The 174,999-nt window shown below is 64.4% G+C and carries 159 protein-coding genes and 2 pseudogenes; 82 read left to right on the forward strand and 79 right to left on the reverse strand.

Going from position 1 to position 174,999, the window contains the following annotated elements; all coding sequences use genetic code 11:
• Positions 1-3 precede the first annotated feature (3 nt).
• Positions 4-1,392, forward strand: a complete 1,389-nt coding sequence (locus AO684_RS11515) for an FAD-binding oxidoreductase (RefSeq protein WP_054302891.1) — start codon at positions 4-6, stop codon at positions 1,390-1,392.
• A 5-nt stretch (positions 1,393-1,397) separates the two neighbouring features.
• On the opposite strand, the gene AO684_RS11520 is transcribed toward AO684_RS11515, so the two are convergent.
• Positions 1,398-2,297 (reverse strand): LysR family transcriptional regulator, encoded by a 900-nt coding sequence (locus tag AO684_RS11520; RefSeq protein ID WP_161806012.1) that lies wholly within the window; start codon positions 2,295-2,297, stop codon positions 1,398-1,400.
• Positions 2,298-2,434: 137 nt separating this feature from the next.
• Here AO684_RS11520 and AO684_RS11525 point away from each other — a divergent pair, with 137 nt between their 5' ends.
• The 3 genes from AO684_RS11525 (at position 2,435) to AO684_RS11535 (ending at position 6,511) form a co-directional block, all read left to right on the forward strand.
• The gene (locus AO684_RS11525) at positions 2,435-3,817 is read left to right on the forward strand and encodes an aspartate ammonia-lyase (protein ID WP_054302893.1); all 1,383 of its coding nucleotides are present in this window, start codon (positions 2,435-2,437) and stop codon (positions 3,815-3,817) included.
• Between the two features lie 96 nt (positions 3,818-3,913).
• A complete protein-coding gene (locus AO684_RS11530) occupies positions 3,914-4,855 on the forward strand; it encodes a GAF domain-containing protein (RefSeq protein ID WP_054302894.1) in 942 nt (313 codons plus the stop codon).
• Positions 4,856-4,990: 135 nt separating this feature from the next.
• Positions 4,991-6,511, forward strand: coding sequence for an aldehyde dehydrogenase family protein (locus AO684_RS11535; protein ID WP_054302895.1), 1,521 nt, complete (start codon positions 4,991-4,993; stop codon positions 6,509-6,511).
• A gap of 212 nt (positions 6,512-6,723) precedes the next feature.
• Here the strand turns inward: AO684_RS11535 and pqqE are convergent, their stop codons facing one another.
• The 15 genes and pseudogenes from pqqE to AO684_RS11605 all read right to left on the reverse strand — a co-directional run bounded on the left by pqqE (position 6,724) and on the right by AO684_RS11605 (position 19,095).
• A complete protein-coding gene (gene pqqE, locus AO684_RS11540; RefSeq protein WP_054302896.1) occupies positions 6,724-7,809 on the reverse strand; it encodes a pyrroloquinoline quinone biosynthesis protein PqqE in 1,086 nt (361 codons plus the stop codon).
• Positions 7,806-8,081: a pyrroloquinoline quinone biosynthesis peptide chaperone PqqD gene (gene pqqD, locus AO684_RS11545; protein ID WP_054302897.1), complete on the reverse strand. Its 276-nt coding sequence runs from the start codon at positions 8,079-8,081 to the stop codon at positions 7,806-7,808. Before pqqD ends, pqqE begins: the two co-directional genes overlap by 4 nt.
• Complete coding sequence (pqqC, locus tag AO684_RS11550; protein ID WP_054302898.1) at positions 8,078-8,821, reverse strand: pyrroloquinoline-quinone synthase PqqC; 744 nt, start codon at positions 8,819-8,821, stop codon at positions 8,078-8,080. The genes pqqD and pqqC overlap by 4 nt, the downstream gene beginning before the upstream one ends.
• Positions 8,818-9,705 carry a pyrroloquinoline quinone biosynthesis protein PqqB gene (pqqB, locus tag AO684_RS11555; RefSeq protein ID WP_054302899.1) on the reverse strand — a complete coding sequence of 296 codons (888 nt, stop codon included), beginning with the start codon at positions 9,703-9,705 and terminating at the stop codon, positions 8,818-8,820. The genes pqqC and pqqB overlap by 4 nt, the downstream gene beginning before the upstream one ends.
• Before the next feature lie 7 nt (positions 9,706-9,712).
• Positions 9,713-9,814 carry a pyrroloquinoline quinone precursor peptide PqqA gene (gene pqqA, locus AO684_RS11560; RefSeq protein ID WP_054302900.1) on the reverse strand — a complete coding sequence of 34 codons (102 nt, stop codon included), beginning with the start codon at positions 9,812-9,814 and terminating at the stop codon, positions 9,713-9,715.
• Positions 9,815-10,012: 198 nt separating this feature from the next.
• Positions 10,013-11,584 (reverse strand): GMC family oxidoreductase, encoded by a 1,572-nt coding sequence (locus AO684_RS11565; RefSeq protein WP_054302901.1) that lies wholly within the window; start codon positions 11,582-11,584, stop codon positions 10,013-10,015.
• 13 nt (positions 11,585-11,597) lie between these two features.
• Positions 11,598-12,122, reverse strand: a complete 525-nt coding sequence (locus AO684_RS11570; RefSeq protein WP_054302902.1) for a twin-arginine translocation pathway signal — start codon at positions 12,120-12,122, stop codon at positions 11,598-11,600.
• Between the two features lie 55 nt (positions 12,123-12,177).
• Positions 12,178-12,573: a VOC family protein gene (locus AO684_RS11575; protein WP_054302903.1), complete on the reverse strand. Its 396-nt coding sequence runs from the start codon at positions 12,571-12,573 to the stop codon at positions 12,178-12,180.
• A 21-nt stretch (positions 12,574-12,594) separates the two neighbouring features.
• A partial coding sequence (locus AO684_RS22275; protein ID WP_235451273.1) for a TOBE domain-containing protein occupies positions 12,595-12,932 on the reverse strand: 338 nt, incomplete at its 5' end.
• A gap of 3 nt (positions 12,933-12,935) precedes the next feature.
• A pseudogene (locus AO684_RS11580) lies at positions 12,936-13,656 on the reverse strand (ABC transporter ATP-binding protein); the annotation flags it as partial.
• Positions 13,649-14,713, reverse strand: a complete 1,065-nt coding sequence (locus AO684_RS11585; RefSeq protein WP_054302905.1) for an ABC transporter ATP-binding protein — start codon at positions 14,711-14,713, stop codon at positions 13,649-13,651. The gene AO684_RS11585 and the pseudogene AO684_RS11580, both read right to left, overlap by 8 nt.
• The gene (locus AO684_RS11590) at positions 14,713-15,555 is read right to left on the reverse strand and encodes a carbohydrate ABC transporter permease (RefSeq protein ID WP_054302906.1); all 843 of its coding nucleotides are present in this window, start codon (positions 15,553-15,555) and stop codon (positions 14,713-14,715) included. The genes AO684_RS11585 and AO684_RS11590 overlap by 1 nt, the downstream gene beginning before the upstream one ends.
• Positions 15,552-16,421 carry a carbohydrate ABC transporter permease gene (locus AO684_RS11595; RefSeq protein ID WP_054303038.1) on the reverse strand — a complete coding sequence of 290 codons (870 nt, stop codon included), beginning with the start codon at positions 16,419-16,421 and terminating at the stop codon, positions 15,552-15,554. The genes AO684_RS11590 and AO684_RS11595 overlap by 4 nt, the downstream gene beginning before the upstream one ends.
• 61 nt (positions 16,422-16,482) lie before the next feature.
• Positions 16,483-18,015 carry an extracellular solute-binding protein gene (locus tag AO684_RS11600; protein WP_152968404.1) on the reverse strand — a complete coding sequence of 511 codons (1,533 nt, stop codon included), beginning with the start codon at positions 18,013-18,015 and terminating at the stop codon, positions 16,483-16,485.
• A 27-nt stretch (positions 18,016-18,042) separates the two neighbouring features.
• The gene (locus tag AO684_RS11605; protein WP_054302907.1) at positions 18,043-19,095 is read right to left on the reverse strand and encodes an NAD(P)-dependent alcohol dehydrogenase; all 1,053 of its coding nucleotides are present in this window, start codon (positions 19,093-19,095) and stop codon (positions 18,043-18,045) included.
• Between the two features lie 301 nt (positions 19,096-19,396).
• Between AO684_RS11605 and AO684_RS11610 the strand changes: the two genes are divergently transcribed.
• Entirely contained in the window at positions 19,397-21,256 is a 1,860-nt protein-coding gene (locus tag AO684_RS11610) for a sigma-54-dependent Fis family transcriptional regulator (protein WP_054302908.1), read from the forward strand.
• On the opposite strand, the gene AO684_RS11615 is transcribed toward AO684_RS11610, so the two are convergent.
• Positions 21,244-22,482: an RNA polymerase sigma-54 factor gene (locus AO684_RS11615; RefSeq protein ID WP_054302909.1), complete on the reverse strand. Its 1,239-nt coding sequence runs from the start codon at positions 22,480-22,482 to the stop codon at positions 21,244-21,246. The genes AO684_RS11610 and AO684_RS11615 overlap by 13 nt on opposite strands.
• A gap of 32 nt (positions 22,483-22,514) precedes the next feature.
• Between AO684_RS11615 and AO684_RS11620 the strand changes: the two genes are divergently transcribed.
• Positions 22,515-23,483, forward strand: a complete 969-nt coding sequence (locus AO684_RS11620) for a hypothetical protein (RefSeq protein WP_145693597.1) — start codon at positions 22,515-22,517, stop codon at positions 23,481-23,483.
• Here the strand turns inward: AO684_RS11620 and AO684_RS11625 are convergent.
• From AO684_RS11625 to AO684_RS11635, 3 genes are read right to left on the reverse strand one after another with little or no spacing between them, the layout of a single operon-like run.
• Entirely contained in the window at positions 23,458-23,643 is a 186-nt protein-coding gene (locus AO684_RS11625; RefSeq protein WP_054302911.1) for a hypothetical protein, read from the reverse strand. The two genes, AO684_RS11620 and AO684_RS11625, sit on opposite strands and share 26 nt — an antisense overlap.
• Before the next feature lie 14 nt (positions 23,644-23,657).
• On the reverse strand, positions 23,658-24,803 hold the full coding sequence (locus tag AO684_RS11630) for a WD40 repeat domain-containing protein (protein ID WP_054302912.1): 1,146 nt from the start codon (positions 24,801-24,803) through the stop codon (positions 23,658-23,660).
• A 9-nt stretch (positions 24,804-24,812) separates the two neighbouring features.
• The gene (locus AO684_RS11635) at positions 24,813-25,094 is read right to left on the reverse strand and encodes a hypothetical protein (protein ID WP_145693596.1); all 282 of its coding nucleotides are present in this window, start codon (positions 25,092-25,094) and stop codon (positions 24,813-24,815) included.
• 32 nt (positions 25,095-25,126) lie between these two features.
• Here AO684_RS11635 and AO684_RS11640 point away from each other — a divergent pair, with 32 nt between their 5' ends.
• Positions 25,127-25,387, forward strand: coding sequence for a hypothetical protein (locus AO684_RS11640; RefSeq protein WP_054302914.1), 261 nt, complete (start codon positions 25,127-25,129; stop codon positions 25,385-25,387).
• A 5-nt stretch (positions 25,388-25,392) separates the two neighbouring features.
• Here AO684_RS11640 and AO684_RS11645 read toward each other — a convergent pair whose 3' ends face one another.
• Positions 25,393-25,842, reverse strand: coding sequence for a hypothetical protein (locus AO684_RS11645; protein ID WP_054302915.1), 450 nt, complete (start codon positions 25,840-25,842; stop codon positions 25,393-25,395).
• A gap of 729 nt (positions 25,843-26,571) precedes the next feature.
• On the opposite strand from AO684_RS11645, the gene AO684_RS11650 reads away from it, so the two are divergent.
• The 9 genes from AO684_RS11650 (at position 26,572) to AO684_RS11690 (ending at position 36,388) form a co-directional block, all read left to right on the forward strand.
• On the forward strand, positions 26,572-28,239 hold the full coding sequence (locus tag AO684_RS11650; RefSeq protein WP_054302916.1) for an aromatic/alkene/methane monooxygenase hydroxylase/oxygenase subunit alpha: 1,668 nt from the start codon (positions 26,572-26,574) through the stop codon (positions 28,237-28,239).
• A 98-nt stretch (positions 28,240-28,337) separates the two neighbouring features.
• Complete coding sequence (locus tag AO684_RS11655; protein WP_054302917.1) at positions 28,338-29,396, forward strand: NADH:ubiquinone reductase (Na(+)-transporting) subunit F; 1,059 nt, start codon at positions 28,338-28,340, stop codon at positions 29,394-29,396.
• A 50-nt stretch (positions 29,397-29,446) separates the two neighbouring features.
• On the forward strand, positions 29,447-30,505 hold the full coding sequence (locus AO684_RS11660; RefSeq protein ID WP_054302918.1) for an aromatic/alkene monooxygenase hydroxylase subunit beta: 1,059 nt from the start codon (positions 29,447-29,449) through the stop codon (positions 30,503-30,505).
• Positions 30,506-30,517: 12 nt separating this feature from the next.
• Complete coding sequence (locus tag AO684_RS11665; protein WP_028029691.1) at positions 30,518-30,889, forward strand: MmoB/DmpM family protein; 372 nt, start codon at positions 30,518-30,520, stop codon at positions 30,887-30,889.
• 65 nt (positions 30,890-30,954) lie between these two features.
• On the forward strand, positions 30,955-32,034 hold the full coding sequence (locus tag AO684_RS11670) for an NAD(P)-dependent alcohol dehydrogenase (protein ID WP_054302919.1): 1,080 nt from the start codon (positions 30,955-30,957) through the stop codon (positions 32,032-32,034).
• A gap of 30 nt (positions 32,035-32,064) precedes the next feature.
• Positions 32,065-33,087 (forward strand): amidohydrolase family protein, encoded by a 1,023-nt coding sequence (locus tag AO684_RS11675; protein ID WP_054302920.1) that lies wholly within the window; start codon positions 32,065-32,067, stop codon positions 33,085-33,087.
• Positions 33,088-33,091: 4 nt separating this feature from the next.
• Positions 33,092-33,907, forward strand: a complete 816-nt coding sequence (locus tag AO684_RS11680) for an iron-sulfur cluster assembly protein (RefSeq protein ID WP_054302921.1) — start codon at positions 33,092-33,094, stop codon at positions 33,905-33,907.
• 71 nt (positions 33,908-33,978) lie between these two features.
• Positions 33,979-35,613 (forward strand): molecular chaperone GroEL, encoded by a 1,635-nt coding sequence (locus tag AO684_RS11685; protein ID WP_054302922.1) that lies wholly within the window; start codon positions 33,979-33,981, stop codon positions 35,611-35,613.
• A gap of 19 nt (positions 35,614-35,632) precedes the next feature.
• Entirely contained in the window at positions 35,633-36,388 is a 756-nt protein-coding gene (locus tag AO684_RS11690) for an SDR family NAD(P)-dependent oxidoreductase (protein ID WP_054302923.1), read from the forward strand.
• Between the two features lie 86 nt (positions 36,389-36,474).
• On the opposite strand, the gene AO684_RS11695 is transcribed toward AO684_RS11690, so the two are convergent.
• The 3 genes from AO684_RS11695 to AO684_RS11705 form a co-directional block, all read right to left on the reverse strand.
• Entirely contained in the window at positions 36,475-38,493 is a 2,019-nt protein-coding gene (locus AO684_RS11695) for a sigma-54-dependent Fis family transcriptional regulator (RefSeq protein WP_235451274.1), read from the reverse strand.
• A gap of 121 nt (positions 38,494-38,614) precedes the next feature.
• Positions 38,615-39,112 (reverse strand): hypothetical protein, encoded by a 498-nt coding sequence (locus tag AO684_RS11700; RefSeq protein WP_054302924.1) that lies wholly within the window; start codon positions 39,110-39,112, stop codon positions 38,615-38,617.
• Positions 39,113-39,318: 206 nt separating this feature from the next.
• Positions 39,319-40,254, reverse strand: a complete 936-nt coding sequence (locus AO684_RS11705; RefSeq protein WP_054302925.1) for a hydrogen peroxide-inducible genes activator — start codon at positions 40,252-40,254, stop codon at positions 39,319-39,321.
• Positions 40,255-40,420: 166 nt separating this feature from the next.
• On the opposite strand from AO684_RS11705, the gene katG reads away from it, so the two are divergent.
• Positions 40,421-42,637 carry a catalase/peroxidase HPI gene (katG, locus tag AO684_RS11710; protein ID WP_054302926.1) on the forward strand — a complete coding sequence of 739 codons (2,217 nt, stop codon included), beginning with the start codon at positions 40,421-40,423 and terminating at the stop codon, positions 42,635-42,637.
• A 52-nt stretch (positions 42,638-42,689) separates the two neighbouring features.
• On the opposite strand, the gene AO684_RS11715 is transcribed toward katG, so the two are convergent.
• The 6 genes from AO684_RS11715 to AO684_RS11740 all read right to left on the reverse strand — a co-directional run bounded on the left by AO684_RS11715 (position 42,690) and on the right by AO684_RS11740 (position 50,803).
• Complete coding sequence (locus AO684_RS11715; RefSeq protein ID WP_054302927.1) at positions 42,690-43,202, reverse strand: hypothetical protein; 513 nt, start codon at positions 43,200-43,202, stop codon at positions 42,690-42,692.
• Positions 43,195-46,032, reverse strand: coding sequence for an FAD-dependent oxidoreductase (locus AO684_RS11720; RefSeq protein WP_054302928.1), 2,838 nt, complete (start codon positions 46,030-46,032; stop codon positions 43,195-43,197). The genes AO684_RS11715 and AO684_RS11720 overlap by 8 nt, the downstream gene beginning before the upstream one ends.
• Complete coding sequence (locus AO684_RS11725) at positions 46,029-46,298, reverse strand: sarcosine oxidase subunit delta (protein WP_054302929.1); 270 nt, start codon at positions 46,296-46,298, stop codon at positions 46,029-46,031. The genes AO684_RS11720 and AO684_RS11725 overlap by 4 nt, the downstream gene beginning before the upstream one ends.
• A 10-nt stretch (positions 46,299-46,308) precedes the next feature.
• Positions 46,309-47,562: a sarcosine oxidase subunit beta family protein gene (locus AO684_RS11730; RefSeq protein ID WP_054303041.1), complete on the reverse strand. Its 1,254-nt coding sequence runs from the start codon at positions 47,560-47,562 to the stop codon at positions 46,309-46,311.
• A gap of 52 nt (positions 47,563-47,614) precedes the next feature.
• On the reverse strand, positions 47,615-50,026 hold the full coding sequence (locus AO684_RS11735) for an FAD-dependent oxidoreductase (protein ID WP_054302930.1): 2,412 nt from the start codon (positions 50,024-50,026) through the stop codon (positions 47,615-47,617).
• Positions 50,027-50,107: 81 nt separating this feature from the next.
• Positions 50,108-50,803, reverse strand: a complete 696-nt coding sequence (locus AO684_RS11740; RefSeq protein ID WP_200907805.1) for a TetR/AcrR family transcriptional regulator — start codon at positions 50,801-50,803, stop codon at positions 50,108-50,110.
• 269 nt (positions 50,804-51,072) lie between these two features.
• Between AO684_RS11740 and dctP the strand changes: the two genes are divergently transcribed.
• The 3 genes from dctP to AO684_RS11755 are packed head-to-tail and all read left to right on the forward strand — an operon-like array spanning position 51,073 to position 53,854.
• Entirely contained in the window at positions 51,073-52,074 is a 1,002-nt protein-coding gene (gene dctP, locus AO684_RS11745) for a TRAP transporter substrate-binding protein DctP (RefSeq protein WP_054302932.1), read from the forward strand.
• Positions 52,074-52,568, forward strand: a complete 495-nt coding sequence (locus AO684_RS11750) for a TRAP transporter small permease (RefSeq protein WP_054302933.1) — start codon at positions 52,074-52,076, stop codon at positions 52,566-52,568. The genes dctP and AO684_RS11750 overlap by 1 nt, the downstream gene beginning before the upstream one ends.
• 2 nt (positions 52,569-52,570) lie before the next feature.
• A complete protein-coding gene (locus AO684_RS11755; RefSeq protein ID WP_054302934.1) occupies positions 52,571-53,854 on the forward strand; it encodes a TRAP transporter large permease in 1,284 nt (427 codons plus the stop codon).
• A 259-nt stretch (positions 53,855-54,113) separates the two neighbouring features.
• Here AO684_RS11755 and AO684_RS11760 read toward each other — a convergent pair whose 3' ends face one another.
• Positions 54,114-55,010, reverse strand: coding sequence for a LysR family transcriptional regulator (locus AO684_RS11760; protein WP_054302935.1), 897 nt, complete (start codon positions 55,008-55,010; stop codon positions 54,114-54,116).
• A gap of 126 nt (positions 55,011-55,136) precedes the next feature.
• Between AO684_RS11760 and AO684_RS11765 the strand changes: the two genes are divergently transcribed.
• The 4 genes from AO684_RS11765 to AO684_RS11780 are packed head-to-tail and all read left to right on the forward strand — an operon-like array spanning position 55,137 to position 58,012.
• Positions 55,137-55,712, forward strand: a complete 576-nt coding sequence (locus tag AO684_RS11765; RefSeq protein ID WP_054302936.1) for an NADPH-dependent F420 reductase — start codon at positions 55,137-55,139, stop codon at positions 55,710-55,712.
• A 12-nt stretch (positions 55,713-55,724) separates the two neighbouring features.
• Positions 55,725-56,141: a DoxX family protein gene (locus AO684_RS11770; protein ID WP_054302937.1), complete on the forward strand. Its 417-nt coding sequence runs from the start codon at positions 55,725-55,727 to the stop codon at positions 56,139-56,141.
• A gap of 60 nt (positions 56,142-56,201) precedes the next feature.
• On the forward strand, positions 56,202-57,032 hold the full coding sequence (ygiD, locus tag AO684_RS11775; protein ID WP_054302938.1) for a 4,5-DOPA dioxygenase extradiol: 831 nt from the start codon (positions 56,202-56,204) through the stop codon (positions 57,030-57,032).
• 11 nt (positions 57,033-57,043) lie between these two features.
• The gene (locus AO684_RS11780) at positions 57,044-58,012 is read left to right on the forward strand and encodes a glutathione S-transferase family protein (protein ID WP_054302939.1); all 969 of its coding nucleotides are present in this window, start codon (positions 57,044-57,046) and stop codon (positions 58,010-58,012) included.
• Positions 58,013-58,085: 73 nt separating this feature from the next.
• Here AO684_RS11780 and AO684_RS11785 read toward each other — a convergent pair whose 3' ends face one another.
• From AO684_RS11785 to AO684_RS11795, 3 genes are read right to left on the reverse strand one after another with little or no spacing between them, the layout of a single operon-like run.
• Positions 58,086-58,826 carry an SDR family oxidoreductase gene (locus AO684_RS11785; RefSeq protein ID WP_054302940.1) on the reverse strand — a complete coding sequence of 247 codons (741 nt, stop codon included), beginning with the start codon at positions 58,824-58,826 and terminating at the stop codon, positions 58,086-58,088.
• A gap of 26 nt (positions 58,827-58,852) precedes the next feature.
• The gene (locus AO684_RS11790; protein WP_235451275.1) at positions 58,853-59,317 is read right to left on the reverse strand and encodes a cyclophilin-like fold protein; all 465 of its coding nucleotides are present in this window, start codon (positions 59,315-59,317) and stop codon (positions 58,853-58,855) included.
• Positions 59,298-59,693 (reverse strand): cupin domain-containing protein, encoded by a 396-nt coding sequence (locus tag AO684_RS11795; protein ID WP_054302941.1) that lies wholly within the window; start codon positions 59,691-59,693, stop codon positions 59,298-59,300. The genes AO684_RS11790 and AO684_RS11795 overlap by 20 nt, the downstream gene beginning before the upstream one ends.
• 110 nt (positions 59,694-59,803) lie before the next feature.
• Here AO684_RS11795 and AO684_RS11800 point away from each other — a divergent pair, with 110 nt between their 5' ends.
• A complete protein-coding gene (locus AO684_RS11800) occupies positions 59,804-60,691 on the forward strand; it encodes a LysR family transcriptional regulator (protein ID WP_054302942.1) in 888 nt (295 codons plus the stop codon).
• Positions 60,692-60,788: 97 nt separating this feature from the next.
• Here the strand turns inward: AO684_RS11800 and AO684_RS21835 are convergent, their stop codons facing one another.
• Positions 60,789-60,986 (reverse strand): hypothetical protein, encoded by a 198-nt coding sequence (locus AO684_RS21835; RefSeq protein ID WP_054302943.1) that lies wholly within the window; start codon positions 60,984-60,986, stop codon positions 60,789-60,791.
• Positions 60,987-61,018: 32 nt separating this feature from the next.
• On the opposite strand from AO684_RS21835, the gene AO684_RS11810 reads away from it, so the two are divergent.
• The gene (locus AO684_RS11810; protein ID WP_054302944.1) at positions 61,019-61,423 is read left to right on the forward strand and encodes an AraC family transcriptional regulator; all 405 of its coding nucleotides are present in this window, start codon (positions 61,019-61,021) and stop codon (positions 61,421-61,423) included.
• A 4-nt stretch (positions 61,424-61,427) separates the two neighbouring features.
• On the opposite strand, the gene hpaR is transcribed toward AO684_RS11810, so the two are convergent.
• Complete coding sequence (gene hpaR / locus AO684_RS11815) at positions 61,428-61,829, reverse strand: homoprotocatechuate degradation operon regulator HpaR (RefSeq protein ID WP_229825840.1); 402 nt, start codon at positions 61,827-61,829, stop codon at positions 61,428-61,430.
• Positions 61,830-61,988: 159 nt separating this feature from the next.
• Here hpaR and AO684_RS11820 point away from each other — a divergent pair, with 159 nt between their 5' ends.
• From AO684_RS11820 to hpaD (AO684_RS11855), 8 genes are read left to right on the forward strand one after another with little or no spacing between them, the layout of a single operon-like run.
• Positions 61,989-62,378, forward strand: a complete 390-nt coding sequence (locus AO684_RS11820; protein ID WP_054302946.1) for a 5-carboxymethyl-2-hydroxymuconate Delta-isomerase — start codon at positions 61,989-61,991, stop codon at positions 62,376-62,378.
• A 9-nt stretch (positions 62,379-62,387) separates the two neighbouring features.
• Positions 62,388-63,899 carry a 5-carboxymethyl-2-hydroxymuconate semialdehyde dehydrogenase gene (gene hpaE / locus AO684_RS11825; protein ID WP_054302947.1) on the forward strand — a complete coding sequence of 504 codons (1,512 nt, stop codon included), beginning with the start codon at positions 62,388-62,390 and terminating at the stop codon, positions 63,897-63,899.
• Between the two features lie 55 nt (positions 63,900-63,954).
• Complete coding sequence (gene hpaD / locus AO684_RS11830; protein WP_054302948.1) at positions 63,955-64,935, forward strand: 3,4-dihydroxyphenylacetate 2,3-dioxygenase; 981 nt, start codon at positions 63,955-63,957, stop codon at positions 64,933-64,935.
• Between the two features lie 7 nt (positions 64,936-64,942).
• Positions 64,943-66,391, forward strand: coding sequence for an NAD-dependent succinate-semialdehyde dehydrogenase (locus AO684_RS11835; RefSeq protein ID WP_054302949.1), 1,449 nt, complete (start codon positions 64,943-64,945; stop codon positions 66,389-66,391).
• Between the two features lie 9 nt (positions 66,392-66,400).
• On the forward strand, positions 66,401-67,282 hold the full coding sequence (locus AO684_RS11840; protein WP_054302950.1) for a fumarylacetoacetate hydrolase family protein: 882 nt from the start codon (positions 66,401-66,403) through the stop codon (positions 67,280-67,282).
• Positions 67,276-68,076: a 2-oxo-hept-4-ene-1,7-dioate hydratase gene (gene hpaH, locus AO684_RS11845; RefSeq protein ID WP_152968405.1), complete on the forward strand. Its 801-nt coding sequence runs from the start codon at positions 67,276-67,278 to the stop codon at positions 68,074-68,076. The genes AO684_RS11840 and hpaH overlap by 7 nt, the downstream gene beginning before the upstream one ends.
• Before the next feature lie 9 nt (positions 68,077-68,085).
• Positions 68,086-68,844: an aldolase/citrate lyase family protein gene (locus AO684_RS11850; protein ID WP_054302951.1), complete on the forward strand. Its 759-nt coding sequence runs from the start codon at positions 68,086-68,088 to the stop codon at positions 68,842-68,844.
• A gap of 35 nt (positions 68,845-68,879) precedes the next feature.
• Positions 68,880-69,734, forward strand: coding sequence for a 3,4-dihydroxyphenylacetate 2,3-dioxygenase (hpaD, locus tag AO684_RS11855; RefSeq protein ID WP_054302952.1), 855 nt, complete (start codon positions 68,880-68,882; stop codon positions 69,732-69,734).
• Positions 69,735-70,203: 469 nt separating this feature from the next.
• Here the strand turns inward: hpaD (AO684_RS11855) and AO684_RS11860 are convergent, their stop codons facing one another.
• Positions 70,204-71,712 (reverse strand): aldehyde dehydrogenase (NADP(+)), encoded by a 1,509-nt coding sequence (locus tag AO684_RS11860; protein ID WP_054302953.1) that lies wholly within the window; start codon positions 71,710-71,712, stop codon positions 70,204-70,206.
• 248 nt (positions 71,713-71,960) lie between these two features.
• Here AO684_RS11860 and AO684_RS11865 point away from each other — a divergent pair, with 248 nt between their 5' ends.
• From AO684_RS11865 to AO684_RS11880, 4 genes are all read left to right on the forward strand, one after another.
• Positions 71,961-72,767 (forward strand): transporter substrate-binding domain-containing protein, encoded by an 807-nt coding sequence (locus AO684_RS11865; protein ID WP_054302954.1) that lies wholly within the window; start codon positions 71,961-71,963, stop codon positions 72,765-72,767.
• A 70-nt stretch (positions 72,768-72,837) separates the two neighbouring features.
• On the forward strand, positions 72,838-73,503 hold the full coding sequence (locus tag AO684_RS11870) for an amino acid ABC transporter permease (RefSeq protein ID WP_054302955.1): 666 nt from the start codon (positions 72,838-72,840) through the stop codon (positions 73,501-73,503).
• A gap of 11 nt (positions 73,504-73,514) precedes the next feature.
• Positions 73,515-74,168 carry an amino acid ABC transporter permease gene (locus tag AO684_RS11875; protein WP_054302956.1) on the forward strand — a complete coding sequence of 218 codons (654 nt, stop codon included), beginning with the start codon at positions 73,515-73,517 and terminating at the stop codon, positions 74,166-74,168.
• Positions 74,161-74,883, forward strand: coding sequence for an amino acid ABC transporter ATP-binding protein (locus AO684_RS11880; RefSeq protein WP_054302957.1), 723 nt, complete (start codon positions 74,161-74,163; stop codon positions 74,881-74,883). Before AO684_RS11875 ends, AO684_RS11880 begins: the two co-directional genes overlap by 8 nt.
• 70 nt (positions 74,884-74,953) lie before the next feature.
• On the opposite strand, the gene AO684_RS11885 is transcribed toward AO684_RS11880, so the two are convergent.
• Both AO684_RS11885 and AO684_RS11890 read right to left on the reverse strand, forming a co-directional pair.
• A complete protein-coding gene (locus AO684_RS11885; RefSeq protein ID WP_054302958.1) occupies positions 74,954-75,991 on the reverse strand; it encodes an Ldh family oxidoreductase in 1,038 nt (345 codons plus the stop codon).
• 55 nt (positions 75,992-76,046) lie between these two features.
• Entirely contained in the window at positions 76,047-76,676 is a 630-nt protein-coding gene (locus AO684_RS11890; RefSeq protein WP_229825841.1) for a helix-turn-helix domain-containing protein, read from the reverse strand.
• 185 nt (positions 76,677-76,861) lie between these two features.
• Between AO684_RS11890 and AO684_RS11895 the strand changes: the two genes are divergently transcribed.
• From AO684_RS11895 to AO684_RS11910, 4 genes are read left to right on the forward strand one after another with little or no spacing between them, the layout of a single operon-like run.
• Positions 76,862-78,550, forward strand: a complete 1,689-nt coding sequence (locus AO684_RS11895; protein ID WP_054302960.1) for an aconitase X — start codon at positions 76,862-76,864, stop codon at positions 78,548-78,550.
• Positions 78,551-78,595: 45 nt separating this feature from the next.
• Positions 78,596-79,555 (forward strand): dihydrodipicolinate synthase family protein, encoded by a 960-nt coding sequence (locus AO684_RS11900; RefSeq protein ID WP_054302961.1) that lies wholly within the window; start codon positions 78,596-78,598, stop codon positions 79,553-79,555.
• Entirely contained in the window at positions 79,546-80,478 is a 933-nt protein-coding gene (locus AO684_RS11905) for a proline racemase family protein (RefSeq protein ID WP_054302962.1), read from the forward strand. Before AO684_RS11900 ends, AO684_RS11905 begins: the two co-directional genes overlap by 10 nt.
• A gap of 55 nt (positions 80,479-80,533) precedes the next feature.
• A complete protein-coding gene (locus AO684_RS11910; protein ID WP_054302963.1) occupies positions 80,534-81,784 on the forward strand; it encodes an FAD-binding oxidoreductase in 1,251 nt (416 codons plus the stop codon).
• A 14-nt stretch (positions 81,785-81,798) separates the two neighbouring features.
• Here the strand turns inward: AO684_RS11910 and AO684_RS11915 are convergent, their stop codons facing one another.
• Positions 81,799-82,833, reverse strand: a complete 1,035-nt coding sequence (locus tag AO684_RS11915) for a proline racemase family protein (protein WP_054302964.1) — start codon at positions 82,831-82,833, stop codon at positions 81,799-81,801.
• A gap of 113 nt (positions 82,834-82,946) precedes the next feature.
• On the opposite strand from AO684_RS11915, the gene AO684_RS11920 reads away from it, so the two are divergent.
• The 3 genes from AO684_RS11920 (at position 82,947) to AO684_RS11930 (ending at position 85,946) form a co-directional block, all read left to right on the forward strand.
• Positions 82,947-83,603: a GntR family transcriptional regulator gene (locus tag AO684_RS11920; protein ID WP_054302965.1), complete on the forward strand. Its 657-nt coding sequence runs from the start codon at positions 82,947-82,949 to the stop codon at positions 83,601-83,603.
• 140 nt (positions 83,604-83,743) lie between these two features.
• Positions 83,744-84,670, forward strand: a complete 927-nt coding sequence (locus tag AO684_RS11925; RefSeq protein WP_054302966.1) for a LysR family transcriptional regulator — start codon at positions 83,744-83,746, stop codon at positions 84,668-84,670.
• A 265-nt stretch (positions 84,671-84,935) separates the two neighbouring features.
• Entirely contained in the window at positions 84,936-85,946 is a 1,011-nt protein-coding gene (locus AO684_RS11930) for a zinc-binding alcohol dehydrogenase family protein (protein WP_054302967.1), read from the forward strand.
• Positions 85,947-86,057: 111 nt separating this feature from the next.
• On the opposite strand, the gene AO684_RS11935 is transcribed toward AO684_RS11930, so the two are convergent.
• From AO684_RS11935 to AO684_RS11960, 6 genes are read right to left on the reverse strand one after another with little or no spacing between them, the layout of a single operon-like run.
• Positions 86,058-87,737 carry a Na/Pi cotransporter family protein gene (locus tag AO684_RS11935; RefSeq protein WP_054302968.1) on the reverse strand — a complete coding sequence of 560 codons (1,680 nt, stop codon included), beginning with the start codon at positions 87,735-87,737 and terminating at the stop codon, positions 86,058-86,060.
• Between the two features lie 12 nt (positions 87,738-87,749).
• Entirely contained in the window at positions 87,750-88,355 is a 606-nt protein-coding gene (locus tag AO684_RS11940) for a histidine phosphatase family protein (RefSeq protein ID WP_054302969.1), read from the reverse strand.
• Positions 88,355-89,452 carry an ABC transporter ATP-binding protein gene (locus tag AO684_RS11945; protein ID WP_054302970.1) on the reverse strand — a complete coding sequence of 366 codons (1,098 nt, stop codon included), beginning with the start codon at positions 89,450-89,452 and terminating at the stop codon, positions 88,355-88,357. The genes AO684_RS11940 and AO684_RS11945 overlap by 1 nt, the downstream gene beginning before the upstream one ends.
• Positions 89,453-89,457: 5 nt before the next feature.
• A complete protein-coding gene (locus tag AO684_RS11950; RefSeq protein WP_082400925.1) occupies positions 89,458-91,200 on the reverse strand; it encodes an iron ABC transporter permease in 1,743 nt (580 codons plus the stop codon).
• Between the two features lie 57 nt (positions 91,201-91,257).
• Complete coding sequence (locus tag AO684_RS11955; RefSeq protein WP_082400927.1) at positions 91,258-92,376, reverse strand: ABC transporter substrate-binding protein; 1,119 nt, start codon at positions 92,374-92,376, stop codon at positions 91,258-91,260.
• Between the two features lie 34 nt (positions 92,377-92,410).
• Complete coding sequence (locus AO684_RS11960) at positions 92,411-93,247, reverse strand: MurR/RpiR family transcriptional regulator (RefSeq protein ID WP_082400947.1); 837 nt, start codon at positions 93,245-93,247, stop codon at positions 92,411-92,413.
• A 319-nt stretch (positions 93,248-93,566) separates the two neighbouring features.
• On the opposite strand from AO684_RS11960, the gene AO684_RS11965 reads away from it, so the two are divergent.
• Genes AO684_RS11965 through AO684_RS12000 form a run of 8 tightly spaced genes read left to right on the forward strand, consistent with a single transcriptional unit; the run spans position 93,567 to position 101,792 of the window.
• Positions 93,567-94,256 (forward strand): GntR family transcriptional regulator, encoded by a 690-nt coding sequence (locus AO684_RS11965; protein WP_054302972.1) that lies wholly within the window; start codon positions 93,567-93,569, stop codon positions 94,254-94,256.
• Between the two features lie 43 nt (positions 94,257-94,299).
• Complete coding sequence (locus tag AO684_RS11970) at positions 94,300-95,274, forward strand: TRAP transporter substrate-binding protein (protein WP_054303046.1); 975 nt, start codon at positions 94,300-94,302, stop codon at positions 95,272-95,274.
• A 52-nt stretch (positions 95,275-95,326) separates the two neighbouring features.
• Positions 95,327-95,827, forward strand: a complete 501-nt coding sequence (locus AO684_RS11975; RefSeq protein WP_054302973.1) for a TRAP transporter small permease — start codon at positions 95,327-95,329, stop codon at positions 95,825-95,827.
• A complete protein-coding gene (locus AO684_RS11980) occupies positions 95,827-97,104 on the forward strand; it encodes a TRAP transporter large permease (RefSeq protein WP_054302974.1) in 1,278 nt (425 codons plus the stop codon). Before AO684_RS11975 ends, AO684_RS11980 begins: the two co-directional genes overlap by 1 nt.
• 8 nt (positions 97,105-97,112) lie before the next feature.
• Positions 97,113-98,180, forward strand: coding sequence for an L-idonate 5-dehydrogenase (locus AO684_RS11985; RefSeq protein ID WP_054302975.1), 1,068 nt, complete (start codon positions 97,113-97,115; stop codon positions 98,178-98,180).
• 32 nt (positions 98,181-98,212) lie between these two features.
• The gene (gene uxuA, locus AO684_RS11990) at positions 98,213-99,445 is read left to right on the forward strand and encodes a mannonate dehydratase (RefSeq protein ID WP_054302976.1); all 1,233 of its coding nucleotides are present in this window, start codon (positions 98,213-98,215) and stop codon (positions 99,443-99,445) included.
• Complete coding sequence (locus AO684_RS11995) at positions 99,442-100,911, forward strand: mannitol dehydrogenase family protein (protein WP_054302977.1); 1,470 nt, start codon at positions 99,442-99,444, stop codon at positions 100,909-100,911. Before uxuA ends, AO684_RS11995 begins: the two co-directional genes overlap by 4 nt.
• Before the next feature lie 2 nt (positions 100,912-100,913).
• Positions 100,914-101,792: a sugar kinase gene (locus AO684_RS12000; protein WP_054302978.1), complete on the forward strand. Its 879-nt coding sequence runs from the start codon at positions 100,914-100,916 to the stop codon at positions 101,790-101,792.
• A 119-nt stretch (positions 101,793-101,911) separates the two neighbouring features.
• Here AO684_RS12000 and AO684_RS12005 read toward each other — a convergent pair whose 3' ends face one another.
• Entirely contained in the window at positions 101,912-102,631 is a 720-nt protein-coding gene (locus AO684_RS12005; RefSeq protein WP_235451276.1) for a LysE family translocator, read from the reverse strand.
• On the opposite strand from AO684_RS12005, the gene AO684_RS22285 reads away from it, so the two are divergent.
• Positions 102,632-103,528 carry a LysR family transcriptional regulator gene (locus AO684_RS22285; RefSeq protein WP_082400929.1) on the forward strand — a complete coding sequence of 299 codons (897 nt, stop codon included), beginning with the start codon at positions 102,632-102,634 and terminating at the stop codon, positions 103,526-103,528.
• A 104-nt stretch (positions 103,529-103,632) separates the two neighbouring features.
• Here the strand turns inward: AO684_RS22285 and AO684_RS12015 are convergent, their stop codons facing one another.
• Both AO684_RS12015 and AO684_RS12020 read right to left on the reverse strand, forming a co-directional pair.
• Positions 103,633-104,343, reverse strand: a complete 711-nt coding sequence (locus tag AO684_RS12015; protein WP_054302980.1) for an aspartate/glutamate racemase family protein — start codon at positions 104,341-104,343, stop codon at positions 103,633-103,635.
• Between the two features lie 136 nt (positions 104,344-104,479).
• Positions 104,480-105,421: a LysR family transcriptional regulator gene (locus AO684_RS12020; protein WP_054302981.1), complete on the reverse strand. Its 942-nt coding sequence runs from the start codon at positions 105,419-105,421 to the stop codon at positions 104,480-104,482.
• A 304-nt stretch (positions 105,422-105,725) separates the two neighbouring features.
• On the opposite strand from AO684_RS12020, the gene AO684_RS12025 reads away from it, so the two are divergent.
• The 7 genes from AO684_RS12025 (at position 105,726) to AO684_RS12055 (ending at position 112,072) form a co-directional block, all read left to right on the forward strand.
• Positions 105,726-106,121 (forward strand): RidA family protein, encoded by a 396-nt coding sequence (locus AO684_RS12025; RefSeq protein WP_054303047.1) that lies wholly within the window; start codon positions 105,726-105,728, stop codon positions 106,119-106,121.
• A 10-nt stretch (positions 106,122-106,131) separates the two neighbouring features.
• A complete protein-coding gene (locus tag AO684_RS12030; RefSeq protein WP_054302982.1) occupies positions 106,132-106,608 on the forward strand; it encodes a VOC family protein in 477 nt (158 codons plus the stop codon).
• A 108-nt stretch (positions 106,609-106,716) separates the two neighbouring features.
• On the forward strand, positions 106,717-108,174 hold the full coding sequence (locus AO684_RS12035; protein WP_054302983.1) for a Na+/H+ antiporter NhaC family protein: 1,458 nt from the start codon (positions 106,717-106,719) through the stop codon (positions 108,172-108,174).
• Between the two features lie 33 nt (positions 108,175-108,207).
• On the forward strand, positions 108,208-109,137 hold the full coding sequence (locus tag AO684_RS12040) for a dihydrodipicolinate synthase family protein (RefSeq protein ID WP_054302984.1): 930 nt from the start codon (positions 108,208-108,210) through the stop codon (positions 109,135-109,137).
• Positions 109,137-110,312 carry an FAD-binding oxidoreductase gene (locus AO684_RS12045; RefSeq protein ID WP_054302985.1) on the forward strand — a complete coding sequence of 392 codons (1,176 nt, stop codon included), beginning with the start codon at positions 109,137-109,139 and terminating at the stop codon, positions 110,310-110,312. Before AO684_RS12040 ends, AO684_RS12045 begins: the two co-directional genes overlap by 1 nt.
• Positions 110,313-110,333: 21 nt before the next feature.
• Positions 110,334-110,600, forward strand: coding sequence for a (2Fe-2S)-binding protein (locus AO684_RS12050; RefSeq protein WP_200907806.1), 267 nt, complete (start codon positions 110,334-110,336; stop codon positions 110,598-110,600).
• Positions 110,597-112,072: an NAD(P)/FAD-dependent oxidoreductase gene (locus AO684_RS12055; RefSeq protein WP_200907807.1), complete on the forward strand. Its 1,476-nt coding sequence runs from the start codon at positions 110,597-110,599 to the stop codon at positions 112,070-112,072. Before AO684_RS12050 ends, AO684_RS12055 begins: the two co-directional genes overlap by 4 nt.
• On the opposite strand, the gene AO684_RS12060 is transcribed toward AO684_RS12055, so the two are convergent.
• Genes AO684_RS12060 through AO684_RS22590 form a run of 6 tightly spaced genes read right to left on the reverse strand, consistent with a single transcriptional unit; the run spans position 112,051 to position 119,866 of the window.
• The gene (locus tag AO684_RS12060) at positions 112,051-112,731 is read right to left on the reverse strand and encodes a response regulator (RefSeq protein WP_054302988.1); all 681 of its coding nucleotides are present in this window, start codon (positions 112,729-112,731) and stop codon (positions 112,051-112,053) included. The genes AO684_RS12055 and AO684_RS12060 overlap by 22 nt on opposite strands.
• Complete coding sequence (locus AO684_RS12065; protein ID WP_054302989.1) at positions 112,728-115,406, reverse strand: sensor histidine kinase KdpD; 2,679 nt, start codon at positions 115,404-115,406, stop codon at positions 112,728-112,730. Before AO684_RS12065 ends, AO684_RS12060 begins: the two co-directional genes overlap by 4 nt.
• A gap of 10 nt (positions 115,407-115,416) precedes the next feature.
• Entirely contained in the window at positions 115,417-115,995 is a 579-nt protein-coding gene (gene kdpC / locus AO684_RS12070; protein ID WP_054302990.1) for a potassium-transporting ATPase subunit KdpC, read from the reverse strand.
• A 13-nt stretch (positions 115,996-116,008) separates the two neighbouring features.
• A complete protein-coding gene (gene kdpB / locus AO684_RS12075) occupies positions 116,009-118,030 on the reverse strand; it encodes a potassium-transporting ATPase subunit KdpB (protein ID WP_054302991.1) in 2,022 nt (673 codons plus the stop codon).
• A gap of 53 nt (positions 118,031-118,083) precedes the next feature.
• The gene (gene kdpA / locus AO684_RS12080) at positions 118,084-119,769 is read right to left on the reverse strand and encodes a potassium-transporting ATPase subunit KdpA (protein ID WP_054302992.1); all 1,686 of its coding nucleotides are present in this window, start codon (positions 119,767-119,769) and stop codon (positions 118,084-118,086) included.
• A 10-nt stretch (positions 119,770-119,779) separates the two neighbouring features.
• Positions 119,780-119,866: a potassium-transporting ATPase subunit F gene (locus AO684_RS22590; RefSeq protein WP_082400935.1), complete on the reverse strand. Its 87-nt coding sequence runs from the start codon at positions 119,864-119,866 to the stop codon at positions 119,780-119,782.
• 277 nt (positions 119,867-120,143) lie between these two features.
• Between AO684_RS22590 and AO684_RS22500 the strand changes: the two genes are divergently transcribed.
• Positions 120,144-120,272, forward strand: a complete 129-nt coding sequence (locus AO684_RS22500; protein ID WP_255349799.1) for a hypothetical protein — start codon at positions 120,144-120,146, stop codon at positions 120,270-120,272.
• Positions 120,273-120,342: 70 nt separating this feature from the next.
• Here the strand turns inward: AO684_RS22500 and AO684_RS12085 are convergent, their stop codons facing one another.
• The 8 genes and pseudogenes from AO684_RS12085 to AO684_RS12120 form a co-directional block, all read right to left on the reverse strand.
• On the reverse strand, positions 120,343-120,756 hold the full coding sequence (locus AO684_RS12085; RefSeq protein WP_054302993.1) for a hypothetical protein: 414 nt from the start codon (positions 120,754-120,756) through the stop codon (positions 120,343-120,345).
• Positions 120,753-120,956, reverse strand: coding sequence for a hypothetical protein (locus AO684_RS12090; RefSeq protein WP_054302994.1), 204 nt, complete (start codon positions 120,954-120,956; stop codon positions 120,753-120,755). Before AO684_RS12090 ends, AO684_RS12085 begins: the two co-directional genes overlap by 4 nt.
• 117 nt (positions 120,957-121,073) lie before the next feature.
• Positions 121,074-122,492, reverse strand: coding sequence for an aldehyde dehydrogenase family protein (locus tag AO684_RS12095; RefSeq protein ID WP_200907808.1), 1,419 nt, complete (start codon positions 122,490-122,492; stop codon positions 121,074-121,076).
• Positions 122,489-123,435, reverse strand: a pseudogene (locus tag AO684_RS22595) (homoserine dehydrogenase). Before AO684_RS22595 ends, AO684_RS12095 begins: the two are co-directional and overlap by 4 nt.
• Before the next feature lie 426 nt (positions 123,436-123,861).
• Positions 123,862-125,364 carry an NCS1 family transporter gene (locus AO684_RS12105; protein WP_054303049.1) on the reverse strand — a complete coding sequence of 501 codons (1,503 nt, stop codon included), beginning with the start codon at positions 125,362-125,364 and terminating at the stop codon, positions 123,862-123,864.
• 113 nt (positions 125,365-125,477) lie between these two features.
• Positions 125,478-127,265: a hydantoinase B/oxoprolinase family protein gene (locus tag AO684_RS12110; protein WP_054302995.1), complete on the reverse strand. Its 1,788-nt coding sequence runs from the start codon at positions 127,263-127,265 to the stop codon at positions 125,478-125,480.
• Positions 127,266-127,277: 12 nt separating this feature from the next.
• Positions 127,278-129,356, reverse strand: coding sequence for a hydantoinase/oxoprolinase family protein (locus tag AO684_RS12115; RefSeq protein WP_054302996.1), 2,079 nt, complete (start codon positions 129,354-129,356; stop codon positions 127,278-127,280).
• Between the two features lie 74 nt (positions 129,357-129,430).
• On the reverse strand, positions 129,431-130,153 hold the full coding sequence (locus AO684_RS12120) for an isochorismatase family protein (protein WP_054302997.1): 723 nt from the start codon (positions 130,151-130,153) through the stop codon (positions 129,431-129,433).
• Between the two features lie 203 nt (positions 130,154-130,356).
• On the opposite strand from AO684_RS12120, the gene AO684_RS12125 reads away from it, so the two are divergent.
• Positions 130,357-131,265, forward strand: coding sequence for a LysR family transcriptional regulator (locus AO684_RS12125; protein ID WP_054302998.1), 909 nt, complete (start codon positions 130,357-130,359; stop codon positions 131,263-131,265).
• A 131-nt stretch (positions 131,266-131,396) separates the two neighbouring features.
• On the opposite strand, the gene AO684_RS12130 is transcribed toward AO684_RS12125, so the two are convergent.
• Both AO684_RS12130 and AO684_RS12135 read right to left on the reverse strand, forming a co-directional pair.
• Positions 131,397-132,560 (reverse strand): dihydrolipoamide acetyltransferase family protein, encoded by a 1,164-nt coding sequence (locus AO684_RS12130; protein ID WP_054302999.1) that lies wholly within the window; start codon positions 132,558-132,560, stop codon positions 131,397-131,399.
• 1 nt (position 132,561) lies between these two features.
• Positions 132,562-134,640 (reverse strand): transketolase C-terminal domain-containing protein, encoded by a 2,079-nt coding sequence (locus tag AO684_RS12135; protein ID WP_054303000.1) that lies wholly within the window; start codon positions 134,638-134,640, stop codon positions 132,562-132,564.
• A gap of 121 nt (positions 134,641-134,761) precedes the next feature.
• Between AO684_RS12135 and AO684_RS12140 the strand changes: the two genes are divergently transcribed.
• Entirely contained in the window at positions 134,762-135,223 is a 462-nt protein-coding gene (locus AO684_RS12140) for an Lrp/AsnC family transcriptional regulator (RefSeq protein WP_108129126.1), read from the forward strand.
• A 34-nt stretch (positions 135,224-135,257) separates the two neighbouring features.
• On the opposite strand, the gene AO684_RS12145 is transcribed toward AO684_RS12140, so the two are convergent.
• Positions 135,258-137,402 (reverse strand): TonB-dependent siderophore receptor, encoded by a 2,145-nt coding sequence (locus AO684_RS12145; RefSeq protein WP_082400937.1) that lies wholly within the window; start codon positions 137,400-137,402, stop codon positions 135,258-135,260.
• Positions 137,403-137,561: 159 nt separating this feature from the next.
• Positions 137,562-138,563 (reverse strand): ABC transporter substrate-binding protein, encoded by a 1,002-nt coding sequence (locus AO684_RS12150; protein ID WP_054303003.1) that lies wholly within the window; start codon positions 138,561-138,563, stop codon positions 137,562-137,564.
• A gap of 175 nt (positions 138,564-138,738) precedes the next feature.
• Here AO684_RS12150 and AO684_RS12155 point away from each other — a divergent pair, with 175 nt between their 5' ends.
• Genes AO684_RS12155 through AO684_RS12165 form a run of 3 tightly spaced genes read left to right on the forward strand, consistent with a single transcriptional unit; the run spans position 138,739 to position 141,485 of the window.
• Positions 138,739-139,749, forward strand: coding sequence for an iron ABC transporter permease (locus AO684_RS12155; RefSeq protein WP_161806013.1), 1,011 nt, complete (start codon positions 138,739-138,741; stop codon positions 139,747-139,749).
• Positions 139,749-140,705: an iron chelate uptake ABC transporter family permease subunit gene (locus AO684_RS12160; protein ID WP_054303005.1), complete on the forward strand. Its 957-nt coding sequence runs from the start codon at positions 139,749-139,751 to the stop codon at positions 140,703-140,705. The genes AO684_RS12155 and AO684_RS12160 overlap by 1 nt, the downstream gene beginning before the upstream one ends.
• Before the next feature lie 9 nt (positions 140,706-140,714).
• On the forward strand, positions 140,715-141,485 hold the full coding sequence (locus AO684_RS12165; RefSeq protein ID WP_054303006.1) for an ABC transporter ATP-binding protein: 771 nt from the start codon (positions 140,715-140,717) through the stop codon (positions 141,483-141,485).
• Between the two features lie 2 nt (positions 141,486-141,487).
• On the opposite strand, the gene AO684_RS12170 is transcribed toward AO684_RS12165, so the two are convergent.
• The 6 genes from AO684_RS12170 to AO684_RS12195 all read right to left on the reverse strand — a co-directional run bounded on the left by AO684_RS12170 (position 141,488) and on the right by AO684_RS12195 (position 147,906).
• On the reverse strand, positions 141,488-142,030 hold the full coding sequence (locus tag AO684_RS12170; protein ID WP_152968407.1) for a sigma-70 family RNA polymerase sigma factor: 543 nt from the start codon (positions 142,028-142,030) through the stop codon (positions 141,488-141,490).
• A gap of 126 nt (positions 142,031-142,156) precedes the next feature.
• Complete coding sequence (locus AO684_RS12175; protein WP_054303008.1) at positions 142,157-143,425, reverse strand: lysine N(6)-hydroxylase/L-ornithine N(5)-oxygenase family protein; 1,269 nt, start codon at positions 143,423-143,425, stop codon at positions 142,157-142,159.
• Between the two features lie 7 nt (positions 143,426-143,432).
• Positions 143,433-144,458, reverse strand: coding sequence for a GNAT family N-acetyltransferase (locus tag AO684_RS12180; protein ID WP_054303009.1), 1,026 nt, complete (start codon positions 144,456-144,458; stop codon positions 143,433-143,435).
• 78 nt (positions 144,459-144,536) lie between these two features.
• Complete coding sequence (locus tag AO684_RS12185) at positions 144,537-145,406, reverse strand: alpha/beta hydrolase (protein ID WP_054303010.1); 870 nt, start codon at positions 145,404-145,406, stop codon at positions 144,537-144,539.
• On the reverse strand, positions 145,403-146,575 hold the full coding sequence (locus AO684_RS12190; RefSeq protein WP_054303011.1) for a PLP-dependent transferase: 1,173 nt from the start codon (positions 146,573-146,575) through the stop codon (positions 145,403-145,405). The genes AO684_RS12185 and AO684_RS12190 overlap by 4 nt, the downstream gene beginning before the upstream one ends.
• The gene (locus AO684_RS12195) at positions 146,572-147,906 is read right to left on the reverse strand and encodes an MATE family efflux transporter (RefSeq protein WP_054303012.1); all 1,335 of its coding nucleotides are present in this window, start codon (positions 147,904-147,906) and stop codon (positions 146,572-146,574) included. The genes AO684_RS12190 and AO684_RS12195 overlap by 4 nt, the downstream gene beginning before the upstream one ends.
• 139 nt (positions 147,907-148,045) lie before the next feature.
• Between AO684_RS12195 and AO684_RS12200 the strand changes: the two genes are divergently transcribed.
• Together AO684_RS12200 and AO684_RS12205 are read left to right on the forward strand one after the other, a co-directional pair.
• Positions 148,046-148,252: an MbtH family NRPS accessory protein gene (locus AO684_RS12200; protein WP_054303013.1), complete on the forward strand. Its 207-nt coding sequence runs from the start codon at positions 148,046-148,048 to the stop codon at positions 148,250-148,252.
• A complete protein-coding gene (locus AO684_RS12205) occupies positions 148,249-152,124 on the forward strand; it encodes an amino acid adenylation domain-containing protein (RefSeq protein WP_054303014.1) in 3,876 nt (1,291 codons plus the stop codon). Before AO684_RS12200 ends, AO684_RS12205 begins: the two co-directional genes overlap by 4 nt.
• Positions 152,125-152,148: 24 nt before the next feature.
• On the opposite strand, the gene AO684_RS12210 is transcribed toward AO684_RS12205, so the two are convergent.
• Genes AO684_RS12210 through AO684_RS12220 form a run of 3 tightly spaced genes read right to left on the reverse strand, consistent with a single transcriptional unit; the run spans position 152,149 to position 155,302 of the window.
• Positions 152,149-153,354, reverse strand: a complete 1,206-nt coding sequence (locus AO684_RS12210; RefSeq protein WP_054303015.1) for an ABC transporter permease — start codon at positions 153,352-153,354, stop codon at positions 152,149-152,151.
• Entirely contained in the window at positions 153,354-154,058 is a 705-nt protein-coding gene (locus AO684_RS12215) for an ABC transporter ATP-binding protein (RefSeq protein ID WP_054303016.1), read from the reverse strand. Before AO684_RS12215 ends, AO684_RS12210 begins: the two co-directional genes overlap by 1 nt.
• On the reverse strand, positions 154,055-155,302 hold the full coding sequence (locus tag AO684_RS12220) for an efflux RND transporter periplasmic adaptor subunit (protein ID WP_054303017.1): 1,248 nt from the start codon (positions 155,300-155,302) through the stop codon (positions 154,055-154,057). The genes AO684_RS12215 and AO684_RS12220 overlap by 4 nt, the downstream gene beginning before the upstream one ends.
• A gap of 434 nt (positions 155,303-155,736) precedes the next feature.
• On the opposite strand from AO684_RS12220, the gene repA reads away from it, so the two are divergent.
• From repA to AO684_RS12285, 13 genes are all read left to right on the forward strand, one after another.
• The gene (gene repA, locus AO684_RS12225) at positions 155,737-156,936 is read left to right on the forward strand and encodes a plasmid partitioning protein RepA (protein ID WP_054303018.1); all 1,200 of its coding nucleotides are present in this window, start codon (positions 155,737-155,739) and stop codon (positions 156,934-156,936) included.
• A complete protein-coding gene (repB, locus tag AO684_RS12230) occupies positions 156,936-157,907 on the forward strand; it encodes a plasmid partitioning protein RepB (RefSeq protein ID WP_054303019.1) in 972 nt (323 codons plus the stop codon). The genes repA and repB overlap by 1 nt, the downstream gene beginning before the upstream one ends.
• A gap of 230 nt (positions 157,908-158,137) precedes the next feature.
• Positions 158,138-159,247 carry a plasmid replication protein RepC gene (gene repC, locus AO684_RS12235; protein WP_054303020.1) on the forward strand — a complete coding sequence of 370 codons (1,110 nt, stop codon included), beginning with the start codon at positions 158,138-158,140 and terminating at the stop codon, positions 159,245-159,247.
• 297 nt (positions 159,248-159,544) lie between these two features.
• On the forward strand, positions 159,545-161,149 hold the full coding sequence (gene glpD, locus AO684_RS12240; RefSeq protein WP_054303021.1) for a glycerol-3-phosphate dehydrogenase: 1,605 nt from the start codon (positions 159,545-159,547) through the stop codon (positions 161,147-161,149).
• A gap of 47 nt (positions 161,150-161,196) precedes the next feature.
• A complete protein-coding gene (locus AO684_RS12245) occupies positions 161,197-162,285 on the forward strand; it encodes an ABC transporter ATP-binding protein (protein WP_054303022.1) in 1,089 nt (362 codons plus the stop codon).
• A gap of 3 nt (positions 162,286-162,288) precedes the next feature.
• Entirely contained in the window at positions 162,289-163,371 is a 1,083-nt protein-coding gene (locus AO684_RS12250; protein ID WP_054303023.1) for an ABC transporter ATP-binding protein, read from the forward strand.
• Entirely contained in the window at positions 163,371-164,243 is an 873-nt protein-coding gene (locus tag AO684_RS12255) for a carbohydrate ABC transporter permease (protein WP_054303024.1), read from the forward strand. The genes AO684_RS12250 and AO684_RS12255 overlap by 1 nt, the downstream gene beginning before the upstream one ends.
• A complete protein-coding gene (locus AO684_RS12260) occupies positions 164,243-165,046 on the forward strand; it encodes a carbohydrate ABC transporter permease (RefSeq protein ID WP_054303025.1) in 804 nt (267 codons plus the stop codon). The genes AO684_RS12255 and AO684_RS12260 overlap by 1 nt, the downstream gene beginning before the upstream one ends.
• Before the next feature lie 149 nt (positions 165,047-165,195).
• On the forward strand, positions 165,196-165,477 hold the full coding sequence (locus tag AO684_RS12265) for a DUF2160 domain-containing protein (RefSeq protein ID WP_054303050.1): 282 nt from the start codon (positions 165,196-165,198) through the stop codon (positions 165,475-165,477).
• An 87-nt stretch (positions 165,478-165,564) separates the two neighbouring features.
• Complete coding sequence (locus AO684_RS12270) at positions 165,565-167,283, forward strand: ABC transporter substrate-binding protein (protein WP_054303026.1); 1,719 nt, start codon at positions 165,565-165,567, stop codon at positions 167,281-167,283.
• A gap of 70 nt (positions 167,284-167,353) precedes the next feature.
• Positions 167,354-168,844: a glycerol kinase GlpK gene (gene glpK, locus AO684_RS12275; RefSeq protein WP_054303027.1), complete on the forward strand. Its 1,491-nt coding sequence runs from the start codon at positions 167,354-167,356 to the stop codon at positions 168,842-168,844.
• A 112-nt stretch (positions 168,845-168,956) separates the two neighbouring features.
• Positions 168,957-170,279, forward strand: coding sequence for a pyridoxal phosphate-dependent aminotransferase family protein (locus AO684_RS12280; RefSeq protein WP_054303028.1), 1,323 nt, complete (start codon positions 168,957-168,959; stop codon positions 170,277-170,279).
• 166 nt (positions 170,280-170,445) lie between these two features.
• The gene (locus tag AO684_RS12285; protein WP_082400943.1) at positions 170,446-172,380 is read left to right on the forward strand and encodes a BTAD domain-containing putative transcriptional regulator; all 1,935 of its coding nucleotides are present in this window, start codon (positions 170,446-170,448) and stop codon (positions 172,378-172,380) included.
• On the opposite strand, the gene AO684_RS12290 is transcribed toward AO684_RS12285, so the two are convergent.
• The 3 genes from AO684_RS12290 to AO684_RS12300 all read right to left on the reverse strand — a co-directional run.
• Entirely contained in the window at positions 172,356-172,919 is a 564-nt protein-coding gene (locus tag AO684_RS12290; protein ID WP_054303030.1) for a hypothetical protein, read from the reverse strand. The two genes, AO684_RS12285 and AO684_RS12290, sit on opposite strands and share 25 nt — an antisense overlap.
• 2 nt (positions 172,920-172,921) lie before the next feature.
• A complete protein-coding gene (locus tag AO684_RS12295) occupies positions 172,922-174,412 on the reverse strand; it encodes a hypothetical protein (RefSeq protein WP_152968408.1) in 1,491 nt (496 codons plus the stop codon).
• 84 nt (positions 174,413-174,496) lie between these two features.
• The coding region (locus AO684_RS12300; protein WP_152968409.1) for a YcaO-like family protein at positions 174,497-174,999 on the reverse strand (503 nt) is incomplete at its 5' end.

A 174,999-nucleotide genomic window follows, 5' to 3' on the forward strand; every position in this document is an offset into this window, starting at 1 on the left:
AAGATGGACGTAGGGACCAATGGCGAAGTGTCGTTCTGGTATGCCGATATGGGCGGCGTGCCGGGCTATCGCCCACCGCTGCCCGGCGACATCTCGGTGGATGTCTGCATCGTCGGCGCGGGGTTCACCGGCCTCTGGACCGCCTATTACCTGAAAGAAGCTGAGCCCGGCCTGTCCATCGCCATCGTGGAAAAGGAATTCGCGGGCTTCGGCGCCTCGGGTCGCAATGGCGGCTGGTGTTCGGGCGAATTCGGATGGAGCCGCCACAAATACCTGTCCTCCGGCAGCCGTGCGGGGGTTATCGAATTTGAACGCCAGTTGCGCGCCACCGTGGACGAGGTGAAGCGCGTGACGGAGGCCGAGGGCATCGACTGCGACTTCCGGCTGACCGATTGCCTGACCTTCGCCCAGACCCCCGCACAAATGGCGCGTCTGCGCGCGGATTACGAAACCGCGATGTCCTGGCAGGTGCCGACCACGCGGCTGGAACTGATCGGCGGGGCCGAGGCGGCGGCGCGCATCCGGGTGTCCGATGCGCAGGGCGCGCTGGTGCGTCACCACGTCGCCCGCGTGCAGCCCGCCAAGCTGGTGCGCGGTCTGGCTGATGCGGTGGAACGGCGCGGGGTGGCGATTTATGAACAGACCACCGTGACCGGCATCTCAAAGGGCCTTGTCACCACGAACCGGGGCAGGGTTACGGCGCACCGGATCATCCGCGCCACCGAGGGCTTTACCCATGGCATCCCCGGCAACGAACGTCAGTGGCTGCCGATGAACAGCGCCATTGTGGTCACCGAACCACTGCCCGATGACCTGTGGCGCGAGATCGGCTGGGAGGATCATCAGCTTCTGGCCGATGCCTCGCATGCCTATTGCTATGCGCAGCGCACGCGGGGCAACCGCATCGCCATGGGCGGGCGCGGCGTGCCCTATCGTTTTGGCTCGAAAACCGATACCCGCGGCCAGACCCAGCCGGAAACCATCGAAAAGCTGAAGGACATCCTTTATCGGATGCTGCCGCAGACGCGCGGGCTGCGGCTGGATCATGCCTGGTGCGGGGTGCTGGGCGTGCCGCGCGACTGGTGCGCCACTGCGGGGATGGACCCGCAGACCGGCATCGGCTGGGCGGGCGGCTATGTCGGGCTGGGGGTCTCGACCTCCAATTTCTCGGGGCAGACGCTGGCCGATCTGGTGCTGGACCGCCAGACCGAACGGACCGCTCTGCCCTGGGTCAACCGCCGCCCGCGCAAATGGGAAGTGGAGCCGCTCCGCTGGCTGGGGGTGCATGGCATGTACTGGCTTTACCACCGCGCGGACCGGAACGAGGCGGCGGGCGGCGGCAAGACCACCTCGCGCCTTGCGACCTGGGCAAACCGTCTGACCGGGCGCTGAGCCCTTCAGCCCGCGTTGCGGCTGACGAGGCGCGACCAGAACCGTTCGACCTGCGGGCTGGTGGCATGGGCGTTGCGATAGGCGGTAATCCCGATCGGCTCGGCCATCTGCGGCATGTCGCGCGACAGATCGGCCAGCGCCCCGCTGGCCAGTTCCGCTGCGACCAGTTTTTCGGGTAGCCAGGCAATACCCAGCCCTTCGACCACGGCAGTTTTCAGCGCGGCGCCGATACTGTCCTCATAAACCGTATCCAGCGACAGCGCGTCGCCGTTGCGGGCGAGGATCGTGCGGGTCAGCCGCCCCAGAAAGCTGCCTGGCCCCGGTGACAGGAAGGGGATGTTTCCCCCGTCCAGCCCATGCAGCGCCTGCCCGGCCATGGCCTTCGACACCGGGATCAGGCGGTCGCGGTCCAGCGGGCAGACCGTCTTGCCCGGCAGGAAGCTGCCGGTGGAAATCGTGTCATGCGAATAGCAGATCAGCACATCGGCAGAACCGGAGGTGACGGCATCCACGCAGCCGGCAAAATTGTCGGCAAAGACCCGGAAGCGTGGCCGCGCACCATGATCGTACAGATTGCGCAGGAAAACGGGCACATAGGCCACGCTCAGCGATTGCAGGCAGGCAATGCGGATACCCGCCCGCGCCTCGCCCGCCCCCGCGAGCTCGGCCCGCGCGGTTTCCCATTCAAAGATCAGGCTTTGCGCCACCGGCAGAAATTTCTCACCCGCCGGGGTCAGCGTGACCGGATGCACGGAACGGTCGAACAGCACCGTTCCCACCGCATATTCCAGCTTCTTGATGCGGCGGGTGAAGGCAGGTTGCGTCACGTTGCGGATTTCCGCCGCGCGCGAGAACACCGAACATTCTGCCAGCGTCACGAAATCCAGCAGCCAGACCAGTTCCATTGCATGCTCCCTGCCCGTTTCGGCATTGATCATACCGAAAAGGCATCATGCAAAAAAGGCATGATAAATGTATCAACGGCATTTCCGCAAAAGACAGCGCCGCGACATCCTTGGCACAGCAACAACGGAGAACTTCCATGCGTGTCGAACGGGATCAGCTTGGCGTCGTCGAAATCGCCGATGATCTGGCCTATGGGGCGCAGACCGCCCGCGCCGTCCTGAACTTTCCGATTTCGCGCAGCCGCCTGAAGGACGAGCCGGAATTCGTGCGTGCCCTCGCCATGGTCAAGCAGGCTGCCGCGCGGGCCAATCTGGAACTGGGGGTCCTGGCACCGGAAAAGGCGCAGGTCATCACTGCCATCACCGACCAGATCATCGCGGGCCAGCACCACGATCATTTCGTGGTTGATCTGATTCAGGGGGGCGCGGGCACCTCGTCGAACATGAACGCGAATGAAGTCATCGCCAATCTGGGCCTGCGGGCGATGGGGCATGGCTTTGGCGAATACCGCTACCTGCATCCGAACGACGATGTGAACCATTCGCAATCCACCAATGACGTCTATCCCACGGCAATCCGGCTGGCGCTGCTGCACCGGGCGCGGGCGCTGACCACCGCGCTGGAGGCGCTTACGCTGGCATTCCGCAACAAGGCGACAGAGTTCGCCGGGATCACCAAGGTTGGCCGTACCCAGTTGCAGGATGCGGTGCCGATGAGCCTTGGCACCGAATTTGCTGCCTTTGCTGCCACGCTGGCCGACAGCGTGCGCCAGATCACCGCCGCAAGCGAAGGGCTGCGCGTGATCAATCTGGGTGGCACAGCCATTGGTGACGGTATTCTGGCACCTGAAGGGTATCGCGCCCGCGCCATTGCCGCGCTGTCGGAAATCTCGGGCTTTGATCTGACCGGCGCAGACGACCTGTTCGCCGCGGGCTACGATCAGGGCGCGCTGGTACAGTTTTCGGCGGCACTGAAATCCGCCGCGCTGCGAATGTCGAAAATCGCCTCGGATCTGCGGCTGCTGTCCAGCGGGCCGCGCGCTGGTCTGGGCGAAATCATCCTGCCGCCGGTACAGGCCGGATCGTCGATCATGCCGGGCAAGGTGAACCCGGTGATCCCCGAGATGGTCAATCAGGTGGCCTGTGCGGTGGTCGGCAATGATGTGACGGTGACGATGGCAGCCGAGGCGGGTGAATTGCAGCTGAACGCGATGGAACCTGTGCTGCTGTGCCGTTTGCTTGAGTCGCTGAGCCTGATGGAAAACGCGGCCAACACCTTCCGCACGCGCTGCGTTGACGGGATCGTGGCGGATGCCGACCGTTGCCGCGCGCTGTTTGAAGGCAGCCTCGCGCTGGCCACCAGGTTGAGCCTTGATCTGGGCTATGACCGCACCAGCGCGCTGGTCTACCGCGCGAAACGCGAGGGGATCGGCCTTGTTCCGGCGCTGGTTACGGAGCCGGATCTGCCAGGGGATCTCGTTGCGAACCTGACCGGCACGGTTCAGCGCAAAAGCGCCTGATCCGGCAAAACTGCGCCTTTGGTCGCGTTGCGGACAGGCGGGATGGGTGCTTCTGTGGGGGAGGGTCGGCAGAGCCGACGTCCCGGAGGACCGCAGATGCAGACACCCCTGTCCCGCCACCTGCAAAGGATCGAGGTGGCGCTTGCCAACGGGCAGGCGGCCCGATCCGCCATCGCGGCCTCCTGGGCGCGGTCGGCGCATCTGCACGGGCTGGACCCGACCCGCCGCCATGCCGTGCCTCGTCTGACACAGGCCGAGCTGGCGGAGGCCCGTGACCGGCTCGGGCCGCTGCCGCTGCTGGCCGCGCCGCATCTGGACCGGCTGTTCCAGATCGTCGGCGGTCTTGGCGCCTGCGTCGTGCTGGCCGATGCCGAAGGCGTGGCGCTGGACCGGCGCGGCAATCCGGGCGATGACCGCGATTTTGCCGACTCCGGTCTCTGGACCGGCGCCAACTGGTCCGAAGCGGAGCTGGGCACCAATGGCATCGGCACCTGTCTGGCCGAGGGGCGGGCAGTGACCATTCACCGTGATCAGCATTTTCTGGCCCATAACACCGGCCTGTCCTGTTCCTCCGCCCCCGTGCATGATGCGCAGGGACGGCTGGTGGCGGTGATCGACGTTTCCACCGCCCGCGCCGACTTGCCCGAGGCGGTGGCCTCGCTGATTGCCCATACCGTTGGCGATACGGCCCGGAAGATGGAGACGGATCTGTTCCGTGATCATTTCCCCCGCGCGCGCATGGTGCTGGTGCCGGGCCTGGATCAGGGGCAGGGGGCGGTGCTGGCAGTAGATGCCGATGATCTGGTGATCGGCGCCACCCGAGCGGCGCGCACCCATCTGGGGCTGAGGGGCGATCTGTCTGCCATGCCGCGCCCGCTGGCTGATCTGGTGCAGCTGGAAGCGCATGAACGGCTGGAAGATGCCGAGCGCGCCGTGCTGATCCGGGCAATGGCGCGTGCCTCGGGCAATGTTTCCGCCGCCGCCCGTGCGCTGGGGCTGAGCCGCGCGACCATGCACCGCAAGCTGGGCCGGACCTGAGATTTCCGCGCCCCGACTGTCTCAAACCTGAGACAGTCGTGCGGCGCGAACCTTCCTGCCCCCGGTGACCGACTCATCCCCAGACCCCATGCTTTCCCCATGGCCGCAAGGAGGCGGCTTCGGAGGAGGAACAGCATGAACCAGATGACACAGGCCGATTTCCGCACGGTCTCGCCCTTCAAATCCCGCTATGACAATTTCATCGGCGGACGTTTCGTGCCCCCGGTGGCGGGGCGCTACATGGACAATATTACCCCGATCACCGGCGCGAAGGTCTGCGAAGTGGCCCGTTCGGATGCCGCCGACGTGAATGCCGCGCTGGACGCCGCCCATGCCGCGAAAGACGCCTGGGGCAAGACCTCGGCGGCGCATCGGTCAAACATCCTGCTGAAGATCGCGGATGTGATGGAAGCCAACCTTGATTTGCTGGCCGCGGCCGAAACCTGGGACAACGGCAAGCCGATCCGCGAGACGACCTTTGCCGACATTCCGCTGTCGATCGACCATTTCCGTTACTTTGCCGGTGTCCTGCGCAGCCAGGAAGGCACCATGTCGGAAATCGACCATGACACCGTGGCCTATCACTTCCACGAGCCGCTGGGCGTCGTCGGTCAGATCATCCCGTGGAACTTCTCGATCCTGATGGCGGCGTGGAAGCTGGCCCCCGCGCTGGCCGCCGGCAACTGCATCGTGATGAAGCCCGCCGAACAGACCCCGGCGGCCATTTTGGTGCTCGCCGAACTGATCGCCGATCTGCTGCCGCCGGGCGTGCTGAACATCGTGAACGGCTATGGTGCCGAAGCGGGCGACGCGCTGGCGCGGTCGAACCGCATCGCCAAGATCGCCTTCACCGGATCGACGGCCACGGGCCGCAAGATCATGGAAGCGGCGACGGTGAACCTGATCCCGGTGACGCTGGAACTGGGCGGCAAGTCGCCCAACATCTTCTTCAGCGATGTGATGGCCGAGGATGATGCCTTCCTTGACAAGGCGGTCGAAGGCTTTGTGCTGTTTGCCTTCAACCAGGGTGAAGTCTGCACCTGCCCATCGCGCGCGCTGATCCAGGAAGACATCTACGAGGAATTCATTGCCCGCTGCATCGCCCGCGTGAAGGCGATCAAGCAGGGCGACCCGCGCGACATGGCCACCATGGTGGGCGCGCAGGCCTCGCGGATGCAGCATGACAAGATCATGTCCTACCTGCAAATCGGCCGTGATGAAGGCGCCGAGGTGCTGGTGGGTGGCGATGCCGCGCGCTTCAACGGCGATCTGGCGGAAGGTTTCTACATCCAGCCGACCATCCTGAAGGGCCACAACAAGATGCGGGTGTTCCAGGAAGAAATCTTTGGCCCCGTCGTCAGCGTGACCACCTTCAGGAACGAGGCTGAGGCGCTGGCCATCGCCAATGACACGATGTACGGCCTCGGCGCCGGTGTGTGGACCCGTGACGGCACCCGCGCCTATCGCTTTGGTCGCGCCATCGAGGCAGGCCGCGTCTGGGTGAACAACTACCACGCCTATCCGGCCCATGCAGCCTTCGGTGGCTACAAGCAGTCGGGCATCGGGCGCGAAACGCACAAGATGATGCTGGACCACTATCAGCAGACCAAGAACATGCTGGTGAGCTACAACCCCAACAAGCTGGGCTTCTTCTGAGGTCTTCATGGCACGCAGGGTTGCCCCGCGTGCCACAGCCATGACGGAAACGGGCGCAGTTGTGCGCCCGTTTTTCATTTGCATGTTTGTGTTCAGTATCGTTCCCGCCTTCCGGGCGTCAGACAGGCCAGCGGCACCGCGCTGCGAGATATTCCTGCGCATTGTTTACAGATGAACGGGGTGAAGCGGATCTGCTCTCGGGCACTGACGCGCTAGCGCCGATAGGTGAAATCGGTGGTTTCCAGTGGCCGGTCATCCGCCTCGGCCAGCAGCCGGTCCACCAGCCCCCGGTGCGGCGAATGGCGGCAGACCGGATCAGCCGCGCGGGCATCTCCTGCCAGCGCCATCGCCTGACAGCGACATCCCCCGAAATCCCGGTCCCGCCGCGCGCAGCCCTGACAGATGTCCGGCAGGTAATCGGTGCCGCGGAAAGCCATGAAAGCGTCACTGCGGTACCAGATATCAGCCAGCGGCAGGTCGGTCACCTTCGGGAAGCTGAGACCCGGAATCGTCTGCGCCGCATGGCAGGGCAGCACCGTCCCGTCGGGCGCGATGTTCAGACCCGTAGACCCCCAGCCGCCCATGCAGGCCTTGGGATAATCGGCATAGTAATCGGGCGGCACGAAGTCGATCTGCATGCGGCCCTTGTAGCTGTCGCGCGCGGCCTCCACCGTGGCCTTGGCGGCCGCGACCTGCGCGCGGCTGGGTTGCAGGGCGGCGCGGTTCTTCAGCGCCCAGCCATAGAACTGCACACAGGCGACTTCGATCCGCCGGGCGCCAAGCTCGGCCGCCAGTGCAATCGCCTGCGGCAACTGGTCCAGATTGTGCCGGTGCATCACCGCATTCACCGTCAGCGGCAGGCCGCGCCGGGCGATGCTGTGCGCCACCGCCATCTTGCGGTCAAATCCGCCTGTGTAGCCGCCGATCCGGTCCGCCACCGCCGCACTCACCCCTTGCAGCGACAGTTGCACATGATCGAGGCCGCGCGCCTCCAGCGCATCCAGCCGCGCCTCGGTCAGCCCGATGCCAGAGGTGATGAGGTTGACGTAAAGACCCGCGTCACGCGCCGCGCCAACGAGATCAGCCAGATCGCGGCGCGCGGCGGGTTCGCCCCCGGAAAGGTGCAGTTGCAACACGCCAAGGTCCGCAGCCTGACGAAAGATACCGGCCCAGGTTTCCGTTGGCAGCTCGCCATCGGATTTCAGCAATTCCAGAGGGTTGGAGCAATAAGGGCAGGCGAGCGGGCAGCGATGCGTCAACTCGGCCAGCATGGAGATCGGCGGGGGAATGGCGCTCATGGCAGCAGATCCACCAGCCGCCGGTCGCGCAGATCGCTCAGGAACTCATGCACATCCCCGGCAATCTCGGCCTGGGGCGCGGCAAAGCGCGCAGCCAGACGGGTGACGATCTGGCTTTCGCGGCTGCGGTTGTCGACTTCGGTCAGGATGGCATGGGCAATGTCATCCAGCATCAGCGCCCGTTCCGGCCCCAGAAGGACGGGCCGTCCCCGCACGCGGTCGTCATGCAGCCGAACCCCGCGCGGCAGCAGTACCAGCGGGTCGGCGCTCATCGCAACTGTCCCTCACCGGGGCGCCAGGCGCCGGGCGGGATGCTGCCCTCGACATAGCCATGCCAAAGCGCATCAAGCTGTGCCCAAAGCACCTCGGTCTTGAAGGTCAGTGCGGCGGCGGCAGCCTCCTGATCGGCGCGGCTGGTGGCGTGATCCAGAACCCAGCGCAGGGTGAAGGCCACGTCCTTCGGCGCCTCGGTCAGACGGTGGCGGAAATAGGCGGTGGTTTCGGGATTGGCGAAGGGGTAATGCGCAAGCAACCCTTCGATCCGCTGGCCGTGGATGGCAGGCGCGAACAGTTCCGTCAGTGACGAGGCCATGGCCGCGATCAGCGGCTCGTCCCGCACGAAACGCACATAGGCATCCACCGCGAAGCGCGTGGCGGGCATCACGCCGCGCCCCGAGGCGACGTAATCAGGGTCCAGCCCCACCCCCTCGGCCAGTTTCAGCCAGCGCCGGATGCCGCCGCCCTCAGCTTCGCCACCATCGTGATCCTCGATCCGGCTGCGCCAGATGCGGCGCAACTGCGGGTCGGTGCAGCGCGACATGAAGGCCGCGTCTTTCATCGGAATGCGCGACTGGTAATACCAGCGGTTGATGACCCAGGCCTGCACCTCGTCCATCGTGCATTGGCCGCCATGCAGGCGATGATGGAACGGGTGGCGGTCGTGATAGCGTTCGGCGCCGATCTGGCGCAGACGGGCTTCGAAGGCCTGCGGGTTCGGGCTCTGGTCGGTCATGGGCGGATCTCCTCCTGATCCTGAACGATCTCCCACCCGGCGGCACGCAGGGCGGTGCGTTCGGCACTGGCGGGGTCGAGCGCGGGATTGGTGTTGTTCACATGAATGTAGCGGCGCAGCGCCCGCAGCCCGGCTAGCCGTGCCAGACTGCCCGAGGGGCCGGACATTGCGATATGGCCCATCCGCGCGCCGGTTTTGGCGCCGGTGCCGCTGGCAGGCATTTCGTCGTCGCACCAGACGGTGCCGTCGAAGAACAGCAGATCGGCGTCGGCCAGCCGTGCGACCAGATCGTCGGTCACTTCGGCGCAGCCGGGGATGTAGTGAAACACGCGGTCTTTGGCTTCGATCCGCAGGCCGATGGTCTGTTCGCCCAGCATCCGGGTATTGGGCGCAGCCCCCTCCAGATATAACGCGACCTTGCCGGGCACAGGATAGGCGGTGACCTGCAGGCCGGGCAGGGGCTCGAATGGCTGATGCAGTGCGATGGTGCGCGGGATCACCAGCGTTGGGTCCAGCACGCCAAAGATAGGGTTCGCCGCCAGATCGGCGCGGGTACCCGATGTGGCCCAGAGGTCAAACCCGGTCTTTTCGCGCAGTGTCAGCAGACCCGCCACATGATCCACATCGGCATTGGTTACGATGACCGCCGCGATGGGTGTGTCGCGCAACCCGCGCGGATGCAGCGGCGGCGCGGCAGCCAGTTGCGCGCGCAGGTCGGGCGAGGCATTCAGGACGATCCAGCGGTCGCCGTCCGGGGAAACGGCGACCGAGGACTGCGTCATTTCCGGGATCGCGCCCGCCCGGGCAAGGGCACAGTTGCGGCAGCCGCAGTTCCATTGCGGCAGCCCGCCACCAGCCCCCGCGCCGAGCGTCCGGACGATCATCGCCGGGTCAGATCACGTCGTCGGAACGACGGTCATCCTCGGCGGGACCGTACATGTTGATCTCCATGCCGCAGGCAACTTCCTTCAGGGTCGGTTTCTTCCAGGCCATGTCATCCTCCTCTGTGCCGATGGCTGACCAAGGCTAGCAGAGTGCCCGAACCGTGCCATTCCACTTTGGTCTTGGATCGGCTGACAGGTGCCCGGTGCCGGGGCGGCATGGCAAGGCAAGCCGGCACCCCAAAGGGTGAACCGGCTTGCCCGCGCCCCTTCCGCCACTGGACAGGCGGAAGAGGATGGCTGTGCTGACCTACAGGTTCTGCCGCGACAGTTCCGCCGCAATGTGGTCTGCCTGCCGGATCGCGAGGGCGACAATGGTCAGCGTCGGGTTTTCCGCCGCGCCGGTGGTGAACTGGCTGCCATCCGAGATGAACAGGTTCGCGATGTCATGGGTCTGGCCATGACGGTTCACCACACCGTCGCGCGCATGTTCCGACATCCGGTTGGTGCCAAGGTTATGCGTGGACGGATAGGGCGGTGTCGGGAAGGTGCGGGTGGCGCCGGCGGCACGATAGATCGCCTCGCCCTGCCGGTAGGCATGACTGCGCATCGCGATGTCATTCGGGTGATCATCGAAATGCACATTGGGTGCGGGCAGACCATATTGGTCCTTCACCGTCGAGGACAGCGTGATGCGATTGGTTTCCTGCGGCATGTCCTCGCCGACAATCCACATTCCCGCCATCCGTTCGTAATCATCCATGGCCGAGGTGAAGCCACGCCCCCAGCCGCCGGGATCGAGGAAGGCCGCCATGAAGGGCAGGCCAAGCGACAGGGTTTCCAGTTCGTAGCCGCCGACGAAACCGCGCGACGGGTCGAACCGGGCCTCGTCCTGCACGATCCCCGCCATGGTCGTGCCACGCCACATCCGCACCGGCTTTTCGAACACGCCATAGACCGATCCGGTGACATGGCGCATGTAGTTGCGCCCGACCTGACCCGAGGAATTGGCCAGACCATCCGGGAACATCTCGGAGGCGGAGTTCAGCAGCAGACGCGGGCTTTCGATGGAATTGCCCGCAACGCAGACCACGCGCGCCTTCTGGAAATGCTGGTTGCCCTCCTTGTCGGCATAAAGCGCGCCGGTGACGCGGCCGTTTTCATCATGTTCGATGCGCAGCACCTGCGCATTGGACCGCACCTCTAGATTGCCGGTGGCCTCGCCCTTCGGGATATCGGTATAGGCGGCCGACCATTTCGCGCCCCATTTGCAGCCCTGGAAGCAGAAGCCGGTCTGCTGGCAGGCCGGGCGGTCATCATTCTCGATCGAGTTGATGGCCATGCGCCCGGTGGAGACCTCTTTGTAACCCAGGGCAAGCGCGCCCTTTTCCAGCACCTTGTAATTGTTGTTGCCGGGCAGGCCGGGGAAATTGCCGGTGCGGGTCACGCCCAGCTTGGCCTCGGCTTTTTCATACCAGGGCGCCATTTCCTCGGCGTCGATCGGCCAGTCCAGCAGATTGGCGCCCGCGACATGGCCATAGGTGGTGCGGGCCTTCCATTCATGCGGACGAAACCGCAGCGAGGCCCCGGCCCAGTGGATCGTGGTGCCACCGACAGCCTTGACGATCCAGGCGGGCAGGCCCGAGAAATCCTGTGCCACGCGCCAGTCACCCGAAGTGGTCCGCGCATCGAGCCATGACAGCTGGCCGAAAGCATCCCATTCGTCATTGATGTAATCCTCGGGCAGATAGCGCCCGCCCGCTTCCAGCGCCACCACCTTGACGCCCTTTTGCGCCAGTTCGTTGGCCAGCACCCCGCCGCCTGCGCCGGTGCCGATGATCAGGACGACCGAGTCGTCATTCAGGTCGAATTTCGCAACCATGGTCCTGTTCTCCTTACAGCCAGTCGATGTCGTCGAAGCCACGGTCGATGTAGCCGCCCTGGCTGAAGGACTCGCCTTCATAGCCGAACAGCGGCCACAGCTCTTTCTGGTTGTAGAGCCCGGTCACCAGCCCACCCCGGATCTTCTGGAAGAAGGCGGATTTCTCCATCCCGCGCAGCAGGGCCACGCGGTCATCCTCCCATGCGGCATCCAGATAGCTGGCATGGCCCGCCCCCTGTGCTGCGGCATTCAGCGCGGCGATGCCCGCCTCGATCTCGGCCGCGGTTTCGGCGGTGTCATAGCCTTTCACCGCCGTGACATAGAAAGCATCGCCGATGTGATCATGCGGATAGATGTCGCGCGCCATGCGGATCAGCGTGGCAAGCGTTTCGGGCTTCAGTGCCGCCGCCTCATAAGCCCAGGCCGCATTCGGCGCGGCAACGAAGCCGGCGCCGACGATCAGCGTAGTGCCCGCCGCAAAGCTGCGCGCAATCAGCTGGCGGCGGGTCATCCCGCGCCAGTTCGGTTTGGTGGTCATGGTGTCCTCCTTGCTGTTGGCTGAGTGCCCCGCCGCTCCTCCCGGCGGGGTTGGGTCAAAGGTAGCGACCGCCCCGTTCCAGCACCTCGATCTGGTAGCCGTCGGGATCGGCGATGAAGAAGAACCGCGCGATCACCTCGCCGCCTGGGGCGAAGTCGACGATCTTGCGCGGGGCATGTCCAAGGGCGGTCAGGCGGCTGTGTTCTGCAGCCACATCGGGCACCGACACCGCCAGATGGCCGTAGCCGTCGCCAAGGTCATAGGGTTGGGTCCGGCCCTTGTTGATGGTCAGCTCCAGTTCGAAGCTGCTTTCGGCATTCGAAAGGTAGACCAGCGTGAATGTGTCGAAATCCAGCCGGGCGGCGGGTTTCAGGCCAAAGGCCTCGTCGTAGAACTTCAGCGTGCGTTCCTCGTCAAGAACGCGGATCATGCTGTGGATGGCCTTGGCCATGGGATGCTCCTTTCCGGTAAATCAGGCGACTAGGCGCCCGTTGCGATAAAGCCGCAGCGCGGTGTCGCGCAGGGTGAAGGCGGCGGTGTCACCGGGGGCGAGCCCCAGCCCGGCCGGTGCCCGCAGCCGCACCTCGCCCGCCGGGTGGGAGAGGGCCACGATCTCGTCCAGCCCCTCGAACCACAGCCGCGCCACGCGGCCCTGCATGGTGCCGCTTGCGCCCGAAAGCCGCGCGTGCTCCGGCCGGAAACCCAGCACGAGGCAATCTGTGGGCAGCCCGTCCGGCAGCGGCAGCGACAAGCCGGTGCCCGGCACGACGGCACGCCCCGCGACGGCCAGCGCGGGCAGGAAATTCATGGNNNCGGGCGAGCCGATGAAATGGCCGACATGCGTGGTGGCCGGTCGTTCGAACAGATCGCGCGGGCGGCCTGCCTGCACCACCTCGCCATGGTTCATCACCATCACCTCTTCGGCAAAGGTCATCGCCTCGGTCTGGTCATGCGTGACCAGAACCATGGTCACCCGGAATTCGGCGTTGATTTCCTTGAGGATGCGGCGCAGCTCGAATTTCATCTGCGGATCGATGACGGTCAGCGGCTCGTCCAGCAGGATTGCGGCCACATCCTCGCGTACAAGCCCACGGCCCAGCGAAACGAGTTGTTTCTGATCGGCCGTCAGGGCATTGGCGGGCCGTTTCAACAGTGGTGTGAGGCCAAGCCGTTCGGCAATTGCCTCCACCCGTTGGCGGATACGCGGGGTCGGGACGCCCCGGCAGACCAGCGGGAAGGCAAGGTTCTGCCCCACCGTCATCGAGCGATAGATGACCGGCACCTGAAAGACCTGCGCGATATTGCGCTGGCCTGTGCCCAGACGGGTGACATCCTGCCCGTCGAACAGCACCCGCCCTTCCGAGGGATGCAGCAGGCCCGAGATGATATTGAGCATGGTGGATTTACCGCAGCCCGACGGCCCGAGCAGCGCATAGGTGCCCCCGTCGCGCCAGGTCATGTCCAGCGGTTTCAGCGCATGAGGCGCACCGGGGGCATAGGCATGGGCAAGCTCTTGCAACCGGATCTCAGCCATGGCTGGCTCCTTTCGGGATCAGGGCGCCATCGGCACCGAAGACCAGCGCCTTCCCCAGATCGAGCATCAGGCCCAGTTCGGACCCCAGCCGGTGATCGGTCACCGCCCGCTCCAGCATCACAAGGGGCTGCGCCCCCGCCATCAGATGCGTGACGGTTTCCGAGCCGGAAACCTCGGTCAGGGCGACGCGCGCGGGAAGGTGGCCGCCGCTGCGGATATCCGCGGCCCGCAGGCCCAGCGTGTAACGCCCCGGCGGCAAGGCGCGGCCTGTTGCCCCGGGGGATTGCGGCCCCAGATGATCCAGCACAAGGCCGCTTTGGGTGATTTCGGCTGCCAGCAGGTTGATCGGCGGGTCATTGACCACCCGCGCCGCCTCTAGCGTGGCCGGGGCACCAAAGACGGCACGAGGCGGCCCGGCTTGCAGAACCCTCCCCTCGGCCATCAGCACGGTGCAATCGCCCATCTGAAGTGCCTCGCGCGGGTCGGTGGTGGCATAAAGCACCACGGTGTCGCTCTGGCTGCGCAAAAGCTCTGCCAGCTCCTCGCGAAGCCCTTCGCGCAGCTTGTAATCCAGATTGACGAAAGGCTCGTCCAGCAACAGCACCGGCGCGCGCTTGACCAGTGCGCGGGCAATGGCCACACGCTGCTGTTGTCCGCCCGAAAGCGCCGCCGGACGCCGCCCGGTCATCTGCGCCAGACCGACGCGCCCCAGCATTGCAGCCGCGGCCTCGCGGGCGGCCTCGCGCGGTTCACCGCGCCGGATCAGCGGAAAGGCCACGTTGTCCAGCACGCTCAGATGCGGGTAGTTGATGAATTGCTGGGTGACCATGGCCACCGGGCGCCGCCAGGGTGGCAGGCGTGACCAGTCGTTACCCGCCAGTGAAATCTGGCCCGATTGCGGCTGCACCAGCCCGGCCACCGCGCGCAGAAGCGTGGTCTTGCCCGCCCCGGTGCGGCCCAGCAGGGTGGTCATCCGCCCCGGCTCAGCCTCGACACTGACCGCCGCCAGATGCGGCACGCCACCTTCGGTCAGGGAAAGATCGCGCAGCACCAGCATCAGCGCACCGCCCCGGCGAGACCGCCGCGCGACAGGAAGCGCTCGACCACGAAGGCCAGCACCGCCAGCGGCGCGACCGAGACGATGGCCGCTGCCGACAGCGCCCACCATGGCGTCACCGACGAGTTCAGCGCCACGATGGAGACCGGCAGAAGCTGCGTCTTTGTGAAGGTCAGCGTGAAAGCGAAGAAAAAGTCGTTCCAGCCGAAGATCAGGCAGAACATCCCCGCCACCACGAGGCCCGGCATCACATTGGGCAGGATGACACGGAGGAAGGTGGTGACCGGGGGGCAGCCGTCCATCCAGGCCATCTCGTCCAGACCACGCGGAATGGTGTTGAAGAAATCCACCATCACCCAGACCGCAATCGGCATCAGCAGCGCGACATAGACCAGGATCAGCCCCGGCAGGCTGTCGAGCAGCCCCAGCCAGCGCAGCATCAGGAAGAACGGGATCGCCAGCACAATGGGCGGCATGATGCGCTGGCTGATGAAGAAGAAGGTGATGTCGCCATTGCGGATCGGCCCGGCGCGAAAGCTGAACCGTGACAGGCCATAGGCGGCCAGCGTGCCAAGGATCAGCGCGATGGCCGATCCGCTCAGCGTCACGACCAGCGAGTTCAGATAGGGTCTGACGATATTGACCCCGCCTGCGCCGCCGAACAGCGACTGCCAGCCACCCAGCGAGGGCTGGTATTGCAGCCATGGCAGCCATGTGGCGCCGCCGGTCACGCCATTGGCGGTCTTGAAGCTGGTGGTCAGCATCCAGAGGAAGGGGAAGATCACGAAACCGGACCAGAGCGTGACGGCCAGATATTTCAGGGCGAGGTAAAGCGTTCTCATGCCCGCGCCTCCCGCACCATCAGGCGGATCAGGGCCTTGGCGATCAGGGTCAGCGCCACGGCCATGATGACCAGATAGGTCAGCGACAGCGCGGCAGCGTAGCCGATCTGGAAATCGCGCATGCCCCGGATGTAGATGTAATAGCTGACCGTTTCGGTCGCGGTGCCCGGCCCGCCCGAGGTCAGCACGTAAACGGTTTCCATGATCTTTGACGCCTCGATGGCGCGGATCAGGATGGCACCGACCGAGATCGCGCCCATCATCGGGAAGGTCACCGACAGGAAGGTCCGCACCGGCCCCGCACCGTCGATCCTGGCGGCCAGGAACGGCTCGGACGGCAGCGACAGCAGCCCCGCCAGCAGCAACAGGAACATGAAAGGCGTCCATTGCCAGATCTCGACGATCATCACTGCGGCGAAGGCATGGGTGGCCTGTGACAGCCAGGGCTGGGCGCCGATGCCAAGGGCTTCGAGGATCGGGTTCAGCGGACCGAGGCTTTCGTGAAAGATCGTGCGCCAGATCACCGACATGACCACCGGGGTTGTCATCATCGGCCCCAGAAACAGCACACGCAGGAAGCGCCGCGCGGCAATGTCGCGCCAGACCAGCAGCGCCAGCGCGAACCCCAGCACATATTGGATCAGCACCGTTGACAGGCTGAGCAGAGAGAGGCGCCAGAGTGCCTCCCAATAGCGGCTGTCGTCCCAGAGCCGGGCATACATCGCGCTGCCCGCATTGTTCAGGCCGGGATTGTAGACATCCCATGACGAAAAGCTGACGCGGATGGTGAAGATCAGCGGGAACAGGATCACCGCAACCAGCACCAGAAGGCCGGGCAGCAGGAAGATGTATTTCTGGCGGTACATGGCGGTCTCGGGCATGGACGGGCGGGCGGAGGGCCGGGTCTGGCCCTCCGTGCGAATGTGCTCAGCGGTCTTCCAGCGCCACGACGTTGGCATAGGCCTCGCGCACGCGGTCGGCGCCGATCCGGTCGACGATGGCGGTCCATTCGGCGGCCACGCCGTCCAACGCCTCTTGCGGCGACTGTTCGCCCGATTGCGCACGGGCCACCCCTGCGGCAAGTGACGACATGAACTCGCCCACCCCCGGCACGCGCAGGTCAAAAACCTGGTTCGGCGCAGTGTCGATGCCCTTCAGCGTTGCGGTATAGGTTTCCGCCACTGCGGCATCCCAACCCATTTCCGTCTCGTAGAAGGCCGGGTCGAAATGGGTATCGCGATAGGGGTTGATCCCGAAGCGCCCGATCTGAAGATCGGCCAGCGTATTGGCCTCGTTCGCAAAGAAGCACAGATAGTCGAAGGCCATGTCCTGATTGGCACTGTCCTTCGCCACCGCCGAGGTCCAGCCCCAGGTGACATAGGCGACGCGGTTGGGCTCGTCGAATGTATCCCACTGGCCGGTCTTGCGGTTCCACACCTCTTTCGCGCCCGGCAGAATTGCCGCTGCCACCTTGTTGCGGATCGGGCTGTCCTCCTGCATCGCCTGGATGAAGGCATCGTCCCAGCTGTAGGACATCAGCGTCTGCCCGCCGCCGAACGAGAAAATCTCGTCCCCCAGGCCGAAAGAGGTGCCACCGGGCGGCATGGCGGCCTGCGCCGCGACGAACAGTTCCAGCCCGCGCACCCAGCCGGGCGTGTTGACCAGCGGGGTCATGGTTTCCAGATCGAAGAAGAACCCGCCTTTCACATCCGGGTGCTTGGCATAGGGTGCGACCCGGCTGATGAAGGCGGAGAACATCAGGTCATCGCGCTTCGTCACTTCGGCGGTGCCGAAATTCGGCGCGCCGTCGCCGTCCCAATCCATGTTGGTGAAAACCGAGGCGACCTCGTTATAGTCTTCCCAGGTGGCGGGCACGGTCAGTTCGCGCCCGGTCTTTTCCCTGAACAGCGCCTGCATCTCGGGGTTCGAGAATACATCCGAGCGATATTTCAGGTAATGGCGATCGCCATCCATCGTATATTGCAGCATCCGGCCCTGCCAGCCGGCGATGCCGCGATAGGTTTCCGTGACTTCCTTCATCCCCGCGACCTCCTGATAGGCGGCGGGAACCTCGGCCAGATAGGGGTTGAAATCCCCAAGCCAGAGCGAGCCGTAGAACAGCACGTCATAGGCGGCCTGTCCGGTCTGGAACGGGATCATGATGCGCTGGAACAGATCGCCGAAGGGCACATGCACCACATTGACCGTGGCGCCGGTGAGGTCCTGAAACTGTTGGGCATGCAGGGCGGTCGGCTCGCCGATCACCGGGATCGCATGGGTGATGATGTTCAGCGTGCGGCCCGTGTAGTCCTTGGCGTCGATCGCCTCGAAGCTGCACATGCCCGGCACATCGGCTTTGATGCCGTATTGGCTGTAGTCCTCGGCCGTGGCCATGCCGGTCGCAAGGCCAAGTGCCGCGGATGCGTAAAGCGTGCGCTTCAGCGCGGTGGTGGTGTTCATCCCTGTCTTCCCTTGGATGGTGGCAGTTCAGGGCACCAGAACGGCGCGGCCACGGATCTTGCCGTGATGCAGGTCGCGCAGCGCCTGATTGGCCTCGGACAGGCGGTAATGTTTGGTCGCCAGCTCCACGAGGCCGCGATCAGCCAGGGCCATCAGCTCGGTCAGTTCGGCCCAGGTGCCGACCAGATTGCCGATGATGTTCTTTTCGGTGATCACCATGTCGACGGTGGGGACGCGGATATCCTCGCCATAGCCGACGACATAGTAGCTGCCCGCCGCGCGGGTCATGTCGAGGCCCTTCTTCGTCGTGCCCTTCTCGCCCACGAAGTCGATCACCGCCTCGGCGCCCTTGCCGCCGGTCAGGGCCAGCACTGCCTCGACCTCGCCGCCATCCGCCTTCACCAGATGATCGGCCCCATGTTCGCCAGCCAGGGCCAGCGAGGTGTCGGAGATGTCGACCACGATGATGCGTGCGGCGCACATCGCCCGCAGCACCTGAATGCCGATATGGCCCAGACCGCCCGCGCCGATCACCACCGCCGCCTGATCGGGCAGCAGTTGCTGCGCTGCCTTCTTGGCGGCGCGATAGGCGGTCAGCCCCGCATCGGCATAGGGCGCGACATCCCTGGGGGCGAGCGTCCTGGGCAGGGCGATGAGGTTGCGCGACGAGGTCAGCAGTGCCTCGGCATAGCCACCATTGCTGTCGAGCCCCGGAAACTTGCCGTCGCCATGCATGTCATGGCCGCGACGGCAGGCGATGCAGGTGCCGCCTGTGACCTTCGGATGAACGATCACCGGATCGCCCTTCCTGAACCCTTCGACCTCGGCGCCGACCTCCTCGACCCAGCCCGCATTCTCGTGCCCCATGATCAGCGGCAGCAGCCCCGTGCCCGTCGGATCGGTATGCGGGCGCCAGATCCCCTCGATGATATGCAGGTCGGTGCGGCAGACGCCCGCACCGCCGATGCGCACGATCACGTCATTCGATTTGACGATCCGCGGGTCCGGCACGGTTTCCTCCGTCACCCAGACGGGTGCGGTCAGGGCCGGGTCATAATGATGAAGAACCTGTGCTTTCATGGTCTGGCGAGCCTCCTGGTGACCGCCCTCCCCGGCGGTGATGAGGGCAAGTTTCCGCAGAGGCAGGGGACGCGGCAATGAAAGCCCATGCTGCGGATGCAGCCGTTCGCAGACTGGACGAATGCGCCGGAAATACCGTTCAGGAACTGGACGCCCGCCCGCGCATCTGCCTGAGGCGCTTTGGAAAATCCCCATGTGTTCACAAACTGGACGATTGAACGCGAATCATCCGCCACCGTTGACAGGGTGCCACCAGCAGATACGCTCGGGACTGGCCAAGGATCGGGGAGGAGACGCGGCCATGGACTTGCAGACCTCGGCCCTTGGCCGTGCGCGGCAGATGCTGGAAACGCAGGGGCGGTTTCCGGGTGGCGCCCTGCCGGGCGACATCACCGAAAGCTGGCTGCGCAGCCTGTCGCACGGGCTGGACCCGCTGGCGCGCAGCCAGCGGCTGATCCTGTCAGAGGTGGAGTTCAACGCCACCCGGCAGACCCATGCCGATCTGATCCGCTTTGCCCGGCCCGAGCTGGAACTGCTTTACGACCAGATCGCCGGATCGAATTTCATGATCGCGCTCGGCTCGCCGGACGGGGTGGTGCTGGACACGCTGCACGACACCCAGTTTGCCGAAACCGAGGCCGGGGCGCAGGTCATACCCGGCTCGGTCTGGAGCGAGGATCTGCGCGGCACCAATGCCATGGGCGTCTGCATCGCGACGGGACGCCCGGCGCAGGTCTATGGCGGTGAGCATTTCCTGCGCGCGCATGGCGATGTCTCCTGCATCAGTGCGCCGATCTTTGACGGGGCGGGACGGCTGGCGGGGGTGCTGGATGCTTCCTCAATGTCGGCGGTGCGGCAACAGCACACCGCCGCGCTGGTGCAAATGGCCGCCAGCAGCATCGAGAACAGCCTGATCCGGTCCGGCCATGACCGGCGGATCGTGCTGCAATTCCATCCCCGGCCCGAATATCTGGGCACGCTGTCGATGGGGGTTCTGGTGCTGGACGAGGATCTGACGCTCCATGCCATCAACCGGCGGGGTGAGATGTTCCTGACCGGCTTTCCGCGCCTGCTGGGCGAAAGCTTCGACCGCATCTTCGAGCAGCCTTTCGCGGCCATCCAGCAGCGTCTGGTCGAGGGCGAGACGCTGCGGGTCAGGGACCGGATCGGATCGGCGGTGTCGCTGCGCTGCGTTGCAAACCGCGCGAGTTTTGCGCTGGCACGGCGTCTGATCCCGGTGGCAACAGAGCCGGGCACCGCCCCTGCGCGTAACCTGTTCCGCGATGTCGTCATCGACGACCCCGTGCTGTGGCAAAGGTTGCAGGCGCTGCCCGATGCTGCAAAGCGCGGCGCGGCCATCGCGATCACCGGCGAGACCGGCACTGGCAAAGCCCTGATCGCCCGGCTGGCCCATGCTGCCAGCGAACGGTCCGGTCCGCTGGTCACGCTGGACGGGCGCATGCTGGCCGAGGGCGATTTCGCCCGTGTCTGTCTGGGCAGCGGCACCGAGCCGGGGCTGTTGCAGCAGGCGGCGGGTGGCACGCTGTTTCTGGACGAGGTGACCGACCTTCCGGTGGTGGCGCAGGCTGCACTGGCGGGGGTGCTGGATATCGGCGAATACCGTCACCCCGAGACGGGGGCTGTGGTGCGCACCGACCTGCGGGTGGTCTGTGCTACCAGTGCCCCGGCCGCGCTGTCGGGTCTGTTGCCCGCGCTGCGCTACCGGCTGGAAGGTTTCCGGCTTGACCTGCCGCCGCTGCGGCTTCGCAGCGATCTCGCCGCGCTGGCCCAAAGGTTTGCCCGGTCTGTCCGCCCGGATGCCCGGATGACCGAGGCGGCGCTGGCCCGCCTTGCCGTGCATGACTGGCCGGGCAACCTGCACGAATTGCGCGCCATCGTTTTGCAGGCCATGCTGATGCGCCCCGAAGGTGCACTGGAGGCGCAGGATTTCGACGCGCTTTTGCCGGGGGCCCCGGTTAGACCCGTGTCCTCCGGTGCCACCTGTTGCGCGCAATGCGCGGGCGTGCCCTGGAAAGCGGACCAGTGCCAGAACATCCGCACAGTGGTGGCGCGGCATGAGGGCAATGTCTCGCGCGCGGCACGGGTTCTGGGCATGTCCCGCACGACGATCTACAAACACCTGAAGGATCAGGCCTCCTGACGACGGTGGCGACGGGCTCGGGGCGGAATGCCCAACTCTTGCCGGAACTTGGCGACAGTCCTGCGTGCAAGGGCCATGCCCTCGGCCGACAGCAGGGTGGTCAGCGCCCCATCGTCCAGCGGATCGGCGGGATTTTCCGCGGCGACAAGCTGCGCCAGCCGGTGCCGGATCGCTGCAGAGGCCGGCACGAGGCCCGCCCGGCGCGGGCCGCTGTCGAAAAGGCTGCACAGGCTGCGCAACCCCTGTGGCGTTTCCACCAGAAGATCGCGCGCAACGCGGCCTACCGTGCTGTCATGCAGCCCAAGCTCTGCCGCGATCTCTGTGCGCCGCAAGGCGACGAGCGCGCGCGCGCCGTGATCCAGAAACCCGCCCTGTCGCAGCAACACGGCGCGGGCCACCGCAAGGACGGTGCGGTTGCGCCGCTCCACGATCGTGGCCAGCCAGGCCGCTTCGGTGCGCGCCGCCCGCGTGGCGGCGGAAGCGTCGGGGGCCGGGCTGATGCTGAGCACGGGCAGGGTGGAGCGGTTCAGCGCTACCTCCCAGCCCGCAGCCCCGCGTGATACGATTACATCTGGCGCCCGCAGCGGCGCGGCGCCGCCGCCGAAGGCCAGACCCGGACGCGGGTCCATCCGGCGCAGGGTGGCCAGCACGGTGGTAACTTCATCCTGCGGCAGCCCCGTCGCGGCGGCCACCGCAGGGGCACCGCCTTCTGCCAGCAGGCCGATATGCGCCAGAACCAGTGCCATGGCAGCGGTCATCTGACCGCGGTCCTGTGCTTGCAGGCGCAGGCAATCTGCCAGATCGCGGGCGAACAGCCCCACCGGCTCCACCGCTGCTTGCAGCGCGACCAGCATCGCCTCGGCCCGGTGCAGCGGACGACCGGCACCACGGGCAATCTCGGCCACCGGGCGATCCAGCCAGCCGTTGCCATCCAGCGCCTCGACGAAGGCAATCGCCAGCGCCTCGTCCGCGCGGGCGGCGGCGATCAGGCGCAACTGCGCCATGACATGTGCATACAGCCCGCCCGAGGTATCGGCCTGCTCGACTTCGCCGCCGCCGGATACGATGCCCGCAGGCAGCCGCAGGCGCAGAAAGGGGTTGGCGGCCGCCCGCCGCGCCAGATGATCGGCCAGCCCCTCGTTGGTCAGCCGTAGCAGGCCAACCGCCTGGATCTGCCGGAAACCCAGGGTTTGACGCTGGCTTTGCGTTTGCCGAGACGATACCATCAGCCTGCCCAACCTGTTTCGGGAAAACGACTTTGGCGACATTTGCCCCGGATCGACTGATCGGACCCGAGCGTTTCTACAGCGCCATGACGCCACAACTGGCCGCGCGGCTGCGCCAGATGTGGTCGGCGCGCGGGCATGATCTGGACCGGATCTGGGGCGAGTGCATCCGGGGCCTGCCGGGGTTCCGGCCCTTGCCGCCGGGCAAACCCGAAGCGGACAGCCGCGCGCATGACGGCCTTTGCCTGTTCGATCAGGCGCTGATCTGGATCATCTCGCTGAACCGTGCCGCTGAGGCGGGCAACCGTGTTGCGGGTCTGCGGCTGAGCGGGCCGCAGCTTTGTGCGCTGCATCTGTTGTCCGGGCGGCTGATCGAGACGGTTTCGGCCCTGCGGCTGCTGGTCCTGTCGGAACTGTCGGTGCCCGCGCTGCAACTGGCGCGGTCGGTATCCGAGGATGTGGACATGCTGCTGGCACTGCTGCTGCGCCCGCGTCTGGCGCAGCAATTCGTCGGCTGCCGCACCGCCGACGAGGCAAATGATTTCTGGCGCCGTCATATCGCGGGCGGTCGGGCTTTCCGGCTGGTGGCGGAAAAGCTTTACAGCATTGGTCTCGATTATTCGGACCAAAGTGAATACGGCCAGTGGCGGCGCGAGGTGCTGACGCTGCTGGGCAGCGCGGTGCACAGTTCGCCCCTTGGGCGGCGCGGGCAGGGCAGGGATACCGCCTGGCCCGCCAATCCGGTGGCCTGCGACTGTGTGGATTTTGTGACGCATCGGCTGCATGAGCTTTGTGCCTGGGCGCATCTGCTGGAAAGCGGTCTGGACAAGGATCTGGCCTGCATCGCCGAACGCGCGCCCTCAGATTCGGCACTGCTGGCCTTTGCCGCCGGGTCGCGCGACATCCTGCTGGACCAGATGCGCTGGACGATGGCCGGGCAGGGCGGGGTAGCGGCCACCGCCCGGCCCGGACCGCTCAGTGGCGGGCAGGCGGTTCACTGATCTTGTCGCTGGCGATCCAGCGCGCGGCCAGAACAAGGGTTCCCATTGCGAAATCCTTGCCATGCGCCGCGATCATGTCCTGCGAAATTTCCGCGATCCGTGCAAAGAACGCATCCTTGCTGGCATCCTCGTCCGTCCGGCTTTGCTGGGCTTGGGTCATGTCGGTTCCTTTCCTTATTTGAAGAGTTGCGGCGGCAGCGTCACCAATGCCGCCTCGCCATTCGCGGTGCCGATCGCCAGATGAAGACCATCGGCCGACCAGGCGAGCGCGGTGACCGCCGCACCGTCGGCCTGGCGCAGGGGCATTTCCTCGGCCCGTCCGGCCTGGGCAATGGCAACGGCGCCATCCGCCGTGCCAAGCGCAATCAGGTCGCGCGCGGGATGGGCTGCCACCTTGTCGATCAGCACCAGACCGGAACGCCCGGTTTTCAGCGCACCCGTCGCTTCGTTGCCGAAAGGCGGCGTGGCAAGCGACCAGCCTGCCGCGCGGAAGGCGCCGGAGGCAAAAACCGCATCCGCCGCGCGACAGAAGGTGACCGAGGTCGGAGCCGCACGGAACTTGCCGATGCGCGCGATCTGTCCGTCCTGACGCTGCAACAGCCAGATCCCGTCCTTGCCATTGGACCCGACCAGCCAGCGCCCGTCCGCGGAAAAGCCGATGGGACCGCTGCCACCCAGCGGGAACAGCTCATACCCCTTGCGCGGCTGCCCGATGATCAGGCTTTCCTTCAGCGCCACCGCAAGCGAGCGGTCATCCGGCGCGAAGGCAAGCGCATGGGCCGGACCAGGGGTCAGAAGTCCCGCCTGACGCGCCATGCCATCCTCGTCATGCAGATCGGTCCGGCCATCGCGGGCGATGGCCAGCCGTCCCAGCCCGTCCGCCGCCAGGGCAAAGATCGGCTCGGCCTTGTTGCACAGCGAAATCACCTGCCCGCGCGGCGTTACGCGATGGATACGCCCGTCACGCCCCGCCGCGACCAGACCGATCATGTTCGACGGCGCCAGCAGCGGTGCGCCGGTTGCAAGCTCGGGCGTGAGGATCGGCTGCCCCACCGGCTTTTCGCGCGGGCGGATGGTGCTGCGGCCGGAATCCGCCTCGACCCGCATCCGGGCGAGGGGGGACTCCGGGTCGTCCAGCGGCATCAGCGCCACACGGCCATCCGCCAGCGCGAAGCCCGCCGCCTTGCCCGCCCTGTCCAGCGCGACATCGGTGATGGCGGCCTCCAGCGTCCAGCTGCGGGCCAGCAGATCAAACAGGGGGGATTGCGCCGATTTCGCCGGTTGCTGGGGCGTCGCGGCAGGGGCAATGGTCTGGGTCATGGTCGCTCCTTATTTCAACGCGGCCAGTTCTTGCCCGAGGGCGCTGAGCCGGTGTTCCAGATCCTGAATCTTCACTTCGCAGGACTCTGCCGCGAGCTTCGCAGCAATCTCGGTGCGTTCGGCCTCGATCAATTGCGGCTCTGGCCCGTCCTCGGCCATCTGGCGGGCGAAACCGGCCGCCGCGACCCGCTGCAAAAGGCGGTGATACTCGCCGGTCAGAACACAAAGATCGGCAGTCAGGCGAAACTGATCGGCCAGAACCTCTTGCGTGCCGCGTATGTCTTTTGTCATCTTGCCCCCCATTGGCCGCCATGGAGCGACAGATGACGCCGCCCGATCCCGAAACCCGTTTCCTTGCCGCCCTTGCACAGGCCGCCGCCGTTGAACTGGGCGCGGACCATCCGCTTGCCAGCGGCACGACCGATGGTCGCGATACCCTGCTCGCGCAGGAGCAGCTTGCGGCCCTGCCCGAGGCGACGCGCGAGCGCCTGCTGGCCGCTGCGCATCGGCTGATGCGCGAAGATCTGGCGGCGATCTGGTCTTTCCTGCCCGGCGCCGCGCAATCCGGCGGAATGATGCACTGAGCCTGTCATGACCGGGCCTCGCGCAGCGCGGCCTCATCGGCGTTCAGGCCGGCGACCACGCGTGCGATTCCTTCGCTGAAGCGCCGTTCGGCCATGTCGATCTGGCTGGCCAGCGCATCCCAGATGTCTACACGCATCAGGGTTTCGGCATCGCCGGTCAGGATCTCGATTTCGCCCAGGCGGAAGCTGCGGGCCAGCGAGACGCCGGTCACCACAAAGTCCCGCAGCTCGACCGCGTGGCTGTCGATGAAGAACGGCAGCAGCGGGTGGCTTTCGGGCGTGACCCCGGCGGCTGACAGCCGGGTCTCCAGAAAGCGCCGGAAATGGGTGTGCAGGATTTCCTGGCTCTGGCCGATGAACTGCATGGTGAACACCAGATCCTGCGGCGCACGCGCCACCATCGCCTCGGCGGTGAGGCGGGCGGGATTCTGGTCGACGGGAAGTGGATCAGACATTGTAACGGCCTTCTGCAACCGGGCCGGTGCGGGCCGGCGATTGTGCAGATCATAGCAGGATCGGGGCATCCCCAGAAGCACGACCGTCTTTGTAAGATGATGATTATAAATAGTAAAATGAGCGCCACGCGTTACGGATGTAACATTTTGTTCCGGTCGGCAGTTACAGTTTCCGTGCCGCTTTACATGCTGCGCCGCCGCACAAATTTTCTGCACCACGGCAAGTCCCGTGAGGCGGCGAATCAGGCCCGAACCGGGAGTAAAGGGCCGAAGTGTTACAGTTTTGCGTAATGTAACGGCGAGGGGGCGTGACAAGTGTAACGTAATGCAACGTCTGCGCCCTGCGGCCCGATCTGCCTGCCCGCAGGTTGCCGATAAAAAGTGCGAAAAATAAAACTGTTCATTTTCAATATATTATTAGAATGCGCGTGAAGAATTTCAGGAAAACTACCTTCGAAACCCCGTTCTCGCATGGGTTCTGCATGTATCCCAGACACAAGAAGGCGGTTCCCCATGCAGGGTGCCCCACAAGAACGAAGGAATGGGAGGAGAAGCGCGGCCACCGGAGACGACCATCACGCTGATGCAGTCGCTTGCGGTTTCCCGGCCCCGTTGCCCGCAACCTTTGCCGTGACCTGACCCGGCCCACCGGCCGGACAAACCCGGGCGGAGCCTCCGCCCACCGGCCCGGAAATCTGTCCGTGCCGTCAACATCAGGAGACTCATGGCATGACTCAACTGACGCTCAACAAGATCACCGCACAGCGGGGAATCTCGGTCGGCGAAGCGACGAAGAAGATCTCGGACCTCGGCTGGAACCCCAGCTATGTCCAGGAAGCCGCGACCTTCCCGACCGATTACAAGATCAACAAGGCCCCGCGCGACCCGATGAAGCAGGTGCTGCGGTCCTACTTCCCCATGCAGGAAGAAAAGGACAACCGGGTTTACGGCGCGCTGGACGCCGCGCTGCGCGGTGACATGTTCCGCAACGTGCAGCCGCGCTGGGTGGAATGGATGAAGCTGTTCCTGGCGATCATTCCCTTCCCGGAAATCTCGGCCGCGCGCTCGATGGCCATGGTGGCACGCATCGCACCCGGCGAAGACCTGCGCACCGGCTTTACCATGCAGATGGTTGACGAGTTCCGCCACTCCACCATTCAGATGAACCTGAAGAAGTGGTATATGGAGAACTACATCGACCCGGCGGGCTTCGACATCACCGAAGAAGCTTTCGGCAAGTGCTATGCCACCACCATCGGCCGTCAGTTCGGTGAAGGCTTCATCACCGGCGACGTGATGACTTCGGCCTGCATGTATCTGACGGTCGTCGCTGAGACCGCCTTCACCAACACACTCTTCGTGGCCATGCCGTCGGAAGCCGCCCGCAACGGCGACTACGCGCTGCCCACCGTGTTCCTGTCGGTGCAGTCGGACGAAAGCCGCCATATCGGCAACGGCCACTCGCTGCTGATGGCTGCGCTGAAAGAGCCGGAAAACCACCTGCTTCTGGAACGCGACCTGCGCTATGCATTCTGGCAGAACCACGCCATCGTTGACGCCGCCATCGGCACGCTGATCGAATACGGCACCACCAACCGCGACAAGGAAAAGGAATCCTACGCGGAAATGTGGCACCGCTGGATCTTCGAGGACTACTACCGCACCTATATGCTGCCGCTCGAGAAGTACGGCATCAAGGTGCACCATGACGATGTTCAGGAAGCCTGGAACCGCATCACCAAGAAGAACTATGTCCACAAGGTCGCGCAGTTCTTCGCGGTCGGCTGGCCGGTGAACTTCTGGCGGATCGAAGCCCAGACCGACAAGGACTTCGAATGGTTCGAGCACAAGTATCCGGGCTGGTATGCCGAATTCGGCGAGTTCTGGAAATGGTATGCGAAGCTGTCGAAGCCGGGCCAGAAGGTCATCACCTTCAACGAGGAAACCGGCTACGTCTATCCGCATCGCTGCTGGTCGTGCCTGGTGCCCTGCCTCATCCGCGAGGACATGGTGGTCGATGAAATCGACGGCCAGATCCACACCTTCGCGCATGAACTGGACCGCTGGACCGCCGTCGAGGCCTTCTCGAGCGAATATCAGGGCCGTCCGACCCCGGCCATGGGCAAGTTCTCGGGCAAGCGCGAGTGGGAAACCGTCTATCACGGCTGGGATCTCGCGGATGCGATCAAGGATCTGAACTTCGTCCGCGACGACGGCAAGACCCTGGTGCCGCAGCCGCACCTGCGCTTCGACAACAAGGATATGTGGACGCTCGACGACGTGCGCGGCCACACCCTGCTGTCGCCGCTGACGCTGCTGCGTGAAATGACCCCCGAGGCGCGTGCCAAGCACATCGCCGAATACAAGGCGGGCTTCACCATCAATCCCTGCAACTGAGCGGGCAGGGCGGGGGCCATCGCAGGCCCCCGCCAGTGACCGGAACTGACCAGGCGGCCCGGCGGGCTGCCAGACTGACGGCGGGGAGGCCGGACAGAATGGGAGATGTTTACACCGTAAGGCTCGAGCCGGTGGGCGTGGAATTCGAGGTGGAAGAGGATGAAACCGTCCTTGACGCCGCATTCCGCCAGGGCATCGCGCTGCCGCATGGCTGCAAGGAGGGGCAGTGCTCCGCCTGCAAATGCGTGCTTCTCGACGGCGAGGTCGAGATGCTGAAATATTCAACCTTTGCCCTGAACGATGCGGACCGCGATGGCGGCCAGATCCTGATGTGCCGGGCAAAGGCGTTCGACAATCTGACGATCGACCTTCTGAACTATGATGAGGAGGTCCTGTCGAAATCCATTCCGGTCAAGTCTTTCGAAGGCCGGATCACGGATTTCCGGAAGCTCACGCATGACATCCGCGGCGTTGAGATCGAGCTGAATGCGCCGCTCAAGTTCTGGGCGGGTCAGTATGTCGACATCACAGTCACCACGGAAGAAGGGGAGACGATCACGCGTTCGTTCTCCATGGCAAATCCGCCGAGCGAAACCCAAAAGCTCTCCTTCATCATCAAGAAATACCCCGAAGGAAAGTTCTCCAACCAGCTCGACAACGGAGGAATCCGGGCCGGAGCGGAAGTGACGGTGGTTGGCCCCTACGGGATGTGTTTCCGCCGCGAGAACCGCGAGGGGCCAGTGGTGCTGGTGGGTGCCGGGTCGGGCATGTCGCCGGTCTGGTCGATCCTGCACGACCATATCGAAAGCGGCGAGGACCGGCCGGTCTATTTCTTCTACGGCGCGAGGACAGAGGATGACCTGTTCCACCTCGACCGTCTGGCCGCCATCACCGCCGAACATCCCTCGGTGACCTTCATCCCCGTCCTGTCGCATGCCCCCGAAGGCAGCGGCTGGACCGGCGAGCGCGGCTTCGTTCACGAAGCGGTGGACCGCAGGCTGAAGGCGCTGGGGCTGGAAGGGCAGGGCGATGTCTATGCCTGTGGCCCGCCGCCGATGATCGACGCGCTGACGCCCACGCTCTTCATGCTCGATTTCGAAAGCGAGCGGATTTTCTACGACAAGTTCACCACGACGTCCGGTTCGTCGGGCCATTAAGGCGGCCCGACCGCTCGTCCAAGTGAAAACACCATCAAGGGAGAGAGACCATGACAGCAACCTCCAGCTCTGTCGGTTCCGGGGCGGCAGGCGCCGCGATTTTTGCCGGATCGACCAGTCGCAAATACAATTACTTCGAGCCGCGCGGCAAACGCGCGACCCATTACGAGGATGTCACCTGTGACGTGCAGCCTGATCCCGAACGCTATCTGATCCAGGACTGGATCATCAGCTTCGGCAACGGCAAGGGCGCCTATACCAAGGACAACACCAAGGCGCTGTCCTCGAACTGGCACGCCTTCCGCGCGCCCGATCAGGAATGGGAACGTACCCATTACCAGCGCCAGTCCAAGATCGAGACCATGGTGCAGGCGGTCATCGGCAATGCCCGCAAGGCCGGTGCGCACATGGCCTTTGACAAGGTGTGGCAGCGCATCCTGCAAGTGCATCTGGGCGCATGGAAACATGCCGAATTCGGCCTTGGCACCTCGCTCATGCAGGCGCAGCGCTATGGCTATACCCAGATGATCAACAACGCCACGCTGACCAATTCTTCCTACAAGATGCGGCTGGCGCAGGACATCACGCTGTATCTGGCCGAGATCGGCATGGATATCGAAGGCTGGAGCGACGAGCTGGGCAAGCAGGCCTGGCTTGAAGACCCGATCTGGCAGCCCACCCGCCTTGCGATCGAGACGATCATGGGGTCGGAAGACTATCTGGAGCAGTATTTCGCGATCAACCTGATCTTCGAACCGCTGGTGGGCGAGCTGTTCCGTTCCGGCTTCCTGATGCAGGCGGCGGCGGCGAACAACGACTTCATCACGCCTCCGGTGATCTCGGCGGCCGAAGCGGATTACGAACGCAATCTCGCCAATACCATCGACCTGATCTACCTGCTGGCCAATGACGAAAAGCACGGCGCCCACAACCGCGCCCTGTTCAACGGCTGGGTGAAGAAGCACGCCGGTCTGGCCGACAAGGCCGCCGCCGCGCTGCAACCCGTCTGGTCGCAACCCCATTCCAAGCCTGTGTCCTTCGCCGATGCCCTGGCCGTCTCGCACGAGCGGCTGGCGCAGATCCTTGGCGAAGTCGGTCTGAGCCGCTGAGAGGAGCATCCAATGTCCACCACCGCACGCGACAGCACGAAGAGCAACATCTTCAAGTCCATGAAGGACATCGACCTCAGCAGCCGCGAAATCTCGCATGAATGCGGCGTCACCATGAATGACTCGGTCGAGGCCCGCGCCATCGCCGAATACATGGATCAGGACCCGAAGGTGACGGTCACCTACAACCCGGCCACCATCCGCATCGACGGCGAAGGCAAGCTGATCTTCAAGATGGATGACATCAGCGAATATCTGGGCCGGGAAATGACGGCCGAGATCTTCGAGGTGAATACCTCGACCCACTATGGCCGCATGGTGCGGATCGACGACAACACCGTCATCCTGTTCGGCAACATGGACGAAGTGTTCGAGTTCATCTGAGCGATGCGGGGAGAGCGCCTGCCGCGCTCTCCCCATTCCCACCAACCGGATCAAGGAGGGCACGCATGGCCCAGATGATGAAGGCGGCGGTGTTCGTCGAGAAGGGGCGCATTGTCCTTGAGGACAAGAAGATCCCCGATGTCGGACCGAACGACGCATTGATGCGCGTGACGACAACCACGATCTGCGGCACGGATATCCATATCCTGAAGGGCGAATATCCGGTCGAGAAGGGCCTGACCATCGGACACGAGCCGGTCGGCGTGATCGAAAAGCTCGGCTCTGCCGTGAAGGGCTTCCGGGAAGGGCAGCGCGTCATCGCCGGGGCGATCACGCCCTCGGGCTGGTCGAATGCCTGCCTCTGCGGTTTCTGCTCGCAGGATGGGGCGGGCACCCCGCATGGCTGGAAGGCCATCGGCGGCTGGAAATTCGGCAATACCATCGACGGCTGTCAGGCCGAATATGTGCTGGTGCCCGATGCCATGGCCAATCTGGCGCCGATCCCGGACGACCTGTCCGACGAAGAAGTGCTGATGTGCCCCGACATCATGTCGACCGGCTTTGTCGGCGCCGAGAATGGCGGCATCAAGATCGGCGATACCGTTGTGGTCTTTGCGCAGGGCCCCATCGGCCTTTGTGCCACCGCCGGGGCCAAGCTGATGGGCGCCAGCCGCATCATCGCGGTCGACACCGTGCCCGCGCGTCTGGAAATGGCCCGGCGCATGGGCGCGGACGAGGTGGTGGATTTCAAGGCGTCGAACAACGTCGTCGAGACCATCCTTGAAATGACCAACGGGCGTGGCTGCGATGTCGCCATCGAAGCGCTTGGTCTTCAGGCGACCTTTGAATGGGCGCTGCGCTCGATCCGGCCCGGCGGCACACTGTCGAGCCTCGGGGTCTATTCCGGCGACCTGAAGATTCCGTTGGATGCCTATGCGGCCGGTCTGGGCGAAAAGACCATCCGTTCGGCGCTGTGTCCCGGCGGGAAAGAGCGGATGCGGCGGATGATGGAAGTCGTGCGCGCAAGGCGCGTCGATTTCAAGGCGCTGGTGACCCATCGCTACAGCCTCGACCAGATCGAGGATGCCTACGAGCTTTTCGCCAATCAGCGCGACGGCGTGCTGAAGGTCGCGATCACCACCTGACACCACAACAGAACATCCAGGGAGGAAATCATGTACAAGACACCCGACGGACAGGACGTCTTCGTTCTCGACTGCCACACCCATTTCTGGGATGGCAGCCCGGCCAACCAGCGCAATGTGCATGGCAAGCAGTTCATCGACTGCTTCTATGCCTATCACACCGCGCTGTCGCCGAAGGACCAGCTTTGGGAGAAATCGAAGTTCGAGAAATACTCGGTCGATGACATCTATCGCGATCTCTTCGTCGACGGGCCGGATGACATGGCGATCATCCAGTCCACCTATCTGCGCGACTTCTACAAGGAAGGCTTCTCGTCCATCGAACGCTCGTCGCAGATGGCGCAGATCAATCCGGGCCGTTTCATCGTCAACGGGGCCTTCGACCCCCGCGATGGCGAAAAGGCGCTGGAATACATCCACTACATGAAAGAGACCTTCGATATCAAAGGGGTCAAGATGTATACGGCCGAATGGAACGGCGATTCCAAAGGCTGGAAACTGACCGATCCTTCGGCCTACAAGTGCTTTGAACTGTGCGAGAAGCTGGGCATCCGCAACATCCATGTCCACAAGGGTCCGACCATCCTGCCGCTGTCGAAGGATGCCTTCGCGGTGGGCGATGTCGATGAGGCGGCAACGGATTTCCAGGGCCTGAACTGGATCATCGAACATTGCGGCCTGCCGCGTCTGGATGATTTCTGCTGGATCGCCACGCAGGAAACCAACGTCTACGGCGGTCTTGCCGTGGCGCTGCCCTTCATCCACTCGCGTCCGCGCTACTTTGCCGAGGTGATTTCGGAGCTGCTGTTCTGGCTTGGCTCCGACAAGATCCTGTTCGGGTCGGACTACGCGATCTGGACGCCGCAATGGCTGGTCGACCGGCTGTGGAATTTCGAAATTCCCGAAGACATCGCCACCGAGCGTGGCGTGCAGCTGACGGACGAGATCAAGCGCAAGATCCTCGGCCTGAATGCGGCGCGGCTTTACGACATCGACGTGGCCGCCAAGATGCGCGAACTGGCCCAGTCCCCCGTTCGCATCGCGGCGGAGTAAGCCGATGCCTGTGCCGCAAATCCGTGGCGCGCAGGCAAGGGAAGTGTGGCGGCGGCTTTCCGCCGTCACCGACCCCGAGCTGGACGAGCCGATCACCGACATGGGATTTGTCGAACGGCTGGAGGTATCGCGCAGCGGCGAGGTCGAGATCGACTTTCGTCTGCCGACCTACTGGTGTTCGCCGAACTTCGCCTTCCTGATGGCCGACGGCATCCGCAAGGCCGCCATGACGCCTGCCTGGGTGCAGAAGGTGCGTGTGCAGTTGCAGGATCATTGCTTTGCCGACAAGGTGAATGACGGGATCAACGGCCAGCAGCCTTTCGAGGCGATCTTTGCTGCGCTGACCGAAGGCGGCAATCTGGACGAGGTGCGCGAGACCTTCCGCGAAAAGGCGTTTCTGCGCCGACAGGAGGCTGTGCTTCAGGGCCTGCGCGCGATGGGCTGGACCGCCGGGCAGATTACAACGCTGACACTGGCCGAGTTTGATGCGCTCAACCTTTCGGGCCATGCCGAGGCGGCAGCGCAGAAACCGCGCTACCGCGAAATCCTCGTCGGGGACGGGCTGGCGCTTCTGCCCGAAGACTGGGCCTTCGTCACCTGGCGCGGCGATCCCATCGTTGCCGAAGACCTGCAAGATCATCTGATGCGGCTGCGCGCCCTGCGCATCAACATGGAGTTCAATGGCGCCATGTGCCGTGGCCTTGCCGCGGCGCGCTACAAGGAAGTTGTCCGCAACGGAGAGGAGCCGGAGCTGATCGACTTCATCCTGGGGCGGGTTCCGCCACGGGCCTGCGGGGACAGCCAGAGCAGCCGGGGCTGAACACGCCAACCCAACCACCATGAAGGGAGACCGCCGCGCCCCGCGCGTGCGGTGACAAAGGAGGATTATCCATGCCGAACTTTCTGATTCACAATGTCGAGGCCCGCCGCGCTCTGGCTCGTGGCGTCGCCCGTCTGGCCGCTGCGGTCGAACCGACGCTGGGGCCGAAAGGGCTCAATGCGATGATTGACCGTCCGGTGGGCACCCCGCTCATCACGCGGGACGGCGTTTCCATCGCGACCGAAATCGAATTGCCCGACAGGTTCGAGAACATGGGCGCGCAGGTGGTGCGCGAAGTGTCGATGCAGACCAACGAGGTCGCTGGGGATGGCACCACCACCGCCATCGTTCTGGCCAATGCGATGATCCAGCAGGGTGTGACCCAGGCCGAACGCGGCGCCCGCACGGTCGATCTGTGCCGGGGCATCGAACTGGCGGTGGGCCGCGTTGTCGAGGCGCTGAAACGTCAGGCGGTTCCGGTCAAGGACAATCCGCGCCTTCTGGGCGCCGTGGCGAATATCGCCGCGACCGATCCCCGTCTGGGGGAAATCGTTGCCGAGGCGCATTCCCGCGTGGGCGAGGATGGCATCATCACCGCTGATTTCTCGGTGACGGTCGAGACAACGCTGGAAGTGACCGAAGGCATGTCCTTCGAGCGGGGTTATATCTCGCATCACATGGTGACCGATCAGGACGAAATGGAAGCGGTGCTGGATAAGCCGCTGATCCTGTTGACCGACCAGAAGATCCTGCATCCTTCTGTGCTGGACAACGCGCGCGGCATCGCCGAGGCGGAAGGCCGGTCGCTGCTGGTCGTGGCCGAAGAAATCGCGCCCGAAGTCGTGGTCACGCTTCTGGAAGCGGCGCGGCCGGGCAAGTATCTGATCGTGCATCCGCCGGAATACGGCCACTGGCGGAAGGCGCAGATGGATGATCTGGCGATCCTTACCGGCGGCGAGGTTCTGGCCCGCGATCTGGGCAGGAAGATCGAGAATGTCACCCGCGAACAGCTTGGCGCGGCGCGTCAGGTCCGGGCGTCAGCCAACCAGACCACGGTGATCGGCGGCGCGGGTGAACCTGCGGCCATCGCAGCCCGCCGCCTGCAAGTGCAGCGCCAGTATGACATCGCCCCGCCGAATATCGAGCAGGACAAGCTGCGCGAACGTCTGGCCAAGCTTTCGGGCGGCACGGCGGTGATCCATGCCGGCGGCCTGACCCCGGTGGAACAGAAGCGCAAGATCCAGCTGATCGAGGATTCGCTTTATGCGATCCGGGCCGCGGTGGAGGAGGGCGTGGTGCCGGGTGGCGGCTCTGCCCTGGCCCATGTCGCCCCCGAACTGGATGCGCTGGTGGCCGAAACCTCGGGCGATGTTTCGGTCGGGGTGGAGCTTGTCCGCTCGGTGCTGACCCGCCCGCTGGCCCGCATCGCGATCAACGCAGGCTCTGACCCGAATGCCGTCATTGCCGAGGTGATCCGGTCAGGAAGCGGGCATGGCTTCGATGCCGCACAGGGCCGTTTCCGCGACATGATTGAAGCCGGCATCGTCGATCCCGTGCGGGTCACCTGCTCGGCACTGGCCAATGCGGCTTCGGTCGCTGCGCTGATCCTGACCACCGAAACGCTGATCGGCCATGTCGAGGATCACGTCGACCCGACCGCCGGTCCGGCGCTTGGCGGCGGTGCCGAACGGCTCGGGCGGCAATGAGATCACAGGAGAAATGACAATGAGCACCCAGAAACTTGCGGGCAAGACGGTAATCGTTTCGGGCGGATCGCGCGGCATCGGGCGGGGCATCGCCCTCGCCCTTGCGGCAGAGGGCGCGGATATCGCGTTCTGCCACTTCCGCGATGACGAGCGTGCGAAGGAAACTGCCGCCGCCATCGCCGCCCTGGGCCGTAAGGTCCATGCCGCCGAATGCGACGTCTCCTCAGTCGCGGCCATCCATGCGTTCTATGCCGGGGCAAAGGCCGCCCTGGGCGAGATCGACATTCTGGTCAACAATGCCGGGCACAATATCACCGAAGCGTTCGAGGATATCAGTGAGGCCAGCTTTGACCGGATGCTGGATGTCCATGTGAAGGGCACCTTCTTCATGGCCCAGACCGTCTATCGCGATATGAAGAAACGCGGCAGCGGCAGGATCATCAACATCACCTCGCAACTGGCCTACAAGGGGGCACCCACGCTGACGCATTATTGCGCGGCGAAAGGGGCAAACGCGACCTTTACGCGTGCGCTGGCGCTGGAATGCGCCGGGACGGGTGTTCTTGTGAACGCAGTGGCACCGGGCGTGACCAACACCGACCTGCTGACGCCATTGTCACAGGAGCTTCTGGATACGCTGAAGGCCGCAATCCCGCTGGGTCGTTTTGCCGAGGTTGACGAGATCACCCCGGCAGCGGTGCTTCTGGCCTCGCCCGAAGGGGCCTTCTTCCATGGCACCTGCATTTCGCCGAATGGCGGCGAGGTCATGTTCTGATCCGCAAAGACGGCTGATCAAAACAGATGGGGCGAAGGTCATCCTTCGCCCCGTCTGGTCATTTCCGGCCCCGAAAGTGCCGCGCGCTAGCCGTAGCTGCGTTTGATCCCGTAAGTCTTCAGCTTGCGATACAGCGTCGGGCGGGAAATCCCCAGAACGGCGGCGACGCGGGTCAGATTGCCCTGCTCTGCCGCCAGAGCGCGACGGATCGCCTGTTCTTCCATATCGGTCAGATTGGGCGGCAGATCGGGTTCCTGCGGTGCGGACAGCTTGCCATGCGGCACGGCGACGGGGGCGAGAAAGGCGGGGGGCAGATCAGCCTCTGTCACCACCCCGTCCGAGACGACCAGATGCAGGCGCTCGAACAGGTTGCGCATTTCCCGCACATTGCCCGGCCAGCCATAGGCGCCCAGCCGCGTCGCCACCTCTTCTGACAGCAGCAGCGGTTCGCGCCGCATCTTGGTGGCCACGGCGCGGTTGAAATGATCCGCCAGCGCCGGAATGTCACAGGGCCGTTCCCGCAGCGGCGGCACCTCGATCGTCATGGCGCCGATGCGGTAGTAAAGATCCCGGCGGAAGCGACCTGCCTCGACCTCCTGGCCCAGATCGCGGTTGGTCATCGCCACAAGCTGCACATCGACCTGCCGCCGCTTTGAACAGCCAATACGGTACACCGCCCGCTGTTCCAGCACGCGCAGCAGATAGGGCTGCAATTCAAGCGGCATCTCGCCAATCTCGTCGAGGCACAGCACGCCGCCGTCGGCCTGTTCAAACTTGCCTGCCTTGCCTTCGCGTGAGGCCCCTGTGAAGGCCCCCGAGACATGGCCGAACAGCTCTGATCCAAACAGATCGGCGGAAATCGCGCCACAGTTCACGGTGACGAAAGGCGCGCGGCCCTTGTGCGCGGCCGAGGTATGGATCAGGCGGGCGAACAGCTCCTTCCCCGCGCCGGTTTCCCCCTGGATCAAAACCGGAGAGCCTGCGGCGGCGGTGCGGCGGGCAAGGTCTACAGCTTTCACGAACTTCGGGGACTGCCCGATCATCAGCAGTTCGTCGCGTTCCGCCCCCGCGCGCGGCGGAATGCGGAACGGCTCTGCCGCGATGGCCGGGGTGCTGCGCCGGGGCGGCAGGATCAGTGCCGCTCCGCTGAACTCCCCGTCCAGAAAAAGCCTGCTGATGCCGCTGGGTTGCAGATGTGGCGGGATGGCGCGGGCGATGTCCTGATCGCTCATGGTGCCGGTCAGCGTGATGAACTGCTGTCCCAGTGTCAGACCGGGCGGGTTCGGCGTCTTCGGCACGCCCGCCGGAAAGCGGTGATACATCACGCGCCCGATCCGGTCGAGGATCACCACGGCGTCGCGGCTGCTGCGGGTCGGGCCGCTGTCAAGGAATGCCTCCAGCAGCCGTGTGCGGCGCATTTCCTGCCGCTCGGCCAGACTGGATTCGATCTCGCGGGCAACGGCCGCGATCATGGCGACATTGTGCGGGCGAAAGATGCTGGGCGGGCCGGAGAGATCCACCGCACCGATGATGCGCTGGTCCACCGGGTCGCGGATCGGCGCAGCCGCACAGGTCCAGGCCTTGATGCCCTGACAGAAATGCTCTGACGCGTGGACGACAGTTGGCCGTCCCGAACGGATCGCGGTGCCGATCCCGTTGGTGCCAATCGCGGATTCGTCCCATTGGCCTCCCCGGACCAGATGGATGCTGCGCGCGGCATCATGTGTGCGCAAATCGCCGATCTGATCCAGAACAAGCCCCTCGGCATCGGTCAGGATCAGCAGCGCATTGGCCTCTGACAGCAGCGGGCCGATCTTTTCGAACGGATGCCGGGCTGCCGCGCGCAGTTCGGAATTCTTCTGCCGCGCATCCTCAAGCCGCTCCTCCGTCTCGTCCAGCGGCGCCAGTTCGGCGGTGGCGTCGATGCCGGAGGCCAGACTGCGGGACCAGGATTCAAGGATCTCGCGCCGGACGCCCGAGGTCCGTATGGGGTCCAGTTCCTTGAAGGTCAGAAAATCCTCCCAGGCGCGCATGGTGGCGCGCTGGTCAAGCCAGTCCTCGAACATGCCGGTCCGGGTATGAAATCCCGTTGCCAGATCGGTCATGCAGTTCCTCCCAAAGGGCTGGGGCGCGGATTTCGCCCTTGCTGACGCACGCAGTTACGATGTGCGGGTGTACGGGTATCGGCGGGAGGGAAAGCGCCCGCCAGAAGCGGACGCCGGAACGTCATTGAAAGCCAAGCCGCTCAGAAATTTCGCCGGCCAGCAGGCTTTCGGGGCAGGCGTCGTCGATGATCTGGCCATCCAGCTCGCCAATGGCCTCGGTCACATCCTCGGGCAGGGCCGAGAAGAACCCGTTCTCGCGCGATGCCAGCGCGAAGTAGCGCACATCATCCTGCCGACGGATTTCACCCAGCAGATGAAGCTGCCGCCCCGACCCGCTGTCATAGGCCACCACACGGTTATTGACGCTGACCTTGACCCGGATATCGCCCGAGGCGGTGCCGGTCTGCGCGCGCCCTGAGGTCAGATCGTGGAAGATCTTGCCATCGGGCGGCGGCGGGGCATTGCTGGCAGCGGCCTTGGCGCGTTTACCCGCGCTGTAGGCACCCTGGGTCAGCCGGTCGGCAATCTGGGTAATGGCCCCCTGATTCGCCTGAATCATGCGCCGGGCACGCTCGTCCTCGCGGCGCGGGCCATCGCGCTTCGAAATGATGTCGACCATGGTCATCCTCCCAATGTCCAGTGATCCATATATAAATTCAGCATTTCTGCTTTCTTTGCACCGGCCCTCCCCGCCGGTTTCAGACTACATAATGCCGCAAGCGGTGTCCGATTTTGACGGGTTCTGCCGCTTCTGTGGATCAAACCTACAATGCAGATGTTGCATTCATCAAGCATTTCCGCGTGACGGACAGCGCGTCACCGGCCTCAGCGGCGCCAGCCCGGCAGGGTCGTGAGGCCACTGGCCTGCCGTAACGTCATGCCGCAGTGCCGCACCACTTCGGCGATCTGGAGAAGCTGCGCCTCCATACCGCTGGAGCGTCGCCAGACCATGCCGATTGTCCGCACCGGCTGCGGATCGCGGAAGCGCGCGACCGAGACGGCGGCAGACCGCGTTTCGATTGGCACCGCCATTTCGGGGATCAGCGTCACTCCGATTCCGACCCCCACCATCTGCACCAGCGTGGACAGCGAACTGCCGTCCAGCATCTCGCGCGGCTGGGTCGAGGGCATGTCGCAGAAGGACAGCGCCTGATCCCGGAAACAATGCCCCTCTTCCAGCAGCAGCAGGCGCATCTCACGCAGCATGTCGCGGCTGGGCACCGGCCTGTCGGCATCGGCGATCTGCCGGATCAGCACGAACCGTTCGGTGAACAGGGACACTTCAGTCAGCGCCGGTTCGGAGACCGGCAGCGCAAGGATGGCGGCGTCGATCCTGCCATCGTTCAGTTCCTCGATCAGGCGCGAGGTCATGGTTTCGCGCAGAATCGGCATCAGGCCGGGGAATTGCTGGGACAGCCGGGTGATGACTGCCGGCAGCAGATAAGGCGCAATGGTCGGGATCACGCCAAGCCGCAGCTTGCCCGCCGGCTGACCGCCCGCCGCGCGCGCCAGATCATCCAGATCATCGACGATGGCCAGCATGGCCTGGGCGCGGGTCAGGAACATCTCGCCAAAGGCGGTCAGCCGGATCTGCCGCGGTCCCCGTTCCAGCAGCGGCGTTCCGGCCATTTCCTCCAGTTCCTTGATCTGCATGGACAAGGCGGGCTGGGTCACGGCGCAGGCTTCCGCCGCGCGCCCGAAGGTGCGGTGACGGGCGAGCGCCTCGAAATAGCGTATCTGCTTCAGTGTCAGGCCCTTCATCAGGAAACCTTATATCAGAAATAAGAATATTCAAGTTTCCCTTACAGTGATCCGTGACTAGAATGATTCCAGATTGAAGGCCACCTGCGGGAGGTCCGGGCACCCGCCCGGAAGCTGGCGCCCGATTGATGGCTGATCGCCAACCGCCGATCCTGGGAGGAAAATCATGGACGGAAATACCCCCGCCGGGCGCTGCCCGGTGATGCATCACAGCCTGCCGCAGACCACGCTGGGCGGGCGCGGCAACAAGGACTGGTGGCCGAACCAGCTCAACCTGTCGATCCTGCATCAGCACAGCCCGAAATCAGATCCGATGGGCGCCGGTTTCGATTATCGCACTGAGTTCCAAAAGCTTGATTATGACGGGCTGAAGAAGGATCTGGCGGCGCTGATGACCGACAGCCAGGATTGGTGGCCAGCCGACTGGGGCCATTACGGCGGCTTCATGATCCGCATGGCCTGGCATGCGGCGGGCACCTATCGCACCGCTGACGGGCGGGGCGGCGGCTCGACCGGCAACCAGCGGTTCGCGCCGCTGAACTCCTGGCCGGACAACGGCAATCTGGACAAGGCCCGCCGCCTGTTGTGGCCGGTGAAGCAGAAATACGGCAACCGGATTTCCTGGGCCGATCTGATGCTGCTGGCGGGCAATGTCGCGATGGAGACCATGGGCTTCAAGACCTTCGGCTTTGCCGGGGGCAGGGCCGACATCTGGGCGCCGGAGGAAGATATCTACTGGGGGCCGGAAGGTGAATGGCTTGCCACGTCGGACAAACCGAGCAGCCGCTATTCCGGCGAACGGGATCTGGCGAACCCGCTGGCCGCCGTGCAGATGGGCCTCATCTATGTCAACCCGCAGGGGCCGGACGGCAACCCCGATCCCGTCGCTTCGGGCCGCGATGTGCGCGAGACCTTCGGCCGTATGGCGATGAACGACGAGGAAACGGTGGCGCTGGTGGCTGGCGGCCATACGTTCGGCAAGGCCCATGGCGCGGGCGATCCGGCGCTGGTCGGGGCTGAACCGGAAGGCGGCGCCATCGAGGCGCAGGGCTTTGGCTGGATCAACAGCTTCGGCACCGGCAAGGGCATCCACACCACCACTTCAGGCTTTGAAGGGGCATGGAAACCCAATCCGACCACCTGGGACAACGGCTATTTCGACATGCTGTTCGGCTACGAGTGGGAACAGGTGAAAAGCCCGGCCGGTGCGATCCAGTGGCGGGCGAAGGATGTGCGTCCTGAACACATGATCCCCGATGCGCATGATCCCGCGATCCGGCACGCACCCTTCATGACCACGGCGGACCTGTCGCTGCGCTTCGATCCCATCTACGAACCCATTGCGCGCCGGTTCCACCAGAACCCTGACCAGTTCGCCGATGCCTTTGCCCGTGCCTGGTTCAAGCTGCTGCATCGTGATCTTGGTCCGAAGGCGCTGTATCTGGGGCCGGAAGCCCCGACCGAGGATCTGATCTGGCAAGACCCGATTCCGGCGCGGGATCACGCGCTGATCGACGCCGCCGATATCACCGATCTGAAGGCGCGGATTCTGGCGACGGGCCTGAGCAGCGCCGAACTGGTGGCGACGGCCTGGGCCTCTGCCTCGACCTTCCGGGGTTCCGACAAGCGCGGTGGCGCCAATGGCGCACGCATCCGCCTTGCGCCGCAAAAGGACTGGGAGGTCAACCAGCCCGCGCAGCTTTCCCGCGTTCTTGCCGCGCTGGAAGGCGTGCAGGCCGATTTCAACGCCGCGCAGACCGGCGGCAAGAAGGTCTCGCTGGCCGATCTGATCGTGCTGGGCGGTTCTGCTGCCGTCGAAGCGGCGGCGCTTGCCGCGGGACACCCGGTCAGCGTGCCGTTCACGCCGGGCCGGATGGATGCCACCGAAGCGCAGACCGATGCCGCGAGCTTCGATCCGCTGGAGCCGCAGGCTGACGGGTTCCGCAACTATTCCAAGGCCAATTTCCGAACCGCGCCCGAGGAAATGCTGGTGGATCGCGCCCAGCTTCTGACGCTCAGCGCGCCGGAAATGACCGTGCTGGTCGGCGGGCTGCGGGTACTTGGCGCCAACTACAACGGCTCTGCCGACGGGGTGCTGACCGGGCGCAAAGGTCAGTTGACGAATGACTTCTTCGTCAACCTGCTCGACATGGCGGTGGAATGGCACGGCGCGAATGCGGATCAGACCCGGTTCGAGGGCCGGGACCGCAAGACGGGCGAACTGCGCTGGACCGGCACGCGCGCCGATCTGGTCTTCGGATCGAACTCGCAACTGCGCGCATTGTCCGAAGTCTATGCCCAGTCCGACAATGCAGCGAAATTCGTGGCTGATTTCATTGCAGCCTGGGTCAAGGTGATGGAACTGGACCTGTTCGAGGCCTGATCCACGCCTCCTTGCAATCTTGCCCGGCGCCGTCCTGACGGCGCCGGGTTTTTCAGCGTGCCATGCCGGTCGCGGCGATCCAGTCGAACAGATAGGGCACCAGCCCCCGGTCGACATGCAGCCTCAAGACCCCCTCCACCCTGCACAGGGCGGCATGAACCCCTGCGAAATCCAGCGCGGCGCTGGCGCTGGACAGGCGTGGATCAATCGCAGAGGCACGGGCAAACAGCGCCATGCCGTTCGGTCCCGCGATTTCAAGCACTGCCAGCGCCCCGGTCATCGGCGTCGTGGCCACTCCATCCTGCCAGCCCGCCGTTTCATGATCCTGCCGGACACCAGCCACCAGCATTCTGTGCCGGGCAAGCCGCAGGGCATAGCGCTCGGGTGTGACCTGCCCCAGAAGGCCGACTGCCGGGCCAAGACCCCGGGCCGCGAGAAAGCGGTCTGTAGCGCCGCTGACCATCACCTGAGGCACAGGCGGCAATTGGCGGACAGAAAGCCCCTCGCCCTCCAGCCGGGTATCGGGGGCAGGCGGGGCAGGCCAGAAGCCGGAACGGTCAGGCATTCAGCCGATCTCCCTTCGGATCAAGAAAACAGGGGGCGCAGATCCGCGCCCGGCGACGTTGGCCAAGATGCTGGATCACGATTTCTTCGCCATGCCGGCTGGCACCGCGTTCGATCAGCCCCAGCGCCACCGGATGATCCACCGCCGCGCCCGGAGAGCTGGAGGTAATATAACCGATGGAACGCGGCACTGGTCCCGACAGGTCAAGACCATGCCCCCCCACCGGCAGCAGACCCTGACCATCGGCGGGCAGCAGTCCGACCAGTTGATTGCGGTCCGGGCGCTGCGCCTCTTCCTGAAACAGCGAACGCCGACCGATAAACTCTGCCTTCTTTGTCCGCAGCAGGCCGGAGACGCCAAGATCCATCGGGCGCGTCATGCCATCGGAATCCTTGCCGATGACAATGAAACCCTTCTCGGCACGCAGGATCATGATGGCCTCGATCCCGGCCGGGCCACCACCATGGCGTGCGGCGGCTTCGGCAAGCCGGTCCCACAAGGCCGCTGCGCGATCCTGCCGGACCGAGATTTCATACGAACGGTCGCCCGTAAAACTGACCCGCGTCAGGCGCAGCGCCTCGGCTGCCAGCCAGCGGCTTGTCATATGCGGGAAAGCCGCATCCGAAAGATCCGCCGCGATGCCCGCCGCCGCAATGGTATCGCGAGCGCGGGGGCCAGACACGGTGATCGTGGCGGTTTCTGCTGTGGCGTTGTGGATGAAGATAGCTTTGCGAGGGAACCTGTCCTGCCGCCATTCCTCCAGCAGGGCATGGACGCCAGCGGTATGGGAGGATGAGCAGGACACCACGAACCTGTCGTCATCAAGCCGCACCAGCACACCGTCGTCGAACACCACGCCGCTTTCAGACAGGATAAAGCCATAGCGGCAATGGCCGGGCTTCACCGTCGACATGGTGTTGTAATAGATGAAATCCAGAAACTCCGCCGCATCCGGGCCGATGACCTCGATCTTGCCCAGAGGCGAGGCATCGAACAGCCCGACCGCCTGCCGCGCCATTCGCGCCTCGGTCAGGATGGCCGTTTCGTCCCGGCCATAATGAACGGGACGCAGCCATCCGCCATATTCCGCCAGAACGGCCCCCGCCGCGCGATGCTGCGTCTCCAGCGCGAGGCGGCGCACGGGGTTCATGCGGCTCGCCCCGCGCGGCCCGGCAAAGCTGGCATAGGGCACGGGGGTGAAAGGCGGGCGATAGGTCGTGGTGCCGACCTCGGGAATGGTGCGCCCGGTGATCTGCCCCATCAGCGCCAGCCCGTTCAGGTTCGAGGTCTTGCCCTGATCAGTAGCCATGCCAAGGGTCGTGTAGCGCTTCAGATGCTCGACAGAGACGAAATTCTCGCGCGCGGCCAGTTCGACATCCTTGGCGGTGACATCATGCTGATAGTCCACCCAGACCCGGTCCTTCCGGCCGGGTTCAGGCCAGGCAGGTGTGATGTCGTAAGGCGCGCTTTCGGCGACCGGCGCGGAGGACAGGCCAAGCGCTGCGGGCAGCGCGGCGAGCCCGTCGGCGAGCGTAAAATGCCCGGCGGCAGCACCGATGACAGTGAAGCCCGGAACCTCCGCGCCCGGCAGGAAGGTGAGGCGGCGGTCATCCCAGGCCAGCTTGCCACGCGCCTGCGCAAAAAGGTGGATGCTGGCGGTAAATCCGCCGGAGACCAGAACGCCATCGCAATCTAGCCGCGTGCCATCATCCAGTTCGACCCCCGTCACCTGGCCACGGCCAAAGGCACGGCGGAGGCTGCGGCCTGCCCGCAGATCAACGGTGTCCGGCCCGGTGGCCTGCGGCCTGCGGTCGATCAGGGTCACGCTCGCCCCTGCCGCTGCCATGGCCCCCGCCACCTCGGCGCCCGTTGAGTTGTTGGTCGCGATGACCAGACGGGCGCCGGGCAGGACCGCAAACCGGCGCAGATAGGCCAGTCCTGCCTGCGCCGACAGGATGCCGGGCAGATCGTTCTGCGCGAAGGGCAGGGGGCGCTCGATCGCCCCCGCCGCCAGAACGATGCGATCCGGCCGCACCCGCCACAACGTATCCGGCCGTCCGGCTTCTCCCCTCTGGTTCAGCGCGATCAGACCATGGTCATAGATACCGAAAGCGGTGGTGCGGGTCAGAACCCTTACGCCCAGGGCGGCCAGTTCGGCATTGGCGGCAGGCAGCCAGTCGGCGCCCGGTACGCCGTCGATCCGGGCGTCCCGGTAAAGCAGGCTTCCGCCAATGCGGCTGCCCTCATCGACCAGCATCACCTCGTCACCCCGCCGGGCCAGCGCCAGCGCGGCGGCAATGCCAACCGGCCCGGCGCCCACGACAACCACATCGCAGAAATGGTTTATCTGATCCCCCGCCGGTCCGGTCTGGCCGGTTTCCACCCGGCCCAGACCGGCCATGGCGCGGATGCGCGGCTCGAACAGATGCCAGTCGGGCCACATGAAGGTCTTGTAGTAGAAGCCCGAAGGGATGAAGCGCGCACAGAGGTCGATGAATCCCGTGCGGTCATTGCGCGCGGTCGGGCTCGCGTTGACCGCACGCAGATCGAGCCCGTCGATGGCGGGTTCGGTGGTCACGCGCTGATTGGGGCGGAACTGTCCGTCTCCGGTCACATCGGCATAGATGTTCGGCTCTTCCACACCCGCACCGAACAATCCGCGTGGGCGGCGATACTTGAAGCTGCGGCCAAGGACGGGCTGGCCCGAAGCCAGCAGGGCGGATGCCAGCGTATCACCATGGAACCCGGAAACCGCCTGGCCGTCGAAAGTGAAGCGCAGCGGGCGCGTGCGGTCGATCTCGCCCCCGCGGGGCAGGCGGCGTGCAGTCATGGCCGGCCCTCCGCTGCGGTCAGCGCCTGGCCGGGGGCGGCCTCCATCGTCAGGGTATCGCGCCGCAGCGCGAAGATCTCGCCACAGGTCATATGCAGCCAGATCTCCTCCGAGGCGCCCTTGGGGTTGTTGCGGAAGTGCAGGTATTGCGCCCAGACTTCAGCCGAAACCTCGGGGCCTTCGGGGCGGTGATTGCCCAGATCGCCCCCGAAGTGGAATTCGTATTCGGGCCGGGGGCCGCAAAACGGGCAGGAAAAGATCTGCATGGATGATGCCTCAGTGTGCGATGCCGGAACCTGCGGCCTCGTCGATCAGGCGGCCGGTGGCAAAGCGGTCCAGATCGAAAGGGCGCGAGATATCGTGATGGATGCCGGTGGCCAGAAGGTGTGCAAGCAGGGTGCCGCCCGCCGGGATCGCCTTGAACCCGCCGGTTCCCCAGCCGCAGTTCAGGAACAGGCCCGGCAGCGGGCTTTCCCCCAGGATGGGCGAACTGTCGGGCACCACATCCACGATCCCCGCCCATTGCCGCATCAGCCTGAGCTGGCGGAAGGCCGGAAACATCTCGACCAGACCTGACAAAACCGTTTCCAGCACCGGCAGGTTGCCACGCTGACCGTAAGAGGGGATGCGATCCAACCCGCCGCCCACCACCATTTCGCCCTTGTCGGACTGGCTCGCATAGGTGCCCGCGCCGGGGGACAGGACGATGGTATCAAGCACGGGTTTCACCGGCTCGGACACGCAGGCCTGCAGCGCGTAGGATACGACGGGCAGGCGGAACCCGGCCCGTGCTGCCATTTGCGACGAATGGCCCGCCACCGCCATGCCCACACGATCCGCCCGGATCGTGCCGCGACTGGTGACGACCCCCCGGCAGCGTCCGCCCTCGATCAGAAAATCCTGCACCTCGCATTGCTGGAGGATGTCGACCCCGAGACGGGAGGCCGCGCGGGCATAGCCCCAGGCCACCGCATCGTGCCGGGCCGTACCGGAGCGGCCCTGCCAGACCCCACCAAGCGCCGGATACCGGGCCTTGTCGGAAAAATTGTAGATCGGCAGCACCCGCCGCACGTCCTCGGGGCCGAAAAGCTCGGCATCGGTGCCGTTGATCTGCATGGCGTTCACCACGCGGGCGGACATCTCCATCTCGGCGGGGGTATGGGCGAGGCTGATCATGCCGCGCTGCGACAGCATGATGTTATAGTTGAGCTCGCGCGACAGGCCCTCGTAGAGCTTCAGCGACATGTCATAAAGCCGCACGCTTTCCGGGAAAAAATAGTTCGACCGCACCACCGTGGTGTTGCGCCCGGTATTGCCGCCGCCCAGCCAACCCTTTTCGATCACCGCGACATTGGTGATCCCGTGGGTCCGCGCCAGATAATAGGCCGTGGCCAGGCCATGACCGCCGCCGCCGATGATTACAACATCATAGCGCGGCTTCGGCGCCCGGCTTTCCCAGGCGCGGACCCAGCCCTTCTGGTTGTTGAGACCCTCTTTCACCAGAGAGAGGGCCGAATAGTGCCTTGTCATCACGATCTTCCGGCTGTGAGAGGCCCCGCCTGCGGGCGGCGGGGCAGGGCGGTCAGGCGCGCAGCGCCGATCCTTCAGGGTCATAAGGCGAGGGCGGAATGACCCGCGCCGTCACTTCCTGGCCCACGATATGCAGGCTGAGCGCGGTGCCGGGCGCCGCAACGCTGCGGTCGACCATGGCCATGGCAAGGCTCTTGCCGATGGTATGGCCATAACCGCCCGACGTGACAAAACCGACCAGCCGGCCATCCTGCCAGACGGGCTCATATCCGGTGGCATCGGCATCGGTGGCGTCCACTTCCAGCGTCACGACGGTGCGCGATGAGGGCGCGTCGCGTTCGGCCAGCGCCGCCGTGCGCCCGACAAAGCCTTCGCGGGTCCAGTCAATGAACCGCGACAGCCCGGTTTCGCCCGGCGTATAGCCCTGGGTGAATTCGCGCGACCAGATGCCGAAGCTCTTTTCCAGCCGCAGCGACAGTACGGCGTTGAAGCCGATTTCGCGGATGCCGAACGCGGCGCCCGCCTCAAGCAGCATCTTGCGCAGGCTGGCATGTTCCAGCGCGCCGACGTTGATCTCGAACCCCAGTTCGCCCGTGACCGACATGCGGGCTACGCGGGTGCGCAGCAGCCCCAGATCCACCTGCGCCAGCCCCATGAACGGCAAAGCGCGGGAGGACAGGTCCTGATGGCTGAGTTTCTGCAATACCTCGCGGGAGCGGGGGCCGGTCACAGCGAACCCCCCGACCGAATCCGAGATGTCGCGCAAGGTGACACCGGCGGGCAGGGTGCCCTCGAACCAGCGCATGTGCCACTGACGCAGATAATACGATCCCATGATCCACCAGGTGCCATTCCCCCAATTCAGCAGGGACAGATCGCCCTTCAGCTTGCCATCTTCTGACAGCATGGGCGCAAGGCCCGCCCGGCCCGGCTTTGGCAGCTTGCAGGCGAAGGTGCGCGCCAGCCAGGCTTCGGCCCCGGGGCCGCTGACCTCGTACCGCGAAAAGGCGGTGATATCGAGAAGCGCCACCCCCTCGCGCGCCGCCCGCGCTTCGGCCCCGACAAGATCGAAAGCATTCGACCGTTTCAGCGAAGGCTCCTCCCGGAACCCGGCCGGTGCGAAATACAGCGGCTGTTCCAGCCCCCAGCCCGAACCCCACTGACACCCGGCGGCAGTCATGTCGGCATAGGCACCTGGCGTTTTCAACACGCGGCCAGCCGGAAGCTGCTCGTTCGGGTAGGACATGACGAAGCGGCGCGAATAGAATTGTCCGGTGGTCTGACGGATATATTCGCGGTTCGAGGCAAAATCGCCGTAGCGCGCAATATCCATGCCAAAGATATCGGCCTGCGGCGCGCCGCTGATCATCCATTCAGCCAGCGACTTGCCGACGCCGCCACCCTGCAGGAAGCCCGCCATGACCCCGCAGGCGACCCAGTAGTTGCGCAGGCCGCGCACCGGCCCGACCAGCGGATTGCCGTCAGGCGAGAAGGTGAAGGCGCCGTTGACCCAGCGCTTGACGCCCGCTTCGTTCAGGCAGGGAAAGCGCTGGAACCCGAGGCCGAGTTCATGTTCGATCCGCCCAAGGTCTTCCTGGATAAGCTCGATACCGAAATCCCAGGGTGCGCCCTCCATGTGCCAATGCTTGAAGTCGCGTTCGTAGATCCCCAGAAGCAGGCCCTTCTGTTCCTGCCGGGTGTAGGTAAAGCCTTCCAGATCGACGATCAGCGGGATTTCTCCCTGCATCGCCACCAGTTCGGGGATCGCTTCGGTCACCAGATAATGATGCTCCATCGGCGTGACCGGCAGGTCGACCCCCGCCATCCGCCCCACCTGCTTGGCCCAGAGACCACCGGCATTGACCACATGCTCGGCGATGATCACACCCTTGTCGGTGACAACCTCCCATTGGCCATCCCCACGCTGGTTCAGACTTTCGACCTTCGTATGTTCCAGGATGTGCGCGCCCCGGTTTTTCGCGGCGCGGGCATAGGCATGTACCACCGCCGATGGGTCGATATGGCCTTCGCGGTCGCTCCACATGCCGCCGATGATGCCCTCGGTCGAGATGATGGGGCAGCGGCGCCTGATCTCCTCCGGCCCGATCAGTTCCACATCTTCGATCCCGAGCGACTGGAAGGTGCGATAAGCCGATTGCAGCCACTCCCACCGCGCCGGGGCCGAGGCGATGGAAATGCCGCCGGTCATGTGCATCCCGATATTGATGCCGGATTCCGCGCCCACCTCGGTCAGCAGGTCGATCGTATAGGCCTGAAGTGCGGCGATGTTGGGATCGGCATTCAGCGCATGAAAGCCGCCTGCGGCATGCCAGCTTGACCCGGCGGTCAGCACGTCCCGCTCGACGATGGCCACGTCGGTCCAGCCGAATTTCGCAAGATGATAGGCAACCGAGGCGCCGACCACGCCCCCGCCGATGATGACGACCCGATAGTGATTCAGCATGGTGAGCCTCCCTGATTTCAGGAAGGTGACATGCCCGTACACTTATGTCCAGAGTTTCCGAGGGGCTGCCGTTACCGCCGCTCAGTCGCCTCCCTTGTCAGCCATTTTGGCCCGCAGGGGCACGAAGAACTTTTCCTCAATACATTTCGACAGATGTGCACGATGCGCGGCCGTCGGCTCCTGTCCCGAGAAGATGTGCAGATAGGCGGGACCGCGCGAGAACCGGACCTCCGGGGCCTCGAAATCCTCCAGCGTATATTGCCCGATCTGCGTGTAATACAGGGTGCGCGCGCGGATCAGAGCCTCCTCTTCGGGATAGGCATAGCGCAGGAACATGCGGCGCAGGGCATCTACCCTGATTCCATCAGCCTGGGTCACGACATCGCGCACCTCTGCGGAACGTCGCGCCCAAAGACGCACCGCCATGTCCAGCGCCGGGCTGAACAGCGTTTCATCCAGCCAGCATTCAAAGACATTGATCACCGCGAAAATGACATCCGGCGCCGGGCGCATCGCGCGTTCGATGATCGGGCTGGTATTCTTACGCAGCCAATCGTCCAACATGGCTTGCTGCAATGCCTCGCGGCTTTCAAAATGCCAGTAAAAACTGGATCTTGCGACGTTCAACTGCTTGGACATGATCTGGATTTTGACATTGTCAATGCCTTCGTCGACAAGGGTCCGCAGTGCCAGATCCAGCCAGTCCTGTCTGGTTCGCCGTTCGGCCCGGTCTTCGGCATCGTCAACCTGCACCCCTGTCGCATCCCTGTCCCGCACGCGCCAATCCCTGATTGTTCCCGTTTCTGCGGCCAGAATACGCGGGGCCGGCCGCAGGGCGCAATGCCCGAAGCATCCGGCGGCAGTTTGCGCGCTACTGCCAATAATTTCTGTGGACACAAGTGTGCGGAGAAGGGTAACAATTTTGTCAAGGCGGCGTCATGTGGCGGTGCAGGTAACGGAATCGCAGCGGCCGGCAGCGCGGCACGCGCGCCGGATGCCGCGCCCTGCAATCGCAGGCCACACATGACGCAACATGGAGGATTGTCATGCCGATCACCGCACTCAAGACCCTCGCCCTTGCCGCAGGCGTCAGCCTGATTGCCCTGACCGCATCCGCGCAAAGCATGACGATCAAGCTGGCGACGGATTCGGGCGCCAAAGGCTCGCCCACCGGCGATGCGATGGAAAAATGGGCCTCGCTGATCGAAGAGGGCACCAAGGGCGACATCAAGGTCAACATCTTTTACCAGAACGAACTGGGCGGCCAGCAGGAGATCTTTGACCTGTTCGTCGCCAATGATGTGCAGCTGATGATCAACTGGCCCTCCACCTCTTACGACGAACGGATCGGGCTGCTGTACACGCCCTACATGCTGAAAAGCTGGGATGATGCCTTCAATGCCTACGGGCAGGGCGGCTGGCTGAACGGCATTCTGGACGAGGTCTATTCCGACATCGGGCTGAAATTCTTCGGCGCCTGGCCCGAGGGCTTCAACGGCGTGGCAACCAAAGGCAAATACGCCAAATCGCTGGAAGAAGCCGCCTCGCTGAAGGTGCGGGTGCCGACGATGTTCCCGATGGCGGAATCCTTGCAGGCGATGGGGTATCAGACGGCCTCGATCGACTGGTCAGAAACCTTCACCTCGATCCAGACCGGGGTTGTCGACGGGGATGCGGCCAACGTGATCTATTGGGATTACGAATATTTCCGCGACACGATCAACTACTACAACCGCACCCGCCAGCAGTTCATCACCGGCGTCATTTCCGCCAATGGCGAATTCTGGGCCGGTCTAAGCGACGAGCAGAAGAAGGTCGTGGCCGATGCCGCGCAGGTCGTGATGCAGGACGGCTTCGATTCCGCCCGGACCATCGACGCAGGCTATGTCGATAAGGCGAAAGAGGCGGGCATCGAATATATCGAACCCTCGGACTCGGATCTTGCCCCGATTGCCCGCAAGGTGCGTGACGAGGTCTGGCCGCAGATGGACAAGCGCATCGGGCAGGAGATCATGGACAAGGTCCGTGCCAACGCTGCCGAGTTCTGATGCGCATGGCCGGGTTTGGCAAACTGGCTGCGGGCGTGCTTGACACGCTCGCAGCTATCGCCATGGCGGTGGTGGTTTCGCTGATGGTCTTTCTGATCGTCGCCCGTTTCGCCAACATTTCCGTTGTCGGAATATTCGAGATCATCGGGCTTTTCGCGATGGCCAGCTACATGCTTGGCGCGGCAACCGCGTCACGCAGGCACCAGCATCTTGTGGTGGACTGGCTGAACGAAAAGCTGGTCGATCCGCGTCAACGCGCCTTGCAACAGCTTGTTGTGGCGCTTTGCACCGTGTGTGCCACAGCGCTGTTCAGCTACTGGACCTATCGCATGCTTGCCTGGGGCATGCAGCGGCCGCAGTTCACGCCCTCGTTCGGCATCCCGATGTGGGTGCCACAGATGTCGCTCGTCGTCGGCTCGGTCGGCTGTCTGATCTACGCGCTACGCGACGTGATCCACAGCCTGAAGGCCCTTCGCCGCGCAAAAGGAGTTTGACGATGACCGGCCTGCTTGCCGTGCCGTTGCTTGTGGTCCTGCTGGCCGTCGGCGTGCCGGTCGCCTTCAGCTTTGCGCTGGTGACAGGCTTTCTGGCATGGATCTATGACGCCAATCTGAACACGCTGATGTTGCAGGGCTACAGGTCGCTCGACTCGGTCGTGCTGCTGGCACTGCCACTGTTCATCTTCACCGGCTATCTGATGGACCGGGGCGGCATCGCCCGCCGGATCATCGAATTTGTGGGTCGCATCGCCACAGGCCGGTCCGGCATGGGCAGTGTGATCGTGCTGTCCTCGGCGATCTTCGGCGCTATTGCCGGAACGGCCTCTGCGGCGGTGGCCTCGATGGGCACCATCATGTCCAGACCGATGGAAGAGCGTGGCTATCCCCGCGGCTATACGGCTGCGCTTCTGGGGGTCTCGTCGCTGCTGGGCATCCTCATCCCGCCCTCGATCACCATGATCCTGTTTGCCGTGGTCACCCGGCAATCGGTTGCCGCCTGCTTTGCCGCCTCGATCCTGCCCGCGATCCTGCTGATTGCCGGGCTGCTGGTTTTCAACCGCGTCACCGTTGCCCGGAACCCTGATATTCTTCCGCCCCCGCGCGACAACGCCCAAAGCTTTGGGCAGGTGGCGCTGTCGGCGCTGCCCGCCTTGTCGCTTCCGGTGATCATCCTCGGGGGGATCTACGGCGGGTTCGTCACCCCGACCGAAGCTGCCGCTGTCGCCGCTGTCGCATCCATCCTGATCGGGGTTTTCATCTATCGCGAGCTGAAGCTGCGCAACCTGGCAGAGGCGCTGGTCCGCACGGCAGAGACGACCGGCTCCATCATCCTGATCCTGCTATTTTCCTTCCTGATCTCGCGGATCATGGCATCCGAACGCATCCCGCAAGACCTGTCGGACGCGGTTCAGGGCATCGCAACTTCGCCCATCGGCGCCATCCTTCTGGTCAATCTGGTACTGGTGGTCGCAGGCGCATTGATGGATGACGTGTCCTGCACCGTCGTGGTCGCGCCGCTGTTCCTGCCGCTGATGGAAGCATCGGGGGTCAGCCCGGTGCAATTCGCCTCCATCGTGGCCTGTTCGGTGGTCATCGGCGCCAACAGCCCGCCGATGGCGCCGATCCTCTACATGTCCTGCCGGGTCTGCCGGGCGTCGGTGCTGGATGCGGTGCGGCCTGCCTTGCTGATCCTGCTGTTCGTGGCCTTGCCGGTGATGCTGGTCACAAGCTTCTGGCCCGACCTTTCGCTGGCCCTGCCACGCTGGCTTGGCTTGTTGTGACCCTGGCGCCGCCGCCTGCCATCTGGCGAGCGGCGGCACCGGGTTGATTTTATGAATACATAACCCTGATTATCCGATTCAAGAACCGTTCACGGGCACATTCTATTTTTGGTTGCGACAAACGAGTAACGTCAGAGCGTTACATGGAGATTTCCATGCCCTGCTCATACGTCGAGCCGACCATCGAAGAGCACCGGAAAGATGACCCGACCACATCAGTCAGGTGGGCCTTGGCTGAACACTCGGCATGAAGGGCAGCTCAAAGGATTCCGGCGGTACGGATGTCGTCATGGGCAAAGTCGATCAGCGCCCGCACCTTGCGCGGCAGGGCGCGCCCCTCAAGATAGACCGCGTTCAGTGTCGTGGCGGTGCCCTCAAAGCCCGTCATCACCGGGATCAGCACGCCATTATGCAGCGCCTCGGCGATGGCAAAGCGCGGCACATAGGCCAGGCCCAGCCCGGCAGCGGCCAGTGCCCCGGCGGCGCGGCCGGAATTGACCTGAAACCGTCCCTCGACATGCACGACATGTTCGGCCCCGCCTCGCAGAAAGACCCAACGGCGCGGCGACTGGCGATTGCTGTCGAGGATGCAGACGTGCCGCGCCAGCGCCTCGGGGCTTTCGGGGGCGCCCGCGGTGGCGACATGGGCGGGGCTGGCCACCAGCACCGACCGCACCACCCCCAGCTTGCGCACCCGCAGCGACTGCATCTGCGTCGCGCCGATGCGGAAGGCCAGATCGACGCCGGTCGCCGCGAGATCGGTATAGCCGTCATCCAGCCGCAGATCGAACGTCAGCCCCGGATGCAGCGCCGCGAACCGCCCCAGCATCGGCCCGACATAGACCTCGCCAAATGTCACGGGCGCCGCGATCCGGATGGTGCCGGTCAACCCGCGCGAACCCTCGGCGATGCTGGCCAGCAGGGTCTCCATCTCTTCCAGCAACGCGGGTGCACGAGCAAGCAGATCCTCGCCCGCTGGCGTCAGCCCGACCTTGCGGGTGGTGCGCTGGAACAGCCGCACGCCCAGCCGGGCCTCCAGCTCGGCCACATATTTCGAACTCAGCCGGTTCGACACGCCGATCTGACCAGCACCGGCGGTAAAGGAACCGGCCTGCGCCACGGCGACAAAGGCGCGGAGTTGGTCAAGTGTATCCATCGGTCAATTCAGAATATAATGGTTATAGTCAATCCATAACATCGCCATTTTGTTCGTTATTGCCAAGCCGTAAATATCTGTCATCGAAACACGGCGCCCGGACGAGGCGGCAGAAAGGAAAAGCAGATGAATATCGCGGTCATCGGGAATGGAAATATCGGCTCCGGGCTTGCCGGGGCGCTGGCGAAGGCCGGGCATGCGGCCGTGGCCCATGGCCGCGACGCTGATCTGAAGGTGGCCGGGGCCGGGGCGGATGTGGTGATCCTCGCCACGCCCTATGGCGCGGCGGCGGATGTGGCCAAGGCCGCCGATTTCAGCGGCAAGCTGGTCATCGACCTGTCGAACCCGGTCAATGCCGAATTCTCGGGCCTCGTCGTCGGGCATGACAGTTCCGCCGCCGAGGAAATCGCGCGGCTTCTGCCCGGCGCCACCGTGGTGAAGGCGTTCAACACCATCTTCGCGCAGCATTACGCCACGGGCCTTTCGATCAAGGACCAGCCACTTCAGACCTTCGTCGCCTCCGACGATGCGGCGGCGCGCGACCAGGTGAGCCAACTGGCCCGCGACATCGGTCTGGTGCCGGTCGATGCCGGTCCGCTGAAGAACGCCCGCTATCTGGAGCCGCTGGGCTTTCTGAACATCCAGTTCGGCTATGTGCTGGGCCTTGGCACCGCCATCGCGCCGCAATGGCAAATCGGCTGAGGAGACAGGAAAATGAACCGCAACGTTGATATCGCCGCTACGCTGCTGCGGGTTTCCAGCGGAGTTCTGTTTCTGGCGCATGGGTTGCTGAAGGTGAATGTGTTCACCATCGCCGGGACCGTGGGCTATTTCGAAAGCCTCGGCCTGCCGGGCGGGCTAGCCTATCTGACCATCCTGGCCGAACTGGCGGGTGGTGCGGCGCTGATCCTCGGCGTGGCGACCCGGCTGGTGGCGCTGGCGCTGATCCCGGTGCTTCTGGGCGCGGTCTGGGTGCATTCGGGCAATGGCTGGCTGTTTTCCGGTGAAGGCGGCGGCTGGGAATTCCCGCTGTTCTGGGCGATGGTTCAGGGGGTGATCGCCCTGCTGGGCCGGGGCGCCCTGGCGCTGCGCCTGCCCTTCCTTGACCGGCTGCTCGGCCAGTTTGCCTGACCATCGGCGGGCGCCCGCGCGGCGCCCTCCCCTTCCCTTCCGGCGACAGGAGATGCGACGATGAACACGACCCCGACCCTTGCCTCGCTGCGCGACGGGCTGGCCCCCAGTGACCGGATGCCGCTGGTCTTTCTGGGCCATGGCAGCCCGATGAACGCCATCGAGGATACGAAATACAGCCGCGCCTGGACCGAACTGGGCCGCGACCTGCCGCGCCCCCGCGCGATCCTTGTCGTTTCGGCGCATTGGATGACGCGGGGCACGACGCTGGTCGATGTCTCGGCCATGCCGAAGACCATCCATGATTTCTACGGCTTCCCCGAGGCGCTGTTTCAGCAACGCTATCCCGCCCCGGGCGACCCGACACTGGCGCGCGAGGTGGTCAGCCTGCTGGCCAGCCATCACGCCGAGGAGGACGACACCTGGGGCCTGGATCACGGCGCCTGGACGGTGCTGAAATTCCTCTATCCCGATGCCGATGTGCCGGTGTTCCAGATCTCCATCGACATGTCGAAGGGGCTGGACTACCAGCTGGAAATCGGGCGCGAGCTGGCGCAGCTGCGCGATCGCGGCGTGCTGATCCTGGGGTCGGGCAATGTGGTGCATAACCTGCGCGCGGCGCAATGGGGGCCGAACAGCCGGCCGCTCGATTTCGCGCAGGAATTCGACAGCCTGTTCGCCGACCGCCTGACCGACCGCGATTTCGCGACGCTTGCCAATCGCGGCAAGCTGGGGGCGCTGCTGCAAATGGCGCATCCCTCGGTCGATCACTACCTGCCCGCGCTGACCATTGCCGGTGCCTCGGATAGCGGCGACGACCTGACCTATATGACCGATGCGATCGACCTCGGCTCGATCTCGATGCGGTCCTTCGTCTTTCACGCCCGGTAAGGAGCGCGCACATGCTTGTAGACGGAAAATGGGTGGAAAACTGGCAGCCGGTGCAGAAGGCCGATGAAAAGGGCCGGTTCGTGCGGCAGGTGTCCAGCTTCCGCAACTGGATCACCCCGGATGGCCGCCCCGGCCCGACCGGGACGGGCGGCTTTGCGGCCCAGGCGGGGCGCTACCGGCTCTATGTCGCGCTGATCTGTCCCTGGGCCTCGCGCACACTGATCGCGCGCAAGCTCAAGGGGCTGGATGCGATGATCCCGGTGACGGTGGTCAACCCGGTGATGACCGATCAGGGCTGGCGCTTCGGCGGCTATCCGGGGGCCGAGGACGACCCGCTGTTCGGGGCCGAATTCATGTACCAGATCTATACCCGCGCCGACCCGCATTTCACCGGCCGCGCCACGGTGCCGGTGCTGTGGGATATGAAACAGGGCGTCATGGTCAGCAACGAAAGCGCCGACATCCTGCGCATGTTCGACACCGCCTTTGACCATCTGGTGCCCTCGGATCTGCGGCTTTACCCCGCCGATCTGGCCGGGGAAATCGAGGCGCTGAACCCGGTGATCTATGACCGGCTGAACAATGGTGTCTACAAGGCCGGTTTCGCCAGCACGCAGGCGGCCTATGACGAGGCGGTGGCGGGCGTGTTCGAAACGCTCGACCTGCTGGAGACGCGGCTGACCGGCGACTACCTGCTCGGCGGCCGCCTGACCGAAACCGACATCCGCACCTTCGTCACCCTGATCCGCTTTGACGCGGCCTATCACGGGCTGTTCAAGACCAACCTTCGCCAGATCGCGGATTACCCGCGCCTCTCGGCCTATATGGCGCGGATCCTGAACCTGCCGGGGGTGCGCGAGACGGTGAACATGGATCACATCACGCGTGGTTACTATTCGATCAAGGCGCTCAACCCGCTGGGCATCCGCCCGGTCGGCCCGCGCCATGTGCAGGCGCTGCTTGATAACGGGCGGGCATGAACTGGGGCGCAAATATGCCGTCGCCAGCTGAATCAGGGTATCCGGCGGGAGGCAATCCCTCCGCCGCAAGCTCTTACCAGGCCTGCACCGTCGGGCCGACGGTCAGCTCGCTGACATTGGTGTCGGCGGGTTGTTCAATGGCAAAGGCCACGACATTGGCGATCCGGTCGGGCGTGATGCCGACCTGTTCATAAAGTGCTGCCATGCCCGCCGCGGTGCCACTGTCACTGATGGTGCCCAGCAATTCGGTGTTGATTGCGGCCGGAAAGATGGTGGCGGTGCGGATATTGGTGCCCTCCATCGCGGATTCCATGCGCAGGATTTCCATGAAATCGCGGACAAAGAACTTGGTCCCGCCATAGACCGCCGCCGCCGGATAGGCCTTGAGCCCCGCCACCGAGGACGTCGCAATCACATGGCCGGATTTCTGCGCGATGAATACGGGCAACACCGCCGCCACGCCGTTCAGCACGCCCTTGATGTTGATATCCACCATGTCATGCCAATCGTCGGTTCTCAGTGCCGAAAGCGGCGAACTGGGCATGATCCCGGCATTGAGGAAGATCACGTCTACCCGGCCATAGGTATCTTTGGCCAGGTTGACGATGGCGTCATTGTCGGCCTGTTTGGTGACATCCAGCACCTGCCAGACCGCCTCTCCGCCCGCTGCGGTGATTTCGGCGGCCAGCGCCTTCAGTCGGTCCTCGCGGCGCGCGCCCAGAACCACTTTCGCCCCCTTCGCGGCCAGCAGCCGCGCGGTCGCCTCGCCGATCCCGGAGGAGGCGCCGGTGATGATGATGACCTTGTCTTTCATGGTGATGTCCTTTGCGGTGAAAAGGCTCAGCCGATCCGTGTCAGGCCAAGCGGATAGGTGCCGCGCAGCAGAAGCGGCGCGATGCCGCCCTCAATCCGGCCCAGCCGGATCAGCCCGCGGGAATAGCGGTAGGGCGCGTGGAAGAACACGAGGTTGCCCCAGGGCGCATAGGTGCAGACATCGCCTGCCGCCTCATCACCAAACGGGCCTGCACCCTCCTCGGTCAGCTTGCGCGGCAGATAGGCGATCTTCTCGTTATGGGCGTAGTCCTCGATCCGCAGATCGAGCGGCAGCAACGCGAACAGGTCACGCGCTGCCGGGCTGTCGTTCAGCCGGACGGTGAATGCCTGACCGGCAAACCGGCATGTCATGCGCATGGGGGTCTCTCTGGCCATGGCCGGCGCGGTGAAGGCATAGGATGCGGCCCAGGTCAGGCCGATCAGGAACCCGCGCCGCGACAGGGTTGCGGGATCAGCCGAGGTAATCGGCATCGCTGACCTGTTCCAGCCAGGTGACCGCGACGCCATCCACGGCCTCCTGAATGGCGATATGCGTCATCGCCACCTCCGGCGCCGCGCCGTGCCAGTGCTTTTCGCCCGCGGGAAACCAGACCACATCGCCGGGCCGGATTTCCTCGATCAGGCCGCCTTCGCGCTGCACGCGGCCGCGTCCTGCGGTCACGATCAACGTTTGCCCCGCCGGATGGGTGTGCCAGGCGGTGCGGGCGCCGGGTTCAAAGGTGACCGCCGCGCCCGCGCCGCGTGCGGGGGCTTCGGTCTGGAACAGCGGGTCGATGCGCACGCTGCCGGTAAACCAGTCGCCCGGCCCCTTGACCGAAGCTGTGCTGCCCGCCCTCGTGATCTTCATGCTGGCCTCCGCCTTTCAGGTTGCCTGGGCCTTATATGGCGTGACACGATCTATTGATTAGATGCAAAATATCGCTTGAACTCATCGAACCAGACCATGAATGAACCCCGATGGCACAGACCGATTTCAATGACCTGATGTGGTTTCTCGCCGTGGCGGAAGAAGGCAATTTCACCCGCGCCGCCGCACGGCTTGGCGTCGTGCAATCGACGCTGAGCCACCGGATCAAGAAGCTGGAAACCCGCATGGGAATCCGGCTTCTGGCGCGCACGACCCGTTCCGTTTCCACCACCGAGGCGGGCGAAAGGTTACGCCGGTCCTTGGCCCCCAGGGTGCGCGAGATCGAGAGCGAGATCGCCGCGCTGATGGTATTGCGCACCAGACCCGCGGGTCTGGTGCGTCTCACGCTGTCGCATCACGCGCTGACCCGTCTGATCTGGCCCAAGCTGCGGCCGGTGCTGCGCGACTACCCTGAGATCCGGCTTGACCTGAGTGTGGATGGCGGGTTCCGGGATATTGTCGAGGATGGGTTCGATGCCGGAATCCGGCTTGGGGAGAGCGTCGAACATGACATGATCGCGCTGCGCGTCGGCCCCGACTGGCGGCTGGTCGCGGTGGCCGCGCCGGTCTATCTTGCCGCGCGGGGGCGTCCCGGCCATCCGCAAGAGTTGCTGAAACATGATTGCATCAACCGGCGGCTGGCGATGGCGAATGCGCTTTATGCCTGGGAGTTCGAGAAGGACGGTAAGGAATTGCGCGTGCGTGTCGACGGGCGGCTGACGCTGAATGACGAGGCGACGATGGTAGCCGCCGCGCTTGATGGCGTCGGCATCGCTTATATGCCCGAGGATATGGTGGCAGGGCATCTTGCCGACGGCGCGCTGGAACTGCTGCTGGACGACTGGTCACCCCGGTTTTCCGGTTATCACATCTACTATCCCAGCCGGCACCAGAACCTGCCCGCCTTCAAGGTGGTGGTGCAGGCCCTGCGTCAATAGCGGTCGGGGCTGGAAATAGGCTCGTGCCTCCGGCTCGCTCCTGAGCGTCGGGGTGGGGCCGTTGTAGCGCACCTCGCCCCGCCGCATCACCACGGCGTCATCGGCCAGCGACCTCGGTGAGCAGCTCCACCAGTATGACACCCGCACCGCGCGAGACCAGTTCACCGATGGCCGCGACCAGCCGCTTGACGATCAGCGGTGCAAGACCCAGCGACATTTCGTCGATCACCAGATAGCGGAGCCAGCACATCAGCGCCTGACCGATGGCAAGCATCTGCTGCTGCCCGCCCGACATGGTGCCGGCCAGCTGAAGAAGCGATCTATGGCGTGCTGCGCGCGGTGCTTTACGAACGCCATGACGGCCCTTCCCGGTCAAGGATCGAGGCCGAGGTGTCGCGCGCGCAAATCCCTGAACGCGGCATCGCCTCCATCGACCGCTGCCTGACCGACAGCGATTTGCCCACACAGACCGACGCCGAGGCGGTCGGGGTGTCGGTGCGGCAATTGCAGCGCGCCTTTGCGTTGGCGGGCACGACGCCCACCGATTACCTGCTGAAGAAACGCTTTGAAAAAGCCTGCCAGATGCTGAGCGGCCGCGAAAAGGATGCTGAGCCGATGCTGGTCTCGTCCATCGCCTATGTCTGCGGCTTCAACGACGTGTCCTATTTCAACCGACAGTTCCGGCGGTTCTTCGGCTGCGCGCCGGGGCAATTTGACACCCGGACGGGCTGACGGATCAGGCGCGTTCCAGCGCGGTCATCAGCGCCTCGAGGTCATCCAGCAGGGCGTCGATGCGCGCGCGGCCAAGGCGCGCCTCGAGATCGGCATAGATCGCGGCGCTTTCCGGGGCGATCTGGCGGATGAAGGCGTGCCCCTCTGCTGTCAGGCGGATCAGCGCGCGCCGGCCGTCCTGAGGATCCTTGCGGGTCGCGATGAAGGCGCGGGTCTCCAGCGTCCTGAGGATGCGCGACAGCGAGGGCGCGAGGATGCTGGCCGCATCGGCCAGATCCGAGGCGTCGGTCTCCTCGGCCTCTTTCAGAACGCGCAGCACCCGCCATTGCTGTTCGGTCACCCCATGGGCCAGCAGCAGCGGGCGGAACCGCTCCATGACCGCCTCACGGGCACGGAGCAGTGCCATGGGCAAGGTCCGGCGGGTCTTCGAAAGCTCGAACCCATCCTTGACGGGGGAATGCGGCATGGCGGTCGGGATCCTCTGAACTGCCCCTAAGATGCTTCGCAGGTTAAGCATTGACAAGATGCATTTTGATTAACATGTTAATCTAATGGAGGACGAATCTTGCCACATCTGAGCATCGAATATTCGCCGGGGCTGGAGGTGCGGGCCGATGTGTCGGGCCTGTGTCGCGCGCTGCATGCGGCCATGGCGGCGGCGGGCATCTTCCCGCTGGCAGGTATCCGGGTGCGGGCCTATCGCGCGGATCATTGCATCGTCGCCGACGGCCTGCCGCAGAACGACTTTTTCGCCATGACGCTCAGCGTCGGGGCCGGGCGGACGAAGGCAGAGCTGAAGGCGGCCGGTGACGGTATCTTCAGGGCGGCGCAGGCCGCATTGGCAGGCCCGCTTTCCACACCGCATTTCGCCCTTTCGCTGGAAATCCGCGTCATCGACCCGGAGCTGAGCTGGAAGGACACGCCGATCCACGCCCGTCTCGCGGGCAAGCAATGAGGGCCGCAGATGAGCGTTCTTGAAACCAATATCGCCCGCGCCACAGAATACATGGCGAAGTTCCGTCAGCTTGGTGTGATGAACCACATCAATGGCGAGTCCGTGCCCGCGCACTCAGGGCAGACATTCGAGAGCATATCGCCGGTGGATCTGTCGGTGCTGGCGCAGGTCGCCAAAGGAGACGAGGCGGATATCGACGCCGCCGTCGCCGCGGCCAAGGCCGCCTTCCCCGCCTGGTCGAAGATGCCGGGGGCGGAACGCCGCAAGATCCTGATCAGGGTGGCTGAGGCGATTGAGGCCCGGGCCGAGGAAATTGCCTTTACCGAATGTATGGATACCGGCCAGGCCCTGCGCTTCATGTCCAAGGCCGCGATCCGGGGCGCTGCGAATTTCCGCTTCTTCGCCGATCAGGCGCCGACAGCCGAAGACGGCAAGACCCTGCGCACGCCGACCCAGATGAACGTGACCTCGCGCCGCCCCATCGGCCCGGTGGGGGTGATCACGCCGTGGAACACGCCGTTCATGCTGTCCACCTGGAAGATCGCTCCTGCGCTGGCCTCGGGCTGCACGGTGGTCCACAAACCAGCCGAGTTCAGCCCGATGACGGCCAAACTGCTGGTGGAAATCGCTGAAAGCGCGGGTCTGCCGAAGGGCGTGCTGAACGTGGTCAACGGCTTTGGCGAGGATGCCGGCCGCCGCCTGACCGAGCATCCCGATATCAGGGCCATCGCCTTTGTTGGCGAAAGCCGCACCGGCAGCCTGATCATGGCGCAGGGTGCAAAGACGCTGAAGCGCGTGCATTTCGAACTCGGCGGCAAGAACCCTGTGATCGTGTTCGAAGATGCCGATCTGGATCGCGCCGTCGATGCCGCGACCTTCATGATCTATTCGCTGAACGGCGAGCGCTGCACCTCGTCTTCGCGGTTGTTGGTGCAGGCGTCGATTTACGACAGCTTCACCGCCCGCGTGGCCGAGGTAGCGAAACGCATCAGGGTGGGCCATCCGCTTGACCCTGAAACCGTGGTCGGGCCACTGATCCACCCCGAGCACGAGGCAAAGGTGCTGTCCTATTTCGATAAGGCGCGTGCAGAGGGCGCGACCATAGTGGCGGGCGGCGCCAAGGTGGGTGACAAGGGCTGCTATGTCGCGCCGACATTGTTCACCAATGCGACCAATGACATGGCCGTGGCGCAGGAAGAAATCTTCGGCCCGGTGCTGACCGCGATCCCGTTCAGGGACGACGAGGACGCACTGCGCCTTGCCAATGACGTGCAATACGGCCTGGCGGCTTATCTTTGGACCAACGACCTCAATCGCGCGATGTGGATGACCGACAATCTCGAAGCCGGGATGATGTGGGTGAATTCGGAAAACATCCGCCACCTTCCGACGCCCTTCGGCGGGGTGAAGGCCAGCGGCATCGGCCGTGACGGCGGCGACTGGTCGTTCGATTTCTACATGGAAACGGTGAACGTCTCGTTCCCGCGCGCCTTGCACAAGATCCCGAAGCTGGGCGGCTGACGCCGTTCAGCGGGCGGCCGGAAATGCCGCCCCATCACCTTCAAGGGAGAGAGACATGCCCATTCCGGCCCCGAACCTTTATCCGCCCTTCAACATCATCCGCCTGAGCCATGTCGATTTCGGCGTGACGGACCTGACCGCCAGCAAAGCATTCTATGTCGATACGCTGGGCCTTCAGATCACCGATGAGGATGCGAACACGGTCTACCTGCGCGCGATGGAGGAACGCGGGCATCACTGCATGGTGCTGCACAAATCACCCGAGGCGCATGTGAAGGCCCTGTCCTTCAAGGTCTATGACGAGGCGGAGCTTGATAAGGCCCATGCCTGGTTCGCGGCGCAAGGCCATGCCGTCTCCTGGGTCGAACGCCGCTATCAGGGCCGCACGCTGGCCACGACCGATTGTTTCGGCATGCCGGTCGAGTTCTATTTCCAGATGAAGCGGCTGGAGCCGATCCATCAGAAGTATGCGCTTTACAAGGGTGTGAAGCCGCTGCGGATCGACCATTTCAACTGCTTCTCGCCCGATGTGGACAAGGCGGTCGGTTTCTACAACCAGATCGGTTTCCGCGTCACGGAATATACCGAGGACGAGGACAGCAAGCGCCTCTGGGCCGCCTGGACGCATCGCAAGGGCGGCGTGCATGACCTCGCCTTTACCAATGGCACCGGCCCGCGCCTGCACCATACCGCCTTCTGGGTACCGACGCCGCTGAACATCATCGACCTGTGCGACCTGATGGCGACCACGGGCTATGTCTCGAATATCGAACGCGGTCCGGGGCGGCACGGCATCTCCAACGCCTTCTTCCTCTACATCCTCGACCCTGATGGCCATCGGATCGAGATTTATTGCTCCGACTACCAGACCGTTGACCCGGATCTGGAAGCGATCAAATGGGATCTGAAAGACCCGCAACGCCAGACATTGTGGGGCGCCCCCGCGCCGCGCTCCTGGTTCGAGCATGGCTCTCTGTTCGCAGGTGTCGAACCCGTTGCCTCCACCCTGGGCGCATCGCCCATCATCGCACCGTGAGGCCCGGATGCTGAAGGACGCAACGCTGCTCAGGCAGGCCGCGCTGGTCAGCGCAGAGTGGATCGAAGCGGGCGGGGATGGCATCGCCGTCACCAACCCGGCGACCGGCGCCCTGATCGGCCATGTGCCGGACCTGGGCGCCGCCGAAACCGAAGCCGCCATCGCGGCGGCCGAGGCGGCGCAGGGCGTTTGGGCCGCGCGCACCGCGAAAGAGCGCAGCGCGATCCTCCGTCGCTGGTATGACCTTATCGTCGCCAATGCCGACGATCTGGCCCGCATCCTGACCATGGAACAGGGCAAGCCGCTGGCCGAGGCGAAGGGCGAGATCCTCTATGGCGCGTCCTTCATCGAATGGTTCGCGGAAGAAGCCCGCCGCATCTATGGCGACGTGATCCCCGGCCATGCGCCCGACAAGCGCATCATCGTCATCAAACAGCCCATCGGCGTGGTGGCGGCGATCACGCCCTGGAACTTTCCCAATGCGATGATCACCCGCAAGGCTGGCCCGGCGCTGGCAGCGGGTTGTGCCATGGTGCTGAAACCTGCCTCGCAGACGCCGTTTTCAGCCCTCGCGCTGGCGGTTCTGGCCGAACGCGCCGGGCTGCCCGCAGGGCTGTTCTCGGTCATCACAGGCTCGGCCCGTGCCATTGGCGGCGTGATGACAGCCAGCGAGAAGGTGCGCAAGCTGACCTTCACCGGCTCCACCGAGGTCGGGATCGAGCTGATGCGCCAGTCGGCGCCAACGGTGAAGAAGCTTGCGCTGGAGCTGGGCGGCAATGCACCCTTCATCGTCTTCGGCGACGCCGATCTGGATGCGGCGGTGGAAGGCGCCATCGTCTCGAAATTCCGCAACAATGGCCAGACCTGTGTCTGCGCCAACCGGATTTATGTGCAGGCCGGGGTCTATGACGTCTTTGCCGAAAAGCTGGCGGCGCGGCTTGCCACGCTGAAGGTGGGCAACGGGCTGGACGAAGACACCGTCTTCGGCCCGCTGATCGACGTCCATGCCGTCGCCAAGGTCGAGGAACATATCGCGGATGCCACCGCGAAAGGTGCAAAAGTGGCGATGGGCGGCAAGCGCCATGCGCTTGGCGGCACTTTCTTCCAGCCAACGGTGCTGACCGGTGTCACGCAGGATATGGCCATCGCGCGCGAGGAAACCTTTGGTCCGGTAGCGCCGCTGTTCAGGTTCGACACCGATGCCGGGGGGGTGGCGATGGGGAACGACACCGAATTCGGCCTGGCGAGCTATTTCTACACCCGCGATTTGGCGCGGGCATGGAAGGTGGGCGAACAGCTTGAATATGGCATGGTCGGCATCAATACCGGCCTGATCTCGACCGCCGAGGCACCGTTCGGCGGCATCAAATCCTCGGGTCTGGGGCGTGAAGGCTCGCGCTACGGGATCGAGGAATTCACCGAAATCAAATACCTCTGCTTCGGCGGCATCGCGTAAGGAGGCACCATGAAATCCTTCCCCGCCCGTATCGCCGCCTTCCGCGCCCTTGGCGCAGACCGCTATGGCGTCGTCACCGACAAGGGTATCGTCGATCTGACGCCCGAATATGGCGCCCGGTTCAAGGGCCTGAAAGAGGTGATCGAGGCTGGTGCGCTGGAAGAGGTGATCGCCGCCGCAGATGGCCGCTCCGCCACCTTCAACGCGGCTGATGTCACGTTCCTGATCCCCGTCGCCAACCCGGAAAAGCTGATCTGCATCGGGGTGAATTTTCCCGACCGCAATGCCGAATACAAGGATGGCACCACCGACGCGAAATCCTATCCGTCGATGTTCATCCGCTTTCCGCGCAGCTTCACCGGCCATGACCAGCCGCTGATCCGCCCGCCGGAAAGCCCGCAGCTGGATTACGAGGGCGAGGTGGCCATCGTAATCGGCAAGGCGGGCCGCCGCATCGCGCGCGAGAATGCCTATGACCACATCGCCGCGCTGACCCTGTGCAATGAGGGCACCATCCGCGACTGGGGGCGCCACGCCAAGTTCAATGTGACGCAGGGCAAGAACTGGGATCGCTCGGGGTCCATCGGCCCGTGGCTGGTGCCGTTCCGGTCCGCCGATCAACTGGATGACATCGAACTGACCACGCGCGTCAATGGCGAGGTGCGCCAGCAAGATCGCACCAGCCGGATGATGTATGACTTCCGCTATATCGTGAACTACGTCTCGACCTTCTGCACGCTGGTGCCGGGCGATGTGATCATCTGCGGCACCCCCACCGGTGCGGGGGCGCGGTTCGATCCGCCGATCTGGCTGAAGCCCGGCGACGTGGTCGAGGTGGAGGCCGAGGGCATCGGCACCTTGCGCAACGGCGTCGAGGACGAGGCATGCTGAGCGCATCCGAAATCGAGCAGGCCGCCGCCGATCTGCTGGCGGCCGAGGCGACGGGCAGGCAATGCGGTCTTCTCAGCCTGCGCCATCCGGGCATTACGCTGGATGACGCCTATGCAATTCAGTCCGCCCAGATGGCGCAAAAGCTCGCACAGGGGCGGCGGATCATCGGCTGGAAGATCGGCCTGACCTCGAAGGTCATGCAAGAGGCGCTTGGCATCGACACGCCCGATAGCGGCGTGATCTATGACGACATGGATTTTGCCGATGGCGCGGTGGTGCCCGCCGGGCGTTTCATCCAGCCACGCATCGAGACCGAGATCGCCTTCGTGATGAAGGCACCGCTGGAGGGTGATGTGACGCGCGAGGATGTGCTGGCGGCGACCGACTATGTCGCCCCGGCCATCGAAATCCTCGATACCCGCATCCTGCGCACCGATCCGGTGACGAAACAGCCGCGCAAGATCTTTGATACCGTGTCGGACAATGCCGCCAATGGCGGCATCTTGCTGGGCCCGCAGCGTCACGCGCCGGGGGCGTTCGATCTGCGTTGGGTCGGGGCCATCGTCAGGAAAAACGACGAGGTGGTGGCAACCGGCCTTGGTGCCGCCGTGCTGGACGATCCGGTCATGGGCATCGTCTGGCTCGCCCGCCGCATGGGTCAGTACGGCCAACGGATCGAGGCGGGACAGGTGGTGCTGGCAGGGTCGTTCATCGGCCCCGTCGAATGTCCACCCGGCACACGCATCTTCGCCGATTACGGCCCGTTCGGCGCCGTCTCTGTATCCTTCAACTGAGGTGCCCCCATGCCCGCCCCCGTCAACCACTTCAAGGCCCGGCTGAAATCCGGGGAAACGCAGATCGGCCTCTGGGTCTCGATGGGCGACGCGTCTGTCGCTGAACTGGCCGCTCATTGCGGCTTCGACTGGCTGGTGATCGACGGCGAACACGGGCCGAACGGGCTGCGCGACATCCTCGCGCAACTGCGCGCCGTGGGGGATCGCAGCCACCCGGTCGTGCGGGTGCGCGATGACAACCGTGCCGAGATCAAGCAGATGCTGGACATCGGGGCGCAGACGTTGCTGGTGCCGATGATCGAAAGCGCCGCACAGGCGCGCGAGGCGGTACGGTCGATGTTCTACGCGCCGCAGGGCGTGCGGGGTGTCGGGGCGGCGCTGGCGCGGGCCTCGGGCTATGGGGCGGCGGGCGATTATCTGGCCACCGCCAACGATCAGGTCTGCCTGCTGTTGCAGGTGGAAAGTCGTGCGGGGCTCGGGGCACTGGACGAGATCCTGACGCTTGAGGGCGTCGATGGCATCTTCATCGGCCCTGCCGATCTGGCGGCCGACATGGGCCATCGCGGCAACCCCGGCGCGGCCGAGGTTCAAGCGGCCGTCACCGACGCGCTGACCCGTATCCGGGCTGCGGGCCGCGCCGCGGGCATCCTGACATCTGACCGGGCACTCGCCCGATCCTACGCCGCGATGGGGGTCGAGTTCCTCGCCGTTGGATCGGATGTCGGCACCTTGCGCGCCGGTCTCACCGCGCTGCGCAAGGAATTCTGAACTACGGGAAACGCGCAACTTCCCCGGAGGAACAGATGGGAAAACTCGTTCTGGCCGCCAAGGTCACACATGTGCCGACCATGCTGATGTCGGAGCAGGAAGGGCCGCTCAAGGGTTGCCGTCAGGCCGCCATTGACGGTCACCGCGAGATCGGGCGCCGCGCGCGGGAGGCCGGAGCGGATACGTTCGTGGTGCTGGACACGCATTGGCTGGTCAATGCGGCCTATCACATCAATGCCAATCACCGCTTCAAGGGCATCTTCACCAGCCATGAATTCCCGCAATTCATCAAGGACATGCCTTATGATTACGAGGGTAACGCGGCACTTGGCGACCTGATCGCCGAAACCGCCCGCGCAAACGAGATCTATACGCTCAGCCATCAGGTCGACAGTCTGGACCTGGAATATGGCACGCTGGTTCCGATGCGTTACATGAATGCCGATGCAGGCCTGAAGGTGGTGTCGGTCGCGGCCATGTGCACCGTCCACAGCTTTGAAAGCTCACGCAGACTGGGCCAGTCGATCCGTGAAGCGATTGAAGCCTCGGACAGCAATGTCGCGCTGATCGCCTCCGGCTCGCTCAGCCACCACATCTGGCCGAATGATGACTACGCCGCCAACAACGGCACCTTTACCATCTCTTCCAAGTTCAATGAGGTGGTGGACCGCCGCGTGCTGGAGATGTGGCAGGGCGGCGAGACAGAGCTGTTCCTGCAAATGCTGCCCGATTACGCGAAATACTGCGACGGCGAGGGTGACATGCACGATACCGTCATGCTGTTCGGCGCGCTTGGCTGGGACAAATACAAGGGCCGGGGCGAGGTCGTCACCGAATATTTCCCCTCCTCGGGCACGGGTCAGACAAACGTGGTCTTCTCGCTGGACTGAGCTACCGGGATTTTGCGGACAGGGGGCGCGGCAAGGCGCCCCCTGTTTTCGTTTTCGCTCCCGCCCGAAAGACCTGTTATGTCGAAGTGAAATTCGCAAACAACGGGAATGCGCTGAGAAACCTGCGCCAACCCGAATGTCGAAGTACGGCCGCTGGGCAAGATCTTTCTCGAGGACAGGTGCGAGGACGGCCCTCAGCCGGAGAGGCCCGCTTCGCACTAACGGTGAATCAGGGCCGACGCTCATGCCCCGGCTTCGGAATCCGAAGAACCGGAAACAGGGCTTGATCCCCGATCTGCCGCCCGTCAGGCAGACACGTTTGGATTTCTGCGGGATGCCGAAGCTTTCACAGATACCTGTGATCACCTCCACGAGACGTGCGGGCCGGGCGCAGAACCCTGTATCTGCGCATTGCTACCGTGACGGGCGATCCTGGTCCTTGCATCAGAACCACCCGGCACAGGTCTGATCAGGCGACCGGGAGCAGGCTTTCAGGGATGTTCTGATAGCAGACCGGCCGCAGGAAACGGCGGATCGACAGCGTGCCGACCGAGGTTGCCCCGAAATTCGTCGACGCGGGATAGGGGCCGCCATGCACCATGCTGTCGCAGACCTCGACCCCGGTGGGAAAGCCGTTGGCGAGGATGCGCCCGGCCTTGCGTTCCAGCACCGGCATCAGGCGGCGGGCCAGATCTGCGTCGGCTTCATCCATATGCAGCGTCGCGGTCAACTGTCCCTGAAAGCTCTCGGCCACCTGCACCATCTCTGCCGCATCGCGCACCGTTACCACCAGACCCAGCGGGCCGAACACCTCTTCTGACAACGTATGGTTACCCAGCCAGTCGGCAGCAGCGACGCGGAACAGGAAAGGTTTCGCATTGCGATGGTCACACACCGGGGTCAGCAGATCCTGCACCCCGGCCTGACCGGCCATGGTCGCGGCACCACTAACATAGGCAGCCGCAATACCTTCGGTCAGCATCATCTGCGCGCCGGTTTCAGCCAGTGCCGCGCGGGTTGCCTCAACCAGCGCCTCCGCTTCCGGCCCCTCTATGAAAACGGCGATGCCCGGATTGGTGCAGAATTGCCCGGCGCCCATGGTCAGCGAGGCGGCCCAGCCCCGGCCAATCTCAACTCCGCGACGGGCCACCGCCTCGGGCAGCAGAAACATCGGATTCACCGATCCCAGTTCGCCAAAGAACGGGATTGGTTCAGGGCGCTGCGCGCAAAGGTCGAACAATGCCCGCCCCCCGGCCAGCGAGCCGGTGAAGCCCACAGCCCTGATCAGGGGATGCTGCACAAGCGCCTGCCCCACATCGCGCCGCCCGCCCTGTACCAGCGAGAACACGCCCGCAGGCATGCCGCAGCGCAGGATGGCGGCGTGGATGGCCTGCGCGACGATCTCGCCGGTGCCGGGATGGGCGCCATGGCCCTTGACCACGACCGGGCAGCCTGCCGCCAGCGCCGCCGCCGTGTCGCCCCCGGCGGTCGAGAAGGCCAGCGGGAAGTTCGAGGCGCCGAATACCGCGACCGGGCCGATCGGGCGCTGCATCATGCGCAGATCCGGGCGCGGCAGCGGCTGGCGGTCCGGCAAGGCGGGATCATGGCGCAGGTCCAGATAATCGCCCGCGCGGATATGCTGCGCGAACAGGCGCAACTGCCCGGTGGTGCGACCGCGTTCCCCGTTCAGGCGGGCCTCGGGAAGGCCGGTTTCCTGCGTGCCGATGGTCGTGATCGCCTCGGCGCGGGCCTCAATCTCATCGGCGATGGCATCGAGGAAGTCCGCACGCGCCGCGCGCGGGAGGTGGGCATAAAGGCCAAAGGCTTGTTCGGCCGCCTGCACGGCCTGATCGACCAGTCCGGGGGTGCCGACGGAAAATTCATGCGCCGGACCATGCGCCGGCTCCGACAGGAAGGTGTGTTCGCTCCCGATCCATGCGCCGGCGATCAGGTGTTTGCCACTGGGTGCGAAAGTCATGGGAGGCCCCTTCTGCATGTGTCGACAGCCGGTTTTTTCCGACCACACGGCGTTTCATTGACGCAGCCCGCCTGAGCCGGGTGCTTCCGGCGGCTGCATGTAATGGCGCAAAACCAGCGCGTTAAATCATGGATGCGGCATAGCAGGAATTTTCCATCTGCACCACAGTTTTTCATAAAAGAAAAATTCTTGCTATAAAAAATAAATCCAGTCATCTTCGCGCAAGAATCAACAGAGAGGAACAACAAATGAAAAAGCTGACTTTGACCACCGCCCTGCTGGCCGCGACCGGCCTTGCGGGCATGGCCCAGGCTGACAAGCTGGACGATATCATCGCTTCGGGCACGCTGCGCTGCGCGGTCGTGCTGGACTTCCCGCCGATGGGGATGCGCGACGCCAATAACGCGCCGGAGGGCTTTGACGTCGACTATTGCAACGACCTGGCAAAGGCGCTTGGCGTCACCGCAGAGATCGTCGAAACCCCCTTCCCCGAACGTATTCCCGCGCTGATGTCGGGGCGCGTGGATGTCGGCGTCGCCTCGACCTCGGACACGCTGGAACGTGCCAAGACGGTCGGCTTTTCCATCCCCTATTTCGCCTTCGAAATGGCGGTGACCGCGAATGACGCGACGGGCATCAAATCCTATGACGACATGAAGGGTCACACGGTCGGCGCCGTCGCGGGCACCTACGAGGCCATCGCACTGGAACAGCAGGTCACCGCCTGGGGAGAGGGCGAGTTCCGCCCCTACCAAACGCAGGCCGATGTGTTCCTCGCGCTCAGCCAGGGACAGCTGGATGCGACAGTTTCCACCTCGACCGTCGCCATGGCCAATGTCAAGACCGGCAACTTTGCGGGCATCTCGGTGGTCGGCAAGGCGCCCTTCGACACCGACTATGTCGCGCTGTTCACCAACCGCGATGAATACGGCCTGATCAACTATCTGAACCTGTTCGTGAACCAGCAGATCCGCACCGGCCGTTACGCGGAACTGTATGAGAAATGGGTTGGTGGCGAGCTGCCCGCGCTGACCGTGCCGAACGCCTATCGCTAACCGGATGGCGGAAGGACAGGGGGGTAGTCCGCCCCGCCTGTCCTTCCGCGTCCCCAGGCCGGAGACAGCAATGTTCGGTTACACCTTCCAATGGAACCAGGCGCTGGCCCGGCTTCCGAAGATGCTGGATGGTGCGCTGGTGACGATGGAGGTGGCAATGCTGTCAATGCTGATCGGCATTGCGCTTGCCATCCTGTTGACCCTGCTGCGCCTGTCCGGCGCGCGCCCGCTGCGCGCCATCGCAACCGGCTGGGTCGAGATCGCACGCAACACCCCAGCCCTGTTCCAGATCTACATGGCACATTTCGGCGTTGCCAGTTTCGGCATCCACTTCAGCCCTTTCGTCTCGCTGCTCATCGGCATCACCTTCAACAATGCGGGCTATCTGGCCGAGAATTTCCGCGGCGCGCTGAAGGCCATCCCCGAGACACAGACGCGGGCCGGGCGGTCGCTGGGCATGTCGCAGTTGCAAGCCTTCCGCTACATCATCCTGCCGCAGATGCTGCGCATTTCCTTCCTGCCGATGACGAACCAGATGGTCTGGGCCGTGCTGATGACCTCGCTGGGTGTGACGGTGGGCATGAATGCCGATCTTTACGGCGTCACGCAGGATCTGAACGCGCTGACCTTCCGCACCTTCGAGCTGTTCGCCATTGCCGGAGTGCTGTTCTACGCCATCACGAAGATCATCACGCTGGGCGCGCGCGTCATCGCCGCACGCCTGTTCCGGTATTGAGAGGGGCCACCATGTTCGATACCGCACTCTCCGCCGCCGATCTGGTCTTTCTGGCCAAGGGCGCGGGCATGACAATCCTTGTCACCGCGATTTCCGTGGCCATCGGCACCCTGCTTGGCATCCTGTTCGGCGTGATCCGGGTGCAGCTTGGTGCGACGCTGTCGCTGCCGCTGACCTTCTTTCTGGATATCTTCCGCTCTGTCCCGCTGCTGATCCAGCTTGTCCTAGCCAATGCGTTCATGGGCATGGTGCTGCGCCTTCAGATTTCGGGCTTCACCGTGGCCTGCGGGGTGCTGTCACTTTACACTGCCGCCTATTGCGCCGAGATCGTGCGCGGCGGCATTGACGCTGTGCCTGCCACCACCCGCCGCGCGGCGCGCTCGCTGGGCATGAGCTGGATGCAGGACATGCGCTATATCGTGGCCCCGCTGGCGACGCGCATCGCGCTGCCCTCGTGGATCGGGCTGGCACTTGGCGTAATGAAGGATTCCGCGCTGGTCTATGTGGTGCAGGTGACCGAATTGCTGAAATCCACCCAGATCCTGATCACCCGCCTGCAAGAGCCGTTATTCCTGCTGCTGATCTGCGGCGCCTTCTACTTCCTCATCAGCTTCCCGCTGGCCCGTTTCGGCGGGTATCTTGAAAAAAGGTGGTCCCATGATTGAGATCCAGAACGTCCACAAATCCTTTGGTCCGCTCAAGGTTCTCAAGGGCATCGACCTGACGGTGGAAAAGGGCGAGGTCGTGACCGTGATCGGCGGCTCGGGGTCGGGGAAATCCACGCTGCTGACCTGCATCAACGGGCTGGAGCCCATCGATTCCGGCCGTATCCTTGTGGATGGCACCGAGGTTCACGCCCGCACGACCGACCTGAACAGGCTGCGCCAGAACATTGGGATCGTGTTCCAGCAATGGAACGCCTTTCCGCATCTGACCGTCTTGGAAAACGTGACGCTGGCACCGCGCAAGGTGCTGGGAATCGGCAAGGCGGAGGCCGAGGCGATTGCGGAAAAACAGCTTCGGCATGTGGGCCTGGGCGACAAGCTGTCGACCTTCCCGTCGCGTCTGTCGGGCGGTCAGCAGCAGCGCATGGCGATTGCCCGCGCGCTGGCCATGTCGCCCGACTACATGCTGTTCGACGAAGTGACTTCGGCGCTGGACCCGCAGTTGGTGGGTGAGGTACTGGAGACGCTCAAGATGCTGGCCGAGGAAGGCATGACCATGATCTGCGTAACGCATGAAATGGCCTTTGCCCGCGATGTGTCGGACCGCGTGGCCTATTTCCATAAGGGGATCATGGCCGAAATCGGTGCGCCGGAACAGATTTTCGGCGATCCGCAACACCCGGAAACGCGGGCCTTTCTGGCCAGCGTGCGCTGACCGCTTTCATGGCGGGAACAAAAAAGGCGCGGGGGCAACCCCGCGCCTTTCGCCTTTTCAGCGCGAAAGATCAAGCGGCGACAGCCGCAAGGCCCATGGCCTCGAAACGATCAAGCTGCGCCAGTTCGGTATCGCTCAGCGCGATGCCGTCACGCAGCGCCCTGTCGCGTGCGGCAAAGCGGCGCTCGGACGGCAGGCGCGCGCCCTGCGCCCCGATGGCGGTCAGCAGCTTCTCGCCCTCGGCAATCGGGTCACGGCCACTGCGGGCGGCAAAGACCTGCGGGTCCAGTGCGATCACCAGCGCGCCGTGACGCGGCAGCAGGTCGGTGCCGCCCATGAAATCCAGCGCCTCCTTGCTCATGAATTCGCCCAGCATCGCGCCCGACAGCAATTCAACCATCGTCGAGATGGCAGACCCCTTGTGCCCCCCGAAGGTCAGCATCGCACCGTCCAGCGCGGCCTCGGGGTCGGTCGTCGGCTTGCCGTCGCGGTCAACGGCCCAGCCTTCCGGGATCGGCTTGCCTGCGCGGCGGTGCAATTCGATCTCGCCCCGCGCGGCAACGCTGGTCGCAAAGTCGAAGACATAGGGATGCGCGCCCTTGCGCGGCCAGCCGAAGGCCAGCGGGTTGGTGCCCAGAAGCGGCTCCTTCCCGCCGGCGGGCGCCACGAAGGAATAGCTCGGGCACATCGACAGCGAGGCAAGCCCGTCCTCGGCCAGCGCCTCGACATCATGCCACAGCGCCGAGAAATGCAGACAATCGCGGATCACCAGCGCCGCAAGGCCGGTTTCGCGGGCACGGGCTGCCAGCGCGGCGCGGGCGGTGTAAAATGCGGGGTTGGAAAATCCACCCTTTGCATCCACCTCGATCACGGATTTCCCGGCATCATGCAGCTCCGGCACCGCATCGGGCACGACCTTGCCCGCCGCCAGAACCCGCAGGCAGCCCTCGATCCGGTAAATGCCGTGGGACTTGCAGTTGTCGCGCTCGCCCGCAACGATCACACGGGCCACCGCCCCGGCGCTTTCGGGGCGCACACCGGCACGGGTGAAGATGGTTTCGACACGCGTCAGCAGCGCATCGCAGGACAGGATATTGGGCTCGGCCATGCTTGGGCAGTCTCCTTCAGGAAGGCGGTGGGTGGGCAGGCCGGGCGTCGCGCGCCTACCTGTCCACGTCGATATAAGTGCAGGCCCAGAACACGCGGGCCTCGTCATCGTCGAGGGCGCGCAAGCCGTGCTTCAGCGTGCTGTCGAAATAGGCGCAGTCGCCCGGTTCCAGCACGACAGGCTGGTAATGCTCCACCACCAGCTCGATCCGGCCGGACAGCACATACAGCGTTTCCTCGCCGTCATGCGCCTCAAGCTCGGACGGCTTCAGCGGCGCGCGTTTTTCGACACGGGTCACCAGCGGGATGATCTTTTTCTCGGCCAGCGCGTTGCAAAGCACCTCGTATTCGAAGTTCTTCGAACGCACCTTGCGGCCCTGACCCGCCTTGGTCACCGTCATGCGCGTGGTCTGATGCGCCTCGTGATCCGACGAGAACAGCCGCTCCATCCCGATGTCATAGGCCCGCGCGATGCGGACAAGGTTTTCGTAGCTTGGCGAGACGCGGCCGTTTTCGATCTTGTGGATCGTCGACACGGCAAGACCCGTCCGCTGCGCCGCCGCCTCCAGGGTCAGGCCGCAGGCCTGACGCACGGATTTCATCCGGTTCCCCAGGTCCGACCGCAGTTGCAGGCGCTCGGCCTCCCAGTCGTCCCCGGTCTGATCGGAGTCGACGGCGCCGTCCAAGGATTTTTCCGTTTGCGTCATATTTTTCTTTTCTTACCAGTTGTGATCGTTTAAGCATATTTCCATGGCGACTGCAAGATTAGCAATCTGCCAGCAGAAAAGAGAATCCCAAAGTCGGCCCTTTCGGTGCCGTTGCGCGTGAAATCCGCGAAACGGCAGGTCTTCGACGGGCAACGAGGTCAACCATGGCAACCATGATCGTTTCCGCATCGGTTCAGGGGCCGCTCCTCGCCTGCGACGAAGGGCTGAGTGTCTGGGGCGGCGTGAACCCGTCCACGGGCGAGATCATCGACACGCTGCACCCGCAACGCGGGCATTCGCTTGCCGGTCAGATCGTGATGATGCCGACCAGCCGGGGGTCTTGCACCGGCAGCGGTGTGCTTTTGGGTCTGGCCTTCGCAGGGAATGCCCCGCGCGCCCTGATCTTCCGCGAGGGCGAGGACATCCTGACGCTGGGCGCACTGGTCGCCGGGCGGCTGTTCGGGCATGGCATCGCCGTGCTGCGTCTCAGCCCCGCCGAATATGATGCGCTGGCCCGCGAAACTGCCGCCAGCATCACCCCCGACGCGCTGACCGCCGGAGCGTTGACCCTGCCGCTTGCCCCCGCCGGAGACCGGGATCTTGAGCTGACGGCAGCTGACCAGGCCTTCCTTGACGGGCAGCATGGCGAGGCGGCGCGGCTGGCCATGGAGATCATCGTCACCATGGCGCGTGCGCAGAGCGCCCCGCGCCTGACCGATGTCAGCCGCGTGCATATCGACGGCTGCATCTACGCCAGCCCGGCCTTCCTGACCTTTGCCCGCGGCATGGCCGACAAGGGCGCACGGGTGCGCGTTCCGACCACGATGAACGCCATTTCGGTGGATCACGCCAACTGGCGCGCGCAGGGCGTCGCTCCTGCCTTCGGCACTCCGGCTGCGGGGCTGGCCGATGCCTATGTCGAGATGGGCGCGAAGCCCAGCTTCACCTGCGCCCCCTATCTGCTGGAGGATCGCCCCGGCACGGGCGAAGACATAGCATGGGCCGAAAGCAATGCGGTGATCTATGCCAACAGCGTGCTGGGCGCGCGCACGGTGAAACACGCTGATTTCATGGATCTCTGCATCGCGCTGACCGGACGCACCGCGCTTGCCGGGGTCTACCTGCCGGAAAACCGCGCGCCGCGCCGGATCATCGATGTGGCCCTGCCGGACGGGGCCGACGATGCCTTCTGGCCCATGCTCGGCTGGCTGGTGGGTCGCGCCGCACCGGACCGTATTCCGCTGATCCGGGGGCTGGAACAGGCGCAGCCTTCGCAGGATGATCTGAAGGCGCTTTGCGCCGCCTTCGGCACGACCTCAGCCGCGCCGATGCTGCATGTCGCAGGCCTCACGCCCGAGGCAGGCCTGCCCCCAGCGCCCGAGGCAGACACCGTGACGCTTGGCCCTGCCGATTTCGCCCGGCTCTGGCAGGACTTCAATCGCGGCCCCGCGCAGGTCGATCTGGTTGCGCTTGGCAGCCCGCATTTCTCGGCGGACGAATGCGCGCTTTTCGCAGATCTGATGGCGGGAAGCCGCGTGCATCCCGAAGTCACCACGATCATCACGCTTGGCCGCGACACACTTGCAGTGATCGGGCGGAACGGGGTGCAGGCCCGGCTGGAAGCCGCGGGCGTCAGGATCATTCCCGATCTGTGCTGGTGCTCGATCTCGGAGCCGGTCTTTCCGCCACAGGCAAAGGTGCTGATGACCAATTCCGGCAAATACGCTCATTACGCGCCGGGGCTGAGCAACCGCAGCATCCGCTTCGGCGCGCTTGCCCAATGCGCCGAAACGGCGCGCAGCGGGCTGGCCCCTGCCCTGCCCCCCGGCTGGATGACGCAAGCCACAATCTGACGCGGGGGTTCCCCCTGCCCTTCCCACGAACCAACGGAGCCTCCGATGAAGAAAGACGTTTTCCTTGGCACGATCCCCGCATTGCTGACGCCCTGCACCGCAGACCGTCAGCCCGATTTCGACGCGCTTGTGCGCAAGGGACAAGAGATGATGGCGGCCGGCATGTCCGGCGTGGTCTATTGCGGGTCATGCGGCGACTGGCCACTGCTGACCGACGAACAGCGGATGGAAGGCGTGGAACGTCTGACGAAGGCCGGGGTGCCGGTCGTCGTCGGCACCGGCGCCATCAACACCAGATCCGCCGTGGCCCATGCCGCCCATGCCCAGAAGATCGGCGCCGCCGGTCTGATGGTCATTCCGCGGGTGCTGTCGCGCGGGCTTTCGGTCGCCGCACAGCGCAACCATTTCAAGGCCATCCTCGACGCGGCACCGGATGTGCCCGCCATCATCTACAACAGCCCCTATTACGGCTATTCGACCAAGGCCGACCTGTTCTTCGCTCTGCGCGCCGAGCACAGAAATCTGATCGGTTTCAAGGAATTCGGCGGCAAGGCGGATCTGAGCTACGCCGCGGAACACATCACCTCGCAGGATGACGAGGTGATCCTGATGGTGGGCGTGGATACCGAGGTCTACCACGGTTTCGTCAAATGCGGCGCGGTGGGCGCGATCACCGGAATCGGCACGATCTTCCCGAAGGAATCGCTGCTTCAGGTCGCGCTGTCACGTCGCGCCGCCGAGGGCTGCCCCGAAGCCGACCTCCGCGCGCGCGAGCTTGCCGAGGCATTCTCGGTGCTGGCCAAATTCGACGAGGGTGTCGATCTCGTGCTTTACTTCAAGCATCTCATGGTGCTGAAGGGCGAAAGCGAGTATGCGCTCAACATCAATGAAACCGATGCGCTGTCGCCCTCGCAGGCCAAATTCTGTGAAGCGCAGTTCCATCAGTTCAACAAGTGGTTCGCCGCATGGTCGCGTCAGGGCGGGGTGATCGCTGAATGCATGTGATCGACAGCCATACCGGCGGGGAGCCGACACGGGTGATCCTCGACGGCGGTCCCGATCTCGGGACCGGGCCACTGGCCGAGCGGGCGGCGCGGCTGGCCACGGATCACCGCGATTTCTACCGCTCGGTCATTCTTGAACCGCGCGGACAGCCCGCCATGGTCTGTGCCCTGCTGGTTCCGCCGGTCGATCCGACCTGCGTGACCGGGGTGATCTACTTCGACGCCGAGGCGGTTCTGGGCATGTGCGGCCATGGCACCATCGGGCTGGCGGTGACGCTGGCCCATCTGGGCCGCATCGGCATCGGCCAGCACCGGATCGAAACGCCGGTCGGGGTGGTGACGGTCGATCTGCTGGACCCGACCACGGTTCGGGTGACGAATGTCGAAAGCCGCCGCACCCGCAGCGGCGTTTCGGTCGAGGTCGCGGGCGTCGGCACTGTCACCGGCGACCTGGCCTATGGCGGCAACGGCTTCTTCATTGTCGATCCCAGCCCGATCCCTGTCACCGCCTCGAACATCCGTCAGCTGACCGAGGTTACCATTGCGGTGCGCGAGGCGCTTCAGACGGCGGGGATCACCTGCGCGCCAGGCATGCCGGTCGATCATGTGATCTTCTACGGCCCCCCTGAAACGCCGGAAGGTCACAGCCGCAACTTCGTGCTGTGCCCCGATGACGCCTATGACCGCTCGCCCTGCGGCACCGGCAGTTCGGCCCGGCTGGCCTGTCTTGCTGCCGCCGGACGCCTGGCAGAAGGCGCCGAGATCGTGCAGGAAAGCATCATCGGCAGCACCTATCGGCTGTCCTGGCGCAAGGGGGCGAATGGCGGGGTCATCCCCTCGATCACCGGCCGCGCCTATGTGATGGCGGAAAGCCGGCTGATCTTTCAGGCGGAAGATCCGTTCCGGCGGGGCATCGTGCTCTGACCCCAGCCCCGGCCGTCAGGGCCGGGGTTTTCCTTTGCTTTCATGGCTGAACGGAATGCCACATCCCACCCAAACGGAAATCATCGTCATCGGCGCCGGGATCATCGGCGTGACCGCCGCTCTGGCGCTTCAGGCCAAGGGGCACCGCGTCCGCCTGTTGGATCGCAAGGGCGTGGCTTCCGAAACCTCGCGCGGAAACGCCGGGGCCTTCGCCTTTGCCGAGCTGGAACCGCTGGCCACCCCCGGCATTCTGCGCAAGGCACCGAAATGGCTGCTGGACCCGCTGGGGCCGCTGTCGCTGCGCCTGGCCTATGCGGCGCAGATCCTGCCGTGGATGTGGCATTTCTGGCGCGCGACGGCGCCTTCACGCTACGAGGCGGCGGTGCAGGCGCAGTCAGGGCTGATGCGGCTGTCACAACAGGCGCTGGAGCGGCTGATCACGCGCGTTGACGGGGAACCCCTGATGCGGCGCGAAGGCCAGCTTCAGGTCTATGAGGGCCAGGCGCAGTTCGCCGCCTCGCTGCCCGCATGGGAATTGCGCCGCCGCCATGGCATCGCCTTCGACCTGCTGGAAAGCCCGGCGGCGATTGCGGAGATCCAGCCGGGGCTGAACCCGCGCTTTACCCATGCAGGCTTTACCCCCGGCTGGATGAATACCGTCGATCCCGCGCGCTGGACCGAACACCTCGCCGCTGCCTTCGTAAATGCAGGCGGGATGATCGAGGTGGCAGATGTTCGTGCGATCAGGCCGCGCGAGGCGGGCGCGGATGTCATCACCGCCACCGGACCCCGCGCCGCCGCGCAGGTGGTCGTTGCCGCCGGGGCGTGGTCGCATCATCTTGCCCGGACGCTGGGCCACCGCATCCCGCTGGACACCGAACGCGGCTACAACACCACCTTCCCCACGGCCAGTTTCGATCTGCGCACCCATCTGACCTTCAGCAATCACGGCTTCGTCGTCAGCCGCATTGGCGAGGGCCTGCGCGTCGGCGGCGCGGTAGAGCTGGGCGGCCTGAACCTTCCGCCGAACTACAGGCGCGCCGAAATCCTTGTGCGCAAGACAGCCGAGTTTCTGCCCGGTTTCGATCCGAATGGCGGCACGCAATGGATGGGTTTCCGCCCTTCGCTGCCTGACAGCCTGCCGGTCATCGCCCGCGCACCGGGGGCTGACCGGGTGATCTATGCCTTCGGCCACGGCCATCTGGGTCTGACCCAATCCGCCGGAACCGCCGAACTGGTCGCCGCGCTTGTCGCGGGCCGGGCACCTGCGCTGTCGCTCGTCCCCTTCGACCCGCGCCGGTTCTGAACCGGCCCCTGGCCTCAGCCGAACAGCCGGGGCCAGGTATCGGAAATGCGATAGCCCTCGGGCCAGGGGTCTGCCGGGTCCAGCATGTGCTGATGCGTGCCCGTGATCCATGCCCGGCCACTGATCTCGGGCCGGATGGCAGGTATATCCCCTACACGGGTTTCGCCAAGAATGCGGCCATGAAACTCTGACCCGATGATCGACACGCCGGTAAAGCGGTCCTCCGGACCCATCTGGTTGCGCGCATGCAGGATGGCCATGCGGGCGGAAACGGCGGTTCCGGTCGGCGAGCGATCCAGCTTGCCCGGCTGGATCGCCACCACCGATTGCGCCCGCAACTGGTTGCCCTGCCGCGACACCGGACCGGCGAACAGACAGAAGGAGTGATGCGTCCAGTCGGGCTGCCCCGGATGCTCGAACCGATAACGCGCATTGGCAGCGTTGGTAATGCGGATGCCGGTTTCCGCGATCTCGCGCGCATTCCCGGCCACAAGGTCAATGCCCAGAGCAACCGGATCGACAACGACAAAACTGTCCCCGCCGAAGGCCGTATCAACCGTCAGGCAGCCCAACCCCGGCACTTCCAGCGGCACATCCAGCCGCGTGGCGAAAGACGGCAGGTTTTCGACATGGATGCGCTCGGCCTTGCCCTGCGCGCATTCGGCCCGCACCCGCACCAGACCGCCCGGCGCCTCCAGCACCATTTCGGTAACAGGCTCCTGCATCGGGATGATGCCGCTGTCCAGCAGCACGGTCGAGACACAGATCGAGTTCGACCCCGACATCGGCGGCGTGTCCTCCGGCTCCATGATGATCCATGCGGCCTGCGCCTCGGGATGCCTGGGCGGCACCAGCAGGTTCACATGCCGGAACACCCCGCCCCGCGGTTCATTCAGCATGAAATTGCGCAACACCTGATCGCGCGCAATCCAGTTGCGCTGATCCCACACTGTATTTCCCGGCGGAGGTGCGACACCGCCGACGATGACATCGCCCACCTCGCCCTCGGCATGGCATGAAACGACGTGAATGACCTTCGTGCTGCGCATGTCCTGCTCCGGCTGTAATGAATCGCTGATATTGCATATTGTATCCAATATACAATTCAAGCTATAACCTGTTCCGCTGGCCAAAGTTTGGCGATCCGGGGCATATCGGGCCTATGAAATTCGAAAGCACCGACCTGTCACAAACCCGATCCGCCGCGGATGTCGTTTTCGCGGCGCTGCGCACGGCCATCGTGAACGGTGATCTGGAAAACGGCAGCCAGCTCCGGCAGGAGGAAATCGCCACCGCCTTCAATGTCAGCCGTATCCCGGTGCGCGAGGCCATTGCCCGGCTTGAACAACTCGGCCTGGTTGAGACACGGCGCTACAAGGGTGCTTTCGTGACCGATCTTCCGCCGCAGGAGATCGCGGAAATCTTCCGGCTGCGGGCGCTTGTCGAAAGCGATGCCATCCGGCAGACCGCAAGGCAGATGACCGGAGCGGCCCTGTCGGACGCCGAAACCGCGCATCTGGCCTTTGCCCGCGCGGTCACGCCGACGGAATGGATGGAACAGAACCGCCGCTTCCACTGCGCACTCTATGGTGCAGGCGGCCAACGGCACTATCTCGGCGTGATCGAAAATCTGCTGAATCTCAGCGACCGCTATCTGCGTGCCCAGCTTTCACTGACAGACGGCCAGCAGAAAGCAGTCGACGAACACGCGCTGATCCTTGACGCCTGCAGGTCCGGCGATGCCGAACGCGCGGCCCGCCTGACTGCCGCGCATATCGAGGATGCCGGGCGTGCCTTGCTGACCTGCCTTGGCCACTGACCGGCGCAGGGGTTCGGCTTGCCGAAGGCTCTGATCTGTCCTGCGGTATGCAGGCGGATCGGTCGTTGCCCTTCCTGCCGTCACCGTGCGAGGCTGTTGCGCGTTCGGCGGCGCGGTGTGACGAAGGAAGCGGATCATCCATGGCATTCGATCTGAAAACCCTGGAGCTTTTCGTCCGCGTGGCCGCACTTGGGGCGCTTGGAAAGGCGGGCGAGGATATGCGCATTTCGCCGACCGCCACGACGCAGCGCATTCAGGCGCTGGAGGCAGAACTGGGCGTCCGGCTGCTGCATCGCACCACACGCGCGGTTTCGCTGACCCCCGAAGGCGAAACCTTCCTGCTGCACGCCCGGCAGATCCTCGATGGCGCGGAAGAAGCCCGCGCGGCCATGTCATCAAGCCGCAGCCGGGTCTTTGGCGACTTGCGGGTCACCGCGTCGGCAGCCTTCGGGCGCAGCCAGATCGTGCCGCATATCGGGGAGTTTCTGCGGCTCTACCCCGAGGTTTCGCTCAGGCTCGACCTGAGCGACAGCATGGTGGACATCATCGAACACGGCTATGATCTGGCAATCCGTATCGGTGCGCTGGCTTCGTCTTCACTGGTGGCGCGGAAACTGGCGCAGAACCCGAGGCTGCTTGTTGCGGCCCCTGCCTATCTTGAACGGGCAGGCCAGCCCGCCTCGCCCGCCGATCTCAGGTCACATAGCTGTATCGTTCTGGGTGAAACCCGGAACTGGCTGCTGCGCGATGCCATGGGAACCGAGGTGGAAACACGCGTCTCGGGCCGGTTTACCACCAATTTCGGCGAGGCCGTGACGGAGGCTTTGCTGCAAGGCCTTGGCATCGGCCTGAAATCGCTCTGGGATGTCGCGGATCATCTGCAAGCCGGGCGTCTGGTGCGGGTGCTGCCCGACTATTCCGTCGGTCCCGACTGGTACGTCTGGGCCGTGCGCCCTCCGAACCGGGTGCTTCCGTCACGGGTGCAGGCATTCATTGAATTCTTTGAAAAAAGGTTTCAGACCGCAGTGCAGCAAGGCACAGCCCTGCCGCATGCCCCCGGCACCTGAATTTTGAAATTCCAAATTATCATTGCCTGAATGCGGTGATTATCATGAAATCCTCGCGGTGTAATGTTCCCCATGCGGCATTCCCGCCGTGACACCGAGGACAATTCCATGAAGCTCGCCCGTTTCCTTGCCCTGTTCACCAGGACGCAATGCCGCCCGCAAAGCCCTTATGTGCGGGCGATGCTGGGCGCCGTCATCGACGCCCGCAATGGATGACACGGCACCGGCCCTGCCCGACCGCCGCCCGAAGGAAAGGATTACTGCCATGAAAGCCATCGCCCTGCTGCGTTATCTGCCGGTTGATGATCCCCAATGCCTCGTCGATGTGGACCTGCCGATGCCCCGCGCCGAAGGCCACGATCTGCTGGTCGAGGTGAAGGCCGTTTCGGTCAACCCGGTGGATACCAAAGTGCGTGCGCCCAAGGACAAGGCTGAGACCACGCCACGGGTGATCGGCTATGACGCGGCCGGGATCGTCTCGGCGGTGGGGTCGGATGTGACCCTTTTCAAACCGGGCGACGAGGTCTGGTATGCGGGCGACATCACCCGCACAGGAACCAACCAGCAGTATCACCTTGTGGACGCGCGGATCGCCGGGCGCAAACCGGCCTCACTGACCTTCGCCGAAGCCGCCGCAATGCCGCTGACGACGATTACCGCGTGGGAGGCAATGTTCGACCGGCTGGGCATTGACCCCGATGGTGCGGACAAGGGCCAGTCGATCCTCTTGATCGGCGGCGCGGGCGGCGTTGGCTCCATCGCCATCCAGCTTGCCAGACGGGCGGGTTTGACGGTGATCGCCACCGCCTCGCGCCCCGATACGATATCCTGGGTTCGGGATCTGGGCGCCAGTCATGTTGTCAATCACCGCGAGGATCTGGTTGCGCAGGTGCGCGGGCTGGGTTTCCGGCACGTCGACCATATCGCGATTTTCAACGACATGCGGCACTGGGCTGCCTGCGTGGAACTGATCCGCCCGCAGGGCGGCATCGTGGCGATCGACGATACCGACCTGCCGATGCCAATGGGAGGCATGAAAACCAAGGCGGCCAGCCTGCACTGGGAATACATGTTCGCCCGGCCCATGCACCAGACCCCTGACATGATCGAACAGCACCGGCTTCTGAACCGGGTGGCCGGGCTTGTCGATGCCGGCGAGATCCGCACGACACTGACCAGAACCTTGTCGCCCATCAACGCAGCAACGATGCGCGAGGCCCATGCCGCCGTAGAATCCGGCCGGATGATCGGCAAGATTGTCGTCGAAGGATTCTGAACTTTCCTGTGCAGGAATGGCCCGGCAGTTCGAAGCTGCCGGACCAGCCACGGGTGCGGCACGGGTCCGGGCCTGCAATCACTTGAGATCGCAGATGCTTACATCCGGCGCCTATTCGGAGATCCCGGCTTCGTCGACACGCTCCATCTCCCGCAGGCGACTGCCATGCATGAGGCCAGCGGCAGCCAGTCTGGGATAGGCCGCAGCGGCCAGCACAGAATTGACACGGTGGAGATCACGCAAGATGTCGAAGAACAGCTTTGCCGAAGCACTGTCCGAAGATCCCTGCGAAAGATCCGCCGCGATGATCCTGTCTTCCCGGCTGCGAAAAACATCCTTGCGACTGGCCAGTTCCTTGGCCACCTCCAGATCGTCAGAGCAAAGTGCTGCGGGCAGCACCTGAAGCGTACCCGTCAGAACAGCCCGCAGATCGCTCAGACTGTCTTGCTGAATGGTGTCGAAGACGCTGTTTCGGCGCACCTTCTGGCGGGCGCGGTCGCTCAGGGTGCGGCGGATGATGTCGCCCGCATGTTCCAGGCTGCCTGCGTAATGCAGGATCATCCGGGCACGCCGCGCTTCGTCTCCTGTCTGGCCTTCGGCTGTCAGCCCGGACAGATAACGTCCAAGCGCCTTGAGATGCGCTGAGAGTTGGTCCCCCAGTGGCGACAGATCGCGCAGGCCTTCCAGTTTGCCGCTTTTCAGAACATCCAGAGGCAGTTCGATCATCCGGGCCACCATCTCGGCCATGCGCGTGGTTTCCAGCCCTGCATTGATCAGCGCCATCTGCGGTGTGGTTGCCGCCGAAACCGTCAGGTATCGCGGCGCAGCGAGCCCCTGATCCGGGGGCGGATCACCCGGCACCAGCCGCGCCACCACCCCCGGCACCTTGTGCGACAGCGGCAGGAAGATGATCGCGGCAGCCAGGTTGAAACCCAGATGCATCTGCGCCACCGCCGTAGCTGGCGTCAGATGCATCCCTGCCAGCCCGCGCAGCAGCGGCGCCATGCCCAGCAGGGCAAGCACCGCCAACCCGCCCCGGCACAACAGGTTTGCAACCGGCAACTGCCGTGCGGCGGCAGGCTGCCCCATCGTGGCGGTCAGCGCGGGAAGGCCGCCTCCGAAGTTCAGCCCCAGCACGAAGGGCAACGCCTGATCCGGTGCGAGGCTGCCGTTCATCACGAAGGTCGTCAGCAACAGAACGACTGCCAGCGACGAATGGCAGATCCATGTGAGAAGGGCCCCGGCCAGAAAGGCAAGCATCGGCTCGGCCGACAGGGCATTGAGGAGATCGTGAAACAGCGTTGCCTCGCGCAGCGGCGCGGTTGCGCCGACCACCAGCTTCAGCGCGAACAACATCAGGCCAAGCCCGATCAGCATGCGCCCCATGTTGCGTGGGCGGAACTCGGCGGATCGGCCAAAGGTCACATAGCCCGCAAATATCAGCACTGGCGCCAGCATCGCAGCCACCGAAGATCCAGAGGCCAGCACCGCAGCCGTGGCCGCCGACCCGACATCCGCCCCCAGCAATACCGCCAGCCCGGCGGCAGGCGCCAGAACACCGCCAGCCGCAAGACTGGCCACGATCAGCGTGGTCGCGGTGGCGCTGCCCAGAATGGCCGTGACACCCAAGCCGCCCCCGAAGGCTGCGATCCGGCTCGACAGCCTTCGTTCCAGCCAGGCGCGCAGCCGGTCGCCCCAGCCACGCTCCATCCCGGTGCGGACCATGCGCACACCCCAGAGCAACAGGGCAACGCCCCCGAGCAGATCGAGGATGACAAACGTGCCGGTCATGGCAGGGCCCTTTCAGTCTGCGACGGAAAGATCCGGCACCACTGCGCCGATATTGTAGCCCTCCAACTGGGCGGTTTCCCAGACGCCGGGCGTGAAGCTGAGGATGGTGCCGGTGCCGGGCGTCACCGGGATCACCCGCGCGGGTGGCATCTGTAAAAAGGCGTCCAGCGCGGCGCGGATCACGCCACCATGCACCACCGCCAGCAGGTCGCCGGAACCCGCGGCGAGCCAGTGGCGCAGGCCCCCTGCCACCCGGTCGCGGAACACGGCCCAAGGCTCGCTGCCTTCGGGGCTGTAGGTGCCCGCGCGCCAGGCGTGATACAGTTCGGCGTCGGCGGCGATCAGATCAGGCTTCGTACGCCCGGTCCAGCTGCCCATGTCCCACTCCCGCAGGCGCGCGTCGCTGGGACAGTCGCCATGGCCGATCAGTTCAGCGGTCTGCCGGGTGCGTCCCAAATCCGACGACACCACCCGCGCCGGTTTCAGCGCCCGCACGAAGGCGCTGAAACGGCGGGCCTGTTCGATCCCGCGTTCGGACAGGTCGGAGTTGTCCTGTCCCTGCAGCCGGGATTGGGCATTCCATGTGGTTTCGCCATGGCGCATCAGGATAAGGCGCATCATTCGATCCTTTCGCCGGTCGCGGCAAAGACGGCGTCCGGCGCGCCGGTAAGTGCAAGTTCAATCAGATCCCCCGGACGGGCATCGGGAAAATCATCAACAATCGCCGACAGTCGCAGCGCGCCCGTCGCTGCGGTCACCATAACCTTGCCCGCCATGGGGGCCGCCTCGGAAAATTCTGCCGTCAAGATGGGCCGCCCGGGCGCGCGACCGATGGTGATTTGCTCTGCCCGATAGAACAGCTGCACCGCGTCATGGCTTCCGGCCAGCGCTGCCGGCGCCAGTGGCACCCCGGCATGGACAAGCATGTCGCCCTCACGCTTGGCAGGCAGCAGATTTCCGGGGGGTGTCCCGAGGAAGGTGGCGACAAAGGTGGTGGCCGGTCGTGCCAGCAGGTCACGCGGCGGGCCAAACTGTTCGACCCGGCCCTGGTTCATCACCGCCACATGGGTGGCCATCGTCATGGCCTCCACCTGATCATGCGTCACATAGACCGAGGTGGCGCCCGTCGCCCGGTGAATCCGCATCAGCTCGCTGCGCATCTCGATCCTGAGCTTTGCATCCAGATTGGACAGCGGCTCGTCGAACAGCAGGATCGAGGGTTTCGGGGCCAGTGTGCGGGCAATGGCGACCCGTTGCTGCTGCCCGCCCGAGATTTCCGCCGGATAGCGGTCGCGCAGGGCGGCGATGCCCAGCAATCCCAGCACCTCGTCAATCCGTGCCTCGCGCGCGGCCCTGTCCCAGCCGGCCACCTTCAGAGGCCAGCCGATATTGCCCGCCACCGTCATATGCGGCCAGAGCGCATAGGATTGGAACACCAGACCCGCATTCCGCATCCTTGGATCGGCAACCACACCGCCCGTTCCCGAAGAAACGACCTGCCCCATGAAGGCAATCTCGCCGCCGGTCGGTTCATCCAGCCCGGCCAGCATGCGCAGAAGGGTGGATTTTCCGCAGCCTGACGGGCCAACCAGCACAAGGAAAGACCCCGGCGGGACCGAAAGCGAAAGATCGGGAATGGCCGTAAAGTCGCCGAAGCGTTTCACGAGATTGGTGATGCGGATCGCATCCTTTGCTTCGTTCGGGACAGAAGCCATGAAAGTCACTCCTTCCATTTCTGCACGCGCGCCTGAAGGGCCTGCGCGACAAGCGAGGCCGTCAGACAGATCACGAGGATCAGAACGGTGATGGCATTGGCAAATTGCATGAACCCTTCGGCGGCATAGCGGTAGGCGACCATCGAAAGGACAGGAGAGGTGGCGCTGAACAGCAGGACGACCAGCGACAGGTCGCGCACCATCTTGACGAAGACGAGAATGGCGCCCGCCAGAAGCCCCCGGATTGCCAGCGGCACGACGATGGCCCACATCCGCCGCAAGGGACCGGCGCCGGTGAGCCGGGCACTTTCCTCAAGATCGGTGGAAATCTGACCCAGCACAGATCGCCCGGACTGCACCGCATAGGGCAGGTTATGCGCGGCGGCAGCCATGACCAGCAGCGTAAAGCTGCCGTAAAGCGAAGGCAGCGGCCCGATAGGTGCGCCAAACAGGGCGATATAGGCTGCGGCGAAGGCAATCGAGGGGATCAGCAGCGGCAGAAAGGCCAGCTGCGACAGGATATTGGCCAGCACGGTCCCCTTGTTGCGGGTAATCGTATGGGCCAGCGCCAACCCCAGAAGCATCGTGATCAGTGCCACCACCACGCCCAGCTTCAGCGTGTTCAGCAGTGCGCCGATCAGCACAGGATTGCGAAAGATGCCCGCCGTACCCTGCGCGATCTGGCCGCCCCCCTCGCCAAGCCAGAAATGCAGCGTCCAGTTTGAAAACAGCGCCCCGGTCTGCGTCGCAAGGCTGGAGGCGACCAGAACCACCACCGGCACGATCGTGGTCAGGATGGCAAGCCCAAAGCCCGCCACAAACAGCGGCCAGCGCCATTTTCCCAGAGGAAAGCGCCGGGTGCGCCCGCCCTTCCCGGTCACGGTCACAAAGGCACGCCGCCCTGAAACCAGCCGGTCCGACAGAAACAGGAAGATGCCGGAAACAGCAATCAGCAAGAGCGCCAGCACGAAGCCGCGCTCCGCCTGACCAATCTCGATCATGCCGAAAAGCCGGGTTGAAAGTGTCTGCATCCGCACCGGCAGGCCCAGCAGCGCAGGCGCGGCGAAGTTCGCCACCGCACCCGCGAGTGTCAGCGAGGCCGCCGAAACCAGCGCCGGCGTCACCACCGGAAGCACGATGCCGAAGAAGATGCGCGGACGGCGGGCGCCGGTCATCTGCGCAGCCTCGACCAGGTCTGCGCCGACCGAAGACAGCGCGGCGGCGATGATGGTGAAGGCCAGCGAATAGTAATGCGCGATCAGCACGATCAGCACCGGCACGATGCCCCAGGCCAGCCAGTCGGGAATGATGAAGCCGTTCGCCTCGAAAAAGCCCGGTGATCCGCCCATGCGCCCGTTGCGAAACAATGTGCCCCAGGCCAGCGCCGCCGCAAAGCTCGGGATCATGAAGGGCAATGTGTGCAGCACCCCAAGGATGCGACGGCCCGGCACATCGGTCATCACCACCAGCCAGGCGGTGAAGCCCCCCAGCAGCAGACAGCCCGCCGAAACGCCCAAACCCAGGATCAGGGTGTTCATCAACGGGCGCCACCACAGGTTCGGCGACATCGGGCTGGCAAGTATCGCCCCCCAGGCTTCGACCCCGGCGGGGCTCAGGGTGGCCAGAAGGATGCGCAGCAGCGGGGCAAGCACCAGAACGCCGACGATCAGGATCATCAGCAGCGGTGCGAGTCTGCGCGCGGTCAGAAACCGGCGCCAACCGGGCGCGGCAAGCTCGGGCATTGACATGAGGAAAATCTCCGGCGGACGGCGGGCGCAGCCTGTCGCGGCTGCGCCACACCCGTATCATTGCAGGGTGATGATCAGATCGGCGATGCGGGCGCGGTGTTCCGCCACGGCCTCGGTATTGATGGTCCATGCCTTCAGATCTTCCAGCGGCACGGAATCCGGGTCATCGGCAATGGTCGTGCGGGTCGCATAGTCGCCCGGAACGTTGAAGGGCGCAAAGGCCGGGCCCCCGTCTGCGGTGTCATCGCCAAACATGAAGTCGATCAGCAGCCGCGCCGCGGCCGGACTGGGCGCCTTGTCCGCCACCGCCAGCACCGCCGGGAACAGGATGCCATTTGCAGGCTCAACATCGTTGGCAACCTGCAATGCCCAGCCTTCCTCTTCATTGTCGCGGCGGTCGGAATAGGTGCCAAAGGCGACCGGCGGGTCCTTGGCATCCCGCGTCCCGACGGCCTTGTTCAGATCGTCACTGTTCGAGACCAGAACCAGATCGTTGAGAAAGAGATTGCGGATGAATTGCTCTCCCGCGCCCGACAGATCATCGTCGATCACGATATCGCTGCCGAACTGGGCCTTGTACGCCGCCGCCATCTCGTCGGGATGGAGCGCAATCTCGGTCAGAAGGTCCAGCAATTCGCCGCGCTGCGTCGGATCGACCATCATCACCTTCCCTGACCATTCGGGCAGGGTCAGTTGCCAGAGATTGGTGACCGGGCTTCCGTCGGGATAGGCCTGCTCGTTATACATGAGCACCTTGGTCGACAGCCGGTGCACCAGAAGCGGCGCCTTGAAACGATCCTCGATCTGGTCCGCCAGCCTTGGCGGCACATAGGTATGGATGCGTCCGGGCGCCAGCAGGTCACGCAACGCAACCGGCGCATCGGCGATATAAAGCACGTCCACCGCATACACCCCGGCCTGCTGTTCCGCCACAACGCGCGCAATCTGCTTGGCGGAGCTGAGATCCAGCCCGATCAGATCAACCCCCGGATAGGTCGCCTCAAAGGCCTTCTCCACCCGTGCGATGCGGCTGGACAACGAAAAGACGGTCACCGTCTTTTCCTCTTTGGCCCGATCATAAAGTTCTGCGGTCGACATCGCATCCAGATCCTGCGCCGCAGCCAAAGCAGGGACGCAGGCCACCGCGAGAAGCGCGGCCTTCAGGCTCTTCCACATTGTGTCTTCTCTCCTCCCAGAGATGGCAACGCCGTCAGGCGAAGCGGTCGAACAGATCGGCCAGGTCCTCAAGTTTGGTGACGATCTGCGGCTCATGCCGACCGGCAATGGTCAGCAGAATGGCGTTGACGATGGTCATGGGGACGATCGGGGTCTGGAACTCCGTGCCCGACCGCCCCCTCGGCGCCGCCAGCAGATGTTCGGCAGGCGGGGTCATGGTTGGACCCGCCAGATCCGAAATCAGCAGGGTGCGCGCTCCCACCTGCGCGGCGTGGCCCATGATCGCCGCGTAGTCTGTCGGTTGCTTGCGAAACGCCAGAACCAGAACCAGATCATCCTGCCCAAGGCTGGTCAGCCGCTCCGCAATGTCGCGGCCGCGGCCGGTCAGCATCACCGTCGTCATGGCGAAACGATCCAGCCGCCGTTGCAAGAAGGCGGATACGGCGGTTGCATGGCCCTGTGCGAAGATGAACACCCGCCGCGCCGCAAAGATCATGTCCGATGCGGTATCGACATCGCGCTGGTCGATGCTGCGGGCAAGCTGTTCCAGCGCGGAGATTTCGCTTTGCACCAGATCAGCCAGATAGCTGCCATCGGCCACTTTCGACACCGACCGGCGCATCCGCGCCGCCGCATCCTGCCCTTCCATCACTTCGCGCTGCAATTGCGCGCGCAGCTCCGGGTAGCCGCTGAAGCCCAGCTTCTGCGCCAGCCGCGTCGCCGTCGTTTCATGCACCTGCGCCCGCTCGGCCAGTTGGGCCGCTGACAGGAACACCGCCTCCGCCTGCTGACCCAGCAAGACCTCGATGACCTTCCTGTCTGCTGCGGTCAGTTTCTGGGATGTGTGCTGAATACGGCTGAGCAGGGTCATCGGCGGCATATCCTGTTAGTGTTCCATCAAGCATCATGCAGGATATCCTGCGAGTCAACAATTTTATGCAGGATATCCAGAAGTCCTCTCAGCAGCCATCGGCGCAGCCCCTTACCTGTCAACTCCAAGCACCTGACCAGCGTCAGCTTCCGATACGACGAGGCCGGCTGCCACCAGTGAAGCCGTTTGCAGCCACCAAATGCCTTGGTCGGAAACCACAAAGGACTTCCTCGCCCGTCTGAAGATTTGCTTCCAGAACCATACCGGGCATTTACTTGTATGGTAGTATGGTGTATCGAATCCCCAAGGGGGAACTGTCATGTCTGACCGGAAACGCGAAATCGTCGCCCTTCAGCCAGTCCGCATCAGTGTGGTGGACCAGCTTCACGCCGCCCTGCGCATGGCGATCATCGGCAACGACTTGTCGCCCGGCACCCGGATTTCCGAATCCGAGGTCGCGCAGCAATACGGCATCAGTCGCCAACCCGTGCGCGAGGCCTTCATCACGCTCGCGAATGAAGGGCTGCTGGATATCCGCCCGCAGCGCGGCTCTTTCGTAGCCAAGATCTCGCTCGCGGCGGTGCTGGATGCCCGCTTCGTGCGCGAGGCCGTAGAGGCCGATATCGTGAAGCTTCTGGCGGACACACCCGATCCCGCGCTGATCGCGGATCTGCGGGGCCAGCTGGCCCGACAGCAGGAGCTGATTGGCGGCTCCGCCCGCGACTTCATGGAGGCGGATGAAATCTTCCACCGCACCCTGGCCGAAGGGGCGGACAAGGGTAATGCCTGGCGTGTGCTGGTCGAGATGAAGGCGCAGATGGACCGCGTCCGCTTTCTGTCCAGCATGCATTTTTCCGTTGCGCGCCTGATCGAACAGCACCGCGCCATTGTCGATGCCATAGCGGGCGGTGACAGGCCCGCCGCCGAGACGCAGATGCGCCAGCACCTGCAAGGCATCCTGTCCGACCTGCCGGTGATCAAGCAGGAACGCCCCGAATATTTTCTTTGATCACGGCATCTGCCGCGATCACATCATCCTGGAGGAGGAAATGATGTTTGTCACAAAGCTGACCCGCCTTGCCGCGGGCTGTGCGCTGGCCGTACTGATGGGCACTTCGGCAATGGCCGCCGAAGTCACGCTCAAACTGGGACACCTCGCCAACGAGGAGAACATCTGGCACAAGGCCGCGCTGAAATTCGCCGAAGAGGTTGCCGCCCTGACCGAGGGCCGCGTCGAGGTCGTTGTCTACCCGAACGAGACGCTGGGCAAGGAAATCGACGTCATCAACGGTATGCAGCTTGGCACTGCCGACATGACGATCACCGGCGAAAGCCTTCAGAACTGGGCACCGAAAGCCGCGCTTCTGGCACTGCCCTATGCCTACAAATCGCTTGAACACATGGACCGTGTCGCGTCGGGCGAGATCGGTGATGCGATCGAGGCCGAGATCATCGCGAATGCCGGCATCCGCCCGCTGACCTACTTCGCCCGTGGTCCGCGCAACCTGTCGGCCAACCGCGAGATTACCTCGCCCGATCAGCTGAACGGGTTCAAGCTGCGTGTGCCGAACGTGCCGATTTTCGTGGCCGCCTGGCAGGCGCTTGGCGCAAATCCGACGCCGATGGCCTTCTCCGAGGTCTTCACCTCGCTTCAGAACGGCACCATCGAAGGGCAGGAAAACCCGCTGGCGCTGTTCAAGTCCGGTGGCTTCTACGAGGTGCAGAAGGTCGTCAACAAGACCGAGCATGTGCGTTCGTGGATCTACCTGACCATCGCGGAAAGCAGCTGGGACAAGCTGTCGGAAGCCGATCAGGCCGCCGTTCAGGAGGCTGCAAACCGCACCCAGGCCTTCGAGCGCGAACTGTTCCTTGCGGATGAACAGGCGCTGGTCACGGATCTGGAATCGAAGGGCGTCAAGTTCGTCGAGGTCGATCAGGCCGCCTTTGCCGCCAGGGCCAAAGATGCCGTCATCGCGGCGGTTCCCGAAGATATCCGCCCTCTGGCCGAGCAGATCTTCAACAACTGACAATGCGACGGGATCTGCCGTTTCACGCGGCAGGTCCCTTGCGGAGGCATCCATGACACATGCTTTCAAGTGGCTGGAGGGACTGTGCCGCCTCCTGATCCTCGCGGCGTTCCTAGTCCTTTCGGGTTCGGTTCTGTTGCAGGTCTTTGCGCGCACCTTCCTTTCGACAGCGCCGGTCTGGACCGAAGAGCTGACGCGGTTCTGCCTGATCTACATTGGCGCCCTCGGGGCGGGACTGGCGCTGCGCAGCGGTGATATGGTGAACGTGGACCTGCTGTGCGAAAATCTGCCCGGTCACGGCCCGCGCCTGCTGCGGCTGCTGTCGGCCGTTCTGACGGCGGGTTTCGCGCTGACGCTGTTGCCCGCGGCCTGGGCCTATACGGTTGTCGGACAACGCCAGACCGCCCCGTCGCTTGGCTGGCGCATGGATTTCATCCACATCTCGATGCTTGTGCTGTTCCTGACGCTCGCGCTTTGGGCGCTGGTGCGCGTGTTCGAGATGCTGACCGGCCGACATGACGGCCGCCCGATCCCGAATTCGGAGGAACTGTGATGGGTCTGACCCTGCTGCTGGGCGTCTTTGTGCTGGGCCTTGCCATCGGCCTGCCCGTTGCGGTGACGCTGGGGCTGTCCTCGATGGCCTATCTGCTGTTCGCCGACATCCCGCTCGTGGTCATTCCGCAGAAGATGTATGCGGGAATGGACAGTTTCGTTCTGCTGTGCATTCCGGGCTTCATCCTCGCCGGGAATCTGATGAATTCGGGCGGGATCACTGAACGGATCATCCGCTTCGCCAATGCGCTGGTTGGCTGGATGCGCGGCGGGCTGGCGCAGGCCAATATCGCCGCCTCGATGCTGTTCGGCGGCATTTCCGGCACGGCGGTGGCCGATGTGGCCTCGGTCGGCGGCATGATGATCCCCGGCATGAAGAAAGCAGGCTATCCCGGCGATTTCTCGGCGGCGGTCACGGCGGCTTCGTCCACCGTGGGGCCGATGATCCCGCCCAGCGTTCCGATGATCATTGTCGGATCGCTGTCCGGCCTGTCGGTCGGCAAGCTGTTTCTTGCCGGGGCCGTTCCCGGCCTGCTGATGGGCTTTGCGATGATGATCACCACCTATTTCATCGCGAAGAAAAAGAACTTCCCGCGTGAACCCTGGCAGGGCCTGCGGGAGCTGTTCACCTCGTTCACCGGCGCGATATGGGCCATTGCGATGACCGGGCTCATCGTTGGCGGGCTGCTGATCGGCGTGACCACACCCACCGAAACTGCCGTGGTCGCCTGCCTTTACGCGGCGCTCGTCGGGCTGTTCATCTACCGGGAATTGCCGGTGGCCCGCATCCCGAAGATCATCATCGACAGCGCGGTCAGTTCGGCGGGTATTCTGGTTCTGGTCGGCACGGCGAATGTCTTCGGCTGGATTCTGGTATCAGAGCGGATTCCGCAGATGCTTGCAGATGCCGTTCTTTCGGTCACCGATAACAAATTCCTCGTGATCCTGCTGATCAACCTGCTGCTGCTGTTCGTCGGCATGTTCATGGAAACCATCGCCGCGCTGATCATCCTGTTCGTGCCGCTTCAGGCTTTGGCCATGGCGGTGGGGATTGACCCGCTGCATTTCGCCTGCTTTGCGGTGCTGAACCTGATGATCGGGCTGACCACGCCGCCCGTCGGGGTCTGCCTCTTCGTTGCCTCGAACATCGCACGGCTGCCGCTGTCGCCGGTGATCCGCGCCATCACCCCCTATATCGTGACCAACATCGCAGTGCTGCTGCTGGTCAGCTACTGGGCGCCGCTGGCGACCTGGCTTCCGAAACTGCTGATGCCCTGAGGCAAGACATGACCCAGACAGAAAACCGCATCGTGCGTCTTTACGGTCAGGATGACCTGCGCGTTGAAACCGAGCCGACCGCCCAGCCCGGACCGGGCCAAGTGCGCGTCTCGGTGCTGGCCGGGGGTATCTGCGGCTCGGACCTGCATTACTGGCTGGAGGGCGGGATCGGCACCATCCGCGTGCGCGAGCCGATCATCCTCGGCCATGAGGCCGCCGGGCGGATCGAGACTCTGGGCGCCGGTGTCACCGGGCTGGAGGTCGGGCAACTGGTTGCGATGAACCCTTCGCATCCCTGCGGTTTATGCGACTTCTGCCAGCAGGGGCTGACGATCCATTGCACCGCGATGAAGTTCAAGGGTTCGGCCATGTATCTGCCGCATCAGCAGGGCATGTTCCGCGACCTGATGGTGATCGACGCCGCGCAATGCCATGTGCTGCCCGATGGCACCGATCCGGGGGCAGCCGCCTGTGCAGAACCGCTCGCCGTCTGCCTGCATGCCGCGAACCGCGGCGAGAGTGTGGCGGGCAGTCTGGCGGGCAAGGTTGTGCTGGTTACCGGGGCCGGGCCGATCGGCGCGCTGTGTGTTGCAGTTGCTCGGGCACGCGGCGCGGCCGAAATCGTGGTGACCGACATTCAGGATACCACGCTTGCGGTGGCCCTGCGGATGGGGGCCGACCATGCGGTCAACACCCTGAAAACCCCGGACGGCCTGGCTCCCTGGCAGGCGGGCAAGGGCCGGGTCGATCTGGTCTTTGAATGTTCGGCTGCGGCCCCGGCGATCCGCGATGCGATCACCTGCCTGCGCCCGCGTGGCACCATGGTGCAGGTCGGTGTGGCCGGGCCGACCCCGATGCCGCTGAATGTGATGGTGGGCAAGGAAATCCTGTTCATCGGCTCGCAGCGGTTTGATGCCGAGTTTGCGGATGCCGTGGCGCTGATCGGCTCTGGCCGGATCGACCCGCGCCCGATGATCACCGGCACCTATCCGGTGACAGAAGCGCTTGACGCCTTCGATACCGCCCGTGACCGCGCCCGTGCGGTCAAGGTCCAGATCTCGTTCGCCGGCGCCTGAGCGCGCGGCTTTTCCAGACAGAAAGACACCCCATGAGACAGACCTGGCGCTGGTTCGGCCCGAAAGATCTGGTTTCCATCGACGACATGTTGCAGGCCGGTGTGGAAGGCGTTGTCACCGCGCTGCACCACATTCCGACCGGCGCGGTCTGGTCGCCCGGTGAAATCGCGGCCCGGCAGGACATGCTGGCGGTGATGCAGGATGGCGGCCCCTCGGGCCTGAAATGGGAGGTGGTCGAAAGCCTGCCCGTTTCCGAAGATATCAAGCGCCAGTCCGGCGACTGGAAAACCCATATCGCCAACTGGAAAACCTCGATGCGGAACCTGCGCGCCGCAGGGATCGAGGTGATCTGCTACAACTTCATGCCGATCCTCGACTGGACGCGCACCGATCTGGCCCATCGCCTGTCGAATGGCGCGACCTGCATGCGGTTCGACGCCATCGACTTTGCTGCCTTCGATCTGTTCCTGTTGCAGCGCAGGGGCGCCGCAGACAGCTATACGCCCGAGGTGACCGAAGCCGCGCGGGCGCGCTTTGCCGACATGACCGAGGCCCGCAAGACCGGGTTGGCCGGAAATGTGGTATTCGGCCTGCCCGGCGCAGCCGAGCGCATGTCGATGGAGGATGTGAAATCCCATCTGGCCCGCTACGACAGCATTCCCGCAGACCGGCTGCGCGGGCATCTGGTCGATTTCCTTGCCGAAGTCGCGCCGCTGGCCGAAGAGATCGGGATGCGGCTGTGCTGCCATCCTGACGATCCGCCTTTCCCGCTGCTTGGCCTGCCCCGCATCATGTCCACCGAAGCCGATTACCGCGCTGTGATGGAAGCGGTGGACATTCCGGCAAATGGCATCACGCTCTGCACCGGATCGCTGGGCGCGCGGGCCGACAATGACCTGCCCGGCATGATGCAGCGCCTGGGCGACCGCGTGCATTTCCTGCATCTGCGTAACGTGGCACTGGAAGAACGCCACCTGGGCGGGTCGTTCCACGAGGCGGCGCATCTGGAGGGCAATACCGATATGGTGGCCATGATCGCCGCCGTTCTGGCCGAGGAGGCCCGCCGCAAGGCCGCTGGTCGCGCCGACTGGCAGATCCCGATGCGGCCCGATCACGGGCAGGACATTCTGGACGATCTGAAGCGCAAGGCACAGCCCGGCTATCCCGCGATCGGTCGGCTGAAGGGTCTGGCAGAACTGCGCGGCATCATGATCGCCCTGTCCCATCCCATGCTGTCTCAGCCCGCCACGAGTACCCAGGCATGACCCGGCTTTCGGCGCGATCTGAGCCACAGGGGGCTGCGGCATGGCCGGAATACCGGCCAGAGGATCATGCCCCCGGCATCGTGCATCTTGGCCTTGGCAATTTCGCCCGTGCCCACCTTCTCGCCTATACCGACCGGGCACTGGCCTTGCAGCGTGGCGACTGGCGCGTCACCGGGGTCTCGCTGCGCGGCACCTCGGTCGCGGAGGGTCTGATGCCGCAGGATGGCCGCTATACGCTGATCACCCGCGGAGCCGAAGTATCGGCCCGCGTGATCGGAGCGCTGACGACGGTGCTGTCCGGGCCGGATGTCGGGGCGCAGGCCCTGGCCGCCATGGCTGCGCCGGGCTGCCGGATTGTCAGCCTCACCGTAACCGAAAAGGGCTATGGCATCACCAGCGCCGGGACGCTTGATCCTGATCATCCCGCAGTGCGGGCAGATCTGGCCCGCCCGGATGCGCCGACGGGGGTCATCGGGCTGATCACCGCCGCGCTGGCCGCGCGGCGCGCGGCGTCGGTGCCGCCCTTCACCGTGCTCTCCTGTGATAACCTTTCGCATAATGGTGCAAAGCTGCGTGGGGCAGTGCTGGATTTCGCCCGCCGCGCCCACGGTTCAGATCTTGCCGATTGGATCGCCGCCGGGGTGCGCTTTCCCGCTACGATGGTCGACCGCATCACCCCTGCGCCAACCCCGGAAACCACAGAAACCGCCCTGCGCCTGACCGGCTGTCAGGATCTGGCGGCGGTCGAGACGGAGCCCTTCTCGCAATGGGTGATCGAGGATGATTTCAGCGCGGGCCGCCCCGCATGGGAACAGACCGGAGTCCTGTTCGTGCAGGATGTCGCCCCCTATGAACAGATGAAACTGCGCATGCTGAACGGGGCGCATTCGATGCTGGCCTACAGTGGTCAGCTGGCCGGGCGGGCCTATGTGCGCGATGTGATGGCCGATCCCACCCATGCCACACTGGTGCGCGCGCATCTGGCAGCAGCAGCAGCCACCGTGCAGGGGCTTTCGCTGGATCTCGCAGCCTATGCCACGGCGCTGGCGGAGCGGTTCAGCAACCCGGCCATCGCCCATGCGACCGCACAGATCGCCATGGACGGCACGCAGAAACTGCCGCAGCGCGTGACCGCCCCCGCAATCGAAGCGCTGGAGGCAGGTACGCCTGTCCGTCCCTTCGCCTTCGCGCTGGCATCCTGGCTGGCCTGGCTCGCCCGTCGCGATGCTGCGGGCAAGCTGGTGCCTGTGGACGATCCGAAGGCCGGGGCACTGGCGGCCGCAATCGGACGCCATACCGCAGCTTCAGACATCCTTTCGGCCGTTGCCGGGGTCTGCCCCGATATCCTGCCCCCGAAGCTGAGCAGCGGCCCCTTCGGCATGGCGCTGCGCGAATTGCTGGGCATGATCCTGACCGAAGGAATGCAGGCGGTGATCGCCCGCGAAGCCCTGGCGCAGGAGGGTTGACCATGCGATTTCTGGCAATTGGCGAGGCCATGCTGGAACTGTCCGAGCAATCCCCGCTCTGGGCGCTGAATGTTGCCGGAGACACGTTCAATACGGCCTGGCATGTGAAACGCCTGCTGGGCGATACGGCCGAGGTCGAATATCTGAGCGTGCTCGGTACAGATCCTTTCTCGGACCGGATTGCACGCTTCATGGCGGCTTCGGGCATCGGAACGCGCTTTCTGCGCCGGGACGCGGGGCGTGGACCGGGGCTTTACGCGATCTCGCTGCAAGATGGCGAACGCAGTTTCACATATTGGCGCGACCGCTCCGCAGCCCGGCTGTTGGCTGATGATCCTGAGCACCTCGCTGCGGCGTTGGACTGGGCCGGGACCATCTATTTCAGCGGCATCACCCTTGCTATCCTGACACCGGAGGCGCGCGCGCGCCTGCTGAGCGCACTTGAAACCGCGCATGCCGCCGGGCGGCGGCTGATCTTCGATCCGAACCTGCGCCCCCGGCTGTGGGAAGATGCACCAACCATGCGCGCGACGATTACCCGCGCCGCCGGGCTGGCCGATGTACTTTTGCCCAGCTTCGAGGATGAAGCCCAGCATTTCGGCGATGCTGACCTTGCCGCCTGCGCCCGTCGCTACGGCGCGGATGCCGGGCGCGACGTGGTGGTGAAGAACGGCGGTCAGGACGTATTGCTGGCGGTCGACGGGGCCCGGACGCTCTGGCCGCTGGACACCGTGACCCCGGTCGACACCACTGGCGCCGGGGATGCCTTCAACGCAGGCTGGATCGCCGCCCGACATCGCGGTCTCGACGCAGACGCCAGCCTTGCCGCCGCACATGATCTGGCCCGGCATGTAGTGTCGATTCAGGGGGCTCTTGGCTGAGCCATGGCCGCCTGCCCCTGACAACGAATGGGGCATACGCGCGCGGTCCCCCGGAACCTGCATCCTGCCGGCGCCACCGCTGGCAGGATGCGCCTGCCGGCGTTGCAGCCGCTGGCCAGTCACACAGCTGTTCTGGCCAGATCAGTCGCGGCCAGTGCGATGGCAAAGCCGATCAGCAATACACCGAAAATCCGGTCAATCCAGGGGCGCAGACGCAGGATGCGCTGTTGAACGGATGGCGCGCCGAAGAACAGGCTGACAGTCGAAAACCACACCACATGGGCGAAAGAGATGAACAGCCCATAGCCGATCCGCGTTGCCAGCGGAGTTTCCGCCTGAATGACCTGCATGAACAGGCTGACAATGAAGATTGTCGTCTTGGGGTTCAGAGCATTCGTCAGAAAGCCGATCCGAAAGGCCGCAAGATCAGAGAGGGCTGTTTCGCTTGCTGAAACTGCCCCCTCTGCCTTATGGCTGAGCAGCATCTGCCATCCCAGCCACGCGAGATAGGCCGCTCCGGCCAGCTTCAGAACATCGAAGAGGGTCGGTGTTTCCCGAATGAGCACGCCGATGCCGAGCAGCGTGTAGCTGACATGCACCAGCACCCCCGCACCAATTCCAAGCGCCGTCACGAGGCCCGCCCGGCGGGAAAGCGTCAGGGAATTACGCGACACCATGGCAAAATCCGGCCCCGGACTGATAACAGCAAAGAGGGTTATGGTGATCACGGCGAACCATTCGGCCATATGCGTATCCTTTCGGTTTTCCGGTTGGGTAACGCGGCCGCGGCCATCTGAAAAACGATGACTTCTGACAATATCTGTGAAGATAAATAACATATGAGACAGTCAGTCACCTCGCTCCCCGCCCTCGCCTGCTTCCGGGTCGCCGCCGAACTGGAAAGCTTCAGTAAGGCCGCCGACCGGCTTAATCTTACGCATGGCGCCGTCAGCCGCGCAGTGCGATTGCTTGAGGATGACCTGGGCGTCCCGTTGTTCGATCGTCGCAATCGTGCTGTTTTTCTGACCGATACCGGGCGCAGGCTGGCAGAGGTGGTGACGCGGGGCCTGGCGGACATTGAGGACGAGGTGCAGCGCATCAGGACCAGACACGCCGATGCCCCCGTCACAGTGTCCTGCGAACCGACGCTGATGATGCGCTGGCTTATCCCGCGAATGCCCCGGTTTCATGCGGCACATCCGTCATCAGAGATTCGCCTGCTGGCCGGTGGCGGGCCGGTATTGCTTGGATCAGGCATCGACCTAGCGATCCGCCGCAATGATTTCACATGGCCGGAAAACCATTTCGCACAACATCTGTTCAACGAACGGATTGGCCCGGTCTGCCGCCCTGACAAGGCGGCAATCTACTTTGATCATGGCCGGCTCCGGGCGGATGCGAAGGTGCTGCATACGCGCACGCGGTCGTCGGCTTGGCAGACATGGGCGGAAGTTTTCGACCAGCCCTGCCCCACCGGCGCAGGACAGGACTTTGAGCATTTCTATTTCAGCCTGCAAGCTGCCGTCGCAGGCATCGGCGTGGCCATCGGGCCCTGGCATCTGGTAGAAAACGACATCAGGGATGGGCTTCTCGTGGCGCCGCAAGGGTTTCGCGAGGACGGGAGCGCCTATTTCCTGCTATCGGCCCATGCGCCGAAAAGCGGCTCTGTCTCCGGGGCGTTCACGGACTGGTTGCAACTGCAGGCGTGTGACAGAGGCGAGATGCCGATTCCATGATCTGACGCGCGAATGGCCGGAAGACCTACGCGCGCGAAGCACCCCGCCCTGACAGGATACAGAGGAAAAGGGGCAGACGCAGCAGTGCGCGTCGCAACGCGCCGTCAGGAAATTCGGGCGCCGGTCTCTTGCCGGATATCCGCGAGGGAAATCCTGCCCGTCGCCAGATCGGCCAGCATTGCGACATGCACTTCAAGAGCATCAATAACCGGAAAGCCCGGATCACGGCCATCGAACGCGAGCAGGAGGTCGGTTCCCGCCAAAGCCACGGCTTCGGCCCCTTGCTCCATCATTTTCCGGCCTGCATCGAAAAGCAGCTTGCGGGTGGCCTCGTCGCACCGGCCTCCGACGGCCATGTCCTGATAAGCCTTGCCCACTGGTTCGAGGTTCTCAGGCAGCAGAACTCCGGTGCGCACCATCTGACCGAAAAGCTTCGTGCGCATGGCTCTTGCGGTTCCCAGAAGCCCGACCTGCGAGTATCCTTTCCCGGCACAGTAAAGATCCAATGGCGTCACGGCTGAAAGCAGAGGCAAAGGGCTGAGGGCGCGTGTTTCTTCCCAGCAGAAAAGCGGGCCGATGGCGGTGATGCTTGCAAAATCAGCACCTGCCGCCCTGAGCCGGTGCAGCAGCGCGGCAAATATCTCTGCCTGTTCCTGTGCCCGACCGGCAAGGTTATTGGCCAGAACCTTACGAATATTCGCTTCAACCATCGTCAGTTCAAGCCGGCACCCGCGATCAGCCGCGATCTGGTTCAAACGTTGATAGTAAACCACCGTCGCGGCAGGCCCCAGCCCGGTAATCAAGCCGACATGCATGGCGCGCTCCCCTCAGGACCACCTGACGCCGTTATATACACTGCAACACCCTGCCGCACCACTGCGTTGCACTGATCGCGCCGACAGAGGCCGGACGGACCCGACCAGAATCATTCGCGAGGCCGCCAGCGCTGGGTCAGGAAGCCGCCGGCTCCTTACCATCCGTCGGCGCATAGAGTGCCGTCGGCGCCAGCCGTTTGCGCATCTGTTCGGTCAGGGCCATCACCTGCGGCGAAAGAATCCGGTTTCTGCGTGTTATCAGGTGCACATAGACCGATTGCATGGCGGACGACACGATCCTTACGGCGACCAGCTGACCGTTCGAAAGCTCGGACCTGACGCTGAATTCAGGCAGGACCGTCACCGCCCGGCGTGCGCAGGCGCTGCGGATCAGGACCGGGATCGAGTTGGAGACCAGCACCGGCGAAACAAGCTGACCACTATCCGCTGCCGCCAGGTCGATCATCTGGCGGATTCGGAACGCCTGCCCCATCAGGGCCAGCGGCTCGGCGCAAAGCTCGGCGATAGAAATGCTGGAGCGATCCGCAAGTGGATGCGCGGCATGCATGATTGCCTTCAGCGGAACCGCCGCACGAAACCGCGACACGACCTGTGGATGCGACAGCGGGTGGAAACCAAGCCCGAAATGCACCTCATCCTCCAGCAGAAGCCGCACCATTTCGGTCGTGTCGGTGACGCTGAGAGACAGGGTAAAGCCCGGATAACCATCCATGAACTCGTCCAGCGTGCGATAGAGCGCTTCACCCAGAAAGCCTTCGCCGATGGCGAATTTGACATGCCCGGTCCGCGCCGCCGACAGGTCACGCAACTGGGCATTCAGCATCTCAAGGCTGCTGTGCCGGTTCCGGTAATATTCAAGCACAGCATGGCCTGCTTCGGTCAGAACGATTTCGCGGCGTCCGTGCTCGATCAGGGTGCTGCCGATCTCTCGTTCAAGCTGGGCGATCTGGCGGCTGATCGAGGATGGCGCCATCTCAAGGATTTCGCTGGCCTGACGCATCGAACCGCTGCGCCACGCCTCGTAAAGGAAGTGAATCCGCCGGTCATTGATCTGCATGCCGCCTCCTGCTGCGCCGGTCTTCGCCCCGCGCGAACAGGCGCGCGCCACCATCCGCAAGGTGCAGGACAGGCCGGGTGAAGATCATGAGTCACCGATATTTGCGGTATCCATTTGTCATCAATGCAAATTTGTTGCGTTTATTGCAATCTAAAATAGATAAACGTCGCATTGACTGCAACATGTTTTGAGCATGAAATGTATCAAGTCGCTGAATTTTCTGACCCTGCGGGCAAGATTGCCCCGCAAGATCGGCAAACACCGCGGCCAAGAACAGCAAGAACATTCCAACAGCGAGGACGACATGGAAACGCGAGAAATCAATCCCTGGTCTTGGCAAGAAGGCTTCGGCTTTGCCCATGGCCGCGAGGTCAGCGGGGCGACCCGCATCCTGACCCTCTCGGGCCAGTGTGCCACCGACGCCACCGGCGCGCCGCAGCACAAGGGCGACATGGCGGCGCAACTGGCCCTTTGCGTGGCCAATCTCGGTGAGGTCCTGGCGGCTGCCGGGATGACCTATGCCAATGTCACGGGCATCCGGGTACTGACGACCGACATGGATGCAACACTGGCCAACTGGGGCGCTCTGATCGGGCCTTTCGCCGCGCTGGGGCACCGCCCGGCCAGCACGCTCGCCGGTGTGACCCGCCTGTTTTCGCCCGACCTTCTGGTCGAGGTCGAAGCCACCGCCTGCGCCTGAGAAGCCCGACATGATCCGTGGCATTCACCACCCCGGCATCACCACCGGCGATCTGGACCGGTCTCTGGCCTTCTATTGCGGTTTTCTGGGCTTCCGGGAGGTATCGGGTTTCGGCTGGGAGGCCGGAACCGAGATGTCCGCCTTCGCAGGCCGGATTATTGGCATTCCCGAGTCCACGGCAAGGTCGGTCCTGCTGCACGCAGGCAACGCCTTTCTGGAGGTCTTCGAATACCAGACCCCGGTCTCGACCCGCAGCGATGATCGGAGCCTGTCACAGCAGGGCTTCGCGCATCTGTGCTTCGACAGCGATGACGTGATTGCCGATCACGCGAGACTGAGTGCGGCGGGCGTCACCTTCAACACGCCCCCGACGGATGTCGGCCCCATGCGGCTGTGCTTCTGCCGCGATCCCGACGGCAATTTCGTGGAACTGCAACAGATCACCGATCCGGCCAGCGACATGGTGTTGCGGTCGGTTCAGGGCTGACAAACCGCCCTGCCAAACTGTTTCCGCAAGGGTTCCGCCGCTGGCATGATCGTGCCCACGGCGCGGGACCAGTCGTGCGACCATTTTCTGCAATGAAGGAGAGACTTCATGAGCGAACCGATCCTGCGTTTTCGCGGCGGGCTGGCCCTCGCCTTTCTGCCGCCCGTCATCTTTCTGGTGATGTGCGTCCTGTTTTTCATCGTGTTCAAGGCCTTCGACATGACCGCCCTTGCAATGGGCGGCTTTGTCTCGCTGCTGGTGGGGGCGGTCTTCGCCCGCGACTATGGCAAGTTCTGGGAGCAGGTGCTGAAAGGCATCGGCAGTGAAACCTCTGTTGCCATCGTGGTGATCCTATTTCTGGTTGGGATGATCTCGGCCATGATCAAGGCGACGGGCGTCGCCAATGGCTTTGTCTGGCTGGCCCAGGATATCGGCCTGAGCGCGGGCTATTACACCTTCTTCGTCTTTATCGCGGTCAGCGTGGTCGCCATGGCGACCGGATCGTCGATCGGCACGATGTTTACTGCTTTCCCGATCTTCTACGCCGCCGGGCTGGCAATCGGCGCGCCCCCCGCGCTGCTGGCGGGGGCAATTCTGTCGGCGGCCATTCTGGGTGACAATCTCGCGCCCATCTCGGATACCACCATCATTTCTTCCTCCAGCCAGCGATTCCGCAGCCGGTCTGCGGTCGCCGATATCGGTGGCGTCGTGCGGCACCGGGCGCGCTATGCCCTGACGGCCGCGCTGATTTCGGCCGCCCTGTTCCTGGTGATCGGCCAATCGCAGACCGCCGATACCAGCATCGTCAGCCAGTTCAGCGCCACAGCTTCGGCAATGCCGCTGTTCATGCTGATCCCGGTGGCGATCATGCTGATCGTCGCAATGATCACGCGTGACATCTTCATGGCGGTGACGGTGGGTCTTGTCCTTGGTTCGGCAACCGGACTTGCCACCGGACTCCTGACGCCCGCGATGATCGTAGGGGTCAAGGACGGTGCGCTGAGCGGCTTCCTGTACGATGGCGTGAACTCGATGCTGGGCACGGTGGCGCTGGTCCTTTCGGTCTTCGGCATCATGGGCGTGCTGCGCGGCGCGGGCGTCATGGAACTGATGGTGGACAAGATCACCTCGGGCAAACTGTCGTCGACGCCGCGTGGGGTTGAAACCGCCATTGGCCTTGGCGTCACGGCCACGACCCTGCTGTTCGGCGGCGTGAACTCGGCGGCCATGCTGACCTTCGGCCCGGTTGCCGACGAACTGGGCGCCCGTGTCGGCCTGCACCCCTATCGCCGGGCCAATGTGATGGATTGCTTCGCGCTGGGGCTGGCCTCCGTCGTGCCGGTGCTGAGCGCCTATCTGTTCATCGGCGCCCTGCTGACCTCGGGCTATGAAGCCGCCCCGGCGCTGTCGACCTTCGATCTGTTCCCGGTCACGCTCTACCCGCTGGTGCTGACCGCGATCATGATTCTGTCGGTGATCACCGGCTGGGGACGAACCTATGAGGCGAAGGACGGTTCCGCCGTCACCTCGCCGCAACCAGTCGCCGCTGGCAATCCGGCGAACTGAACCTACTCTGACTGCAAGTGAAAGGACGTCGCAATGGACCGGACAAGTGTGGACTGGACAGGATATATTCCCGCCATCACCACCCCGTTCACCCGCAAGGGCCAGCTGGACCTCGAGGCCTTTGCCGGCCAGATGGACTGGCTGAGCACGGAAAGGATGCACGGGGTGATCCTGGCCGGGACCAGCGGCGAATGGTTCAGCCTGTCGGCCGGGGAACGGGCACAGCTCTTCGAGGCCGGGGCGCCCTATCGCAAGGCCGGGCTGACGGTGATCGGCGCCTGCAATGCCTTCACGGCGCAAGAGGCAATCCTGCATGCAAGGGCGGCGGAAAAGGCGGGGCTGGATGGTATCCTGCTGACGCCGCCGCCCTATGTCGTGCCGAACCGGGCAGAGATCGTGCAATTCTACCGCTCCGTCTCGGATGCCACCGACATTCCGATGACGGTATACAACTGGCCGCGCGGGTGTATCGTGGATATGGACCCCGATCTTCTGGATGAGCTTGCGGACATTGAAAACGTGGTGGCCATCAAGAATTCCACCGGAAATTTCGCAGGCTTTCTTGCCGCAATGTACAGGGTCGAAGGGCGGGTGCGCTATTTCGGCCTGCCCACGAGCGAACTTGGCGTCGATCTGGCGCTTCTGGGGCATGGCGACGGGCTTATGGGGTCCGGCGGTGTGCTGGGAGCCGATCACCCCGATTTCTGGCGTGCGATTGCGGCGGGTGACCGCGACAGGGCAATCCGGCTTGGCGCTCGGGACCGGGTCGTCATGCAGGCCTGGTTCACACCGGATTACGGGGTGCGCTTCGGAAATCAGCAGGCGATCATGAAAACCGCCCTGCGTCTGCGCGGTGTGCGCGCCGGTTTCGTACGCGAACCGCTGCTGGAACTGACACCCCCTGAAGTGCTGCGCATCGAGCAGACGTTGCGCGCGCTCGGGATTGAGACCGTGGCAATCTGATGGATGCGCCGTTTGATGCTGTTGTGATCGGCGGGGGGCTTCTGGGCTGTGCAACAGCCTGGATGATCGCCCGCGAGGGCGGTCGCGTGCTGCTGGTCGAACGCGACCAGATCAACCAGCACGCGTCGGGCAGAAATGCGGGCAGCCTGCATTTTCAGCTGGAATACCGCATGATCGACCGTGGCATCGAAGCGGCGCGGCAGGCGGCTGAGGCCATGCCCCTTCATCTTGAGGCGGCGCGGCTTTGGGCCGCGCTGCCCCAGCTCTGCGGTGAGCCGGTCGAGGTCAGACAGACTGGCGGGCTGATGATCGCCGAGGATGCAGGGCAGGTCGCGCTGCTGGAGCAGAAGACAGAGATCGAACGCTCCTGGGGTCTGGACAACCAACTGATCGACCGCGGAGAGATCGACCGCATCGCGCCCTATCTATCGGACCGGGTGATTGCGGCAGCGCATTGCCCGCTGGAGGGCAAGGCCGATGCCCGCACCGCCGCGCCGGCACTGGCCCGTGCCGCCCTGCGGCTGGGGGCGGAAATCCGGACAGGCTGCGCGATTACCGGCCTGTCGCGGCAGGGCGGGGTCTGGCAGGTGCAGTTGCAGGGCGACACAGCCCGGACGGTGAGCGCCAGTGCAGTGGTGATCGCCGCCGGCGTCTGGACAACACAGCTGGGGCAGATGATGGGCGCGCATCTGCCGACGATCCCGCTGGCCCTGACCATGACGGTCACAATGCGCATCCCCAAACTGGTTCCCCATCTGGTGCAGCATGCCGGGGGGAAACTGTCTCTGAAACAGGCGCTTGACGGCAATATCCTGATTGGCGGCGGCTGGCCCGCGCGACTGCCGCTTTTGCCCGATGGCCAGCCCGATCTCGACACCAGGCCCGAGCTTCTCGCCTCGTCGCTTGCCGGGAATGCTGCCATGGCAATCCGGGTTCTGCCCGAACTGGGGAAGGTGCCGACGCTGCGCAGCTGGGTTGGCACCACGACGATCACACCCGACCAGTTGCCGCTGGTCGGTCCGGTGCCCGGATATCCCGGTGCCTTCGTCGCAACCGGCGGATCGGCCTTCACGCTTGGGCCCTGTTTCGCACAGGTCTTGGCCGATCTGATCGCGGGACGGCAGGCCAGCATGGATCTCACGAAATTCGACGCGGCCAGATATGGCAGGGGGTAGGACATGACAGAAGCAAGGCGCATGACGGCGACCAGAGGCCCGGCTGTTACTTTCCACTTCGAGGGGCAGCCGGTGACGGGCTACTGCGGCGAAACGCTGGCAACGGCCCTTCTGGCTGCGCAGGTATCCGCTTTTGGGCTGACGCGCGAAGGAACTCCACGCCTGCCCTTCTGCAACATGGGCACCTGCTTTGACTGTGTTGTCACCGTCGATGGACAGAGGCTGGTGCGGGCCTGCCTGACAGAGGCGCGCGACGGTCTTTGTGTCACCCGACACGAGACGACATGATGATGGATCTCGCGGTCATAGGCGCAGGCCCTGCCGGCATGGCCGCCGCCATCGCGGTGGCGGATGCCGGTTTTTCGGTACTGGTGGTCGACGAACAGGCGCGGGCAGGCGGGCAGATCTTTCGTCGCCCACCGCAGGAATGGGGCCAGCGGCACGGTAATTACCGCCCCTATTCCTGGGCCAAAGACCTGATCGAACGTTTCGAAGACCATCCGGGCATCACGACCGCCTTTCGAAGCACCGCCTTTGGGGTCTTGCGCGACCCCGACGACCGCGCCCCGCTGCGGCTTGCCCTGCAAACACCCGAAGGCGGGCGCCTTGTTGTGGCCCGCCGTCTGCTGATCGCAACCGGAGCGCATGACATGCCGGTCGCCTTCCCCGGCTGGACACTTCCGGGCGTGATGACGGCAGGGGCGGTACAGTCGCTTTTGAAAAGTCAGAAACTGCTGATGGGGCGCCGCCTTGTTCTCGCGGGGTCGCATCCGATCCTTCTGATCCTCGCCGAACAGTTGCTGGAGGCCCGCGCCGATATCGTCGAAATCGCCCTTGCCCGCGGCATGCCGAATTTTGCCGAGATGATCGGCACGGTCCCTGCCCTTCCCGGCCATGTCACCTTGTTTGCCGATGCGTTCCGGGCGATGGGCAAGATCATTGCACGGGGGATACCCGTCACGCGCCGGACCATAATCGACGGGGTCGAAGGCACGACAGAGGTGACCGGGGTCCGGCTGGCGGAGGTCGATGAAGGCTGGATGCGCACGGGGAAGCCGCGACATGTCGCCGCCGACCTTCTGGTGCTGGGCTATGGCTTCAACCCCTCGACCGAACTTGCGCGTCAGGCGGGTTGCAGGATGCAATGGGCCTCGGATCTCGGTGGCTGGGTAGTGGCCCATGACCAGACGTTCCAGACTTCGGTCGAAGGCGTCTTTGTCGCCGGAGAGCCGACCGGGATCGCCGGGGCCGAACGGTCCCGGGCCGAGGGGCAGATGGCCGGTCTGGGCATCGCCGCATCGCTTGGGGTTGCGGCAGATCCGACGCAGCGCAGGCGGGCGGGCCGCATTCTGGCACGGGCGGGCCGGTTTTCCCGCGTGATCCAGACCATGTTCGAACCGAAACGCGAGGCACTGGCACGGCTGTCAGGGGCTGAGGACGTGATCGTTTGCCGCTGCGAGCTGATCCGCAGCGGTACGCTGGATGCAGCGCTGCGCAAGAACCCCTTCCTGTCCACCGCAAGCGCGGTGAAACTTGAATGCCGCACGGGTATGGGACCCTGTCAGGGCCGATATTGCGAAGGGACGGTGGCTGCTCGTCTGGCCACCACACGCGGCGCAACCATCCCGGAGTCCGGCTTCTTCAATGCGAACTTCCCTGTGAAACCCGTTCCTCTCCAATCCCTGTGCGATCTGGAAAGATCACAAGAGGAGCACATCACGGCCACCACTCCCGCGACCTACCCCGCCGCCAGCCGATAGCCTACGCCCGGCTCGGTGAAGATCCACCGCGGATCGGCGGCATCGTCGCCCAGCTTGACGCGCAACTGGCGGATGTAGACCCGCAGATACTGGCTGTCCCCGGCATGCGCAGGCCCCCAGATCGCCCGGAGGATCATGTCCTGCGTGACCAGCCGCCCTGCATGACTGGCAAGAAGCCACAGGAGGTCGAATTCCTTGCGGGTCAGGCGCAGATCCTCGCCGGAAAGGCTGGCGCGATGGTCTGCGGCGTCAATTTCCAGCGGGCCGAGCGTCAGGAACGCGCTGCCGCCCTCGACCGCGCGGTCGCGCAGCAGGCCGCGCAGCCGCGCCAGCAATTCGCCTGTTGAAAATGGTTTGGTGACGTAATCTTGCGCGCCGGCATCCAGTGCGGCGATCTTGCCCGCCTCGTCGCTGCGCACCGACAGCAGAAGAACCGGCATCTGCGTCCACTCCCGCACGCCGCGCAGCACGCTGATCCCGTCAGCATCCGGCAGACCGAGGTCAAGGATCATCGCGGCCGGAGCTTCTTTCGCGGCCAGGGCCAGCCCCTCGTGCGCCGTTGCCGCTTCGGACACCAGATGCCCCTCGGCCTCCAGCGCGATACGCAGGAAACGGCGGATCGGAGCCTCGTCCTCGACGATCAGGATGCGGGCGGTCATGCGGATACCTCGGGATTCCAGAGCGGCAGATCAAGCGTGATCCGCGTGCCATGCCCGTCAGGATGAACGGCTTCGGCCCGGATACGCCCGCCATGGGCTTCGACGATCCCCTTGCAGATGGCAAGGCCCAGCCCGGTGCCGGATTGCCCGCCATCGCCCTGATCGGCGCGCCAGAACATGTCGAACACCTGTGTTTCGGCGCCCGGAGGCAGGCCGGGTCCGTCATCCTCGATCACCAGCACGGCGCGGCCACGCTCGGTCCGGGCCGACATGCGGATCGGGCTGCGGGACCCGGCATATTTGCGCGCATTGTCGAGAATATTGACCAGAACCTGTTCGATCAGCACCGGGTCCACCTCGGCCGGGGCCATGTCAGCGGGGATCGCCACCTCAACAGGCTGATCACGCAGCGCACCTCGCAGTCGATGGCGGGCTGCACCGGCAAGTTCACGCAGATCGACCGTGGTGGTGCGCGGCTTCAGCGCGCCGTGACCCAGCCGGGTCATATCCAGCAGGTTCTGGATATAGCGGTCCAGCCGTTCACCCTCTTCGCGAATGGTATCGACCAACTGGGCGCGGCCATCGGGCGCCAGCCCGGCCTGACCCAGCCCCTCGGCTGCGCCGAGGATCGACACCAGCGGCGTGCGCAGATCGTGGCTGACCGAGGAAAGCAGCGCGACGCGCAGGCGCTCTGTCTCGCTCAGCACCCGGCTTTGCGCCAGATCATCGGCCAGCCGCACCCGCTCCAGCGCCAGCGCGACCTGATCGGCCAGCGCCTCGACCAGATGCCGGTCGCCCGGGGCGGGTTCACGCCCGTCGGCATAAGTCAGCCCCAGCACACCGATACGTCGCTCTGCCGCCGAAAGCGGCAGGAACAGCCAGCGCGAGGCAGGCAAGGTGCCCGATCCCCGCCCCGCCGGTTCACCCTTGTCATATGCGTAACGCGCAGCCGAAGTTTCGCGCGGCTCCATCCGGTCTTCGGGCGGGAAGGCACCGACAACGGCCAGTTGCCCCGCATCATCGGGCAGCAGCAGGATGGTTTCGCATTCCAGCACGGCAGCGACATGGCTGACCGCTGCCCAGACCACATCATCGACCGAAGCCGCCGCCGCCGCGCGGCGCGAGAAATCGTAAAGCTTGCGGGTGCGGTCAGAAATCGCCCGTTGCAGGATGGCCCGGTCCCGCAGCCGGGCCGCCAGATTGCCGGTCAGGATCGAGGCCGCCAGGAACAGCAGCAGCGTCAGGAACTGGCCCTGGCTCCAGATCCTCAGCGAGAAGCGCGGCTCCGTGAAAAGAACATTGTAGACCAGAAAACTGAGCACGGCCGCCGCGACAGAGGGCCAGCGCCCAAGCCGGGCTGCGACAGCGACGACCATGGTCATATACAGCAGTGACAGGCTGAAAACCGGGATAAAGCGGTCGGCCAGAACCGCAAGCAGCGTGGTTGCCGCCACCGCCCCGGCCACCAGCGCGAAGTTGCGCCCGGCATCGGGCAAAGAAGGGCTCGCCGCGCGTGGGGTCCGGCGGCCGGGGCTATCCTCGTCGGTCACCAGCGTAAGCTCGAACCGGGTCGCACCGCGCAGAAGACCCGCCACCACCTGTTCCTGCGGACGGGGCATCAGGCGGCGGGCCAGAAACCCGCGGACGGGCGGACGCGGAACCACGATCCGGCGGACATTGTGGCGGCGGGCAAAATCCAGCAACTCTGCCTCTGCCGCGCCGTCGGCCTGCAGAACAGTCACCTCGGCGCCCAGCCGTTCGGCAAGCCGCAGGGCGGGGCTGGTGCTGTCTTCGGCGCGGGCCTCGGCGCGCAGGCTGGTCAGGGCGACGGCCAGCCACTCCACCCGCGCCCGATCGGCCGAACGTTTGGCGATCCGAACCGCGTCGCGCCCGATCGAACCTTCCGGCAGCACGACGAGAATGCGCTCCTGCGTGGGCCACGGCCCCTCGATCGCATGGACGGCCATATGCTCCTGCAACTGGGCATCGACCCGGTCGGCTGCCGTCCGCATCGCCAGTTCGCGCAGCGCCGTCAGATTGCCCTTGGCGAAGAAATTCGCCACAGCCCGCGCGGCCTGATCCTGAACATAGACCTTCCCCGCGCGCAGGCGGGAAATCAGCTCGTCCGGCGAAAGATCGATCAGCGCGATTTCATCGGCGGATTCCAGCACCGAATCCGGCACTGTCTCGCGCACGCGTACCCCGGTGATCCGGGCCACGGTGTCATTGAGTGTCTCGACATGCTGCACGTTCAGGGTAGTATAGACATCGATCCCCGCCGCCAGCACATCCTCGACATCCTGCCAGCGCTTGTCATGCTGCCCGCCGGACAGGTTGGAATGCGCCAGCTCGTCGATCAGCGCCAGATCAGGCCGCTGTGCGATCAGCGCCTCAGTGTCCATTTCCTGAAGGATGCGGCCATTGTGATAGACCGGACGGCGGGGCAGCACGTCCAGCCCGCGCAACATCGCCTCTGTCTCGGCCCGGCCATGGGTCTCGACCACGCCGACCAGCACTTTGGTGCCCTCGGCCGCACGGCTGCGCGCGGCCTGAAGCATGGCATAGGTCTTGCCGACCCCGGGCGCCGCACCCAGAAAGACCTTGAGATGCCCCCGGCCTTCGCGGCGGGCGGCGGGCAGAAGGGCCTCTGGCGTGGGGCGGGCGGGGTCGGGCAAGGCGCGCTCCTCAGTTCGTGCCAGCAGGCGGCAGCGGCAGGGCGGCGTCAAGAGCCAGATTGAGCCGCAGCACATGCACACGCGGCTGGCCGTAAAGCCCCAGCCAGGGCGCCTCGGTCGCGGCCGTGATCAGCGCCAGCACATCGGCCACCGGCACGCCCCGCGCGGCGGCGATCCGGGCCGCCTGCCCCTGCGCATTTTCCGGCGACACATGCGGATCAAGCCCCGAGCCAGAGGCTGTCACCGCATCAACCGGCGGCGATACACCGTTTTCCGCCTGCCATGCCGCACGCCGCGCGCCAATCGCGTCGCGCAAACCGGCCGAGGCAGGACCAAGGTTCGATGCACCCGAAGGCATGGCCCCGTAATCGCTGGCCGACGGACGGGGGTGTAGGTACTCAGGCCGCGCGAAGGCCTGCCCGACCAGATCAGACCCGACAGGCAGACCATCGCGGAACACGAGACTGCCGCTTGCGGCACCGGGCGCGACAAGCCGCGCAATCCCGGTCATGGCCAGCGGATAGGCCAGCCCGGTCAGCAGGGTCATGGCCAGCAGCAGGACGAAAGCAGGGCGAAGTTGGGTCAGCATGACAAATCTCCGTTCAGGCCAGACCGAGGGCGGACACGGCCATGTCGATGGCCTTGATCCCCAGAAAGGGCACGATCAGACCGCCGAGGCCGTAGATCGTCAGGTTCCGGCGCAACAGCGCCGCCGCACTGCCGGGCGCATATTTCACCCCGCGCAGCGCGAGGGGGATCAGCGCCACGATGATCAGCGCATTAAAGATCACCGCCGCCAGAATGGCGCTTTGCGGGCTGGACAGACCCATAACGTTCAGCACACCCAGCCCCGGATAGGCGGCGACAAAGATCGCCGGCAGGATGGCGAAATATTTGGCGACATCATTGGCGATACTGAAGGTGGTCAGCGCGCCCCGGCTGATCAGCAGTTGCTTGCCCACCAGCACCACCTCGATCAGTTTGGTCGGATCACTGTCAAGGTCGATCAGGTTCGCCGCCTCCTTCGCGGCTGGTGTGCCCGAGTTCATCGCAACACCCACATCGGCCTGCGCAAGCGCGGGCGCATCGTTCGAACCGTCGCCACACATTGCCACCAGCCGCCCGCCCGCCTGTTCCCGGCGGATATAGTCCAGCTTCATCTCGGGCGTGGCCTCGGCCAGAAAATCATCTACCCCGGCCTCGGCGGCGATGGCAGCGGCAGTCAGGGGGTTGTCGCCGGTAATCATCACCGTGCGGATCCCCATAGCACGCAGTTCGGCGAACCGTTCGCGCACGCCGGGTTTCACCACGTCCTTCAGATGGATGGCACCCAGAAGCCGGTCGCCCTCGGCCACCAGCAAGGGTGTCCCGCCGGAGCGCGCGATTTCATCGACCCGCGCCCTCAGCGCTGCATCCAGCCGGTGCCCGACAAACCGCTCGACGGCATCCACGGCACCCTTGCGCAGTGTTCGACCCGGCAGATCAACACCAGAAAGCCGTGTCTCGGCGCTGAACAGGACCGGCTGTCCCCCGGCCTCCGCAGCGGCCAGTTCCGGCTGCATCCGGCGTGCGAGGTCGACGATGCTTTTGCCCTCGGGCGTCTCATCCGCCAGCGATGCCAGACAGGCTGCGTGCACCAGATCCCACTCCGCCACGCCCTGTGCGGGAAGGAAGGCATCAGCCATGCGGTTGCCGAAGGTGATCGTGCCTGTCTTGTCCAGCAACAGCGTATCCACATCGCCCGCCGCCTCGACCGCGCGCCCGGATTTCGCGATGACATTGGCGCGCACCAGACGGTCCATCCCCGCGATGCCGATGGCTGACAAAAGCCCGCCGATCGTCGTCGGGATCAGGGTCACGAAAAGAGCGGCCAGCGTAACCACCGGGATCACGATGCCCGAGTAGCGTGCGAAAGGGTCCAGCGTCACGGTGACGATGAGAAAGATCAGTGTCAGCCCGCACAGCAGGATGTTCAGGGCGATCTCGTTCGGCGTCTTCTGACGTTCTGCACCCTCGACCATCGCGATCATCCGGTCCAGAAAGCTTTTGCCCGGTTCTGCCACGATGCGCAGGATCAGGCTATCAGACACGATCCTTGTGCCGCCGGTGACCGAGGAGCGGTCGCCCCCGCTCTCACGGATCACCGGGGCGCTTTCGCCGGTGATGGCGCTTTCATCGACCGAGGCAACGCCCCGGATCACCTCGGCATCGGTGGGGATCAGGTCGCCCGCATCGACGCGAACAAGCTGTCCCGCGCGCAAAGTGGCCGATGGCACAAGGCTTGGCTCAGGGCTATCCTCGCTGGCCAGCAGTTTCACCATGGTTTCGGCCTTGGTGGCCCGCAGGCTGTCGGCGCGTGCCTTGCCGCGCCCTTCGGCCAGGGCTTCGGCAAAATTGGCGAAGATCACGCAGACCCAGAGCCAGAAGGCGATTTGCAGCGTGACACCCCAACCGGGCGCGCCGGTCATCAGGTCACGCAGCGCAAGAATTGTGGTCAGCGCCGCAGTAACAGCGGTCACGCAGATCACCGCATTGCGGATCAGGGCGCGGGGGTGAAGCTTGACAAACGCGGTCTTCAGCGCCGCCGGATACAGCCCGGACCGGGCGGTGGACGGGATGGACATGGGATTGAATCCTGTCAGGGGAAAAGGCGGCCGCGTCCCGGCCGCCCGGAATGTCAGTCGCTTTGGCCAGCAGTCAGCGCGGCCTGTTCGGCGATGGGACCAAGCGCCAGAACCGGAAAGAAAGTCAGGGCGCCCAGCACCAGCACAGTCAGCACCAGCAGCAGGACAAACAGCGGCCCATGCGTTGGGAAGGTGCCTGCCGTCACCGGAGCGCGGGATTTCGCGACCAGCGATCCGGCGATGGCCAGCATCGGCAGGATGATCGCATAGCGCCCCATCAGCATGAGAAGACCAAGCGCCGTCGTTTGCCAGGGCGTTGCCGCGCCAAACCCGGCGAAGGCCGAACCGTTGTTCCCCACGGCCGAGGAATATGCGTAGAGGATCTCGCTCAGGCCATGCGGACCCGCTTCTTGCAGCGAGACAAGCGCGGCGGGGACCGTAGCCGAAAGCGCCGCCCCGCCCAGGATGCCCAGCGGCATCGACAGAAAGGCGAGCATGGCCAGCGTGACCTCGCGCCCCTCGATCTTGCGACCCAGATATTCCGGCGTACGTCCCACCATCAGGCCCGCCAGAAACACAGCCAGCACGACGTAAAGCAACATACCGTAAAGCCCTGCCCCCACGCCGCCAAAAATCACCTCGCCCACCTGCATGTTGACCAGTTGCACCAGCCCCGACAGCGGCATGAAACTGTCATGCATTGCATTGACGGACCCGTTCGAGGCGGCGGTGGTCGCAGCCGCCCAGAGGGCCGAGAGGCCCGCACCAAAGCGCAGTTCCTTGCCTTCCATGTTCGGCCCAGCGTTCAGCACGGGATTTCCTGCCGTCTCGGCCCACCAGATGATCAGAAGCCCGGCAACGAACATGAGGCCCATAGCCGCGAAGATCGCCCGGCCCTGCCGCCGATCCGCCGCCATGCGCCCGAACAGGAAGCAGAAGGCGACCGGGATCAGCAGGATCGAAAAGCATTGCAGCATGTTCGACAGGATCGTGGGATTCTCGAACGGATGGGCGGAGTTCACACCGAAGAAACCGCCGCCATTCGTGCCCAGTTGCTTGATTGCAACCTGCGCCGCCACCGGCCCTCGCGGGAGTATCTGCCCGGCGCCCTCCAGCGTGGTGACATGGGCAGCCCCCTGTAAAGTCTGCGGCACGCCTTGCAGCACCAGCGCAAATCCGAGGATCGCGGCCAGCGGCAAAAGCACATAAAGCACCGACCGCGTCATGTCGGCCCAGAAATTGCCCAGCCCCGCACCTTTCGGCCCGGTAAAGCCCCGGATGACCGCCACACCCACCGCCATGCCAGTCGCGGCAGACACGAAGTTCTGCACCGTCAGCCCGGCCATCTGCGACAGATAGCTCAGCTGTGTCTCGCCGGAATAAGCCTGCCAGTTGGTGTTGGTGACGAAGCTGATCGCGGTATTGAAGGCCAGATCCGGGGGCATGCCGGAGATGGCGGCAGGGTTCAGCGGCAGCACGCCCTGCAGGCGCAGGATCGCGTAAAGCGCAAGAAACCCGAGGCCGTTGAACGCCAGAACCGCCAGCGCATAAGCCTTCCAGCCCTGCGCATTGTCGGGCCGGATGCCCGCCAGCCGGTAGAACCTCTGTTCCACCGGCGCCAGAACCGGCGACATCAGGTTGCGGCGCCCGGCAAAGACGCCGGACATATGCGCGGCCAGCGCCCAGCCCGCCGCAGTCAGAACCGCGCAAAACAGGGTATATCCAAGAAGATCCTGCATGATGCCCCCGTCAGAACCGGCCGGGGCGGATCAGCGCCAGCACCAGAAAGCCGAAGACCCCAACAGCGGCTGCGAGGCCAAGGATGATGTCAAACATGGATACCCCCTCAGATCCGCGCGATCAGAAAGGTGAGGCCGGAGAAGGCGGCAAACCCGCCAAGCCCCAGCGCAAGATAAATCAGGTCAGCCATTGCAGCTCTCCCCCAAGGGTTTACTGGCAGAGCTTCCTACGCCGGCCCGCAAAGGGGCTATTCGGAAGTGTCGGGTGCAGCGTAAAGAACGCGTGAATCCGGCCAGCGCAGGCGGCTCATATACAACAGGTAAACACGCTGCTTCCGCCCTCCATTGTTGCCGCCTTGCCGACCGGAGTTCCTTTGCAATTCGGCGCGTTTGGCGGCACCAGCGTCGAACCAGCCCTGATCGGCAGCTATCTGTTGATGATGGCGCTCGTCGGCTCGCATGCCTTCAACGTTGCGCCCGTTATCGCATCCGTCGTTCCGTGAGGCGCGCATCTTTTCCGTTCGCGGATGGCCAGCCGGATCGAAACCTGCTTCGTCGCTTCCTCAAGCGCCATCAAAGAATGGTCGCCTCCCCACCGCTGCGCTGCATCTCCTCCGAGATGAGTTCGGCCAGCGGCATCAGGGCATAATCCTTGAAGGCCAGCGTCGGGCCATGAAACAGCTCCAGCGCATGACAACGCTCGGTCAGCGCCGTCACCGGCGGCGCCCCGGCTGTGGAAAAGCGCGCATAGGCACGGGCAATCGCTGCCCGTGTCGCGGACCCGGCTTCAGGCCGGTCGTCAAACAGTGCGATCAGCGCCGCCACCAGATCGGCAAAGGGCAGCGCCCCCAGGGCCAGCGCGCACTGAAGGTCCGGGGCGGGAAAGTTTTGCGGCATGTAAAGCCCGCCATCCGGTGCCGTGCCCCGCGTCAACAAGGCCCGCAGCGGGACGGGTGCCGCGTGGCCGCGCGTGCTTGTAAAGATCATAGCTTCTCCTTCCCGGCGACAAGGGTCATCCCCTGCCCGCGATCGCGTAAAAACAACAGAAAGTCCGGCGATGCTTCCCCTACAGGCACGGGCGAGTGCAGATCACAGGCGCGTGCCTGAAACGGACCAGCACCATCCAGCTCACGGGCAATCCGTTCGGCCTGACCCGCCTCTCCGATGATTTCAAGCAAGACCGGCATCGGGATATCCCTTCCTTTCCGGCAGAATACCGGCCCCACCCGCCGAAAATCTGCAATCTTTTAGCCAGTTCCGGGCTTTTCCCGCGCAGATGCGACAACCTGCGCGGCGATGCGGTGTCACCCCCGATTCAGGCAGATGGCGCGCGGCTGGGTCATCTCCTCATAGGCAAACCGCACTCCTTCGCGCCCCAGACTGCCATATTTGAACCCGCCAAACGGCATGGCATCAAAACGGTAATCCGAACTGTCGTTGATCATCACACCGCCAGCCTCGATCCGTTCGGCTGCCGCCAGTGCGGTTTCAAGGCTCGCAGTGAAAATCCCCGCATGCAGGCTGAACGGGATCGCATTGGCGCGGGCAATCGCCTCCTCGAAATTATCGAACGGCTCCAGCATCACGACCGGCGCAAAGGCCTCTTCCTGCCACAGCGCCGCCGCATGCGGCACACCTTCCAGCACGGTCGGGGCATGCAGCGCGCCCTGCCGCTGGTGCCCGCACAGGACTGTCGCCCCAAGTGCCACCGCTGCCTCTGTCCGCGCGGCGATCAGACCTGCCGCCGCCTCCGAGATCATCGGCCCCATATCGCTGTCCTCTGCCATCGGATCGCCTGTCACCAGCGCCCGTGTGGCCGTGACAAAGCGATCCCGGAAGGCCTCATAGACCGGGCGGGCGATCAGCCGCCGCTGCGCGCCGATGCAATTCTGCCCTGCCGCCCAGAACGCCCCCGACACACAACCCGCCACCGCCTTGTCCAGATCGGCATCGGCCATCACGATCACAGGGGCATTGCCCCCAAGGTCCATCGCCAACTTTTTCAGCCCCGCCGCCGCTGCAATCGCCCCGCCGGTGCGGAAGCCGCCGGTAAAGCTGATCATCCGCACATCGCGGGCCGACACCAGCGCCCGGCCCAGCTCGGCCCCGCCGATCATCGGCGTCACCACCACCTCCGGCAAACCGGCTGCAACCAACGCATCCACCAGCGCCAGTGCCGACAGCGGCGCGAGCTCCGACGGTTTCAACAGAACCGCGTTGCCTCCGGCAATGGCCGGGCCAAGCTTATGCGCCACAAGGTTGAGCGGATCGTTGAAGGGCGTGATGGCCGCAATCATTCCCAGGGGCTCACGCGTGAACCAGCCCTGACGGCTTTCCGACCCCGGAAAGGCATCAAAGGGGATCACCTCGCCACCCCCGCGACGCGCCTCATCCGCCGACAGGCGCAACGTGTTCACACAGCGCGCCACTTCCTTACGGGCCTGCCGGATGGTCTTGCCCGCCTCCAGCACGATGCGCCGGGCAAAGATTTCGGCGTCAGCGGCGATCTGCGCCGCCGCCCTGTCCAGAATGGCGGCGCGGGCATGGCGGGGCAAGGCCCGCGCCACCCCGGCCCCGATCCGCGCCCGCGCCAGCAAGGCCGGCAGATCGGCGACCTGGGTTTCAGGAACATCCGCCAGCCAGGCTCCATCAAAGGGAGAGCGGACTGCAATGATCGGGGTGAGAGTCATCTCGCGCGGGGTGAGCGGGGCTTGCAGCGTCATTCTGCGGCCTCGCAGCATTTGACGGCAACCCCGTCGCGATGCAGCGCGATGATATCCGACAGGATCGCATAGGCGGTTTCCACCCGTCCGGCGCCCGGACCCGAGATCGTCACATCCCCCAGAAGATCGGTGGTAAAGGTCACCGCATTCACTGCGCCGCTGATCCCCGCCAGTGGATGCGACAGCGGCAGGCATTCCGCCTGCACCTGCGCCGTTACCTGACCATCCGCCTGCCGCATGGCAGAGCCGATAAGTTTCCAGCGCCGCCCCTGCGCCGCCGCCTCGGCCAGATGCGCAGGCGTAATGGCAGTGATCCCGGAACACTCTACCTGAGCAGGCAGAAGATCAGCCCCCAGCAGCTCATTTGCCAGGATCACGACCTTAAGCCGCACATCATGGCCCTCCACATCCGCCGTCGGGTCGGCCTCGGCATAGCCTGTGCCTCGTGCAGCGCTGCCGCGAAATTCAGCCCCGCCTCCATCCGGCCCAGAATGAAATTGGAGGTGCCATTCAGCACGCCCTTGAATCCGGTGATCTGTGATCCCGCCAAAGCCTCACGCGCAAGGCGCAGCACCGGCGTGCCGCTCATCACGCTGCCTTCGCATTCGAACCGCAGGCCAAGACGGTTGGCCTGTTCCGTCAGCGCGCGGGCTGCCAGCGCCACCGGCCCCTTGTTGGTGGTGACGACATGGCGCCCTGCCGCCACCGCCGCGCGGCAATGCGAGATGGCAGGCTCCCCCGTCTGCGCATCGGTGAAAGTGGCCTCGACCACGATATCGGCCGGGGCGTCACGCGCCACGATCAGACTGCGCGGATCGGCACTGCCCCCCGAAAGAGCCGCAAAGCCACCCGGCTCGAACCGGGTCCGGGTCAGAACCCGCGGGTCAATGCCACCCGGCGCAATGATCGAGCCCAGTGTCAGATCGCTGACCCCGACGATCATCAGCCGAAAGCCAAGCTCGCGCTGCCAGACATCGTTCCGGGTGACGATCAGTTCGGCCAAAGCGCGGTTCACGCCGCCAAACCCGATCAGAGAAATGCTGTAGGTGGTGGCTGTCACGATGTCGCTCCCTGCTGTGCATGCCTGAACCAAGGCTGGCCTGCTGCCACCGCTTCCACCACCTGGCAGTCACACCAAACTGCGGCGCATTTTGCGCAGCCGATGCGCAGAAAGCGCAGCGGTGACGGATCGCCCTGCCGATTCATCCAGTTCCATCGCATCTTCCCGCCGGCTCTGTCCGGCCCTTCGCATGCCAGATGTCTCCGGGGCTTTCGACAGAACTGCCCTGAATTGTCTGCCAAAAAAACCGGCTCGCGCGCGGCGAGCCGGAGTTTGGGCGCCCTCCGGGGAGGGAGGCAGCGCCGATAATCAGAGATCTTCCCGCGCCGGCAGTTCATGCCCGGCATCGCAGTCCACACGGGCAAAGGCCCCAAAGCCGGTATGGACCCAGTCTTTGCCCACAGATGCTGCAAGGAACTCATCGCCGTTGCCGCGACCCAGTTCGGCCTGCGGATGGTTCGGCAGTACCAGCGCCTTCATCAGCAAGAGGTAGGCTATAAAGCCTGCCGGAAAGCCGATGACGAAGGCGTATTGTGACCACCAGGCCGCAAGGCCGCCTGCAATGAACCACGCCAGCAGGCCCGCAATGTTGAAGCCCCCCGTGTAACGGTACTGTCCGTTTGAGTTGAACAGATCCGGCACGTTCAGCTTGCGACCCCGAAGCGCGTAATAATCCGCCACCATGATGCCGCCAATGGCCGACAGGAAGGCGCCATAGTAGCCGAGGAAGACAAAGAGATTGCCCAGAATTTCCCACGGGAAGCAAAGTGTACCGACAACACCTGCCAGCGCCACGCCAGTCTTGTAGGTGATGGCACGCGGCGCAAGGTTGATGAAGGTCAGCGCAGCGGGGATCAGGTTGGCAGAGTTGTTGGTAGACCACTGCGCCAGAACGACCAGAGCCAGCAGGATCACCAGCGCCATGCCCTGCGCATCGCCCTGAATCACCTCGACGGGGTTCCAGTTGCCGGTTGCGATGAACGACACCGCCCCGATCCCCGCAATCATCGCCTGCGTTACCGGCAGCGCCAGAAGCTGCGCCGCAAAGATGTTGCGGTTGCGGGCGAAGAAGCCGCGCTGACGTGTCCCGGTTTTCACAAAGCGCGTCAGGTTGGGAATATCGATGGCCAGAGTAGACCAGAAGCCCATGTTCGCAATGAACAATACCAGCAGCGACATCTGCCCTTCGGCGCGGAAGGTCCAGATATTCAGCCCGTTGGTCCGGGCAAGCCCTTCCAGCGAGAAATACATCCACACCGAAATCGCGATGATCGCAGGTGCTGCCAGGGAGGCGAGGCGCTCCACCGACTTCATTCCCAGCATGGTGTTGCCGATCTGGACAAGGCCGAACACCAGATACCAGACGAACCAGTTGGAAAAGCCCAGGAAATATTCTCCGATCCCGTTCAGCGCCAGCGCCCCCAGATAGGTCTGGATACCGAACCACATCGCGGCAACCAGCCCGCGTGACACCGCCGGAAGATGTGTGCCGTGGATACCGAAGGGCGCGCGCAGATACACGGCGAAGGACAGGCCGTGTTCAGTGCCGATATCCGCGGTCAGGATCATGAAAGCGCCTATGGCAAGGTTCGCGGCAAAGATAGTCAGGATCACCGTGGTCAGCGAAAATCCCCCGGCAACGCCGCTCGCGCCCAGCGAATAGGTGGCGATGATCACAGCGATGCCGACCCAGATCCACGCATAGCCCAGCATCCCGATGGGCCTCTGACAGGCCCTTGTGGGCAGGATACTTTCCTCGATAAGCGCGGTTCGGTCAGATGACTGCGCGCCCGTGTTGTCTGTCGTTGTCATAGTCACGTTTTCCCTGTTGTCGGGATGAGTGTTTTCTTCGTGCGCCACCTTCACGCGGGCCCGTGTCATCCCTGGATGAGAGAAGGGGCCGCATGCGGCGGCCCCTTTCGCTGTCAGCTGACTTTCTGCATGGCGGCACGGCGCTTTTCAGTCGCGGCCATGTCCACCGTTTCGGCGTCAATGTCGAGGATGACCCCATATACCTCGCGCGCATCGGCGACGGTGCAGAACCCGTCCAGCACGTCTTCCAGCACCTTTACGGGCGGACGGTTCAGCGGATCGCCGTACCCGCCGCCGTTCGGGCTGTAGTAGGTCATCACATCATTGGCCTCGACAGCCAGACCCGAGAACTTCGACGGCATCTCGCGCAGGTCTCCGGGGCGGTTCGGGTTGGTGATGGTGCAGCGGCCCACCGTTCCGTCCCGCCCGCCAAAGATGCCCCATGGCGCATCCGTGTGCCGTTCGGATTCGTGGGTGATGAAGGCGGTCGTCAGCACCCGCTGTGCCTTGACCACCCCGATACCGCCACGGAACTCGCCAGCGCCGGGCGGCTGGTCGTCGCGCAATTCATAGCGGTCGCAGATCATGGGAATATGCATCGCAAGATCTTCAAGCGGGTTGTTACGCGTATTGGCCATCAGGTTGTCAATGCTGTCAGGTCCATCCGAACGGGGACGCCCGCCATAGGCGCCTTCGTTGACCTCAAGAAACACCCAGTATTCACCGGACGGCCGCACGCCCGAATAGGCCGCGAAGCTGATCGAGGCCGAAGACCCTGCAATCACTTTTTCCGGCATCACAGGGGCCAGCGCGCGGATAATCAGGTCGATCATGCGGTTGCACTGGGTAAAGCGTGCCTCCGCGCTGGCGGGGGCACGGGGGTTGAAGATCGACCCCAGAGGCGCTGTCACCCTGATCGGGCGGAAAGACCCTTCATTCGACGGGACACGCACATCCGAGGTGGCGGCATCCAGCAGGAGCTTGCGAAACCCTGCATAAGCCGCGACCTTGGTCGACCCCTCGAAGGGCACGTTATAGGCGGTCGGCGTCTGATCGGCGGAACCCGTCAGATCCACCTCCACCTCATCCCCCCGCACGCGGACAGTGACCTTGACCTTCAGCTGCCTGTCGCGGTTGCGCCCGTCATCGTCCAGCCAGCCTTCGGCGGTATAGTCGCCATCGGGAATTTCGCTGATGCGCTGTCGCGTCATGCGTTCGGCATAATCCATCAACTGGTTCGCCGCACCGAAGACCGTTGCCTCACCATATTTGTCGAGCAGCTCGACAAACCGCTTCGCCCCCAGCCGGGCCGAAGCAATCTGCGCTTCGATATCCGCCACGAGCTGCTGTGCGGCGCGGCTGTTGCGGCGGATGTAGTTCCACATCGCGTTGTTGGGTTCACCCTTGCGGTAGAGTTTGGTCCCCGCGAAAAGCATACCTTCGGCATAGACGTCGGGCACATCGATGATCAGGCCCGGCGTCGCGGCGCCGATATCGACATGGTGCGCCGTGTTGCCCGCGAACCCCACCAGCCGTCCCTGATAGAAAACAGGCACCACGATGGCGAGGTCGGGCGTATGACTGGACCCGAAATAGGGGTGGTTATGAACGACCACATCCCCCTCGTACCATGTGTCATCCTCCAGCGTTTCGGCGATGCCCCGCAGATAGCCGGGGATCGACCCGATATGCATGGGCGTCGATTCCGACTCGCACAGCGTGTTGAAGTTCACATCAAACAGACCCGCACCAAGATCCTGGCTTTCTCGGATGATCGAGGAAAAGGACATGCGATAGAGGACGTGCCCCATCTCTTCCGCAATGGTTTCAAAGCTGCCGCGGATCACCTGCAGCGTGATCGGATCGACGGTGATGACATCAGGATTGGTCATGACATTCATGGGCGTGTCTCCTTACGCGCCGATCAGGCGGATGCGCGTGTTCCCGTAATCCAGCGTCTCAGCCACATAGCCGGGCGGGACGAGGGTCGTCGCGTTGTGCTGGTGCAAGAGCGCCGGTCCCGGAACGCGGTCACCCGCCAGAAGCCTCGTGCGGTCATAACGCGGGGTTTCCAGCGTCCGGCCATCATCAAAGGTCGTCGGGCGCACGAACATCAGCGCACGGTCGATTCCGGAGCCGTCGGTCCGAGGGATTGCCGGGATCTCGATCCTGCGGACCGCAGCGGACCCGATGGCCCGAAGCGTGATCAGTTCCACTTCGGCCTTGCGGTAGCTGTAGCCATAATCCTGCTGATGCTGGTCGTGGAAGCTGTCGGTGATGACATGCACATTCTGCCGGACAACCGGCCCTTCGGGCATCACCGCGCGCAATTCGAAACCCTGCCCATGATAGCGGCATTCCGCAATCACGGTGATGGTCTGCTGGTCGCGTGGAATGCCGTCATTGTCCAGTTCTGCCTGAACCCGGTCCCGCAGGGAGGCGACGGCAGCATTGATGCGCACAAATTCCGCCTCTCCCGCCTTCAGCAATTCGACGATCACCGCTTCGGTGTGTTCATATTGCAGATCGGTCTTCAACAGCCCGACCGCGGCGGTGATGCCAGGCGCGACAGGCACGATCACGTCCTTGCAGGACATCGCCTCGGCCAGCGCGACACCATGCAGCGGACCCGCCCCGCCAAACGGCATGATCGAGAATTCGCGCGGGTCGATGCCCCGGGCGACCGAGTTTGACCGGATCGCCAGCGCCATGTTGTTGTTGATGATACGGATGATTCCCAGCGCCGCCTCCTTGACCGTCATGCCCAGCGGAACGGCAATCTTTTCCTCTATCGCTTTGTGAGACAGGCTTGCATCCAGCTTCAGATCGCCCCCCAGCGCCATATCTGGGTCCAGCCGTCCCAGCACGATCTGTGCATCGGTCACAGTGGGTTCGGTGCCGCCTCGGCCATAGCAGGCAGGCCCCGGTTCCGATCCGGCCGAACGCGGGCCGACATGGAAAGCCCCCGCCTCATCGATATAGGCAACCGATCCGCCGCCCGCACCGATGGTGACAAGGTCAATCATCGGCGTCAGCACGGGATGGCCTGACACATAGGTGTCGCGCGGGTTCATGATCTTCACCGCGCCCGCAGGAATGGTGGAAATATCTGCCGAGGTTCCGCCGATATCGACGGTAATGATGTTGGCTTCACCCGCCATCGCGCCTTCGGAAGCGCCGCCGATAACCCCGCCCGCCGGGCCGGACATCAGGATGCGAATGGGCCGCCTCGCGCAGGATTCGACCGTGGAAACACCTCCATTCGACTGCATGATCCGAAGCTTGGATTTCACCCCCGCCTCGCGCAGCCGCGAGTCGAGGTCACGCAGGTAGAAGGCGGTCTTGGGTCCGACATAGGAATTCATCGCGGCGGTCGAGAAACGTTCATACTCCCGCATCACCTTGGCAACCTCGGACGACAGGGTGACATAGGCGTCGGGCATCTCTTCCAGCACGATTTCCCTGGCCCGTACCTCATGCGCGTCGTTCAGGAAGGCGAACATGAAGCCGATGACGACCGAATTGATCCCGCGCTTCCTGAACACCGCGCAGGCATCGCGCACGGCCCGTTCGTCAAGAGGGGTCGCGATCTCGCCCGTGGGGGGCAGGATACGCTCGGCCACCGGAATCCGGTTGCGCCGCTTGACCAGGGGCTGACTTTGCCACGGCACATCGAAATGGAGAGAGAAGTTATAGGGCCGTTTGTGCCGCCCGATGTGCAGGATGTCGCGAAACCCTTCGGTCGTGATCATCCCGCATTCGGCACCGTTATGTTCGATCGTGATATTCGTCGCGGTGGTGGTGCCATGGACGATGGTTTCCACCTCGGCCGGATCAATGCCCGCTTTGCGGCAGATGCCCTGCACGCCTTCGACCACGCCTATGGACTGGTTCTTCAGGGTCGTGGGAATCTTGTGGTAGAATACGCCCTTCGCGCATTCCAGCACGAGGTCGGTGTTCGTTCCGCCGACGTCGACGCCAATTCTGGCCATTTCAGCTCTCCTGTCGTTCGCTCGCCTCTTTCGGGCGAATGGCAAATGCCGGGCCTTCCGGCCCGGCATGACGATCACTCGGCAGCGACCCTCTGCGCAGCGAGGCTGTCGATATAGGCCACGCATTCATCGACGGTGTGGACGTCACCGAACTTGGCGTCGATATCGAACAGATTCCACGCCACCGCGCCCGGTACGCGGTCACCGATGGCTTCCTTGACCGCGATGGTGCGGAAGCCGTCCGCAATGCCGTCGCAGATGGTCTGACGCACACAGGCGCAGGCCGTCACGCCGGTCACGAGGATCGTATCCACATTGTTCGCCCGAAGGATACCCGCCAGTTCTGTGCCATGGAAGGACGAGGCGCGTTTCTTCAGCAGGGTATATTCGCCATCGACCGGCGCAATGCGGCTGTCGATCGCCCACAGATCCTTGTTCTTCAGATCCACCACATCGACAGGGATCTTGTTGTGCCACAGGCCCATGTCGGTGAAATCGGCTTTGCGGTCGGTGATTTCGTAGGCCGTGGTCACATGCACGACCGGCAGCTGCGCGGCGCGGAAGGCCTTGAGCAGTTTCTGCATGCCGGGGATGATCTCGTTATCCATCTTCTCCTGATCGCAGGTGAAGGGATTGCCGGGACGGGTCCAGGCGTTGGCGAGGTCGACGCTCACCAGTGCAGGACGCCTGCCAAAGCCCACGCGGCGCTGGAAGCCACGCTGCTGATACAGCTTGCTGGCCGTGTCGAAAGCCTGCTGCAACAGCCGGTCCAGTTCCTTTGCGTCAACATCGCTCATTCTAGTCTCCTGTCATCCTCTGATGCCGATCACGCACAAGCGCAATCGAATGTTCCGAGCTGCCGACGACCTTGGGGAGCTTGGGTTCGGCGGCCCTAAAACAGAATTTGGCAGGCAGATTGACGGCTGTGAAATGACGCTTCATCCTTTATTGATGCATCATTTGCATCACTCAAATCACCGCGACGAACGGGACCAATCGCATGAAGACACTGCCTGGCCTTGAAAACATCCAGACATTTCTTGCCCTTGCACAGGACCTGAATTTCCGGCGTACGGCAGAGCGGCTGAACCTTGACCAATCGGCCCTCAGCCGCCGCATTCAGAAGCTGGAACAAAGCCTCGGCTTCCGCCTGCTGGACCGGACGACACGGGAAGTCTCGCTGACGCAGGCGGGCCAGAGATTCTTCACCGACAACTCCGAATTGCTGCGCGGCTATGATGAAGCCATTCAGGCTGCCCGGCGCCTCGCAGAAGGCAAGTCCGGGCTTTTGCGTATCGCCTACATGGCATTCGCCGCGACCGAGTTGATGCCCTCGGCCGTCCTGCGCTTCAGGCGGGCGCATCCCTATATTGATGTCCGGCTGGAATACATCCGCACGCAGGGCCAGAAGATCGCCCTTGCAAACGGAGAGGTGGATGTCGGCTATATGATCGGTCCCTTCGATCACCCGGATTTCCACGCGCTTCAGCTGACGTCCGAACCGCTCTATGTCGTAACTCCCCGCAACCATCCGCTTCTGTTACGCCCCAAAATCGTCCCTTCAGATTTCGCTGACCAGCCGGTCATCCTGGGCAACATGCGGGAATGGGAAGAATACCGCTGGCGCCTGAACGATCTGTTTTCGGCCGAGGGCATTGCTTTGAACGTGGCGCTTGAAGCGTCAAATACCCTGGCTCTCAACGGCCTGGTGGCTGCCGGGCTTGGTATAACAATCTATCCCGAAAGCCTGATCGGGTTTCTCGGCCGCGCCGTAGAAGTCCGGCAAATCATGCATCCGTCGTTCCGCAGCCGGACGGTGCTGGTCTGGAAACGTGCAAACAAGTCGCCTCAGGTGCAAGCCTTCGTTCAGGTGGCAAGGCAGATCGGGATACAATCTGCTTCGCCGTAAAGCCGCAGTCACCCGACGCAGATCGTCGGGCACCGCATCCCGCGATATGACGGGACTGTCATCCAGGGTACTTTGGCCGGGAAAATCGGCACCGCGCCTGTCGTCGACCCTCTTACGCACCGCTCCTGCGCTCAGCCGCGCCAGTTTTCCAGCGCGTCCACAAAACGTGTCAGCCAGGCATTCGTCTGATGCCCGTCGAGCACCCGATGGTCGATGGTCAGCGAGACATAGGCCATCGGGCGGATCTGGATGGTGTCGATCCCACCAACTTCGCGTACGACAACACGCTTTTCCAGCTTGCCAATCCCAAGGATGGCAGACTGTTGCTGGTGAATGAGGATTGGCGCGGCGAGCAGCGAACCTGAGACCCCGTGGTTCGAGATGGTGAATGTTCCGCCCCGCATATCCTCGGGGGTCAGCCTGCCCTCACGCGCGCGGCCGGTCAGATCCTGAAGCTGTGCGGCCACCCCCTGAAGCGAAAGATCCTGTACCCGGCGCAGCACCGGCACCACCAGTCCGCGGTCGCCCAGGGCTGTGCCGACACCGATATTGATGTCGCTGAACAGCTCCAGATGGCTGTCATGCCAGCGGCTGTTGACCTGAGGTACGGATTGCATCGCCTGTGCCGCCGCCAGAACGATATAGGCAGTGTAAGACAGCGCGATGCCCTGCGCCTCGAACGCTTTCCGGTGGGCGGTGCGATGGGCCATGATCGCGCTGAAATCCGCCTCGAACACCGCTGTCACCTGCGGCGCCTCGCTGACCGATTTCTGCATGTTGCGGGCAATGGCCAGCCGCATGGTATCATGCGGCACGCTTTGGCCCTGCAATCCCGGCGCGGGTTTCGGCCGGGGTGCCGGTGAGGCGACAACGGGTGCGCTGGCTGCCGCCCGGTCCACATCGGCCCGCGTCAGCCTGCCGCCCCGGCCCGAGCCGGTGATCGCCGCCGGGTCCAGCCCGGTTTCGGCCAGCGCTTTGCGCACCGCAGGCGAATGCCAGCCCGACATATCCGGCTGATCCGGCGCCGCCTGCGGTTGCGGCGACGCCACTTCGACCCGAGCGTCAGCGGTATCTATCCGCGCCAGCACCATACCCGGAGTCGCCTGACTGCCTGCCGAGACCAGAATTTCCGCCAGCCGTCCGGCCACGGGTGCGGGCACCTCGACCGAAACCTTGTCGGTTTCCAGCTCAACCAGCGGATCGTTCAGCGCGACCTGATCGCCCACTGCCTTCAGCCAATTGGAAATCACCGCCTCAGTGCCTTCCTGCTCCAGCGGGACAAGAACATCGATCATGTCAGAACCCCATCAGATCTTCGAGCTTCGCCCGGATCGCCGCCACCGAGGGCACGGCCCAATTCAGGAAAGCCGGGTTATGCGGGCTGGGAATATCGGGCATGGTCAGACGCTCCACCGGCGCATCCAGCGCGGTGAAGGCTTCCAAGGCGACCACCGCCGCAATTTCTGCGCCAAAGCCGGCGGTTTGCAGGTCTTCATGCACGATCAGGCAGCGATGGGTCCGCGCAACCGAGGCCAGAACCGCGGCGCGGTCCCATGGCATCAGCGTGCGCAGGTCGATCACATCGACCGACAGGCCATTCGCGGCCTCAAGACAGCGATCCACCATGCCGCCCCATGTGACCAGCGTGGCCCCCCGCCCTTCCGCCACCAGCCGCGCTTTGCCGAAGGGCAGACCGTAATCGTCACCCGGCCAGGGGCGCCGCGCCCAGGGGTGATCCAGCATGGCGCGATGTTCCAGAAAGATCACCGGATCATTGCCACGCAAGGCGCTGCGCAACAGACCCACCGCATCCTCGGCATTCGAGGGCGCCGCCACTTTCCAGCCCGGGCTGTGGATGAAGGCGACCTCGTTGGTCTGGCTGTGCCAGGGGTCGCCACATTTGAAGAACCCGACCGGCATCCGTACCACCATGGGCGCAGCAAAGCGGTTGTTGGTGCGCCAGCGCATCGAGCCGCAGTCGTTCAGCTGTTCTGTGGCCGGTTCGGCATATTTGCGGAACTGGATTTCCGGCACCGGCAACAGACCCGCCAGCGCCATGCCGACCGCCCGGCCGATGATACCTTCTTCGGACAGCGAGGTGTCGAACACCCGCTCGCCTCCGAACTTGTCCTGCAAGCCCAGCGTTACGGCGTGAACCCCGCCCTTCGGCCCGACGTCCTCGCCAAACACCACCATGCGGGGATTGGAGGCAAGCTCCTGCTCCAGTACGCGGCGGATGGCAGTGACCATGTTCAGCCGCTGGCCTTCGGGCCGGGGCGTGTCGGACATCGGCGGCGGCTCCCAGCCAGCGGGGCGCAAGCCGCCCATCTGCTGCATTTCGCCATCATCAAAAACATGCCGCAACACGGTGGTCGGCTCGGCCACCGGACGCGCCTCGGCGGCAAGGCGCGCGGCTTCGGCGGTTTCGGCGGCAGTCTGCACCGCCGCTTCCCACTCTGCCGCAGTCATCCGCGAAGGGACGAGGAAGGCCTTCAACTTGTCCCAGGGGTCGCGGGCTCGCTCGGCCTGCACCAGCTTTTCGGATTTGTAGGCCTGCGTATCCTGAAAGCTGTGGCCTTGCAGGCGCGGCACGGTGAGGCGAAGCATGGCGGGCGCACGTTCCTCGCGCACATAGGCCACCGCATCGGCCGTCAGTTGCGCAGCTTCCGCCGGATCGGTGCCGTCGCCCGCAAAGATCTTCAACCCCTGCCATGACGCAAGATTGGCTGCGATATTGCCGCCCGGCGTCTGCATGGTCGAAGCGACGGAAATGCCGAAACCGTTGTCTTCGATATAGAACAGCATCGGAAGGCGCTGCGTAGTGGCCATGGTCAGCGCCGACCAGAACCCGTTGGAGGCAACCGAGCCATCGCCGCCCAGAACGACGGCAATCGAGCTGCCATGTTCGGCGGAACCCAGCACGCGGGCATGAAACTCCAGCGCCTGCGCCCAGCCTGCGGTCGGCGTGTATTGCGCGCCGACCCCGCCGCACATCGGCAGGGCGGTTGCACCATTCGGGTTCGGATGGTTGAACACCACGCCAATATCGCGCCCGTCGGAATAGCCCCCTGCCCGGCCCATCGCCGACCCCAGCGCATCTTCCGGGTCCACCCCCAGCGACAACAGAAGCGGACGCGAGCGGTAGTAGCCGCAGACCGCGTCATGCCTGCCGTCCAGCCGCAGCCCGAGAAGGATCTGCGCCATGTCGTGCCCCCGCGCCGAAAACTGGTAAAGCACCTTCTTTTCCGGGACGAGGCGGGTTTCCTCCATCGCGTCCAGCGCGCGGCTGAGCGCCATGTGTCGCAACACCGCCTGCCAGTCCACCGCAACATCGGGCGCATTGCGCCGCATGATCCTTGCCGTGTTTCCTGCCATCGCGCCCTCCTTCATCCTTGAAGGATTCTACAGCAGGAAACGCGAAATTTTCTTTCATATCTTCCAAGATGCAGGATAAATTCGATACAGACAGTTCACTCAAGCCATGAATACGAACCATATGACCCAGATAGATGCGATGGATCGCAAAATCCTTGAAACCTTGCAGCGCGAGGCCGGCCTGTCCAATCAGGACCTGGCCGAACGGATCGGATCTTCTGCCGCATCCTGCTGGCGGCGTGTGAAGGCGCTTGAGGAAGCGGGGGTTCTTGGCCCCGAAATCCGACTGGTCGATCCGGCCCGGCTGGGCCGCGGGCTGGATATCTTCTGCCAGATCCGGCTGAACGCTCAGACCCGCAAGATGCGCGCCGCCTTCGAGGCGTTCATTGACCGGCAGGAGGCTGTGATCGAATGCTATTCGATCAGCGGCGACTGGGATTATCTGCTGCATATCGTGGCGCAGGACGTGGCAGATTATGAACGGGTGCTGATGCACGGGATTCTGGATCACGAGGCGATCGCCAGTTCCTCGTCGATCTTCGTATTGCGGCGGGTGAAGCACACCACCGCCATCCCGGTCTGACCGGGCGGGTCGCTCCGCCCGGTCATGCCTTGTGTCAGAACCGTTTCGATAGGGTCAGTGTCACTTCACGCCCCTCGCCCCGGATGCAACCGACCGATGCATCGCAGGTCGCCGCATAATCCTTGTCGAAAAGGTTGGTCACACCAAGCGCGGCGGAATAACCCTCCCAGTCATAGCGCAGCGCCATATCGGCCAGAACATATGAATCCACTGACCGGGTATTCGCCGTATCGCCCCAGGTTTCACCGACATAGCGCAGACCAGCCCCGAGGCTCAGCCCCTCGGCCTTGCCCGCGAAGGCGTAATCCGCCCAGATCGAGGCCTGATGCCTGGGCGCCAGCGGAGTGCGGTTGCCCGCATCGCCGTCATTCGATTTGGTGATCCTGGCATCAAGATAGGTGTAGCCTGCCACCACCGACAATTGTTCGGTGACCTGTCCGCGCGCCTCAAGCTCCACGCCCCGATGCCGGACTTCGCCGGTCTGTACCGAGAAGCCGGGGTTGCCGGGGTCCGAGGTCAGCACATTGGTCTTGGTGATGTCGAACAGCGCCGCCGCGAATTGCAGGTTGCTGCCTTCGGGGCGATAGCGCAGACCGACCTCGACCTGCTTGCCCTCGGTCGGCCGGAACTGCTCACCGCTGAAGCTGCTGCCGATATTCACCGTAAAGCTTTCGGCATAGCTCGCATAGGGCACGAAGCCGTTGCCCAGATCCCAGGTTGCACCGATCATGCCGGTGGTGGCAGTATCGTCCTGCCGGCTGGTGGAGCCCGACAGATGGTTGTCGGTGGTATTTTCCACCCACGACCGCCGCAATCCGCCGGTCACCGTCACCCCGTTGGAAAACCGGAGATGGTCCTGCAGGTAGAGGCCCTTCTCGATCACCTTGGTGGTGTTGTCCTGATAGATGCCGGGCGCGGTCACCACGAAATCATAGGACGGATCGCTGACCGGCACGGAATAGCTGTTGTCCCAGCCCATCCTGCCCGAAACCTCGCGCCGCGACAGGTCGATACCGAAGGTCAGGATGTTCTCGCCCCCCGCGAGGGTCGAGCGATACTCAAGCTGCGTATCCAGCGCGGCGGTCTTCGCCGTCTCGTCCACCGAGAAGGCCGCGAAGTTCATCGTGTCGTCCGAAGGCGTGTAATCCGGCAGGATCATCCCGTTGAAATAGATGTGCCGGTAGTCGGTGGTCTGCCGGGCATAGCGAAAATTCTGCCGCAGCTTCAGCGCATCGTTGAAGGCATGTTCCGCCTGCCAGCCAATCGAGGCCTGTTCGGTGTCGAAACGGTTCCACGGATGCTGGGCATTGGTGAAGGAAGCGGGCAGCTCTCCCTTTTCCGCCGGATAATCCTCGCCCGCGACCGGGATGAAGCTGTTGGGCGCCAGCCGGTCGCGCTGGATGTGCCCAAGGAAGGTGACCGATGTGCGGTCGGTCGGCGCCCAGGTCAGGCCAAGCGCCAGCAGATCGCGGTCGTCGCGGGTGTTCTTCTCGGCATTGGCCCCCTCGCGGGTCAGCGCGGTCAGACGCCAGGCGAGTGTCTGATCCGCGTTGCTGCCGCCGGTGTCCAGACCCGCCTCGACCGTATCATGCGAGCCATAGGACAGACGCGCCTCGGTAAAGGGGGCAAAGACCGGCCGTTTGGTGATGATGTTCACCATGCCTGCCGCATCATTCGACCCGTACAGCACCGAGGACGGCCCCTTCAGCACGTCGATGCGCTGCACCATGAACGGATCGACCTTGAAGCCCGAAAAGTTCATCGCCTTGTTCAGCAGGCCATCCCGGTAGATACCCGAAGTGCCCAGATCAAATCCCCGCAGGGCAAACTGGTCATAGCGGTCATCCACCCCCCAGACGGATGCCGTCACACCCGGCACATAGGCCAGCGCATCCTCGATCTGGACCGGGTCACGGTCTTTCAGTTCCTGCTCGGTCACCACGCCAACGGCCTGTGGCACTTCGGTCACCGGCACGCCAGCCTTTATGCCGGTCGCGGTTTCGCTGACAGTATAGCCCGTTCCGCCCGAGATCGCGCCACCGTCCCCGCCTTCAAGGTAGATCGTGCCCAGCCTGACGGCCTCTTCAGCATGAAGCGATGCGGGGGTGAAAGCCGCGCCGCAAAGGGCAAACGCGAGCAGCGGGCGTCGGCAGCGGGAAAAGATCATAGGTCCTGACATGACGGGTCCATCCGGGCAGGGCCGCGAGCATCAGGGGCGGGGAAAGTCCCGGCAGGTCACGGCGCGAGGTCTGAAAGCGTGCGGGCACGCGGGTTCCTGCCGTGGTTGCGCCGGGGCGCTGCCTTGGTGGGGCGGTTGTGGTCACCCCTCACGCAAATGTCAAGGCGCGCCGGGCATCTCTGCCGGACCCGCCGGGATGGCTGTTGCCGCATCGCCATCCACCGCTGCGGCCAGCATCGGCACCAGACGCTCCAGCGCCCAGTCGATCGACAGCGGAGACTGGAAGCTCATCGCCCCCGTCATCATCTGGTCGGCCCAGATCGCCCGCCCTTCCCGTGCCACCCGCAGATTGCGCCAGGTCGGCAGCGCCTTGATCTCGGACTGCATCGGACCATCCACAAGCCACAGCAGGACATCCAGATCAAACAGATCAAACCGTTCGGGGCTGACCATGAAATTGCCGCCCGCACTCGCCATGTCGTCAAAGGCAGGCGGCGTCAGGATACCGAACTGGCCAAGCAGACGGTTCGCCCCGTCACTGGGGCGATAGCCGATGATCTGTCCGTCGTTGAAAAAAGCGGCCGTGCCGCTCAGCCCGCGAAACTCAGGGTGGCTCGCGACCGCATCAGCGATCCGCGCGCCGGTACGGGCGATGACGGTTTCTGCCGCCGCCTCCCGGCCTGTCGCGCGGCCGATCAGGCGCAACTCCTCTTCCCAGGGCGCCCCCCAGGCCGGATAGCCCTCGGGTCGCCCAACCACCGGGGCAATCTCCGACAACAGGGCGTAGGTCTGGGCATCCATCGGGGCGAAGGTCGCCACGATCAGGTCAGGTTCCATCATCCAGACCCATTCGACGTCGATTTCAAACCCAGTCTGCACCTCGGGCCGTGCCCCGAGCGCGATGCGCGCGGGTTCCGCCCAGGGCCAGGTCGCATAGGGGTGGCCGCCGAACCATTCATGCACCCCTACCGGGGCCAGCCCCAGCGCATAGAGGAAATCCTGTTCGTGGTAGCCGACCGATACGATGCGTCGCACTTTGGCCGGATCGACCGTGATTTCGCCGAAGGCATGGCGCAATTGCACCGGATCGGCCTGCGCGCGCGGCGCGGAGAACAGGCAAAGCAGAAACAGGAGGCAGAGGGCAGGCAGCAGCCGGGGCATGGTCGACCTTTCAGTTGACGGAATGCCTGGCGACGGGCTGGGGACAGGACCGGGCTACCGTGATCTCCGGCGCGGGTCAAGCGAAGGGGTTGACCCGCGCCGTCCGGGCGGGCATGGATCATTCCGCAGTCAGCACGAAGCCAGCCGCCCCTCCTTCCCCGCGCAGGTTTTCATCGTGCTCTCTTCCGTACTTCCGCAACGCTCCGTCCCCCCTGCCCTGCCGTTGCTGTGCGCCGGGGTTGCCGTGGTGTTCGTGGCGGCGCTGTGCCTGGGCGCACAGGATTATGGCCCCGGCCTGCTGTGGCAGGCGCTGGTCGCGCGCGACCCGAAGGATCTTGCGCAGGCCGTGGTGGTGGAGATGCGGCTGCCCCGCGCACTGGCCGCGCTGATGATCGGGGCGGCGCTGGCAGTTTCCGGCCTGATGATGCAGGCGCTGACGCGCAATCCGCTGGCCGATCCCGGCCTGACCGGCGTCAACGCGGGGGCAGCACTGGCCGTCGTCGCAGGGCTGTGGTTTCTGGGTCCGATGGGATCGGCCGCGACCGCGGCCTTCGCGCTGAGCGGGGCGGCCGCTGCCGCCCTGCTGGTGCGGTTGCTGGCCGGTTCCGGCGGTGGCACGCTGCGGCTGCCACTGGCGGGCGCCGCCTTCGCAAGCCTCTGCCTGTCGGTCGTGTCTTTCGTCGTGCTGATGAACCCCGAGGCCCGCAACCTCTATCGCTTCTGGATGGTGGGCTCGCTTGCGTTGGCCGATACCGGGCGGCTGGCCGCTCTCGCGCCGCTGGGCCTTGCGGGCATCTGCCTCGGCCTTGCCGTTTCACGTCAGGTGGAATCGCTGATGCTGGGCGAGGATCTGGGGGCCGCCCTTGGTCTGCATCCGGGCCGGGTGCTGAGCCTCGCGCTGGCCGCCATCGCGATGACATCAGGGGCGGCGGTCGCCATCGCGGGGCCGGTTGGCTTCATCGGCCTGATTGCGCCGCATCTGGCGCGGAGGCTGGCATCGGGCGCGGGGCTGGGGGCCACAATGCTTCTGGCCTGCCCGCTGGGCGCCGGTTTGACCCTGCTTGCCGATATTGCCGGGCGCAGGCTGATGCGCCCCGCAGAACTGCCGCTGGGCATCGTTCTGGCGATGATCGGGGCGCCGGTGTTCATGCTGCTCATCCGGTCGATCCTGCGAAAGGAAGACTGATGCGGCTTGTTCTGATGCTTCTGGCACTGGTCGCCCTCGCGGGTCTGGCATTGGCCGCCGGGCGAAGCTGGCTTGGGCCGGTCGAGGTTATGCAGGCGCTTTTCTCCGGTCCCGAGGGGGTGGGACGGATGCTGTGGTCGCTGCGGCTGCCGCGCCTGATCACCGGGCTAATTGCGGGCATGTGCCTTGGCGCGGCGGGTCTGGTGTTCCAGACACTGCTTCGCAATCCGCTGGCCTCGCCCGATGTCATCGGACTGACGCAATGCGCCGCCTTTGGCGCCGTGGCGGCGCTTATGGCGGGATTACCCCCGATGGCAGGCGCATGGGTGGGGGCGGTTTCGGCCATCATCCTGCTGGGCTGGTTGGCCGCACATCCGCGCGAAGGGCTGGCCCCGCGCGCGGTCGTGCTTCAGGGGCTGGGCCTTGCCCTGCTGGCCGGAGCGGGAACCGAGGCACTGATCCTGCGGGCGGGCGACGGCAATGCCTCGATGGCGATGGCCTGGCTGACCGGCACGCTGAATGGCGCAGGCTGGCCCGAGGTGGGCCGCGCGCTCTGGCTGGTGCCGCTGCTGGCGCCGGTGTTTGCCGCGCGGCGCATCCTTGACCGGCTGGAACTGGGTGATGATCTGGCCCGATCGCTGGGCCTGCGGGTCGGGGTGTTGCGCGCCGCGCTGGGTCTGCTTGCCGCATTAGTCGCGGCGGGCGCGGTGTCACTCTGCGGGCCGCTTGGCTTTGTCGCGCTGGCGGCGGGGCCGGTATCGCGCTGGCTCGCACGCAGGCGCCCCGACCCGTTTCTGGCAGCACTGGTGGGCGCCGGGTTCGTGACGCTGGCCGATGTGCTGGCACGCGGTCTGGCCCCCGCAGCGCTGTTGCCGACCGGGCTTTACACCGCGCTGATCGGCGCACCGATCCTCCTGGTCGTATTGCGCCGCCAGATGTCTGACAAGTCGAGCTAGGAGACCGCCATGCCTTTCGCCGTGCAGGATCTGACCCTGCGGCTTGGCCGCACCGAAGTGCTGCACGGGCTGAGCTTTGCCCTGCCACAAGGGGGGATCACCGGCATCATCGGCCCGAACGGTTGTGGCAAGACCACCCTTCTGCGCTGCCTCGCCGGATTGTTGCCGCCGGAAAGCGGCAGCCTGCACCACGCGGGCCAGCCCGTCGCCAGCCTGACCCACCGCGACCGCGCGCGACGCATCGCGCTGATGCCGCAAAGCGCCATCGCACCGCCGGGCCTGACTGTCCGTCAGCTGGTCGCGCGCGGTCGCACACCGTGGTTGCGGGCCTTTCGGCCAATGACCCGCGCGGACGAGGCCGCGGTGACGGGGGCGCTGGACGAGGTTGGGCTGACCCCGCTTGCGGATCGCGCGGTCGAAAGCCTGTCGGGTGGGCAGCGGCAAAGGGCCTGGATTGCGCTGGTATTGGCACAGGCCTCCGGCACGCTCCTGCTGGACGAGCCGCTGAACTTTCTGGATCTGCCGCATCAGGCCGGGCTGGTGCAGATGCTGCGGCGTCTGGGAGAAAGCCGCAGCGTTGTGATGATCCTGCATGACCTGACGATTGCCGCGCGGCTGTGCGACCATGTGCTTGCACTGCGTGACGGGCGGCTGGTGGCCAGCGGGCCACCGTCCGAGGTGCTGGCCGATGGCCCGCTGCGCGAGACCTTCGGCATCGGCTTTGACTGCCTGCACCTGCCGGGCAGCGGCGGTCCGGTGGTGCTGCCCACGGGGCTTTGAGCCTATTCCGGCACAGGCTCCGGGCGCAAAGGTGCAAGCTGACTGTGCAGCCGCGCGATGATCGCATTGACCCGCGCCGTCGACAGGCCGAATTCGGCCGCGAGACGGTTCTGCGGCTCGCCCAGCAGCCGATGCCGCAGGAACAGTTCACGGTCGCGGGGCGGGCAGTCCCTGAGCCGGGCGTCAAGCTGGCGCAGGGCTTGCCGGCCGGCCAGTCGCGCCTCGGGATTGTCGATGCTGGTCGCGGGTTCTTCCTGCGTTCCCGTCACCAGATGACGTTCGCGCCGCAGCCGGTCAATGGCAAGATTGCGCACCATCCGTCGGGCGAATTGTGTGGGCCGGTCGATCCGGGGCGGGTTGCTGCGGTCAAGGCAGCGCAGCATCGCCTCTTGCACCACATCCTCGGCGCGGTCGGTCGCGCCAAGGATGCGGATGGCGTCGCACAGCAGCATTTGCCGCTTGTCGATCATTTCCTGCAAGAGATGGGCAAAGGACGAAGGCAGGGCCGGTGCAGAACGCACGGGCAGCGGGGCGACAGAGGTCACAGCCAGACTCCACGGGCAGGGCCGTCCGGGGAACGGACGGCGAGGCGGTTGCTGTCTGCCGACGCTCTGCGTGGGTGGATACCGCCAGATTGCACAACCTCAGGCTGCGCTCAAGCCCTTATCCAGCTATTCCGCTGCCAGAAGCTGCCCCCGGTGCGCCGCTTCGACCGAAGCGGCGATTTCCTGCGCACGCACGGCCAGAACGGATAGCAGCGTATCCGACAGACCATGGGTCTGTTCGCTATAGCCCTGCACATGGATCGCCGGAAGGAACCCCGGCCGCATCGGCAGGCGATACTGCCGGTCGGGCTGCCCGCACTGCATCCACGAGGCAAGATCAGTCAGGCCAAGGGTTTCAGCCTCGCGCCGGTAGCCGGTGCACAGGATCACATGGTCATAATGCCGGTCCTGCCGCCCCTGCGGGGTCTTCAGTGTCAGAGCCAGCCCCGCCGGGCCGGGCCGGAGGCCCGCCACCGCCGTATCACGCCGCAGTGCAAGCCGTTCTTCGCCGATGACCGACTGTTCGTAGAGCAGGCCATGGATCTGCTGAAGCAGGTCGATATCCGTCACCGCATAGTTGGTCGCCGCGAAATCCTGCCGGAACGCCTGCTGCTGCCGGGGCGTCATTCCGAACAGAAGATCAGTATGCGCAATGTCAAAGATCTCATTGACGAAGGGGCTGTCATCCGCCGGTTTCAGCGCATGCCCCCGCAGGATCAGATCGACCGAAAGGCCCGCCGGATGCGCGGCCAGCGCGGCAAAGATTTCAGAGGCGCTTTGCCCGCCGCCGATCACCGCGACGCTTTGGCCCGGCCTCACATGGGGCAGCACGGCATGGGTGAAATCACTGGAATGGCTCAGCCCCGGCACGCCCTGATGATCGGCGAAAGGGGCGGGCCAATGCGGTGCCCCACCGGGCGCCAGCACGATCTGCCGCGCCAGGCGGGTGGTGACGCGGCCACATTCGTCTTCGGCCCGAATGCGCAACAGCGTGATCTGCCCCTGCCGGTCCACCGGCTCGATGGCCGTCACCCGCTGGTCATAGGCGCAGATGGTGCCCAGCTTTGCCGCCGCCCAGCCGAGATAATCGTTGAACTCCACCCGGCTGGGGAAAAAGCTCTTGCGGTTGACGAAGCGTTCCAGCCGCCCCCTTTCGTGCAGGTAGCTGAGGAAGGAAAACCCCGAGGCGGGATTGTGCAGCGTGACAAGATCCTTGAGAAACGACACCTGCATGTCGGCACCGGGGATCATCATGCCCGGATGCCAGGCAAAGCCGGGCCGCGCCTCAAGAAACAGCGCGTCAACCGGGCTTTGACGTTCGTGCAGCGCAATGGCCAGCGCAAGGTTCGACGGGCCGAAGCCCACGCCGATCAGATCGTGAATGGTCTCGGTCATATCTGCCTCAAAGTAACGTGGCGGGGGACAGGCGCAGCGGCATGCCGTCGGTTTCCGGCGGCCTGGCCCAGAGCCTGCTTTCAAAGAAGTGCTGGCGATCAAGCTGCACCAGCGCGGCGCGCTTGTGTGAAAAGTCGAAATCGCGCAGCCGGGCGAAACCGCCGCGCATCAGATTGCGCAATTGCTGCACATGGCTGGCCTTCGGCTCGCCCAGAAGGCTGCGCGTACGCGGTTCGGCAAGGAACATGTAATGCATCAGCGAGGGCAGCCAGGCGGTGACATAATCGGCGCCGCGCACATCTTCCTCGCCGATCAGCACATGCCAGCCCCGATCCCATGCGCCACAGTCGTGCACAGCCCCGAGCCGGTTCTCGCGCGCCCAATAGAGCTCGAAATAGGCAAAGTCCCGGCCGTCCAGTGCCCCGATGACCGGCAGCATATGTGAATCGGCAGCGAGGCGCGCAATGTAGGCGCGATGATCCTCAAGCGTGCCCGCCTCTTCAAAGAAGGCCGCGACGCGGGGATCGTTCTGCCAGCGATGGAAGGTCGGCAGGTCGCCCATATGCAGGGCCCGCAGCGTGAACCACTGGTCCAGCCACGGAATATGGCGGCGATACAGCAGCCCCTGCGGCTTGGGCGGACGCAAGGGGTGACGGCCGTGCGGGCCACGGCAGAAAAGTTCGGGCCATGCCGGGGCCGGGTGCATCAGCCAGCGGTCAGGCACCTGCCAGAACAGCGCCGGAAACACCGCCAGCGTGCCGTCGAAGGGTACAGCGATCCCGCGTTCGGTCAGGTCGGGTGCCAGCCGCTCCCATCCCGGCCCCTCCAGCAGGACCACCGTTTCATCGCCCGTCGCGGTCAGAGCCTCGAAGGCCGCGAGTGCGGTGGTCAGGCCGCCTGCGGGGGCCGCAAGCCGCAGGCGACCCGCCCCGTCATCGGCCAGTGAAAGCACCTCTTCCACCGGGTCGCCGATCAGGATGCGGTCTCCGTCGCGCCGCGCGAGGAGAGGAACAGGAATAGCGTCGAAGCTCATGAATGATCCTTCGGATTTGCAGGGGTCATACCCCTGTGACGCGCGACGCCGGGGGATATTCACCCCGCGCGGCGATTTTCATTGCGGCGCCCCCAGCGCAAAGACGCAGTGCAGCGCCCGGTTCACCGCCACCGGCAGAACAGACATATGGGTTTCACCTGCGTAAGTTTCATAGCGGACAGCCAGACCCAAAGCGGCAAGATGAGCGGCCATCTCCTGCGCGGCCGCGATGGTGCGGGTTGTCGCCTTTTCCGCCAGCCGCCTTTCGGCATCCGGTGCCGCACGCTGGAACGGCGCCAGATCGTCGCCTTCCCATTCGCCCGCTGACAGAAGCACCACCAACCGTCGTCCGGCGGGATCGAAGCCGTCGCGGTGCGTCAGCAGGAAGCTGTTTTCCCAGGTGATGGCCGGGCTGGCCGCGATCCAGTGGGTGAAGGCATCCGGTCGGGTGAACAGCAGCCAAAGCGCGAAAAGCCCGCCGAAGGAATGGCCGAACAGCCCGGCGTGCGCCGGATCAAGTGCCACGCGGGTTGAAAGGAAATCGCGCAGATCCTCCAGGAGAAAGCGCGCCATCTCGGCCCCGCCGCCGGTTCTGACCTCCGGCGTATCGGGCCAGAAGGGCGGATAGCTGGCGCCGGGCGGCGGCCCCAGATCCCAGCTGCGGCGAAACGGGTCATAGGCGTCATCGGTGGGATAGCCGACCGCGATCAGCACGCCCCAGCCCAGATTGGTGCCGGTCGGATAGAAGGCTTGCGCCCGCATCGCATCGACCGCCGTGCCGATCACCGCATTGCCATCCGTCATCAAAAGCGAAGGCCAACCCTCCGCCGGAGCCTCGCCCGGAGGCACCCAAAGGAACACCCGCCGTACGACGCCGGTCACGCGGTCGGCCAGATCGAACCAGCGGGCGCCGCCGCATTGCGCCAGGCCCTCGGCCACCGGGATCACAGCCGCGCCTCGTCGATGGCTGCCAGCACATCGGCGACAAGCGCCCCGGTCTCCTCCAACCCTGCCGCAAAACGGATCGACCGCCCGCTGACCCCGAAGCGCCGGAAGGAATTGGCGCTGCCCGCCAGGTCCAGCGCGGCCTTAGCCGGGATGATCAGGCTTTCCGGCCCGCCCCAGCTGACGCCGATCTTCGTCAGTCGCAGCGCATTGGCAAAACGGGGGATGTCGATAGTTTCGGCCAGATCGAAGGCGAACAACCCGCCGAACCCCAACAACCCGGCCCGCCCCGGATGGGGATGGAAAGCCGGGTGCCGCAGGGCAGTCACCTCGTGGTGGTCAGACAGCGCCCGCCCCAGCGCAAGGCCGTTTTCCATATGCCGGGCCATGCGCAGATGCAGGCTGCGCATCCCGCGCAGGACGAGCCAGGCATCTAAAGGCGACATCTTGCCACCAAGGTAGTGGTAGGCTTCGTGATTGATGCGCTCGATCAGATGCTTCGGCCCGGCCACCAGCCCGGCAATCGTGTCACTGTGCCCGGCAAGGTATTTGGAGGCGGCATGGATCACGAGGTCGATCCCCGCCTCGGCCGGGCGCTGGTACAGCGGCGTGGCCCAGGAATTGTCGATGACCGAGATCACACCTTCCGCCCGCGCGGCACGGGCGATCACGGGCAGGTCTTGCAGGGTAAAGGTCCAGCTTGTCGGGCTTTCAAGGTAGAGCAGTTTCGCGCCCGGCAGGGCGGCGATCACCGCCGCGCTGTCGCTGCCATCCACATAGGTGGTGGTGACACCGAATTTCTTCAGCACCACCTCGAACAGCCGGAACGCATCGGAATAAAGGTTTTCCACCGCGACAACCCGGTCGCCCGACTGTACGAAAGGCATCACCGCCGCCGCAATCGCGGCCATGCCCGAGGCGAAGCCTCGTGCGGCTTCGGTGCCCTCCAGCCCCGCGATCAGGCGCTCCAGCTCTGCCACGGTCGGGTTGTTGCCGCGAGTGTAGATGAACCTGTCAGAACTGCCGTCGAAAACCGCCGCCATCTCCTCGTAGCGGTCGAAAAGAAAAGAGGAGGTCTGGAAGATCGGCACCGATGTGGCGTGATGCGGCTGGGCGGCGGCGGCAAGCAGGGCTTGGGTCAGGTCGGGTGATAGGGGCGGCAGATGGGTCATGCGGGGGCTCCGGTCAGGGGCACGCGGATCACGCGCCAAAGAAGAACAAGCGCCGCCAGACCGGCAAGCCCGGCAGCAAGGGAAAGCGACAATGGCAGGGCAAGGAAGCCGTGCTGCGGGACCAGCACGGCGAGCAGCGGAAGCAGAAGCCAGCCCCAGGTGGCGAGACCAAGCGCCAGCGCGGTTCCGGCGCGTTCGGTCGCTTGCAGCAGGACCTGCGCCACCGCCCGCAGCGCCATCAGCGGCAGGGCCGGCAGAAGCAGCAGCAAGGCAGGCCGCGCCAGCGCCGCCGTTTCCGGCGTAGCGGCGAAAGCCCGCAGCGCCAGATCGGGCACCAGCACCAGCAGAACCGCCGCAACGGCGGTGGCCCCCGCCGTCACCGCAGCCAGACGCCAGACCGCCCGTGCCAGCCGCCCGGTATCGCCCCGCCCGGCGGCATGGGCCAGCACGGCCTGCGCCCCCAGACAAAACCCCTCGACCGGCAGAACCGCCAGTGTCAGCAACCGCAGCACCATACCCAACGCGGCAAGCCCCTCCACCCCGGCCTCCATCGCGGCGAGGCGATAGAGCAGCAAGGTCGCGCCGGTGGTGGCAAGCAGTGCCAGTGCCTCGGGCGCGCCGACCCGAAGGACGGGGCCGATCCGGCGCCATGCGGAAGAAGGCAGATGCAGGCGCACCGACCCGCGCCACGTGTGGAAATACCAAAGGTATACACCCAGCGTCACAAGCTGCGCGATGATCGTGGCAAGGGCCGCGCCTGCCACCCCCCAGCCCGCGCCGAAGATCAGCAACGGATCAAGCCCGAGGTTCAGGCCGAAACACAGGATCAGGCTCTGCAGGCTGAAGCGCGCGTTGCCCTCGCCAATCGCAATGAAATCACACAGGATCTGCACTGTGCCCAGCCCGGCGGAAACCGCCATCAGCCGCAGATAGATGTCTGCCTGCGGCCTAAGGTCGGCCTCTGTCCCCAGCAGGGTCAGCAATGGGCCCCGCGCCAGAAACAACACAACCGCCGCCAGCAGCGCCAATCCCAGACAGAGGCCCATGGCGGCAGAGGCAATTTGCCCGGCCTCCTCCCGCCGCCCTGCACCAAGGCGCCGCGCGATGGCGGTCGCGGTGCCCGCCCCCAGCCCGACACCAAGTGCCGCCGTCACCCCGGTGAGCGGCAGCACAAGGCTCACCGCGGCCAGTGCCCCGGTGCCCAAATGGCCCAGATAGGCACCATCCACACTCTGATGAACCGCGTTGATTGCAAGTCCCGCCATCGCGGGCAGGCCGCAACGCCAGAGCGTTCGGGTCAGGTCAGGGGCGCCAAGGTCTGTCGCGGTCATCGGTCATTCACAGCTGTTTCATCGTCAGGACGGAAGAGCCGCGCGAAAATTCACCTCGCGCCGAAAATATTTGCCGCAGATGTGAATTATCCTCCCGGCCCCACGTCATTGAGGCGACCGAGATGCACGAGGGAGTAGCATGACCCGTTCTCTGACTGCCGGTGGCGACTGGCATATCGTCCGCAATGGCGAGGGCCGCCATTCCGTCTGGCCCGCCCTGCTTCCGCTGCCCGAAGGGTGGATCGCGGAGGGTGCCAAAGGGACGCGCGATGCCTGCCTCGCGCAGATCGAAACCCTCTGGGCCGATCCGCGCCCGGTTGCGCTGCGGAAGGTGATGGACGCATGAACGACCTGCATCCCACACCCGCACAGAACGGATTTGCGCTGACAGCAAAAGAGCGCCAGATCCTTGCCCATGATCAGGTGGGTGAGCTTGGCCCCTTCGCGCGGCCCGATCTGGTATTGCACTTTCCTGCCCGTTTCGGCGGAGCGACCCTGACGATGGCGGCCGAAGCGATGATTGCCGCGCATCCGGCCTTCAGCGCAGAGTTGCTGCGCCGGCCGGGCGGCGAGGTGTTGCGTCTGCAATCCGCCCGTCCCCGCACCGAGCTGCGGCGGCACGACCCCGCCACCGACCCGGCAGCCCGCGCCGTTGCATTGCTGGCCGACCGGCACCTTGCGCTGGACGCGGGGCCGCTGGCCACGGTCGATCTTGTTCCGAGCTGTGGTGGGACACATGCGCTGGCCATCGCCCTGCATCCGATCCTTGGCGATGCGGCGACGCTGGCCGCGATGGAGCGGACGCTGTTTGCAGCCCTTGCCGGACAAAGCCCGACACCGCTGTTGCTGGGCGCGCAGATGCCGGAAAGCGCACCCCGGGCAAAGATGCAGCGCTGGCGGGACCGGCTGGGCCAGGGCCATGCCCTCGCCCGGCTGCCGCAGCGCCATGGCGGGTCGGAAGGCAGAGTGCGGTTGCTGACCACGCACCCCCTTTCGATCCCTCTGCCCCCGGCAGAGGCAGAACATATCCTGGCCACCGGGTTTGCAGCCCTGCTGGCCCGCTACTGCGGACAGGACAGGCTACGGTTCGCACTCGGGCAGCCCTCGCCCGATCCTGCGCGGCGGGGGGAGGATCTGTTGCCACTGCTGGTCAGCTACGATCCGGGCGAAGGCTTTGCCGCTTTCGGTGACCGGATCGCGGCGGCTATCGACGGGGCGCGGGCCGACGCCCTGCCCTCGGAGCTTCTGGTGCAGGACATGCTGCGCCATGCCGGGGCAGACCGGCATCCGCTGGGTGCGCTGACTCTGCATATATGGCCGGCCAACCCGCTGCCGGACGGTGTGACCCGGATCACCCGCCCCCGGCCCGCCTCACAGGGCGAATGCGTGGTTCTGGCCGAGGTGGCGGCAGACGGGCAGGTAACGCTCAGCGCTGATCATGCAGAAGGGCTGCATGAACCGGCGCTGATCGCGCGGTTGCTTGAACACCTCGACCGCCTGCTGGCTGCGGTGCTGACCGATCCGCAGCGCCCGCTGGCTCTTTTTCCCCTGCTCAGCGATACGGAACTGGCCGGTCTGTCGGCCCCTTATCCTGATGACACCCCGGCCGATCCGCGCGCCACGCATGAAATCATCGCGGCCCATGCCGCACAGACGCCCGACAAGCTGGCCATCATCTGCGGGCCGGACCGGCTGAGCCACGATGCCATGAACCGGGGGGCGAACCGGCTGGCACATCGGCTGCTCACGCTGGGCGTGGGCGCCGAGGTGCCGGTGGCCATTCTCGTCGAGCGCGGCGCCGAAGCGGTGATCGCGATCCTTGCCACGCTGAAGGCTGGCGGCGCCTATATTCCGGTCGAGCCGGATCACCCCGCCAGCCGCAACCATCACATTCTGACTGATGCGGGGGTTCGCGTCGTCCTGACCCGCCGCCGTTACCGGGATCGGCTGCCTGCCGGGCTTGCGGCGCATGTGCTGTGCCTTGATGACCTGCCGCACGGGGATTTCCCTGACACCGATCCGGCAGTCACGATCCATCCCGACCAGCTTGCCTATGTGATGTACACCTCCGGCTCGACCGGCAAGCCAAAGGGGGTGGCGGTCGAACACGGGCCGCTGAGCCTGCACAACCAGACCACCGCCCGCGTCTATGAGATGAGCGCGGAGAGCCGCGAACTGCCCTTCCTGCCGTTTTCGTCCGATGGCGGGCATGAACGCTGGATGGTGCCGCTTATGATGGGCGGTTCCGTCGTGATCCCCGACGGGCCACTGTGGACGCCGGAGCAGACCCTGGCGGCGATGCGGGAACACGGCTGCAACAATGCCTCTATCCCGACCACCTATCTGCAACAGCTTGCCGAATGGGCCGAAACGACGGGAGAGGCACCACCGATGCGGCTTTATTCCTTTGGCGGCGAGGGTCTGGCCCAAAGCACCTTCGACCTGCTGAGCCGCGCGCTGAAGGCCCGGACGCTCATCAACGGCTATGGCCCGACCGAAACCATCATGACGCCGATGGTTTGGAAGGTCGCAGCGGGCACGCGGTTCGACGGGGCCTATGCTCCACTGGGTCGGGCGGTAGGCGACCGTCGGGCCTATGTGCTGGACCCAGACATGATGCCCTGCCCCATCGGTGTGGTGGGCGAGATCCATCTGGGCGGCTCGGGCGTGGCGCGGGGCTATGTCGGGCGGCCCGGAACCACCGCAGACCGGTTTGTTCCCGATCCTTTCGGGCCGCGCCTTGGCGGGCCTGCGGGCGCGCGGCTTTACCGTTCCGGCGATCTGGGGCGCTGGCGTGAAGACGGTACCATCGAATTCCTTGGCCGGGCCGATCTTCAGGTAAAGCTGAATGGCTACCGGATCGAACCCGGCGAGATCGAGGCCGCGCTTCTGGCCGAGCCGGGCGTCAGCGAGGCCCTTGTGCTGCTGCGCGAGGAGGAGGGCGGGAAGCGGCTGATCGGCTATGTCGTCGCGCCCGCAACCGTAGCAGGCGAGGATCTGCTGGCCGCGCTGGAGAGCCGGTTGCCGCGCCACATGCTGCCGCAGGCGGTGGTGGTACTGGACAGGATGCCAACCAATCCGAATGCCAAGCTGGATCGGGCCGCCCTGCCTCTGCCGGGCCGGGTGCAGCGGAAAGCGGAAGGCGTGACCCCGGCGACAGACACCGAAGCCCGGATGCTGTCCGTCTGGCGGGCCGAGATCGGGCATGACGGGATCGGAGTGACCGATGATTTCTTTGCTATGGGCGGGCGGTCACTGGTGGCGCTGAAGGTTCTGGCCCGGCTGCGCGAGCTGTGGCCCGGTGTGGCGCTGACGGTGGCCGACCTGTTCGACGCCCCGACGGTCCGCGCACTTTCTGGCCGGATAGACGCGGGAAATGCCACAGGGCGCAGCGCCATTGCCCTGCGCGCCAGCGGCACCCTGCCCCGGCTGTATTGCTTCCCCGGATTGCTGGTTTCGACCCGCGAATATCAACGGCTGACCGATTACCTTGGGCCGGACCAGCCCGTCACCGGCTTCCTGTGCCATTCGCTGAACGAGCAGAAGGCGCTGAATGTTTCGGTCGAGGCGGTGGTGGCAGATTACGTTGCCCATATCCGGGCCGAGGCGCGCGGCGGCCCTTGCGCCTTTCTGGGCTGGTCGTGGGGCGGGCTTCTGGCCTGGGAGGCAGCGCGGCAGTTGCAGGACGAGATCGACCTGAGGCTGGTCGCACAGGTCGATGTCTGCGATCTGGGCACCGACTTCGCGCCCGGCGCCGCCCCGCAGTTCGCCCCCGGCGAACGCGCGCGGCTGAAAGCCGAGCTTGACGCCTGGCTGGCCCGCACCCGGATGCGGCCGGAATGGGACCGGCTGATCGGGCTTATGGATGCCGAATGCTTCGACCAGTTTCTGCGCTTCATCGGCAACGAGGCCGACCCCCTGCCCTTCGACGGCCCGGAAGTGTCCAGCCGCGAACATACGTTCTGGGTGCTGATCGACAATGCGCTGGTGTTTCGCAGGCACCGGCTGGCCGCGCTGGACGTGCCTGTCGCCTCGTTCAGCGCGGGGGACAGCCTCAGCCGCGGGCTCAATCTCGTGGACTGGCGGCGCCTGTCGCCGCGCGCTACAGCCTCCGAGATCGTGCCGGGCACCAATCACCTGCACATCATCGGAGACCGGCTGTTCCATGCCCGGCTGAAAGACCGGCTGGACCAGGCCTGGCAGCAGGGCGGCGCGTAAGCCGAACCCGGAGCGGCCCTGCGGCTATTGGCGCCGCAGGGCCTCGATCGGGTCGAGCCGCGCCGCAGCGCGGGCCGGAAAATAGCCGAACACCATCCCGACCACCGCCGAAAATCCGAAGGCAAGGGCCACAACTCCGGGGCTGGGAGAAAACGGGATCGCCATGATCTGCGCCGCTACGAAGGCCAGCCCCAGACCGGCCAGAATACCAACAATCCCGCCCAGCACCGAAAGCACGACCGCCTCCACCAGAAACTGCATCAGCACCTGGCTGGCCTGCGCACCAACCGAAAGACGGATGCCGATTTCGCGAGTCCGTTCGGTGACGGAGACGAGCATGATGTTCATGATTCCGATTCCGCCGACCAGCAGGCTGACCGCCGCGACCGAGGACAGAAGCCCCGTCAGCACGGAATTGACGGAATTGAGCATCGAGGCCAGTTCCTTCATGTCATTGACCGCGAAATTGTCCTCCTGGCCCGGCGCGATATGCCGCCGGTCGCGCATCAGGGTCTGGATATCCGACATCGCACGTTCGCTGGACCGGCCCGGCGCAACCTGTACCATGACGGAGGCCACATCCTGACTGCCCAGCAAACGGCGCTGCACCGTCCGCACAGGCATGATGACCATATCGTCCTGATCCTGCCCGAAGGAACCCGCGCCCTTGGCCACCAGCAGCCCGATCACCTCGCAGGAAATCGCCTTGATGCGGATTTTCTCGCCCGTCGGATCTGTCGCGCCGAACAGTGCGGTGCGCACCGTCTCGCCAATGATACACACATTGGCCCCGCTGCGGTCCTCGGCCAGCGTGAAGCCACGCCCGCGCGCGATCTGCCAGGCGCCGATGTCAAGATAGGCCGAGGTCGTTCCCGTCACGCTGGTGGTACGGTTGGTATTGCCGAAAACGGCGGTCTCCGAGGTCGAGACGACGGGCGCCACCGACGACAGGCTGTCGAGATCCTGAAGCGCCTGAATATCGGCCAGCCGGAAAGCGGGCGCGGTATTCCGCGCGCCCGGCCCCATCATGCGGGTGCCGGGGCGGAGGATCAGCATGTTGGTGCCAAGCGCCTCGACATTGGCCGAAACCTGCTCTGAAGATCCCTGCCCCACCGTGACCATGGCGATGACGGCCGCAACGCCGATCACGACACCCAGCACGGTCAGGAAGGACCGCAGCGCATTGCGGATGATGGCGGTCAGCGCGAGACGAATGGTTTCAAGCAGCATTACGTCCCCTTTGCGCGGGTCGGCACATCGCGCACTACCTTGCCATCTGTAAAAACCACCAGCCGCCCGGCATAGGCGGCCATGTCTTCCTCGTGTGTCACCATGACAATGGTCAGCCCGGCATCGCGGTTGAGCTGTTGCAGCAGCTCCATGATCTCGACGCTGCGGCGGGTATCGAGGTTCCCGGTCGGTTCATCCGCCAGCATCACCATCGGCTCGCCCGCCAGCGCACGCGCGATGGCCACGCGCTGTTGCTGGCCCCCGGACAGCTGCGCGGGGGTGTGATCTTCTCGCCCGTCCAGCCCGACACGGGCCAGTGCCTGCCGCGCGCGCGCCACCCGCTCTGCCTTGGGCTGGCCCTTGTAGATCAGCGGCAGTTCCACATTTTCCAGCGCCGTGGTGCGCGGCAGCAGATTGAAGCCCTGAAACACGAAGCCGAGGTAGTGACGGCGCAGAAGCGCGCGCTGATCCTGATCCAGCGTCGCGACCTCGACGCCGTTGAACAGGTAGTTGCCGGAACTCGGCCGGTCGAGGCAACCGATGATGTTCATCGCGGTCGACTTGCCGGACCCGGACGGCCCCATGATGGCGACGAACTCGCCGCGGCTGATGGTCAGGTCCACCCCGTCCAGCGCCCGCACCAGCGCCTCGCCGCTCCCATAGAGACGGGTAATGCCGCGCAATTCGATCAGCGGCGCGGTCATTTGGGCGCTTCGTGCTGATCGGTGATGACCTGATCACCCTCGGCAAGCTCGCCCGAGGTGATGACGGTGCGCCTGCCGTCGGAAGCGCCGGGGATCACCTGTACCTCGACCGGCACGCCCGCCCGCAACACCCAGACCGTCTTGCCACTGGCAACCCCGCTTTGAGTGGCCGAAGGCGCGGGCATGATCAAACCGATCAGCCCCCCTGCCCCGCCGCCACCCGTATCTTCCGCTATCTGCGGCGGCGCATAACGCAGTGCGGCGTTCGGCACCTGGATTGCACCCTTCGCCTCGGTCACGACGATGGTCGCAGTCGCCGTCATGCCGGGACGCAGGGTCAGATCGGCGTTGTCCACCGCCAGCACGCCCTTGTAGGTCACCACATCATCCGTGGTTTCGGGCGCATAGCGAACCTGGGTGATCGTCGCGGGGAAACTGCGGCCCGAATAGGCATCGACAGTGAAGCTGGCCACGTTGCCCACCGCGATTTCACCAATATCGGCCTCGTCGATATCCACCAGCACCTGCATGCGGCGCAGATCCTCTGCCAGAGTGAACAGCGTCGGCGCCGACAGCGAGGCGGCAACGATCTGCCCTGCCGAAACATCGCGTTTCAGCACCACCCCGGCAATCGGCGAGCGGATGGCGGTCTTTTCCAGATCGGTGCGTTGCAGTGACAGATTGGCCTCGGCCAGCGTCAAGGATGCCCGCGCCGCCTCCGTCGCCGCGCGAGCACGGTCACGGTTCGCCTCATAGGTGATGAAGTCGCTGTGCTTCACCACCCCGCGCTTCTGCAACTCGGCCTGGGTTTCATAAAGCTCTTCCGTTTCGCGCTGTGTCGCCTCGGCCTGCAAGAGCTGGGCCCGCGCCGCAGCCAGCGCCGCCTCGGCATTGGCAACCTGCGCCCGCAACTTGGTATCATCCAGCCGCGCCAGCACCTGTCCCACCGAAACCTCATCGTTGTAATCGACATCGACGGACAGCAGCGTTCCCGACAGTTCGGACGATACTTCGACCTCGGTGGTCGGCTGCACCGTGCCGGTCGCCGTGACCGTGGCGGTCAGGTCGCCACGCAGGACAGGCTCGGTCACATAGACTGTTCCACCTGAATCGGGACTGCGCCAGAGCCATAGCACCCCCGCCAAAAGGATGATCAGCAAGGGGAGCAGCAGCCAGCGCCCGCGATTGCGCCGCCCTGCCCCCGCGATCATCCGCTGGATATCCTCTGTGCCCTGATCCGGCATGCTGTCCCGCCTTCCGATGCGCCGCCCGTCGACGGCCCTTGCATGATACGGATATCCGCGCCGAATCCGTCGGTTGCCGTTCTTGTCCCGCCGCGACAAAATATCCCCGCAGGATTCGCCACCGGACCGGCCCGCTCACCTGTGGATAACTCTTGTGGATATCTTTCAGCAACACCCGCACGTCTGGCAGCAGATGGCCCTGAGGCCGCGCGTGGAGCGAGATGTTTGACTTTTTCAAGTTATATCAGCTATTTGCCCGCATGATTTCGACCACAGGATGAACTTCCTGACACGACTGCGCGCCATAGCGACGAAAAATTCTGTTGCCGCGTGACAAGTTGCGTGCCATCACTCCAGTTGTCGCATGGTTTCGTTTTTGACGCCCTTCTGCGACGAAAGAGAAAGTGGTCCGCAAAGAGACCATCGAGGATAGGATGACGAGCGACAGACTCCCCGAACCCGGCAGCATTGCCGGCATGATCAGCGCCAACGCCACCCGGCTTTCCGAGGCGCTGAACAACCATATGCGGAACAGCTTCCACCCCGGAAGCCGCAAAACGCTGCGCAAGTTTCATCCCGCCGAAGTATCGGAACTGACGGGCATCTCGATGTCCAATCTGAGAACGCGCCACCAGGAGGGCGATTTCCCGGATGTAGAGACGGATTCCCGCGGTCGCAGACTCTATTCCGCTGAAGAGATCGACCAGATCCGCGATGTCATGGCCCGCACGGGACGCAATGGCGAGACCTATCGCCCAGGTCGGCGCGAAGGCGATGGTTTGCAGGTCATTTCCATCGTCAATTTCAAGGGCGGGTCCAGCAAGACCACGACCGCGATCCATCTGGCGCAGCGCTATGCCCTGCGCGGCTATCGGGTTCTGGCCATCGACATGGACCCGCAGGCCAGTCTGACCACCATGTTCGGCTACCGCCCCGAGATCGAATTCGCGGAAGCAGGGACTGTTTATGATGCCTTGCGCTATGAAGACCCGGTGCCGCTGAGCCAGATCATCCGCAAGACCTATTTCCACAATCTCGACCTTGCGCCGGCCGGGCTGCTGCTTTCGGAATACGAGACCGAAACCGCCTATGCCTTGCAACACCGGATCGAGCCGCCGTTCACGCAGCGGCTGGCCATCGCGCTCAGCGAGGTCGAGAACGCCTATGATCTGGTGATCATCGACTGCCCGCCGCAACTTGGCTTTACCACCATGTCTTCGCTACTGGCCTCTACCGGCCTGCTGATTACAGTGGTGCCCAGCATGCTGGATGTCGCCTCTATGGCGCAATTCCTTGAAATGGCAGGTGAAACTGTCAGAACGCTGGAGGAATCCATGGGACCGACCGATTGGAAGTTCCTCAAATTCCTCATCGCCCGGTACGAGCCGACCGATGTGCCACAGGCGCAGATGGCGGGCTTTCTGCGTTCGATCCTGCTGGAGCAGGTGCTGAATACGCCGATGCTCAAATCCACCGCGATTTCCGATGCGGGGATGACGCAACAGACGATTTACGAGCTGGACCCCAATCAGGTCGTCCGCAAGACGCTGGATCGCATTCTGGAAAGCGTGAATGGCGTCGCAGACGAGTTTGAGGCGGTGATCCAGCAGGCCTGGGGTCGGAGGAACAGCTGATGGCGCGCCGCAACATCTTTCAACCTCCCCCGCCACCCTCCCCGCAAACAGAGACTGTTCATGCGGAATCGCGCCCACGTTTCCCGAATACCGGGCCGATGTCTGGTGTGAAATCGACCCTGCGCGACCTGTCCTCCAATGCGATCCGGGAGCTTGATCCCGCGTTAATCGAGGATGATGGCCCCCGCGACCGCCTTGCGATCACGGATGCGGATGTCGCTGAGCTGGCTGAAAGCATCCGGCTGCACGGACAACAGGTGCCGATCATGGTGCGCCCGCTGGCCGAGGCGCCCGGACGCTATCGCATCGTCTATGGCCGCCGCCGGTTGCAAGCGCTGAAACTGGCCGGACTGCCTGCGAAGGCCCTGATCCGGTCATTGACCGATGAACAGGCCATTCTTGCGCAAGGTCAGGAAAACAGCCTTCGGGTCGATCCGAGCTTCATCGAAAAGGCGGTTTTCGTCTCTGAACTGGCCGAAAACGGCTATGAGCCTGCGGTGATTCTGGACGCACTTGCCATCGACAAACCTATGCTGTCACGCATGACGAAAGTGGCGCGCACCATTCCGGGCGAGGTCATCCGTTTCGTTGGCCCCGCCCACGGGATCGGTCGCCGCCGCTGGGAAGAGCTGGCCGATGCCGCGCGGGATCACGGGCTGGATCTTGTGGATCTGGTGCAGGCCCTTCCACCTGCGGCCGCCGCCCTGCCCTCTGACGACCGCTTTGCGCAGCTTCAGTCCGCAGCGACCAGAGCAACCACACCAGCGGCGCAACCAGCTCCTGCCTCGCCCGGCCTCACGGTAAAAGACGCGACCGGCGCGACAATTGCAGAGGTGAAGGCCACTCCGCGCTCGGTCACGATCCGCCTTGGTCAGGGCGACGCCGCATTCACAAGCTGGATGCGTGCAAACGCCGAACACGAGATCCTGCGCCTGTACCGGACGTGGAAAACCGGACAGCGCAGCGACTGACGATATCGAGCAACACAACAACAAGGAGCACATCGCAGCCACAGGAAAAGAAAGAGCCCCCCAAGGTCACCCTCGGAGAGCCCAATCTGTTGCTTAGCACCCACAGATTTACCAGCTTCTCCGCTTCAGTCAAGACAGCCGATTCGGCTGATTGATGGAATTTTGCCTGTTTCTGGCAAAATGCTCGGCCATTGGTCAGGGCACTCACCCTGGGTTTGCCGTGAAATGCCATGGCTTTCAGACATGCCTCTGCACCGATCCGGTCGCAGGCCGATTTTTCATTGTCCGCGGACAATCCTATCCCCGACCGCTTTGCCATGATCGAGGCGCTGCGGCGCGCGGCGCCGGCTCTTGGCCTGCGCCCCCCTGTCATTGCGACGCTGGATACGCTGCTGTCCTGCTTGCCGCCCAAGCGCAATCACAACCGCGTCTTCGCCTCAAATGCCACCTTGGCACTGCGCCGCAACGGCGTGTCTGATCGCACGTTGAGACGGCACTTCGCTGAACTGATCGAAGCGGGCTTCCTCCTGCGGATCGACAGTCCGAACGGCAAGCGATACTGCAAGCACGACCCCGAGATGGGCACGGTCCTGCGCTTCGGCCTGGACCTCTCGCCTCTTTTCAATGCCTATGAGCGGCTTTGCAGCCTCGCAAGGCAGGTAGCCGATCAACAGGCCCATCTGGATTACCTTCGCACGAAGCTTCGGTCGACCATCGCCTCATGCCTCGCCAAGCAGGGTGAGACCCCTCTGCTGGAAGACGCCAGGCGCGTCCTGCGCCGCAAACCGTCTGCCGAAGAACTGGGGCATTGGCTGTCACTTCTGTCTGCTGAAACTTTGCAGGCAGAAAGCGAAGAACCGGCAGAAGAACTGTCCGCCAGCAACGGCCAAAATGTCCGCCACCATCATAGTTCAAAAAAAGAACTTATTGATAAGAAGGCAGCGGAAACTGAGCCTGACACTTCCGTACTGTCAGAAATCACTCAGATCTGCCCACAAGCGGCCTCCTTCCTTCAGACCTCAATTCGTAACGCAGCGGACATCACCTCACATGCAAGACAGATGGCTCCAATGATGGGCATTGAACGTCAATGCTACGAACGTGCCGAAGACAAGCGAGGAGCCATGGAAGTTGCCCTGACGATCTGGCTTTTACTGGAAATGCAGGATCGCATTCATCAGCTCGGTGCATATTTCAGGTCGGTAATGCTGGGCGCCCGGAGCGAAACGTTCTGTCCCTGGCAATTGCTGGAGAAACTTCGCAAGCGCGGAGGGCATCAGAGAATTGTCCGCGGACAACAATATGCCCGCGGAGGCAACCCGCCCGTCGCGGCAACATGATCCAATGACGGCGATCAAATCGAAGTGCCCCTGCGTGCCTCAACGTCCACGTGGAACCCTTCGATCATTCAATGCCAGCAAATGCATGTTCATTCTCTTTCGAAATTCCGCATCAATGTTCGTATTGGGCCAAGATTTCTGCGACACAGCATGAATCAGGCTCACTTTAGCCCTGAATCGAACGTTTTCAGCGGTGCTTTCTCTGCAAAAGATGAAAACCGAAAATAAACGCTTGACCGATAGCGCAAACTGGCTACTCCTTGAACACATCAAGATGACCTGCCAACGGAGGGCGACGTGCCTGTAACCGGCTCGCCAGCGATAACCGATCTGTTCGTCATTGGCGGCGGCATCAACGGCTGTGGCATTGCCCGCGACGCCGCCGGGCGGGGTCTGTCTGTCACGCTGGCTGAACAGGGCGATCTGGCGCAGGCAACGTCATCCGCCTCCACCAAGATGTTTCACGGCGGGTTGCGGTATCTGGAATATTTCGAGTTTCGTCTGGTACGCGAGGCTCTGGAGGAACGCGAGACGCTGCTGGTTGCGATGCCGCATATCAGCTGGCCGATGCGGTTCGTGCTGCCAATCTCACCCGAGATGCGGTTTGAGGGAAGCACGCCGACCTCGCGTCTGTTGTCCGTGGTCATGCCCTGGCTGAAGGGGCGCCGTCCGGCCTGGCTGATCCGGCTGGGGCTGTTCCTGTATGACACGCTGGGGGGGCGGCAGATTTTGCCGGGCACGCGCCGCCTGGATCTGACGCAGGACGAGGCGGGCAAGCCGCTGCGGCCGGGGTTCCGGTTGGCCTATGAATATTCTGATTGCTGGGTGCAGGACTCCCGTCTGGTGTCGCTGAATGCGCGTGATGCCGCAGATCGGGGCGCCCGGATCATGGTGGGCACGCGGGTCGTTTCTGCCTCGCGCGAAGGTGATCTGTGGCGGGTTGAAACCGACGGGGTGCATGGCCCGCAAATTCATCAGGCGCGCGCGCTGGTCAATGCGGGCGGGCCGTGGGTTGAGGATGTGATCCGCAATGTTGCCCGCGTGCCTTCGACCGAAGGCGTCCGACTGGTGCGCGGCAGCCATATCGTGACGAGGCGGCTGTACGACCATGATCGCTGCTATTTCTTTCAGGGCGGTGACGGGCGGATCATCTTCGCCATTCCTTATGAGCAGGACTTCACTCTGATCGGAACCACCGACCAGGATCATCATGGCGCGCCGGGGGAAGCGCGTTGTTCCGAGGCAGAGCGGGATTATCTATGCGCCTTCGCGAGCCAGTATTTCGCCCGGCCGGTGACGCCCGATGATGTGGTCTGGACCTATTCGGGGGTGCGTCCGCTTTACAATGACGGGGCGAAATCCGCGACAGCCGCGACGCGCGACTATGTGCTGAGCCTGCATGCCGACGGGGCACCATTGCTCAATGTGTTCGGGGGCAAGATCACGACCTACCGGCGGCTTGCGGAAAGTGCGCTTGCGAAACTCTCGCCTTATTTCCCCAAGGCGAAAGGGCCGTGGACAGCCCGCGCTCCGCTGCCGGGCGGGGATTTCCCGCATGACGGCGTCGGTGCCCTGCAAAACCGTCTGATGGCGGAATATCCGTTTCTCGACGCCCGTGACAGCCTTCGTCTTGTACGCACCTACGGAACGGATGTGTTCGATGTTCTGGGCGGGGCAACAAGCCTCGCTGAACTCGGGCAGTCGTTTGGGGCCGGGCTGACCGCGGCAGAAGTGAAATGGCTGGTCGAAAAGGAATTTGCCCGCAGCGCCGAGGATATCCTGTGGCGGCGTACCAAGCTCGGGCTGCACATGACCCCGGAACAGATTGCCGCGCTGGAGGGCTTCATGGCTGAGCGCGGTGCAACATCGGCCGGCGGGATGGCCAGTCCCGCAGCGGAATAGGCGGCGCGCCAGCCAGAGGAGGGCGGGCGCATCGTGGAGGAGATCGAATGACGTTGGAACTGCAAGGCGTGTCGCGCGTGGTCGGCGGGCGGGATCACATCCACCCGACCAGCATGACATTGCGAAACGGCACGATGAACGTGCTGCTGGGGCCGACGCTGTCGGGCAAGACCAGCCTGATGCGGCTGATGGCCGGGCTGGATAAGCCCAGTTCCGGACGCATCCTGTGGGAAGGCCGCGACGTGACCGGCGTGCGGGTGCAGGACCGGGGCGTTGCCATGGTCTATCAGCAGTTCATCAATTACCCCGGTCTGACGGTGTATGAAAACATCGCCTCGCCGCTGCGTATCCTGCGCCGCAGCACGGCCGAGATTGATCGTGCCGTGCGACATACAGCCGAGATGCTGCGCCTGACTCCGATGCTGGAGCGCAAGCCACTGGAGCTGTCGGGCGGGCAGCAACAACGCTGTGCGCTGGCGCGGGCGTTGGTGAAAGGGGCAGGGCTGGTGCTGCTGGACGAGCCGCTGGCGAACCTCGATTACAAACTGCGCGAGGAGTTGCGAGTCGAAATCCCGAAGATCTTCGAGGCTTCGGGCGCGATCTTCGTTTATGCGACCACTGAACCGGAAGAGGCGCTGCTGCTGGGTGGCCATACCGCGACGCTTTGGGAAGGCCGGGTAACGCAGTTCGGACCTACCGCAGAGGTATATAGAAATCCTCATGATGCAACTACGGCAAGAGTCTTCTCGGACCCGCCAATGAACTTCGTGCCAGCGGTCAAGACGGGCGGGCAGGTCCGCTTTGGCGAAAGTGCCTCCGTTGCGGCGGACGGAGCGATGTCCGCTTTGCCTGATGGTCGCTATCTGGCCGGGTTCAGGGCCAATCATCTGGCGCTGCATCGTCCGTCCGGGGCGGCTGTGGAATTTGCCTGCAAACTCGCGGTGACGGAAATCACCGGATCGGAAACCTTCATCCACGTCAGCCATGGCACGGATCGCTGGGTCGGTCTGGTCGGCGGGGTGCATGACCTGACACCGGGGCAGGGGGTACAGGTCTGGCTGGACCCGGCGCACGTCTATCTGTTTGACGCGGACGGGCAGCTTGCTGCGCCTGCCGCCTATGCAAAGGTGGCCTGAGCCATGGCACAGATCACGCTGAAGAACCTCGCGCACAGCTACCTGCCCAATCCGAAGGGCGAACAGGATTACGCGCTGAAGGAAATGGATCATGTCTGGCAGGATGGTGGCGCCTATGCCCTGCTGGGCTCGTCCGGCTGCGGCAAGACTACGCTGCTGAACATCATCTCGGGCCTGCTGCGGCCAAGCCATGGGAGGGTGTTGTTTGGCGACCGCGATGTGACCGATGCCGCCACGGCCGAGCGCAATATCGCGCAGGTGTTCCAGTTCCCGGTCGTCTATGACACGATGACCGTCCGCGACAATCTGGCCTTCCCTCTGCGCAATCGCGGGCAGGACGCAGCCTATATCAAGCGTCGCGTCGATCAGATTGCGAAGATGATCGGGATGGAGGCGATGCTGTCGCGAAAGGCGCAGGGCCTGACCGCCGATGCCAAGCAGAAGATCAGCCTTGGCCGTGGCATGGTGCGCGAGGATGTCAACGCGATCCTGTTCGACGAGCCACTGACCGTCATCGACCCACACATGAAGTGGGAGCTGCGCACACAGCTCAAGCAGCTGCACCGCGAGTTCGGCCATACGATGATTTATGTCACGCATGACCAGACCGAAGCGCTGACCTTCGCCGACAAGGTGGTGGTGATGTATGACGGTCGCGTAGTGCAGCTCGGCACGCCTGAGGAACTTTTCGAAACCCCGGCACATACATTCGTGGGGTATTTCATCGGCTCCCCCGGCATGAACTTTCTGGAAGCGCGAGTATCGGGCACCCGTGCCATGCTGGTCAGCGGGGCAGGGGTGGATCTGGGCGACGATCACGGGACCCCCTCGGGTCGTGTGCAGATCGGCATTCGTCCTGAACATGCCGTTCTGACGGAAGGGCAGGGGCTGCCGGTCACCATTCGCCGGGTCGAGGATGTCGGGCGCCATCGCATCCTGCGGGCCGAACTGGAAGGGCAGCCTTTCAACATTGTTCAGCCAGAAGGGCAGCCCGTTCCGGCGCTGCCGCGCGTGGCCTTCGTGCCTGGCAAGATCAACGTCTATGCCGACGACTGGCGCGTCGCACCGCAGGGGAGGGCGGCCTGATGGAAAAGACACAGAACAACCGCGCCTGGTTTCTGGTGCTGCCGGTGCTGGTGCTGGTCGCCTTTTCGGCGGTGATCCCGCTGATGACCGTGGTGAACTATTCGGTCAACGATACTTTCGGGAACAACGAATTTTTCTGGGCCGGGCTCGACTGGTTCGATGAGGCCGTGCATTCCGACCGTATTCATGGCGCGCTGCTGCGGCAGGCGATGTTCTCGGTCATCATTCTGGCCATCGAGGTCCCGCTCGGCATCTTCGTCGCGCTGAACATGCCGAAGAAGGGCTTCTGGTCCTCGTTCTGCCTTGTGGTCATGGCGCTGCCGCTGCTGATCCCGTTCAACGTCGTCGGCACCATCTGGCAGATCTTTGGTCGCGGTGACATTGGCCTGCTGGGGCATACGCTGGCCGCCATCGGGATCGACTACAACTATACCTCCGACCCGTTCGATGCATGGGCCACGGTGGTGGTGATGGATGTCTGGCACTGGACCTCGCTGGTGGCGCTGCTGGCCTATGCCGGTCTGCAATCCATTCCGCAGGCCTATTATCAGGCCGCGCGCATCGACCAGGCGAGCCGCTGGGCCGTGTTCCGCTACATCGAGCTGCCGAAGATGAAGGGCGTCCTGCTGATCGCGGTTCTGCTGCGCTTCATGGACAGCTTCATGATCTACACAGAACCTTTCGTCGTCACCGGCGGCGGCCCCGGCAATTCGACCACCTTCCTGTCAATCGACCTTGTGAAGATGGCCGTGGGTCAGTTCGATCTTGGCCCCGCCGCCGCCTTCTCGATCATGTATTTCCTCGTGATCCTGCTGGTGAGCTGGGTGTTCTACACCGTGATGACCAATCTCGACCGTCAGGAGGCCAAGTGATGCGCAGCCGCTCCTCCGCCCTTGTGATGACATTTTATCTTCTGTTCCTCATGGTGCCGATCTACTGGCTTGTGAACATGAGCCTGAAGACCAATGCCGAGATCACCGGAACCTTCTCGATCTTTCCGCGCGAGCTGACCTTCCGCAACTACATGGTGATCCTGACCGACCCGAGCTGGTACATGGGCTACGTCAATTCGATCATCTATGTGGTGCTGAACACGGTCATTTCCATCGCCGTGGCGCTGCCCGCCGCCTATGCCTTCAGCCGTTACAGCTTCATGGGTGACAAGCACCTGTTCTTCTGGCTGCTGACCAACCGCATGTCGCCGCCCGCCGTCTTCGCACTGCCGTTCTTCCAGCTTTATTCCTCCATCGGGCTGTTCGACACGCACATCGCGGTGGCGCTGGCGCATTGCCTGTTCAACGTGCCGCTGGCGGTGTGGATTCTGGAAGGCTTCATGCGCGGCGTGCCGAAAGAGATTGACGAGACCGCCTACATCGACGGCTATTCCTTCCCGCGCTTCTTCATCCGCATCTTCATGCCGCTGGTGGCCAGCGGGATCGGTGTCGCGGCCTTCTTCTGCTTCATGTTCTCCTGGGTGGAACTGTTGCTGAGCCGCACCCTGACCAGCGTGAACGCCAAGCCCATCGCAGCCACCATGACGCGCACGGTATCGGCCAGCGGAATGGACTGGGGTGTTCTGGCCGCCGCCGGGGTGCTGACCATCATTCCGGGCGCGTTGGTGATCTGGTTCGTCCGTAACTACATCGCCAAGGGCTTTGCCCTGGGTCGCGTGTGAAGGAGGGCTGGATCATGTCTGCAACCACGGCAAACCGCGTCAACTGGCCCGCGATCTACGTTACCGCCGCCGCAGTCCTTGGCGCCGCACTGATCTTCCTGATCTGGGCTACCCCGGTAAAAGACGGCGCGAAGGATTGGTTCGCGCCGATGATCAAGGGCGGCTGGATGGCCTGGACCTTCCCGGTCGCGCTGTTCTTCTGGATCATCGCGAGCCTGCTCGTGACCTTCACCATCCTTGCGATCCGGTTCCCCGAAACCCCGCGCGTCGGACTCCTGCGGATCGAGACGACGCGCGGCGACCGGCTGTTCATCTCTCTTCTCGGCTCGGCCTTCATCTGTCTGGCCTGGCTGTTCTTCGCGGGCCCCCCTGTCTGGGGCGGGCTCGCGCTGTGCCTTGTCTATGCCGTGGCGGTTTTCGTCTGGGTTTAGACCGGAAGATCCCTCTGGTGCGGCTGGACCCCGCGCCAGAGGGCAAGAATGCTCAACGCCTGTTTCACATTCCAAGGGAGGAATACAATGAGACTGACATCAACCGCAATGGCGCTGGCGCTGCTGGCCGTGGGGGCCCCCGCCTGGGCCGACATGGACGCCGCCAAGAAATTCCTCGATTCCGAAATCGCGGGCATGACCGTCCTGTCGCCCGAAGATCAGGAAAAGGAAATGCAGTGGTTCATCGACGCGGCCAAGCCCTTTTCGGGCATGGATATCAAGGTCGTGTCCGAAACCATCGCGACGCATGAATATGAATCCAAGGTTCTGGCCCCGGCCTTCACTGCCATCACCGGCATCAAGATCACCCATGATCTGATCGGCGAGGGTGATGTCGTCGAGAAGCTGCAAACCCAGATGCAGACCGGCGAGAACATCTATGACGCCTATGTCAACGATTCCGACCTGATCGGGACGCACTGGCGCTATCAGCAGGCCCGCAACCTGACCGACTGGATGGCGGGCGAGGGCAAGGATGTTACCAACCCCGGTCTGGATCTGGCAGATTTCATTGGCACCCAGTTCACCACAGCGCCGGATGGCAAGCTCTACCAGCTTCCTGACCAGCAGTTCGCCAACCTCTACTGGTTCCGCTACGACTGGTTCACCGATCCCAAGACCATGGAGGATTTCAAGGCCAAATATGGCTATGACCTCGGCGTGCCGGTCAACTGGTCGGCCTATGAGGATATCGCCGAATTCTTCACCGGCCGCGACATGAGCTATGCGGGCGGGCCGTCCTCGGGCGTCTATGGCAACATGGACTACGGCAAGAAAGACCCGAGCCTCGGCTGGCGCTATACCGATGCCTGGATGTCGATGGCCGGTATGGGCGACAAGGGCGAGCCGAACGGCTTGCCGGTCGATGAATGGGGTGTCCGGGTCGATGAAAACTCGCGGCCCGTCGGCTCTTGCGTGGCGCGGGGTGGGGCAACCAATGACGCGGCGGCGGTCTATGCCGTGACCAAGGCGATCGACTGGTTGCAGAAATATACCCCGCCGGAAGCCATGGGCATGACCTTCGGTGAGGCCGGTCCGGTTCCGGCGCAGGGTTCCATCGCGCAACAGATGTTCTGGTATACTGCTTTCACCGCCGACATGGTGAAGCCGGGCCTGCCGGTGATGAACGAGGATGGCACGCCGAAATGGCGCATGGCTCCCAGCCCGCATGGTGCGTATTGGACCGAGGGCACCAAGATCGGCTATCAGGATGTGGGGTCGTGGACGCTGATGAAATCCACCCCGGTGGATCGTGCGCAGGCCGCATGGCTTTATGCGCAATTCGTGACCTCGAAGCTGGTTGATCTGAAGAAATCCGATGTCGGCCTGACCTTCATCCGTCAGTCCACCATCGACAGCCAGCACTTCACCGACCGTGCGCCGAAACTTGGCGGGTTGATCGAGTTCTACCGCTCGCCCGCCCGGACCCAGTGGTCGCCCACCGGCACCAATATCCCGGACTATCCGAAGCTGGCGCAGCTGTGGTGGCAGAATATCGGCGACGCGCTGTCGGGGGCCAAATCCCCGCAGGAGGCGCTGGACGCGCTGTGCGCCGATCAGGAAAAGGTGCTGATCCGGCTTGAGAAATCGGGCGTTCAGGGCGACATCGGCCCGAAGATGAACGAAGAGCAGGACCCGCAATACTGGATCGACCAGCCGGGCGCGCCGGTCGGCAAGCTGGACAACGAAAAGCCGCAGGGCGAAACCGTGTCCTATGACGAGCTGATCAAATCCTGGCAGAACTGATGCCATGAAGGGTCCGGGCGGCTGCGGTCGCCCGGACCTGTCTCTTCCACGACCACGGGACCGCGCTGCCATGACCCATATCCTTGCCATCGACCAGGGCACCACCTCGTCACGGGCGATCCTGTTCGACGCGGATCTTCGCCCGGTCGCTTCGGCGCAAGAGGAGTTTCCGCAGCACTATCCCGCCTCCGGCTGGGTCGAACATGATCCGGCGGATCTTTGGGCCACCACGGCGGCGACCGCGCGGGCGGCCATCGAAAGGGCAGGGCTGGGCGTCGGCGCCGTGTCGGCCATTGGCATCACCAACCAGCGCGAAACCACCTTGCTGTGGGACCGCGCGAGCGGCCAGCCGCTGCACAATGCGATTGTCTGGCAGGACCGCCGCACTGCCCCGATCTGCGAAAGTCTGCGCGCTGCCGGTCATGCCGCGCTGATTACCGAGCGCACCGGCCTTCTGCTGGATCCGTACTTCTCGGGCACCAAGCTGAAATGGCTGCTCGATACGATCCCCGGTGCCCGCGCGCGCGCGGCGAAGGGGGAACTCGCTTTCGGTACGGTCGACAGCTGGCTGATCTGGAATCTGACCGGCGGCAAGGTGCATGCCACCGATGCCACCAATGCCTCGCGCACGTTGCTTTACGACATCGGCGCGAACCGCTGGGATCCTGATATCTGCGCGCTTCTGGATATTCCGATGGCGCTGCTGCCCGAAGTACGCGACTGCGCCGATGATTTCGGCACCACGCGGCCCGATCTGTTCGGGCGGGAAATCCCGATCCTCGGTGTCGCGGGCGACCAGCAGGCGGCGGCAATGGGGCAGGCGTGCTTTCAGCCCGGCATGATGAAATCGACCTATGGCACCGGCTGTTTCGCCTTGCTGAACACCGGGGCGGATCGGGTGCCCTCGACCAACAGGCTGCTGACCACCATTGCCAGCCGTCTGGACGGCAAGACCAGCTATGCGCTGGAAGGCTCCATCTTCATCGCTGGGGCGGTGGTGCAATGGCTGCGCGACGGGCTGAAGATCATTCGCAGCGCACCGGAAACCCAGCCCCTCGCCGAAAGTGCCGATCCGTCGCAAGAGGTGATCCTGGTGCCCGCCTTCACCGGCCTTGGCGCGCCCTACTGGCGGCCGGAATGCAGGGGGGCCATCTTCGGCCTGACGCGCAACTCCGGCCCGGCCGAACTGGCGCGGGCGGCGCTGGAAAGCGTGGGCTACCAGACCCGCGACCTTCTGGAGGCGATGCGCGCAGACTGGGCCACCGCAGCCGGGGGGGTGCTGCGGGTTGATGGCGGCATGGTGGCGAGTGACTGGACGATGCAGTTTCTGGCCGACATTCTTGGCGCTCCGGTAGATCGTCCGGTGGTGACGGAAACCACCGCGCTCGGCGCGGCCTGGCTTGCCGGCTACCGGGCCGGTCTTTACCCCGGACCCGAGCAATTCGCCAAGACCTGGGCGCTGGAACGCCGTTTCGTACCGGCTATGGGCGGGGCAGAACGGGACGCGAGATACGCGCGCTGGACCCGCGCCGTCAGCGCCACTGTGGCCGCGTCCGAATGAAAATCCGCTCCGTCATTTGCTGCGTCAGACAGGAATGACGATGCGCTGACGCAAGGCAGGTCATTGTCCTTTCAAGCACCGCGGCTGTTGCCGCATCGCCGAGGACCGAACGATGACCTGCACTCTCGACAGCACTGAAGTTGCCAGCGCCACGGCGATGGACCAGTTCGATGCCGGATGCGTCTCGCTGATGGATCGCTGGCAGCCGATGACGGAATGGTATGACGAGCGGCTGAAATCTGGGCTTGATGCCACATGCAAGGCCAATGCCTGCCGCATCGGCCCGCGCGTGGTGGCGCGTGATCGGGCAGGGCGCGGGCTGGCGGGAATAAATATGGCCTCGCAGGATTTTCTGAGCCTCGCCTCGCATCCCAAGATCCTTGCGGCGGCTTCGGCGGCGGCACGGCGCTACGGGGTCCATTCGGCGGGCACTGCGGTCCAGATGGGGCTGACCACGCTGACCACCTCGCTGGAAGAGCGGATTGCCGCTTTCGTCGGCATGGCACAGGCCATCGTGTTTCCAAGCGGCTGGACCGCCGGTTTCGGCGCCATTCGCGCGCTGGTGCGGCCGGGCGATCATGTGCTGGTGGACGCCCATGCCCGGGAATGTCTTCAGGACGGCGCCGCCGCTTCCGGAGCAACCGTGCATCAGATCCAGCACGGCTCGACCGAGGCGCTGGTCCGCCGGCTGGAACGACTGCGGGATGAAGACCCGCAGGCCGGCATCATCGTTGTGACCGAGGCGCTGTTCGCCATGGAACCGGGCAGCGCCAGCCTGCCCGAATTGCAGCAGCTTTGCCGTCGCTATGCGGCGACGCTGCTGGTGGATGTGGCCAATGACCTGGGTGCGCTTGGCGCCACAGGGCGTGGTGTCTGCGAGATGCAGGGCATCCTTGGCGGTATCGACATCCTCACCGGCAGCTTCTCCAAGACTTTCGCGGCGAATGGCGGGTTTGTCGCCTCCAACCATCCGGCCCTGCGGCTTGCCATGCGGGTGGGCAGTTCGGTGCAGGGATGCAGCAATGCGATATCGCCCCTTCAGGCGGCGGTGGTGCTGGCCGCGCTGGAAATCGTGGACAGCGAGGAAGGCGCCGAACGGCGCAACCGGCTGATGCAGAACATCGAAAGGCTGCGCACCGGGCTGGAGGACGCAGGGTTTGAGGTCACCGGTGCGCCGGGCGCGGTCGTGACCGTCAGGCTCGGGCGGCTGGCCTGCGCGCGGCGGCTGACGGCGGACATGCTGTCGCGGGGCGCGCTGCTCAACCTGACCGAGCCGCTGACGCCGGGAAGCGCCGATGCGCTGTGGCGGCTGAAGCTTCTCGCCGATCACGGAACCAGCGAGGTCGATGGCTTCGTGGCGATTGCCCGCGAGGCGAAAGCCCGGCTTGACGAAGAAAATGCGCGCAGTGCCGCGCTTCAGTATGCGGTGGCCTGACGATCCCCTCAGGGCCACTGTATCGGTGCGGATCGGTCAATGACGGCAGGTGGCGGGGCAACCCGGAATGTCGTCTTTGGCCGATCCGCATCTGCCACGGGTTTACGCCCGCACCGCACACGGCTATCCCTAGAATCAGACTTCGATTTCTGGGGATGTATCGAAGATGGCCGGGTGCACCTACTTCCGCATCCTTGACAGATTTTGCTTGTCGGTCGACGGGCAGGAACTGCCCGTAAAGGGGCAGAAGCAGAAGGCTATTCTCGCATGGTTCAGCCTGACCGGCGAAAGCGGTATCGCGCGCGACCGGCTGGCTGATCTTTTGTGGTCCGATTCCGGCGCGGAAAAGGCTCGTGGTTCTCTGCGCAATACCCTGCATGTTCTGGCACGCGACTGTGCGGGGATTTCGCTGTTCGAGGCTGACCGTCTGGCGGTGCGGGCACGGTTCGCGGGCGCGCCGTGTGACATATCGCAGGCTTTGGCGGCTTTCGACGCGGGGGATACAGCACCGCTTGCGGCGCGGTCGCTTGCCGATGCCGACATCCGCTTCGCCGCCGATCTGTGGGGGCTGGACCCGGAGTTCGATGGCTTCCTGACCGAACGCAAGGCAGCCTATCTGGCGCATCTTTCAGCGCAGCTGCGCTCCCGTCTGCACGCGGCTGGCGAAAAAACCGGCGCGCGTCTGCTGGCCGAGCGCCTGCGCGAGCTGGAACCGCAGGATGAAGAGGCAACGCGGGCGCTGATGCGTCTGGATATCGCGGCGGGTAATAACGCTGCTGCGATGGAACATTATCGCAAGCTCTGGACGCTTCTGGACGAGGAATTCGATCTGGAACCCGCCGAGGAAACCCAGGCGCTTGCGATTTCGCTCAAGCTTTCCGGTTCGGCTGCGCCCTTGCCGGCGCAGCTTGATGACGAACGGATCACGATTTTCGTCCAGTCCTTCGCCTTGTCCGCGCTGCCTGATGACGAACAGATTCTGGTGGCTGCGGTGCAGGCCGAACTGGGATCGGCGCTTTATGCGGTCGAAGACTGGGTGACCATCGAAACCAGCCCCGGAATGCAACTGCCCGCCCGCCCCGGCAATTACGAACTGCGTGGTTCGCTGTCGCCGGGGCTGGAGGAAATGCGGCTGATCCTGTCGCTGAAGGATCTGTCCACCGGCGCGATCATCTGGTCATGGCCGCTGCATATCCGGCGCGGCGACTGGGTGCGCAACTCGGGTTTCGCGGTGCAGCGTATCGCCATGCGCCTGACCGGCAAGCTGGAGTCGCATTACATCAGCGGGCTGGAAGGCCTGTCCGATGCCCAGCTTGCCGATTATCGCAAGCTGATGCGCGCGGGCTGGCTGATGCGCGACTGGTCTTCCGATGCGGACCGGCGGGCGGAGGCGCTGCTGCGCTCGGTTTCCTCCGGCGGCGATCTGGGGCTGCGCGCGCGGATCGGGCTGGCCGAATTGCTCAACAGCCGCGAACTGATCTTTCCGGGCTCGGGTCCGGTTCATGCCGGTGTACCCGAGGCGCTGGAAATCGGGCGGGCCTGCACCGCCGAGGCGCCCGACCGTGGCGATGCCTGGCTTGCCTTCGGCTGGAGCTCGATCCTGCTGGATCACGTCGACGCCGCGGCCGAGGCCGCGAATGTGGTGGCCGACCTGTCGCAAAGCAATCCGCGCCGCCTGTCGGCGGCGTCGGAAATGATGGCGCTGACCGGGCAGGTGACTCGCGCGACCCGCCTGGCCGAGGCGGCTTCGGCGCTTGATGCCGGGGTGTGCCGGGTGTCGATGGGCTATCGGACGCCGGTCGCGCTGTTGTCGGGCGATTATGCCACAGCGATGGATCTGGCCGACCGGGCCGCCGGGGCCATTCCCTTTACCTATGCCTATGGCTGCGCCGCCGCCGTGATGGCGGGGGATATGGCGCGGGCGGCCGGGTTCTGGCACCGTTTCAGCACCGATATTTCCGGCCGCTGGCAAGGCGCAGGTGCGCCAGATCCGCTGTCGTGGTTTCTGGCGGCGACGTCGATGCGGTCAGCCTACGGGCTTGACCGCATCGCCGAGGCCCTGTGGCAGATCGCCGGTCAGCGGCAGGATCGCGTGGTATAATCGCCCACATTGCCCCAGACGAACTGCATCGCGGTTGTCTTGCCCGCAAAGTAATCGTCCAGATAGGTCAGGTTCTGGAACCTGCTGCCCTCAGCCTGGTGCTGGAGCGCCAGATCCTCCTTGGCGGCGATGTTGTTCTTTTCGGGCAGGCGGATATTCACATGGTCGGCGGTGTTCTGGAACAGGCTCATCGTCGCGGCTTTGTGGACATGCTGGACCTCAAGCACCCCGTCGACAACCCAATGCCCCAGCGGATCATCGGAGGTGTCCCCGTCCAGCGGTTTGAAATAGGCGGCGAACAGCGGCGACTTGACCGTTTCGGTCACGATGTCGGGCGAACGGGCGAGGCTGCCCTCTCCCTCGGCGAGCTGCGCGGCGAATTTGCGGGCATAATTCGCCAGCAGATTGCAGAATGCCTCGACCGTTGTCGGGTAGTTCGCCGCGGGCTGCCGCGTCATGGCAATCATGAAGGCGCCGACGGTTTCAAAGTCGATGGTATTGTATTTCACATCCGGCTGGGCCGGGCTTCCGGTGGTCATTGTCACACTCCGCTGTTGAGGGTCAGAAATCGTATCAGGCTGGGCATGTCGGGGATATCCGGCATGTCAGGGTCGACGGGGGCGTCTGGCAGGGCGGCTTCGGCAGTTTCAACCGCCGCGCGGATCGCCCCCCACAGAAGTGCCGACCCCAGCGCGCCCAGTCGCAGACCGTCGCCAAAGCCCTGCGTGGCGGGCCCGCGACCGGCCTCAAGCAGCGTGTAAAGATATAGCGGCGGATCGGCAGCCAGATGCGGTGGCGCCAGATGCCCGCAGGCGTTGCACCAGTCGCTGATCAGCTTTGCCCGTGCGGGGCCATCCCACAGCAGCCAGTCGGGAAAGCGGCTCCGCAGGGCAGGGGCCAACCGGGTGGCGAGGCTTGACACGGATTGCAGGCCGCCATCGGTGCTGCGGGCCAGATCGCGCAACGCCAGATCGTTGTCGCTGGTGACAAGCGAGGAGTGAATCTCCATCGCATCCGGCAGGCCGAAATCACTGCCGAACATGGCCGCCAGCCCGCCTTCCATCCGCATGGCCTTTTGCGGTGGTGAGAGCAGATCGAGATCAAAGAAATTGCGCCAGTCGATGCGCCAGAAATTCTCTGCCCCCGGCCGGGCGCGCAGGGCGGCGATATCGGGATCGCCACGCAGCAACAGGCGCACGGGAACGGTGTTGACGTTCAGCCTGTACTGGCTGCGCACCAGCCAGTGTCCTGCGCGCAGGATGGCCGCCATCACTTCAACCGGGATCTCGGCGGCGCCGGGCGGTCCCAGGTCGGCAGGCGTATCGGCCAGCGCGGGCAGGGCGAGGCGCGGCAGCAGATCGCGCAGCAACAGCCCGTGCCACATCCGCACCGTGGCGGTCTTGGCCCCGAGCAGGCTGTCGGCAGGCGAATGACCGCGTGCGGCAAGCCGGGTGGTCACCGCCCCGGCATGGGCGATGAACAGTGCCGAAAGCTGGGCGATCATCGGGTTGTCGTCATTGCGCGTATCAGGCAGCGCGCCCAGCGTCCGGCCAAGGCCGCTTGCAGGTTTCCGGCGCGTGATGTCGGCGGCGAAATACGGATAGAACAGCGGTGCCGGGGGAAACCTGTGCAATTCGGGCAGGGACAGATCGGCGGAAACCGGGCCGAACAGGCTTTCAAGATGCAGCGGGTGGGTCCGCTCGGCCTGTGTCACCGTTGTGCGGGTAAGCTCTGGCGCCGGGTCGGACAGCGCATAATCGAATTCACCTTCCGTCGGCGTGCACAGGTCATGGGCCAGCAGTTGCCCGAGGTAGGTATACCCCGCAGGCATCTCGCCTTCGGCACCGGCCAGCACGGGTTTGACCAGCCGCGCCGCCAGATCCGGCAGGTCGCGCACCGACCCCAGCAGCGATTGCCCACCGCAATAGAGCGATGCGGACTCTGCCATCTTCGGACAGCCGAAACTGCGCCGCCCCGCGGGCAGGGCAGGCGGCGGCAGTTGTGCTGCCGCTTTCAGCATACGCCATGCCATGTAAGGGCTGGTCCCTCCGGGTGGATTCGGCATCGGTTTCTCCCTTGTCACGGGGAATATGTCGCGCGATGCGTCAGCGTAACGTCAGTCAGCGGGGGCAAGCAACGGGCGGGAGCGGGGCCAGGCCGGACAGACAAAGCGCCAGACAGGTACCCGGAGTTGTGGTGATGTCAGGTCAGAAAATCCATAAGTTGTAACGAGATCGCCAAGAAGCTTTTCCAGCGATCCGCCTGCCGGTTCCGGTGCGGCAGCCTGCGCTGTATGCAACGCGGGCAGACGCGGAGCCAGTGCGGTCTGCACATGGTCGCGGAAGGGTGTATCGGGGTGATGCGCCGGGGCGAGCCAGGCCAGTTCGGCCTGCAACATCTCGCGCGTGGCGGCCTCGGCGGCGCGGGCCGGATCGGGAGAGGCGGCGCTGCCAAGCGCGATCTGCCCGCCCGTGCCGTCGTCGCCCAGCATCAGCCGTACAGACAGACCCGGAAGAAAGGGCAAGGCCAGACACAGTACCCGCCGTCCCGTATGGCCCGCGCGGTAGGCGGCGAGTTCGGGCGGCTCGGCGCAGGCGTGGCCGGGCAGTTTGCCCTGCC

Origin of the sequence: Gemmobacter sp. LW-1, from assembly GCF_001303875.1 — a bacterium.
GTDB lineage: Bacteria > Pseudomonadota > Alphaproteobacteria > Rhodobacterales > Rhodobacteraceae > Gemmobacter > Gemmobacter caeni.

Bases quoted from the DNA above. Each gene is read 5' to 3' on its own strand.
- AO684_RS11515 (WP_054302891.1), top strand. From the start codon at position 4: ATGGACGTAGGGACCAATGGCGAAGTGTCGTTCTGGTATGCCGATATG.
- AO684_RS11520 (WP_161806012.1), bottom strand. From the start codon at position 2,297: ATGGAACTGGTCTGGCTGCTGGATTTCGTGACGCTGGCAGAATGTTCG.
- AO684_RS11525 (WP_054302893.1), top strand. From the start codon at position 2,435: ATGCGTGTCGAACGGGATCAGCTTGGCGTCGTCGAAATCGCCGATGAT.
- AO684_RS11530 (WP_054302894.1), top strand. From the start codon at position 3,914: ATGCAGACACCCCTGTCCCGCCACCTGCAAAGGATCGAGGTGGCGCTT.
- AO684_RS11535 (WP_054302895.1), top strand. From the start codon at position 4,991: ATGAACCAGATGACACAGGCCGATTTCCGCACGGTCTCGCCCTTCAAA.
- pqqE (WP_054302896.1), bottom strand. From the start codon at position 7,809: ATGAGCGCCATTCCCCCGCCGATCTCCATGCTGGCCGAGTTGACGCAT.
- pqqD (WP_054302897.1), bottom strand. From the start codon at position 8,081: ATGAGCGCCGACCCGCTGGTACTGCTGCCGCGCGGGGTTCGGCTGCAT.
- pqqC (WP_054302898.1), bottom strand. From the start codon at position 8,821: ATGACCGACCAGAGCCCGAACCCGCAGGCCTTCGAAGCCCGTCTGCGC.
- pqqB (WP_054302899.1), bottom strand. From the start codon at position 9,705: ATGATCGTCCGGACGCTCGGCGCGGGGGCTGGTGGCGGGCTGCCGCAA.
- pqqA (WP_054302900.1), bottom strand. From the start codon at position 9,814: ATGGCCTGGAAGAAACCGACCCTGAAGGAAGTTGCCTGCGGCATGGAG.
- AO684_RS11565 (WP_054302901.1), bottom strand. From the start codon at position 11,584: ATGGTTGCGAAATTCGACCTGAATGACGACTCGGTCGTCCTGATCATC.
- AO684_RS11570 (WP_054302902.1), bottom strand. From the start codon at position 12,122: ATGACCACCAAACCGAACTGGCGCGGGATGACCCGCCGCCAGCTGATT.
- AO684_RS11575 (WP_054302903.1), bottom strand. From the start codon at position 12,573: ATGGCCAAGGCCATCCACAGCATGATCCGCGTTCTTGACGAGGAACGC.
- AO684_RS11585 (WP_054302905.1), bottom strand. From the start codon at position 14,713: ATGCTGGTGCTGCGCGATCTTTCCCTGACCGAAGGTGGCGTGCCGCAT.
- AO684_RS11590 (WP_054302906.1), bottom strand. From the start codon at position 15,555: ATGAGAACGCTTTACCTCGCCCTGAAATATCTGGCCGTCACGCTCTGG.
- AO684_RS11595 (WP_054303038.1), bottom strand. From the start codon at position 16,421: ATGTACCGCCAGAAATACATCTTCCTGCTGCCCGGCCTTCTGGTGCTG.
- AO684_RS11600 (WP_152968404.1), bottom strand. From the start codon at position 18,015: ATGAACACCACCACCGCGCTGAAGCGCACGCTTTACGCATCCGCGGCA.
- AO684_RS11605 (WP_054302907.1), bottom strand. From the start codon at position 19,095: ATGAAAGCACAGGTTCTTCATCATTATGACCCGGCCCTGACCGCACCC.
- AO684_RS11610 (WP_054302908.1), top strand. From the start codon at position 19,397: ATGGACTTGCAGACCTCGGCCCTTGGCCGTGCGCGGCAGATGCTGGAA.
- AO684_RS11615 (WP_054302909.1), bottom strand. From the start codon at position 22,482: ATGGTATCGTCTCGGCAAACGCAAAGCCAGCGTCAAACCCTGGGTTTC.
- AO684_RS11625 (WP_054302911.1), bottom strand. From the start codon at position 23,643: ATGACCCAAGCCCAGCAAAGCCGGACGGACGAGGATGCCAGCAAGGAT.
- AO684_RS11630 (WP_054302912.1), bottom strand. From the start codon at position 24,803: ATGACCCAGACCATTGCCCCTGCCGCGACGCCCCAGCAACCGGCGAAA.
- AO684_RS11635 (WP_145693596.1), bottom strand. From the start codon at position 25,094: ATGACAAAAGACATACGCGGCACGCAAGAGGTTCTGGCCGATCAGTTT.
- AO684_RS11640 (WP_054302914.1), top strand. From the start codon at position 25,127: ATGACGCCGCCCGATCCCGAAACCCGTTTCCTTGCCGCCCTTGCACAG.
- AO684_RS11645 (WP_054302915.1), bottom strand. From the start codon at position 25,842: ATGTCTGATCCACTTCCCGTCGACCAGAATCCCGCCCGCCTCACCGCC.
- AO684_RS11650 (WP_054302916.1), top strand. From the start codon at position 26,572: ATGACTCAACTGACGCTCAACAAGATCACCGCACAGCGGGGAATCTCG.
- AO684_RS11655 (WP_054302917.1), top strand. From the start codon at position 28,338: ATGGGAGATGTTTACACCGTAAGGCTCGAGCCGGTGGGCGTGGAATTC.
- AO684_RS11660 (WP_054302918.1), top strand. From the start codon at position 29,447: ATGACAGCAACCTCCAGCTCTGTCGGTTCCGGGGCGGCAGGCGCCGCG.
- AO684_RS11665 (WP_028029691.1), top strand. From the start codon at position 30,518: ATGTCCACCACCGCACGCGACAGCACGAAGAGCAACATCTTCAAGTCC.
- AO684_RS11670 (WP_054302919.1), top strand. From the start codon at position 30,955: ATGGCCCAGATGATGAAGGCGGCGGTGTTCGTCGAGAAGGGGCGCATT.
- AO684_RS11675 (WP_054302920.1), top strand. From the start codon at position 32,065: ATGTACAAGACACCCGACGGACAGGACGTCTTCGTTCTCGACTGCCAC.
- AO684_RS11680 (WP_054302921.1), top strand. From the start codon at position 33,092: ATGCCTGTGCCGCAAATCCGTGGCGCGCAGGCAAGGGAAGTGTGGCGG.
- AO684_RS11685 (WP_054302922.1), top strand. From the start codon at position 33,979: ATGCCGAACTTTCTGATTCACAATGTCGAGGCCCGCCGCGCTCTGGCT.
- AO684_RS11690 (WP_054302923.1), top strand. From the start codon at position 35,633: ATGAGCACCCAGAAACTTGCGGGCAAGACGGTAATCGTTTCGGGCGGA.
- AO684_RS11695 (WP_235451274.1), bottom strand. From the start codon at position 38,493: ATGACCGATCTGGCAACGGGATTTCATACCCGGACCGGCATGTTCGAG.
- AO684_RS11700 (WP_054302924.1), bottom strand. From the start codon at position 39,112: ATGGTCGACATCATTTCGAAGCGCGATGGCCCGCGCCGCGAGGACGAG.
- AO684_RS11705 (WP_054302925.1), bottom strand. From the start codon at position 40,254: ATGAAGGGCCTGACACTGAAGCAGATACGCTATTTCGAGGCGCTCGCC.
- katG (WP_054302926.1), top strand. From the start codon at position 40,421: ATGGACGGAAATACCCCCGCCGGGCGCTGCCCGGTGATGCATCACAGC.
- AO684_RS11715 (WP_054302927.1), bottom strand. From the start codon at position 43,202: ATGCCTGACCGTTCCGGCTTCTGGCCTGCCCCGCCTGCCCCCGATACC.
- AO684_RS11720 (WP_054302928.1), bottom strand. From the start codon at position 46,032: ATGACTGCACGCCGCCTGCCCCGCGGGGGCGAGATCGACCGCACGCGC.
- AO684_RS11725 (WP_054302929.1), bottom strand. From the start codon at position 46,298: ATGCAGATCTTTTCCTGCCCGTTTTGCGGCCCCCGGCCCGAATACGAA.
- AO684_RS11730 (WP_054303041.1), bottom strand. From the start codon at position 47,562: ATGACAAGGCACTATTCGGCCCTCTCTCTGGTGAAAGAGGGTCTCAAC.
- AO684_RS11735 (WP_054302930.1), bottom strand. From the start codon at position 50,026: ATGCTGAATCACTATCGGGTCGTCATCATCGGCGGGGGCGTGGTCGGC.
- dctP (WP_054302932.1), top strand. From the start codon at position 51,073: ATGCCGATCACCGCACTCAAGACCCTCGCCCTTGCCGCAGGCGTCAGC.
- AO684_RS11750 (WP_054302933.1), top strand. From the start codon at position 52,074: ATGCGCATGGCCGGGTTTGGCAAACTGGCTGCGGGCGTGCTTGACACG.
- AO684_RS11755 (WP_054302934.1), top strand. From the start codon at position 52,571: ATGACCGGCCTGCTTGCCGTGCCGTTGCTTGTGGTCCTGCTGGCCGTC.
- AO684_RS11760 (WP_054302935.1), bottom strand. From the start codon at position 55,010: ATGGATACACTTGACCAACTCCGCGCCTTTGTCGCCGTGGCGCAGGCC.
- AO684_RS11765 (WP_054302936.1), top strand. From the start codon at position 55,137: ATGAATATCGCGGTCATCGGGAATGGAAATATCGGCTCCGGGCTTGCC.
- AO684_RS11770 (WP_054302937.1), top strand. From the start codon at position 55,725: ATGAACCGCAACGTTGATATCGCCGCTACGCTGCTGCGGGTTTCCAGC.
- ygiD (WP_054302938.1), top strand. From the start codon at position 56,202: ATGAACACGACCCCGACCCTTGCCTCGCTGCGCGACGGGCTGGCCCCC.
- AO684_RS11780 (WP_054302939.1), top strand. From the start codon at position 57,044: ATGCTTGTAGACGGAAAATGGGTGGAAAACTGGCAGCCGGTGCAGAAG.
- AO684_RS11785 (WP_054302940.1), bottom strand. From the start codon at position 58,826: ATGAAAGACAAGGTCATCATCATCACCGGCGCCTCCTCCGGGATCGGC.
- AO684_RS11790 (WP_235451275.1), bottom strand. From the start codon at position 59,317: ATGCCGATTACCTCGGCTGATCCCGCAACCCTGTCGCGGCGCGGGTTC.
- AO684_RS11795 (WP_054302941.1), bottom strand. From the start codon at position 59,693: ATGAAGATCACGAGGGCGGGCAGCACAGCTTCGGTCAAGGGGCCGGGC.
- AO684_RS11800 (WP_054302942.1), top strand. From the start codon at position 59,804: ATGGCACAGACCGATTTCAATGACCTGATGTGGTTTCTCGCCGTGGCG.
- AO684_RS21835 (WP_054302943.1), bottom strand. From the start codon at position 60,986: ATGTCGGGCGGGCAGCAGCAGATGCTTGCCATCGGTCAGGCGCTGATG.
- hpaR (WP_229825840.1), bottom strand. From the start codon at position 61,829: ATGGCACTGCTCCGTGCCCGTGAGGCGGTCATGGAGCGGTTCCGCCCG.
- hpaE (WP_054302947.1), top strand. From the start codon at position 62,388: ATGAGCGTTCTTGAAACCAATATCGCCCGCGCCACAGAATACATGGCG.
- hpaD (WP_054302948.1), top strand. From the start codon at position 63,955: ATGCCCATTCCGGCCCCGAACCTTTATCCGCCCTTCAACATCATCCGC.
- AO684_RS11835 (WP_054302949.1), top strand. From the start codon at position 64,943: ATGCTGAAGGACGCAACGCTGCTCAGGCAGGCCGCGCTGGTCAGCGCA.
- AO684_RS11840 (WP_054302950.1), top strand. From the start codon at position 66,401: ATGAAATCCTTCCCCGCCCGTATCGCCGCCTTCCGCGCCCTTGGCGCA.
- hpaH (WP_152968405.1), top strand. From the start codon at position 67,276: ATGCTGAGCGCATCCGAAATCGAGCAGGCCGCCGCCGATCTGCTGGCG.
- AO684_RS11850 (WP_054302951.1), top strand. From the start codon at position 68,086: ATGCCCGCCCCCGTCAACCACTTCAAGGCCCGGCTGAAATCCGGGGAA.
- hpaD (WP_054302952.1), top strand. From the start codon at position 68,880: ATGGGAAAACTCGTTCTGGCCGCCAAGGTCACACATGTGCCGACCATG.
- AO684_RS11860 (WP_054302953.1), bottom strand. From the start codon at position 71,712: ATGACTTTCGCACCCAGTGGCAAACACCTGATCGCCGGCGCATGGATC.
- AO684_RS11865 (WP_054302954.1), top strand. From the start codon at position 71,961: ATGAAAAAGCTGACTTTGACCACCGCCCTGCTGGCCGCGACCGGCCTT.
- AO684_RS11870 (WP_054302955.1), top strand. From the start codon at position 72,838: ATGTTCGGTTACACCTTCCAATGGAACCAGGCGCTGGCCCGGCTTCCG.
- AO684_RS11875 (WP_054302956.1), top strand. From the start codon at position 73,515: ATGTTCGATACCGCACTCTCCGCCGCCGATCTGGTCTTTCTGGCCAAG.
- AO684_RS11880 (WP_054302957.1), top strand. From the start codon at position 74,161: ATGATTGAGATCCAGAACGTCCACAAATCCTTTGGTCCGCTCAAGGTT.
- AO684_RS11885 (WP_054302958.1), bottom strand. From the start codon at position 75,991: ATGGCCGAGCCCAATATCCTGTCCTGCGATGCGCTGCTGACGCGTGTC.
- AO684_RS11895 (WP_054302960.1), top strand. From the start codon at position 76,862: ATGGCAACCATGATCGTTTCCGCATCGGTTCAGGGGCCGCTCCTCGCC.
- AO684_RS11900 (WP_054302961.1), top strand. From the start codon at position 78,596: ATGAAGAAAGACGTTTTCCTTGGCACGATCCCCGCATTGCTGACGCCC.
- AO684_RS11905 (WP_054302962.1), top strand. From the start codon at position 79,546: ATGCATGTGATCGACAGCCATACCGGCGGGGAGCCGACACGGGTGATC.
- AO684_RS11910 (WP_054302963.1), top strand. From the start codon at position 80,534: ATGCCACATCCCACCCAAACGGAAATCATCGTCATCGGCGCCGGGATC.
- AO684_RS11915 (WP_054302964.1), bottom strand. From the start codon at position 82,833: ATGCGCAGCACGAAGGTCATTCACGTCGTTTCATGCCATGCCGAGGGC.
- AO684_RS11920 (WP_054302965.1), top strand. From the start codon at position 82,947: ATGAAATTCGAAAGCACCGACCTGTCACAAACCCGATCCGCCGCGGAT.
- AO684_RS11925 (WP_054302966.1), top strand. From the start codon at position 83,744: ATGGCATTCGATCTGAAAACCCTGGAGCTTTTCGTCCGCGTGGCCGCA.
- AO684_RS11930 (WP_054302967.1), top strand. From the start codon at position 84,936: ATGAAAGCCATCGCCCTGCTGCGTTATCTGCCGGTTGATGATCCCCAA.
- AO684_RS11935 (WP_054302968.1), bottom strand. From the start codon at position 87,737: ATGACCGGCACGTTTGTCATCCTCGATCTGCTCGGGGGCGTTGCCCTG.
- AO684_RS11940 (WP_054302969.1), bottom strand. From the start codon at position 88,355: ATGCGCCTTATCCTGATGCGCCATGGCGAAACCACATGGAATGCCCAA.
- AO684_RS11945 (WP_054302970.1), bottom strand. From the start codon at position 89,452: ATGGCTTCTGTCCCGAACGAAGCAAAGGATGCGATCCGCATCACCAAT.
- AO684_RS11950 (WP_082400925.1), bottom strand. From the start codon at position 91,200: ATGTCAATGCCCGAGCTTGCCGCGCCCGGTTGGCGCCGGTTTCTGACC.
- AO684_RS11955 (WP_082400927.1), bottom strand. From the start codon at position 92,376: ATGTGGAAGAGCCTGAAGGCCGCGCTTCTCGCGGTGGCCTGCGTCCCT.
- AO684_RS11960 (WP_082400947.1), bottom strand. From the start codon at position 93,247: ATGACCCTGCTCAGCCGTATTCAGCACACATCCCAGAAACTGACCGCA.
- AO684_RS11965 (WP_054302972.1), top strand. From the start codon at position 93,567: ATGTCTGACCGGAAACGCGAAATCGTCGCCCTTCAGCCAGTCCGCATC.
- AO684_RS11970 (WP_054303046.1), top strand. From the start codon at position 94,300: ATGTTTGTCACAAAGCTGACCCGCCTTGCCGCGGGCTGTGCGCTGGCC.
- AO684_RS11975 (WP_054302973.1), top strand. From the start codon at position 95,327: ATGACACATGCTTTCAAGTGGCTGGAGGGACTGTGCCGCCTCCTGATC.
- AO684_RS11980 (WP_054302974.1), top strand. From the start codon at position 95,827: ATGGGTCTGACCCTGCTGCTGGGCGTCTTTGTGCTGGGCCTTGCCATC.
- AO684_RS11985 (WP_054302975.1), top strand. From the start codon at position 97,113: ATGACCCAGACAGAAAACCGCATCGTGCGTCTTTACGGTCAGGATGAC.
- uxuA (WP_054302976.1), top strand. From the start codon at position 98,213: ATGAGACAGACCTGGCGCTGGTTCGGCCCGAAAGATCTGGTTTCCATC.
- AO684_RS11995 (WP_054302977.1), top strand. From the start codon at position 99,442: ATGACCCGGCTTTCGGCGCGATCTGAGCCACAGGGGGCTGCGGCATGG.
- AO684_RS12000 (WP_054302978.1), top strand. From the start codon at position 100,914: ATGCGATTTCTGGCAATTGGCGAGGCCATGCTGGAACTGTCCGAGCAA.
- AO684_RS12005 (WP_235451276.1), bottom strand. From the start codon at position 102,631: ATGTTATTTATCTTCACAGATATTGTCAGAAGTCATCGTTTTTCAGAT.
- AO684_RS22285 (WP_082400929.1), top strand. From the start codon at position 102,632: ATGAGACAGTCAGTCACCTCGCTCCCCGCCCTCGCCTGCTTCCGGGTC.
- AO684_RS12015 (WP_054302980.1), bottom strand. From the start codon at position 104,343: ATGCATGTCGGCTTGATTACCGGGCTGGGGCCTGCCGCGACGGTGGTT.
- AO684_RS12020 (WP_054302981.1), bottom strand. From the start codon at position 105,421: ATGCAGATCAATGACCGGCGGATTCACTTCCTTTACGAGGCGTGGCGC.
- AO684_RS12025 (WP_054303047.1), top strand. From the start codon at position 105,726: ATGGAAACGCGAGAAATCAATCCCTGGTCTTGGCAAGAAGGCTTCGGC.
- AO684_RS12030 (WP_054302982.1), top strand. From the start codon at position 106,132: ATGATCCGTGGCATTCACCACCCCGGCATCACCACCGGCGATCTGGAC.
- AO684_RS12035 (WP_054302983.1), top strand. From the start codon at position 106,717: ATGAGCGAACCGATCCTGCGTTTTCGCGGCGGGCTGGCCCTCGCCTTT.
- AO684_RS12040 (WP_054302984.1), top strand. From the start codon at position 108,208: ATGGACCGGACAAGTGTGGACTGGACAGGATATATTCCCGCCATCACC.
- AO684_RS12045 (WP_054302985.1), top strand. From the start codon at position 109,137: ATGGATGCGCCGTTTGATGCTGTTGTGATCGGCGGGGGGCTTCTGGGC.
- AO684_RS12050 (WP_200907806.1), top strand. From the start codon at position 110,334: ATGACGGCGACCAGAGGCCCGGCTGTTACTTTCCACTTCGAGGGGCAG.
- AO684_RS12055 (WP_200907807.1), top strand. From the start codon at position 110,597: ATGATGATGGATCTCGCGGTCATAGGCGCAGGCCCTGCCGGCATGGCC.
- AO684_RS12060 (WP_054302988.1), bottom strand. From the start codon at position 112,731: ATGACCGCCCGCATCCTGATCGTCGAGGACGAGGCTCCGATCCGCCGT.
- kdpC (WP_054302990.1), bottom strand. From the start codon at position 115,995: ATGCTGACCCAACTTCGCCCTGCTTTCGTCCTGCTGCTGGCCATGACC.
- kdpB (WP_054302991.1), bottom strand. From the start codon at position 118,030: ATGTCCATCCCGTCCACCGCCCGGTCCGGGCTGTATCCGGCGGCGCTG.
- kdpA (WP_054302992.1), bottom strand. From the start codon at position 119,769: ATGCAGGATCTTCTTGGATATACCCTGTTTTGCGCGGTTCTGACTGCG.
- AO684_RS22590 (WP_082400935.1), bottom strand. From the start codon at position 119,866: ATGTTTGACATCATCCTTGGCCTCGCAGCCGCTGTTGGGGTCTTCGGC.
- AO684_RS12085 (WP_054302993.1), bottom strand. From the start codon at position 120,756: ATGATCTTTACAAGCACGCGCGGCCACGCGGCACCCGTCCCGCTGCGG.
- AO684_RS12090 (WP_054302994.1), bottom strand. From the start codon at position 120,956: ATGCCGGTCTTGCTTGAAATCATCGGAGAGGCGGGTCAGGCCGAACGG.
- AO684_RS12095 (WP_200907808.1), bottom strand. From the start codon at position 122,492: ATGACGCTGCAAGCCCCGCTCACCCCGCGCGAGATGACTCTCACCCCG.
- AO684_RS12105 (WP_054303049.1), bottom strand. From the start codon at position 125,364: ATGACAACGACAGACAACACGGGCGCGCAGTCATCTGACCGAACCGCG.
- AO684_RS12110 (WP_054302995.1), bottom strand. From the start codon at position 127,265: ATGAATGTCATGACCAATCCTGATGTCATCACCGTCGATCCGATCACG.
- AO684_RS12115 (WP_054302996.1), bottom strand. From the start codon at position 129,356: ATGGCCAGAATTGGCGTCGACGTCGGCGGAACGAACACCGACCTCGTG.
- AO684_RS12120 (WP_054302997.1), bottom strand. From the start codon at position 130,153: ATGAGCGATGTTGACGCAAAGGAACTGGACCGGCTGTTGCAGCAGGCT.
- AO684_RS12125 (WP_054302998.1), top strand. From the start codon at position 130,357: ATGAAGACACTGCCTGGCCTTGAAAACATCCAGACATTTCTTGCCCTT.
- AO684_RS12130 (WP_054302999.1), bottom strand. From the start codon at position 132,560: ATGATCGATGTTCTTGTCCCGCTGGAGCAGGAAGGCACTGAGGCGGTG.
- AO684_RS12135 (WP_054303000.1), bottom strand. From the start codon at position 134,640: ATGGCAGGAAACACGGCAAGGATCATGCGGCGCAATGCGCCCGATGTT.
- AO684_RS12140 (WP_108129126.1), top strand. From the start codon at position 134,762: ATGACCCAGATAGATGCGATGGATCGCAAAATCCTTGAAACCTTGCAG.
- AO684_RS12145 (WP_082400937.1), bottom strand. From the start codon at position 137,402: ATGTCAGGACCTATGATCTTTTCCCGCTGCCGACGCCCGCTGCTCGCG.
- AO684_RS12150 (WP_054303003.1), bottom strand. From the start codon at position 138,563: ATGCCCCGGCTGCTGCCTGCCCTCTGCCTCCTGTTTCTGCTTTGCCTG.
- AO684_RS12160 (WP_054303005.1), top strand. From the start codon at position 139,749: ATGCGGCTTGTTCTGATGCTTCTGGCACTGGTCGCCCTCGCGGGTCTG.
- AO684_RS12165 (WP_054303006.1), top strand. From the start codon at position 140,715: ATGCCTTTCGCCGTGCAGGATCTGACCCTGCGGCTTGGCCGCACCGAA.
- AO684_RS12175 (WP_054303008.1), bottom strand. From the start codon at position 143,425: ATGACCGAGACCATTCACGATCTGATCGGCGTGGGCTTCGGCCCGTCG.
- AO684_RS12180 (WP_054303009.1), bottom strand. From the start codon at position 144,458: ATGAGCTTCGACGCTATTCCTGTTCCTCTCCTCGCGCGGCGCGACGGA.
- AO684_RS12190 (WP_054303011.1), bottom strand. From the start codon at position 146,575: ATGACCCATCTGCCGCCCCTATCACCCGACCTGACCCAAGCCCTGCTT.
- AO684_RS12195 (WP_054303012.1), bottom strand. From the start codon at position 147,906: ATGACCGCGACAGACCTTGGCGCCCCTGACCTGACCCGAACGCTCTGG.
- AO684_RS12200 (WP_054303013.1), top strand. From the start codon at position 148,046: ATGACCCGTTCTCTGACTGCCGGTGGCGACTGGCATATCGTCCGCAAT.
- AO684_RS12205 (WP_054303014.1), top strand. From the start codon at position 148,249: ATGAACGACCTGCATCCCACACCCGCACAGAACGGATTTGCGCTGACA.
- AO684_RS12210 (WP_054303015.1), bottom strand. From the start codon at position 153,354: ATGCTGCTTGAAACCATTCGTCTCGCGCTGACCGCCATCATCCGCAAT.
- AO684_RS12215 (WP_054303016.1), bottom strand. From the start codon at position 154,058: ATGACCGCGCCGCTGATCGAATTGCGCGGCATTACCCGTCTCTATGGG.
- AO684_RS12220 (WP_054303017.1), bottom strand. From the start codon at position 155,302: ATGCCGGATCAGGGCACAGAGGATATCCAGCGGATGATCGCGGGGGCA.
- repA (WP_054303018.1), top strand. From the start codon at position 155,737: ATGACGAGCGACAGACTCCCCGAACCCGGCAGCATTGCCGGCATGATC.
- repB (WP_054303019.1), top strand. From the start codon at position 156,936: ATGGCGCGCCGCAACATCTTTCAACCTCCCCCGCCACCCTCCCCGCAA.
- repC (WP_054303020.1), top strand. From the start codon at position 158,138: ATGGCTTTCAGACATGCCTCTGCACCGATCCGGTCGCAGGCCGATTTT.
- AO684_RS12245 (WP_054303022.1), top strand. From the start codon at position 161,197: ATGACGTTGGAACTGCAAGGCGTGTCGCGCGTGGTCGGCGGGCGGGAT.
- AO684_RS12250 (WP_054303023.1), top strand. From the start codon at position 162,289: ATGGCACAGATCACGCTGAAGAACCTCGCGCACAGCTACCTGCCCAAT.
- AO684_RS12255 (WP_054303024.1), top strand. From the start codon at position 163,371: ATGGAAAAGACACAGAACAACCGCGCCTGGTTTCTGGTGCTGCCGGTG.
- AO684_RS12260 (WP_054303025.1), top strand. From the start codon at position 164,243: ATGCGCAGCCGCTCCTCCGCCCTTGTGATGACATTTTATCTTCTGTTC.
- AO684_RS12265 (WP_054303050.1), top strand. From the start codon at position 165,196: ATGATCAAGGGCGGCTGGATGGCCTGGACCTTCCCGGTCGCGCTGTTC.
- AO684_RS12270 (WP_054303026.1), top strand. From the start codon at position 165,565: ATGAGACTGACATCAACCGCAATGGCGCTGGCGCTGCTGGCCGTGGGG.
- glpK (WP_054303027.1), top strand. From the start codon at position 167,354: ATGACCCATATCCTTGCCATCGACCAGGGCACCACCTCGTCACGGGCG.
- AO684_RS12280 (WP_054303028.1), top strand. From the start codon at position 168,957: ATGACCTGCACTCTCGACAGCACTGAAGTTGCCAGCGCCACGGCGATG.
- AO684_RS12285 (WP_082400943.1), top strand. From the start codon at position 170,446: ATGGCCGGGTGCACCTACTTCCGCATCCTTGACAGATTTTGCTTGTCG.
- AO684_RS12290 (WP_054303030.1), bottom strand. From the start codon at position 172,919: ATGACCACCGGAAGCCCGGCCCAGCCGGATGTGAAATACAATACCATC.
- AO684_RS12295 (WP_152968408.1), bottom strand. From the start codon at position 174,412: ATGGCATGGCGTATGCTGAAAGCGGCAGCACAACTGCCGCCGCCTGCC.